Source organism: Natrinema salsiterrestre, assembly GCF_029502005.1.
GTDB classification, from domain to species: domain Archaea; phylum Halobacteriota; class Halobacteria; order Halobacteriales; family Natrialbaceae; genus Natrinema; species Natrinema salsiterrestre.
The window spans coordinates 558180-779977 of the sequence record NZ_JAMQOT010000002.1; the positions used below are offsets into that span (position 1 = coordinate 558180).

Sequence of the window (221798 nt, forward strand, 5' to 3'; positions counted from 1 at the left end):
GACGGACTCCGAACGACCTTCGAGTGCCAGCACTGCGGCCACGTCTGGGTCGTCGTCTTCTGATCGACGGCCCAGATGTACCTGGCGCAATCGCTGGAATTCTCGACGCCGACGATCTGCCACTCGAATACCAGTCGGCATGACTGTTGGCGAATAAAATGCTATTTTCTCACGGGCAAACTGTGACACCCTAATACGTAAACGTGCTTGCTAATCCAGGTTGGAGATTAGTTTAGTCGGCGCAGTGAGTTCGACTCGAGTACCGTCGAGCGAGCGTGCCGACAGTCGGACCTCCACTTCGACCACATCTTCCTCAGAATGAGTGGTTTCCATAACCGTGAGCAAGGTGTTGGCACGACCCGCCGTCGTTCCAAGCGGATATGCATATCGGCGCTTCGAAGGGAATGACTCCTTGGTTTCCGAGGGAGATCCCCACACCGAACTATAGGCGGTCGCTCCACCGGGATCGAGGATCGTCCTGACATCACCGGTCACCGAAAGTTCGATGATAACGTCTGACCAAAGCCCGTCCCGTTGTATTGCCCAGACGATATCCACAGCCACCGTTTGCACCGTCGTTCGATTGGGGATCGACATCCCGAGGACTGCGTTGTCGTCCTCGACAGGGGTAACAGGAAGGCTGAGAGACTCGATCCGTTCACCGTCCTTTCGGACGACGGTACTATCGCCACTCCGTTCGAATCCGAGGCTGGATGATCCATACAGGGCATTGCCAACAATCGCACCAGTGCCGCCGAATGCGCTGAGTCCCCCGATGGCGATCACGTTGCGCCGCTTCATTTTAACCGACTTTCATTCTCATCCACGAAGGACCTTCTGGTAATAAAATATTGATAACTGTGTTATCTGTACTTATTGCTGTCCTCGTGATTATGTATCGTGTCCATCAATGAGCTGCCGCGCAAGTACCAATCGAGGTGGACTGTCGGTGAATAGCATCTCATTTCACACGGTTGCACCGCACTGCCTCTTCTCAGGGTTACGTAGTGCGGTTGTCCCGGTGAAGTACGAAATCCCGTCCACGGTGGAGGATGATTCCGACGACGTACGCGATCGTACCGAAGCCGATTGATGCGCCTGCAGCGATTGCAAGACTGACTGGATCGAAGAGGAAGGCGAACTTACCGGTAAGCGAGTGGCTCGAAAGCCCGAGGAATGCCCACTCGGCGTAAAACCCTTGGTAGGCAGCGAACAGCGAGATCCATGCAGCGAGCAATCCACCACGCCGGTATCCGACAGTGACCGCCACGATGATCCCGAGATATGTCGCATTCCCTGGAAGGAGGATAGCGCACCCTTCAACGGAGAACAGGTCAGTCGCGTACGCAACGAACGTCCCGAGGAAGATGAAAGGGACGACGAGAAACGTGAGATTTCGCTCGAACTGGCTGCCGAAGAGGTGTCCGCGGAGGGCAAGCGCCATACACCATTCGTGTTGTTAATTTATCAAAACGGTTTGGGTCCGATCGCAGTGTTCCAGTACGAGCGCTTATAATCGTATTCTCACTATTCGTACCCACATAGCGAGTGCAACGCGCAACGACCGCACTGGGGCGTAGAGTTCTATTCCGAGAGCGACGAGAGTGTCACCGCCAAAGATCTCGAGACCGGGCTCGCCCGCGGCGGGGAGACGCGTGCGGATGCACTCGCACAGCTGGCCGAGGTCCTCGAGCTTCACGAGGACGGCGGCGAGTCGATCGACGATCCCGACACGTTTCTCGAAGAGGAGTTCGAGTGCGACGCCGACGATCTCGAAGACGTCGACGAAGCGGACCGATCCGATTTCATGCAGTAACGGATCGTCCGGACGACTTTTTCCGGCCACGAGGTCGTCGAAGTATTATCGTCGTTCGGCTACAGGCCCGTCTCACGCCACGGGAGTCACGTTCGCCTCCGGTACGAGAATACCGACACCGGTGAGGTCCGCCACGCCGACGTTCCCCAACACAGCGAAATCGAGATCGAACCCCTTCGGAGCATCGCCGATCAGTGCGGTGCTGACGACTTCGACGAGTGATGTCGATGGATCGATGAACATAGCTGATTCACTGCGTACCTCAGTTCTCTCCAATACCGTCGACGAGTTCGAGACCGGTCCTCCTCGTCACCGTTCCGGATCTGGACGCGATGTTCGCCGTCGATCTCGCCGTTTTCGCGGAAGCATCTCTCGAGGCAGCGATCGCGCGTTGCTCCTCGTATTGCGATGCGGGAAAAGTGGGCCGGCGCAGATTCGAACTGCGGTTACGGCCACCCGAAGGCCGAAGGATACCAAGCTACCCCACCGGCCCGCACATTCTGAGTGTACGCATCCGTTCGTTTAACGCTTCCGAAAGTCGCCGTCGGATCACCCGAGGGAGGTCCGATTCCTCGAGTCAGCGATACCCCAGAGTCCCTTCAAAACCGCTCGTAGCCGTCCGTATCCAGGTAGTGGTGGGCGACGGTGATCGCTTGATCCGCGTGCAGCAGTTCGGGGCCGAGCCGAAGCCGCTGGTCGCCGAAGCCCTCGAGCAGCGCCGCCTCCGCGTCGGTGACGTCCCGGTGGTCGGACAGGACGAAGATCGAATCGGCGAGCGCCTCCGCACCGACGTCGACTACCGCGTCGCCGTCCTCGTGGAGCTGGACGATCGGGCCGTCGTCGGCGATGGCCTCGAGCGTGCCCTCGAAGCCGCGGCGGTAGAGCTCGATACCGGGGCTGGGTTCGGCGGGCAGCGCGCCGATGGCGTCCTCGCGGTGCTCGAGGGCCTTGCGAACCAGTGCGGCGGTGCTTCGTTCGTCGGGGTTGAGCCGCTGGAGTTCCCGTCCGTCGAAGGTGATGGTGTATTCGTCCCGAGCGATCAGGTGGACGCGGACGTCCTCCCGGATGCCGTGGGAGGTGACAAATGCGGCGGTGATCGAGCGACAGAGCGCGTCGAGGCGACCGGCCCCGCCCGCGAGGTCGTCGAGCGAGAACTCGGGCGTCGTGGGGACGTCGTGACCGATGAGTACGAACTGGCGCATACCGGACGGAGGCCGGCCGGCGGGATAGCCGCCACGGTTCGGTGCCGGGTCGGTCGCCGCTCACGACTGGGTCCCGAATCGCCGGACGATCGGGGCGGTGACGAGTTCGAGTCCGGGCATGCCGTCGCGATACCAGGCGAGGGCGGCGACGGCGAAGAGGCCGAACTGGACCCACTCGTAGGGACCCAGCGTGTAGTAGTGGAGGATCGCATCGAGAATCCCGGCGACGGGCTCTTCGGGGGGCTGCTTGAGGACCGGCCACAGGAGGTAGGCGGCGTGGGCGAATTCCCCGGAGAGGACCGCGGGCGGGATATCCGAGAGGAGGTGCGAGCCGTAGCCGACGAGGAAGCCGACGCCGACCGCTCGGTGTCGGAGCCGATCCGAGACGAGGAGAACGGCCGGGACGAGGAGGGCGACGACGAACAGCGAGTGTGCGAGGGTTCGGCCGCCAGGCAAGATCCCGAAATTCCACGCGAGGGGTTTGTCGATCAGGTCCGGGGTCTGCGACCCGACGGCGAGTGCGATGACCGGGAGGGCGGACGGCGGCCGATCGAACCGCTGGCGGATGCTGATGGTGTATAACAGGTAGGCGACGGCGAGGTGTCCCCAGGGCCACATCCCCCGGCAGTACGCCGAAGGGATGCATAGGGGCTTCGACTCGAGCCCGTTTCGACACTGCATAGGCATGGCCAACCGTTTCCCCGATATCCGATATGGAGTGAGTACATGGCGAAATCAGAGCCGTCGAAGCCCGGCGGGAAACGGCAGTTGTTCGCGATGCTCGAGGGGCGGCCCTGCCCGGACTGCGCCGAGGGCGAACTCGAGCGAGGGCGCTACAAGAACAACAGAGCGGTCGTCTGTGACAGCTGCGAAACGCCGCGGGTACAGGTCTGGTCGGCCTCGCTCGAGTAGTCGTCGGCTCGGTCATCGGAAACCGCGACCCCGACGCTATCGCTCGAGCGCACCGATCCACGCGTCGCCGCTGCGAACTGCACACCAGTCGTCGTGTGCATCGTAACACCGCGAGTCCATGGCCTTGCCACAGCGACACCAGTGCTGTGCGTCGCTGGGAACGAGGCGACGGCAGAGCGGACACCGGGTTTCCATGTGTGATAACACCACACAGGAACACTTAGCGCTTTTTAGCCCACTGCTTACCGGTTCGAAATCGGAACTGACAACCGACTCGGAGCGACGCGAAACTCCGCCTCGACGAGCTGTGGAGGGGTATCACCGGGATCGAGAGCCGGAATAGTCGTGGCCGACGATGAGGGCGAGGACGTGGATCGACAGGAGCGCGACGAACAGCGACAGGCGCTGCACCGAGTCGATACCGGCGAAGATGACGGGGAGATAGACGATGGGGAGCACGGTTCCGAGCCAGAAGCCGGCGACGGTGACGGAGCGGTTCAGGTGCATCGTCGGACTAGCGCATCGACTCGAGGTCGACGAAGGAATCGTCGTGAGCCGAGATCCAGGTGGTCATCAGTTCGTCCTCGCCGGCCCCGCGGGGAAAGATCGCACACTCGGCCGGGGCGTCGTCGTGTTCGACCGTGACGTGGTCGAGTTCGACTGGCGGTTCCTCGGTGGTTGGTGAGTGGAAATCGGCGTCGGTCATGGGGTATCGGGCGACGGCTACTCGCCGACCGGGGCTACCGGATCCGGTGGTATTGTTATCGAGTATCTAACGGTACCGTTTCCGTCGATAGCGTTCGGTTCCGGCCCGATTCGAACGGTTCGATCGGGCGAAAAAGAACTCAACGAGCCCTGTCGTGTACGATACCGCTACGGATCGATGCGCGCGGGAATCCGGAGGCGGGGACGAGGTAACGACCGATTTCGGCCGGCCGTCGACTGGCGGACGACCGACCGCCGTCTCCCAGTGGCGTCCGGAACGACGGGTTATCTGGAAACCGACGGCCGAGCGCCGAGCGTGAGGTCGCGGGTGATCGTCCGTTCATTCCGTCGGAGACGCATTTCGAGCGTGTCCCCGGGACTGGTCTCGAGCGCGAGATACGTCGAGAGCGCGTGGCGATCGGGGATCGGGTTGCCGTCCAGCTCGACGATGACGTCACCACCGACGGGGATCGATTCGCCGCGTCGCTGGACCGTCTCCGAGGAGGGCCGGAGGACGCCGTCGGCGGCCGATCCGTCGGCGACGGAGACGACGAGGATGCCGGTCGCCTCGGGGAGGTCGTTCGCCTCCGCGACGATGCGATCGACCGTCCTGAGCCCGATTCCCATGTAGGAGTGATCGTACGAGCCCGATTCGATGAGCGCTGGAACGACGCGGCCGGCGAGCGCCGCCGAGATGGCGAAGGCGATGTTGTCGCCGCCGCCGGAGTTGATGACGCCGACGACGTTCCCCTCGAGGTCGACGAGCGGCCCCCCGCTGTTGCCGGGGTTGACCGCAGCGTCCGTCTGGATCACGTTCGGGTACGAGAACTGCCGCTGGGGTGCGTTGAGCGTCCGGTCGACGCCGCTGACGATCCCCGCGGACATCGATCCCTCGAGGCCGTAGGGGTTGCCGACCGCGGCGACCTGCTGACCGACGACGGGGCGGCGCTCAGTCAGGGACAGCGGCGTCGCCGCGTCGGGGGCGTGATCGACCTCGAGGACGGCCAGATCGCTGTAGTAGTCGCGGCCGACGAGCGTCGTGCTCGTCCAGTCGCCGTTGATGTACTGGAGGTCGGCCGCCTCGCCGTCCGCGATGACGTGGTCGTTGGTGACGACGTGGCGGTCGTCGTAGAGAAAGCCCGATCCCTGACCCCGACCTTCGGCACCGGTATCCGGATTTTCGATGCCGAACACGCGGACCTGTGCCACCGATTCGATGATCGCATCGTAGAGGTCGGTAAACGCCGATCCCTCCGCGAGGTTCTCTCGATCGATGGTGTACGAGGAGTCGCCCTCGATCGAACTATCGGCCTGGGGCTCGGCACAGCCGGCGACGGCACCGGCGAGGCCGGCGCTCGCGGCGGCGAGAAGAGAGCGCCGACCGAGTCGGGAATCCTGCATAGCCGGGGGATGGGACCCGACCCATTTGAACCTCCGGGCCGTCGGCTGGCGGTTTCGGCCACCGGCGGTCGTTCCCCCGAAGGGAAAACGTGTTACCCGCGGCTCCCCGAGTCACGGGATATGATCACGGAAGACGCCCGCGCGTTGCTGGCGACGGGAGCGATCTGCGACTCCTGTCTCGGGCGGCCCTTCGCCGAGCGGAGTTTCGGGCTGACCAACGCCGAGCGGGGCCGGGCGCTGCGCACGACGGTCGCGCTCGCCGACGACGACGACTTCGAACCCACCGACCCCGCGGACTGCTGGGTCTGCGAGGGGTACTGCGGCACCTTCGACGCCATCGCCGACGCGATCGTGGACGCTCTCGAGGCCGTCGACTTCGCCACCTACCAGGTCGGGTCGCGAGTCACGCCGCTCGTCGAAGAGAACGAGCGACTCCTCCGGGAGGACGCCGGTCTCGAGCCCGACGCCGGCGAGTCGATGAAGCGCGAGGTCAACCGCGAAGTCGGCCGACGCGTCGGCGCGGCGACCGGAACCGAGGTCGACTTCGACCGGCCCGACGTGCTCGCGATCGTCGATCTCGAGGGGTTCGACCCGCTCGAGGCCCTCGAGTCGGGCACCGTCACGAGCCACGCGGTCGACGTCCAGGTCAACCCCGCGTTCGTCTACGGCCGCTACCGCAAACTCGAGCGCGATATCCCGCAGACGGAGTGGCCTTGCCGGGAGTGTGGCGGCAGCGGCATTCAACTGGGCGACGACGGCGAGGAACCATGTGACTACTGCGGCGGCTCCGGCTACATGTACGATACCAGCGTCGAACAGGTCGTTCGACCCCACGTCGTCGAAGCTATGGACGGCGACGAAGGAACGTTCCACGGCGCGGGACGGGAAGACGTCGACGCCCGCATGCTCGAGGGCGGGCGGCCGTTCGTCCTCGAGGTGAAACGGCCTCGCGAGCGCGATCCGGACCCCGACGCGCTCGAGCGCGAGATCAACGCGGCCGCTGACGGCTCCGTCGAGGTCGAGGGGCTGCGGCTCGCGACCTACGAGATGGTCGAACGCGTCAAGGAACACGACGCGAGCAAACGGTACCGGGCCGACGTCGAGTTCGCGGAGCCGGTCGAGGAGGACGCCCTCGAAACGGCGCTCGCCGAACTCGAGGGGACGACCGTCGATCAGTACACGCCCGAGCGGGTCGACCACCGGCGAGCGGGACTGACCCGCGAGCGAACCGTCTACGGGATCGACGGCGACCTCCGCTCGCCGACCGAGGCCGAAATTCGGATCCACGGCGAGGGCGGCCTCTACGTGAAAGAGCTCATCAGCAGCGACAACGGCCGGACCGAGCCGAGTCTGGCGGGCCTCCTCGAGACCGACGCCGAGGTGACGGCGCTGGACGTGACCGGCGTCGAGGGAGCGGACGAGCCGTTCGAGCTCGAGGAGTACTTCCTGGACGAACGGCCCGCGGACCGCGACGACGAGGTCGCGGAGACGGCCGACTGAACGCGGGCTTCCCCGCGACGAGTCGCAACGATTTTCCTCACCGCTACCGACGGAGAGCGTATGCCATTCGGCGTCGACGAGGCGGGAAAAGGTCCCGCACTGGGGTCGATGTTCGCCGCGGCCGTCAACTGCGAGGAGCCGAGCGACCTCCCCGAGGGAATCCGAGACTCGAAACGACTCACGCCCGAGCGACGCGAGGAGTTGGCGGCGAGCCTGCGGGCCGACGACGGGATCGCGATCGGCGTCGCCGAGATTACGCCGGCGCGGATCGACGATCCCGAGACGGACATGAACTCCCTCGCGGTCGACGCGCACGCGAGCGCGATCGAGCGGGTCGTCGCCGACCTCGAGCGAACCGAGGCGACGAGCGGCTCGATTTCCGGGCTCTGCGACGCCTGCGACACCGACGCCGACCGGTTCGCTCGCCGGGTCACTGCCGCCTGCTCGCTCGAGCCGCTCGAGATCGACGCGCGCCACGGTGCCGACGACGACTCGCCGCTCGTCGGCGCGGCCAGTATCGTCGCCAAGGTCGAACGCGACGCACACGTCGCTACCCTGGCTGAGGAGTACGGAGAGATCGGCAGCGGCTATCCCGGTGACGCGACCACTCGCGAGTTCCTCGCCTCCTACGCCGACGAACACCACGAGCTCCCGCCGTTTGCCCGGGAGTCGTGGTCGACCTGCGAGGAGGCGATCGCCGCGGCCGAGCAGACGGGGCTCGAGCAGTTCTAACGGGATGACGGCACGAGGCTCGGGCAGTACCTGGACCCGAGATCACTGACTTCTGGGTCGCCCTCGAAGACGGTCAGTAGTCGATCGGGAAGCACGTCCCGTTCGGTGCCCGATCAGTAGCCGTCGTCTTCCGATCCCTTCTTCGCCTTTTTCTTTTTCTTCTCTTTGGCGTTCGGTTCTTCTGGTTCTTCGGGCTCTTCTGGTTCTTCTGGTTCTTCGGGCTCTTCTGGTTCTTCTGGTTCTTCGGGCTCTTCTGGTTCTTCTGGTTCTTCGGGCTCTTCTGGCTCTTCTGGTTCTTCGGGCTCTTCTGGCTCTTCGGGCTCTTCTGGCTCTTCTGGTTCTTCGGGTTCCTCAGGTTCCTCAAAATTCCCACAGAAGCGGATATTGGAAATCCCAGCCTGTTGACCACCTTGCCCGGCTTGCAAATCCGTCGAAACGTCTCCGTCGGTTTCGTTATCCTGGTCGATGTCTACGCAGTCACTTCCCCCGTATACGCGTATATGGGACACGGTACAGTCGTCGTTTTCTACCGCCCAGCTGAAACCGAATGCGTCACACGACCCGTTCCCGTCTTCCGATTCCTCGACCTCGACGGCAATATCGCAATCGCCCTCCGTTTGCGAAACCGAGCAACCATCGAATTCATGTACCGCGAGTAACTCGCCGTCCGGACATTCGAACTGTCCCGGTGGACCGCAGTTCGTATCACCCTGTTGGCTCAGATTGTTTTGTGCGGAACCGACGCAACCACTTAGCGACCCGATAGTTATGCTACTGGCAAGGAGGATTTTTCGTCTGGTAGAGTCCACCATGTCAGGTTCGCCATCAGTATATCATATTGTTAGTTACAGTTTGGCCGACTGGTAGACAGCGCGAATAATCAACATATACCGGTACTCTTCCGTATTCAGCCATTATTTTGTCAGTGTTTAGCCAACCCAAATCTAACTATATATGACCATTTCCATCAGACATATGTCCGGACGTAGCAAGGTGGTCGGATTATTGTTATCGAATAGCGACAGGTTCCAATCGGTCGGTGAAACGATGTTGCGACTAGAAGGGCCCTACCACCCGAGCAGGGGAAGAGAATCGGCGATCCGCCGTTCAATTCGAGCGCCACGCCGCATAGACGTAGCAGCCGACCCCCGCGAAGACGAGGACCGACGACAGCGTATCGACCGCGAGCGACCTCGTAACGACGGCGACGAACGCGAGGACGCCGCCCGCGATCAGACAGCCCGCACCGACGGTCAGCACCGACCGCGGTCCCTCGCTCCGGCCGTACAGCATCGCCCCGACGGCGATCGCGATGACGCCGAAGCCCAGTTCCACGACGGTGGCCGCCAGCGGATCGTTCGTGATCGTCGCGTATGCCAGTACGACGAAGTACCCCAGAATCAGTGCCGTGATCGCTCGAGACCGAGCCGTCGAGCCGGCGGAGACGTCCATGCCTCGACGAACTCGAGCCCGCCCCTTATAGTAGTCGTTGAAACGATTTACGCACCGCTCGCACTCGAGCGGGAGTGCAGTGACTTTCACCGATGACTATACCGTTCGAGGGCCTCGGCCCACTCGAACTCGAAGCCTTCGTGGACGACGAACTCGAGGGCGTTCACGAGGTAGTGGGCGACGACGACGACCAGGAAGCTCCCGGTGACGATGAAGACGGCGGCGAGGACGAACCCCAGCGCGCCGGTGACGACGACGCCGACCGAGCCCTGCATGCCGTGGCCGACGGCGAAGGCGACGGACGAACCGATCGCGAGCAGCCACGGCGAGACGCCGAAGCCGGCGGCGGGGACGCCGATCAGCGCCGCCCGGAAGAGGAACTCCTCGAAGACGGCGATGATCGGCAAGACGCCCACCAGCAGCACGAGCCACCCGCCGATCGAGTCGGGGGAGAGCAGTTCCCGGAGGGCCTCGTCGTGATCGAAGCCGAGATGGGTCGCGGCCGCCGCGGCGAGTTCGTTCGCGACGTAGAGGGCGATCCCCGCGGCCGTCCCCCACACTAGGCCCGTCCGGAGATAGTCGACGGAGAACTCGAGACCCAGCGCCGACGCCGGGATGGCCGTATAGACCGCTGCGCCGAGCAGGACGAGCGCGAACAGCCCCTGCGAGAAGGCGACGTTCGCGAGGACCATCCCGGTCGACAGCGAGTCCGGATCGACGCCGCGGTCGGCCGGCCGTCGGCGCTCGGGGTCCGCGACGACACCATCACGCCTCTCGCTCGAGGCGTCGGTGTCGACCCCCGTCCGGACCTCGGTGGCGGTATTCGGGGTACTCGAATTCGAGTCGTCGCTCGCGCTCGAGGGAGAATCGGCGGCGTCGACACTCCGAGCACCGTGCTCCGTCCCGATCGAGTTCGCGTCCGAATCGAACGGCGCGTCGTCCCGCGGGCTCGGACCGGTCGCCTCGTCGACGGACTCCGCGGCCGCCGGGTCAGTTCGCGCTCCGGCGCCGTCGCCGGAGTCGGGTTCGCCGTCGGTAAACGCGGACTGTGTCAGATGCGATAGAACGAGCAGCAACACGAGGACGACGCCCGTGAGACCGACGAACGTCGTCCACTGGGGCATTTACTGCGGGCTCGGGTTCGATCCGCCGGCGGAGCCGACGGTGCCCTGGTCGAACGCCGTGCCGGTGATCGACTTGAGCCGGTCGACCAGCGAGTCCTTCTTCGGTTCGCCCATCAGGGCGACGTCGAGAACTTCGCTGATGTTCGCACAGGGGATGATCTCGATCATCTCCTCGTACTCCTCTTCGATCATCACGTCCTGTTCGTTCGCCTCGGGGATGATGACCTTCGTACAGCCGGCCTTCGCGGCGGCTTCGATCTTGTGGGTGACCCCGCCGACCGGCAGCACGTCGCCGCGCACCGACAGCGACCCGGTCATCGCGACCGACTGGTCGACCGGAATGTTCTCCAGTGCGCTGATGACGGCGGTCGCCACCGTGATGGAGGCGGAGTCGCCGTCGACGCCCTGTTGCCCGGCCTGAACGAACTGGATGTGGATGTCCTTCTCCGAGAGATCGACGTCGGAGAACTTCTTGATGATCGCGGAGACGTTCTGGACCGATTCCTCGGCCATCTCCTGGAGCTTCCCGGTGGCGATGACCTGCCCGCCGCCCTGTGCGGGGGCGATCTCGGCCATGACGGGGAGCATAATGCCCGAGTCTTCGCCCATGACGGCGAGGCCGTTGACGCGACCCTCGACGCCGCCTTCGTTGACCTGCAGTTCGTAGTCCTTGCGGCGCTCGATGTAGTCGTCGGCGAGCTGTTGCTCGATCGAGCGCGACCGCTTCTTGGCCTGCAGGACGTCGTCGCGGGTCGTGTACTCCCGGTCTTCGGCGCGAGCGATGTCGCCCGCGACGCGGACCAGGCCACCGAGGCTGCGGAACAGCAGCGTGAGGTGGTTCTTCCGGCCCGACCGGCGCTTGGCCTCGAGGATGACTTCCTCGACGGCGTCGTCGGTGAAGTGGGGCAGACGACCGTCGCGTTCGACCTCCTGGGCGATGAAGCGGGCGTACTTGCGCCGCATCTCGGGGGTGTCCTCGATGGTGTCGTCCATGTAGACCTCGTAGCCGTACCCCTTGATCCGGTTGCGGAGCGCGGGGTGCATGTTCTCCATGGCGTCGAGGTTGCCCGCGGCGACCATGATGAAGTCACAGGGGACGGGCTCGGTCTGGACCATCGCGCCCGAGGAGCGCTCGGACTGGCCCGTGATGGCGAACTCGCCCTCCTGGATGGCCGTCATCAGCTTCTGCTGGGTCCGGATGTCGAGCGTGTTGATCTCGTCGACGAACAGCACGCCCTTGTTGGACTTGTGGATCGAGCCCGGTTCGACGCGGTCGTGGCTCGGGGTCTCCATGCCGCCGGACTGGAAGGGGTCGTGGCGGACGTCGCCCAGCAGCGCGCCGGCGTGGGCACCGGTCGCGTCCTCGAAGGGCGCGACGCGCTGATCGCCGTTGTTGACGATCATGTTGGGCACCATCGCGTCCGAACCGCGAGAGGTGTAGCGGAAGATCAGCCAGATGATCCCCGCCGCGAGGACGCCGAGCAGGATGCTGGCGGGGCTGAGGATCGCGTAGCCGATGACGACCGCGATGATGATCCACATCAGGATCGAGCGCATCTGGTTTCGCTTGCGGGCCTCTTCCTTGTGGGCGTCGATGATCTGTTCGCCCTTCCCGGCGGGGACGGTCCGGACTTTCGGCTCGTTCCCGTCGTCGGGGTTGTGATAGACCAGGACGTCCTGCAGGTCCTCCTTCGGAAGCAGCTGGCTCATCGCCTTCGCCAGCATCGACTTGCCGGTCCCCGGCGAGCCGATCATCATGACGTGGCGACGCTGCTTCGCTGCCTTGATGATGATATCTCGAGCCTCGTCCTGGCCGATGACCTGATCGACGAGCCGATCGGGGACTTCGATGTCCTCCGTCGAATCGATCTTGAGCCCGCCCAGGAGGTCGTCCTCGGCGATCTCCTCGTCGACTTCGACCCCCGGATCGACCTCGACCGTGCTACCGAGGTCCTCGACGGTCTCGATGTCCTCGTCCTCCTCCTCCTCGGACGTCGGCTCGAACTCGTCGATCGGATCGTCGACGTCGTGACGACGGTCACCGTCTTCCTCGGGCGGCGACCGGTCTCCCTGACGCTCGGAGCGCTCCGCGGACTCGCCGTCCTCGCGAGCGTCCGTGACGTCTTCGGGAGGGTCGTCAACGTTCGTATCGTTACTCATAGAACTCTGTTCGGTACCTGAGTCGAAGGGATTGCGACTGATATACTTTCTCCATGCGGAGGATGGTGTCAGTTGCTGATACCGGGACAGACAGCGGTCGACGGGAGGATTCAGGATACAACGTTCGATTATTTAATACGTTGTTGATAGTGTCGGAATATACGCTCACCTGACCTGTCGAAATCGTGGTGTCCGAGTGTGGCAATGAACACCTCATCGGTCGACTGATGAGCGCGGTAATAGCTCCCGACTACCGACGCTCGGCGTGCCGACGTATCGGATCGCGGGAAACTCGCCACGCTTAAGCGCTGTGCCCGAGCAGTTCCCGCTATGACTCGGGGGTTCTACATCGGTCGCTTTCAGCCCTTCCACAACGGTCACCGAAGTATGGTCGAGAAGATCGCCGAGGACGTCGACGAACTCGTCCTCGGGATCGGGAGCGCCGACGACTCGCACACCGTTCGGAACCCGTTTACAGCGGGCGAGCGGATCATGATGATCACGAAGTCGCTCGTCGACTCCGATCTCGTGACCTACGCCGTCCCCATCGAGGACTTAGAGCGGAACTCCGTGTGGGTGAGCCACGTCCAGAGTATGAGCCCCGACTTCGACGTCGCGTACTCGAACAATCCGCTGGTCATCCAACTCTTCCGCGAGGCCGGGATCGAGATCCGCCAGTCCCCGATGTTCAACCGCGAGGTCCTCGAGGGATCGGAAGTCCGCGAGCGGATGATCACCGGCGGCGACTGGGAGTCGCTCGTCCCGGAGGCCGTCGTCGAAGTCGTCGACGAGACCGGCGGTCTCGAGCGCATTCAGATGGTCAGCGACTCGGATTCGAACGAGAACTGATCGGCCGAGATCCGACCGATCGGTCCCGACGAGAGACGGCCGATGGCTCGAGTCCGCGCCGTCTTTGAGCGAGCACCGCCTACGGTCGCGTATGATCACGCTCGCATCCGACTTCGGGACGCCGTATCCGGCGGCGATGAAGGGCGTCCTGTTGCAGCGGACGGACGCTCGACTGGTCGACGTCGCACACGATTTCCCCCGACAGGACGTCCGAACGGCCGCCTTCTGGCTCCGGGAAGTATTACCGTACTTCCCGCCCGCGACCCACCTCGTCGTCGTCGACCCCGGCGTCGGCACCGACCGGGCGGCGATCGTTCTCCGCGCGGGCGACCACGCGCTCGTCGGCCCGGACAACGGCGTCTTGGTCCCGGCAGCCCGACGGCTCGCAGGCGGCGACGAGGATCGACTCGAGACGTACGTGATCAACGAGCGGGCGCTCGATCCCGCGGATCCGACGACGCCGACGGACTCCCCGACGGTTTCCAGCGACGGGGAGGCTCCGCGGAGTAACACGTTCCACGGACGGGACGTCTTCGCGCCCGCCGCCGGTGCGGTTCACGAGGCCGATATCGACGCGCTCGCCTCGCTCGAGTGGCTCGAACCGGCCGCGATCGACGTCGACCTCGAGCTCCCGGTCCCCGCGCTCGAGGACGACCGGGCGACGGGGGAAGTCATGGTGATCGACGGGTTCGGAAACGCGATCACGAACGTTCCCGGCTCGTATCTCGACGGACGGGAGCGCGTGCTGGTCGACGGCGACCGCGTCCCGGTCGGGGAGACGTTCGCGGCCGTTCCCGTCGGCGACCGACTCGCGACCGTCGGGAGTCACGGCTACGTGGAACTCGACGTCAATCGGGGGCGCGGTGACGAGGCGTTCGGCCTCGAGCCCGGCGATCGGGTCGTCCTCGAGCCGGACGGGAGTGGCCGTGACTGACGGGGACGAGTGGCCGTACGTCGGGCTCTCACCCGGACCCGTCAGCCGCCGGTCGGCGCGACGTGCCGTCGCGTCGGATCGATCACGATCTCACCGTCCGACCGCACCGTCACGGCACACTGTGAGAACGTAAAGGAGACCGAACCGTCGCCGATGCGGGGCTCGTCGCCTCGCCAGTGGACGAACAGCGCGTTCAACGCGTCCGGTTCGACGCACTCCGAGAGCGCCTCGAGATCGTCCGGCTCGACCCCGAGCACCGACGAGACGGTCATGAGGAGGGCCGTACTCACCGGTTCGTAATCGCCCTCGTCACACCACGTGTGGTACGTCCCCCGGTCCTCGTCGTAGTAGACCGTGCGACCGTCAGTGTCGCCGATCGCCGTCAGAGTCTCTCGCGGATCGGGTCCGGACATAATATATTAAACTGATATGCGTTAGCACTTAGCATTGGTGGCCGGGCGGCATGCTCACCGCTACATCGATGCGGTATCGGTCGAAAAAGTCAGGTAGAGAGAACGACTGCCGCGAACAGCGACGTTATTCGGCGGCGATGACGTCGTCGATGCGGGCGATCATCGTGGCGGCTTCCGTCGCGCTCTCGACGGCTTCGCGCTTGACGTCGGCAGGGTCGACGACGCCGTGCTCGAAGGGATCGTCGATCGTGACCTCGTCGCCCTTGGTGATCAGCCCGGCGCGACCGTCGGACTCGTGGGCGGACCGGAGGTCAACCAGCACGTCGATGGGATCTCGGCCGGTGTTGGCGGCGAGGGTCCGGGGGACGATGTCGACCGCGTCGGCGAAGGCCGTCACGGCGAGTTGCTTGCGGCCCTCGATACCCGCGGCTTCCTCGCGGACCTTGTCCGCGATCGCGATCTCGGTCGCGCCGGCTCCCGGAACGACTTCGCCGGACTCGAGCGCCGTCGCGACGACGTCGAGCGCGTCGCCGATGGCGCGCTCGAGTTCGTCGACGATGTGTTCGGTACCGCCGCGGACGAAGACGGTGACGGTCTCGGCCGCCTGACCGCCCTCGACGAACGCGAGGTCGTCGTCGCCGTAGGTTTCGGTGTGGATCCGGTCGGCCGAGCCGAAGTCGGATTCCTCGAGGTCGTCGAGGTCGCCGACGCGGCGCGCGCCGGTCGCGGAGGCGACCTGACGGGCGTCGCTGTCGCCCAGTCCCTCGAAGACGAGAACGCCCTCGTTGGCGAGCGCGTTGGCGACGCGGTCGTGGACGTCCTCGGTAGTGAAGACGACGTCGGCCCCGCTCTCGGCGACGGTCTGGGCGTAGCCCTCGAGCTCGCCTTCCTCGGCGTCGATGGCGGCGTTGAGCTGGTCGATCGAGTCGATGGCGTACTCTGCGTCGACGTCGCCGGTTCTGACGCCGAGTTCGACGTCCAGAATGGCGATCGACGCGTCCTCGACCTCGCTGGGCATGCCGTCGTGGACGGGCTCCTCGTCGACGATGATCCCGGGGACGAGTTCGGTCGCGTTCGACGACGCACCGATCTGGGTGTGGACGGTGACGTTGTCGCGTGCGACGCCCGCGCCGGTGTCGACGTGGCGGATCGCTTCGACGACCGTCTCGGCCAGCGACGCGGCGGTGAGACCGCCGGTTCCCTTGCCGGTCATACAGGACTCGGCGACCTGCCGCAGGATCTCGTCGTCGACGTCGGCCTCGTTGACCTGCTCGTCGATCGCCTCGAGGGCGATCTCGGCGGCCTCGTGATACCCTTCGACGATCGTCGTCGCGTGGACGTCCTGCTCGATGAGGTCTTCGGCCTCGCCCAGCAGGTTGCCCGCCAGCACCGCCGCGGTCGTCGTCCCGTCACCGACCTCCTCTTCCTGGGAGTCGGCGACCTCGACGATCATCTGGGCCGCGGGGTGCTCGATGTCCATCTCGTTGAGAATGGTCGCGCCGTCGTTCGTGATGACGACGTCCCCGCCGGAGTCGACGAGCATCTTGTCCATTCCGCGGGGTCCGAGCGTGGTGCGTACCGACTCGGCCACGGCCTTGCCGGCCATGATGTTGGACGACTGCGCGTCCCGACCCTGCGTTCGTTGACTGTCCTCGCTCATAATGAACATGGGCTGCCCACCCATGCGTCGCTGTTGTGCCATCGTTGATCCTCACTACCTATGTCGTTAGCACTTCTATATAACCTTTTCCCTCCAACCACCGCTCCGTCTTGCGATTGCGTGTGAGAACGACCCACAGGAAGGTGTCGCAAAGAGCCGGTAGCAAGATATGGCTCGACCCGGAACACCCCGATGGGAATGCTGGAGCTGGAACACGGGTTTCGCGTCGTCGACATCTCGGCGCGGCTCCCGCCGACCGACGGCGGTGGGGAAAATCGGGGACCGTCGATTACGGCGGACCGACTCGAGCGGGAGATGCATCAGGCTGGGGTCACGAAATCGGTCGTCTTCCCGCCGTCGGATCCGGGGACCGGCTACGTCGCGCCGAACAACGGGGTCGCCAGACGCAGCGTCGACCGACCGTTCGTGGCGTTCGCCCGGATCAACGGGACCCAGACACCGGGCCGGAACGCGACTGGAAAGCTTCGCAACGCGGTCAGTCGCCGCGAGGAACACCACACGTCGCCGAGCGACGTCGAGAAATACGCGTACGACGACCGGTTTCACGGGTTCGTTCTCGATCCCGCCGTCGACGGCTATCCGGACGACGATATCCTCACAGCACTCGAAGACGTCGACCTCCCGGTGATCGTTCGCGGCGGCACCGACGCACCGCCCGAGACGCTCGAAGAGACCCTTCTCGATCGATCCTTCCCCGTTATCGTCGGCCGCTTCGGCGGCCATCCGCTGAATCGGGCGCTCATGGACGAACTGATCGACCTCCTCGACGACTACGACGACTGCTACCTCGAGACGAGCTTCGTTCGGTACCGCGAACAGCTCGAGCGGGCGCTCATGGAGCACCCCGATCGCGTCTTCTTCGGCAGCGGCGCGCCCGCCTGCCACCCCAACGTCGCGGTCATGGAGATCCTGACCCTCGACGTGTCGGAGGACCTGCTCCGGCGCGCGTTCTCGAAGAACGCCTGTCGGGTAGTCGAGGCGCTCACCGTCCACGCGGACCGGCGGATCTGAGGTCGATCGGGCTTCACTGGCGGACCGCGACGCAATTCGATTCTCGCCGCCGGGACCGACACGCCTCCGCTCGCGACCGGCGTGTTCGATGCCCTCTCGTCTCCCGCGAAGCTCCCCTCGAGCGGCGGTCGGCGATCGGTCGGCGGCCGCGACGGCACGTGTTCGGAAGAATACTATTGAAGGAATAATATAATCTATATTGACAATATATATCGGTTCGTACGATTCGAGCCCAATATATACCGAAAACACGTATCTCCAATATCAACAATACCGACAGATCGCTACATTAATCATATTTTATGATCGACGCCCGACTGCATGCTCGAAGGATTTCCACTAGTACTGTTACTCGCCGCGGCGGTGGCCTTTATCATCCTCGCCACGGCGAAACTCGATCTTCACGCGTTTCTCGCATTGCTCCTCGCCGCGTACCTGACCGGTCTCGCCGCGGGGCTCGACCCCGCCGAAGTCGCGTCGCTCGTGACCGACGGGTTCGGCGGCATTCTCGGCTACATCGGGATCGTAATCATCGCCGGGACGATCATCGGCACCTGCCTCGAGCGGTCGGGTGCTGCGATCGTCATCGCGGAGACGATCCTCGATTACGTCGGTGAAGAGTACACGACCCAGGTGATGGCGATCACGGGGAGCTTCGTCAGCATTCCCGTGTTCTGTGACTCCGGATTCGTCATCCTCTCGGGACTGAACCGGTCCCTCGCCCAGCGCTCCGGGCTCTCGCTGTCGACGCTCGGGGTCGCGCTCGCCGGCGGTCTGTACGTCACCCACGTCTTCGTTCCGCCGACGCCCGGTCCGATCGCGGCCGCGGGGATCATCGGCGCAGACATCGGTCTCGTCATGCTCGCCGGTATCATCGTCAGTATCCCCATCGTCTTCGTCGCCGCGACGTGGGCCGACAAGGTCGCTTCGAACTATCACATCGATCCGGATCCGGAGATGACGATCGACGAGATCAAAGCCGAGTACGGAACGATGCCCTCCCGTGCGGCCTCCTTTGCGCCGCTGCTCGTGCCGATCGCGCTCATCGCGCTCGGCTCGATCGCGGCCTACCCCGAAGCCGAGAACCCCGAACTCATCACCGGGACGCTTCAGCGCTGGCTGCTGTTCGTCGGCGACCCCGCGGTCGCCCTGCTCGTCGGTGCCTTCATCGCCTTCGCGATCGTTCCCGACTTCGATAGCAGCGTTACGGACGAGTGGGTCTCCGACGGAATCACGAACGCCGCCGTCATCCTCGCCGTGACCGGTGCCGGCGGCGCGTTCGGCGAAGTCCTCTCCGCGCTGCCGCTCGAGAACTTCATCACCGAGACGCTCGGCGGCCTCGGCATCGGCCTGTTCGCCGCGTTCGTCGTCGCCGCGGCGATGAAATCGGCGCTCGGTTCCTCGACGGTCGCGATCCTGACGACGGCCAGCCTCATCGCGCCGCTACTCGGTTCGCTCGGTCTGAACACCGAGATCGGTCAGGTGTTCACCGTCCTCGCGATCGGGGCCGGCAGCATGACCGTCAGCCACGCCAACGACTCCTACTTCTGGATCATCACGGAGTTCTCCGACATGGAGACCGAGACGGCCTACCAGGCCTGGACCCTCGCGACGCTGGTGCTCGGCGTCTCGAGCATCCTCTGGATCGTCGTGCTCCGAAACGTCGCCGGAGTCGTCTTCTAACGAACGACCAGCACTCGCAGGTCGTTCAGATTCGTCCCGGTCGGTCCCGTGACTACCAGGCCGTCTCGGGACTCGAGATACGGATAGACGTCGTTGTCGGCGAGGGCCGCACGCGCCGCATCGGCGTCTTCGACGGTCGTCCAGTCGGCCACCCCGCCGGCCGCGTCGGTCGCACCGTCGATGCCGTCGGTATCGACCGCGGCGACGGTAATCCCGACGTCCTGTCCGCTCCCGAGCTCGAGCGCCGCGCTCGTCGCGAACTCCTGGTTCGGCCCGCCCGTCCCGTCGCCCCGGACCGTGACCGTCGTCTCGCCGCCCGAGAGGATCACGGCCGGCGGTTCGACCGGCGTGCCCGTCGCTCTGCTCTCCTCCGCGATGGCGACGTGAGTAGTGGCCGCGTCGCGGGCCTCGCCGCGAACGCGCGAGGAGAGCACGAGCGTCTCGTAGCCGCGCCCGGCCGCCGCGCCGCGAGCCGCCTCGAGCACCGTCATCCCGTCGGCGACGACGTGATTCGAGACGGACTCGAACGCCGGATCGTCGGCTTCCGGCGTCTCGGCGATCTCGCCGGCTGCGCCTCGCTCGAGACGGTCCACGACGGCGTCCGGCGCGTCGATCTCGTACCGCTCGAGGACTGCGAGCGCGTCGTCGAAGGTCGACTCGTCGGGCGCGACGGGTCCGCTGGCGATCACGCTCAGGTCGTTCCCCACGACGTCGCTCAGGATCAACGAGGCGACCGTCGCGGGGGCTACACGGCGCGCCAGCCGGCCGCCTTTCAGCGCCGAGAGGTGTTTGCGGACCGCGTTGATCTCGTGGATGTCGGCCCCGCTCGCGAGTAGGGCATCGGTGGTCGACTGGAGGTCCGCGAGGGAGACGTCGCCCGCGGGCGCGGCCATGAGCGCGCTACCGCCGCCGGTGATCGCCGCGAGGACGAGCGTGTCTTCGGTCGCCGTCTCGGCCGCCTCGAGCAGCGCTCGCGTTCCCTCGACGCCGCGCTCGCTCGGGACCGGGTGATCGCCCTCACGGACAGTCACACGTTCCGTTTCGACGGGGTCGTCCGTGACCACGATTCCGCGATCGATCCGGTCGCCCAGGACCGTCTCGAGGGCCACGGCGACGTGTGCTGCGGCGTTGCCACCGCCGAGGACGACGATCTCCTCGTACTCGCGAAGGTCGTACGTCGCGTCGCCGACTCGGAGGGTGTCACCGTCGAGCGTCACGGCGTCTCGGACGACCGTCCGGGGATGGCCGGCCTCGATACCAGCCTCAATACACTCGAGCGCGACGTCGCGGGCCTCGGTCGACGCGAGGCGATCGCGATCCTCGATCACGTGCGATCACCCGCTGTTGCTCCTGAGAGGGGACTGAAACGAGCGTTCGAGACTGTGATTCGACGGCGTGATCTCGTCTCCTTCATAAACGAGCGGTCTTCCGGGAAACGCTAAAACTAGCGGATTCGGTGTGGGGATCCCATCGCGTCCCCGCGACACAGCGCGGGCCACCGCCGTGAGTCACCGTCGGTTGCGAGCTCAGTCGTGCTTGAACGACCGCTGTCCCGTAAACGCCATCGCGGCATCGACCTTTTTCTCGTCGGGTTCGCTCGCTCCGCTCGCTCGCCCTCCTCGAAAAATCTCGACCAAAAAACCGCTCGCTCACTCCGTTCGCTCACGGCCGTTCCACTCTCGCCCTCGAGTTCAGTCGTGCTTGAACGACCGCTGTCCCGTAAACGCCATCGCGGCATCGACCTTTTTCTCGTCGGGTTCGCTCGCTCCGCTCACTCACCCTCCTCGAAAAATCTCGACCAAAAAACCGCTCGCTCACTCCGTTCGCTCACGGCCGTTCCACTCTCGCCCTCGAGTTCAGTCGTGCTTGAACGACCGCTGTCCCGTAAACGCCATCGCCATCCCGTGTTCGTCCGCGGCCTCGATCACGTCCTCGTCGTTGACCGAGCCGCCGGGCTGGATGACCGCCTCGATGCCGGCCTCGGCGGCCTCCTCGATGCCGTCCGGGAACGGGAAGAACGCGTCCGACGCCATCACGGCACCCTGCGAGCCCTTCCCCTCGGCGTGCTCGTCGGCCTTCATCGCTGCGAGGCGGACTGCATCCACGCGGGAAACCTGCCCCATCCCGATACCGACTGTCTCGGTGCCGTCCGCGAAGAGAATCCCGTTGGACTTGACGTGTTTGAGCGTCTGCCACGCGAAGACCATCGTCTCGAGTTCCTCGTCGGTCGGCTCGCGCTCGGTGACGACCTCGAGGTCGTCGACCGAGATCGACTGGAGGTCGCGCTCCTGCACCAGTCGGCCGCCGACGAGCGGCTTCTCGGTGAACCGTTCCGTCTGTTCTCCCAGCTCGCCCACGTCCAGCACGCGCAGGTTGTCCTTCTCGAAGAGGACCTCGAGCGCGTCGTCGGTGTAGCCGGGCGCGACGACGACTTCCTTGAACGAGTCGATGATCCCCTCGGCGGTCGCGGCGTCGCACTCGCGATTGAGGGCGACGATGCCGCCGAATGCGCTCATCGGGTCCGTCGAGAGGGCCTTCTCGTAGGCCTCGGACAGCGAATCGGCGGTCGCACAGCCCGCGGGGTTGGTGTGTTTGATGACCGCCGCCGCGGGCTCGTCGAACTCCTTGATCAGGTTGAGCGCGCCGTCGGCGTCGTTGTAGTTGTTGTACGACAGCGCCTTCGCGCCCTCGTTCAACTGGTCGGCGTGGACGACGCTGGCCTCGTCACAGGTGTAGTCGGTGTAGACCGCGGCGTCCTGATGGGGATTCTCCCCGTAGCGCAGCGTATCTGCGCGGTCGTCGGAGACCAGCCGTCGCGCCGGCAAGCCGTCGTGGTCGTCCCCCTCGGCGGTCGCCACGTCGGCGTCGACGGTGACGTCGCCCGACTCGAGATCCACGTCCATCGCACCCTCCGCGAACCACTTTACCGCGCGCGGATAGGCGCGGAACTCGCACTCGTAGAGGACTCGCTCCTTGAGAGTCTCCTCGTCGTCGCCCTCGTAGACCGGGATCGGCTCCTGCGTGACGATCGGCCCGGCGTCGACCTCGCTCTCGACGACCTCGCCGTTCTCGTCCGTCGCGTCCGTGACGACGTGGACCGTACAGCCCGTCACCGAGACGCCGGCCTCGAGCGCGTCGCCCCAGGCGTCCATCCCGGGGAACGACGGCAGTAGCGCGGGGTGGACGTTCAGCGTCGTCGGCGCCTCCTCGAGGAAGGTGTCCGAGAGGATCCGCATGTAGCCGTCCAGACAGACGAGATCGAACTCGTAGTCCGAGAGGGCCTCGAGCACCCGTTCCTCGTGCTCGCGGCGGCTCAGCTCGTCCGCGAGCGGGACGACTTCCGTGGGAATCCCGCGCTCGGCCGCGGCCTCGAGCACCGGCGCGTCAGCGTCGGTCGCGAGGATCACGCCGAACTCGGCTCCGCCCGGCTCTCGGTCGGCGATGTTCAACAGGTTGCGCCCTCGGTTGCCGGCCATCCCGGCGATTCGCGTCATGGTCGTACGCCCGCCCGCGAACGGCAAAGTGGTTGCGGTCTCGACGGGCGATGTATCCACGTCCGTGTATCAATCAGGCGGTATTCGAGAGCTGTTTCTGCGAGGTATGCACGCTCGTGGCATCGGACGCCGCGGGTTTCGACACGCTTTTGCGACACGCTCGACCAACGCTCGGTATGACAGAGACCGACGCCCTGTACGCCGTCTCGCCGCTGGACGGCCGGTACGACGGCCGGACGGCACCGCTGTCGCCGTACGCGAGCGAGGCCGCGCTCATGCGCGCCCGCGTTCGCGTCGAAGTCGAGTACCTCATCGCGCTGGCCGAGCTCGAGGCGACGCCCCTCGAGCTCTCCCTCGAGGAGCGCGAACACCTTCGCGGGCTCTACACCAATTTCGCCGAGGAGGACGCCCGCCTGATCAAGACGCTCGAGACGGAGGGCTACGAGGAGTTCGAGGCGACGAACCACGACGTGAAGGCCGTCGAGTACTTCGTCCGGCACCGGCTGCCCGGCGACAGCGACGCCTCCGCCTGGATCCACTTCGGCCTGACCAGCGAGGACGTGAACAACCTCGCCCACCGGCTGCTCGTCCGGGATGCGGTCGACGAGGTGCTCCTGCCGACGCTGTACGACGTGCGGGAGACGCTCGCCGGGATGGCCCGGGACTACCGCAACCTCCCGATGCTGGCCCGCACGCACGGCCAGCCCGCCACGCCGACGACCTTCGGCAAGGAGATGGCCGTCTACGCCGCGCGGCTCGGCAGAGCGACCGGCCGCATCCGGCAGGCGACGGACGATCTCAGCGGCAAGCTCGGCGGCGCGTCGGGAACCTACGCGGCCCACGTCGCCGCCTACCCCGACGTCGACTGGCAGGCGTTCGCACGGGACTTCGTCACGGGGCTGGGTCTCGAGTTCGAACCGCTGACGACGCAGGTCAACCCCTGTGACGACCTCGCGGCGCTGTTCGATGCGTTCCGCGGGGCGAACACCGTCCTGCTCGACCTGGACCTCGACATGTGGCTCTACGTCTCCGATCGCTATCTGGGCCAGGAGGCCGTCGAGGGCGAAACCGGCTCGTCGACGATGCCCCACAAGGTCAACCCGATCGACTTCGAGAACAGCGAGGGCAACCTCTCGAAGGCGAATTCGGATCTCACCTTCCTCGCCGACTACGTCACCACCTCCCGGCTCCAGCGGGACCTCTCGGACTCGACCGTCAAGCGCAACATCGGCGGCGCGTTCGCCCACTGCCTGCTCGCCTACGGCAAGACCGCGTCGGGCCTCTCGAAGGTCGTCCCCAACGAACGGGTCATGCGCGATGACCTCGAGGACACCCCCGAGATCATCGGGGAGGCGGTCCAGACCATCCTCCGGCGCGAGGGACAGGCCGACGCCTACGAGCGCGTCAAGGCCGTGACCCGCGGGAAAGACGTCACGCTCGCGGACTTCCGCGAGATGTTCGACGACCTCGACGTCGACGAGGACGTCCGCGAGGAACTGCACGCGCTGACGCCGACGGGCTACACCGGCGTCGCGAGCGAGCTGGTCGACGACCTCGAGTAGGCGACGGCCGCGGCGATCGACGGCGACCCCGACGTGTCAGTACCTATTTTTGTCCCTCGCGACAACGTGAGTTCGTGTCCTCGAGACGACGGAGCAGCCGGGTTGGAGCGCGACTCAAACGCGGTGGCCGAGCGGTCGGGCTCTGCCTCGCGATCGGGCTTCTGGGCTACTTCAGCGGGATGGCCGCGGGAACGGGGGCGGTCGGTCACCTCTCCGTCCTGGGGTACAGCACGGAAACCGTCGACGAGATCGGGCTCTCGGTGGCGTTCAACGTCGTCGGTGCCGGCGGGACGGCGCTCTCCTACCTGATCATTCGCCGGAACGGCTTCGATCGGGCGTTCGCCGTCGATTTCCTCCGGATTCGGCGGCCGAACTGGTGGGACCTCGCCTGGATCTTCCTCGGACTCGTCGGGGCGTTCGTCGTTCTCGTCGGCTACCAGCAAATCGTCGACCTGATCGAACCGCTCGGGGGGAGCGAGGGGACGACACACTCCGGGATCGAGGCGGGTCGGGAGTATCCCGCCCTGTTGCTCCTGGGGATTCCGCTCGCGCTGCTGTTGACCGGTCCCGGCGAGGAGCTCCTGTTCAGGGGCGTCCTCCAGTCGCGGCTCAAAGAGACGTTTCCGACGGTCGTCGCGGTCGGACTCACCGGCCTCGTCTTCGGCGCGATCCACCTGCCCGTGTACGCGGGCACCGAACCGAGTGCCGTGATCGTGAGTCTCGGCACGGTGACGACGCTGGGGCTGTATTTCGGCACGCTCTACGAACTCAGCGGCACTCTCGTCGTCCCCGCGCTGATCCACGGCTGCTTCAACGCGACCGTCTATCTCACCAACTACCTGACGTACGCCTGACCGTCGGCCGGGGTCATCGGCGCGTGGCTCCCGAACGGCGGCCGCTCGCGGAACTCCTATCACCGCTCGTCTCGAGCGGTATCGACTCCTCGCGTTCCGCGTGCGTCGCTTCGGCCGCCGTCGCCGCAGTCGTCCGGTGTCTCTCCGCGGCCGGACGGGGCCGGTACTCGCTCGCTCTCGGAATCGGGCTCGACCGATCGCTCCGACGGACCGGCGCTGGATTCGATTCGCCCCGCGCGGGTCCGTGGTGGAGTCTCGATCGGTCGAGCGGCGGTGCGAGCGCTCGACGAGGCCAACAACGGCTCCCCGCGCCACCGTTCGTACCCGCGGTTGACGATCGCGCCGCTGCCGACGACCCCGACCACGATCGTCACGATAGTTCCGAGGATCGGCACCAGTTGACTCCCGCCGACGACCAGCGTCCCGACCGCCAGCGACCGCCACAGCGACGGCGATTCCGGGCCGAGCCGGCCGGCGACCCGATCGCCGGCGACGAGAGTCCCGACACAGCCGCCGACCAGCAGCAACGCGGCACACGCGATCAGTCCCGGCGTGGCCGCGATCAGTCCGGCCGTGATCAGCGTCGGGTGCTCGAGCGACGTCCCGACGTACAGCGGCAGCGCGGAGCAGACGAGCACGCCGAAGACGGCGACGAATCCGACGGCGAAGCTCGTATCCGGTCCGGTGACGGCGTCGTTCCGAAGTCCCCGTACGGACTGCGGGACGGCGACGACGAGAACGGCGGCGATGGTTGCGGTGACGACCATCCAGGAGAGCGCGACGCCCGCAGCCTGCGAGAGGGGAGAGTCAGCGAGCGGACCGAAAGCGATCGCTGGGATACCGGTGGGCGGAAGCGACGACGGAGCGAGGATATATTCGACGACGACCACGGTTTCGTCCCGAGACAGACAGCAGACTGATAAAAAAGTGCGGTTACGCCGCCGGAATCCGAGCCTCGTCGACCCCGTTGCTCGATCTCGTCACCGGCGCGAACGGCGCGAATCCGAGCAATAAAAGTCGTCGGTACTGCGACGAACGCGTATGGAGTACCTCCTCTGGGTGCTCGTCGCGCTCGTGGCCTACGGACTGATGGCACCGCTGACGAGCGCCGTGACGGCGGACGTCCCGCCCGCGGTCGCGCTCTTCCTGTCGACGACGATCTTCCTCTGCCTGACGGCCGTCGTCCTCGCCGCGACGGGGACCGGCCGTCCCGCCGACGCGGTGACCCCCGCAGCGGGAATCGTCTACGTCGCCGGCCTGTTCCTCTCCTCGGGCATCCTCGCCTACTATCAGGCGCTCGAGCGCGGCCCGGTGAGCGTCGTCGTCCCGATCTACGGCCTGTTCATCGTCGGGAGTTCGGTCATCGGAATCGCGTTCCTCGGCGAGGAGCTGACCGCCACCCGCGCCGCCGGGATCCTCGTCGCGGCGCTCGCGATCTATCTCGCCGCAGGGGGTGAGGAGTGAGATGCGGCGCTACCTCGGCTTGTCACTGGTCGCCTGTCTGGCGTACAGTCTCGTCGCACCGCTGCTCTCGATCGCGATGACGGAGTTACCCAGCACGCTGGCCGTCTTCCTGTCGAACTCGGTCATGTTCGTGACCGTCGGTCTGGTACTCCGCTATCGCGGCCTGTCGGTGCGACCATATCTCCGCCACCCCCGCACCCCGTACATCGTCGCGATGGGCGTGCTACTGACGATCGGCCTGTTGACCTACTACCGGGCGCTCGCGCTCGGCCCCGTGAGCGTCGTCGTCCCGATCTACGGGCTCTTCATCGTCGTCAGTTCGCTTGTCGGCATCGTCGCCTTCGAGGAGACCGTCACCGCCCGCAAAGTAGCCGCCATCGGTTTGAGCGTGCTGGCGATCGCCCTGATGTCGGTGTAACGGCCCCGTCGCCGGCGAGCCGTCACCGCTCTTTCGACTCGACCTCGCTCGAGTCCTCGTACCGAACTGACTCCAGTTGCTCCGTTTCCCGGAGAATGAACGGCCCGATGGCGAGCGTCCGCTTCATCACCGTGAGGACGCGGAGGAGGTAGGCGAGCAACACGGCGAACGGGGAGAGCGTGAGCACGTAGAGCGCACTGACGACGAGGTAGGCCGTGCTGATGCCGAACATCGTTCCCGTGACCATCGCGGCGTCGAACTCGAGCATCATGTAGGCCGCGATCGCCAGCGCCGGCATCGCGCCGTAGAGGACGCCGCGCGAGATGTTGATGATCTCCCACTGGACGTAGAGCGTCTTGAAGTGTTCGCGCGCCGGGCCGAAGAACTGCAGCGCTTCGATCAGGTCGTCGAACGCCGCCGTGGCGTCTGCCGAAAGCGACTCGGCGTACTTTTCCCGGAGCGTTCGGGCGGTGAAGATCTTCCACGAGTAGTTGTAATTCAGGATCGGAAGCAGCGTCTCGAACGAACCGAAGTCGGCACCCGCCAGTTCGTCGCTGACGATCCGGCTGTGTTCGATGAGCCCCTCGGTGAACGCGGCGATTTCGTCGAACTGCTCCGACTCGGTGCCACCGGTGACCATGTCGTCGAGGCTCCGCGCTCGCGTCTCGGCCGTTTCGATGAGCGTCTGGAGAAAGCGAGACGGTTCGACCGGACTCACACCGATCGCCGCGGCGTCCTCCACCTCTTCGCGGAACTCGGTCTCGTTCGACATCCGTTTGCGCTGTTCGCCGAGCGGGCCGATCTCTTCGGCGAGGACGAACTGCGAGATCGACAGGACGAGAGTCACGCTCGTCACGACGGCGATGACCATCGAGCCGAACAGCGACGCGATTCCGCCGGTCGATACCAGCTTTCCCGGTGCGCTCGGCCCGAAAACGTGCAACACGAGGAGGAAGACGTACGTGCTCGCGAGAAAGACGGCAGTGACGAGCCACCGGTTCGCACTGATCAGGAACCAGATCTTGACGCGCGTTTCGCCGACGCGCTCGCGCATCGTGTCGGCCGGCCGCGGAACGGCGTCCGTGTCGCCACCCATGGCCCCGTCGTACACCGACGCGCGGGTTAAATCGTCTGCTACCGACAGTTCGGAGCGTCGACCGACACGTTGGTTCGGCGATACCCCGTCGTCACTCGAGCAGGTCGGCCACCGTCGCCTCGAGCGCCCGCGCCGCTTCCCGAACGGCGTCGACGCGGACGTACTCCCGCGGCGCGTGCGCGACGGCACCCTCGTCGTCCGCCAAAACGCCGGGTCCGAAGACGACTGTGGGGGCGTCCGCCGCGAAATAAGAGGCCTCCGTCGCCGCAGTAAACGGTCGTACGTCGCCGCCGGCCGCGTCCGCGAGGACGTCGACGACCGCCGCGTCGGGGTCGGTCTCCCAGGCCTCGAGGAACGGCGTCGGCCGGTCGGTAAACCGGAACTCGAGCCCGACGTCGTCGGGAACGGCGGCCCGGAGGCGGGCCGTCAGGGAGTCGCGGAACTCCGCGGCCGTCTCCGGCGGCACGCTCCGCCGGTCGACCGTCAGCGCGCAGTCGGCCGGCACCTGATTGGTCGCGTCGCCGCCCTCGACGACGGTCGGGGTCAGCGTCGCCGCGCCGAGTTGGGGATGAATCGGCGGCGCGTCCGCGCGGTCCCCGAAGGTCCTGATCGCCTCGAGAACGCCCTCGAGGGCGGCGACGGCGTTCGTTCCGGTCTCGGGTTCGGCCGCGTGGGCGTTCGTCCCGGTCAGGTGGATCGTCCCCTGAAACCGTCCCTTGGCGGCCGTACAGACGTCGAGATCGGTCGGTTCGCCGACGATCACCGCGTCCGCGTCTCGCGTGGGCGACTCGTCGCTCGAGACGAGCGCGTACGCTCCCGTCGAGAGCACCTCCTCGTCGGGCGTGATCGCGAGCGTGACGCGGCCGTCGGTCGGTTCGACCGCGAAGAACGCGGAGAGCAGGGCCGCGAGCGGTCCCTTCGCGTCGCAGGAGCCGCGACCGCGGACGACGGGTCCCCCGTCGGCTTCGGCGGCGTCCTCGTCGCGCTCGTAGGGGACGTGCGGCGAGACCGTGTCGATGTGGGTGTTCAAGACGACGTGCGTCTCCGCCTCGCGTTGCGGGACGCCGCGGCTCGCGAGCACGTTCCCGGCGTCGTCGACGCGGGGGTCGATTCCGCGGGTCTCGAGCGTCTCGCAGAGGTGCTCGCGCATCGATCCCACGTCCTCGTGGGAGGGGTGCTGGACGGCCGTCTCGAGGAAAGTGATCGGATCGAACGCGCCGTCGTCACCGTCGGTCTCGTCCGCAGAGTCGGTGCCAGTCACGGTTCGACCGGCGACTCGACGGCTACCTCGCCGTCGAACTCGTGTTCGACGGGGCCGGCGAGCGTCGGCCGCCCGCGGTCGTTGAAACTCACGCGCAGGTCGCCGCCCGGCGGGCTGACGTCGACCGGATCCGCGTCGGTGAGGCCGAGGCGGCGCGCTGTGACTGCGATGGCGACCGCACCGGTGCCACAGGAGTCGGTTTCGCCCTCGACGCCGCGCTCGTAGGTGCGCTGACGGAAGCCGCCCGACCCGTCGGGGCTCGCCACGCAGACGTTCGTTCCCCTCGGGAAGGCGTCCGCGTAGCGAACCGGCGGCGCGACCTCCTCGAGGTCGACGTCGTCGACGTCGTCGACGAAACTCACGGCGTGGGGCACGCCAGTGTTGACGACCGAGACCTCGAGCCCCTCGATCTCCTCCCGGAGGACCGGCTCGTCGGCCAGGACCGGAACCTCCTCGGGGTCGAAGGTGAGGCCGGTCATTTCGATGACGACGTCCTCGCCGTCGCGGTCGGCGCGCAGGGTCCCCGCCTGCGTGTCGATCATCACGCTGTCGGTGCCCGTCCGCTCCATGGCCCACTCTGCGGCACAGCGAGCGCCGTTGCCGCACATCGGTGCGGTCGAGCCGTCGGGCTGGACCAGCGTCATCACGACGCGGGGCGGGTTGAACTTCTCCTCGAGGGCGAGAAAGAGGATCCCGTCGGCACCGACGCCGGAGTCGCGGTCGCACTCGCGTTCCGCGAGCATACTCCGATCGGGAACGGATTCGTCCGCGTGGATAATTAGAAAGTCGTTGCCGGTGCCGTGGTACTTCTGGAATGGAACAGTCATCGTGCTATCGTACTGGGTCGTTGTCCGTGTCGGTCGCTCGGGGATGGTCGTTCTTTCGGTTGCCGCGCGAGCCGCTCCGGGCTCCGCGCTCCGGCCGCGTCACGTCGTCGACGGTCTCTCGACGCCGCGAGAGTCGAACGTCGCCGTCTTCGAGGACGACGGATGCGGGTCGCGGGCGGGAGTTGTACTGGTTCGCCATCTCGTAGCCGTAGGCCCCCGCGTTGCCGATCCCGAGGACATCCTCACGTTTGCTAACTGGTAGTTCGCGCTCGGTACAGAAAACGTCGCCGCTCTCGCAGATCGGTCCGGCGACGGTCTGTGGGACGATCTCGCGCTCTGGGGAACCGCCGTCCGACTCCGCCGTCAAATTCCGGATCGGGTGGTACGCGCCGTACATCGCGGGCCGGATCAACGTCGTCATTCCCGCGTCGACGCCGACGACGGTCGTGTCTCGGGCGTCCTTGACGGTGTTCACGTCCGTGAGAAGCACCCCCGCGTCGGCGACGAAGTAGCGGCCGGGCTCGATCGTCAATCGCGCGTCGATCTCGCCGATCGCGTCTCGAGTGGCGGCCGCGACGGACGCGAGGTCCAGCGGGTCCTCGTCCTCGCGGTAGGGGACGCCGAAGCCGCCGCCGACGTCGACGAGCTCGAGGTCACCGACGGCCCCTTCGACGTCTCTGGCGAGGTCACCCATTCGCGCGACGAACTCCCGGTGAGCGTCGAGCTGGTCGCTCGAGACGCCCGAGCCGACGTGGGCGTGGATCCCGACGATGTCGAAGCCGCGGTCGGCGGCGTCGGTGAGTACGTCGACCGCGCGCTCGGCCGGAACGCCGAACTTCGCGGCAGCGCCGGTCCGCACCTTCTCGTGGTGGCCGGCACCGATACCGGGGTTGACCCGCAGACAGAGCCGGCCGTCGTAGCCCCGATCCGCGAGGCGGTCGATCGTGTCCTCGGAGCCCGCGGTGACCGTCAGCTCCGGGTGCTCGTTCCAGGCGTCGACGATCCAGTCGAGGTCGCCCGCGGGCGGATTCACGGCGGTGTAGTGGACCTCCGACCCCGACGCGCCCGCCTCGAGCGCGCGCTGTACTTCCCCGGCAGAGGCACACTCGAGGCCCGCGCCTTCCTCTCGGAGCGTCGAAAGCACGTCGCCCAGCGCGTTCGCCTTCACCGCGTACAGGATATCGGCGTCGGGAAAGACGGCCTCGAGTCGACGGTAGTTTTCCCGGACGCGCTCGAGGTCGAGGACGTACAGCGGCGAGCCGTAGTCGTCGACCAGGGACTCGAGTTCGGCCGGGTCCCAGTCGGCGAGGCGGCGGACGGGCGGCGAAGCCCTCACGTCAGTCATTATCGTGTTCAGGTGGCCGTGAGAATTCAACGTTTGGGTTTCGGTCGTCACTCTCGCTGCCGCTGTCGGCTACAATGGGTTGTAGAACACGCCGTGCATCACCTGCACCCAAATACACCACCCATAGGTTAGAAAACAACCATTATTTCCCCGGGTTGCAGATGTGGAATAGATGGCACCAGATCGTCTCCTCCCATCACTTCGCCATGACCTCGTTTTCGCCGTCGTTGCGCTCGGACTCCTCACTGCCCCCCTGTGGGTCGCCCACCTGCCGGTAGGGGAACGGACGTATCACTACGAGCGGGTCGAAGTGGTACCCAACGGAACGGACATCGAATACGGAACCGACACCGACCGATTTCCCGGGCCCATCAGCGACGAAATCGCGTGTGCACCCGCAGGTTCCTTAGAGGTCCGTCCCTGTGCGCTCGAGCAACTAGTCCTCGACAACGAGACCATCCCGACGGAGGTCTACTCCAGCCATCCGGGTCCGACTCGGCTCCCGGTGACGACCGAAGAACGTTACCAATACGTCCGCATCGACGGCTCCATCTACGAACCGACGTACGTCGCCAATGATTCGGAACAGCGGGGAGATGGCATGTATCGCGTCGATCTGACCCTGAATCGGACTGCGCCAGATCGGGCACTGGAGTCCGTGAGCCGCCGCGTGACATCGGACGATCTGTCACCGACCGTCGTCGAAGCCGCACGGAGCGGCGACGCTCGAGCGCACCGCGAGGCGGACGTTCCGGAGACGCCGATCCGACTCGAGGACGGGACGTACTACCGCGTGTATCTGACCGAATACGGCGACTCATCGGCGGTGTCGAGCGGTATCTATTTCGTACTGCGGTATATCGCCCCACTGGCAGGACTCATTATAGCTCTCGACATCTGGCAGCGCATCGAGGTGACCCACACGGGCGCGACGGACGCCGCTACCGAGTTCGACACGGAATAGTGACAGCAGTCCACACGGAAAGCGGACCGCAACGAAAGCAGCTACTCCCGCAGCGCGTCCTCGCGCTCGGTCGCCTCGAGCGTCTCCGTCTCCAGATCCGTCGCGACGACGGCGGGTTTGTACGCGCCGCCGTCGAAGAGGTCGTGGTCGCTGATCGAGGACTCGACGAAGCGGGTGAACGCGCGCCGGTCGGCGGGCAGTTCGCCGTAGATGACCTCCTCCTCGACGAGGTCGTAGACGGGGATGCGCGGCGTCAGCAGCGTGTTCTCCCCGACGACGCTGTTTTCGCCGACGACGAAGCCGCTGGTGACGCGACAGCCCGCGCCCAGCGAGACGTTGTCCTCGACGATGACCGGCGCGTCCTCGACCGGCTCGAGCACGCCCCCGATGAGCGTGTTCGCGCCGAGTTTGACGTTGTCGCAGATCTGGGCGCAGGAGCCCACCGTATCGCAGGAGTCGACGAGCGTACCGTCGCCGACGCGAGCGCCGATGTTGACGAACGCGGGACTCATCAGGATGCAGTCGGAGCCGATGTTCGCGCCGCGACGGACGACGGTGCCGTCGGGCGTGTTGCGACTCCCGCGAGCGCCGTAGTCGCTCGCGTCCGCGAGCGGCAGGACGTCGTTGTACGTGACGCCGCCGTGTTCGTACTGGCCGATCTCGCGGAGGCCGAAGTTGAGCAGGATTCCCTGCTTGACCCACTCGTTGGCCTCCCACTCGCCGCCCCGTTTCTCGGCGGCGCGGACCTCGCCCTCCTCGAGGGCGTCGAGGAATGCGTCGAGGGTCGCGTACGCGTCCTCGCCCGCGGTTTCGGCGTCGATCTCGCCCGTTTGTTTGCGGTCCCACAGCTCGTCGATTTCGGTCTCGAGTGCGCTCATTCTGCGATCACGTCCGAAAACTCGTACCAGCCTGCCTTCTGTCCGGCGATCCAGACCGCCGCATCGACCGCGCCCGCGGCGAATACGCCGCGGTCCTCCGCGCGGTGAGTCAGTCGAACCTCCTCGTGGTTGCCCGCGAGGACGATCTCGTGTTCGCCCGTCACGTCGCCCGCCCGGAGCGCGTGGACGCCGATCTCGCCGTCCTCGCGGGGCGCTTCGCCCTCGCGGCCGTGCGTGCGCTCGGTGAAGTCGCCGTTCGCTTCGATCTCCTCGAGCAGGCGGTTCGCCGTCCCGCTCGGAGCGTCGCGCTTTCCGTTGTGGTGGGTCTCGACGAGCTCGACGTCGTAGCCCGGCAGGTGCTGGACGGCCTCGCCGACGACGTTGACCAGCGCCTGGACGCCGCGGGCGAAGTTCGGCGCGTGGAGGACGGGGACGTCCTCGCTCGCCTCCTCGAGGGCTTCGAACTCATCGTCGTCGAACCCGGTCGTGCCGGTGACGAAGGCGACGCCGGCGTCGGCACACGCCAGCGCGTAGTCGGCGGCCGACTCCGGCCCGGTGAAGTCGATCACGACGGCCGGTTCGCGATCGACGACGAGCGAGTCGAACTCGCTCGCGGGTTCGATTTCAACGCCGGCGATCGTCTCGTCGCCCGGCTCCCGGTTGACCGCGAAGACGACCTCGCAGTCCTCCCGTCCCGCCGCAGCGGCGATGACTTCCCGCCCCATCCGGCCCGTAGCGCCGGTGACGCCGATCCGCGTCGTCATCGATCACCCTCCGCCGCGTCGGCGAGTTCGGTCGTGTCGCGCTCGAGGTCGGCGAGCACCGCCTCGAGGTCGGCGCGGTACTCGTCTGCCAGCCGGGAAAGCGGCGAGCGCAGTCGGGCGGGGCCATAGCCGCGGATCTGCATGGCTTCCTTGACCGGAATCGGGTTGGTCTCGACGAAGAGTTCGCGGACCAGCGGGCCGAGTTCGTGGTGGAGGTCCCGTGCGCGCTCGTAGTCGCCGTCGAGCGCCGCGCCGACCATCGCGCAGGTCCGTTCTGGCTCGATGTTCGCCGAGACGCTGATCGTTCCGGTGCCGCCGACGGAGATGACGGGCAGGGTGAGCGCGTCGTCACCCGAGAGGACCGCGAACTCCTCCGCCGCCGTGCGCTCGGCGATCTCGCCGATCTGGCCGAGGTCGCCGCTGGCAGCCTTGAAACCCGCGATGTTCTCGTGGCTCGCGAGTTCGACTGCCGTGTCGGGCTCGATGTTCCGGCCCGTCCGCGAGGGCACGTTGTAGACGATCTGTGGCAGATCGACGGCGTCCGCGATCGTCCGGTAGTGTTCGATCAGGCCGCGCTGCTCGGGCTTGTTGTAGTACGGCGAGATGAGCAGGAGGCCGTCCGCACCGGCGTCGGCGGCGCGTTCGGACAGCTCGAGCGCCTCGCGCGTGTTGTTCGAGCCGGTGCCCGCGATGACGGGGACGTCGTCGACGGCGTCGATGACCGCCTCGACGACTTGGACGTGTTCGTCGTGGGTCAGGGTCGCCGATTCGCCGGTCGAGCCGACGGGGACGAGCCCGTCGACGCCCGCCGCCTCGAGGCGCTGGGCGTCCGCCTGCAGTGTTTCGAAGTCGATACGTTCGTCGTCGTCGAAGGGCGTGCACATCGCCGGAAAGACGCCCGAAAGGTCGATATCTGAACTCATGGGTTTGGTATGCGTTGGGTCGTGTGTCGGTCCCCAATCGGTAGGGTGTATCGGTTCCGATCGGTGGACCAGCAGTAGTCAGCCGCGCGGTAATCGCCGCGTGCGGTCGGATCGTACCCGAAACGGGGTGCCAGCCTGCCACGAGCACACTCACACGCGTTTGCGTTTCGGAAAACGAGGGCAGACGCCGCTCACGACGGGACCACCGGTCGAGCGAGCGACGTGGCGCATACGCCAGAGAGGGAACCGAACCGACTTATCCGTTGTGTCTTCGCTCGACGCGAACCCCTAATTGTGATACCCAGTGACGTACAATTCCACGTCATTTATCCCCAGTCGTTACTTACTACTCCCGATGACAGATTTCGGATTGAAAGTGCGAATGGCGGTCGTCGGATCGATCCTGTTCGCGTTCTACATGCTCGTCGGGGCCTTCGGCCTGGCGATGTTTGGCCTCAGCGCGTGGCCCCTCGTCCTCCTGGGGCTGCTCGTGTTACCGGTCATCCAGTACAAGATCGGGACGTGGTCGGCGACCAGACGGGCCGAGGAGATGCCCGAAGACGGCCAGTATCAGGAGATCCATCAGATGACCGACTCGCTGTGTCGGGACATGGGCATCAAAAAACCCAAACTGATGGTCATGGACATGGGCGTCCCCAACGCCTTCGCCACCGGGCGGAAGGGCAACGGCGTCGTCGTCGTCTCGACGGAGCTCATCCGGCTCCTCCAGCGCGACGAACTCGAGGGCGTGATCGCCCACGAACTCGCCCACATCAAGAACCGCGACGTCCTGGCGATGGTCGTCGGGAGTTCCGTCGCGATGATGGTTGGATGGGTCGCGTACATGGTCTACATCATGAGCAGCGAGCGCGGTATCGGCGGTATCATCGTCGGGATGATCATCTCGAACATCGCACAGATGCTCGTGATGGTCTTCGTCCTCGCCATCTCGCGATACCGCGAGTACGTCGCCGACGAGGACGCCCGCCAGTACATCGGCAGCGGCGACCCGCTCGCTCGTGCCCTCGAAAAGATCTCGCAGGGCTCGCAGGGACGGGAGTCACAGCTCGACGACAGCATGAGCGCGCTGTGTATCTTCAACTCGGAGAAGGGGCTCCTGCAGACGCTGTTCGCGACGCACCCGCCGACCGAAAAGCGCATCCAGAAGCTCCGGAACTGAGGACTGACCGGCGACTGACCGGCGGTCGGTGATGCCACCGAGTCGAACGCCGCGATTTTTTATGGTGGCCCCCGCCATTCTAACCCATGACGGAAATTCATCCCGGTCAGCGCGTCGCCGTCCTCGTCGACGCCCAGAACCTGTACCACACCGCACAGAGCTTGCACAGCCGGAATATCGACTACTCCGCGCTGCTCGAGAAGGCCGTTCAGGACCGCCAGCTCACGCGCGCGATCTCGTACGTGATCCGCGCGGACTCTCCCGAGGAGGAGAGCTTCTTCGATGCGCTGGTCGACATCGGCTTCGAGCCGAAGATCAAAGACATCAAAACGTTCTCCGACGGCACGAAGAAGGCCGACTGGGACGTCGGGATGAGCCTCGACGCGGTGACGTTAGCGAATCACGTCGACACCATCGTCCTCTGTACGGGCGACGGCGACTTCTCGCGGCTCTGCTCGCACCTGCGCCACGAGGGCGTGCGCGTCGAAGTGATGGCCTTCGAGTCCTCGACGGCCGAGGAGCTCATCGAAGCGGCCGATTCGTTCCTCGATCTCGGCGATCGAGGCGAGACGTTCCTGCTCTGAGCGCTCGCCGTGAATCCGGTGCGCTCCGATCGAGTCCGGGCTCGAGAAGGGAGCAGTTCGGCGTCGGGGTACAGTAGCCGCGACTCGGTGCGAACGTGATCGCACGGCAGCCGTGCGTCGAGCGTTGACGGAATCAGTTCTTTCCGTAGCTCGGCTGCCGGCGCTGCGAGAGGCCGATTACCAGTGCATACCCCGTGACGAGCAGGATCGCGGCCGTCAGGAGATAGACGAACGGCCCCGTGACGAGCGTGGCCGGACCGGCGAGCGTCAGGGTGCCGAGAACGAGCAGGGCGACCCCGAGACCGATTTGCGTGACGTCCATGCGATGCCGGTAGTACTGAATCAACTGTTATAACGTTCACCATCTTGTTCCGCTCAATACGCGGCCACATGTCGTGTAAGTAGAACTACCGCTCCGGCGGACGAGCGACGGCAGTCCCCCGGTCCGGAGCGCTGTCGGCGTCGATCCGCGCAGCCAGGTCGAAGGGCTTTCGACCCGTCGCATCGAATCCCGGTCAATGAGCGAGTCAGCAGACGGGAGCGCGGGGTTGCCACAGCTCCGAACCATCGCGGACTACCAGTTCGGATCGGGAGCGGGCGCGGCGCTGTTCCCGCCCGACGAATCGCTGACGGTCAAACGAACGACGTCGGGACGGCCACAACAGATCCACGCCGAGGCGGGCCGAATCGTCTCCTTCGGCACCGACGGCCGGTTCACGCTCGGACTCGAGGGCGGCCGTCGGCTCGAGACCGCGCTCGCCCATCCCGCCTATCGCGTCGTCGTCGACGACGAGAGCGAGCCGTTCGTTCGCGAGGAAAAGAACGTCTTCGCGAAGTTCGTCCTCGAGGTGGGCGACGAAATCAGGCCGGGCGACGAAGTGCTGGTCGTCCACGAGCGCGGCGAGTTGCTCGCGGTCGGGACGGCGCGGCTCGACGCCGGCGCGATTCGGGACTTCGAAACGGGAATGGCGGTGAACGTCCGCGAGGGGTCGTCCAACGGCGCGTGAGTCGTCGCCCAGGCTACGGCAGGCTCGGTTTCTCTCCCGTCCGGTTCGCACGTCGAAAACGCCAATCGGGTGTTCGGGCGTTTGACATGGACTATTAGTGACGCGAACGCGAGTGATACGTACGGATGCTACAGAAACCGGATCTGAGCGGCCAGACCGCATTTATAACGGGCACCACACGGGGGATCGGAAAGCAACTCGCGCTCGCGTTCGCCGAACAGGGCTGTAACGTCGTCTCGACGGGCAAGACCGTCGACGACTCGGACTCGGACCTCGAGGGAACGATTCACGAGACGGCCGAGGAGTGCGCCGAGAAGGGCGTCGACGCGCACGCGATCCAGTTGAACGTGCGCGACGAGGACAGCGTCGATGCGGCCGTCGAGGAGGCGATCGACGAGATGGGCGAGATAAACATCGTCGTCAACAACGCCTCGGCCATCCAGATGGGGAACGTCGAGGACATTCCGGCCAACCGGTACGACCTCCTGAACGAGGTCAACGTGCGCGGCACCTACCTCGTCTCCCGAGGGTTCGTCAATCACCTCAGAGAGACCGACGAGGACGCCTGGATCCTGACGAACGCGCCGCCGGTCGAGATCGACCGCGCGCCGGGGAAGGCGGCTTACTCTTGGTCGAAGATGGGGATGTCGTTCGTCACGCTGTCGCTGGCCCAAGAGCTGGCAGACGACGATATCGGCTGTAACTCCTTCTGGCCGGTGACCGCCATCGATACGCGCGCGACCCGCTACTTCGAGATGGGGACCGAAGACGACTGGCGCACGCCGGAGATCGTCTCCGATACCGTCCTCGAAATCCTGAATCGCGACCCGGCCGAGTTCACCGGGAACCACATCTACGACGAGGATTTCCTCCGCGAGGCCGGCGTCGAGGACTTCGCGCAGTATAACCTCACCGAGGGAGATCCGGCGCCGATGTCCGCACAGATCTTCGATCCGGACTACTCGCGGTGACGGGTCGCGTCCGAGCCCGATGAGGGATCGCCGGTCTCCGCTGGCCGCCGCCAGCGACTCCCGAGCGCCGAACACATCCCGCAGACGTCGGATCGTCGCTCCTCGAGGAACGACAAAGTAAAAGGTCGCCCGCGGCGACGTGCCGAGTATGTTTGGAGGAGGCGGCGGCGGACTCAACCCGCGCAAGATGGAACAGATGATGGAACAGATGGGCATCGACGTCGAGGACATCGACGCCGAAGAAGTCATCATCCGGACCGACGAGTACGACCTCGTGTTCGACGACGCCGAGGTCACCAAGATGGACGCCCGCGGGCAGGAGACCTACCAGGTCATCGGCACGCCCGAAGAGGTCGAGGCCGGCTCGGCCGGCGGCAGCGCCGGTGGCGCTGACGACGGGACCGACGCGGACTCGTCGATCCCCGACGAGGACGTCGAACTCGTCGCCACGCGCGCCGGCGTGGGCGAAGACGAGGCCCGCGAGGCCCTCGAGGACGCGGACGGCGATCTCGCCGCAGCAGTCGAGTCCCTCGAGTGAGCGGCAACGACACGGCGGACGACGCTGACGCGGCCGAGGGCGAGAGCGGTCGCGTCCCTGTCTTGCTCGTCCGCGGCGACCGCGAATATCTCGTCGCACCCGGCGGCGAACAGGGGACCGACCTCGGCGTGCTCGAGGTCCCCGAAGACGTCCAGTCGGGCGACACGCTCGAGACGCATCTGGGCGACGAGTTTCAGGTGCGCCGACTGCGCGGCCCGGACCTCTTTCATCACTTCGAGCGGACCGGTGCGCCGATGGTCCCCCGCGACATCGGGCTGGTGATCGGCGAAACCGGCATCGCCCAGGGCGACCGCGTGCTCGACGCCGGGACCGGAACCGGCGTCCTCGCGGCCCTGATGGGTCGCGCCGGTGCCGAGGTCGTGACTTACGAACGGGACGCCGACTTCGCCGACGTCGCCCGCGAGAACATGGCGCTCGGCGGCGTCTCGGATTCCGTCGACGTTCGAACCGGTAACGTACTCGAGGAGATCGACGACCTCGAGCCGTCGTCGTTCGACGTCCTCACGCTCGATACGGCCGACGCGCCCGCGATGGTCGAGCACGCGCCGGACCTGCTCGTCGACGGCGGGTTCGTGGCGGTCTACAGCCCGTTCATCGAGTCGACGCGCGAGGTATCCAAAACGGCCCGCGAGGTCGGCCTCTCGAACGTGACGACTCGAGAGACGATCCAACGCGAGATGCAGTTCGACGAGCGCGGGTCGCGGCCGTCGACCGCTCCCGTCGGTCACACCGGCTATCTGACCATCGCGCGCAACGAGTAGCGCGGGTTCTGTTCGCTCGAGCGCGTCGACGCTCAACGAGACGATCTTTCAGCCAGTTCTGACTTGGATTCACCAGTGACTCGAGAGAGCGGTGGCCGGAAGCGGACTCCGAGCAACGCGAGGAGTCCGCGATCCGGGGGAGGGCAGGCCGTCACCCAAAACTGACCGCGAGCGAACGAAGTGAGCGAGCGGGCCGACGACCGATGTGGAAGGCGCTCTCGAGCGCCTGGAACGGAGGGAGGAGTGCTTTTGATCGAAATTTTGCCGAGGGCCAGCTCTGCTGGCCCGCAGAGCAAAATTTCGTTAGTTGTCGTCCTCGCGCCACTTGTGCTCGCACTCGGTGCAAATGAAAAAGCGGGTCTCGGACTCGTCGGCCGAGCGGATCTGTTGCATGTACCAGTGGGCGCGGTCGTTGCCGCACTCGGGGCAGATGGCGTCGGTCTCGGGAAGGGACGTCTCGCCGGAGGACTCGATGATCTCGCCGACTTCCTGATCGTCGGTGACGGTGTACTGGGCCGCATCGCCTTTCGGCTCCGTGTAGCCGCAGCTGCCACACTCCCAGACGCCGTCCTCGGCTTTCATCATCGAACCGCATTCGTCGCAGAATTCCATCGTTGTCCGGGCTACGGAGGTCGAGCGACTTAAGAGACCTGTTTAGGCTCGCCGAGCGGTCGCGGGAGCTGCTCCGTCTCGAGGAGGCTACCCCTCGCCCTCGGACTGATACGGCTCGCCGACGGCTTCCCGCGGGAGGACGTTGTGGAGTTCCGCCCGGAGGTCGTCGATCGATTCGAAGCGGTCGCGCTCGCTCCGTTCGACGAGTGCACCCAGATTCCGCTCGCCGTCGGCGAGGAGGAGCGTGACGTCCTCGAGTTCCGCGGCGGCGTCGTCCTGCGAAATCGGGTACTCGAGGTCGGCGAAGACGGAGTCGATCCGACTGAGTTTGATTTCGGACATGGATGGGACGACGCGGCGGACCGGCTTGTAGCTCTGCGACGGTCGGACGTACTGTCACGGAGTCCGACATTTCGGTTCGAAACTATAATCGGCCGGGATAACACAGATAGGGTCGATGCGGGAAGTCCTCGATCGGGTCGTCGCGCCGTTCGCCGTCGATCGACGGGTACTCGCGCTGGCGGGGGCCCGGATGGCGGACGGGATCGGGAACTCGTTTCTGATCATCGTCATCCCGCTGTACGTGACCAGCGGCGTCGTGAGCGGAACGGCGTTCGGGCTGGGGGAATCGATGATCATCGGGCTGATCCTCTCCCTCTTCGGCTTCCTCAACAGCAGCGTACAGCCGTTTACCGGGCGGCTGTCGGACCGGGTGGGAAAGCGAAAGCCGTTCATTCTGATCGGGCTCGCCGGCCTCGCGACGACGAACATCGCCTACGTGTTCGCGGAGACGTACGTTTCCTTGCTCGTCATTCGCGGGCTCCAGGGCGTCAGCGTCGCCTTCATCATTCCGGCGTCGATCGCGCTCGTCAACGAGCTCGCGACGACCGGGGATCGGGGCGGGAACATGGGCGTCTACAACACGTTTCGACTGATCGGATTCGGAGCCGGTCCGGTGGTCGCCGGTGCGGTCGTGAGTCGCGGCCCGTACCCGCTCCCGAGCGGGGTGACGCTCAACGGGTTCGATGCGGCCTTCTGGATCGCGACGATCACGGCGACGATCAGCTACGGGATGGTGACGGTGCTCGTCTCCGATCCCGAATCGACGGTGGCGAACGCCGGTGCCGATCTCTCGATCCCGATCCGCGATCGAGCGGGACCGAACGCCCTCGATCCCGTCTTCACGCTCGGACTCGCGTCGCTGTTCATGGCGACCGCGATCGCGCTGTTCGCGACGATCCAGCCGCAGGTCAACGCCCGCCTCGAGCAGGGGGCGACCTGGTTCGGGCTGCAGTTCGCGGCCTTCATCATCGCGCAGGTGGCGCTGCAGACGCCGATCGGGCGTGCGTGCGACCGGTACGGCCGTCGGCCGTTCATCGTCACCGGGATGGCGTTGCTGATCCCGACGACGCTCGTGCAGGGGTTCGTGCTGTCGTCGGAGCTCATGTTTCTCGCACGGTTGAGTCAGGGGATCGCGGCGGCGATGGTGTTCGCCCCGTCGCTCGCGCTCGCCGGTGATCTGGCGGGCGCGGGCGAATCCGGATCGAAGCTGTCGGTGCTCACGATGGCATTCGGCTACGGGATCGCGCTCGGGCCCCTCTCCTCGGGCGTGCTGGTGAGCTACGGCTTCAGGGTCCCGTTCGTTTTCGGGACGTGTCTCGCAGTCCTCGGGACGATCCTCGTCTACACGCAGATCGAGGAGACGCTCGAGACGACGTCACCGGTGCCCGTCGTCGGAGACGATTGAACTCGAGCGAGGGTCACTTCTTTGTGATCCGGCCGAGTCGACGGACGCATGCAGTTCGGTTTCGACGAGCGCCGGGATGGAAGCGCTGAGGAGGGAGGCGAATCGTGACGGCGGACCACGGCGACGACTCGATTCGTCCGTTCGAGGTCGCGGTCGATAGAGACGACGTATCCGATCTTCGAACGCGGTTGGAACGGACGCGCTGGCCGGATCAACTCCCCGATGCGGGCTGGGAGTACGGAGCCGAGTTGACGTATCTCCAGGACGTCTGCGAGTATTGGCGCGAGGACTTCGACTGGGCCGCCTTCGAGGATCGGCTCAACGAATTCGAGCAGTACGTGACGGAGATCGACGGCCAGCGGCTCCACTTCTATCACGTGCGCTCGCCCGAGCCGGACGCGACGCCGCTCGTCTTGAGCCACGGCTGGCCGGGCTCGGTCGCGGAGTTCCTCGACGTTCTCGGGCCGCTCGCGGATCCGGCGGCCCACGGCGGCGACCCGGCGGACGCGTTCCACGTCGTCGCCCCGTCTCTCCCGGGGTTCGGCTTCTCCGGCCCGACCAGCGAGCGAGGGTACGACGTGCCGCGGGTGGCCGACGACGTCGCCGAACTGATGGATAGACTCGGCTACGATCGGTACGTCGCACAGGGCGGCGACTGGGGCGCGCTGGTCACCGCCCTGCTGGGCGCGAACTACCCCGATCGCGTCGACGCGATCCACACGAACATGCTCTTTCTGAACCCGTCCTCGCTCGAGGCCGAAGACCCGACGGAGCTCCTCGACGAACAGGGGTGGGCCGACTACGAGGCCACCGCCGAGTTCCGCGACGGGGAGACCGCGTACCACGAGATCCAGGCGACGAAACCGCAGAGCCTGGCGTACGGACTCAGCGACTCGCCGGCCGGGCTCGCGGGGTGGATCCTCGAGAAGTTCCGCACCTGGAGCGACTGCGACGGCGATCTCGATTCCCACGTCGATCGCGACCGGCTGCTCGACAATCTCAGCGTCTACTGGCTCACGGGGACGATCAACTCCTCGATGCGGCTCTACTACGAGACCGACGTGGGCGCGGCGACGCCGGACGCCGTCGACGTGCCCACCGGCCACGCCCGCTATCCGGCGGAGGTGTACAGGACGCCTCGCGCCTGGGCGGCGGAGGTCTACGATATCCGTCACTGGAACGAGATGCCCGCGGGCGGCCACTTCGCGGCGATGGAAGTGCCGGAGCCGTTCGTCGACGACCTGCGGACGTTCGTCGGTGAATTCGGCTGAGGAGCCGTCGGCAGGCGACCAGTGTCGCAGTGTGACGCAACGCAAAAGTACCGGATCCGCATACCGTTCGACGATGACGCTCTCGGAGGAGGCCAAGGACCGGTTGGCGGACGTGGTGGAGCTACAGCCGACGAAGAATTCCGAGCTCCAGGACCGATGGGAGATGGACAGCGGCAGCGAGGTCCACCAGTACCTCGAGAACGAACTCGGCGACTACTACTTCCGGGACGACAACAGCCTGATCCGGGCGACCGCGGAGGCGGCCGACCTGGTCGACGTCGAGCCGGGACTGGTCAGCGATCCCGACGACGACGGCGTGCCCTCGAAGATTCGGGTCCCCGAATTACAGGCGCGGATCGTCGCGGTGCTGGCCGGCCCCGACGAGAGATCCGAGAGCGTCGTCTCGGTACTGCACAAGCTCCGGGACGAGTACGACGTCGATCCCGAGGCCGAAGACGTCCGCTCGGGCCTCCAGAGCCTGCGCCGCAAGGGCGTCGTCGAGGTCGAGTACCGCACCGTCCCGACGTTCCGGCTGACCGTCGAGCGCGACGACCTCGAGGTCGCCGTCTCCGACTGACTACCGAGGTTTTTCCGCGAGTGGTTCGGCGCAGGAGAACCCGACGCGGAAAAACGTCGATGAAAAAGGCCGACGGCTCGGCCTTCGGTCTCGCCGTCGGTGAACCGCTCGCTTCGCTCGCGGATGCTTACCGCGAGCTACTGGCGCGCTTGACCCCCGGTCGCCGTCGCCGCCGGCGCTCCTCGAGAATCCGCTGAACCCGTTTTCCGGGGCCGCCCTCGATCGGCCAGCCGCGAGTGCGCCAGGCCGGCGGCTCGGGTTCGAACTCACCACAGGAGCCGGCACACTCGGCCGCCGTCTGGCAGCGCCCCTTCGCGGCGCAGTAGGGCACCGCCTGACTCGCGTCGCGGGCGCGCAACTCGAAGCCCCGGCAGTCGGGGCGCATCGTCTCGACGAACGAGCGCCAGCCGCGTTCGTAGGCGCGCTCGGCGATCGCGAGTCGCTTGTCGGCTTTCCAGTCGGGATCGACGGACTCGAACTGGGCGGCGGAGCTGTCCCGAGTCCCGCCGTCGGGCCGGTCGAGGATCCGCGTCCCCGGCTCGTCGGCTCCGAGCGTGCGCGGGTGCCACGCGACGTCGGCGGTCAGGGCCGCGGGCTCGAGCGCGAGGATCCCCGCCTCGACCGGCAGGTCCTCGAAGAGGGCGGGTTCGACGCGGTCGCCGGTTTGTCGGGTCGCGACCCAGACCTCGTCGGCCAGCCCCATCGCGACGTCGTACTCGAGTTGCGAGCCGAGCGCGCGGGCCGCGCTGGCGTCGAGATCCGGTTTGTTCTCGATCGCGACGATGCGCTCGAGCCAGTCGGGATAGGGCCACTTCCGTCGGATCTCGATTCGATTGCCGTTCTTGCGGGTCTCGAGGATCCCCCGGTCGTCGGCGCGGTGGATCGCCTCGCGGACGTACCGCCAGGGGTAGCCGGGATGTGGCAGGACGTCGCGGTAGTAGGCCCACTCTGCGGGGGCGTTGCGGACGACGTGGAGGAGGTCGCTGTCGAGCCGCTCGAGGCCGAAGTTCGCGCGCCGGCGGAGGGCCTCGGGGTCGCACTCGAGGACGATGGTGTCCCAGCGGCGGCGCTTCGTGCCGAGCTGGCGGGCGACGACGATCGCAGTGTCGTCGCTCGTGGGCTCGCCGGCCGGGGGCCACTCGAGTTCGGCCCACCGGCAGGCTCGGAGCTCGAACTCGAATTCGCTCTCGGGGTCCCGAGTCACTGTCCTCCGTAGGGTCAGGGCCGATATGTGTGTGACGGTGTGGGCGTCCGTTTCCGACGCCCGCTACTGAACGTATCGGGACCGGGGATCAGTAACAGCGAAAAAAGGTCGATCGTTTCGAATCCGGGTTCAGACGGACGCGGACGCCGTGGCCGGCTGTGACGTAGCGCTCGCGCTGACTTTGGCGAACGCGTTGCCGAACATGCGGAAGATCGCGACGTTCGCGTAGAACCCGACGAACGGGACGAGTACCACGCCGATGACGGTGGCCGCCAGAATCGAATTGACGATCGTGAGGGCGAGGGCAACTCCCAACGGGAAGAGCGTCGCCAGCAGATAGTCGACGCTCAGCAGGACGGGCTTGATCGCGCCGACGTCGAACGCAGCGCCGATCGTGCCCTCGCGGGCGTAGTTAGTCAGCGCCGCGGGAACGATGTAGTAGATCAGCAATACGAGGGGAATGCTCGCGAATATCGTCACGAACCCGAGGCCAGCGAGGAGACCGCCACCGTCCCCGCCGATTCCGATACCGACGCCGATCAACCCGAACACGACGACGGAATAGACGACCGTCGGAACGATCGCGTACGCCAGTCCGATCACCGTCCCGATGACTCCCTTCACGAAGAGGTCTCCCCACTCGTCGAACTCCGGCGGTTCGTCGTCTCCCGCGACCGTCTTCTCGAGCACTCGGACCCAGTATCCCATCAGAAGGAACACGGGGAACAGCAGCACGGAAAGGAATCCGAGCACGCCGCCGATGAGTATTCGTCCGACCCAGTCGCCTCGAACCGGATACGACAGTCCGTCTTCTAACATGTTATTTCCACCACACGCCGAGAACTCAGTCGAGGATATAAGCTCTTGTGTCTGACAGATCATATTTTTGTTAATATAACGTAGCGTGCCACTCTGATTATCACCTCAAGTTGCGTATTTTTCATCAGTGTGACGGAGCGATCACGAGTCCTGATCCGAAGCCGGTTCACGGACGGGACCTGCACCGAGAGTCGTCACTAGAGGTGTCACCGACGAACAGCGGCTAGCGGCGGTCGTCAGAGAGAACGCGCCGCCGCTGATCGCTTCGGGAGGTGGGTGAGGGGACTATTCCTCGTCTTCCTCCTCGCGTTCGTCCAAGAACTCGTGGGCGTCCTCGAGGATCTCTCGGGGGCCGTCCTGCGTGACGGTGTTAATCGCCTGCTCGTAATCGCGCCACTGGAGGTCGCGATGCTCGTTGGACAGTTCCGCGCTGGCCTCGAACGACTTCGCGATGAAGAGGTGAACGGTCTTGTGGATCGTCTTGCCGTTCGCCTCGAAGACGTAGTCGTAGTCCTTGCGGAAGCCGTCGAGTAGTCTGAACTGTTCGATACCTGCCTCTTCCGTTACTTCGCGGATCGCCGTCTGCTGAAGTTCTTCATCTCCTTCGACACCGCCCTTGGGAAACTCCCAATCGCCTGGGCGGCTCTTGAGTAGAAGATACTCGCGCCGGCCCCGCGTATCGCGGAAGAGGATCGCGCCTGCGCTCGTAGCTTCGACTGCCATTAAGTGGACTAATAGATGCGACGTTAAGAGAATATCGGACTGTTCGTCCAACGTACACTGATTCCGACTCGGATTTTCGTGCCGTCGTCGGCCAGTCGACTGCAGTCGTTTACTGACAGTGACTGGTATCGTCGCATCTCAGCAAGTTTTTACGCGCACACCGTGGACCTATTCGACACCACCAGCCATGACCTTCGTCACCCGTCTCACGCTCCAGAGCGGCGATCGCGCCGCGCTCGATGGTATCGTCGAGGACATCAAAGCCAACGCCGAACGGAAGGGAGCGGCGCTGAAAGGGCCCCACTCTCACCCGCCGGAGAAGCTCTCCGTCCCCCAGCGCTGTCGGCTCCACGCCGACGACGACCGACAGTTCTCCTCGTGGGAGTACACCGTCTTCACCCGCGAACTCGAGATTCACGGCCACGACAGCCTCGCGCGCAACATCGCCTCGCAGAGCTTCCCCGACTCGGTCCACATCGAGGCCGAAGTCGAACAGATCCACGGCGCGGGTCGCGGGAACTGAGAGCGGCTCGAGCGCGCAGCTTCCGATTGCGAATCCGCCGTTGGGCTTCTCATACCGTCGACGAACGTTGCTGCGATCGCCGGCGGAGAAGCGACTCGGGACCGTACCGACGAACCGGATCGGCGGTCGATTCCGCGCGAACCCAGCAGCAGGGCTTTTTACTGTTCCCGACGAGGACGAAATATGACCGCAGACGACCTGGTTTCGTTGCGTCGAGATCTCCACCGAAAACCCGAACCCGCCTGGCGCGAGTTCTACACGACCGCACGGATCGTCGACGAGCTCGAGTCCCGACTCGGCGACGACCTCGCAGCCCTCCACGTCGGCCCGGACGCCATCGCGGGCGACCATCGGATGGCAGTCCCCGACGACGCTGACCTCACTCACTGGTACGAACAGGCCCGAAACGCGGGCGTCGACGAGGCGACTCTCGAGCGACTCGAGGGCGGCTACACGGGCGCGGTCGCCGTCCTCGAGCGCGGCGAGGGACCCACGGTCGGTCTCCGGGTCGACATCGACGGCCTCCCGCGGCGGGAATCCGACGATGCCGTCCACCAGCCCGTCGCCGAGGGCTTTCGGTCCGAACACGACGGTGCGATGCACGCCTGCGGCCACGACGCCCACGCGACGATCGGAATCGGCGTCCTCGAGCGAATCGTCGAGAGCGACTTCGCGGGCACGCTGAAGGTGTTCTTCCAGCCCGCCGAGGAAGTCGTCGGCGGCGGGAAGTCGATGGCCGAGAGCGAACACATCCGGGACGTCGACGCCCTGCTCGCGGTCCACATCGGGCTCGACCACCCCACCGGCGAGATCGTCGCCGGAATCGACGGCTTTCTGGCGGTGTCGCACCTCGAGGCGGAGTTCACGGGCGAGTCGGCTCACGCGGGCGGCCACCCGGAGCAGGGGCGCAACGCCGTCCAGGCGATGGCGACGGCCGTCCAGAACCTCTACGGGATCCCCCGCCACAACGACGGTGCGACGCGGGTCAACGCGGGCGTCGTCGAGGGGGGCAGCGCGGCGAACGTGATCCCCGACGAGGCCAGCATCGTCGCCGAGGTTCGGGGCGAGACGACCGAGCTGATGGAGTATATGAAACGACGGAGCCGACAGGTCCTCCGGAGCGCCGCCGAGATGCACGACTGCGAGGTGTCGATCGAGACCGGGGCCGAGGCACCCAGCGCGACCAGCGACGGGGACCTCGTCTCGATCGTGGCCGACGCGGCGAGCGACACCGCGGGCGTCGACCGCGTCCTCGAGCGCGACGAACTCGGCGGTAGCGAGGACGCGACGTTCCTGATGAAGGAAGTCCAGGAGCGCGGCGGGGTGGCCTGCTACGTCGGCGTCGGCACCGACCACCCGGGCGGCCACCACACCGCGACGTTCGACGTCGACGAGGCGAGCATCGGCCACGGGATCGACGTGCTGGCGGGAGCGATCGAGCGAGTGGGACGGAGCGCGAACTGATCGGCCGCGTCCCGGAAACCCGAACCGTGTTAGTAATCGAACCGAAACCAACGGCACGATGTCCGGTCGATCGTCGGGAGAGGATCGTCGACTCGAGGTGTGCCGGCGTGGACGAGGGTCGCGTCTCGAGGTGATCCGGTCGTGGGGGTAACCCGCGTTCGGGCCGCACTCTGGGGTCGCATGGCGCTCTCGGTGGTGCTCCTCGCGCTCGCGATGGGGCTCCTCGTCGCCGTCGAGGTCGTGCTGATCGGCCTCGCTTCCGGGATGGCGACGATCGTTCCGTACGGCCTCTTCGCGATCGCACTCGGGAGTTCGTCGCTCGCCCTGCTCCCCACCGCGGCCGTCTACGGTGGGCTGGCGTTCACGGCGTGGTGTGCCGTTCGCGTGATGCGGACGGAACCGAACCCCTCGGAGACGACCGAGGAAGTCGTTGCGGTAACCTATCTGCTGGTAATCGTCTCGTCGCTCGTCGCAACTGGCTACCTTCTCGTCTCGGTCCTCGGGTTTCCAATCAGAGCAGCGATACTCGTCTGCGGGATCCTCGTAGCCACAGCGTTCGTCGGCTGGCTCCTCTACGCGGCGCTCGACTGGTCGAACCGAGACGAAGCGGACCGGTCGGAAGATCGGGGCGTCGATACCGATGACGCCACAGACACCGCGGCGAGCGACGATCCCGTCGGGATCGCGACCGAAATGCGCCGGGTGTTCGGGGCGGTCGGAAATCTGACCGCCAGACCGGCGTACGGCTATCTCGGCGTCGCACTCGCAGCGAGTGCCGTCGTCGGATCGGTCTACGCGGCAGCGACAGCCCTTCCGAGCGAGTATCATCTCCCAGGGCTGGCGGCGGTCGGCAGCGTCTGTATCGTCGGGCTGCACGTCGGCAGCACGATTCGGTCCGAGTTCACCGGCGAGCCCGCAGTGATCCGCGACCTCGAGCGAACCGAGCGCGACGGTTCGGGAGTCGTACCGGACGAGCGAGAATTGACGACGCTCCGAGCGACGGTCGGACGCCTGGCAGCCCAGACCGACGTTCCCTCGCCCGCAATTCGTCTCACCTCGAGCGCCGCCCCGAGGGCCGTCACGGCCGGGTATCGGCCCGCGACGTCGACGATCGTCGTCTCGCGCGGGCTGCTCGAGACCCTCGACGACCGCGAACTCGAGGCGGTGCTCGCACACGAACTCGCACACGTCGCGAACCGGGACGCGGCCGTGATGACGTTCCTCGCCGTGCCCGCGGCCAGCGCGAGTGCGACGGTCGACCGTCACGTCGCGAATCCCGTCGTCACGGCCGCCGCGGCCGTCACGTACGCGGTGAGTCGCTGGTGCGTCGCCCTCGTCTCGAGCTATCGGGAGTTCGTCGCCGACGACGGTGCCGTCGCGATCACGGGCGATCCGGCCGCCCTCGCGAGCGCCCTCGAGACGCTCGATCGCGACCTCGAGCGGCGGCCCGCGACCGATCTGCGCGACCACCGCTCCGCGGCGGCGTTTTCGATCGTCCCGCCGCCGTGGGAGGAGCACCGCTTCTTCGATCGGACGCGGCGGGTCATCGCTCGGAAGCTGTTCGGAACGCATCCCGAGACCGAAAAACGGATCGAACGGCTCGGGGCTGCCGTCGAGCGGTCGTGATCGGCCGGCCGATCAGGCGTCCATCACGACCTCGAGATCGAAGGCCTCGTCGGCGGGTGCCGAATCCGGCTGGAGGTAGCCGACGGCGAAGGCCGTGTAGACGCTGCCGCCCTCGGGTGCGACGTCGAACGTGCCGACGACGTCGCCGTCGTTGTTCTCGGTTGCGGGCCGGACCTCGAGCGTGTACTCGCCGCCGGGCACCTCGGTCGTCGCCGCGTCACCGAACTCGGCTCCCTCGAACAGCACCGTCTCGCCGCCGCCCGCCGTCACGTCGACCGCGGGGGCGTCCGGCGACGCGTGGACCAGCCGCACCCGCGCGTTGTCGCCGGGATCGCTGACGTCGTCCTCGAGGATCGAGGGCGCGAACGGCTGGTTCTCCTCGCTCAGTTCGCCCAGTGCGGCGATGGTGAACTCGCCCTCGGGGATCTCGAGCTCCTCGTCGAAGACGACGGTATCGGAATCCCCAGCGGCCGTGATCATCACCTGATAGGTGCCCGCCGCGAGCTCGAGGTAGTCGCTCACCGCACGATACGGAACGTCCTCGAGGACGGGATCGCCGCCGACGTAGACGTCGACGTTCGGCGCGTCCGGGGAGAGGTGAGCGACGCGGACGTTCGCCATCGGCTCGTCCGTCTCGTCCTCGGTTTCGTTGTCATCCATTTCGCCGTCGCCCATCTCTCCGTCGCCCATTCCGTCATCCGACTCGTTGTTCGTCTCGTTGCCGTCGCCGCCGTTACCGCCTCCCGTACAGCCGGCGAGTGCGATACCGCCTGCGGTCCCGATCACTGCGAGTGCGCGTCGTCGTGTGTGGTCTCGTGCCATCATATCCCGTTATTTGACGGATAGGAAAATCGAAATTCCCTAACGAAGTAGGGGTATAGTCACGGGAACTGGAATGTTAGATTAGACTAGATCGGTTCCGTAAGCGTCTGGTACTCGATTGCTCGAGAGGATTGACCGAACGCTAACTGGCCGGGAGCGGGCTCCGAGCACTGCGAGGTGCCCGCGACCCGGGGAAGGGCAGGCAGTTGCCCAGTAACGGACCGCGAGTGAGCGAAGCGAACGAGCGGGCCGACGACTGACCTGGAGCGAACGAAGTGAGCGGAAGGGAAGGAGGAGTGCTTTTGATCGAAATTTTGCCGAGGGCGCGGCTTCGCCGCGCCCGCAGCGCAAAATTTCGGTTCTAGTACTTGGGCTCCGCCCCGGTCGTCTCGTAGACCTTCTCCATCAGTTCGTCGCGGCGGTCCTGCCAGCCCGCGAGGCCCTCCGGACTCGTCGGATAGTTCTCGTAGTGGGAGAGCAGTTCGTCGGCCCGGCGCTTGGTCTGGTAGAGGTTCCAGATGGTCCCCCAGTGGCCGCGGCTCTTGACCAGCGCCTCGAGTTTGAGCTTGAGTCCGATGTCCGTGCTGCCGGAGTAGAGCGCCTCGGCGAGCTTGTCGCCGGGCATCGCGGCGAGTAGCCCCATCAGATCGTCGACGTCGACGGCCGTCGAGAGGATGTTGTAGACGTCCAGCGCGGCGTAGCGCGCGCCGAAGTGGTCCATCACCTTCTCGTTGTACTCCCAGAGGGTCTCCTCGCCGTAGTCGCCGGTCTCGAGGGCCTCGATGGCGCGCTCGGCGGCGTACTTGCCGCCGTAGGCGGCGCCGGCGATGCCGCCGCCGGTCGTCGGGTTGACGTGGCCCGCGGCGTCGCCGATGGCCATGTAGCCCGGATGCACGGCGGAGTCGTAGGGTCGCCGGGTCGGCAGCGCCGCGCCGAGTTTGTCCTCGACCTCCGCGCCGTCGAACTCGGGGCGGTTCTCGAGGTCGCGCTTGAGGTCGTCGACGAGCTGCATCGGTTCCTCCGTCATCTGGAAACCGAGGCCGGCGTTGATCTCGGTGTCGGTCCGCGGGAAGTACCAGAGGTAGCCCGCGGCCCGCTCGGTGGGCTTGAAGACGAGCGCGTCGTCCCACTCGACGGGCTCCTCGACGTGAACGATCTCGCGGTAGGCCGAACAGAAGTGGCTGTAGTCGACGTTCGTGTCGAACGTCGAGTCCGAAAAGTCGACGTTGTCCTGCAGGACGGAGAGCGAGCCCGCGGCGTCGATGACGATGTCCGTCTCGTAGGTCAGCGGATCGCCCTTCCGGATCGCGTCGACGCCCGTGACGCGGCCGTCGTCGGCCTGGACGACGTTTTTCACGACCGTATCGTAGTGAAACTCGACGCCGACGTCCTCCGCGCCGTCGATGATCCGCCGGCCGTACTCCCAGCGGTCGATGACGGCGAGCTCGCCCGGGACCGGAATCTCGAGGACGGTGTCCTCCTGTGGAATCTCGAAGCGGCCGTGATCGACGCCCGTGTTGGTAAAGGCCGGCTCGAGTTTGGACTTCGGAATCGCCTCGGGGAAGGCGTCGGCACCCTTCAGTGCGTCCCCGCAAGCGATGTGGCCCGCCTCCTCCTCGTCTTTCCGCTCGAGGATGACGACGTCGTACCCCTCGCGGGCGATGGTCGCTGCGGCGTAGCACCCTGCGGTTCCGGCGCCGACGACGACCGCGTCCGGCGACTTGGTCCCGGTTGTCGCGGCGGCGGCCGACTGTTCCTGCGTACTCATACCAACACTGTGGACACCGCGATAAGAAAACGTTTTATGGTCGTTCGTTGCCCGGTCGAAGCCGAAATCCCGCGGCGAAGGCGGGGGTTCAGCTAGAACGGGTAGTGAGTCGCCTGCGAGGCGACGATCAGCCACGTGATCAGGAGGGCGTTGACGAACGCGCCCGTCCAGATCCGTCCGGTCCGGTGGAAGAAGTACGTCGAGACCACCGCGATGACCGGCAGCAAGCCGAGGAACTGCAGCGCGATGATCGTCTGCAACGCCGTGATCGGGATCGCGAGCGCGCCGGTGGCGAACAGGACGCCGTACTGCACGACGAGCAGGAGCGCGAAGCCACCGGTCAGGACGGCCGCGTTCGTCGCCATCGCCCGTGGAAGCGACTCGGTCGTCTCCTGCGTTCGAAGCCGACCGTGCAGCAGGACCTCGAGCGCGAGGAAGAAGGCGAGGAAGGCCGGCAGGTAGGTCGCGAAGATCCGGGCGTGGACGGCGGACATGAGTTTCAGGCCGAGGACCCAGACGCGGAAGTCGGTCATGAACAGCGCGTCGACGACCCACAGCAGGACGTAGAGGCCGCCAACGGTGCCGACCGCGATCGCGAGCGACTTCGCGATCGTCGCGGCGCCGTCGCCGACGTCGAGCCCGTATCGGTCGTCAAGGGGCGACCGGCCGGCGTTGCGGTGCCACAGGCCGACGAGGCCGACGATGACGAGGACGTTCGCGAGCGCCCAGAGGACGATGCCGTTCGTCTCCCCCTGCGGTGTGACCGCCGTCACCGGCATCGCCTGGCTGCCGAGGAGCATCGTCGGGTAGTAGAGGACGACCGGGATCAGGGCCGCGAGTAGCGCCGAGACGTACCAGCCCCGATCGCGTTCGGTGACCGCGTCGGGCAGCGTCCGCGTCGCGTCGGCGAGCGGCTCCGGCCGAGTCAGGACGGAGCCGGCGGGCAACAGGAAGAGGAACCCGCCGAACAGCGCGAGCGCCGTGCCGATCTCCTTCCAGTACCAGATCTGATTATCGGGCCCCTCGTCGCCGCCATCGAGGGTCATCTGCGTCCAGCCGACGGCGTCGGCGACCGCAGTTCGCGAGTGGGTCGCGCCGGGATGTGTCGTCGCTGGCGTGTACAGCGCCCTTGCCGTCCCGTCGTCGACGCTTCCGTAGACCGCCCCCTCCTCGACCGTTTCGGTAGTGCCGACGACCGACTTGAGTTTCCCGCTGTCCAGTGTCGCCGATGCAGTCCCCGTTCCCCACATCAGCCAGTGGAACTCGTCGTAGTCGGCGAAAACCACGCCGAGATTTCGCGGGAACGTCTCGTTGCCCTCCGGCGCATCGGCCGACCCCGTTGACGAGCCTACGAGAACGACCGATTCGTAGCTGTTCGGATGTTCAGCGGCGGCCGAGACTGCTGCCCAGCCACCCATCGAGTGACCCTCGAGCCCGATATTGTTCTCGTCGACGAGTTCGTGGTTCGCGAGGTACTCGAGCGCCGGCGGGCCGCCCCAGCCGTTCGCAAAGGCCGGCGGATCGGAGTAGCCGTGGCCGGGTTGGTCGATCGCGAGGACGACGTGGCCCCGGCGGGCGTACTCGATCCCGAAACTCGATTGGGTTTCCTTGGAGTTGATGTAGCCGTGAATCGCGAGGACGCCGGGTGCGGGGTCGTCGGCGCTGACCCCCTCCGGGACGTAGAGATAGCCGTCGATCGTCCCCCCGTCGTCGGTTGCTATTTCGACCTGCCGAACGTCGATCTCTCCCCCCGCCGTCTGCCCCCAGTGGGCGAGTGCACTCCCGCTGAAGACGAGCAGCAACGAGAGCACCAACAATCCGATTTGTTTGCCTCCCAGTGACATAGATATGATGATAGTCATATTGGTGAAAAATAAAAACTATGATGATTAATAACAATAGTCTATGGCGCGATCGGCCACGGACACCGAGGGAGAGAGAACCGACTCGTCGCGACACGTACACCACTTTTCGTCGGAACAGTCATCAGAAGTGGGAATAAAGAGTTTTAGTGAGGTCGCTCGTACCTGCCCGTATGACAGAGCACACCATCGAGTTCGTCGGGACGGGTGAGACGATCACCTGTACCGACAAAGAGACGATCCTGAGTCGATGCCTCGAGGAGGGCATCGCCCAGGAGTACTCCTGCCGAGTCGGGATGTGTCTGGCGTGTTCGGCCGAGATCCTCGAGGGCGAAGTCACGCAGCCCGCGGCTCGCGGACTGACGGACGAAGAGGCGGAAAACTACGCGCTGACCTGCATGGCGCGACCGCAGTCGGACCTGAAACTCGACCGCGGGAAGTACCCGCCGAGCATCGAAGGCGACCTGACCGGCGGCGAAGCCGACGGCGCGGTTGCGGACGACTGACGGCGGTCAGTCGGCGACCGCACAGTTGTTCGGCCCGAGCTCGAGTTCGAACGCCGTCTCCTGATCGACCGCCTCGAGGCCGAGGTTCGCGGCCACGATGCGCTCGTGGTTTTCCGGTCGCGGCGGGAGGTCGCTCGTGGCGTGGGCGACGAACGCGGCTTCGTCCATCGAGAGCGCGGCGAGTCGGTCGCGGAGGTCCGTGAGCGTCGCCGCGTACGTTCCGTCGGCCCGCGGTTCCGCGGCGTCGCTGTAGTGTCCCGGCGCGATCGTGGTCTCGGCCGGCTGTGCGAGAAGACGGTTTTGAATGGTCCCGTACAATCGCCGCGCAGCGTCGACTGCGCCCTCGTCGCCGCGTTCCAGATCCGGCCGGCCGACGCCCTCGAGAAACAGCGTATCGCCGGTGAACAGGGTTTCCGAGTCGCCCTCGAGCCGAAGCGAGACGGATTCTGTCGTGTGGCCCGGCGTCGCCAGCACGGTCAGCGTCGCGTCGCCGACGCGGAGTTCGTCGCCGTCCTCGAGCGTCGCGGCGTCGAACGCGAGCCCGCGGTCCGTCGCGCCGGCCGGGACGACCGCTGTCGCACCGGTCCGATCCCCGAGCGAACGGACGCCGCTGACGTGATCGGCGTGGACGTGCGTATCGATGGCGTACGTCAGTTCCGCTCTCCGATCGTCCGCATCCTCGGCGTACCGGTCGGCGAACGCGCGAAGCGGATCGATCACCGCCGCCTCGCCGCCGCTGTAGACCGCGTAGGCGAGACACCCGCTGGACGGCCGGTCGTACTGGACGACGGTCGCGGGCGCGTCGACCTCGAGTTCCCGGGCCGTGTACAGCTCGGCCCACGCGTCCATCCCGCCGGTGAGGTTGGACGCGTCGATCCCCGCCTCCCGGAGGAGGCCGACGGCGTGTGCGCTCGCTTCCCCGCGGCCGCAGACCGCGAGGATCGGTTCCTCGAGGTCGGCCACGAGCTCGGTGACGCGGCCGGTAGCCTGCGCCTGGATGAACTTCGCGTGTGGGACCTGGACGGCGTCGACCCCGTCACCGGTGAGGTGCCAGCGCTCGAACTCGTCGCGGTTACGAACGTCGAGGACGGTCAGCTCGTCGCCCGAGCGCAGCCGCTCGGCCAGTTCCTCGGGGCCGATCGAGGGGGCCTCGTCGGCCGGCTCGTCGGCGTCGGTTCGATCGGTCATACCCATCGATTCGCGCTCGAGTCGGGTAAAGTCGCTGCCGGGTGGTCCCGTCACCAACGTTCAACACGGGTCGCGTTGTCGTGCCGGTATGGACGCCGCCGACTTCCAGCACTCGATCGAGGAATCGATGTCCACCGAACTCGAGCGCCTCGGGTCGTCGAAGCTCCTCGTCGCGCTCACTGACGCCGATCTGACGGCGGAGACGGTCCTCCGGACCGCCGCGGCGAGCGAACGGGCCGCGATGAAGACCCTCGAGAACTGGATCGACGACGAGGAACACGACGGCGCTCGCGAGCTCTTCGACGAGTATCGCGACCGGGAACGCGAGCACTACGACCGGATCACGGCCATGCTCGAGGACGAGACGGTCGACCCCGAGGAGCCCGATGCGATGCACGCGGAGCTCCGATCGCTCGAGTCGACCGCGGAGCGCCTCGGCGGGATCGTCGGGCGAGCGCTGGTCGGCGACCGAACGCACCTGCAACTGATAAACTTCTTCGTCAACGAGGGCGACGAGCGCCGCGCCGACGTCTTCCGAGAGCTCCGGAGCGAAACCGCCGCCCAGGGCGATCGTGCGGCCGAGGTGCTCGAGGAAGTCTGCGCGGAGAGCGACGACTGGGACCGAGCACGGGCAGTCGCCGAAGACGTGGTCGACACCGCGTACGAGGCGTACGCGGGTTCGCTGGACGATCTCGGCATCGATCCGAAGCCGATCTGTTGAGGCGGGGAGGACCCCACGTCCATCCGGACCCGACGCTGTCGGGACGCTGTCGCCGATCACAGGGAGAGACGGGTGAAAACGGGAACCGGGACTCGAATCGCCGACGCTGGGGCGAGTCGACTACTCGACGAAGTCGATGTCCTCGCCGTCCGCGGGCGCTTCGGGCTGGACGGGCTCCTCGCCGTCGGGTCGGCCGTAGATCTGGGGCGACTGGACCCCCGTGACGACGATCATCGTCCGCATGCTGCCCTCGAGGCTCTCGTCGATCGAGGTCCCCCAGATGATGCGGGCGTCGGGATCGATCCGGTCGTAGATCTCCTCGACGACGCCTTCGGCCTCCTCGATGGCCATGTCGTTGCCGCCGGTGACGTTGACGAGCGCGGAGCTCGCGCCGGAGATGTCGACGTCGAGCAGCGGCGAGCGGAGCGCCGTCTTGACGGAATCTTCGGCTTTGGCTTCGGAGTCGGCTTCGCCGAGGCCGATCATGGCGACGCCGCCCCGCTCCATGACGGTGCGGACGTCGGCGAAGTCCAGGTTGACGAGGCCGGGCTTCGTGATGAGTTCCGTGATTCCCTTCACCGAGCGCATCAGCACCTCGTCGCTCACTTTGAACGCCTGCCGAACGGGCAGTTTGCCCACGGAGTCGAGCAGGCGGTCGTTGGGGACGACGATTACGGTGTCAGAGACGTCTCGCAAGCGCTCGAGGCCGGCTTCCGCGTTGGTCCGGCGGACCTCTCCCTCCGCGGTGAAGGGAGTCGTGACGATCGAGATCGTCAGCGCGCCGGCCTCGCGGGCGGCCTTGGCGACGACCGGTGCGGAACCGGTCCCGGTTCCGCCGCCGAGGCCGGCCGTGACGAAGACCATGTCGGAGCCGTCGATGGCGTCGTAGATGTCCTGCTGGCTCTCGAGGGCGGCTTCCTCGCCGACCTGCGGGAGCGAGCCGGCGCCGCGGCCGCCGGTCTTCTCCTCGCCCATGAGGATCTTGGTGTCGGCCTCGATCTCCACGAGGTGCTGGACGTCGGTGTTTGCGGCGACGAGCTTCGCGCCGTGGATGCCCTCCTCGTGCATGCGGTCGATCGTGTTACCGCCGGCACCGCCGCAGCCGACGACCGTAATGTCGGTCTGGAGATCCTGCAGGACGTCTTCCAGCTCGTCGTCGGTCATCGTCCCGGTCGTCCGACCGGACGACGGATCGCCGTCGGGGGAGCCCCCGTCCTGTGGCGAGCCGTCGTCGGGGACCGCGCCCTCCCCCTCTTCGGCCTCGTCGATTGCGTCGTCGATTATAGAGTCCATTCTTGGCCGTGTCTAAAAGATGGAGCATAATTACCTTTCCCCTACACGTCAGTCGCCTGTCTGACATAGTAATATATTATTACGTATTTATAATAGTATATGTTGAATCTGGCAGAGTACGGAGTGTAGACTGATATTACTGTCGGCCGCCGGTCCGGTCAGATCGGAAATCGGTGGATCCGTTCGGTCCGAACCCTCTCGGGATTGATCGTTCGTCCGTCGACGGTCACCGAGTCACCGTCGGCGAGCGCGCCGAACTTCGGTCCCTCGGGAACGCCGACCTGGTGTGCCAGCGCGGGGTCGAAAGCCGTCTCTTCGGCGACGACGGCATCGTCCTCGATTCGGACAGTCTCGTACTTCGCCTCGAGGAGCTCGGCCAGTTCTTCGACGATCCGCATCCGTTGGCCGCTCGAGGAGTCATCGCTCTGAGATTCCGTCGCACTCTCGTGTTCGATCCCACTCTCGCCGTCGTCGGGAACCGCCGCCCGCGAGCCGACCCGACTCCCGCCGTTGTCGGTGGTGAAGGCGACGGCGTGGTCCTCGACGATCGCCCGAACGCGATCGGGGTCGATCCCCTGTGCCGTCCCGAGGAGGTCCGCGGGGAGGTCGACGACGGCGATCGACTCCGCGAGGCGGTCACCGAACCGGATCCCATCTTCGACGGCCCCCAGTTCGGATTCGACCGCGTCGACGACCTCGAGCGGGCGGTCGTCGACCTCGCGCAGCCAGGTCTCGCCCACGACGCGGCAATCGACGTCCGCGAGGGTCTCCTCGAGAATCGGCCACTCGCCATCGAGTAGTGCGATGTCGGCCTCACTGGCCTCGAACGCGCGCTCGATGACGTCGCGGTGGGCCGTCGGGTGGTCCATCGCCTCGAGCGCCCAGTCGGGCGCGACGTGGCCGACCGCCCACGACGTGTTACGGACGATCCGCTCGAATCGCGGGGCGTAGTGGTTGCCGCCGAACCCGACGAGCTGTCTCGAGCGGTGTGGATCGACGTCTCGCAGCTCGAGGACGGCGCGAGCGACCGCTTCCGCACCGGCAGGGTCGTCCCACTGCTCGTCGCCGCTCCCGAGTTCCGCGAAGAGGGAGGGACAGCCGACGTCGGTGGGGCCGTGGTGGGTCCCTTCCACTCCCACCTCGTACGCTTCGGGTGCGTACTCGTCGAAGGCCGCGAGCAGACGGGCCAGCGCGTTCGGCGCTGCGTCGGCCAGGGCGTCGGGTTCGCCGCCGAACTCGGCCGGACCGAAGTTACCCGTGAAGTGGCCCGTCAGCAGCGCCCCGGTGTCCCCGGAGTGTCGCGAGGCGAAGACGAGCAGGTCGGGGTCGCAGTCGAACGCGTCGGCCGGGCGCTCGAGTTCGATGTGGAGATCGTCGAACGAGCGCAGTTCCGCGCCGTCGGTTCGGTAGTAGCTGCCGCCGCCGTCGGCCGCGGGTCGAGCGTCGTCGGTCCGTCGCTCCCAGTCGGCGTGCTCACGGACGTGGTCACAGATGTGCTCGGAAGCGCGGTCGGCGCGACTCTCGACGATCGCGAGCGTCGTCATACCACGCGGTCGGAGTTTGGGGCCGTTAACGTCGCCGGTTTCCGCCCGCTTCCGGGCACCGTGACCGCACGCTCCGCCGACCGGGGCGAATCACGGAACGAGCAGATAAATGAATCCGACGTAGCCGACGACGAGGATCGCGCCGTCGAGTCGCGTGAGTCGCCGGCCGTATCCCATCATCCCGACCAGCACGAGGGTGAACGCGACCATGATCGGGAGTTCGAATCGAAGCGTCGCCGGTTCGATCTCGATCGGGGTGATCAGGGCCACGATCCCCAGCACCGCGAGGATGTTGTAGATGTTCGACCCGACGACGTTGCCGACGGCGAACTCGGTCTGCCCCCGGACGGCACCGACGACCGAGGCCGCCAGTTCCGGCAGCGACGTCCCGAGTGCGAGCACCGTCAGCCCGATGACGAGGTCCGAAATGCCGAGGGCCGATAGCAACCCGGTCGCGCCGGCGACCAGCCACCGCGACCCGATCACGAGCGCGATCAGTCCGCCGAGGACGAGTCCGACGTCGCGCAGTGAGACGCCCGACCCCGTGTCCGGATCGTCGGCCACCGCCGGGGGGTCTGCGTTGACGTAGTACAGGAGAAACGCCGTGAATCCGGCGAGGACGAGCAGGAAAAACGCCCCCTCGAGCCGACCGATCCGGCCGTTCGCGCCCAGTACGACGAGCAAAATCGCCGCGAGCACCATCGTGGGGACGTGCCGGCGCATGACCCGCTCCCCGATCGGGAGCGGTTTGATCAGCGCGGCGGCCCCGAGGACCAGCCCGATGTTCGCGATGTTCGAACCAACGACCGTCCCGAGGCCGACGTCGCTCGAGACGTTCAGCGCGCCGATCACCGAGACGAACAGTTCCGGCGCGGTCGTCGCGAACGCGATCACTGTCACCCCGACGGTCGTCGCCCGGAGACCGATTCCCAGCGCGAGCCGCCCCGCACCCGCAACCAGTAACTCGGCACCGCCGTACAGGGCGGCGATCCCGGCCGCCAGCGAGAGGAGAAACAACGGCGTCCCTGAGATCATGGGGGCGGCTACTCAGGTGTCCCCCAAAAGTGACGCGAAACGAGCGATGCGTTCAGTAGGCCGCTTCCGTGTCGCCGTGAAGACGGCGAGGTGCGACCGGAGGCCGTCTCGAGTGACGCACGTATGCCGACCGACGGCCGACGGACCCCCCTGCCGAAGCCAGACCCATTATATCCCCGCCGCGACGAGTGACAGGGAGACCAATGGCTATGGACGTATACGGCCTCCTCGGCAACCCGGTCGGCCACTCGCTGTCGCCGCCGATGCACGAGGCCGCCTACGACGAACTCGGACTCGAGGCCCGCTACGTGACCTTCGAGCCCGAACCGAAGGAGATCGACGACGCGATTCGCGGGGCCGACGCGCTCGGGATCGCGGGGCTGAACGTGACGATCCCGTTCAAGCAGGACGCCCTCGAGATCGTCGCACCCGAGGACCTGGCGACCCGAATCGGCGCGGTCAACACGATCGACTTCTCGGGGTCGGGACCGCCGACGGGGTACAACACCGACGCCGTGGGCGCGTTGCGCGCGCTGCGCGATCACGACGTCGAGATCGACGGCGCTCGAGCGGTCGTCGTCGGGGCCGGCGGTGCCGGTCGGGCGGTCGCCTTCGGCCTCGCTGACGCCGGCGCGACGGTCGCGATCGCCAACCGAACCGAGCCGAAAGCCCACGACCTGGCCGACGAAGTACCCCGCGCGACCGGTCACGGGCTCGCCGACATCGAGCAGCTGGTGGCCGGTGCCGACGTGCTCGTCAACGCCACGAGCGTCGGGATGGAAGAGGACGCGACGCCGGTGCCCGCAGACGCGCTTCACGGCGATCTCGCCGTACTCGACGCGGTCTATCGGCCCCTCGAGACGCGACTGTTGCGCGACGCCGCCGACGCGGGCGCGACGACGGTCGACGGCGCGTGGATGCTGCTGTATCAGGGCGTCGAGGCGTTCGAGATCTGGACGGACCGGGACGCGCCGGTCGACGCGATGAACGAGGCGCTCCGCTCGCGGCTGTAACCGGCTCCAGCGTACCGTCCTCCAGTTCCCCTGTCAATATCAGGCGAATTTAAGTGATGGAACCCACTACCACGAGATAATGGCAATCTTGCAAAAGCTGAAGTCCCTGTTCGGGTTCGGCGAATCGAACTCGGAGCGCGGGGGCACTCGAGAGGTGGGGGTCACGGTCGAACGGGAAGGGTCGACGGACGACGGACCCGACGCCGCCGCGGAGTCCGATCGCGAGGAGACGACGACCGAAGGCGGGATCGCCGAACCGCCGCAATCGGCGACGGCCGGCTCGAGCTCGACAGAGTCGGCGGAGTCGGAGACGGAATCGGAGGATGAGACCTCCGAACCGGCCGATGCGGCCGAATCGGAGACCGAAGATGCGGCGACGGCGGCGGGACAGACGCCGGCGGAGGCCGACGACTCGGCACCCGTCGAGGAGGCCGAACCCGACGACGACTCGGCCGCTGCGTCCGAGACGGACGACGCGTCCGCGGACGTCGAGAGCGAGACGGAATCCGAACCGGAACCGGAGCCGGACTCGACAGCGGCCGACGACGAAGCGGCTGCTGTCGGCGCGGAATCCGCGGAGCCCGACACCGACGCGGAATCCGCGGTCGACGAGGAAGTCGAGCCCGAATCCGAGGAATCCGACGCTGACGAGGGGGAGGCCGACGAAGACAGTCAGGAATCCGTCGACGTGATCAAAGGGATCGGCCCGGCCTACGCCGACCGACTCACCGCTGCGGACGTCGAGACCGTCGGCGATCTCGCCGCCGCCGACGCCGCCGAACTGGCCGAGGAGACCGACATCTCCGAGAAGCGGCTGCAGGGCTGGATCGATCGCGCCGAAGTACGGTAATCCGTCGCCCGACTCTCGGCCCCCGGCCTCGCGTTCGAGACACCGCCCCCGAGGGACTCTTTTCCGGACGCGTTCGGCTCGGTACTCGATCGTCGATGCCCCGAAATCGCAAGAGGATTACTCCTCCGCTCCCTCTCGAGGCGTATGAGCGATCCGCGCGTCGTCACGACGCTGGACTCGTTTCGCGACGCCGTCCGCGACAGCGGTGCGCCGGACGCGACGGGATCCAAGTCGGCGACGCGCACCGGACTCCGGGTCCCCATCGAAGTCCGCGTCACCGTTTCGGATCCGTTTCTCGCCTATCGGCGGGCGCGCGACGGCCGCGAGGGATCGGTCTTCCTCGAGACGACCGGCGGCCAGCCCGGCTGGGGATACTTCGGCGTCGATCCGGTCGACGGACTCACCGTCGGCTCCGGTGCCGGCCTCCGCGACGCGACCGAGGGCCGATCGCCGAGCCTCGCCGCGCTCGAGGGCCTGCTCGCCGGCGATCGGCTCGCCCGGGGCGAGTGCGACGTCCCCTACCCCTGCGGAGCCGTCGGCTGGCTGTCTTACGATATCGCCCGCGAGCTCGAGGATGTGCCCGGCTCGGCGGTCGACGACCGGGAGCTGCCCCGCCTCGAGGTCGCGGTCTACGACCGTCTCGTCGCCTGGGAAGAGCCAGCTGATGGTGACGTCACGCTGCGGATTACGGCCTGTCCGCGAATCGGCGGTCCCGACGCCGAGTTCGATCTCGAGGACGAGGCGGAACCGACGGACGCCGCCCTCGAGGCGGCCTACGATCGCGGCCGGGAGCGCGCGCTCGAGCTCGCCCGCGCCGCGCTCGCCGGTGATCCAGAGGTCGGTGAGCCGCCCGTCTCGCGCTCGGAAGCGACCTTCGAGAGCGACTGCGGTCGCGAGGCGTTCGCCGACCGGGTGCGCCGAGTCAAGGACTACATCCGCGACGGCGACACCTTTCAGGCGAACATCTCACAGCGGCTGGTCGCACCCGCCGCCGTCCATCCCGTCGCCGCTTACGACGCCCTGCGGCGGGTCAACCCGGCGCCGTACTCCTGTCTCCTCGAGTTCCGCTCGGCCGATCTGGTGAGCGCGAGTCCCGAGTTACTGCTCGAGCGCGAGGTGTCGGGCACCCCGACGTCTTCGAGCAGCCCGTGTCCGCGAGAGCGCGACGGCGACTTCGTGCGAACGGAGCCGATCGCCGGCACGCGCCCCCGCGGCGAGACCCCCGAGGCGGACGCAGCGCTCGAGGAGGATCTACTGACGGACGAGAAGGAACGCGCCGAGCACGCGATGTTGGTCGATCTCGAGCGCAACGACCTCGGGAAGGTCTGCGAGTACGGCTCCGTCGACGTCGAGGAGTACCGCCGGATCGACCGCTACTCCGAGGTGATGCACCTGGTCTCGAACGTCACCGGTCGGCTTCGGCCGGAGGAAACGCTGGCAGACGCGATCGCGGCGACGTTCCCCGGCGGGACGATCACCGGCGCGCCGAAGCCGCGGACGATGGAGATCATCGACGAACTCGAGCGCACTCGGCGCGGCCCCTACACGGGGAGCGTCGGCATCTTCGGCTTCGACGGGCGCGCGACGTTGAACATCGTCATTCGGACGCTGGTCCGCCACGCCGAGGAGTACCACCTCCGCGTCGGTGCGGGGATCGTCCACGATTCCGATCCGACCAGCGAGTACGACGAGACCCTCGACAAGGCCCGCGCGCTCATCACGGCGGTCGACGACGCGCTGGGCGAGCGGGCCGAACTGGGGCTCGAGGCGGAACGCGGAGGTGAGGAGTGTGAGTGACGAGCATCGCACCCGCGACCGAGCGAACGCGAGCGACCGCAGCAAACGGTTGCTCGTCGTGGATAATTACGATTCGTTCGCCTACAATCTCGTCCAGTACGTGGGCGAGCTCGCGGACGAGGTGATCGTCCGGCGAAACGACGCGATCGACCTCGAGGGCGTTCGCGACCTCGAGCCGACGGGGATCGTGGTCTCGCCGGGGCCGGGGACGCCGCGGGAGGCGGGAATCTCGGTCCCGCTGTTCGCTGAGACCGAGTATCCGATCCTGGGGGTCTGCCTCGGCCATCAGGCGCTGTGTGCGGCCAACGGCGCGCCGGTCGTCCGCGCGCCCGACGTCGTCCACGGAAAGCCCTCGACGGTCACCCATGACGGCGCGGGGCTGTTCGACGGCCTCCCCGACGCGTTTCAGGTCGGCCGCTACCACTCGCTCGCCGTCGAGCGGGCGAATCTGCCCGCCGCGCTCGAGGAGACCGCGCGGACGACGGACGAACGCGGCGTCCTGATGGCGGTCCGACACCGCGAGAAGCCCCAGATCGGCGTACAGTTCCACCCCGAGAGCATTCTCACGCGGGCGGTACCGGACGGTGAGACCGGGGCGGCCGAGGACGGGACCGGCGACGACATCTCGCTCGAGCTGGGAAAACAGATGATCGGGAACTTCTGTCGATTCGCCGCTCGCGTCGACGCGTGATCGGGCCGCCCGAATCGTCGCTCGGACGGGCCGATCGGCGGGCCGTCACCGCTCCCGATCGCTCACCGCGACCTCGTCGGGGCCGGGACCGAGCACGATGCGATAGCCCTCGTACTCGAAGCGGACGGTGACGGTTGGATTCGACTCGAGGACCGCGGTGAGGGCCTCGGCGTCCACCGCCTCGGACAGGGGTGGCAGGCCCGTCACGGCGCGGTCTTCACGGGCCGCGATACGTCTCAGTGCCGTAGCGAGTGCTGGGTACATTGTTATCCTCGGCGTGTTCGACGAGCGTGCATTCGAACGTCGTCTCGCAGTCCGGACACGCGGCCCGGTCGGTCGTCCTCTCGATACGAACGTCCGTTCCACAGGTGCAGTGGATGGTGATGCTCGAGACCATGGATCGTTCTGTCTGGCCCCGACGCGGCGGTAGACAACCCAGCGAACGAGTCGGCGACAGGAGCGACTGGTCGGCGAGACGTCGGCACTTCTTTATTTCGCCAGCGTCAACGATGGATTGCTCCCGCTACGCGGGGGCGAGTGTTTGAGCCGGAGTGCTTGGTTGGTCCTGTGCACTCCGGCTCTTGCGCACTTTCGTGCGCGTCTGTTCGTTACGCAATCTATCCTAAAGAACGTTAGGATATTGACTGGTTGTCGATCCAAGCACGCGGCGCGATCGCGAGCCACTGGAATTGCAGATACCAGCCACCACAGCGGTCCTATCTCACAGATAGACCAGAACGACTCCCCGGAATCCGTCTTACGGGTTAGCTCCGCACCTAGATTGTAAATAACGGAATTCCAGATAAGCGGCAGTAGAACTCACCGCAATCGTGCACCGAGTAGATCAGCGAGTGGTAGACTCTTCCCTGTCGATCCGCTCTTGCCGGGCCGATTTAATACCGAACCAGTTGAGGACTTTTCGGGCCAGTGGAGAGGTGTTCCCGATGTATTCATCCTCGGGCTCTTGCTGAGCGGACATCGTCTCGTCCGGACCCACAGGGTAGAGAGTAATAACTCTGTCCCAGTTAAAAGAATAAGCCATAGTACGAGGCCAAGGGCAAATTCACATATCGTTCTTCGGGTCGAGAGATCGCTGAGCAGGTGTCACAACGTCAACAGCGTAAGGAAAACGATCCCCTCTGCGACGCTCAGCTCTACGACAGGCTGTTCGAAACAGAGCCGTCCGCCCGGTGATTCACAGGCGGGGAGCAGGTTAGGGACAGCAATTTGGAGGCCCGCAATGAGCAGGAACAAGACACCCAAGAATATAGACGAAACGGTGTACAAGACGTACGTTTTGTTCTTTTCAATTTCTTGGGCAGTTAGTCTGGTCCACCGTCGATACATTTGGATTAATTCATCTCGGTGAGTCCGGAATTGGCCACTTTGGAGACTCTTCTGTCCAAATCTTCCGGGATACTCGGTAACGAGGTAAGTCGCAGACCCGATGAATACCGTTCCTGCGAGTAAGAGCAACCCGACACTCGAAAAGATGACTGGAATCCATCCGATGACGACGTCACCTTCGCGTGCGGCGATCCCTACTGCAGCAATAATGAACCCAGCGATAAGAATGGCAGTGCGAACAGACCGCATAGCCTTGTCGTCAATATCACGTAATTGATCGACTTGACGGCCGTATTCTCTGCGGAGTTCTTCAAGTACGTCATCTTCAGGATCAGGTCCGTCAGACTGACTCGATTTCCGCATCTTATCTTATTCGAGAAGTCTCGTAAAGAGACTATGATTCTGACGATACGGTAGTAAGCGATTCGTCAATTCGATCCAGAACTCCGGCAGAAACGGAGGGGTACGAAGCTGGTGGTGGTTAGTACGATCTCCGAGAGCAACGGTTCGACTCGCTCCAGTTGTAGCGACGTGTATTCGTGAAGCGCTCCGATAGCGTCCGCGACGAGTGCGTCCGCCAGTTTCCCTTGCGGTCCTCGAGGTCTCGAGATCCGATCGGCGCTACGTACCACTGAGAAACGGTACATCCTCGTTCGATCCGCCTCGAGTCCACGCCTCGTCAGGACCACCGGTTCCATCCGGATGATCCTGAGTCCACATCCGGACGAACAGCAGGTTCATACTCCTCCGAGTGCCACGACGAGATAACTCGACTCGAGCGCACCGCCATGACCGACGACCACATCTACCACGTCGACGGCGAGCTTGTCCCCGCGAGCGAGGCGACCGTCAGCGTCGACGATCGGGGATTTCGCTACGGCGACGCCGCCTTCGAAACCCTGCGGGCCTACGGCGGGACGATCTTCGCGTGGGACGACCACGTCGAGCGCCTCGAGCGAACCTGCGAGGCCCTCTCGCTCGAGCACGGCCTCGACGCGAGCGACCTCCGAGAGCGGATCGACGAGACGCTCGCGGCGAACGACCTCGCGGACGCCTACGTCCGGCTCTCGATCACCCGCGGCGTCCAGCCCGGAAAACTCACACCCCAGCCCGAGGTCGATCCGACGGTCGTGATCTACGCGAAACCGCTGCCGCGGGGCGGGCTCGAGGGCGACCCCGTCTGGGACGAGCCGGCGACGGTCGAGACGGTCGAGACGCAACGGATCCCCGACGAATCGCTCCCCGCCGCGGCGAAGACGCACAACTACCTGAACGGGATCCTCGCGCGCGCGGAACTCGGCAGCGACGCGGACGAAGCGCTCATGTGCGATCTCGAGGGCGAGATCACGGAAGGTGCGACGAGCAACCTGTTTTTCGTCCGCGACGGTGTCCTCCACACGCCGACGACCGACGCCCCTGTCCTGCCGGGGATTACTCGGGCGATCGTGCTCAAGCTCGCACGCGAAGACGGCATAGCGGTCCGCGAGGGGCGCTACGAGCCGGTCGACGTGCTCGAGGCCGACGAGGCGTTCCTCACGAACCGAACGTGGGAGCTCCGTCCGATCGCGACGCTCGACGGCCGCGATGTCGGCGGCGGTCCGGTCACGGAGCGGCTCTCTCGATTGTACGATGAACGCGTCGAAAACGCGTGTTACCGGTAGCGGCAGGCATCAGCCGAGGTATACCGGTGGCGGTCGTGGATCGCTTCCGCAACGACGTCTTCCTCGAGTGCTCCCTGACACCGGTCGAAGTCGTTCCGGTTGATCGTGACGGGATACCAGAGGGAAATGTCCGAACGTCGGGCTGACTGGTCACTCGACGGCGACTGGCCGGACGGCTCAGTCGGCGGATTCGACGGTCGACCGCGCCGGATCGCTCGAGTCGGCCGGCGCTTCCACCAGTTCCCGCTCGGTCCCCGTCAACTCGAGCGCGAACTCGCTCCCGAAGACCGACGCCGGCGTCTGGAACCCCGTCGGAATCCGATCCCCGCCCTCGAGCACCCGCTCGGCGGCCAGCACCGCCGACTCGGCGGTGAGCGCGTACGGGTTCGGCGTCCGGAGTCGGGCGCGGGCCCGCTGATCGCCGGCCTCGTCGCAGACTTCACCCCAGACGACGGCGGTATCGGTCGCCAGTTGCCGTTCGTCCGGGCCGTCGAGTCGGGCGTCGATCAGGCGCTTCAGGAGGGACTCGGCGGGTCGGCTGTCGAGGAGCCACTCGAGGGAATCGACCGCTGACAGCGCTTTGCTCGCCCACGACGGCGCGGCGGCGTAGACCTCGATTGACTCGATACCGGTGGTGTGAGCCGCCGTGACGACGTCGCCCCACGGCACCGTGACGGCGTGTTCGGGACCGTCGCCGAAATCGACCTCGCGGCTTCGGAACGCGGTCGGCACCTGAAGGAGTCGGCCGTTGCGCCGAACGACGCCGCCGACACCGAGCTGTTCGACGAGCGTCCGAGCGGTGCCCCGCGAGAAATCGAGGCTCCCTTTGATTCCGAGGGCCAGTCGGTCCGCGTCGGGAACCCGATCGGCGAGAAACGCGGCCAGACAGTCCGACGGCACGACGTCGAAGCCGACGCCGGGAAGGAGCGTGATCCCAGCGTCGCGAGCGGCGGCGTCGTGCTGGCGGAGACACTCGAACACGGGGAACTCGCCCGTAATGTCGAGGTAGTCCGTGTTCGTCTCGAGACAGGCCTCGACGAGCGGCTCGGCCGTCTCGACGAACGGCCCCGCACAGTTCAGGACGGCGTCGAACCGTGCCAGCTTGGCGTCGAGGTCGGCAGCGTCGAGGTCGAACGTCCGCCCTTCGACGCGGAGCGCGTCGGCTTGCTCAGCGACCGCGCGGCCGTTGCGGCCGGCGACGACCGGCGAGCCGCCCCGCGCGACGGCCTCGCGTGCGATCAGCCGCCCCGTGTAGCCGTAGGAGCCGTAGACGAGAAGGGAGTCCATAGACGGCGTTGGAGAGAGAGGGGGTTAAAACTCCGTCAGACGTTCGCGCCCGCTGTCGAAACGTTCAGGACGACCGGCTGGTAACGGAGGGGCAATGGACGGAGAACGGATCACGGCGCTTTCCGAGGTACCCGACGACTCGACGGTACTGTTTCGCGTCGCCGACGACGTCGGCGAGGAACGGGAGGCAATTCTCGTCGCCGACGCCGTGGCAGCGACGGACGGCGGCGAACCGACCGGGTCGGAACCGGAGTCGAGCGGCGACGGCGTCGCGTGCTGGCTCAACTACTGTCAGCACCTCACCCATATCAAACTGGACAAGGGTTCGGGCGCGCCGATGCGAGACGGCGAACTCATCTGTGCGAACCACGGCGCGTACTTCGAGGCCGACACCGGGTACTGCAGCTACGGCCCCTGCGAGGGTGCCTACCTCACCGACCTCGAGGTCACCGTCTCCGAGGGCGAGGTCTACCTGACCGACGACGAGTACGAGTTCGTCGGGATGGGCCCGGTAGAGAGCGACGATCTCGATCGGGCGTCGACCTCGAACGTGGAGTTCTAGACCGCGTCCGGCGCGACCAGGTCCCGCTCCTGATCGTACTCGAGCAAGCCGGCGTCGACCAGCCGCGGGAGGTGATCGTGATACAGGGAGAGATACACCTCTCTGACTCGTTCCGCCGAGATCTCGGTCACGTTGTGTCCCGTTTCGCGAACCGCGACTTCCTCGGCCGCGTCCGGGAGCGTCAGCGCCTCCCCGTAGGTGCGCATGACCGCCAGCAGTAGCCGGCGGCGCTGATCGGCGAGGAGGGCGAACGCGTCGTCGAGCGATTCGGCCGACGCGTCTGGCTCGTCGGTCTCGTCGAGCCAGTCGAGCGCCGTCTGCACGAACTCGACGCAGTCGTGCTCCGGGTGAGAGTCGGAAGTCATGTGTGGTCCCTATTCCTCGAGTCGAACGGTTGCGACTGAGAACGGAAGTGCCAGTCGCCGTCGATCGAAGCCGAGTCCGCGTTCGCTCGAGGGTTCGTATCGGGTTCTCGCCGGCGGCCTAAATATTAGTGTCGAATCTGTGCCGGAATTATCAGTCGACGCTGACACTCCGCCCTCGGTGACGATCGGACGCCGTTACTCGATCGTGAACGTGGGTTCGTCGATCGACTCGCTCTTGCAGTCGGGACACCGCGAGGGGAGGTTCAAGAGGTCGTCGTAGTCGTCGAATCCGCACTCCCGACACGCCGGCGGTGCGACGAGCAGTCGTTCGTCCGATCCGTCGACCGACTGGGAGACGTGTTCGACGTGACCGACCACCGCGTGGGGCGTGAGATCGAACTGGGTGGCCAGTTCGCTGGGCGTCGCCGGCTCGGCGCGGAGCGCGTCGGCGAGTTTCTGCCGCGTCGTTTCGTCGGCCTCTCGCATACGGGACGCCACGAGGGGGAGCGGTTTTACCGTTTTGCTCTTTCAGCGACCGGCTCGTCGCCTCGGTGAATCCGTCGACAGTTTCGGCTTCAGCGAAAGGGCAAGTAACTTACCCCCCGCAGGTGAACACCGGGCTATGAAGGCCGTCGTCCTCGCAGGCGGGTACGCGACGCGAATGTGGCCGATCACCAAACATCGGCCCAAGATGTTCCTCCCGATCGGTGAATCGACCGTCATCGATCGCATCTTCACGGAACTCGAGGCTGACGACCGGATCGATGAGGTCTACGTCAGCACGAACGAGCGGTTCGCCCCCGACTTCGAGGCCCACCTCGCCGACAGCGAGTTCGACAAGCCCCGGCTCTCGGTCGAGGAGACGACCGAAGAGGACAACAAGTTCGGCGTCGTCGGCGCGCTCGCACAGCTGATCGACCGCGAGAACGTCGACGACGACCTGCTGGTCATCGCCGGCGACAACCTGATCAGCTTCGACGTGTCCGACTTCCTCGATTACTTCCGGGACCGCGATGCGCCCACCCTCGCCGCCTACGACGTCGGCTCCCGCGAGAAGGCCAAGTCCTACGGGCTGGTCGAACTCGAGGGTGACCGCGTCGTCGACTTCCAGGAGAAACCCGACGACCCCAAGAGCACGCTCGTCTCGATCGCCTGCTACGCGTTCCCCGAGGAGTCACTCGACCTGCTGCCGACCTACCTCGAGGACGGCAACAACCCCGACGAGCCGGGCTGGTTCGTCCAGTGGCTGCAGAACCGCGAGGACACCTACGCCTACACGTTCGAGGGCGCGTGGTTCGACATCGGAACCCCCGAGAGCTACCTCGACGCCGTCGCCTGGCACCTCGACGGCGACTCGCTGGTCGCCGACTCCGCCACGCTCGAGAATGCCACCATCGGGGACAACGTCCACGTGATGGACGACGCGACGCTCGAGGGAACCGACCTCGACCACACGATCATCTTCTCGGACGCGACGGTCCGGAACGGCGATATCCGCCGCTCGATCATCGACCGAGGAACCCACATCGAGGACCTGGACCTCGCCGGGGCGCTCATCGGAGCCCACACGACGATCACGAACGGGGCGGACGAGTAGCTGCGAGTTGCGGTTCGATTTTGCCGTCGATATCACGGCACACTCTCGTACGGGCCTGTAGCGGCACGGAAACGGTACATCGCGGCGCTCTCGAAGCAGTCGATACAGCTATCAGTCCCCCGCGTGATACGTGGGGACAACGCGCATGAACTGCGAGCAGACGGTCGAGGCGGTCCTCGAGCCCTATGCCGACGACGTGCCGTTTCGGGAACTCGCAGCGGAGTTCCACGAGTACCGACGCTGGACCGGTGACGATCCGTTGTTGCTGATCGCCGAGGCCGCTGCCTCGACGACGGGCCAGAGTTTCATCGGCGGCATCGAACCGACCGTCAGCAGGTTTCGCGACGCGTTCGTCGAGACCGACCGCGTCGATTCGGTCGCGGATCTCGCTGCGCTCGACCTCGCGGACGACGAACTGGTTGCCGTCTTCGGTGCCAAACGAAAGCGACACGTCCTCCTCGAGATCGCCCGCGTCCTCGCCGACCGGCCCGAAGACGACGGATTGGACGCGCTGATCGCGTGGGCGAGCGCCGCCGACCACTACCGGTACGACGAGGACCCCATCGGCTCGATCGCCGGCGTCGGCCCGTCGAGTTTCCAGTACCTCCGTCAGCTCGCCGGCGTCGAGACCATCAGGCCGCTCCCGCAGGCCGTATCCCTGATCGACGCCGTCGCCGGCGACCTCGAGGACTCACCGCTCGACGCGGCGACCGATCTGCGGACGATCGCGTCCGGCGAGTGGCTGGCCTTCTTGTCGTCGTACACGCCGCTCGAGATCGATCGCATCGCGTGGTGGGCGTTCACGGACGAGGCCGATCGCGACGCGGTGAAGAGAATACACGAGACGGGGATCGAGGGTGGGACTGCGGGCGACGCACCCCCGGAATCGGACGGGTAGCGCCCGTACCTCCTCGAGTCGCGCATCCATACTGGAGGGATCGGAGAACCGATCACAGTTCTGGATTGTGCGAGTCAGGAGGTCATCGCCTACAGGTAGTGAATTTAACAGGCGTACCACGAATCGATCGAATCGTCCCCCTGCAACGTGATCCCGATATCTTCGCCGTCACAGTCGATATCTAAATCGGGGGCGTACTCCCACGTAGCGGATGTGCCATCCGGAGTGAAAACTGTCACCGTTGACGGGATCGTTTCGATACCGGCGGACGAATCGAGGTGACCCGGTTCGAGTTCGTACACTCGACTAAACAACAGTTCACCTTCAGCATCCTCTACCCGGACACCGATCGTTGCGAGTTCGTCCGTCCGATTCTCGACCATTATTTCGATCGTATCACCTTCTCCCCCTGAATCGTTGGACAGGACAGAATCAGCACAGCCCGAAACCGGAACGGATGCCACTACTCCCGTCAAAGCAATCACTTCTCGTCGAGAAACGCGTTCGAGCAGTGCAGCAGGCGGTGAGAACCACGCAACCATTATATGACTGTTTGTCAACAATAGGTAAATAATTTCGCACACTACAGCTCTCCAGACGCTCAATAAGCACACTGAGCAGCTGATTCGTGGTGTCACTACCGTCGATCCATGTGCGGCCCGTCCACCACGAACGTCTCACGAACCACCTTTTTCCTCTCGGGTCAGTCTTCGGCCGACCGCTCGAGCAAAAAAACCCCGCTCGCTCACTACGTTCGCTCGCGGTACACCCCCCTTTACTCACTCCAGTTTCGCGTCCGTAATCCGCACTCGCCCGCGCGTTCCGTCCCACTCCGTGTCGTACTCGAGGTCGATCCGCCGGTCCATGTGCGGTCCGTCCACCACGAACGTTTCGAACTCGCCACCCTCACCCAGAATGTGGACGCCGTACTCGTCGTTGAGCGCCTCGAGCTCCGCGATCGCCTCCCGGTCGAGCGTTCGGCCGAGCCACGACTCGTCCAGACCGTGCGCTGCGACCTGAATGATGATGATTTCGAACCCCGCCTCGAGCATCGCATCGGCCAGCTCGCGGGGGTCTTCCCGCCAGAGCGGGGCGAACAGGTCACACTCGAGGCGGTCGCACATCCCCCGAATGCGGCTCGTCTGGTACTCGCTCTCGACGGCTCCCGCCGTGACGCCGGCGATGCCGTCCGGGAGCTCGCGATCGAGATCCTCGAGCGCCGCCTCGAGGGGCTCGAGTTCGTCGTCGCCCTGCGCGCTCGAGTCGGTGGCCGCGTCGGCAGCGAAGTCGTCGGGTTCGACGTCGACCAGTTCGATCCCGATGCTCTCGGCCGCCAGCGCCGCCAGCTCCGTCGCGGGCACGTGATACATGTACGAGTCGCCGGTCGGGTGGACGGTGACGAGGCGGTCGACCGGGAGCCCCCGCTCGAGGGCCCGGAAGAGCGCCCACGACGAGTCTTTGCCGCCCGAAAAGAGGCTCACCCACGCGCCGTCTGCGTCGCTCATGGTCGGTGGTCGCCGGGGAGGGCTAAATGGGTACCGAGTCCGGGTGGGGTCAGCGAGTGCGCTCCTCGGAGGGGTCGACGTCCGCGCCCGCGTCGGCACCGCCGTCCGTGAGCTCGGGGTCGGTCCGATCCGCTGGCGGCTCGGAGTCGGGCGTCCCGGTCGCGTCGGCGGCGGCCTCGGGTTCGCGGTCGGCACCGGTTTCGGACGGTGCCCCGCCGTCGGCACTATCGAGGTCGTCGCGCTGACCGCTGAGCGAGGACGCGATCCGGGCACCGACCAGACTCACCACGATCGCGGTGACGACGAACAGCGCGAGTCGCTGGCCGGCACCCATCGCGAACCGCTCGTTCGAGAGGACCCAGAGCGTATGGGCCGGAACGACGAACGGCTCGATCGCGTCCTGTTGCTCGAGGAAGTACGCGGAGAACCCGCGAACGACCAGACTGACGGCGACGACAATAAAGGGGAGGTTGAGGAACGAGGTTCGGATCGGCTCGTCGCTGATCGCCTCGTCGAGCAGTCGACCGGCGCTGGCGGTCAGCGCGGCCATCGCCAGCCAGGGAATGCTGTCGAAGGCGAACCGCGTCGCGGGGATCACCACGCCGGGCGTCTCCCCGACGTTCGAGACGCCGAGCGCACCCACGAACAGTCCGACGAACGTCAGTCCAGCGGCGACGACGTAGGTGACGACCGACACCTGCCCGGAGTACAGCGATTCCTGGGTCTGGTGGGCCAGTCTGGCCAGGATCTCGTCGACGTTGAAGCCCTTGTAGAGCAGGAACAGGCCGATGACGGTGGTGATCGCGGCCGCACCCGTCGCGGGCCCGACGGTGGTCGCGAGGAGCGGAAAGACGAGCAGGGTCAGCCCGATCGGGACCAGCACCGTCTGGCGGAGTTCCTCGTCGGCGAGGAACTGTTTGAGCAGGTAGTACGTCGATTCGATATCGCGGGCCTGCCGGACGACGACCCGATCGACGGAGTCGACGCGGACGCGGCTCTCGACGATCGGGATCAGCCGTTCGTCCTCCGCACTGTCCGTTACCACGATCGCCGACTCCGGTTCGTACTCGGTGATGAGATCGTCGAGTTGGTCAGCGACCGCTCGATCGGCCGACACCATCGACTCGTGGTCCCCCGAGACCACCGCGACGACGACCTCTTCGCTCTCGTCGCGCAGGTTCTGGGCGACCCGCAACGACTCGAGCAGGGTATTGACGCCCGAGTCCTCCGGATCCGCGAGGCCGACGTCGGTCACGAGCGCGCGGACTGCCTCCCAGCCGACGACGGGCGAGCGGAGACCGGTCTTGCGGCCCACGTCGTCGGTCCGGTCGAGGCAGACGACCAGCGTTGTCACGATAGGCGTTGGAATCCCTGCGACGATAAATCCACTCACTCGGGCGCGGTTGCCCTCCCCCGTCGCTCGGGACACCGACCCGACGAGGGGGACCCCATATTTCATCGTGTAAATCACGGATCAAATACCTTTATTTACCCTCGATATAGTTATTATAGTGATTCAATATGGAGAAACAAATGCGCAGGACGTTCATGCAGGCGGTCGGCGCGGGGGGACTCGGTACCCTCGGGGCGGTCGGGAGTGCAACGGCGACGACGACGATCGCGATCGAAGGGGGTGGACACGACATCTGGAGCGATACCGACGCGTTCCACTACTACTACGAGGAAGTCGACGGCGACTTCGACGTCACGGTGAAGATCGACGACCTCGAGAACACCGACGGCTGGGCCAAGGCCGGCCTGATGGTCCGGCAGACGCTCGCGGACGACGAGGAGCACGCAATGATCCGGAAGACGCCCGGAAACGAGACCTCGGTCCAGTGGCGCTCGGACGGGGGCGACGAGGCCGAGAGCACGACGTCGGGCAGCGGCGAACACCTTCGCGAAGTCTCGGGCGGAACGATGGCGGCCGAGTGGCAACGCATCGTCCGAACGGGGGAGACGATCCGGTCGTACGGCTCCGACGACGGCGAGAACTGGACGCTCATCGCGGAGCTATCGCCGTCGGCGGGGACGATCGACTTCGCCGGCAGCGCCTACGTCGGGCTCGCGGTGACGAGCCACGACGAGGGAACCCTCGCGACGGCGAAATTCTCGAATCTGTCGGGACTGTCACCGTCGAGCAACGCCGATATCGGCGACGTCGAGGTTCCCGGCAGCGTCAGCGGTTCCGGCGGCAGGGACCCCGCTCCGGTCGTCTCGACGGGATCGGCCTCGAACGTCACCGCTTCCTCAGCCAGCCTCGGCGGTGCCGTCGACGAGCTGGCCGAGGACGACTCGGCGACCGCATACTTCGAGTACCGCCCGCGCGGTGCGCGGTCGTGGACCGCGACCCCGTCACAGACGCTCTCATCGACGGGATCGTTCAGCTACCAGGTCGGCGACCTCTCGAGTGACACGGTCTACGAGTTCCGCGCGGTCCTCGAAGCGGACGACGGCGACGGGGACAGGGGATCGATCAATACGGTCGAGACGGCGGTCGACGAGACGGACGGCTTCGTCGTCGAGGGTGCCGGTGTCGACATCTGGAACCGGTCGGACGAGGGGCATTTCTACTTCACCGACGTCAGCGGCGACTTCGACGTCGCGGTGGAGGTCGACGGGCTCGAGGACACCGATCCCTACGCCAAGGCCGGGTTGATGCTCCGCGAATCGCTCGATCCCGAGGCCAAGAACGTCATGATCCGACGGACCCCCGGCCACGACACGTCCGTGCAGTGGCGTCCCGAGAGCGGCGGCGAGTCGACGAGCCTGACCTCCGAGGCGGGCGACGGAGAGAGCGAGATTTCCGGCGGAACGATCGACGCGAGTTACCAGCGACTCGTCCGGAGCGGCGACACGCTCGCGGCGTACGCGTCCGCGGACGGCGACGACTGGACGCTCCTGGCTGACCTCTCGAGCGACGCGATCGACCTCGCGGAGAGCGGCTACCTCGGGCTCGCGGTCACGAGCCACAACGCGGGGACCCTCTGTGCCGCCGAGTTCTCGGAACTCGATGGCGTCTCGCCGACCCACAATCGGGATATCGGTGACGTCGACGTCGCCGGGAGCGTCTCCGGGGACGACGGCGCACCCGTCGACACGAACCCGGTGGTCGCGACGGGATCGCCCGCGGACGTGTCCGCGACGACGGCGACCCTCACCGGACAGCTCGACTCGCTGGGACGGGCGTCCTCGGCGAGAGTCGGGTTCGAGTACCGTGCAGCCAGTGCCGGATCGTGGACCGCCACGGACGGGCAGACGGTGTCCGATCCCGGGTCGTTCGACGCCGAGATCGCCGACCTCTCGAGCGAGACCGACTACGAGTTCCGCGCGGTCGTGGAGGCCAGCGACGGCGACACCGATACCGGCGCGGTCGCCACGTTCACCAGCGGCGGGCCGGACACGGCTCCCGTCGTCACGACCGGCGAGGCGACGGAGATCGACGGCACGTCGGCCACTCTGAACGGGAACCTCGAGCGGATCGGAACCGAGGCGTCCGCGGCGGAGATCGCGTTCGAGGTCCGTCCCGTCACCGACGACGACGAGGACGACGCCGAGTGGACGCGCTCGAACGCCGAAACGCTCGAGGAACCCGGCGAGTTCCGCGGGGACGTCGTCGGCCTCTCGGGCGAGACCGACTACGAGTATCGCGCGGTCGCCGAGGCGGACGACGGCGACACCGCCACCGGCGATATCGCGACGTTCACGACCGAGGAAGCGCTCAACGAGGGCGGGTCGCACTACGACTACACCGACGGGTTCACCACGCCGGCACCGTGGCTCGAGGACGGGGACGTCGACGTCTATCGGGTGCAGGAAGCGACCCGGAGCGCGGTCGAAGAGCCGTTCCAGGCGAGCGGCCCGCGCGTGGTCGTCTTCGAGACCAGCGGCGTCATCGACCTCGGCGGCGACACGTTGCGCGTCACCGAGGACAACTGCTGGATCGCCGGCCAGACCGCCCCCTCGCCGGGAATTACGTTCATCAACGGCATGCTCCAGGTCGACGCCGATAACTGCGTCGTCCAGCACGTCCGTTCGCGGATCGGCCCCGGCGCCGACGGGAACATTCAGGGCAACGACTCGTTCAACACCCAGGATGACACGACGAACAACGTCGTCGATCACGTGACGGCATCGTGGGGGACCGACGAGTGCATGTCCATCGGCTACGATACGGACAGAACCACCTACACGAACAACCTGATCTACGAGGGGCTGTACGATCCCTACGGCGACGAGTCCGACCACAACTACGGCACGCTCGTCGGTGACGGCGCCTCGAACGTCACCATGGCGGGCAACGTCTGGGCGAAGGTCCGCGGGCGCGTTCCGCGACTCAAAAGCGACACGGAGTCCGTCGCCGTCAACAACCTCGCGTACTTCTACGACTACGCGGCCGCCACCGACGGATCCGCCGTCACGAGCTTCGTCGGTAACGTCTACACCGGTCTCCTCGACACCGAAGACGCCCCACTCGAGGGTGGCTCGGCCTACCACGAGGACAACGCCACTGCCGATCCAGCGCTGGACGACGGCCAGCCCTTCGCGGAGACCGACTCACTGCGTTCGCCGCCCCTGTGGCCCGACGGGCTCGAGACGATGCCCTCGAGCGAGGTCGAGAGCCACAATCTCCGGTACGCCGGCGCGCGGCCGGCCGACCGGACGGTCAACGACGAGCGAATCATCCGTGAGATCACCGAGCGTGCGGGCAACGACCGACTCGACTCGCCGTACGACTACTGGCTCGGCCATCCCGACGAGATCGGCGGCTACCCCTCCCTCCCCGAGAACACGCACTCGCTGTCCGTTCCCGATTCGGGCCTGCGCGAGTGGCTCGAGGGCTGGGCGCTGGCCGTCGAGGAGCCGGGAGCGAGCCCGCCCTGAGCAGGGACGAATCGAAATCGATCCACAGCAAAAGGGGACGGCTCGTCGACGGGCAGATCGGTACCGGCTCGAACGCGTTTCGATCGCAGCCGGCGACCGCGTCGACGGTCGCCCCCGACCGATCGCGAACTGTTCTATCGGACGCTCGTGCGCTCCGAGTCCGATTCTCAGGTCCGGAGTCGGAACCCGCGCTCGTCGGCGACGCCGGCGATACCGGCACCGAGCGCGTACGCGACCGCTTGCGCTCCCGCACCGACGCGGGCCATCAGCGGCCGCTCGGGCTCGAACTCCTCGATCACGACCTCGTCGGCGTCGAGCCGATCCGCGAGTTCGGCCTCGATCTCCCGACGGGTGCCGAGGTGATCGACCAGCTCCATCTCGTGGGCCTCTTCGCCGAGGTAGATCCGCGCCTCGGTATCCCGGACGAACTCCGGCTCGAGATCGCGCCCGTCGCTGACCCGCTCGACGAAGGTGTCGTAGTAATCGTCGATCAGGCCCTGGAGGTACTCGCGTTCCTCGTCCTCGAGTTCCTTCAGCGGGGTGCCGGCGTCCTTGAAGTCGCCGGCGGCGAACCGTTCGTAGGAGAGGCCGACCTTCTCGGCGAGGTCGCTGGCGTTGACCCGGGAGCCGATGACGCCGATCGAGCCGACGATGCTCCCCTCGCGGGCCCAGAGTTCGTCACAGCCGCTGGCGATCCAGTAGCCGCCGCTGGCACAGACGTCGGTCGCGTAGGCGACGGTCGGCCCGTCGAACCGCTCGGCCGCGAGCCGGATGTCGTCGCTGGGAACGACCTCGCCGCCGGGCGTGTTCAGCTTCACCAGCAGCGCTTGCACGTTGTCGTCCTCGTCCGCACGATCTATCTGTTCGACGACGTCGTCGGCCGGGGTCGAACCCGGACTCGTCGGGAGCGGGCCGCCACCGCCGTCTCGACTGATCGGCCCCTCGACGGCGACCTCGGCGACGTCGTAGGTCGGAAACAGCGAATCGGCGGCGTTGCTCGCGAACCGCAGGCCGACGAGTCCGACGACGAGCGCGAGCACGACGCCCAGTAGCTCCGACAGCGTGTCCGGAACGAGCAGAAACAGGACGACGCCGATGACCGCGAACGCGAGGCCGCCGCCGACGACGATCGCGAGTCGTTCGATACCCTCACCACTGACCACGGACAGCACCTCGAGTCATATCCGTATCTGGGCCCGGTTCCCGTTAAGGGTTGCCGGTCTGAGATGAGACGCGGACCCACCGATTCCGGAGGCTCACGCCCCCGATCGCGTCAGGGCCGCCACGAGTCGGATCGACCGCCGCCGTCGGTCTGGGCCGACCGCGTCGGCTCGCCGTCTGCGGCCGGACTCGACTCGGCCGGCTCCGCCCCGTCGTCGGCGATCTCGGTCTCGACGTCCGCCTCGAGCGTCGGTTCGGCCTCGGCGGCTCCCTCGCCGGACCCGCCGTCGAACCACTCCCGCAGGAGGTTCACGCCGTCCTGAACGAACGGTATCGGATCGGCCGCGACTGCGTAATCGAATCGGGGGTGGCAAACGAGCGACGTGGCGACCTCGCGCACAGCGGTTCCGAACGACGGTCGATCCACGAGCGGGTACTCCTCGGTGACCACGCTGTGAAGGTAGCTGAGTTCCCCGCGGAGGAGATGCCCCCCCATCCCGACCTCGTAGGTCGGCTCCGACGCGATCGGTTCGTCCGTCGCCAGCCGCCAGTAGTAGTAGGGAAAGTCGGCACCCGCACGAACCGAAAACGGAAGCGACGACCAGAAGCGCGGGTTGATCTCCATCAGCTTGAACTCGCCGTCGGCCGGATCGCGGAGGAACTCGACCATCGCGAGCCCGTGCCACTCGAGTTCGTCCAGCAGGGCGCGCCCGGCGGCCTCGAGTTCCGGAATGTGAACCGATTCCCGGTACGCGCTGGGCCCGCCGCAGTACTTCCAGCCCCGGCGTTGACAGTGCTGAAACGTCGCGACCGGCTCGCCGCGGTCGTAGAGCGCGAAGAAGCCGAACTCCCGCGAATCGGGGATCAGCTCCTGGACGATCGGGACGTGGCCGCGTTTCTCGGCGGCCGCCTGCGGGTCCGGTCGCGTGCCGGGCTGCTGGTATTCGGTCGAGCCGATCTCCGCATCGTCGAACCGGGGGCCGAGATAGGCGGGCGCGGCCACGGTATAGCGCGGTTTGACGATGACTTCCCGATCCCAGTCGTCCCACTGGTCGAGGAGTTCGGTTTCGGGGACGCCGACACCGGCCGCATCGGCGGCGTCGAAGAGTTCGACGCGGTCCTGAACGCGTCGAAGGGTCTCGAACGCCGGCCACGGCGTCGCGATCTCGTCGGCGAACGCGTCTCTGTGCTTCGCGAGAACGTAGACGTCTTCCTCGCGGACCGGAACGATCGTCCGTACGGCCGGCTGTTCGGCGAGCGAGAGCAGGGCATCCCCGTATGCAGCGAGGTCCGTGTCCGGGTCCGGGAGACGAACGAACGCATCGCGATACGCCGAGGTGGCCGCCGGGGTCGACCGCGACTCGGACCCCACGATGGTTCGGACGCCGCGCGGATGCAGCGAGCGGAGACACGCAACGGTGCTCGGCGCGTCGATTCCCGGCACGAGCACGCTCGCGTCGTCCCTTTGACGTTGCATGAATGATAGTTTGGGACCGCGTCGCATTGTTATGGATCGACTACGCTGCGCCGCCGATCCCTCCTGCGATTTCGTCCTGGATACGGACCGTTAGGAACCGAATAGCTGCCGTTCGAGGGCCGTCTCCCCGTCCCCCGTCCATCCCGTATTCGTCCCTCTCGAAGGGCGAACACGATATCGAAGGCGGTTCCGTCGACAGTCCCCGACGTAAGTTCCCGTTACGACGACCGTTTCGCCCGCATCGACGACCCGTTCGACCGCGTCCGAGCGTGATCGGCTCGCCGTTCCGACGTCACACCCACGTACTCGATGCCGGTTCGTCCACAGGACCGGTCCGTGAGAACGTGACCGGTGAGAACAGCGGGGAGACTATCACGAGGGTGCAGCGGACGAACGGACGACTAGCGACTGGGGGTGCCGGTTGCCGACCGGCAGTTCACGCTCTGCTCGGACAGTCTCGTCGGGAGAGAACAAACTACACGAACGCTCGAGAAACCCGAAAATCGGGGAGAAAGTCGCGGTAGACGGAATCGACTTAGAGCAGTCCCGTCTTCTGAAGCTTCATCAGGTCCTCGGTCTCGAGGGTTTCGCCTTCCTTGAACTTCTGGTAGATTTCCTCGGCCTCTTCCTTGGCCTCCTCTTTCTTCTTGTCGCGCTCGGACTTGCGCTCCTCCTCTTCCTTCTTGTCCAGTTCGCGCAGGCGCTTCTGGACGCGAACGAAGTCCTCGTGGTGGCGGTCGGCGGCCTCCTGAGCCTCGACGAACTTCTCGTGCATCTCGTCGGCCTCGTCGCGGATGTCGTCGGCCTCGCGATAGGCCTCGATCATCTGGTTGTGATGTTCCTGGGCCTTGTCGGCGAGCTCCGTGACTTTCTGGTGGTGCTGGGAGGCCTCCGATCGCACTTCCTCGGCTTCCTCGACGAGCTCTTCGAGGTCCTCGTTCTGATCGAGCTTCTGCTTGCGCTCCTCGTACTCCTCACGCTTTCCCTCGATCTTCTCGATGAGCTCCTTCTCCTCCTCGCTCGAGAGGACCTCGGTCTGCTGTTTGAACTCGAGATCTTCGATCTCCGACTCGAGCTCCTCGAGGTCTTTGCCCTCGTCGAGCTCCATGTCCGATTTGAGCTGCTCGACTTTGTCGAAGAGCTCGTTGGCTTCGGCGTTGAGCTCGTTGCGGCTCTCCTTGTGCTCCTGGACCTGCTCGTTGAGCTCGTCGCGTTTCTCGCGGTGTTCCTGGGCTTCGTCGACCTTCTCGCGAGTCTTCGCGTTGAGATCGTCGCGCTTGGATGCGCGGTCGGAAGCCATCTGGTTCAGCTCGTTTCGCCGGTCTCGCAGTTGACCGGCCATCTTGATGAGCTGTCCTTTCGATTTGTTTTCGAGGTCGTCCTCTGTCAGTTCGATGTTTTTCGATTCGTCTACCATGTTAGTTAATCCTCTGTGCCATACCCGCACCGGAGAACCGATCGGACGGCGGCCCGAGTCCCTCGCCGACGGCTCGACGGGAGAGTCAGGGATAGCCGACCGACCGTTCGAAGCGACTGCTCACGATCTGCGAAACCTCGGTGAATAAGATTTCCTGTCATCGATCGTCGAGCGATACGCGCCCCGGTGGCGTTCTGGTGACTGATACTATTGGGGCCTATAATTTAAATGTATCGGTCACCACACCCCTGAAAACCGTTAGCAGGGACCTCGTTCCCCCATGCTGGACCGTGGCACGGCTCGCGAGATGCTTATAAATTGTACCGATTACGAACCGTCAGATCGTCGACCGCCACCTCGAGGTCGACCGTCTCTGCGTCCCGGGGAATCCGCGCCGTTCCTGCGGGGACGGTCTCGAGCGGTCCGACGCTCACCCGTTCGGTGTCCGTCTCGTCGCCCGCCCGCCAGCCGACGATCGCCTCGAGCGCATCGTGTGTGTCGTTACAGAGGGTGATACCGACCGTTCCGGGGGTCGCCCGTCCGTCGAGGACGGCCTGAACGGGCTCGTACGACCGTGCGATCGCCGCCGCCGCCGGTTTCGAATCGCCGTCGATAGTGTAGATCCCCATTCCGCCGCCCGACGCGGTATCTCGGAGCGTCGACGCCGCGACGATGCCGGATCCCCGCCGGCGAAGCGCCTCCGCGACCGTCTTGAGCGTGTCGGCCTGTGACGCCTGTGAGGACTCGGGTGCGATCCCGCCAGCGCCCGCCTGCCGCTCGAGCAGCGCCGGCTCGAGCCCGGGAATCGTCGCCGGATCAGCGTCGTCGGTCAGCGAGCCGGCACCGAAGCCGCCGACGACGTCGCCGAGCGACGGGTAGGTCTCGAGCAACCAGTCCGCGTCCTCGGCTGCGAGATATCGCCACCCGGGGAAGAGCTGGGCGGCGTCGGGGTCGGTTCCCGGGGGACCCGTCACGGGGACGACCGGCAGGTCGCCAGGGATGGCGTCGGCGATGTCCGCGGCGGGATCGCGATCGACCGACGTCCGCCACGCCCGATACCGAAGGGCGAGCTTCGCGAGCAGACCGCTCCCGAGGGGCTCCGCGTACGGGTCCATCGGCTGATCCTGCACGCCGTACATCGCGAGACTGGGGTGGGAACCGTACGTCTCGGCGATGGCAGCGGCCAGTTCCGTCCCCCGTTCGACCGGTAGCTCCGGGCCGCTCGCCGGCAGGTCCTGCCAGACGAGGATCCCGGCCTCGTCGCAGGCCTCGTAGAACGATCGCGGCGGTACGTGGGCGCGCGCCCGGAGCAGCGTCGCGTTCGCGTCGACGGCCCGACGAACGTCCGCCTCGGGATCGCCGCCGGGCAATCGCGTGAATCCGCGGGCTCGGACGCGCCGACCGTTGACCAGGAGACCGTCCTCGTCGCGCTCGACGCGGCGGAGCCCGACGGTTCGTTCGGCGCTGTCGCCGCCGAGCTTCGCCCGCACCGTGTACCGGTCCTGCGGGCCGTACTTCCGGGGCCACCACAGCGAGGGCTCCCTGATCGAGAGCGTCTTCGATACCGTCACCCGCTCGCCGGCCTCGGCCGTGACCGGCACGCGTTCCATGGCGGCACCGCCGCGAAACCCCTCGGGTCGAAGCGACAGCGTCACCGCGTCGTCGATCGCCGCCCCCGCGTCGACCTCGAGCGTGACGTCGATCGCCGCCCCCGCACCGTCCGTCGCCGCGTTCGCGGCCGAGGCCGCGGACGCGTCCGCGCTCGCGTCCGATTCGGAATCCGTGCCCAGGCGAGGCTGCACGTCGAATCGGCGAATAAAGCACCGAGGTCGGGACTCGACCTCGACGCCCCACCGAACGCCGGGCGTTTCGAAGTGATCCGGAACCGCGTCGGTCTCGTCGATCCCGGCGAACGACTCGGGCCGTTCGCAGACGACGATCAGTTCGTTCTCGGAGCGGGGTTCGAACTCGAACCGGGCCGGGACGACGGGCGAGTCGTGGGACCCCAGCCGCGTGCCGTTCAGCCAGATCTCCGCGCGGCCGGAGACCCCGCGGAGTTCGAGCAGCGCGCGTTCGGTCTCGTCGTCCCGCGGATCCGCGACCGTCGTTCGATACGCGATCGGCCCCTCGTCGCCGAACCCCGAGGGCCGTTCGGGACCCGAAACCGAGACCCACTCCTCGACGGTCGGCGGCCCGTCACCGCCGCGGTCCGTGACGATCCCCCCAGTCCACTCGTCAGTCATTACCACCGTCAGTGCGCCCGAAGTAAAAAGCCCTTCCGACGTTTCAGAACGGACTAGAAGAGGTTCTCGAGCCGGTCGTCGGTGAGCCGGTCGGCGTGGTCGGTCGATTCCGACTCCGCCTCGTCCGTCGCTTCGCGAGCGCGGTCCATGAACGCCTGAACCCGGTCGGACCGTTCGGCCCCGCCGAGCAGTACCAGCGCGCCGAGGCGGTCGCTGTCGAGCGGGAAGTCGCCGCCGCGGACCTGCATGCTCCCGGTCTCGTCCTCGAGCCAGTGGCGCGCCTTCTCGACACCCTTGCGCGGGATCGCGTCCGGCCGGCCCGCGACCACCAGCAGCGCCGAGTCGGCCGTCGTCGCCTCCGGCAGGCTCGTCCCGGTGAGCAGCGCCTGTCTGGAGACGGTCATGGCCGTGGTGATGTTCTCGCTGCTGTCCTCGCTCGCGATCTCGGTCGCGTAGCCCAGCGCCGCGACGCCGCCCGCGCGGAGGGTGTTGATGACTTCGCTCGAGTCGACCACGCTCTCCCCGACGCCCTCGACGGCCTCGCCGGAGGCGAAGAGCAGACCGACCCGTTTGGCGATCTTCTCGTTGATGGTCTCGAATGCCCCCTCGACGCTCTCGCCCTGTTCGTGCCAGGCGTCGTTGTCGATCAGGAGCGTCGAATCGGCTTCCCGGAGGAGCGTCTTCAGGGATCGGCCGGCGTTGGCCTGATAGAGCGCCCCCTCGTTGCGGCCCGGCAACACGCCGAGCGCGTAGACGGGGATGTCGTAGATCTGCTGGAGGTGGTGGACGAGGACCGGCGCGCCGCCGCTGCCCGTCCCGCCGCCGAGACCGGCGACGACGAAGATCGCCTCGGCCTCCGATGTGACGCGGCCGTCGAGGCCGTCGAGGATCTGCTGTATATCCGACTGCATCACTTCCGTGCCGAGTTCGTTGTCGGCACCGACGCCGTGGCCGTTGACGCGGTCGGCACCGATCAGCTGCGTGTCGACGAACTCGAGGGACTGGAGGTCGGTCTCCGCGGAGTTGACGGCCAGCGCACCCTGCACGGCTCCGTACCCCATGTTCGCGTCGAACCGGGCGAGCCGTTCGGTGACGTTTCCGCCGGCCTGACCGACTCCGATCAGGGCTACTTTCATACCACTCACATACGAGTGGGACCTGTTGAACGTTCCGGTAATCTGATACGCCGCTCGGAGGGATCGGGCCCGCGTTCGGCTATCGGTACCGAGAGAAAGTGACATGCAACCGGAGTCCCGTCGGCGAAGGTCACAATACATTTCCGCCGCATTCCCCTCGTGTTCGGTATGTTCTACGAACAGCGGATGACCGTCCCCGACTCCCCGGACGACCTCCGGGCCGAGTACGAGGACGATCTCGCAGCGATCGTCGACGACCGCGGCGCCGCGGCCGTCGCAGCCGAAACCGACGTCGATCGGGAGATCCTCGAGTCCCTCGCCGCGGGCGACTCGCCCGACATCTCGCTCGAACAGGCGGCCCGGATCCAGTCGCTCGCCGAGGGCGAGCCCGATCCGGAGACGATGGTCACGATGGCCCTCGAGCACCTGCTGCTCGGGATGTCGACGGCGGTCCTCGACGTCGACGCCGTCGAGACCGAGCTCGAGCTCGATCTGGACGCGAAGGAAGTCCATCAGAAGATCGAGGGGCGAGCGCCGATGTCGTTCGACGAGTTCGTCCACGTCCAGTACGTGATCGCGGACGGGGCCCCTTGAGTCGGACCGGCGGTCAGCCTCGCCGGATCACCGGCCGTCGACCGCGGACCGCGAGAGCGGTCCGCAACCGGACCCTCCGGATCGATTATCCGTTCGGTCGGCAATTCTCGGGAAGAGGACCGGAATGTAGCCTCGAGCGGTGAAATTATGTATACTCGACCACGAGTTCGGCTGTGAACGTCGCAATTCTCGGCTGCGGTCACGTCGGTATCGAACTGGGCAGACAGCTCGCGGCTCGCGGTCACGAGCCGATCGGCGTCCGCCGGTCCGACGAGGGCATCGAGCGGATCGAGAGCGCCGGGTTCGACGGGGTTCGGGCGGACATCACCGACGGCGAGGCGCTCGCCGCGGTCCCGGACGTCGACGCGATCGTCTTCGCAGCGAGCAGCGGCGGGCGGGGTGCCGCGGCCGCTCGCGAGGTCTACGTCGACGGGTTGCGAACGGCGATCGAGGCGTTCGGCGACCGCGAGAACGCGCCCGATCGGCTGGTGTACACCTCCTCGACCGGCGTCCACGGCGACCACGACGGCGACTGGGTCGACGAGGAGACGCCGCTCGAGCCCACCACCGAAAAGACCGAGGTGCTCGTCGAGGCCGAGCGGATCGCGCTCGAGCACCCCGAGCGATACGGCTTCGACGGGACCGTGGCGCGCTATGCGGGCCTGTACGGTCCGGATCGATACCGGCTCGAGCGCTACCTCGAGGGACCGGTGACCGAGGGCTATCTGAACATGGTCCACCGGGACGACGCCGCCGGCGCGGTTCGCTACCTGCTCGAGGAGGATCTCGCTCGCGGCGAAGTCGTCCAGGTGGTCGACGACGAGCCGGTCTCGAAGTGGGAGTTCGCGGACTGGCTGGCCGACGAGTGCGACGTCGAGCGGCCGCCGAAGCGGACGAAGTCCGAGCGGCTCGCGGACGGCGATCTCTCCGAGGCGGGCCGACGCCGGATCCTGACGAGCAAACGCTGCTCGAACGAGAAACTGCGAGCGCTCGGCTACGAGTTCGCCTCCCCCACCTTCCGCGAGGGGTATCGGGACGCGATCGACGCCTATCGTAGCCGTTGAACCGGTTTCCGCACCGGGCTACGGTACCGTGAGGAGTCGGCCGCCCGAGAGTCTCCGACCGTAGCGGGGGAAATCGGGGGAAATTTCTTGGTGATCGGATTTGATCTCATGGTATGAGCTATCGGCGCGCTCCGGCGGGCGGTGCCTTCGTCGGGGCAACCCCGCTGGTAACCGAGTCAGTGAGCGACTCGGTCCGTTCCCTCGATCCGCTCGTTCTCTCGCTTCTCGTTCTCGTCGTCGTCGGGCTCGCGCTCGGTGGCTGGTGGCTGATTCGCTGGTTTCGTCGACCGCCGGGCGTCCGGCTCCAGCGCATGCTCGCCACGCACGACGAAGTGACCGTCCTGATGCATCCGAACCCCGATCCCGACGCCATGTCGTGTGCGATGGGCGTCGCGGCGATCGCGGACGCCGTCGATACCGACACCACGTTGCAGTTTTCGGGCGAAATCCGCCACCAGGAGAACCGCGCGTTCCGGACCGTCCTCGACCTGGACCTCGAGTCCATCGACGCGAGCTCCCAGCTCGCCGCGGGCCCGGTGGTGCTGGTCGATCACAACACGCCGCGGGGATTCACCGGAGCCCAGACCGTCGAGCCGATCGCGGTCGTCGACCACCATCCCGGCAACGGGGCCGGGACGGAGTTCACCGACGTGCGAACGGACTACGGCGCGGCGTCGACGATCATCGTCGAGTATCTGAACGACATCGGTGCGACGATGGCCGGCGAGGACGGCTCGAACGACTTCGAGATCTCGCCGGAGCTGGCGACCGGGCTCCTCTACGGCATCCAGTCCGACACGAATCACCTGACGAACGGGTGTTCCCGGGCCGAGTTCGACGCCTGCGCGACGCTGTTTTCCGGGATCGACGAGGACCTGCTCGATCGGATCGCCAACCCGCAGGTCAGCGACGACGTCCTACAGGTCAAGGCGACGGCGATCACGCAAAAGCGGGTCGAGGGCCCCTTCGCCACCTGCGACGTCGGTGAAATCAGCAACGTCGACGCGATTCCACAGGCCGCGGACGAGCTGATGCAGCTCGAGGGCGTCACGGCGGTCGTCGTCTACGGCGAACACGACGGGACGCTCCACCTGTCGGGGCGCTCGCGCGACGACCGGGTCCACATGGGCGAGACGCTGCGTCACGCCATCAGCGACATTCCGATGGCAAGCGCGGGCGGTCACGCGCGAATGGGTGGCGGTCAGCTCTCGGTCGACCACATGAACGGAATCGGCCCCTCCGACGGGATCAGCCGCGAAGAGTTCGAAGAACGGCTCTTTTCCGCGATGGCCGGCGAACGCTAACGGTTCAGCTGGAACGCTCGTCGGCAAAAAGTAACGGCTAGCACGACGGCTCGGGTATCTACCGGATCGCTCGAGCCGGCGTCCGTTCTACCCGCGCGTTTCCCTGTCCGTTCGCCGATCGCGCCAACGCCACCCTCGCGTCCCCGTCGACGCCGGGTTTCGGGACCTACCGGATCTCCTTCCACTCGGCCCCGCACTCCGGACAGATGCGAACCGTCTTGATCTCGTCCGGATCGTTTTCCGTCTTCAACGGTTTCTCACACTCGCCACAGACGAGTCGATCGTAGGTGTCCTTCTCGAGGTCGCCGGCGCGGAGTGCCTTCCGGACTGATTTCATGTTCTCCCTGTAGGGAGGAGGGGAAGAAAAAGACCGGTGCTTTATCGGATCTCAGGCGATGGGGTCCTCTCCGGCCGCTGACGTGTCTCCCCCGCTGCGATTCGTAAGGGTTGACCCCCTCGACGAGACAGCGGCAGTGTGAACGAGACGGCGAGCGGACGGCGACGGCACGCCGGTCGGACGGGCGTCTTCGGGACGCTGTGTGCCATGGTCTTCCTGGTGAACCTCGGCCGAGTGATCTACGCGCCGCTGCTCGAGCCGTTCCGGACGACGTTCGACGCGAGCGCCGCCGCCGTCGGGTTGCTGGCGACGCTGGCCTGGCTCGGGGCCGCGGCGCTGCAGATCCCGACGGGCTATCTCCTGACGCGACTGCCCCGTCACTGGCTGATCCTCGCCTCGGGCGGGCTGTTGGCCGCCGGGTCGGCGTTCGCGGCCACCGCGCGGAGTCTCGAGGTGCTCTACGTCGGCGCGCTCTGTATGGGGATCGCGAGCAGCGCCTACTTCGTCGCTGCGAACCCGCTGGTCAGCGAACTCTACCCGTCTCGCGTCGGGCGCGCGATCGGGATCCACGGGACCTCGAGCCAGACCGCCGCGGTGGTCGCGCCGTTGCTGGTCGGCGCGTTCTTCGCGGTGACGTGGCCGATCGCGGCGTGGCGCGCGCTCTTTCTCGCGATCGCGGTCGTGGCGATCGGATCGACGGTCGCTCTCTTCCTCGCCGCGAGGCGCGCGACGCTGCCGGAGGCCGGGAAATTGGATCGCGATCTCGTCGGCGCCCTCCGTCGCCAGTGGCCGATCGTCGCCACGGCCGTGGCGATCGTCAGTACGGCGATGCTGGTCTGGAACGGCGTGTTCAACTTCTACGTGACGTATCTCGTCGAGGTCAAGGAGTTCTCCGAGGGCTTTTCGAGATCGGTCCTGACGCTGCTCTTTCTGGCCGGCGTCCCGGCGTTCGCCATCACCGGCCGGATCGCCGACCGGGTCCGGTTCCTGCCGCTCTTGCTGGGGATCGTCGGCGCGTTTCTCGTCTCCCTGCTCGCGCTGACCGTCGTCGAGGGAACGGTGGCGATCCTCGCCGTCACGGCGTGCATGGGCTATATCATTCACAGCATCTTCCCCGCCTCCGACACCTACGTCCTCGCGTCCGTCCCGGACGAGAACCGCGCGAGCGCCTACGCGCTGTTCAGCGGCACGATGATGCCGATTCAGGCGACCGGGAGCGCGATCCTGGGGGCGATGGTCGACGCCGGCATCTCCTTCGACGACTCCTTCCGGCTCCTCGCCGTCGGCATCGCGGTCGTCTTGCTCGTCACGCTCGCGCTCGCCGCCGCCGGTCGGCTTCCGACGGGCGCGAACGGCTGAGCGGGCCCCGCTCCGCCCGACGGCCGGTCCCGCGATTCGGCCGCCGGCTTCAGGACCGTCCCCCTCTGCCGCATCCGTGGCCGTTTTACCGGTCCGCTCGAACACCCCACCGATGGAGTACGTCCAGGAGCGGATCGCCACGCTCCACGAGTTCGGCGAGGGCAACGGGGGACGGGAAACCGATCTCGCCAGCAACGCGGTCGCCGCAGTCGCCGACGCGGCCGTCGTCGTCCCGATGACGGGCCGCGAGCTCGAGAGCCCCGCCGCCGAACGCGTCCTGGGCGAACTCGAGCGCCTCGAGCCGGCACCGGAAGCGGTCTTCGTCCCCGTTCGCGCCGAGCCGGAGCGAATCGGTCCGTTTCGGGACTGGCTCGACTCGTTCGCGCTGCCGACTCGGGTGCTGTGGTGTAACGCACCCGGTATCGACGCGTTGCTCGCCGACGCGGGACTGGGCGGCGAGTTCGGAAAGGGACGGGACGTCTGGCTCGCGCTCGGCCCCGCGGCCGACGCCGCCGACGCCGTCGTCGTCCACGACGCCGACGCCCGCAGCTACGAGGCCGCACACGTCCACCGCCTGCTCGCCCCGCTGACGATGGCCTTCGAGTTTTCGAAGGGGTACTACGCTCGCGTCGAACGCGACCGGCTCTACGGTCGCCTCTTCCGACTGTTCTACGAACCGCTCGTTCGCTCGCTCGCGGACGCCCACGACGCCCCGATCGTCGACTACCTCGGCGCGTTCCGGTACGCGCTGGCCGGCGAGTTCGCCGCGACCGCCGACCTCGCTCGACGCCTGCGAGCGCCGCGTGCGTGGGGACTCGAGGTCGGGACCCTCGGCGACGCCTACGAGGTCGCCGGCTTCGGCGGCAGCGCGCAGGTCGACCTCGGTCGCCACGAGCACGACCATCGCGCGGTCGCCGGCGACACCGGCCTCGAGGGGATGAGCCGCGAGGTCGCCGCCGCGCTCTTGCGCGTCGTCGAGGAACACGGCGTCGATCCGGCGTACGAGACGCTGCCGGAGCGGTACCTGTCCGCCGGCGACGAGCTGATCGACCAGTACCGCGCCGACGCGGCGTTCAACGGGCTCGAGTACGACCCCGCCGGCGAGCGGAATCAGCTGGCCCGCTACGCCGAGTCGATCTCGCCGCCGGGACCGGACGCGCGCCTGCCGCGGTGGACCGACGCCCCGTTCGAACCGGCCGACGTGCTCGCGGCGGCCCGGCCGTGGCGGGAGCGCCGCATCGGCTCGCGCTCGCAAGACTAATCCCCCTCTCGTCCGTTGGGGGGCGTATGGACGCGACCGCCGACGAACTGGCCGGCGTGGTCGACCTCTTCGGCGGGTTGACTCGCTCGGAACTCGAGCGAGCGCTCGCCGAGGCCGCCTACCGCGCCGACGGTCAGTCCGTCGACGACGCGGCGCTCGGAGCGGCGATCGACGAGGCAGTCGAGTCGTTCGCCCTCGTTCGGCACGATCCCGCCGACGAGGGCGCGGCCCCGACGACCGACGGCGAGGCGCTGCTGGTCGCCGGCCCGACGGCCTTTCCCGCGGTTCCCGAACACGCGGAGGACGTCCCCCACATCCTCGATATCGACCGGCGACGGGTCGACCGCGAGACGCTGGGGAAGACGGCCCGCGAGCGCGTGATCGCGGCCGCCGACGAGGCCATCGCCGCGGCGGACGAGGAGCGGATCCGGTCCCTGATCGACGTCAGCTACGACGTCGAGGCCTGGGCACCGGTCGACTGCACCGACGAACGGACGCGACTGGAGGACGCACTCGAGGAATGACGGGCCCGAGACTGACGCTCGAGCCGATCGCGAGCTACGAACCGACCGAGATCGCCGATCAGGAGTACGACGCGGCGGTGCTCGCCCCGATCGTCGACCGCGACGGCGAGGACCACCTGCTCTTTACCCGGCGTGCGGACCACCTCGGCGAACACCCCGGTCAGATGAGCTTTCCCGGCGGCGGAGCCGAGCCCGAAGACGAGACGATCCTCGAGACCGCGCTCCGGGAGGCCAACGAGGAAATCGGGCTCGAGCACAGCGAGGCGGAACTCGTCGGCCAGCTCGACGACATCCGGACGGTCACCGAGTACGCCGTGACTCCCTTCGTCGCACACGTCCCCGATCGGGAGTACGTTCGCGAGGAGAGCGAGGTCGCCGAGATCGTCGTCCTGCCGCTCTCGGGGCTGCTCGATCCGGACAACTACGAGTACGAGCGCCGCTCGCACCCCTACTACGGCGAGATCGTGATCCACTACTTCCACGTGAACGGCTACACCGTCTGGGGCGCGACCGGTCGGATTCTGGTGCAACTGCTCGAGCTGGCGACGGATTTCGAAGCGCCCGAGAAGGTCGAGCGGTCGGAGTTCTGAACCGCAACAGAGGGACCCCTCACTTGTTTCGTCTCGTTTCTCCGTCTCACTCGGACCGACCAATCTTCAGCGGTGGCGCGCGCTGAGCCGCGGCGAACGGCTGTGAGACGCGGCTCGATACTGCGCGAGGGATGAGTGAGGGAGCGGAGCGACCGAGGGAATCGGCTGGGGAGGGCGTGGCCATTCCCTGTTGCCAGTGTGAGCAGAACGTCCCTTCGGGCGATGATTTCGTACCGGTACCCACTTCATTCGAAACCACAGAACAGAATCAGGCTTTCAACGAGCCTTACAGACCTTCGAGCGACCGCAGCTTCTGCTCGACGTCCGGCGGGGCGGCGCTCGGGCCGTCGCGCACGCGGTGGTCGGGGATCAAAAGCGGAGCGGGGTTCTCGTCGAGCGCGGTTCGGACGAGGATGATATCGTCCTCGTCGGTGTGGTCGAGTCCCGAGGTCATTCGGGCAAGCGTCTCGACGGTGACCTGATCGCCGTAGGGAACGTCCTGTACGCCCTCGAGGACCGCCCGCTGGTCGGTCGGCATGGTCATCGCGACCGTGACGTCGTCGAAAGTGATCTCCTCGAGGCCGTCGAGGTACTCGAAAATCCGGTCGAGAACGGCGTGCTCGTCCTCGGCATTGTCGTCCGGAATCTCGGGGAACGAGACGCTCAGGACCCGCCCGCTGGCGGCGCCGAGCTGGACGTACCGATCGAGGTACTGCGATTCCCGCGCGTAGATTCCGGCGTCCGTAACGTCCTCCATACCGGATAGAACTGCTGCGATCATATAGTGGTTGTCTAAAACTGCGGTAGATTCGGTGCCGTCTACTTCACGAACCGGAGAGCCACCGAAGGAATGACGTTTTTCATTCCAGCATCGAGAAGTCTTATGTTTTCGTTCGTGTTTCTTAGACGCAATGAACTTACTGGTGGACAACGCTACCGTTGTCGAGTCAGCGGTGGCAGCACTCGTTCTGCTCGTGTTTGTGAGTATATTCGGTACTCCTCCGGAATGGATAACCGGCCAGTCGGATACCGCCATTGGAGCAGCGATAGCGGCGGGCGTCTGGATTCTGCCGTCACTGCTCAGTGGTCTCGTACTCTATCGGATTCGCCACAGGGGCTTCCAGTGGAACTCTCTCCTTCTGGGGGGCGTCAGTCTCGCAATTCTCTCTCTCACCGTTACGGGTGTATACGCCGTTTATCGGTCCAACGGCCTCGTAACGTACGAGGGCCGCGGCGTGCTCGTCGGTCCGTTACTAGCATTGGTCGCGGGCTGTCTTCTCGCTATCACGATCCTGATTAGCAACGTGAGACAGTACTCGGACCGGAAACTGCCGTAGGCCCCTCCGGAAACCGAGCGATCCGTTACAATGACGCAAGCCTTATGTACATATGAGTACGTCGATGTACAATAATGAACTCCGATACGGAGCTCGCTCCCGCGGTGCGGTCGATACTCGAGGCGGCACGGGAGCGCTCGGGCGGGGAGGGCGTCGTCGCGGTCGAGGCGCGCTCGCTGCCCGAGGCGCTGGCCGACGCCGAGGCCGACGGGCGAGTCCCAGTGATCGCGGAGGTGAAGCCGACGAGTCCGACGGCCGAGGGCACTCGAGACGACGATCCGGTCGAACTGGCGCGGGCGATGGTCGACGGCGGGGCGGCGGCGATTTCCGTGCTGACGGAGCCGACCCACTTCGGCGGGTCGGCCGAGGCGCTGACCCGCATCCGCGAGGCCGTCGACGTCCCCGTCCTGCGCAAGGACTTCGTCCTCGACGAAGCGGGGATGGACGTCGTCGAGGCCGATCTGCTCCTGCTGATCGTCAGGTTCGTAGACGATCTCGAGGGGCTCGTCGCGGCCGCCCGGGAACGCGGCTTTCAGCCCCTCGTGGAGGTCCACGACCGCGCTGAGCTCGAGACCGCGCTCGAAGCGGGCGCAGAGATCATCGGAGTGAACAACCGGGATCTGGCGCGACTCGAGGTCGACCTCGAAACCTTCGAGTCAGTCGCACCCCACGCTCCGGACGACGTAACGCTGCTCGCCGAGAGCGGGGTCTCGTCGCCGGCCGACGTTCGGCGAATGCGCGAGGCGGGTGCCGACGCCCTGCTGGTCGGCAGCGCGATCATGGACCACGGCGCGGGCGACAGCGACGTGACCGCGAACACGCGGCGACTCACGCGAGCGGAATCGGAAGACCAGGCGAACGACGACGACACCACCCAGACATGAGCACGGAACGCGAACGCGACGACGAGTACGAATCGGGCGGGGGCACGTTCGGCGACTACGGCGGCCAGTACGTCCCCGAGGCGCTGATGCCGGCCCTGCAGGAACTCGAGGACGCCTACGAGCGCTACGTTCTCGAGAACGAGGACGGCTTCATGGACGAGTTCCGCGATCGGATGCGGGACTTCGGCGGCCGGCCGACGCCGCTCCAGCGCGCGGATCGGCTGAGCGAGCGCTACGACCGGGAGGTCTACCTCAAGCGCGAGGACCTCCTCCACGGCGGGGCCCACAAGCTCAACAACGCGCTCGGCCAGGTCCTCCTGGCGAAGTACATGGGCAAAGAGCGGATCATCGCCGAGACCGGTGCCGGGCAGCACGGCACCGCGACGGCGATGGCCGCGGCCCACCTCGACATGCCCTGCGAGATCTACATGGGTCGAACGGACGTCAACCGCCAGCGCCCCAACGTCTACCGCATGCGGATGAACGGGGCCGAGGTGAACCCGGTCGAGGCCGGCAGCGCGACGCTGAAGGAGGCGATCAACGAGACGATGCGCGACTGGGCGACCACCGTCGAGCGGACCCACTACGTGATCGGGTCGGTCGTCGGCCCGCACCCGTTCCCGCGGATGGTCCGGGACTTTCAGGCGGTAATCGGCGAGGAGATTCGCGACCAGATTCGGGAGAAGGCGGGACGGCTGCCCGACAGCGTCGTCGCCTGCGCCGGCGGCGGCTCGAACACGATGGGCACGTTCCACGCGTTCGTCCCCGACGAGGGCGTGGATCTGTACGCCGTCGAAGCCGGCGGCTCGAGCCTCGAGATCGACGAGGAAAACGGAATGGCCCCCAACTCCGCGACGCTCTCGACGGGGACCGACGGCGTCCTCCACGGCGCGATGACGAAGCTCCTCCAGGCCGGTGACGGCCAGATCGTCGAATCCCACAGCGTCAGCGCGGGGCTCGACTACGCCGGCGTCGGCCCCGAGCTGTCGCATCTCGTCGATATCGGGCGAGTTACGCCCACGAACGTCGACGACGACGACGCGCTCAACGGGTTCCACCGACTCTCGCGACTCGAGGGGATCATCCCCGCGCTCGAGTCGAGTCACGCGCTCGGGTATCTCGAAGAAGAACACGACGAACTCGGCGACCTCGTCGTCGTCAACGTCTCCGGGCGCGGCGACAAGGACCTCGAGACCGTGCTCGAGGAGACCGAGAAACGCGATCTCGAGGCCGCACCCGAAATCGAGGTGTTCGACGGGTGAGCGATACGTCGTCGGAATACGACAGCGACATCGAAGCGGCCATCCGCGGGAACCACCCCGCGCTCATCACGTACATCACCGCGGGCGATCCCTCGCTCGAGGACACCAAGGCGTACGTCGAGGCCCTCGACCGCGGCGGCTCGGACCTGATCGAGCTCGGACTCCCGTTCTCGGAGCCGATCGCGGAGGGGCAGACGATCCAGGCGGCGATCAATCGCGCGCTCGCGGCCGGGACGACCCCCGAGGGGTTCTTCGAACTGGTCGAGGACCTCGAGACCGAGGCACCGCTGCTGGTGATGACGTACTACAACATGATTCTCCAATATGGTTCGGAGCCGGACGTGCGGCCCTTCGTCGAACGCGCTGCCGAAGCCGGGCTCTCGGGGATCATCGTCCCGGACCTGCCCGCCGAGGAGGCCGATCCGCTGCGGGACGCCTGCGACGACAACGGACTCGACCTGATCTTCATCATCGCACCGACGACCGAGGGCGAGCGCCTGGACGCCGTCATGTCCCGGGTCTCGGGCTTCGCCTACGTCCAGGCTCGCCTCGGGACGACCGGCGCACGCGCGAACGTGTCGGGCGCGACCTACGACAGCCTCGCGCGGCTCTCGAAGTACGACGTCCCCAAAGCCGTCGGGTTCGGGGTCAGCGAGGGCGATCACGCGGCCGAGATCATCGAGGCCGGTGCCGACGGCGTCATCGTCGGCAGCGCGCTCATCGACATAATTGCATCGAGCGACGATCCGAGCGACGCGGTCGACGCGCTCGAGGCCAAAGCGGCGGAACTCAAACGGGGCGCACGTCGCGGCGCGGAGACCCTCACGGACGATCCGGAAGATACACCGGAACCAGAACAGCCATAACTGCAAGCTTGCTACACTCCCGCAATGACCACAGGAATTGACGCACGACTCGAGCGAATCGGTACGGACGGATCGTACGTGATCGTCCCGATGGACCACGGCATCACGATGGGTGCCGTCACGGGACTGAAAGACATCGAATCGACGATCGACGGCGTAACCAGCGGCGGGGCGGACGCGGTGCTCACGCAGAAGGGGATCGCGCCTCGCGTTCACGACAACAAGAACGGCAAGGGCTATATCGTTCACCTCAACGGCTCGACGACGATCGGGCCCGACGAGGAGGACAAACGGATGACCGGGACCGTCGAGGAAGCCATCCGTGTCGGTGCCGACGCCGTCTCCTTTCACATCAACGTCGGCTCGGATCACGAACCGGACCAGATCAGCCAGCTTTCCGAGGTCACCGAGCGAGCCCAGCGGTTCGGCATCCCCGTGCTCGCGATGGCTTACGCTCGCGGCCCCGGCGTCGACTCGGCGGACCCCGAAGCGCTGGGGCACGCGGTTCGACTCGCCGAGGAGCTCGGCGCCGACATCGTCAAGACGGGCTACAGCGGCGACGCGGAGAGCTTCCAGCACGTCGTCGAGTCGACCCGGCTCCCGGTCGTCATCGCCGGCGGGTCGAAGGGAACCGACCGCGAGACGATCGAGATGGTACGCGGCGTGATGGACGCCGGCGGCGCCGGTATCTCCATGGGCCGATCGATCTTCCAGCACGAGGATCCCGAGGCCATCGCCCGAGCGGTCGCCGGCGTGATTCACGACGATCTCTCAACGGAGGAAGCGCTGGCCGAAGCGGGACTGGCGCTCGAGGCCTGACGCGTCGCTCTTCGACTTCGATTTTCTCCGACGATCACGCAGGGCCGACCGCGGGCCCTCCGCAGTCGCGCTGTACCTCTCGCCTCGGCTACCGGAAGAATTTCGGCGGCCGTCTCCCTTTGCGAACCCGTGACCGACGCCGAGGAGCTCACGCTCGCGGACGAGATCGTCGCCCGCGCGCGGATTCACGCCCGCGAAGTCGTCGACGAAGACGAGTTGGCCGTCGATCTCGAGGCCCTCGAGTGGGACGTGTCGGAGCGAGCGCGTCGCCGAGCGGGGCTCTGTCGGTGGGACGCCGACCGCGAGGTGGCGACGATCGTCCTCGCTCGACGCGCGTACGACCGCTACGACTGGCCCGAGTTCGCCGAAATCGTCCGCCACGAACTGGTCCACGCCTGGGAGTTCCAGCGTTTCGGCGAGTCCGGGCACGGCGACCGGTTTCGCGAGCGGGCGGCGGCGCTCGAGGCCCCGCGTTACTGCGAGTCGTTCGCGGAGCCGCGGTACGTGCTCCGGTGTCGCTCGACGGACTGTGACTGGCGGGCGGCGCGACACCGCGCGTCGAAGCCGGTGAAGGCTCCCGACCGGTATCGCTGCGGGGCCTGCGGTGGGTCCTACGAGGTCGAACACGCGGATAGCGGTCGGACGTGGACGACCGCGAGCGGGTACGGCGGCGCGAAGGCCGCGCTCGGCGACGAGTGGTAGCGAGGACGGGGCGAGTCGACCGCGGAAGGCTTATTCGCCTCACGATGCCTGTTTCGAGTATGAGAATTGTCGATCTGATGCTGGGGAAATCCGAGCCCGGCGAACACGGGATCGAGGGGAAGTCGTACGCGCTTCCCAAGGAGACCCACGACTTCGTCTATCCGATCGCGGTTCGCCGCGAGGAGGTCGAGGCCTTCGGTGACTTGCTCGAGGCGGCCGGCGACGGGCCGTCCGGCGAGACGGACCCCGAGGAGCTCCAGGCGGTCATCGACGACGTGGGCGGCGAGGACGCGGATATCGATACCGACGCACTGGTCGAGCGGCTGCAGCGGCCCCAGAACGCGGCCGCGTCGGTGATCGAGACCTGGAGCGAGGGGCTCGAGCGGGATATCGGGGTCGTCTACGCCCGCCGCGGGACCCGTCAGGTCCTGGTCGAGTTCGTCAAACGCTGCAAGGACCGCGACGAGGACTCCTCGGACTCGTTCGAGCTCCCCGAGAACTTCCAGGACGCGGCGGCGCTGCTCAAGCGACTCGAGGAGGGGACGGACACCCAGTATCGTGCCGTCGTACACACGGATCTGCTGCCGGAGGAGTAGGAGCCGTCGTCGGCTAGACGATCGTCTCGAAGGACTCGAGCGACGCGAGTTCGTAGGTCGGCTCGTGGTCGCGCGGCCCGTCGTCGCGGCCGGTATCGAGCCAGGCCGAATCGAGTCCCATCGCGTTGGCGCCCGCGATATCGGCGTGGAGCGAGTCCCCGACGTGGATCGCCGCGTCCGGCGCGACGTCGAGTTCTCCGAGCGCGCGTTCGAACGGCGCGGCGTTCGGCTTCGGGAGGATGCCAGCGCTCGGCTCCGTAAACACCCGCACGTCGAAGGCGTCCGCGATCCCCAGCGCCCGGAGTTTTCGGGTCTGCGTTTTCCGTCCGCCGTTCGTGATGAGCCCGACGGAGCCTCGAGTCCGGGCGTACTCGAGCGCCGCGTTCGCCCCGGGTCGGAACCGGACGGCGGTCGGGTCCCGCCGCTCGAGGTACGCCGCTGCAAGCGTCGGCGCGACGTCTGGATCGACGCCGGCTCGTTGCGCGACTTCGGTGAAGAGGTGGTCGTAGAACTCCCGATCCGTTTCGGCCGTCGGCAGGTCGGGGACGGCAGCGCGAAGGTCCGCGGGCGTACAGAACCGCTCGCAGCCGGCGCGCTCGAAGGTCGACTCGAGCAGCGCCGCGGGGTCCTGCGTGGATTCACAGAGGGTGTGGTCGAGATCGAAACAGATCGCGTCGTAGGCGGCCATCTGTCGCGTCCTACGAGCGGGGGCGTTCTCAACGTTTCGCCGACTAGGTGGATGGCTCTCGAAAGAGACTGCTACTACCGACGCGAACGCTCCGAAAGCCCCGACGCTCTCCGTCGGCTGCAGCTCGCTGCGATCCTCGCCTCGCTCCGCTCGGCTGCGGTTCTCGCGTCGCTTCGCCGGACGAGAGCGTCGCCCCTTTCAGTCCCGCCCGGCGGTGGGTTGCCGAGATAGCCGAAACGGGGTCGTCGCTGCAATTCGAGCCGACACCGACGATTCCGCAGCAGTTATTTTTACTGACACGCCTCACGGCGTATGGAGGTCGTCAAGCGAGTGCACGTCGTGCCGCTGGGCTACGAGTTCGATCGGATCCTCGAGCCGATCAGGACCCAGCGGGCGGATCTGGTCTATCTCCTCGAGGGCGACAGTACGGGCGGAAGAGGGAGAACAGACGAACGAGACGGTGAAACAGACGGTGGAACCGGCGAGCGGAACGCGACGGCGAGGGCCGAGTATCACGACGAGTTGCGCGAGGAACTCGAGTCGATCGTGCCGGAGGTTCGGACCCGCGAGTGCGACCTGACGGACGTCTACGCCGTCCTCGGCGACGTGACGACGATCGCGGACGTGCACGCGGACGATCAGGTGTACGTCAACGTCTCGGGGGCCGGGACGATTCCGGCGATCGGCGCGACGATCGCGTGCATGGACGTCTCGACGGACGCCCACGCCTACTACGTCGAGCCCTCGGAGTACGCCCACGACGGAACGACCGAACCCATCTCGTTCGGCCTCGACGAGATGGAGGAGGTGCCGACGTATCCGATCGAGTCGCCGACGCGCGATCAGGTCGCGATCATGGAGTTGCTCTCCGATCCCGGCGCGTGGGAGGGGTTCCACGAGGATCGAACGGCCCCGCCGAAGAAGAAGGACCTCATCGAGTACGCGCGGGACCGCGAGCTCTCCTTTATGGCCGATCGGCGCTCGCCCGACGAGCGCTCCGGCGAGGACAAGGGCGCGTTTCGAGTACTGGATACGCACGTCCTCGAGCCCCTCGCCGAGGACGGCTACGTCACGATCGAGTCGGTCGGCCGTCGGCGCGTCGTCGAGCTGACCGAGCGGGGCGAAAACGCCTACCGCGCGTTCCGGCACAAGCTCATGGAGGACGCGGGAGAGCTGCGGTAGGACGCTGCGTCAGCGGGGAGGCGCGAGGGCGGCTCAGTCGCCGTCGTGGACCAGTAGGTACAGCTTCGTCCCCAGCCGAGCGAGCTCGAGGTCGGCCTCGAGACGCTCGATGTGAGCACGAAGCGCCGCCGCGTCGAGCCCCGGGAACTCGCGGTCGGTGCGGGCGTCGAGGTGGCTGCTCGCGCGAGCGAGCAGGAAGGGCGCGGCGTCAGCGAGGTGCGAGCCCGGGAGCTCGGGGCCAGCGGCGCGGCCGCGCTCGACCGCGGCCAGGACCTCTCGGGCCGCGATGAGCGTCCGTCGCAGCGAGCGGATCTCGGCGGCGTCCGCGGGCGGCGACAGGTACCGCGTCAGCAGTTCCTCGGCCGCGACGACGTCGTCGGGATCGACGTCGAACGCGTCCGCGAACCGCTCGCGCTCGAGGTCGCCGACGTCGATGCGCCGAGCGGCGAGGCGGAGGGACCCGAGCACGGCCGCCGATCGGCCGTACTCGAGGGCCGCCAGCTCGCCCGCGTGGTCGAACGCGGCTCGCGCGACCTCGGCCGCAGGACCCACCCCGAGCCGGCGGGCGGCGCAGTCGATCGACAGTTCGGCGTCCGTCTCGAGGTGGCGCTGACCCATATTCGAACGATCGGCCGAACAGGTATTATCAATTTCTGAGAAAGTATTTCAACTATCGTTACTATCGTGAGTGTCGTAACTAACGGGATAGTAGCGATAGTAACGACTGATACGGATCGGGAAGCGAGGCGGCGACCCGGAGCTGCCGGCCGTCGCTGTGCGATCGGTCTCACAGCGATTCACGATCGATAGCGGGGCTCGATCGGTATCGGAGGGCGGTATCCCGGACCGGGGGAGCGATCCGCCGCCCTTGTTCGATCCGCCACGTTCAAGCCCGTTCCCTTCGAGGGTCGATGCATGACGCGATCTGTTTGGGTCAAAGCCGACGACACCGTCGGTGACTGGGACGACCGCCGGGCGCGGATCACCGCCGCGCTCGAGGCGGGTGCAGACTGGGTACTGGTCGACGAGGGAGACGTGGAACGCGTCCGCGAACTCGGCGATATCAACGTCGCGGCGTTTCGAACCGACGGGGACGTGACCCTCGTCGACGACATCGACGACGCCGAAGGCGGGAGCGACGACGCCGAACCGGCCGCACGGGCGGACGCGGTGGTCGTCGGCAAGAACGGCGAGGGCGACGCGACGATCGACCTGCCCGAGGACTTCTCCGGATCGGCCGACCTCTCGACGCTGCGCCGCGACGGCGACTTCCAGCGCGGCGCGTACGTCCGCATCCTCGGCAAGGAGTACGAGCGCTTCGCCGAAACCGCCGCCGAGGAGGCCGACCACACGATCGTCGTCGGCGAGGACTGGACGATCATCCCCCTCGAGAACCTGATCGCGCGCATCGGGGAGGAGACGGACCTCGTGGCGGGCGTCACCAGCGCCGAGGAGGCCAAAACGGCGTTCGAGACCCTCGAAATCGGGTCCGACGCCGTCCTGCTCGACTCGGACGACCCCGACGAGATCCGCGAGACCGTCGCGGTCCGCGACGAGGCCGAACGCGAGAGCCTCGATCTCGAATATGCGGAAGTGGTCGACATCGAACGAGCGGGCAGCGCGGATCGAGTCTGCGTCGATACCGGGAATCTGCTCGAGCACGACGAGGGAATGCTCGTCGGATCGATGAGCCGGGGGCTGGTCTTCGTCCACGGCGAGACCGCCGAATCGCCGTACGTCGCCTCCCGTCCCTTCCGCGTCAACGCCGGCGCGGTCCACGCCTACGTCCGGACGCCCGACGGCGGCACGAAGTACCTCTCCGAACTCCAGAGCGGGGACGAAGTCCAGATCGTCGATCTCGACGGCAACACCCGCGAGGCCGTCGTCGGCCGGGTCAAGATCGAACAGCGACCGATGTTCCGGCTCGCCCTCGAGACCGAGAGCGGCGACCGCGTCGAAACGCTGCTCCAGAACGCCGAGACGATCAAGGTCCCCACTTCGGAGGGACGCAAAGCGGTGACGGACGTCGAAGCCGGCGACGAGATCCTGCTGTACGCCGAGGACACGGCGCGACACTTCGGCGAGCCGGTCGAGGAGAGTATCATCGAGAAATAGGTGCTTTCGTCGAGCTTTCGCCTCGCCACCATAGTTAATTGGTAACATACCTCTCGTCAGTCGGGTTCCTGAATCGAAATACGCCCGCGTCGTCTCAGTCGTGCAAATAGTTCGTCGCCGTTACACTGCTCCGAGAATCAAAATGCAGTTTTGCTAGGCATTCAGGACGACGGTAACTACAATCTATGAGGGCTGGTACCGTGCCATTCTCTCGGGTATGAGCGTCACTCGAGAGAAAGTCAGCGCGGTCGAGCCGCCCGAGTTCGCGGTGACGTTGCGCAACGCCGGCCTGGCGGGGGCGGGCGGGGCCGGGTTCCCGACGTACGCCAAGTGGGACAGACTCGAGGAGGTCGACTCACTGCTGGTGAACCACCAGGAGAGCGAGCCGAACTACTACATGGACAAGTGGCTGGGCCGGGAGCGAACCGACGAGCTCGTCGCACTGTTCGAGGGGCTGCTCGATCGCGCGTTCGACCGGATCGTCATCAGCGTCAAGCGAGCGAACCGCGAGGAGTGGATGGGGGACCTCGAGGCCGCGACCGACGCGACGATCTACGAGCCGAGCGATCTCCCGATCGACGGGGACGAGACGGGGATCGTCGTCGCCTCCACCGCTGACAAGTACGAGTTCGGGATGGAGACCGTGCTCATGCGGATCGTCGCGGACGTCGTGATGCAGGGGGACGAGCTCCCGATGGATCACGGCTGGATCGTCCAGAACACGGAAACGCTCTACAACGTCTACCGCGCGCTCGTCGACGGCGAGCCGACGACCGAGAAGTTCGTCCACGTCGACGGCCGCGTCCCGACCCATCGGTTCCTTCGGGTGCCGATCGGGACGCCCGCGACGGCCCTCCTCGAGGCGGCGGGTCGAACCGACGGGCTCGCGGAGAACGAGGTCATCCTCGACGGCGGGCCCGGGTGGTGTTTCGAGATCGAGCGGCCGCCGGAGCGCTTCGGCGTCCGCAAGCGGACGAACTGTCTGCTCGTGATGGAGGAGTCGGTCGTCGCGGAGAACCGAATCGGGAGCGGCGGGCGAGTCAACGTCCTCGCGCCGGCGGCGTGGAAACAGTCGAGTCACGAGACGGAGCCGACGGAGACGCTCGAGCCCGATCGGGTCGAAGTCCCGCTGATCACGAACCCCGACTTCGAGGGCGTGGTGACGCCCAGCGAGCCGATCGTCCGGGCCGACGACGAGGTCGAGTCGGGCGAAATGATCGCCCAACCGGCCGACGGAATCAGCGTCGCCCAGCACGCGTCGATCACCGGGACGGTCGCGGGCGTCGGCGATCGGTCGATCACGATCGAGCGCGACGAGGACCCGTCGACGGGCGCAGCCGAGACGGACGCCGCGGACGCGGCCGACCCACATCGAATCTACTGGACGTGGTGCGCGGAGTGTGGCCGGTACCTCCCGGAACCACAGCTGAGGGCGATCAGTCCGACCGAATTCGTCTGTAGCCGCTGTCGGTGACGCCGCTATCGGCGCTGGCACCCGTCGATAGCCCCGCTACCGTAAACACGGTCGAACGTCCGTCGACCGGATCCACGCGGCCGGATTCTCGCGGTCGCAGATGACCGTCCCGTCGCTCGCGGCGTAACTCACGTACTGGTCGAACGCTCCGTCGGCCGGTACAACCTCATCGTCGCGTCGTTCGGTGTTCGTTCGCATTGGGTGACTCCTGCCGGTCACAGCGGGTGGCCGGTGGCTGACTGCCGTATCGGACGAGCGGGGAAAAGGGCTCCGTGGAAGCACTACTAGTGTGGTTATATCTCTCCCGCGCAGGCCGCCGTCACCGACCGCCCCGAAACCAGAGAGCGGTGCGATCGCCGACCGCAGCGGAGCTCGTACCTACGAATGAGCCGGCTCTTCGTCGGACGCCTCGGACTCGAGTCGCGTCGTACACCAGTGACAGAACGCGAGGTCCTCGTCGATCTCCTTCCCGCATTCGGGACAGGTCGGACCGTCCGTCGTGTCGGCCCCGCTCGGCGGGTACCCGAGCGCGCGAAACGTCGCGTCGATCGCGGCGAACAGGGCGATAAACGAGAGGAGGAACTGCGTCATCGAGTCGGTCTCTTCGGACATCACGTCCGCGTACGCGGTGATTTCGTCGACACTCGTTATCGGGCCGGCGGCCGCGAGCTGTTCGATCGGGAGGAAGAGGGCGCTCGCCGAGAGGAAGAGGCCGGCGAACAGGGCGGCGCGGAGCCAGTCCCGAACGAGGACGTGGCCCGCACCGGGCATGATCACCGACAGGCCGGCGGCGAGAAGCGCACGGAGCCATGTCATTGTACGTGAGGATGGTAGGGGACCCCGTCCCTTAACATTCCGATTTCGATCACTCTCGAGCGAAACGATGGCACTGCTTCGCGAAAACGGACCGCTGTCTATTCGTCGCACGCGACAGCAGCGTCGACGGTCGTCTCGATCGTCATCGATCCCGACTCGACCGTGATTTCGATCGGCAGGCCGCCCGCGGCCACGGCGTCGCCGCAGGGAACGTCGGTAACGTCGATCGATGCGTTCGATCCCGGATCGGCCGACGCGCGGGTCCGGTCGACGCTCACGTTCTGCCCCCAGTCGCCGACCCGAGATTCGTCGACGGACGCTTCCGTGACCGTTAACTCTTCGTCAACTCGATTCGTCACCGTGATCCTCGAGTCGTTCTCACCGCTCGCCTCCGTGTAGAAAGCGACGGGCTGTGCCGACGGATCGTCAGTGACCGCCACCTCGATCGATCGTTCGACGGCGACCGAACTCGCGCCGCCGCTCGCGGCGACGAGCGAGACGATCGCGAGGGCGATCATCGCGAGCCCGACTTTCCGGATCATCGCGGCGGCTCACCCCGTCCGATTCGGTTTCGGTGAGCGTAGCACGTATGGACGAACGCGGTCACGCCGAACATCGCGACGAAGATCGCCGCGAGCGCCGTCCCGCCGAGTTCGACGAACGGGAAAATCGCGTACCGGGCGAGGACGGTCAACACCACCCCGATCCCTGCCAGTCCGAGATAGACCTCACTCCAGGGAATGTCGTCGGCCGGAACGTACTCGAGATACATCTGGAGTTCCGCCGCTTCGTCGGTCAGTTCGACGACGCCTCGAGTCTGATCGTACTCGATCGCCCCGGCGTCGTCGAGCTTCGGCAGGTGTGACTGCCGGAGCGCGGTGTAGACCCGCTTCCGTTTCTTCCAGGGAAGCTCGTCAGCCGGGACGTCGTACTCCCAGGACGAGACCGAATCGACGAGCGTCCGCAGCTCGACTCGTTCCTCGTCGGTCCGCTTGAGATAGTGGAGTACCCACCGCCGCCGTCGATTGCTCAGCATCGTGAATATTTCGTCGCGTGTCAGTTCGTCAGTCCGTGAATCTCCTCTCGAAGAGAGGTCGTCGGTCACCCCTTCATCCCCCCGTCGGTTCACTCGCCGGTTGCATTGTTAAATAATTGTAAACTATAGCGATCGAACCAGTAATCAGAAGGTTACTTCCGCGTTCTCGGTTGCGAATTAGTTACTATTGGTACCATTCGCGATTATATAAACGAAATGAATTGAACGGGGACAGAGAGAAAGAAGACGTTACCGAGCGGTCCGCTGACTGCAATCCTCGCCAGCAGTGACGGAAGCCCACCCATAGCAAAAGTGAACAGTCCCGTTCGGATGAACGACGCGCCGGCGCAGCTCGACGATACGTCGCCGCGTCAGCCGGAGCGTAGAATATGGCACGAATCAGAACAGACGGTGGGACGGGGCTTCGGCGAGCGGCGGCGATCGGTATCGTCGCCCTCGTCGGTCTACTGGCGGTCGGTCACGTGCTCGGCGTTCCGATCGGACTCGGCTACGTGGAGACCGGAAGCATGGAGCCGACGATCGACGCCGGTGACGGGTTCGTCGCCGTTCCGTCGGCCGTCGCCGGTCCCGTCGAAAACGGAGACGTGGTCGTCTACGACGCACAGGAGATCGAGGACGGCGGTCTGACGACCCATCGGGTCGTCGAGGAAACGGATCACGGTTACGTGACCCGCGGGGACGCGAATCCGTTCACGGATCAGGACAGCGGCGAGCCACACGTCACTGACGGACAGATCGTCGCGACGGCGTTGCAGGTAAACGGCGAGGTCGTGACGATCCCTCACCTCGGGACGGTCGCGATGACCGTCCAGGGGGGACTCGAGTCGGCCCAGTGGTGGCTCGCGTCGACGCTCGGCATCCGAGCGTTGGCAGGCAGTCAGGGACTCTCGTATCTCCTGCTCGGGTTCGGGCTGCTCGTGACCGGCCTCTCGGTGGTACTGGACGGGCGTGGAACGCCCGATCGCGGACGCTCTCGATCGCACGCGCGCAAAGACGCGTTCGACGCCCGACGGCTCGTCGGCGGAATGGCCGTCCTGCTCTTCGCGGTCACGCTCGTGACGATGGTCGCGATGTCGGGATCGGTGGAGATCGGACTCGTGAGCGCGGAGTTCGACTCGGAACGGCCCGACGTCGTCCCCGTCGGTGAAACGAAGACCCACTCCGCGGAACTGCGAAACGGCGGCGTGTTGCCCGTCGTGTCGATCACGGAACCGGCAAGCGACGGGATCGACGTCGACGACGACCCGAGAGTGCTCACTCGCGGCGAGCACGTCGACGCGACCGTCTCGCTGACCGCACCGCCCGAGACGGGATACTACCTGCGCTCGTACACGGACCGCCGGTACTTCGCGGTGCTCCCACCGCCGATGATCGCCCGGCTGCACGCCGTCCACCCCTGGGTGGCGATGACCACCGTGGCGACCGTCGCTACCGGACTGTTCGTACTGCCGTTCGCGCTCCTCGCGGGCACCGGGACGATCAGGACCCGCTCGCGACAGCGCTCGAGTTCGACAGGGGGACTTCTGAGGTGACAGTTATGCACACGAGAGTTTCGACACCAGAGAGGGATCGACAGTGAACAGCGATCGGCTGCTCGTACGGGCGCGAGCCGTACTGGACGAGTGGTTCGTCGTCGCCGTCGTCGCGTTGCTCGCGCTCGCGCTCGTCGGCGGCTGGGGTGCCTACGCGTCTGCCACCGGTCCCGCCGAGCAAACGGACCGAGAGACGGTTGCGGCGTGGTCCGGGGTCGGCGGCTTCGACCACAGTGCAGAAGTACGGGCGGACAACGAGGTATACCCGGTCGGAACGGAGCTTTCGGACCGATCGGTCTACTTCACTCGAGTGACGCCCGAACTCGAGGGTACCTTTCAGTACCGATACGACGCCGATGCCGGCGACCTGACCGTCGACATCGAGCTCGAGCGGGTGATACGAGCCGCCGACGACGAACGGGAGTACTGGGAAGTGAACGACACGATCGCAGCGACGACGGCCGAGGGCCTCGAGCCCGGCGAGGAGGCCACGACCTCGTTCGCGGTCGACGTTCCCGCGACGGTAAACGAGAGCGAGCGCATCGAGGAGAGCCTCGGCGGGTCGCCCGGTTCCGTGGAGACGGCCGTCGTCGCGAACGTAACGATGGAGGGAACCGTCGATGGCGAACCCGTCGAGCGGACCGAGCGCTACGAACTCGCGATCGCGCCGGACGGCTCCACGTACGGCGTCGACGGGCCGACGGCGGACCGACGCACACAGACACGCGAGCGGGCGGAAACCGTCCAGACGGCGAGTTCGGCCGGATTCGGCGGTCCGCTCGGCTCCGTCCTCCTGCTGTTCGCCTCGGTCTGTGGGCTCGGCGGGCTCGCGATCGCCCGAGTCAGGGGGACGCTCGCGCCCTCCGAACGGGAACTCGAGCGCCTCCGTGCCGAATACGAACGCGAAGAGTTCGACGACTGGATCTCGCGAGGCTCGCTCCCCGCCGACATCCGCGAGCGGTCGCAGATTACGGTGTCGACGCTCGAGGACCTGGTCGATATCGCGATCGACTGCGATCGGCGCGTGCTCGAGGACGAATCGGCCGGTGGGTATTACGTGGTCGACGGGGAGTCGCTGTACGCGTACGAGCCGGAGGCGTTTGAGGACGGCTCGAGCGACGGTGTCCATCTCTTCGAGGAGGAACGAACCGACGACGGGGACGCTGGTACTGACGCGTCGAACGACGACTCGTAAGCGATCGACGGACGCCGTAGTCCGTACCGATCGCTCTGTTTTCGACTCGAGTCACTACCGATCGTTCGGTGGGTCGTGGCGGCTCTCGGACAGCGACGGGTCCGAGCGTAATAATCTGCCCTGAATTTCCGATTCGCTAACCGTTCGGGACTGTTTTCGAACGACTACAGACGGTCCCTGTCAGTGAATCCGCTGCGAATTGGGTCTGGTACCCTCGAGATTGCTCGAGTATGAGGAAACAGAGTCCCCGGCTTATCACTCGACTAGTATCGCTGCAGTCAGTGGCTGAATTCGATTAGGCGGAGTACGGAGTGTCGATACCGAACTGCAGGGCTCGTGTGTCGAACCTCCTGTCAGTGTATACACAAGGTGTGGGACGGGCATGGGCTGGAATGCATGCGTTCGGATACGATGCCATGCCGTCGGGCGATGATTGGCCGGAGAGCCGAGCGCACAGGAAGTGGTGAAAACTATGGAACGACGTAAATTCATGCTCGGTGTGGGATCGCTCGCTGCCGGCTCGGCGGCTACAATCGGAACCGGTGCGTTCAACGAAGTACAGGCGGATCGAACCGTGTCGATTGAAACTGCGTCCGACGCAGACGCGTACCTCAAATTCGTAGATCAGAGTCACTACGCGCAGATGACCGGCACCCCGGGAACGATTCAACTGAACTTCGACAGTAGTAATCAGACCGGCGAGGGGGGAACGGGGTTGAATGCGAATGCGACGACACAGTTCCTTCACCTGTTTGATATCGAGAACCAAGGAACCCAGACGGTCGGGATTCAGATCGACACTGATGCGCTGAACGCTGCGCTGGATGCACAATCTTCGAACGGTGACCCTCAGTTCCACTTCTTCGTCGGCGAACACGGGGGATCTACCCTTGATGGTTACGACAAGAGTGATATGAGAAGTACACTACCGTATAATAATCCATCCGCAGACCCGCGGGTCCTGAAGCCTGGTGAGACACTCAAGGTTGGCTGTTACATAGTCTCCCACGATGGCAACTGGGATGTTGAGGAGACTGTAACAGTCAACGCACTAACGAAATCGAACGCTGCGGCGGTCTCAAACTAGATCGTCTCCAGTTAGTCCTATATTTTACAATCACAGATAGTACTTACAATAGCGTCTAGTGTTTTCAAATCGTACTGCCCCGGCGCAGTCGCCTCCTCGGGATCGACGGGCGCGTACCCGATCTTCGAACCGTATACAGGCGCCACCGCCCGCGTGTGACTCCCCACTTCACCCATCGCCATCGTCGCGACGGTATCGCCGTGCGAGGTCAGTTGCTCAGTCGCGGACAACAACGCGATCGTATCGGCCTTCGACTCGGCCGTGACGGCCAGCTTCGCGACGTCCGCGTACTTGCTCGCCTCGGTCAGCGTCCGCACCAGTTCATTCCGAGGCGGCGTGCCCTCGAAGTCGTGAGCCGACGCGACGATCGAGACGTCGCGATCCCGAGCCGTCTCGAGCAGGTCGTCGGCCGCGCCCTCCAGAATCGACTCGAGTTCCACGTCGATCGCGCCGACGTCGTCGAGCGCGCTCGCGTCGGCCAGCGCCTCGAGCCGCCCCTCGTCGCCGGCCTCCCCGCCCTCCCATTCGGCGCGGTTCGTCGCGAGGATCGGCAACTCGCCGTCGTACGCCTCGAGCGCGGCCAGCGGCTCGTCGGTCAGGTCCATTCGAAACTCGATCGCGTCGGCGTGCTCGCGGGCCGCGGTTTCGTCCGAGAGATCCGCCGTCGACGCTGCGAGGACGAACGAATCGAACTGTAGTCCCATTGCTCCCCAGTGGGAGCGAGACCGACAAAAACGGTATCGGTTCGATGCGGTCCGAACTCAGGCCATCCCGATTGTCTCCTCGGCCTCGAGGAGCTCGTGGTAGCGGTTGCGGATGGTGACTTCGGAGATGTCGGCGACGTCGGAGACCGCGGCCTGCGTGGTCTTCTCGTTCGTCAGCAACGCGGCGGCGTACACTGCGGCCGCGGCGAGGCCGACCGGCGACTTGCCCGAGTGGACGCCCTTCTCCTTGGCGTTCTGGAGGAGACTGCGCGCGCGGTGTTCGGCCTCGTCGGAGAGCTCGAGCCCCGAGGCGAAGCGGGGGACGTAGCTCTCGGGGTCGGCGGGCTGGACCTCGAGCCCGAGTTCGCGGACCACGTAGCGGTAGGTGCGCGCGATCTCGTTTTTCTCGACGCGGGAGACGTCCGCGATCTCGTCGAGGCTCCGGGGGACGCCGGCCTGACGGGCGGCGGCGTAGACGCAGGCCGTCGAGACGCCCTCGATGGAGCGGCCCGGGAGGAGGTCCTCGTCGAGCGCGCGGCGGTAGATCACCGACGCGGTCTCGCGGACGTTCGTCGGGAGCCCCAGCGCGGACGCCATCCGGTCGATCTCGCCGAGCGCTTGCTTCAGGTTGCGTTCCTTGGAGTCGCGGGTCCGGAAGCGCTCGTTCCACTTGCGCAGGCGCTGCATCTTCTCCCGTTGCCGGGATCCCAGGGAGTTCCCGTAGGCGTCCTTGTTCCGCCAGTCGATGTTGGTCGAGAGTCCCTTGTCGTGCATCGTGTTCGTCGTGGGCGCGCCCACGCGGGACTTCTCGTTCTTTTCCGCGGCGTCGAACGCGCGCCACTCCGGCCCGCGGTCGACGGAGTCCTCCTCGACGACCAGTCCGCAGTCCTCACAGACGGTTTCGCCGTGTTCGTCGTCGACGACGAGATTGCCGGCACACTCGGGACAGGCCAGCTCCTGCTCCTCGCTTTCGGTCTCCTGTTCGTTCGTTTCGGGTTCGCTACGTCGTACTCTCGTGTTCGATGGTGCGTTAGTCATACGATGGCGATTGCTGCCCGGCCGAACCGATCGCAAAAGCCCGGACGGTTCCGTTACCTCCCACGTTCAGAGACTCGATGGTTAAGGGTTTCGGAATCCCGGCCCCACATCCCGCGAAAACGGGTAATTCGGGCGAAAGAGCATGATAGATATGAACAGTGACCCGGCGGATAACGTGTCGGCTGACAGCCAGTGTGCGGTCGAAGCGGAGGTGCCAACTGTCGCCCGTTCGAACTGCCGACATGGAACTCGCAGTCGGGAGCACGAACCCCGTCAAGATCGACGCCGTCGAGCGGACCCTCGAGCGATACGAACCGACGGTGATCGCGGTCGGTGTCGACTCCGGCGTCGACGAACAACCGCGGTCGATCGCGGAAACCGTCACCGGTGCGGAGAACCGCGCCCGACGAGCGCTCGCGGCGACCGACGCCGACTACGGCGTGGGGTTAGAGGGCGGGGTCGCCCGCCTCGAGGGGGTGCCGGGGCTCTCCCTGATCATGTGGGGTGCCGTGACGGACGGCGATCGCACGGAGCGAGGCGGCGGGCCGACGCTTCGACTTCCGGAGTCCGTCGCGAGGGAGGTTTCGGACGGGGCGGAGCTGGGGCCGGTGATGGACGACCTCCTCGGGACGGAGAACGTCGCCCAGAGGGAGGGCGCTGCGGGCGCACTCACCGGCGGGTTGACGGATCGAACGCGAGCGCTCGGTGACGCGGTTGCGACTTCGTTCGGACCGTTCGTAACGGAGTATTACGACACCGATCGCTGACTGTCACTCACTTATTCTGGCGCGTCGGGTTCGCTATCGACGATCCGATACCGTCGGCCGGAAACGATCACGAACTGATGACAGTTCCGTTCGGATATATTTTAACCGACTATACCAACGAAAGCTTTCCGCTCGGTTATTCATCGATTACTCCCGGCCGAAATCGCAAGACTGCGGCGACTTAACCGCGCGTACCAAACCCCCTAAGGGCGTTCCTGTCGTTCGGTCGTGTATGAGCACTGCAATGGCCCCCGACCTCACGAGTAAACAACAGCGGATTCTGGAGTACCTCCGGAACAACGCGGCGACGAAGACGTACTTCAAATCCCGCCTCATCGGCAAGGAACTCGGGATGACGGCGAAAGAGGTCGGTTCGAACATCACAGCGCTCCAGGAAGGTGACTACGACGTCGAGATCGAAAAATGGGGTTACTCGTCGAGCACCACCTGGAAAGTCGATATGTAACTCGCGGACGGCGACCCGGTTCGTCGAGTTCGTATTTTACTCATCGTAACGAGCGAACACCGGCGGTGCACGGCGACGCCGAACGCTCTTGTATCACAGGCCCGCAGTATCACTGCATGACGGTCGTACTGTTCGACATGGACGGCGTCATCCTCGAGGGGCTCCGGACCGACCCGCAGGTGTACGCCGACGCCGCCGACGCGGCACTCGCCGAACTGGACGCCGACCCGACGCCGCCCCAGCGTCGCGATTTCAGGAATCACGACGAGGAACGGATCCGGACCCACTGCACGGAACTCGGGATCGATCCGTCGCAATTCTGGGAGCGCAAGGAAGCATACGCCTCGAGTGGCACCCACGATCGCCTCCGGTCGGGCGAGCGCGACCCGTACGACGATATCGACGCGATTCGCGACCTCGGCGATCGGACCGCGATCGGGCTCGTCACCAACAATCGCCACGAAACGGCCGAATTCGTCGCCGACTACTTCGGGTTCGACTTCGACGTCGTCCGCGGTCGCGATCCGACGTTCGACGGGTACGACCGACGCAAACCGGATCCGTACTACATCGAAGACGCCCTCGCCGACCTCGGCGTCACCGACGGCCTGTACGTCGGCGATTCCGTAACAGACGTGACGGCGGGACACGCGGCTGGCCTCGAGACGGCGTTCCTCCGACGGCCGCACAATCGCGATCGGGAGCGACCGCCGAACGCGACGCACGAGCTCGAGTCCCTGACGGAGCTTCCGTCGATCGTCGAGCCGAGCGACTCCTCGTGAGACCGTAATACGAAATTACCGGCGGGCAACAGCGCCTCAGCCCTGATACTCGAGGAACTGATCCGCGTCCCGCGCGAGCCGTTGCGCTCGGTCGCCGAAGGAATCCGCGTGACGGACGACCAGGACCAGCACCGTCTCCGGTCGTTCGACCGCGTAGCCGTCCGCTCGGGAGAGCAGCCCGGCTTCCTCGAGCTCGCCGGCGTACTTGCTCACCGTCGGCGGTGAGACGTCAAGCGCCTCGGCGAGGTCGCCGGCGGTGGGGTCCGACCGCAGGAGGAGTTCGATGAGCATGCCCCGTGGCGTCTCCCGCCGCAGGTACCCGAGCGCTCGTTTTTCGAACTCGTCGAATCGGCCGGCGGTGACGAACCGCTTGTAGTCGCCGTCGCGGTAGCGCTCGATCGCCTCGAGGTCCTCGAGGCGGCGGAGGTGGTGTTGGGTTTCACCGGTCCCGAGCTGGAGATCGTCGCGGATCTTGGAGAAGTGCGCGCCCGGCGTCGTGGAGAGATAGCCCGCGATCGCATCGCGAGCGTCGCTTTCACCCGTGTCAGCCGCCGCTGAGTCCGACCGACCGACCAGCGAGGAGGCGGCACCGAGGGCGGCGAATCGGCGCAGGGTCGCTCGTTTCTCGTCGTCGACCCCATCGGGTGGTGTCATAACTACCTACCGTCCCGAAGGGGCTGACCAGTAAAACAGGTTTCGCTCCGCGTCGTTGCTCGTTATTACTCAGTAAGTAGCCGATAATTCAATAAAACTGGCTAGTTCGAGGATCTCGGTTCGTCTCGGCGCGGACCGAACGGAGCCGCGGGCGGACGGTTCCCGGCGGGGGTCAGTCGCTCGTCGACGGTTCGTCGTCCTCGTCGACCGGCACCTCGGTACCGCCGTCGGCCTGACTCTGGAAGTCCTGATCCATCTCCTCGATGACCTCCTCGGGGTCGGAGATCTCCGCGGGATCCTTGCCCTCCTTGATCGCCTGGGCCTCCTGCTCCATCGCTTCGACGTCCATGTCCGCTTCCTGATCGATTTCGCCGATGATCTCCGCGATGTCGTCCAGACCGATCAGTTCGCGCGTTTCGTCGTCGAACTCGCGGCTCTCGAGTTCGGAGCCGTTCTCTTTCACGTCGCTGCCCGAGAGGTGCTTGCCGTAGCGGCCGACCAGCGAGGTGAGTTCCTGGGGCATGACGAACGTCGTCGACTCGCCCTGCCCGATGTCGCCGAGCGTCTCCATGCCTTTGTCGATGATGGCGCGCTCACCCATCGATTCGGCGGAGCGAGCACGGAGGACGGTCGAGATCGAGTCACCCTGCGCTTCGAGGATCTGGCTCTGCTTTTCACCCTGTGCGCGGATGATTTCGCTCTGTTTGTCACCTTCCGCCTTCTCGACGGCGCTGCGGCGTTCACCCTGCGCCTCGAGGATCATGGCGCGGCGTTTCCGCTCGGCGGAGGTCTGTTGCTCCATCGCGCGCTGGACGTCCTTGGACGGGTTGACCTCGCGGACCTCGACCGACTCCACTCGAATGCCCCACTCGTCGGTGGGCTCGTCGAGCTCCGTGCGGATGCGGGCGTTGATCTCCTGGCGCTTGTTCAGCGTGTCGTCGAGTTCCATGTCGCCCAGCACGGCGCGCAGCGTGGTCTGGGCGAGGTTCGAGACGGCCATCTTGTAGTCGTCGACCTGCAGGAACGCCTTCTTGGCGTCCATCACCTTGATGTAGACGACGGCGTCGGCGGTCACGGGCGAGTTGTCGCGCGTGATCGCTTCCTGTCGGGGCACGTCAAGCGTCTGGGTACGCATGTCGAACGCGTACGTATTGGAGACGAACGGCGGGACGAAGTTGATCCCCGGCTCGAGGAGTTTTCGGTACTCCCCGAAGACGGTCAGGGCACGTTTCTCGTAGGCGTCGACGATCTCGATCGCGCTGAGGAGCGCGGCGATGACGACGACGAGGACGAGCGCACCGACGAGCAGTGCTGCGCCGCCGAGGGCTTGCATCGGGAACAATTGTACTACCATATTTCGAGCTTACGGCGGCGGGGAGAAAAGCGTTCCCTTATTTCGTCAACATATCAGATCCCGACAGTCGCTACTTCGATTTCTCGGTTTCCGTCTCGGTATCGGTTCCGTCGATCGATTCACCGCCGTCGGCGGCCTCCCGATCGGGTTCGTCGGACCCGGCCTTGTCGCGTGCGAGCGCGCGATCGATCTCGTCTTCGCCGATCGCGGAGACCGATTCCACCGTGAGAACGTTCCCGCCGCCGGGGTCGAGGACGATGACCTCCTCGCCCTCCTCGATCGTTCCGTCGGTCGTTCGCGCGCTGTAGTAGGGCGCGAACCCGCCCTCTTCGAGCTTGACTTCGCCGCTGCGGGTCGTCACGGTCTCGGTGACGTAGCCCGTCGCGCCGGACAGCGAGTCCGAGTCGGAGGTCTGGGCCGTCCCCTTTCCGCCGTAGAAGTCGAACTCCCGGTAGACGTAGGCGGCAGCGGCACCGATCGCGAGCGTCAGCACTGCCAGGATTAACACGTTCGCTGCCGGCGGAAAGAGCACGCCGATCAATCCCGCCCCGACCAGGGCGATCCCGATGACGATGAGGTGGGCACCCGGCGAGATCGCCTCGAGTACCATCAGTACGAGACCCACCACCAGGAGCAAGAGCGGCGCGTTTCCCACGAGGGATTCGACCATACTTAGAGCTAGCGTCCCGCGCGAATTAAATGTTGTCGAGTGCGCCGGTAGTGATCCGACGGTCGACCGCCCAGCCAACGAACGTCCGCACGAACTCGCTCGAGACCCAGCGCGAGACCCTGCCAGTCGGTTCGACACCGATCGCCTCCGGTGGTGATCGAGGCGGGCGGGCAGATCGTAACTACTGACCGGAACGATCGGGGAAAATTTTTGGTTCCGGAGTCGAGAATTCCAGCAAGTTTCCTCCATGAACCTCCGGTTGCGAATCTCTGCCGTCCTCGGCGTGTTCGTCGCGGTCAGCGCCGCCTTCGTCCTCGCAGTGCTGTGGGCGTACGGCGTCCTGTTACCGGGATTCGTCGGCGGCGCGATCGTTCTCCTCCGGTACGGAACCGTCGACGTCGACCTCCTCCGGCTACCGGTCTCGTGGCGAACGGCACTGGTGGTCGTCGTCGGCTTCCTCGCCGCACAGACGTATTACGGCTATCAGCGCGTCCTCTCCGGTACTGGCGGCGACACCGGCGACGCGGACCACGCGGTCGCCCGAACGGTCCGACGGCTCGCGATGACGGCCGACGTTCCGGAGCCGGCCGTTCGCGTCGTCGCGGACGACACCGAGAGCTGTTACACCGTCGGCCGGCTCACCGACGCGACGATCGTCGTCACGACGGGGCTGGTCGACTCCCTCGACGCCGACGAGCTCGAGGCCGTACTCGCCCACGAGATCGCCCACGTCGCCAACCGCGACGTGACGCTGATGACGGTGACGACGCTGTTCCTCGAGATCGCCGATCGAGCGTATCACGCGGCGCGGCTCGCGCGCCGGGCGCTGGCCAACCCGGACGAACTGTCGGGCAGCGGTCGAATCGCACTGTACTGGTTTCTCCCACTCGTCGCACTCACGTACGTCTTCGTCGCACCGATCCTGTGGGTGTTCCCGACGATCGCCGACTGGGCGACGCGAACGCTCTCGCAGTCGCGGGAGTTCGCCGCGGACGCCGCGGCCGCCCGGATCACCGGGAAGCCGATGGCGCTCGCGAGCGCACTGGTGACCCTCGCGGAGACGGACGCGACGCCGGAGACCGATCTCCGAACGACCAGAACCCGCGCACTGTGCATCGTCCCGACCGATCTCGTCACGGGCGACGACACGACGTCCCTGCCCGATATCCGGCGGCCGATGGACGCCTCACGCCGGCGCGAGCGGGTGACGGCCTGGCTCGAGGCCGCCACGCCGTCGACCCCCGTCGACGCCGACGATTCGTCTCCGACGCACCCGCCGGTCGACGACCGCGTCCGCCGCCTATCCGAACTGGCGGCACAACTGGAGGGAAGAGCGTGACGGGGACGCGTCGCCTCCTGTTCGTCGTCGGCTGCCTGTGCTGTCTGCTCGCGGTCGCGAGCGCGCTTCCGGCGGCCGACCCGCGGATCGACGGCCCCGGAGACCGTACCGGCGAACCGGTCGCCGGCGACTGGGACGCGATGGAAGCGACGCCCGAGTTCGACGCGAACACGTCGGCCGACAGGGATGACTTGCCGGACGGTGACTCACAACCCGACGAGATCGAGATCGATGGGGCGGTCGAGCCGGGGAACGAGGTGACGGTCGATATCGGGGGCGTCTATCACTTTACGAACGTCGCCATCGCGGTAAACGGCAGGAACCGTACGCACGTCGACGAGCTCGGCAGAGCCAACGTGACCGTCCCGTACGCCGAGGAGATGACGGTTTCCGTTCCCGACGAGAACCGATCGCGGACGGTCGACGTCCGCACGGACGCGACGATCGAACCCCAGGAGGATGCGGCACCGAATCGCGGCCTCGAGATAACCGCGACCGTTGGATCGACGGACGTCCCCGACGCGACGGTGACCCTCGACGGGGACCCCGTCGCGGAGACCGACGACAACGGCACGGCGACCGTGGCGATGCCGGAGGAAGCGGGACCGGTGGACCTTCGCGTCGAGCGCGGCCCGGTGACCGGGGATCGAACCGTCGACGTCGCCGAACCGACGGTCAGGTTCGTCACGCCCGTGTTGTTCCCGGGATCGCCCGCGGAGGTGCAGGTATCCGCCGACGGGAGACCGGTTTCGGGCGCGACCGTCTCCGTCGAGGGCGGCGGGAGGAAGTCGACCGACGGCGACGGCCGGGCGACGATGTGGCTGCCGATTAGCGACGCGGCGACCGTGAGCACCGAGGTCGGTGCGGAGTCCGCGACGACGAGCGTCGGGAACCTCTATCTCCGGTTGACGGCGGTCGTCGTCCTGGTCCCGGGATTCGCCATCGGCGTGGTGGTGTCCTACCTTCGGCTGGCCGCCGCCAGCGAGAACCGCCGCGAGCGGTCCGCCGCCGGGTTATTCCTCGCGTTCGCGGATGGCTTCGAGCAGTTCGCCGCCGCGCTTCGCGCGCTGACAGTGACCCTCAGCGAATTCAGCCTGCCGTCGATATCGGCCCCGACGTTCTCCGCGCCGCGCCTCGAGTTCGGCGGCGTCGGCGGCTTCGAGTTCCCGTCGCTCGGTCCGGCGCTCTCGTCGTTCGGACGCGCGTTCGGCACGCTCCCGTCACTCGGCTCGCTCGAGTGGTCGTCGAACACCAGCACCGGGTCGCCACTGAGGGACCTATTCGGGACGAGTGACGACGACGATGCGAGCGACGAGTCGACGGGATCCCAGGACGACGGCCCCCGACTGGCCGCTCGACCGCTCGAGCCCCGCGGACCGCGCGCGGAGATCCGGGCGGCGTGGCACGCGTTCCTCGACCGACTCGAGGTGGACGACCGCGAGACAGCGACGCCGGGCGAGATAGCTCGCGACGCGCTCGCTTCCGGGTTCCCGGCCGATCGCGTGGACCGGCTCGTCGCGATCGTTCGCGACGTCGAGTACGGCGGGCGCGAGCCGTCGACGGACAGAGTGGCCGCCGCTCGAGCCGCGGTGCGAGAACTGCGCGAGCACGATCCGGACGACGAGGAGGGAGCGACGTGAGCCGACGCTCGGCTCCGGGCCCGTGGCAGCGAGCGGTCGCCAGGATCGGCGCGATCGACCCCGAGCGGGTCGCGACGGTCGTGGTCAGTGCGGGTGCCGTTCTGGCCGTCGCCGCGGTGGTACTCGGCGGTTTCGTCCCGTCTGTGCGGCTCTTCGTCGCCCCGCTCTACCTGTTCGCGGTACTCCTCCCGGTGCTCGGCGTGGTGATCGCGGCGGGCGTGTGCTGGCGAGTGTGGACCGCCGATCGATCGCGGGCTCCCCCGCTGCTCGAGGGAGCACCGCCCGAGGAGGCACCCATCCCGACGGAGCACGTCGCAGGTCGGGAGGCGGACCGAACGCTCACCGCCGCCGCACGCGGCTGGTACCGCTGTCGGCCGAACGAGTCGATCGCGGACGTTCGTCGCCGGCTCACCGACGGTGCGGTTCGCGTGCTCACCACGAAACGCGGGCTCGCGGCCGATTCGGCCCGCGACGCCGTTCGGTCGGGAACGTGGACCGACGACCCGGTCGCCGCCGCGTTCCTCGCCGACGACGTGCGCCAGCCGCTCGGCGAACGGCTGCGCGCGCCCGTCGACCCCGGCGCAGCGCACGTCCGTCGCGTCCGTCGCACGCTCGCGGCGATCGATGCGATCGACGACGGGACGGCAGACGCGGACGCGGAGGTGGACGGATGACCGGCCCGACCGCCGACCGGCTCGACGGCGGCGAGTGGGCCGTCGCGGCGACGCTCTCGCTCGCGGGGCTGGGCATCGCCGTCGGCAGCCAGCTGCTCGTCGCCGCCGCCACGCTCCCGCTGTGGTACGTCGCGGCGGCAGTCCTGGGAACCGAACCGGAAGCGATGGTCCGCGTGCAGCGCCGGCTCTCGGTTTCGGACGGCTCGACCGACGGGACCGCAGCAGAAGGCCCGATATCCGGGGCCCCCGGCGATACCGTCACGGTACGGACGATCGTCCGGAACACCGGCTCGGAGACGCTCCTCGACCTGCGCGTCGTCGACGGCGTTCCCGACGCGCTACCGGTGGTCTCCGGTTCCCCGCGTGCGTGCGAAACGCTCGAGCCGCTCGAGGAAACGACCCTCGAGTACGAGGTCGAACTCCGGCGCGGCGAGCACGCGTTCGACGACGCCACGGTCCGAGCGCGCGATCTCACGGGAACGGTGGCGGAGACGTGGGCGGCGAGCGTCGCCGGCGACGGCGCGATCGACTGTTCGCGGGTCGTCGAGACGGTTCCGCTCGGCGACGGGACGAACGACTACGCCGGCGACGTCCCGACGGACGAGGGCGGCACCGGCCTCGAGTTCCACTCCGTCCGCGAGTACGAGCCGGGCGATCCGGTGGGCGCGATCGACTGGCGGCGATACGCCAACACGCGAGAGCTGGCGACCGTCGAGTACCGCGCCGAGCGATCGACGCGGATCGTCTGCGTCGTCGACGCTCGCTCGAGCCAGTTCCGCGCGGCGACGAGTACGAACGTGCCCGCGGTCGTGCGTTCGGCCCACGCCGCCGAGCGAACGTTCGAGACGCTCGTGGGTGCGGGCCACCCGACCGGAGCCATCGCGATCCACGACAACGATCTCACGACCGTCCCGCCGGGGACGGACCCCGCGACGCGACGAGAAGTCACTGGGCTCGTCGACGAGCTACGGGAGCCGGCGAACACGATTCACCTGTCCTACTCTCGAACGGAGACGGACGTCGCGGCTCTCGCCGGAAGACTGCCCGGCGAAGCGCAGGTGTACCTGTTTTCCTCGTTCATCGACGACGAACCGATCGAGCTCGTCGAGGGGCTCCGCGCGCGAGGGTACGCCGTCCGCGTCGTCTCGCCCGACGTCACCGCCGCCGACGACGTCGCGACGCGACTCGCGGCGCTCGAGCGGGGAACGCGGCTCGCTCGAGCCCGCGCGGCCGGGGCCCGAGTTCTCGACTGGGATCGCGACGAATCGCTGGGCGTCCGTCTGCGCAATGCGACGGGGGAGGTGGGACGCCGATGAGCGCACCCGACGACCGGGTCCCCTCGACGACGAGATGGGGGATCGCGCTCGCGGCGCTCGTCGGGACAGTCGCGCTGGCCGTCCACGATCCGATGGTCGCTCCCGCAGCCCTCGTCGGAACGGGGGTCGCGGCGACGATAGGCCTCTTTGCAGGGCCTCACCGTCGCATTTCGGCCGCAGCGATGCTCTTGCCGACCGTCGTTCTCGGCGGGGTCGCCGTCGTCGGTCTCGGAGGCGGACCGATCCGTGCCCTCACGAGCGCGGTGGGAATACTCGTCGCGAGCGTCACCTGTAGCGTCGTTCGCGGTCGGCCGACGCCGTCCGCGCTCCGCCGGACGGGCGAAGCGGCGCTCTGTTCGGCGGTCGTCGCCGGCGGCGCCGCGTTACTCGCGTTCGGTATCGACGCGCTGAGCGGCCCTGCGCCGATGATCGACGCGATCCTGTGGCTCACCGGCGAGGGCGTTTCGGGACTGCTCGTTGGGCTCGTCGTCACGATCGCCGCGATCGCGTGCGCTCTCCTCTTCGTTCCACTGGCGGCCGTCACCGTCCCTTCTCGGGGGGACTCGGCACACAAAGCTCGAAACGCACTCCTGCTGGCTGCGGGGATCGCGATCTCGATCGTGGTCGCGATCGCCGTGTTGACGGTACTTTCCCCGTTGATAGCGTTGTTCGAGCCGGTCCTCGAACCGATCGCCGCCAGTACCTTCGTTCGCGGCCTCCTGACGATCGCCACCGGATCGGCCGTCGCGGTGGCCGTTCTCGCGCTCGTCGTTCGCAAATCGTGGCTCGAGACGGACGGCTACCGCAATCCCACCGTCCCGATCGTCGTCGGCTCGGTCCTCGGAATCACCCTCCCGTTCGTGGGAGTAACCGGCGTCGGCAGCTTCGACCCGGCCGTCGTGGCGGCGCTGTTCGCCGCAGCGGCGGTCGTGCTCGGCGTCGGCTGGCTGGCAGCGTGGCTCTACGAGGGTGCGGTCGTGAGAGGCGAGGCTCCCGGTCCCGAACTCGTACTCGCCGCCGGCCTCGCCGGGGGCAGCATCGTCGCCGGTGCGAGCGTCGAGACCGTCGCTCTCGAGCGCGAGACGATCCGAGCGGGAACCGCCACGTTCGTCGCGCTCGCGGCCGCGCTGTTCACGTACGACGTCGGTCGCTACGGCCGGACGCTCGCGACCGAAGTCGGCGCCGACGCGTCCCGCCGGCCACAGGTCGTGCGACTCGGCTGGAGCGGCACGGTAGCGGTCGTCGGCATCCCGATCGCGATCCTCGGTCTCGCGGGGGCGGCGGTCCTCGCGCCGACGCTGTCGGTTCCGGCGACGGCGGGCGTGATCGTCGCCGTGACGGCGACCGTCGGCGGAACGTGGTTACTGTTCCGCTGAGGGTCGTTCCATCGCCGGTACCTCGCAGTCCTCGAGCACGGCGTCGATGACCGCACGTCGCGAGACGCCGTCGACGCTGGCCTCCGGCGTCAACACGAGGCGATGGGCGAGCGTCGGGGCGGCGATCCGCTTGCTATCCTCCGGGACGACGTACTCGCGGCCCTCGAGGACGGCGCGGGCGCGACTCGCCTCGAACAGCCGCTGGACGCCGCGGGGTGAGACGCCGACGTCGACGCGACCGTCGGTTCGCGTCGTCCGACAGACCTCCGCGATGTAGTCCCGAACCGGCTCCTCGACTGCGACGTCCTCGGGGACGCGCTGAAGGTCGAGCACGCGCTCGCGATCGATGACTCGCTCGACGGTCGGATCCGGACGGTCGCGGTCGGCCCGACGGTCGATCAACTCGCGCGTTCCCTCGGCGTCAGGGTACCCGAGCGAAGTCTTCACCATGAACCGGTCGCGCTGGGCTTCGGGGAGTTCGAACGTCCCCTCCTGCTCGACGGGGTTCTGCGTCGCGATGACGACGAACGGCTCGGGAAGTTCGTGGGTGTCACCGTCCACGGTCACCTGGCCTTCCGCCATCGCCTCGAGCAGCGCGGACTGGGTCTTCGGCGGCGCGCGATTGATCTCGTCGGCGAGAACTACGTTCGCGAACACCGGGCCCGGCGTGAAGTGGAACTCGCCCGTTTCCTCCTCGAACACGTACGACCCGGTGATATCGGCCGGCATCAGATCCGGCGTGAACTGAATCCGGGAGAACTCCAGTCCGAGCGCGGTGGCGAACGACTGTGCGGTGAGCGTCTTTCCGGTTCCGGGGACGTCCTCGAGCAACACGTGCCCGCGGGCGAGCACGCCGGCGAGCACCTCCTCGAGGACGGTTCGATCCGCGACGACTGCGGAGAGAATCTCGTCGACGACGGCCTCCGCTGTCGCTGCGGCGTCGGGGACTGACATACCGGTATCCGTTCCTACACGAACTTATGCGTGCTGAATTTACGCGCTTCGAGGATCGAAGACCGGCGGCGGTGGCCGACGTATCGCGGTCGCTGACGGGGCTAGTCGTCGAATTCGGCCGCGGGAGCGTCGCTCGCTGACCCGCTCCGATACACCGCGTAGAGTATCAATACCGCGATCAGGAAGTCGAAGCCGTGCTCGACGAGGTGGTGGACCGTCATCGGGACGAGTCCGAGGACCGTTCCGAAGCCGGTCACCGACCGGACGACGAGCAGGCCGAGGACGACCGTGATCAGTAGATACCGGAGCGTCCGCCGTCGGGTGTACGCGACCAGTCCGGCGACGAACAACACGGTCGTTCCCATCACCGCGAGGGCGATCACACAGACGAGAACGGGCGCGAGCTGTGGATCCAGCCACTCGCCCGCGGCCGACATTGCGACCACCATACGATCGATACGCCTAGTCGGGCGGACAGCCACCTATGCCCTTCGGTGTTTCCGGGCGGGATCGCGCTCACCCTCGTTTTCCGGCCGCGGCCGACGCTCGATCGCTCCGACGAGATCCGACTCAAGGGCTCGAAACCGGGAGAAAACGACTACCAGACAGTTGCAGGCACGCTCGTTTTGCTCGAACGAGAGCTACCGGCGTGTGAGGAACCTATGAGTGACACACCAACCGATACCGAGCGCGATACCCGGACCGACTACAACTCCCTGAACACGGACGCGATGCAGTGGGTGAGCGCCCTCGCCGCGTTGATCGGGCTCTACCTCGTAGCCTCGCCGTTCGTGTTCGAGGCCACGGACGCGGCGATCTGGAACGACACGCTCGTCGGGACGGCGATCTTCCTGACCGCCGGGTACAACTTCTACCGACTGTCGAAGGATCGGCTGGCGAGCGTCGGCGTCGCATCGCTGGCCGTCCTGCTGGGGCTGTGGGCGCTCGTTTCTCCCTCCATCATCGAGATGGGGAGCGACGAACTCGCGACCGGGACCGCGATCTCCGGCCTGATCGTCGCCGCCCTCTCCGCGTATAACGCCTACGCGAACAGGAAAGCGGACACGCCCGAACGAACGCGCGCTCGAGCCTGATCTGGCGTTCTCGTCGGCTGCGACCGAGTATCGCGGCCGACGGTTCCCGGGGGTTGGGAACGGGCGAAACTCGTTATAATCACCGACGTGCTAGCACCGGGTACGCCCGAGTACGGACTCAGCGGGAACCAATGACCGACACTCGACAACAGATCCGGACGCACGTCGGCGCGAACGCCGGCGTCCACTTCAACGAGCTCGTCAGGGAATCGGACTTCGCCCCGGGACAGGTCCAGTACCACGTGCGTCGGTTACGGGAGGACGGTCGGCTGGTCCGCGAGGAGTTCTACGGCCGAACGCACTACTATCCCCCGGAGTACGACGAGTGGGAACGAGCCGCGCTGGCGCTGTTCCGTCGGGAGACCGCCCGCGAGATCGTCGTCTACCTGATCGAACGCGAGCCGGCCGCACCCGGAGACGTCGCCGACGCCCTCGAAATTGCCCGCAGCACGCTCGAGTACCACCTCGACCGGCTGGTCGACCACGACCTCGTCGAGAAGCGCTACGACGACCGAAATCGCGTGCGCCTCGAACTCGCCGAGCCCGAGGCGACGGGGCGGCTACTGACGACGGTGACGCCGACGGTTCCCGACCGGCTCGTCGATCGGTTCACGCGCCTCGTCGACGAGTTGCTGGCGGGCACGCGCGAGCCGTAAGCGGTTGGTTTCGCTTCCCGGATGTCACTGCATGCCGGGTTCGTTCTCGAGCCGATCGTAGTGGTCGTTCATCACGTCGAGCGTCGCCATCAGCGCGCCGAGGACGACGGGGCCGTAGAACAGCCCCATGACGCCGAAGGCGTAAACGCCACCGAGGACGCCGAGGATGATGACGGCGGGGTTGAGTTCGGCGTACCGATCGACGAGGACGGGCCGGAGATAGTCGTCGGAGAGGCCGACGACGACGACGCTGTAGCCGAACAGCCCCGCCGCGAGCAGCGGTTCGCCGGTCAGGAAGAGGAAGATCACGGCCGGCCCCCAGACCAGGAACGAGCCGATCAGCGGGACTAACGAGAGGATGACCATGATGAACGTCCAGAACGCGGCGTTCGGAACCCCCGTCGCGAGCAGCCCCAGTCCGGCGATCGTGCCCTGAATGATCGCGATCAGGACGTGACCCGCGAGGACGGCCCACATCACCTCGTCGAGTCGCCGGTAGAAGTCGTCCTGGACGTCGTCCGGGAGCGGCGTCAGTTCCCGCAGCCAGGCCAGCAGATCGTGACCGTCCTTGAGCAGGTAGTAGAGGAGAAAGATCGCGAGACCGAGCCCGATCAGGATGTGCGTCACCGCGCTGAACCACTCGGTCGACCGCTCGAGGAACACCGAGCCGACGTTCTGTGCGGCATCGAGGATCGCGGACGGCAGATCGACGCGCTGGCCGGTCCGTTCCTCCATCAACCGCTCGAGTTCGGCCAGCTCGATGGAGTCGGTGTTGATGCGCTCGAGGAGTCGCCGGGCGTCGCTGGCGACCGCCGCGATGATGACGATCAGCGGGACGACGAACCCGGCGACCGCGAGCAACACGAGCGCGAACGCGGCGATCGCCGGCGGTATCCGGTTCTCGAGTCGCACCTGTGCGGGATAGAGGACGTACGCGATGAGGATCGCACCGAGGACGTACTGGGAGAACGGCAAGACGAGTAACAGGGAGAGGTACGCGAAGAGCGCGACGAGGGCGAGGAGAAATCCCTTGCTGAGATTCACACAATTATTTTCAGTCTCGGCAGCATAAAACCACGGCTTGAACCTGTCCTCAGTCCGGACTGTCGTGCGAACCCGTGACACGGCTTCAAGGGCCTGCTTCGCAAATTTTGACCCGAATGTCGACTCAGCTCGATCCCCTTTCGGTCTCGGCCGATCTCCTGTATACCGTCAAGACCGAGGGTGACGCCGAGCCGCTTCGAGAGCGTCTGGCGGCGCTCGACCGATCGCAACTGGAGCGGGCTCTCGCCGGCCGAGAGGACAAACTCTCCTTCTGGCTCAACTGTTACAACGCCTACGCGCAACTCCTGTTGGAAGAGGAAGATCCCGACCTGATCGATGGCGGACTCCTCGAGCGCTGGAAGTTCTTCGCACGCGATCGAATCCCGGTCAGCGGGATCTGGCTGAGTCTCAACGATATCGAACACGGACTGCTCCGCAGTTCGAAGCAGCCGTGGGGCTTCGGCTACCTCCCGCGGCTGTTCCCGTCGTCGTTCGAACGGCAGTTCCGCCTCGCGGAGTGTGACCCGCGGGTTCACTTCGCGCTCGGTCACGACGCCGAACACAGTCCGCCGATCGCGGTCTATTCGCCGCGGGACGTGGACGAAGACCTGGACATCGCCATCGAGTGGTTCCTCGAGGAGAACGTCACGTACGACTCGGAGGAAAACACCGCGACCGTCCCGCGGCTCTTCCGGCAGTATCGGGGCGATTTCGGCGGGACGTACGGCATCATCGGATTCCTCCGCGAGTACAACGCCGTCCCGACCGATACCACCCCGTCGCTCGAGTACGAACGGGTCGATCGATCCGCGGAGCTCGACGTCGATCTCGACGCCGACGACGTCCGGCCGTAGCCCGCGATCGCGACCGGACGCGGCCGCCGAGTCGCCGGTGATGACCGGGATCAGCCTAGTCGAGTCGCCGAACGGTCGCCGTCGGTGCGCTCCGCATCACGCTCCGGGCCGCTCGTTCGGCGTTCGACCGCGAGGCGTAGCCCTCGCCGCTGTCGGCGACGATGTTCCCGTTCCAGTGGACGAGTCGCCAGCGCCACTGTCCGCCCCTGTCCTCGTAGACCTCGAACCGGCTGGTTCGACCGGACTCGCTCGATCCCGCCGCACTCGCGTCGCCCTCGACGTCCGCAGTCACCGCCGCCCCGTCCGCATCGGCGTCCTCTCCCGTACCGCCGCGATCCGCTACCCCCTCGAGCGGCATCACCGCCGTCGCGGCGTCGACGTCCGTCGTATCCGTTCGCTCGCGATCCTCGCCGTCGTCGCCGGCGGAGTCGCGGTCCGCGACGCGAACGCTCGCGCCGTCGGCGTCGTCCCACTCGAGTTCCAGTTCCAGCTCGCCGACCGACGATTCGCCGTCGGACTCGAGTTCGGCCTCGAAGGCGGCGGTGACCCGCTCCGGGACGGCGATCCTGACGGTCCGATCCTCGCCGTTCAGGCGAACGGGCCGTCCGTCCTCGAACGCGGTGGCGAACTCGCGGAAGACCGGGGCGAGGTCCGCGCGGTCGTAGGCGCGCTCGAGTTCGAACGCCGTCCCTTCGTCTCCGTTCGACGCTTCCGGGCGGTCCGTATCGTCCGGCGAATCGTTCATACGGTAACGTACCGCAGGTTGTGGGTTAATATTTCGCACTAACGGACGGCACAGCACGGCCGTCGACCGGACGCACTGTCGGAGCGTTTTTGTCGCCGCGCTGTCTTCGCTCGCCCGTGACTTCACGCGACTGGCGTGCCGACCGGGAGGCCGTGTTCGACCGCGACGCATTCACGTGTCGACACTGCGGGACCGACGGCGACGACGAAGCGACCGCGCTCCGACTCTACCCCGTGGGGGACGTTCCCCTCGAGGGCGAGGTCCACGAGAGCGCACTCGTCACCGTCTGTGCAGACTGTTTCGCGACGCTCGAAGGACCGGAACCCGCGGAGTCGATGGCCGCCGACGACCTGTTTCGGCTCGTTCGCGAGACGACCCGACTGCAGGGGACGACCATCTCGGCGGTCGCCGAGTTCGCGTCACTCGCGACCTCGCTCCCGTCGACTCTCCAGTCCGCTCTCGACGACGGGACCGACGCCGACGTCGACGACACGCTCGCCGAGTACCGCCGAGACAGGCGCGACATCCTGCTCGCGGTGGCCGTCGTCGACGCCCGCCTCGAGCGACTCGCGGCCCTCGACGACGACGCGTACGACCCCGAGGTCCGAACCGCGCTCGCGGCGTTCTCCGACGCCGCGGCCGACCTGCAGTCGACCCTGCGCGAGGTCGTCGCGCTGAGCGAAACCGTTTCCGCCGGTCTCGAGCGCTGTCACGGCTGTTTCGACCCGCTCGAGGGCGAGCGGTGTCCGACCTGCGGCCTCGAGGCCCGCGAGACGGCCGACTGGCGGGACGAGGACGGGACCCTCGCGTTCGACCGGCTGTTCGCGACGGTCAACGAACGGCTCCAGGGAGCCTCCGAGACGACCGAGACGTTGACCGATCGGACGACCGAACTCGCGGAGCAACTCACGGCATAGCGGTCGGAAACCGACGGTCGACCGCCCGTCTCGCGTCTCCATCAGGAGTCGGCGGTCTCGCTCGAGCGAAAGCTCCTGATCGTCTCCTCGGTGACGCCGTTCCGAGAGAAGACCGTGACGATGTCGTCCGGTCGGATTTCCGTGTCTCCGTGGGGGGTCAACACGGTGTCGTCCCGTTCGATCGCGATCACGAGCGTATCGTCGGTGAACGTTTCGCGGCGGGCGGCCTCCTGTAAGCTCACGCCGGCGACCGGGGCGTCTCGATCGACCGTCACCTCGGCGACTTCGGCGTTTCCCGAGAGACTGATAAAGTCCGTTAGCATGGCCTCGCGCGTCTCGTTTCCCGGACCGAAGGGCGAGTACGATTGCGTCGTTTCGTTCTGGACGAGGACCTCGTCTTCGATCTCGAGCCCGAGATCCGAGAGCGAGCGGGCGATCCGGCGCAGGTCCTCGGTATCGGCCCCGACCGCGAGCACGTGCAGGTTTCGGCGACCGGTCAACAGCTCTCGAACGTTGATCACGCCGGGGATTATCCGCGCCTGTTGCGCGATCGACTCTCGTTCCGAGACGGGCGCGTTACACATGAAGAGGTTCGGGAGATAGCTCTCGGCCTGTTCGAAGTCGATGGCCGCGTGATAGCCGGTTATGACCCCCTGTTCCTCGAGTTGTGCGATGCGGTTTCGGATCGTTCCCGAGGAGACGCTGACGTCCTCCGCGATCGTCGGCGCCGACGTCGTCCGGGCGTCGGCCATCAGCGCGTGTATAATTCGACGATCGATCTCGTCGAGTCGATAGTCCATACGCGCTTCGTTCTCGGTCGGGTACTATATGCTGTACTGATCCGGACCAGTGCGATCAGCCGACGCAGTTCGACACCCATCGGTGACGACCCGCGGCTCGATGTCGATCACGGCGAGGTCTTTATGCACTCCCTCGCGAAACGGGGTACCGAATGAGCGAGCCGGCGGACGAAACGGAGGGTTGGGACGACTACCGCGTGCTCGTGGCGCTCTCCAACCCCCGCACCGAACGATCGCTGATCGAGCTCGCCAGCACGCTCGCCGCCGAACGGGACGGCGTCGTTCACGCGGTCCACATCGTGCAGGTCCCCGACCAGACGCCGCTCGAGCACGCCGGCGAACACCTCGATCGGATCGACGCCGAGTCCGCGAAGCTGCTCGAGCGGGCTCGCGACCACGCGGCGGCCTCCGACGTCCCGATCGAAACGACGACGATACTCTCCCACCGCTCGTTCGAGGAGGTGTTCGACGCCGCCCGCGAACACGACGCCGATCGGGTGGTGATGGGCTGGGGCGGAGACCGACCGTGGGCGGCGGGTCGCGCCGAGCGACCGCTCGACGAGCTCGCCCGCGACCTCCCGTGTGATTTCCTCGTGCTGAAAGACCGGGGCTACGACCCCAGCCGGATCCTCCTGCCGACCGCCGGCGGTCCGGACTCCGATCTGGGCGCCGAAATCGCGAGGGCGCTGCGCTCGGCGACGAGCGCCTCGATCGACCTGCTCCACGTCGTCGACGACGAGAGCGAACGCGACGCCGGCGAAGCGTTCCTCGCGGAGTGGGCGGCCGACCACGACATCGGTGACGCCGTACTGACGGTCGACACGTCCGGCGACGTCGAAAGCGCGATCGCCCGCGAGGCCGCCGACGAGACGCTCGTGATCATCGGCGCGACCGAACGCGGGCTGCTCTCACGGCTCGTCCGCGGCTCGCTCGTCTACGACGTCGTCGACGACCTCGAGTGTTCCGTGCTGCTCGCCGAACGACCGACCGAGCGGTCGCTCCGCGAACGGCTGTTCGGGCGCTCCGAGGAGTAACGATCGGATTCGGCCGGCTACAGTTCGGTCGCGGCCTCGAGCGAGAGATCGATCGCGCGGCCGACGTTGTTCTTCGCCTTCTCGGGGAGTTCGTCGTCCTCGGTGTCGGTTCCCTTCTGGGTGCCTTCGACGAGGTTGCCGTCGACGGTACAGATCGCGCCGGCGCGGAGTCCCTTGCGGCGGGCCAGCGAGAAGACCGCGGCGGCTTCCATCTCGACGGAGAGCATCCCGGCGGCCTCCCAGTCGTCGACGTACGCGTCGGTCTCGGCGTAGTAGGCGTCGTCGGAGGCGATCGGGCCGACGTGGACGTCCTCGTCGTTCGCTTCGGCGGAGTCGACGAGCGCCGATAGGACGTCGTAGTCCGGCACTGCGGGGTACTCGGCGGCCTCGTAGCGCTTGCTCGTTCCCTCGTTTTTCGCCGCGCCGGTCGCGACGATCATGTCGCCGATTTCGATCTCCGACTGGAGCGCCCCGGTCGTCCCGACGCGGATGAACGTCTCGACGCCGACGTTAGCCAGTTCTTCGATCGCGATCGCGGCGGAGGGGCAGCCGATCCCCGTCGAACAGATCGTCAGCTCCCGCCCCTCGTAGGTCGCGTTGACGACCTTGTACTCGCGGTTTTGCGCGATCGTCTCCGACTCGTAGCAGTGGTCGGCGATGCGATCGACCCGTCCGGGGTCCCCCGGAATGAGCGCGATGTCTGTCAGGTCCCCGTCGTCGACCAGTAAGTGTGGCTGGGTCGCCATACCGTCGCCTTCCGCGGGCGGTGAGAAAAAAGGTTCGAGGAAGGACCGAGGAACCACCGACGCGTTCGGCGATCCTCGACGCCACCCCACCCCGCACCGATCGGCTCTGCTCGACCGTCAGGTGTCCGGAGACACCTCGACGCGCTCGGGTCGAATCGTGACCACCGCGTCGTCGGTCTCGAACTCGACGCGCCCCTCCGATCGGGCATCACCGCGGTTCGTCTCGGCGAAGAGGGCATCGAGCGCGTCCGGGTCGATGTAATCGTATAGCTGCGTGCTGGCCGCAGTGACGTCGTCTCCGTGGTAGCGGGCCAGTGCCATCGCAGCGGCGATGCTCGGCGGTTCGTCCACTCGTCGCTCGTACTGGATGCGGCGTCTGAGACCGCAGCCGTGAGCGTCGTTTACCCTTCCTTCCGTCATGTCTCTCAGTCACGGTATCGTGACCGTTCATTCCAGTCGGCAACGTCGCCGCCCATATACCTACCGTCAGACGACACCCGGTGAGAACCACCCGAGGGCACCGTGTTCTATCGACCACATCGACCGGCCGAAGGCGCGGTTACGACCACCGGCTGAGAACGTCTTCGAGGCGGTCGGCCGTCGGCGCGCTCCGCGTACCGTCGCGGCCGGCGGTCACTGCGCCGCACGCGTTCCCGTGAGTGAGTGCGCGCTCGATATCGCCCTCCTCGAGCCACGCCGCGAGGAATCCCGCCGCGAAGGCGTCCCCCGCACCGGCGGTATCGACGGGGTCGACGTCGAAGCCCGCGTGAACGGCGGTGCCGTCGGGCGTGTACGCTTCCGCGCCGTCGGCACCGCAGGTGACGATCACGATCCGATCGCGGGCCGCCTCATCGAGCCCGTCGACGCCGAACAGCGCCCTCGCTTCCCGATCGGTTACGAAAAGGATGTCCGCGAGCGCGAGCGCCTCGCCGTACTCCCGATCCCCGAGCCGGCGTCCGGGATCGAAGCTGACGGGAACGTCTGCCTCGCTCGCGATCCGCGCGATCGCGGCCGCCGTGTCGGGTCGTTGGCCCGTGAGATGAACGTGATCGGCCGCCCGGATCCGGGCCGGCTCGAGGTCGTCGGGCGTCACCGCCTCGTTGACGCCGTCGTTACCCAGCACGGCGACCTCCCCCGTTTCGTCGACGAGGAGGTATTTGACGGCCGTTTCGGCGCCGTCGATCACCCGCAAGCTCTCGAGAGAGACCCCCGCGGCCTCGAGCTCTCGACGGGCGAGGAGGCCGTGATCGTCGTCGCCGACGCTGCCGATCAGTTCGGCTTCGATCTCGAGACCGGCGAGCGCCGCGGCGACGTTGGCAGCGCTCCCGCCGCCGGACTGGTGCTGCGAGCGGATCGACGCCTCGCCGTCGGGTTCGGGGAACCTGTCGACCCGAAGGGTCACGTCCCAGTTGACGTGGCCGGCGGTGAGTACCGTAACCGAATCCATTCGATGCTAGGAAGCGAACGATCCCGCGGGGGAAAAGTCTAGGTGACTGCCCGGCGGGTACCGTCGAGCGGTTTGCCGCACTTCCAACTCGTCGATACCCGCGATGGGGATCAGGTCTCAGGCGACGGTGAACAGCAGGGTGTTGTGAACGGCCGGTCCGAGCCCGACCGCGGCGACGAACGCGAGAACGAGTCGGGCCTGCTGCGGTTGCTCCTCGACGAACTCTCGGAACAGTCCGAGGATGACCATCGCGAGCCCGACCTTGACGAGGACGAACAGCCAGCCGGCACCGATGTATTCCGCGGTCGGCAACGATCCGCCGGCCTCGAGGAGTAACAGGGAGAGCGGCACGTTCTCGGTGGCTGAGAGGATATCGTAGCCGATCGCGGTCGTGACTCCGTCCAGCGTGTGACCGAAGACGACGAGTACGCCCGTCGCGCCCGTCGTCGCTGCGACGTCGGTAAACCAGAGACCCAGTGCGAGCCAGGCGATCGCGGTCACGATACCGGCGACGACGACGGCGATGACCGGCCAGAACGGCTCGAACGTTCCGATTTCGAGGCTGAGGAAGAGCGCGAACATCGCGAAGACGGTGAAAAACGCCGTGCCGGTGATACCGATAAACCGGGAAATCGTTTCCTGGAGGCCGCCGACGTGGAGGAATACGCCGATGATCCAGACGAGTCCCGTGACGACCGCCGTGACCGCATACACCATCGGCGCGGTAAACAGCGGCTCGATGCTCGACGGGAACGTGCCCATCTTGTAGAGGACGTGAAGGGTCGCACCGAACATCATCCACGGGGCGAACGCGATCACCGTCCGATCGGTCACCGGCGGCTCGAGTGCCCACAGGAGAGCGATGATACCGCCGAGAATAACGAGAACCGGCACCACCAGATACCACGGTGGAACGACGAACCCCTCGGGTAACACCATAGGGGGTATAGTTTACACCAGTGACTAACACTTTCCGATTATCGACGGATCATACTGCTGAAAATTATCGCGGTGAGCGGCAGTGATCGCGACGCGCGGCCCGCGTGAGATCACGCCTCCCAGGGTTCGTCGGTCGTCTCGCCGAATAATTCGCGCATGAGCGTCACGATGCTTTCCGGCGGAAACTGGCCGCGTTCGGTGACGATCGCGTCGACGTACCGCGCCGGCGTCACGTCGAATGCGGGGTTCTCGACGGTCAGCGCCCCGTCCGTCTCGGGGGAGCGGTCGCCCTCGTCCCCACCGGTCGATTCGGAATCGACGATCGACGCTCGCTCCTCGCCGGTCAGTACTTCGCTCTCGTCGCGCAGTTCGATCTCGACGGTGTGGCCCGTCATCGTATCGGGGTGGAGCTTGATCGTCTGGGCCGCGACCATCAGCGGCACGCCGCGCTCGCGGGCGTTGACCGCCAGCCCGCTCGTCCCGATCTTGTTGATCACGCTGCCGTCCGCCGCGATGCTGTCGGCCCCGACGAGCACGTGATCCGTCCGGTCGAGGTAGCGGCGGGCCGCGTTGTCCACGATCAGCGTCACCGGGACGCCCCACTCGCGCAACTGCCGTGCCGTGATGTGACCCTGCTTTCTGGGTCGGGTCTCCTTGACGATCGCCTCGAGGGCCTTCCCGTCCTCGAGGGCGGCCTCGATACACGAGAGGGCGTCCGTCGAGTGACAGTGGGTCATGACGACGTCGCCGTCCTGAAGCCGGTTCGCGCCGATTTCGCCGAGGGTCTCCTGGGCCTGCGCGAGGTCGCGCTGGAACGCTTCCGCGCGGGCGATGGTCGATGCCCGGAGATCGGCGACGGTGTCGCCGTCCATGCCTCGAAGCACGTATCGGAGCGCGTTGGGGAGGCTCACCGCGGTCGGCCGCGTCTCGTAGAGCGTTCTGGCGGCGGCCCGGAGCTCCCGTCGGAACGCCGCCGGAGTCTCGGCGGTGGACCGGTCGGCCTGAGTCGCCAGCGCCGCCGCGGCCGCGTCGGCGATCGTCGCCGCACCGCGAGTCCGCATCTCGGCGATGTCCTCGGCGGTGGATTCGACGGCCGGAACGACGCCGGGTTCGCCCTCGTCCATGCGGATTGATTGCATGGCATAGCTGAAAAGGGTGCCGTCAGCCGTACCCGGAGACGGAATCCGGCGGCCCGTCCGGCGAATCATCGCGGAGATCACCGATCAGTAGGTCACGTCGAGCTCCCCAGCGACTGCTGTGTCTGACACGGTAACCACAGGGACGAGTGAGACTGTCCCGCTACGATACGGGCTTCTTCGACGGCCCGACAGACGGATTCCGGGTGAGTCTGGTGGTCACTCGAGTCCACCGCCTCACCAGTTGGCGACGACGCGGTGCATACAGCCGCCGCGTTTGAAGTACTCGCAGTGTGAGCCGACGTCGTCGGAGACATCGTGGTCGTAATAGTTGTCGGGCGTCCACCCCTCGGCACCGGAGTAGCCGAGCGCGTCGTCCCACTCGCCGACCTCGTAGATGACGTCGAGTATGCTGTCGTCGTAGCTGTGATAGTTGTGGACCTCGCCGACGGCGTTCTCGACGCCGTCCGTCCAGGTGTCGCCGATAGAGTCGTGGTCGACGGCACCCCCGACCAGATCCAGCGAGTGGATCCATTCGCCTCGGTCGGCGAGCCGGTTCAGTGCCGATAGCGTCATCATCGCGCCCAGCGAGTGGCCCATGACCCGGACGGTGGTCGCAGGGTTGCGCTGGCGGAACCGTGCCAGCCAGTCGCCGAAGATGCGGCCGGCGCGTTCGGCCTCGTCCGTGGCGTCCCACCAGTCCAGGTCGAGCGAATCGTACTCGTTGCCGATGACCGGGCCATCGTAGCCCGCTTCGCGAAGCGCGACCTCCGCGTTGTAGGCCTGATCCTCGGCGCTTCCGCCGATCTCCTCGAGCCAGCCGTGCGTGAAGACGAGCAGCGTCCCGTCGTTGTGGGCGAACTCGGGGAGCCACTTCTGGTTGTCGCCGCCGTGCCAGTCCCACTGGTGGACGTTCGCGCCGTCGTCCGTGGACCCATCGAGGACGTCGGCGACCTTGTCGCTGTGGACGGCCCGCAACCGGTGTTCGCCGTTGTCGCCGACCGCGTCCACGTACCACTTCTGGTTGTCGTTGCCGTGCCAGCTCCACTGGTGGACGTTCGCACCGTCGTCGGTGGACGGTCCCGAGACGTCGAGGACCTTTCCGCTGTGTTCGGCGACGAATCTGTACCCGCCGTCGGCGACGCGCTCGAGTCGCCAGACCTGATTGTCCCCGTCGGCCCAGGCCCACTGGTGGACGTTCGCGCCGTCGTCCGGAGACGCGTTCGAGACGTCGAGGACCTTTCCGCTGTGGGCGTTCACGAACCGATACTTCATGCCCGATCGGACGCCGTTGAGCCGCCCGTAGTACAGGTGCGGATACCCGCTCGGGGCGTCGAGGTAGTCGCCACAGCTGAGTGCTGCCGCGTTGCCGGAGAACGCCCCGATACCGGTCGCCACCGCGGTAGCTGTACCGGTGGCCTTCAGAAGCGTCCGGCGTGCGAGGTCGCGGCCCCCACCGTCTACAGTCGTGTCGTCCGTCTCTGAATCAGCGCTCGATTCCCCCGTCGAAGATTGCGTGTCGTTGTCTATCATTCGTCCCCCCGACCCCTAAAGTACACTCTTAATGATTAAAGTTTTTGATCGTTCACGAGACTCTATATGGGTGTGTGAGCACCTCGGCGGGCCGCTAGCCGGGTTCGGCACCTCGTCGCCGAACGACTTCGGATCCGGGTTCGAGTCTCACAGAGAAATCACACTGACACAGACCGCGCGTGGAGAGCAGTGTGCTGTCGGACGTCGACGGCCCCTCACTGGAGGGCGATCTCGATCCGCACCGGATGGGGAAGCCAACTCGCAAGAAATCGGGCCGGAATCGATTCGGGTCGTCCGGACGAATCGCGCTGAACCAGCAGTCCCCGATGGTTCACGGGGAGTGGCCGATACCAGTCGCGTTACGACCAGGGGATGTACTTCTCGCGTTCCGACTCGTACCCGCTGTCGACCACGGAGACGGCGTTCGAGACGGCCGCGTCCTCGCTCCCGCCGATTCCGATTCCGGTCAGCCACGAGAGGCTGTCGACATCGCCTCCGTAGAGGCCGACACCGACGTCGATACGACCCCGATTGGACTCGTTGCTGTCGATCCACCCGTCGTTATCGGTGTAAATGTCGTCCCAGGCCGTCTCGCCGTCGACGGTGCCGATTCGTTGCCCGTCGAACTCTTTCCGCCAGTCCTGTCGCTGGGCGAAGGCGACGTACTGCCCGTCGTGCGTGGCGACGATGACGTCGTACCCGTCGTGATCGGTCAGCCACGCCTCGTTGTCCGCCCCATCGTCGGAGCCGATCGTGGGGGTCGCGATCGTATAGAACGTGAACTCGCCGCTCGCGTCGATCGTGGCCTCGCTCTCGAGGAGGATCGCGGGCCTGTCCTCGGCTGCGAGGACCATCTGGTAGAGGTCGACGGTCCCGTCCGCGACGGGCACCGTCGTGGACATGTACGCTTCCGCGACGTACGATGTCGTCACGTTCACCTCGCTAGACGACGCGTCCGCCCGGGTGTTCCGCGTCACGGATCCGTCGTAGACGACCGTATCCAGAGCGTCGACGACGATATTCGATCGGTCGCCGCTGTAGACGTCCTCGAGGCGTGCACCCTGCTGGTCCGACGTATCGTACTGCTCGGCCGAGACGCCGACCTCCCAGCCGTCCCCGCGCGCAGAGAGAGGAATGTCGACGTCGTCGGCGGCGACGGCTTCCGCGCCTCCGAGCGCTCCGAGTCCCGTCACTGCTGTCGCTGCACCCGTTACAAATTTCCGACGTGATTTCTCTTCAACCATTGCAGATGGAGGTATGCAACGGGAGAGGATTAAATTATTCTATGTTGATACTATAATCCAATTTATTATAGATTATAATCGTCTTCCGATCCGATGCTGAAATTCGATACTGCAGGGTCGCAGCGGACGAGATTTCGAACAGAGCGACGGCGATTTCAGTGACCCCCTCGACGGGCGGGTCACCGTCCGTGCCGGTTTTCGAGAAACCGTCGGACTAGCCTCCCGACCGCCGACCGAAACGATTCCGGATCGACGGCCCCGTCTCCGCGGTAGAGCCGCGCGTGCTCTTCGCGAACGATATCCTCGAGGACTCGCTCGGAAAGCGTCTCGAACGTGACGGGATGCCCTCGATCCTCGAGCGCGGTCGCGACCTTCTGGATTCGCCGGTCCGTCGCGTATTCGTCGGCCAGCGCCGGCGCTGCTGCGTCGACCGGAACCGACTCGTCGACGTCCCGAAAGGCCGGGTGGAGTAGCGTCGCCCGTCGCCCGCGTTTGTTCCGGATTACGACGCCCTCGGCCGGCCCGTCGTACCACTTCGACCGGGGGACGGTGTACGATTCCGGATCGAAATCTCGAGTGTGACGTTCCCGTTCGAAGGCGTTCACCGGCCGGAGCCCGATCCGATCGAAGATCCGTTCGACGGTATCTGGCGGGTAGAACCCGTCCGTCTCCACGGACCAGATATCGAACCCGAGGAACGACGGGAGCCGATCCCAGTCGTAGTCGATCGCGTGCCGGTGGGTCGCCTCGCCGAAGAAGACGATGGTCTCGACGTCGTCGACGGCCTGTCGGAGCGCGTCCCGATCGAGGCGCTCCCGAACGTGACGGACGGCGTGTTGGTACGGGTCGGGAACCGCAGCCGGATCCGTATACCACCGATCCCGATCGCCGAATCGGATAAGCCCCGACTCCAGCAGTTGAAACCGAAGCTGCGCGCCGTCGATCTTCTCGAGGAGCCAGAGGTGCCCGTCGTCGAAGCACTCTTCGGGCGCGTTCGCAACGCGCGGGATGGACGGGTATTCCTTCACGTGTGATGTGAGACACACGTTCTGGCGGCTTCAACCCTCTGCTCGGACGCTCGAGAGTGAGGGGCTCGAAGAGACCAGTCTATCGCCCCGTCCTCGAGTCAATAATACGAACTTGGAACGGCTATCGGCGCAGAGTTTACGGAATAGTCCGTAGAGACAAGATATATTCCGTTGTAGAACGACGTATCAGGTATGGAGGACCCGCGTCCGGAACTGACGGCGACCGCCGACGAACGCGACGCGTCGCCGGATTTCGATTCACTGACTCCCCCTGACGAACTCGTCCGCGGTGAGCGGACGCGCGATGACTTCTTCGATGTCGTGCTCGGGCTGGACAGCCCGACGACGGTCGCTGACGTCGCTGACCGCGCCGGTCACGGTGTGGATGCAGCGAGGGAGTACCTCGAGTGGTTCGAGCGAATGGGGATCGTCACGCGGGTCACTGACTCGCCGGCGACGTACGAACGAAATCAGGAGTACCTGACCTGGCGTCGCGTCCAGCGGCTCCGGGACCAGTACACCACCGACGAACTGCTCACCTTCCTGTCCGCAGAGACGGAGCGCGACGACGCGTTTCGCGAGACGTTCGACGTGTCGTCCCCGACCGACGTCTCGATCGCAGCCCGCGCATCGGCGACCGATCGCTCGGTCGAGGAAGTGTGGGAAGACGTGTCCGCCTGGCAAACGGCTCGCCGCCGGATCGTTCTCCTCGAGCGGGCGGTGACGACCGGATCCGGGACCGCCGCGGAGGAACGAAACGCTGTATGACCGATCGGAGCGACGGGACGGGGACACCCGACGACGACAGCAGTGGCGCACCGATCGATTTCGATCGCCTCGATGCCATCGCGGACCGACTGTCGTCCGACGATCGCTTCGATCGCATCGACGCACAGCCCGCATTCGCACCGGATCGATTGGTGTGTGTTTACGATGCTGGGTTCTACCCGAATCGGGTTCACAGCGCCCGCCTGGAAATCGTCTGGTTCGAGAACGGCGACTTTTCGCTCCAGTACCACGAGGAGCACGACGAGGGCGCGTTCGACCATCGGTGGGATCGGCACCCGTCCGACCACAACGCCCGTGATCACGTGCATCCAGGTCCCAACGCGCCGACGCCGGGGACCGATACGTCACACCCACCGGATTGGCGCGACGTCCTCTCGACGGTACTCACCGAAATCGAAACCCGGCAACGGGGGTTCTGGACCCCGTAGCCAGTTCGCAAACATCCTCATAGAACTCAGTGACGCAGCCGAACGAGCGGATGGCCCCCGCACACCCCCGATCCCTCAGTCGGCGTCGGTTCCCCTCCCCTCGAAAAGCGCCGCTGAGACCGGACAGCCACAGGGCGTGGCCTTGTGCGTCAGCGGGCCGTAACTGACGATCAGCCCGACGGAGGTGTCACAGCGGAGACACCGAAGCGGCTCTCGGCCGGCGGGTGAGTTGCTGGCGGCGATCGAGTCGGTATCGACTGTCAGCTCGTCGAGTCCGGACGAGTCGTCGGCATCGTCCTCGCTCATCGGTCACTCCGGACGGCCCGCTGCCGTCGTGGTGGCCGCTCGAGCGCGGCCGATACTCGGATGCGATACTGTCGTCGTGCGAGACGTTTATGTCTCGGTGGGAGTAAGCGAAACATGGCTTTCGAATCCCTGGTGCGGGATTGGAAGCCAGTCTCGGGTGCTGCTACACCCGGGGCGTTTCCGTACGCCCCCGCTGGAGCTGACTTCCAGCGTAATATTCAGGATTGTCTGACTTATACCTAATGAAAACTACGAGCTGAATATGGGTGCCGCTTCCAGAATCAGCGCTGGCGAGGGTGTTCGAACTGGAGAACGGTCTTCAAAAGAGACGAATGGAATGTTTTGCCATCGTGGCAACACTGAATTGCCACGCCCTCCCCAACCGATTTCTACTCACGGCGGCTCTGCCGCCGTTCGTATGGTTCGCGGAACCTTCGGTTCCGCGCTAACGCTCGGTCGCTTCTACTCCCTCGCTCATCCCTCGCGCAAATTTGTTCTGCGGTTCGCCATCGGCGAACCGCACCACAGCGCGCGCCACCGCGTCCGTGCGTTCGGTTTGGAGGAAGAGGGCCGAGAACCGGACGCCGAAGAGCACCGACCGACGGATAACCGGGCGCCTTTTTCCCCGTTCGGCGACTCGAGGGGGGTATGGACCGTAGCGAACTCGCCCCCCTGATCGATCACACCGTCCTCGGCCCCGAGACGACGCCCGCCGACGTCCGACGCGTCCTGAATGCGGCCGCGGAGCACGGAATGAACGCCTGTATCCCGCCCTACGCGGTCGAGACGGCCGCCGAGCACGCGCCCGACGTGACGCTCGCGACGGTGATCGCCTTCCCGCACGGGCAGCAGGCCCCCGAGGTGAAGCGAAAGGAAGGCGTCGCGGCGTGGAAGGACGGCGCGGACGAACTCGACGTCGTCATCAACGTCGGTCGGCTGAAAGCCGGGGAGGACGACGCGGTCAGGGCCGAGCTGGCGGAACTGGTCGCCGCCGTGCCGATCCCCGTGAAGGTGATCATCGAGACCGCGCTGCTGACCGACGCCGAGAAGCGGCGGGCCTGCGAGGCCGCCGAAGCGGCCGACGCGGCGATGGTCAAGACGTCGACCGGATTCGCCGATGGCGGAGCCACCCTCGAGGACGTCGAGCTCATGAGCGAGTACCTCCCGGTCAAGGCCAGCGGCGGGGTCGGCAGCTACGACGAGGCGATCGCGATGCTCGAGGCCGGTGCCGAACGGATCGGTGCCTCGAGCGGGGTCGACATTCTCGAGGGCGCACCCGAATAACGGAGCCCGGCTACGGGCGGTGAACTGACCGGCCACGGCGACGAGTCGCCGGCAGGGTCCGGCGAAGCCGAACAGTTTTGGTCGACCCGTCACCAACGGAGGGCATATGCTCGAGCGGGTCCGAGCGCGACTCCACGCGCTCGCGAGACGGCTCCGGCGGCTGGAGCGGCGCGAACTCGATTCGTTCGGTCGGTGGCTCGAGCACACGGGGAACCTCCTCCACCTCTCGGTGCTGGTGATCGTCCCGCTGTTGATCGCCGCGGTGACGTGGGTGGCGAACGTGGCCGGGCCGATCTCGTTCCTGCTGTTCCCGCCGCTCGCGTCCGGGACGTACACGCTCTTCGCCGATCCGGAGGGGAAGTACGCGACGCCGACGAAGTTCGTCGGCGGGATGACCGTCGGGGCGCTCTGTGGCTGGCTCGCGCTCGAGCTCACGACCACAGCCGGGCTCGACGGCGGCGGCGTCAGCGCGTCCGGCGCCGCCCTCGGCATCTTCTTTACCGGCGCCTGCACCTGGGCGCTCGACCTCGAGGAGCCGACGGCGTTCTCGACCGCGCTGCTCGTGCTCGTCACCGGGAACGCGCAGTTCGCGTACGTCCTCGGGATCGTCGTCTCGAGTTCGTTCGTCGCGGCCGCCTTCGTCCTCTGGCGGGATCGCTTCTACGAACAGCGCGCTCGCTTCCTCTATCAGACGACCAGCGGCGACGATCACGTGCTCGTTCCGATGGGCGACGGCGGGGAGACGGTCGCCCGGTTCGCCGCCTCGATCGCCGGCGCGCACGACGCCGGGAAGGTGGTGCTCTTCGACGTCGTCGACGAGGACGCCGTCGGACGGGAAGACGGAGCCGACGAGGATAGCGGAGACGAAGCGACGACGCCGGCGGAACGCGCGGCCACCGACGTCGGTCGCCGCCTCGAGTCCCTCGCCGCGGATCTCGAGGCCGCCTACGACGTGCCCTGCGAGGTCGTCGTCGCGGCCGACGGCGGGGCCTCAGCCGGACTCGTGTTGCGGACTGCGCGGCAGGAAAACTGCGATCTAATCGTCACGCCGTACGCCGAGCGGGAGAGCGGCGGTCTCTCGTCGTTCATCACGGGCCTGTTCGACAGCGAGATCGACGTCATCGCCTTTCGATCGAACGGAACGTCGCGACGCCGATGGCGGGACGGCCTCGTGGCGGTCCGGGGTGCCGGCGACACCGCGCGCGCGATGCTCGACTTCGCGATTCGGGTGGCCGATTCCGACCGGACCATCAGCGTCTGTACGTGTATCGACAGCGAGTCGCGCCGCCGGGCGGCCGAGAGCACGCTGGCAGACCTCGTGGACGCCTTCTCGGGCCGATTCGAGACGCACGTGGTCACCGCGGCGGTCGAAGACTACCTCGCGCGGGTCGCACCGCGATACGACGTGGTCTTCGTCGGCTCGAGCACCGACCGGTCGGCCGCCTCGCGGTTCGTCTCCCCGCCGACGTTCCGGAAGCTGAGCGATCTCGAAGCGGACGTGGCGATCGTTCACCGCGGTCGCCGTCGCTAGCAGTGCTCGGTGATGAGAACGAATTCGGAAGTGAGCCGTCAACCCGGCTCGTACGTCGTCGAACCGGACGGAGAACGGGGGAGGAGAGAGCGACAGTTAAAGATTGTACGCGTCATCCCACGGCTGAAGTCGTGGGCGTTCGCGCTGTATCTGTGTACCGAGTGTGTTGCTAGCGTGGCAACGGGGAATCGCCACGCCCTCCCCAACCGATTCGTTCGCGCCTCGCGGCGCTCACTCATCCCTCGCGCAGTATCGTTGGCCGCCCTCGTTCCCACTCGGACGGCCAACAGCGCGCGCCACCACACGCCGGCTGCGTAAGCCGGAACGATACGTAGATCACTCAACGGAACGTCGCTGGTCGATCCGACTGAAATCGCGTTCGGCGCTCTCGCAACGTCTCACTCGCGCTCGAGAATCCGCTCGATCAGGCCGCTCTCGTCGCTGCCGAGCGCCGACCGGACGAGCAGGTGGCCCCCGAGCATGGAGGGGCTGATCACCGCGTCCGCGCCGGCTCGCTCGAGTTTCTTGACGTTCTCGCGGTCGGTCGCGCCGGCGACGATGCGCGTGGTCGGTGCGAGCTGGCGGGCGGTGAGGATCGCGAGCGCGTCTTCGGCGTCGTTGTTCGTCGCGACGAGGATCGCGACTGCTCGGTCGACCTTCGCGCGGTTGAGCGGCTCCTCGTCGCTGGGATCGCCCGTGACGACTGGGACGTCTCGGTCGCCGAGCGTCGCTGCAGCCTCGCGATCGTTGGTGACGACGACGAACTCGCGGCCGCTGTCCGAGAGTTCGTCGACGATCGGTTCCGTCAGTTCGCCGTAGCCGAGCACGAGGATGTGCTGGTCGAGGAGTTCGATTTCTGAATCGTTCATCTTTCCGAGTGTTTTCGAGATTCGGTCCTGAATCGCCGGGCCCACGAGCGCCCCGATGGCGATACCGAAGCTGGCGACGCCGAGGACGAGCACGGACATGGTAAACAGCATCGCTTCGGTCGAGCCGGTGTTCGGCGTCACGTCGCCGTAGCCGACCGTGCTCGACGTGATCAGCGTGAAGTAGAAGGCGTCGAGGATGCTACTGATGCCGTCGAAGTCCTCGCGGAGCGCGTAGCCGCCGATGGTCCCGTAGACCTGCACGCCGACGAGCGCCGCGCCGGCCGCGATCTGCGTCGTCGACAGCGAGAGCGGTTTGGTAAACCGCTTGCGGGTGAGCAACAGGACCGGGATCGAGACGAGCGAGAGGACGACCAGCGGGAACGAGTACGGGCTCGACTGGAGGAGCCCCTGTGCCGCCGTCAGCGGGAGCAATAGCAGCGTCGCCCACCAGCCGGTCCGGAGGCCGCGGCGGAGCGCGAGCGCACTGCCGACCATCATGAACCCCGTGAGCGCGCCGGTGAACGCGGCGGCGCTCTGGACGGCATCGGGGACGAATTCCGCGAGCGGGCCGCCGACGGCGTTGGTCCCGATGTTGACGACCGCGGTCGCGACCGAGAGCAACGCGACGAGCAGGACGAGCGCGATGGCCGCCCGCGTAGTGAGCACTCGTCGCCAGTTGTCCGGCAATCGCGCTCGAAGCGACCGGGCCTCGACCATACACACCGTGGGCAGTGGTGTTAGTTAAACGTCTCCGTCTCTCCCGGACGAGATATATCGATCCCGTTCGGCCCCGAAGCGATCGAAATCGGGGAACGAACAAGACTGTTCGGACCGGATCAGCGAACCACGGTAACCGGCACGGGCGAGCGCTGGAACACGGTTTCCGCGACGTTGCCGACGAACAGTCGGTCGACCATGTCACCGCCGTGGCTCCCGATTACGATCGCGTCGTAGTCGTCGGCGTGGCCGACGATCGCCCGTGCGGGACGGCCGATTTCGACGACGGTGTCGATCTCGGCGTCGTAGTCGGCGGCGATTTCGCGGGCGCGATCGAACACCTCCGCCGCGCGGTCCTCCGCGGCCCCCTCGATGTCGTCTTCGATGGCGAGACTCATCGCGTCCCCCATCATCACCGACGGCTCGGCGACGACGGTGAGGACCGTCACCGCCGCATCCGGGTGATTCTCGAGCGCGTACGTGAGTGCGCGCTCGGACAGCACGGACCCGTCCATCGGAACGAGAACGCGATCGAGCATGGTGACAGCCACCACGGGTGAACGAATAAACCCCTCCCGAGAAGGTGTGCACACGCTCGCGCTCGACCGTCGCCATCGGGTCGCCATCGGTTCGGTATTCCCGCGCAGTGACCCCGTCGGTGCTGATTTAACCGTTCCGAACAACTGACCGACAATGCAATCGCTTCCCGTCGATCTGGTGGTCGAGGTGTTTCTGGGCCTCTACCTCGGGCTCCTGACCGGGATCGTTCCCGCGTTCGTCGCCGGCTCGCTGGGCTTTCTCGTTCGGTACTTCAGCGGCGTCACGCTACCCGGGTTCGGTGTCGTCGTCCTCGCGCTGTCGATCGCCAGCGTCCAGGGCGGGTTGCTCGGCCTCATCGAACCGACGATCGCCCAATCGCCGCGACTGCTGGTCGCCGTCCTCGTCGTCCTCATGCTCGCGCTCTACGCTCACAATCAGGGGGACAAGCTCGGCGCGGAACTCCCCCGTCGGCTCTCGCTGACGTCGCTCCGACAGCGGACCCTCTCGGCCGACGTCGTCGAACTCGTCGGCTCGGTCGGCCAGGTCACCGTCCGACCGACCGGCGAAATCCACGACATGGAGGGCTATCCGCCACTCTCGCCGGATCTCCGGCGAACCCTCAAAGCCGGCTCGTGGCGGCTCCCGGCCGATATCCCGCTGTCCGAGCTCGAGTCCCGGCTCGAGGAACGGCTCCGGACGGATCACGATCTCGCCGACGTCGACGTCGAGATCGACGAGCAGGCACGGGCGACCGTCATCGCGGCACCGCCGTCGGGAAGCCTTTCGCGACGGGTCCCCCCGGGCCAGCGGGCCGTCTCGATCGCGACGCTCGTCCCGACGGGGCTCGCTCGAGGCGACGAGGTGAGCGTCCGGACCGGTGAGCGCTCGATCATCGGGACGGTACTGAGCGCCCGAACGGATATCGACGACGAACACGAGACGGCCGTCTCCGAGACGCCAGTTGACGACGTCGCGACCGACGGCGGAGAGGAAACCGAGCCGCCGCTTCCCGACGCGAAACCGAACGCGGCGACCGCCGGCGGGCCGGGACGCGTGACCGTCGCCGTCGCCCGCCGAGACGTCAAGTCCGTCCTCGAGGCGGAGTCGCCGCGACTCGTCGTGCGCTCCCGCGGGACGAGCCGCGAGTTCGAGGCCTTCGCGCTGGTCAAGCGCAGCGGATACGCGATCCGTCGGTTCACCGTCGGTTCGGCCGGGGCCGACGAGCCCGCGCCGGCGGACGAGGTGACGCTCCTCGCAGTGCGCCGACAGGGCAGCGAAACGGGCGGTCGCCGCCACGGCTGGGTATTCGGCCCCGGTATCGAACGGCGACTCGAGTCCGGCGACGAGGCGTTCGTCGCGGGACCGGAGGACGCGACCGAGGCGTACGCGGAGGCGATGGCCCGATGAGCGCCGCTCTCGTCCCCGCGCAGGTCGTCAGGTCCGCGACGCTGGTGGACGCGCTCGTTCAGATCGTCGGCTTCGCCCTGCTCGCGGCCGGAGCGGGGGCCGGTGTCGCGTTCATGTACCGCTGGTACAGCTCCGACGAGATTCCCGAAGGGGTCGCGGTCCTGTTCGGCGTCGCACTCGTCGCGCTCTGGTTGAACACCGAGACGGCGTTACAGCAGGCGATTATCGGCGATTCGGCGCTGACCGACCCGAGTACCGCGGTCTTCACGGTGAGTGCGTTCGTCGCCAGCGCCATCGCCGCCGACGCCGGCCGGCGGCTGGGCGATTACCTCGCTCGAGACGTGTTCGTGGCCGCCACCCCGCGGACGATCACCGAGGTGAGGCAGCTCGTTCGCTCGGCCGGTCGCGTCGTCACGGTCGAACTCCCGACGGAGATCGGCGACATCGACGGCTACGACCCCGTCGACGAGTCGGTGAAGGCCGAACTCGCGGGGGAAACGTTGCTCTTCCCCCGTCGGCTCACCGTCGAGGAGCTGCGCGAGCGACTGGTCGCCCGCCTCGAGCGCGACCACGGGATCGGCCACGTCGACGTCGATCTCGCTGCCGACGGGACGATCGACTACCTCGGAGTCGGGAGCCGACCGGCCGGGATCGGGCCCACGCTCGCACCCGGGACGGTGGCCGTCGCCCTGACGGGCGATCCCGCGGCCGACGCCAGCCCGGGCGACGCGGTCCGGATCTGGGGCCGAGACGACGCGGACGGAACCGCTCGACGGATCGCCGGCGGCGAACTGCGCGCGACGGCCGCCGACACCGTGACGGTCGCCATCGACGCCGAGGACGTTCGCGACCTCGAGGGCGATCGACCGCACCGGGTCGTGACCCTGCCGGGCAGTCCCGATGCCGAACGAGAGCTCGTCTCCCTGCTCCGCGCGGCCGACGAGACGGTGACGACGGTCGGCGTCGGCTCCGACGATTCGCTCGTCGGCGTCCCGGTCGACGCGCTGCCGGTCCTGGTGCTGGCTCTCGAACGCGCGGGCGAGGACGGTGACGAGCACCTCCCGCTACCGGCCGACGACGTTCGGCTCGCCGCGGGCGACGTCGCCTACGTTCTCGGTCGCCCGGAGGCGCTGCGGCGAGTAACGGAACGAGCGCTCGCACGTACTGATCGGTCTCGAGAGGGCGGAGAGTCCGTCGCCGACGAATCGGAGCCCGATCGGCAGCCGGAACGACCACAGGAGCGGTAGCTACTTGCCGTCGGCACCGATAGCGCCACGTATGCCTACGGAGTGGAAGCTGTTCGCCGACCTCGCCGAACGCGCCGGTGACAAGCACGTGACCGTCGACGCCGCAGCCGGCGACACCGTCGGTGACGCCCTCGATATGCTAGTCGCGGATCGCCCCGACCTCGAGGGGCGCGTGCTCGAGGACGGCGACCTGCGATCCCAGATCAACGTGCTTCGCAACGGAACGAACGTCCTGGTCGAGGAGGAGGGTCTGGAGACGGAACTCGAGGAGGGCGACGAGCTCGCGCTGTTCCCGCCGGTCAGCGGCGGGTAGCTGCGGACCGGCGCTGGAGACCGACGTGACTACGGTCCTCTCGGAAGCCGTCGAATTTCTTAACTGTCCGCGATCGAAACGAGGGGTCATGCGAGCACGAACGATGCTCGGCCTCGCGGGACGAGCGCTCGGTGCCGGGATCATCGGCCTCGGTACGCTCGCGGTACTCGGGATCGTCCTCGCGGTGCTCGGCGGTCTCGCGGTCGGCGGGGTCGTGCTCTCCGTGGCCGACCTCGTGATCGAGCCGGGCCTGCGGACGTTCGTCGCGGCACTGCTCGTCGGCGCAGTTCTGCTATTGCTATCGTGGGCGGCCGGCGTTCGAAAGGCGATCCGTCGCAGCCGCGCTCGACTGCGCCGCGAGACGGAGCCGATCGACCCCGGCGGAACCGGACGGGTCGCGTCGTCGGCCGCCCGGCTGGCCGCCCAGTTCGACCTCCCGCTGCCGGCGTTGCGACGCCACGCCGCGACCGCGCCGATCGCGTGTACGACCACCCACGAGGGCGAGCCGGTGCTGATCGTCTCCGACGGCCTGCTCGAGGCGCTCCCCGATGCCGAACTCGAGGCGGTGCTCGCCCACGAATTCGCCCACGTCGCGAACGGCGACCAGCGGTTGATGACGTGGGCGCTCGTGCCCCTGATCGCGTCCGAGGAGTTCTACGAAATGATGGACGACGAGGGAGACGAGTTCGATCCCCGCGACCTGCCCTGGCTGGCCCTCGGCCGACTGCTGGTCGGCGGGTCGACGCTCGGCGCCGGGCTGTTCTCCCGCGGCAGGGAGTTCGCGGCCGACCGCGCCGCCGTCGCCGCGACCGGCGACCCGGGAGCGCTGGCCGCGGCGCTCGAGCGACTCGATTCGGCGGCGGCCGAGCGGCCGCCCGAGGACCTCCGGAAACACACCCGTTCCGTCGACGCCATCTCCGTCCTCCCGACCCTGGATCCGGAACGCGACGGCGGCGGCGGCCTCTTCGCGACCCATCCCGCGACCGAGCGGCGACTCGAGCGGTTGCGGCGGCTGGCGGACCAGTCCGGCGTCACTCCCCCGTGAGATCGATCCCCAGAACGAAGTCCGGTTCCTCAGAGATACCGACTCCCGCGTAAGGCGCGTCGGTAACGTATCGGGCCGTTTCGGGGATCAGGACCCGCGTCTCGTCGGCACCGCGCTCGGCCGCGTCTCGACCGATCGCGGCGAACAGCGACCGGGCGGCGTCGACGTCCTCCCAGGCCCCGACGCCGTATTCGGCCCACGTCTCGGTCGTCGCGTCGTCGCTCGCAGCCGCTGCGTCGTCATCGTCGATCTCCCGGTCGTACGTTCGCGACCGGTAGGCCGTTCCGGCGAGTCCGTCCTCGCCCTCGACCGTCAACACGGCCGTCTCCTCCGCGAGCCGGTCGAAGTCGTCCCGCGTGAGCTCCCGGACGGCCCACGATTCTTCGGGCGCGAGTCCGAGTCCGTTCAAGCGCTCGCGGGCGTCGCTGTGCGTCCAGTAGCGCCACGCGGCCGCGGGATCGCTCGAGACCCGGGACGGGCCCTCGGCGGTCGAATCCGGCTCCGGGTGGGCGAATCGGAATTCGGTGATCGGGTCGTAGCCGCTGGCCCGCGCGGCGCCGAGCGAGGCGGCGTTCCACGAGAAGACCATGACCCGACCGACCGTCGCCTCCTGTTCGCGAGCCCACTCGAACGCCGCCTCGTTCAATCGGCGGGCCACGCCCCGGCGGCGGTAGTCGGCGGCGACGCGCATCCCCTGAAACCAGGCCTCGTCCGGCGAGAGCATGACCCCCTGGAGGATCCCCGCGGCCTCGCCGTCGACCTCCGCGAGGAAAGTCTTCTTGCCCCGCCCGGGTTCGTCCTCGAGCCAGTCGTGGTAGACCCGCGGGATGTAGTCGCCGCCGCGGTCGGGCCAGATGTCACTGGTGAAGTCGACGACAGCATCGTAATCGTCGTGGGTCGCGCGGCGAATCTCGATGGACGGGTCGGCGTTCGAATCGGGTGACATCGGTAGGTGATCAGTCGCACCTCACGCAGTCGCGCGGGAAAGGGCTTCGCAGAGTCGACGCGGCTCGTCCACTGCGACGAACGAGCGCACTCGAAGGCCCCGCCCGAAGCACCGCGAACACCGGGTGATACTGAGGTCATTCCGGACCGACGATTTCGACTTTGATTCCATCGGGGCCCTCGCAGTAGAGCGCGTAATAGCCGCCGGCGTACGGATGCCGGTCCTCGTACAGAACGGCGGAATCCGATCGGTCACGAATCTCCGCGGTCAGCGTATCGACCTGGTCACGAGAACCGGCGTGGAACGCGAGGTGATTCAGGCCCGGAGCCCGGCGCTGAAATGGTGACTCGAGGTCGTCTGCCTCTTTGAGTACGATGTACGTCGGACCGTTCCGCCAGGAACGACCGCCGCTTCACTCGTTCTTCGGCTCGTAGCCGAGTTCGGCGAGTAACCACGCCCAGAAATCGACTGCCGACTCGAGATCGGAGACGCACAACTCGACGTGATGGAGGTGACCGGCACGCTCGGGATCGGCGTGGTCGTGACTCATACGCGATACTATGGGAGGAACTATCAATTCAGTATCTCTTTCGGTGCGGCGAGTTCGCAGCTATCGTCGCCAAATGAAACCCGACTCACTCCCAGGGCACCGACCGCTCCTGAATCTCGCCGGCGAGCGACGTTCCCATCGCCGCTTCGACGTCCTCGGCGTTCGCGAGCGCCCACATCAGCTTCACTTTCGCCGTCCCGGGCAGCGTGTCCTCGCCCTCGATCACGCCCGCCTCGAGCAGGTCCCGGCCGGTGTCGTAGACGCGATCGCAGACGCGACCCTCGAGACATTGACTGGTCATGACGACCGTCGTGCCGTCCTCGATCAGCTCCTCGATGCGGGGAATCAGATCGGTGTGGACGTGACCGAGGCCGGTACCCTCGATGATCAGCCCTTCGCTCCCCTCGACGACGTCGAGGAACTGCGGATCCATTCCGGGCGTGAACTTGAGGAGTTCGACGTCGCTCTCGAGGGTCGGTTCGATCGAGAGCTCGGCGGCGTCTCGCTGCTGGTAGTCGCGGCGGAAGCTGACGGTCTCGGTCTCGTAGTCGACCTCGCCCAGCGGCTCCGCCCCGACGGTTTCGAACGCGTCCCGGCGCGACGTATGGTTTTTCCGTACGCGAGTCCCCCGGTGGAGCGCGCAGACGTCGTCCGATTCGGAGGCGTGCATGCAGACCAGCACTTCGGCACAGTCGCTCTTGGCGGCCTCGACGGCCGACACGGCGTTCATCACGTTGTCCGACGACGGCCGGTCCGCCGAGCGCTGCGAGCCGGTGAAGACGATCGGGACCGGCGTCTCGAGCATGAACGACAGCGCCGAGGCGGAGTACTGCATCGTGTCGGTGCCGTGCATGACGACGACCCCGTCGGCACCGGCCGCGATCTCCTCGTGCACCGCCTCGGCGAGGTCCTGCCAGATCGGCGGCTCCATGTTCTCCGACAGGATGTTGGCGACGACCCTGCCCCGATAGTTCGCGCGGCCCGCGAGATCGGGAACGGCTCGCAGGACGTCCTCGGCGTCGAACTGGGCCGTCACCGCGCCGGTCCGGTAGTCGACCGTCGAGGCGATCGTGCCGCCCGTCGAGATCAGCGAAATCGTCGGCAGGTCGTCGTCGAACTCGATCTCCGAGCCCGCCTCGTCGGCCCCCGTCGAATCGGTGCCGTCGATCTCGTAGACGTCCTCTGCGAGCACGTCCACGTCGGCCCCGTCCCGATCGACGCCGACGTTGTAGCCGCCCTCGAGTTTCACCACGAGGTTGTCGTCCGTGCTCGAGGGGAGCAACACGCCTTCGTACGTCCGATCCGCGCGATCGACGCGGACGCGGTCGCCTGGGTTCATGGGAGGGCGTTGCGCGGCGGCGGACTTGAAGGCACGCTTTCCGTCCGGTGTGGCTCGGGTGGGAGAATAGATACGGGGGCATCGGAATCGACCGAACGCCCCGTTCAGTCCCGGCCGAGGGAGGGCCGTCGAATCGGCCGGTATTCGAGAAAACGACTACCGAGCACCTCGAGAACGGAATCCGTCGTCAGGAACCCGTCTTCTCGACCTCGTACCAGGTCCCGTCCCAGCTGAGCCCGTAGCCGAGCAGCGATTTGAGCGTCAGTATGCCGAAGGCGGGATAGAGGAGCGGCGCGAGGACGACGGTCCAGCTGAGGCCGTCGATCCGTCCGTCTCTGGTGTCGCGCCACGCGACGAGGGCGACCGTCCCGACGAGGATCGCCGCGGGGAGGAGAAACGCCGACTCGACGTCGAGGACGAACAACAACAGGAGTTTCGAGGTGAGGGCGAGCGTGAACAGGCAGCCGAGCAGGCTCGAGCACATGCGACCGATCGAGATGAGACCACGGCGGCCGAGTCGGCCGCGCAGGAGTTCGATGAGGGTCGCGTGGAGGACTTCGATCTGCCCGACGCGCCAGCGCTTGCGCTGGCCCCAGAGATCCCGCAGGGTGTGGGGGGCCTCCATCGTGTTCGTACACTGGCGGGCCTGTTCGACGGTCAGCCCCTCGCGATAACACGCGTGGGCGAAATCGAGGTCCTCGGTGAGCACGTCGTCGTAGCCGTCCACGCGCTCGAAGGCCTCGCGGGTGAGCACCGTCGACGAACTCCGGCAGTTCGCGAAGCCCGAGAGTTCGACGATCTTGTAGCTGGCGTGGAAGACGATCCGCTCGCAGTAGGCGATCGTCTCGATGACGCCCGTCGGCCGGGGAATCCGCCGTCCCTGAAAGACGTCCGCGTCCTCGAGTACCGCGCTCATCCCCCGCGACAGGAACTCGGGAGTGACCCGTTCGTCGGCGTCGAAGACCGCGATGTACTCCGCGCCGGTCTCGCGCACCGCGTAGTTGATCGCGCCGGCTTTCGACCCCGGATTCCCGTTGATCAGACACTGAACGCGCTCGTTCGCGGCGGCGAGTTCGCGGGCTCGCTTCAGCGTCGCCTCGTCGTTCGGCTCGGCGACGACGACGATCTCGAGGTTCTCGTACGTACTCTCACGGAGGCTCTCGACGCTCTCGTCCATCACCGCGTGATCGCGATACACCGGGACGATCGCGGTCAGCCGCGGGCCGTCCGTCACCGGCTCGATGGTATCCCGCGACGTCCACACCTCGCGGACCAGCAACAGGCCGGTGATCGCCACGAAACCGGTGAAGACGGCCATCGACGAGATCGCCTCGAGGAACACCACCTGAACGGTCACGACGAACAGATCGACCGAGACGCGCTGGATTTCCCGCCCCTGCGCGAACCCGAACAGCAACAGGGTGAACGCACCGACGACGGTGGCGCCGTGGTCGACGGCTCGAGGGGCTGTCGAAATCATTGCCGGGGGTTGTAGGCGACGGCATATCAATATTGTCATAAGTCCGGAGGAGGACGGAAAATACGGAATTCGCGAGTGGTCGGGCACGGTATCGAGGCAATGCCGAGGACGACGAAACGCCGGTAAGACCGACGTTCGACGGGTGAATATCCGGTTTCCGATCGGAGAGAGTGCGCGGAACTCGTCAACAAACACAACTCATAAGCCGACGACCGTTTACGTTCGTGATATGCAATCCGAGCCGCAAGCGTTCGACCGGGTTCTCTCGTCGATGTGTACGGACCCCCACCCGGCGGCGCGCGACGCGGCGGAACGGTTTCTCGCGACGAATCCCGGCGATCCCGGGAGCTACCCGGCCGTCGCGGCGCTCGAGGACGACGCGATCGAGCTGTTGAGCGATATTGCGGGTCTCGACGAGCCGGCGGGCTACATCACGAGCGGCGGCACGGAGGCCAACATTCAGGCCGTTCGAATCGCTCGCGAGCGGGCCGACAGCCGGACGCCGAACGTCGTCATGCCCGACTCGGGCCACTTCAGTTTCCGGAAGGCGGCCGACCTGCTCGGCGTCGAACTCCGGATCGTCCCCACCGACGACGACCACCGGGCCGACCTCGCGGCCGTTCGGTCCGCCGTCGACGACGACACCGCCGCGGTGGTCGGCGTGGCGGGAACGACCGAGTACGGCCGCGTCGATCCGATTCCGGAACTCAGCCGGCTCGCCCGGTCGGTCGACGCCACCCTCCACGTCGACGCCGCGTGGGGCGGCTTCGTCCTCCCCTTTACCGACTACGACTGGCACTTCGGCCACGCCGCGGTCGACACGATGTCGATCGACCCCCACAAGATGGGACAGGCCGCGGTTCCCGCGGGGGGACTGCTCGTTCGCTCGCCCGACCTGCTCGACGAACTCGCGGTCGACACGCCCTACCTCGAGTCGACCTCGCAGGCGACGCTGACGGGAACCCGTTCCGGCGCGGGCGTCGCGAGCGCCGTCGCCGCGATGGAGGAACTGTGGCCCGAGGGCTACCGCCGCCAGTACGGCCGCTCCCAGAACAACGCCGAGTGGCTCGCCGACGCCCTCGAGAAGCGCGGCTACGCGGTCGCCGAACCCGCGCTGCCGCTGGTCGCGGCCGACGTGCCCCGGTCGACGTTCGATGCGCTGCGGGCCAATGGATGGCGGATCTCGCGAACGGCGACCGGCGAACTGCGCGTCGTCTGTATGCCCCACGTCAGCCGCGAGATGCTGGCCTCGTTTATCGGTGATCTGGACCGGCTCGAGGTCCGTGCGAGCGTGCCGGTCGCGAGTGACGACTGAGGGAGTATACCCGAAGAGGGCAGACGCTGGTGGGACGGACCGGCAGTCCCCGCTCGATCGACTGGGAGAGGCGAGGAGTCTCCGATCGTGTGAGCGTCACTACCTGATGCGGTGGGGCGCAAGGGAACGATTTCGGCGATCGAAACCGGCGGGTTTTACGCCCGCGAGCGCAACGTGACGAGCATGAGCCACGACGAGTTTCCGACGGACGAACCCGCCGTCGTGACCTGCGGGTTGCCCTACGCCAACGGCGACCTGCACATCGGTCACCTGCGGGGCTATATCGGTGCAGACGCGTTCAACCGCGCGCTCGAGACGCTCGGCCAGGAATCGATCTACGTCTGCGGGTCGGACATGCACGGGACGCCGGTCGCCGTCAACGCCGAACAGCAGGGCGTCGATCCGGAGGACTTCGCGCTGGACTGGCACGAGCAGTACGAGGAGACGTTCCCGAAGTTCAACGTCGACTTCGACAACTACGGTCACACCCACGACGAGACCAACACTCAGCTGACCCGGGAGATCGTCCGCACGCTGGACGACGAGGGCTACATCTACGAGAAGGAGATTCAGGTCGCCTACGACCCCGAGGCCGACCAGTACCTCCCCGACCGCTACGTCGAGGGGACCTGCCCCTACTGCGGCGCGAAGGCCCGCGGCGACGAGTGCGACGAGGGCTGTCAGCGCCACTTAGAGCCGGGCGAAGTCGAGGATCCGACGAGTACGATCACCGGGAACGCGGCCGAATACCGCGAGCGGACCCACAAGTTCTTCGAGGTCTCCGAGTTTACCGACTTCCTGACCGAGTTCCTCGACGGCCTCGAGGGCACCTCGAACGCGCGCAACCAGCCCCGGCAGTGGATCGAGGACGGCCTGCAGGACTGGTGTATCACGCGGGACATGGACTGGGGGATCGACTATCCTGACGACGAGACGGACGATGAGGACGACCTCGTCCTCTACGTCTGGGTCGACGCCCCGATCGAGTACATCTCGAGCACGAAGCAGTACTCCGAACGCGTCGGTACGGACGAGTACGACTGGGAGCAGGTCTGGAAGGGAGACGGCGAGATCATGCACGTCATCGGCCGGGACATCATTCAGCACCACGCGATCTTCTGGCCGGCGATGCTCGAGGGCGCGGGCTACAACAAACCGCGCGGGATCGCCGCGACCGGCTTCATCACGATCAACGGCAAGGGGCTCTCGACGAGCCGCAATCGCGCGATCTGGGCGAAGGAGTACCTGGACGAAGGGTTCCACCCCGACCTGCTTCGGTACTACCTGACGACGACGGGCGGACTCCAGCAGGACGTCGACTTCTCGTGGGACGCCTTCCAGGAGAAGGTCAACGGCGAGCTCGTCGGCACCGTGGGCAACTTCTGGTACCGCTCGCTGCTCTTCGCCTACCGGAATTTCGAGGGGACGCCGGAGGCGGACGTCTCCGAGGAGGTCAAAGCGCGCATCGAGGACGCCATCGCAGACGTGCGCGAGAGTGTCAACGACTACTCCATGCGCGGGGTCGGGCAGGCCGCCACGGGACTGGCCCAGTTCGGCAACGAGTACATCCAGCGCAACGAGCCCTGGAAGCTCACGGACGACGATCCGGAAGAGGCGGCACAGGTCATCCGCGACTGCGTCCAGATCGCCAAGGCCGTCGGCGTCCTCATCGAGCCGATCACACCCGACAAGGCACAGGCGCTGTGGACACAGATCGGCGAAGACGGCGAGATCGCGGACGCCCGCCTCGAGCACGCGCTCGAGGCCCCACCGCGGACCTTCGACGAACCCGGCGAGCTCTTCGAGAAGATCGAGGACGAGCGGGTCGAAGCGCTCACGGCGAAACTCGAGGAGCGCGTCGAAGCGGCGTCGGACGACGACGAGGAATCCGACGCCGATGCGGCCGAAACCGAAAGCGACGACACCGACGCGAGCGAATCCGAGGGTATGACGGACACGGATGACCTCGAGGCGCTGGCCGAGGACCGAATCGGTTTCGACGACTTTCAGGAACTCGATATCCGCGTCGGTCGGATCGAATCGGCCGAGGGGATCGAGGGCGCGGACGACCTCGCGCGCCTCGAGGTCGACATCGGCTTCGAGACGCGACAGGTAGTCGCGGGGATCAAGCAGCTCCACGATCTCGACGAGCTGCCGGGCGAGAAGTGCGTCCTGCTGGCGAACATGGAGAAGGCGGAACTGTTCGGCGTCGAGTCCAACGGGATGATCCTCGCGGCCGGCGAGGAGGCGGACCTGCTAACGACTCACGGCGACGCCGACGTCGGCGAGAAAATCAAGTAGACGCCTCCTCGGCTCGAGGACGAGTGTTTTTTCACCCAAACGTTTTGTTCTACTGCAGATTAGGACACATTCGTCCGTTCTTTCGCCGATTGATAACCGAACATGCATTAAAAATCCACGCAAATAGATATTTGTAATCGGAACTCCAATCGCCGTGTGTGACCCCCGGTATCACACCTCACTTCGGTGATCGGCCGGTTTTGCGCCGGACGCTGACACCGATCGGCGTTTTCGCCGCGATCGTCGTTGCGGGGATTACGGGCTTTGCAGCGCTCGGAAACGTCGGATTCGTGGAGGCAGCGTTCTGGCTGGTCGATCTGACGAGCATCGATCTGCACTTCGAGGCACATGCCGGCCCCGAGCGCGCGACGAAGGCCTACGCCGTCCTGGTAACCGGCGGGCTCGTCCTCTCGGGGCTGTGGATCGGTGAAACGGTCGTTACCGAACTGTTCGGGGGACGAATTCCAGCGGAGGTATCACGAGCAACGATGCAACGACGAATCGAAAACACTGACCGACACGTCATCGTTTGTGGCTACGGAATGTTCGGACGAACGATCGCCAACCGACTCGCGGAGGCGGGTCAGGCGGTCGTCGTCATCGAGATAGACGCGGACAATGCGGATCGAGCTCGAGAGGACGGGCACCTCCTCGTGAAGGGCGACGCGAGACAGGAACAGGTACTGCGAGCCGCCGGGGTGGATCGATCGACCAAGCTGGTCGCAGCGATCGACGACTCGAACGTCAACATCCAGATCGCGATCGTCAGCGGAACGGCCACGTCAGCTCCCGACATCCTCGTTCGCGTCGGCGACGAGATGTACGAGTCCGTCGCGAAGGAAGCCGGTGCCGACGAGGTCGTCATCCCCGAAGTCGTCAGCGGCGAACAGGTCATCGGGCTGCTCGAGCGGCCAGCAGACTGACTCGAAGCGCGCGTGGCTCGAGTTCGATTCGGGTGCTGCCGCCGGACCGGAACCGAGAGCAGCGATACCGTCCGCGGAGAGTAACGAGCCGATCTCGGATCGGTCGGTCAATACCTCGGGCCGAAGCGGCTGCTCTCGAACGCCGACCGATCAGATCTCGTCGACGACGTCCGAGAAGTCGTCGGTGTCGACCACCTCCATCGTGTTCCCCTCGAGGCCGTGCCGGTGGAGCGTCAGTGCAGACTTGAACGCCGCTTCGCTGTCGTCGGTCTCGAAGACGATGAGGAAGTCGTACTCCCCGAGCGCGGCGTAGGAGTCGCGGAGTTCCGCGCCGTGAGTCTCGAACTCCGTCCTGATCTCGCCCCAGATCGTCGCGAGTTCCTGTGCGTTCTGGACGTCCCGGTCGACGAGATCGACGAGCGTCGCGTAGGTCGGCATGTCGGACTCGACGGCCGGTCTATGGAAAACGGTTGACGTGGCGAGCGACGGGACCGACCGCGGCCGGATCGAGACTGGTACTCGAACGCGAGTAAGTGACTATCTTTTAGGCGATGCTGCCGGTAGGGCCCGGTATGAGAAACGCGAAGATCGTCTGTACGCTGGGGCCGGCGTCGAACGACCGGGGAACGATCCGGGAGCTCGCCGAAGCCGGAATGTCCGTCGCGCGGCTGAACGCGAGCCACGGGAGCCGGGAGGATCGCGCCGAACTGATCGATCGCGTCCGGGCGGTCGACGAGGAGCGAACGGAACCCGTCGCGATCATGCTCGATACGAAGGGGCCGGAGATCCGGACAGCGCCGCTGCCGGAGGGCGAGACGGTGACGCTCGAGACCGGCTCCGAAGTTCGGTTCGTCGAGGGCGAGGAGGCGACGCCGGAGACGGTCGGCCTCTCGGTATCGATCGACGCCGTCGAGCCCGGGGACCGCGTCCTGCTCGACGACGGGCTGATCGAGGCGACCGTGCTGGACCACGAGGGCGACGGGGTTCGCGCGCGCATAGACACCGGCGGCGAGCTGAGCAGCCGGAAAGGGGTCAACGTTCCCGGCGTCGAACTCGACCTCGACGTCGTCACCGAGAAGGATCGCGCGGACCTCGAGCTGGCCGCCGAGAAAGGTGTCGACTTCGTCGCGGCGAGTTTCGTCCGGGACGCCGAGGACGTCTACGAGGTCGGCGAGGTTCTCGAGGAGAACGATGCCGATATCCCGATTATCGCGAAGATCGAACGCGCCGGCGCGGTGGAGAATCTAGACGAGATCATCGACGCCGCCTACGGCGTGATGGTCGCGCGGGGCGACCTCGGCGTGGAGTGTCCGATGGAGGACGTGCCGATGATCCAGAAGCGAATCATTCGGAAGAGCCGCGAGGCAGGGCGGCCGGTCATCACGGCGACGGAGATGCTCGATTCGATGGTCCACGCCCGCAGACCGACGCGCGCAGAGGCGTCCGACGTCGCCAACGCCGTCCTCGACGGCACCGACGCGGTCATGCTGTCGGCCGAGACCGCCGTCGGCGATCACCCCATCGAGGTCGTCGACGCGATGGACAGCATCATCCGCGAGGTCGAACGCTCCGAGGAGCACGCCGAGTTGCTCGAGCAGCGCGTGCCGGCCTCCGGCGAGGCGCGGACGGACGCGCTGGCGCGGTCGGCGCGGTTCCTGGCGCGGGACATCGGCGCGGACGCGGTCGTCGCCGCGACCGAATCCGGCTACACGGCGCTGAAGACGGCGAAGTACCGGCCCGGCGTCCCGGTCGTCGCCTCGACGCCGAGCCAGGCGGTCCGCCGCCAGCTCGCGCTGACGTGGGGCGTAACGCCGCTGTACGCGCCCGTCTCGGATCAGGGTGCCGACGCCGTCGTCGAGAAAGCGGTGCAGGCCGCACTGGACGCCGGCGTCGCCGAGAGCGGGGACACCGTCGTCGTCCTCTGCGGGATGATGACCGACCTCGAGGGGGCCAACACGACGAACATGCTGAAGGTCCACGTCGCGGCGGACGCGCTGACGACCGGACAGGTAGTTGTCGAGGGCCGGGCGACCGGACCCGTCGTTCACGTGAGCGACGGCGACCTCTCGGACGTCCCCGACGGGGCGATCCTCGCGTTGCCCACCGACTTCGACGAGGAGTTCACCGGGGAGACGAGCCGAATCGCCGGTATCGTCAACGCCGAGCGGGGGATGACCGGGTATCCGGCGATGGTCGCCCGCGAACTGGGGATTCCGATGATCAGCGACGCCGAGGTCGGTGGCCTCGCGACCGGAGACGTCGTCACCGTCGACGCCGAGCGCGGCGTCGTCTACGGCGGCGATATCGAGGGGCGTCCGGAACGACCCTGAGCGAGCGTCGCGACTGACCGGTCCCGCGATCGGACCGCGGGTTTTTGACTCCGGGAGCGTTACGACGGTGTATGGCAGGCGACCGGTCCGGGAACGACGACGCGACCGACGACCGATGGAACGAGCGGTCGGCGACGGAGCCGGACGTCCGGACGACGACCGACTCGAGCGAAACGGACTCGAGCGACGCCGAGCGGGATCGGATCCCGCTCGACCTCTCCGGCTCGGATGCCGACGACGGGTCGGCGGACGACGAGACGAGCGAGGCGGACGAATACGCACCCGAGGCGAGTTCGACGCCGATCGAGGCCGGCGATCCCGACCTCGAGAACGCGCTGTTCGTCGCCCTCGGAGCGATCGCGATGGTGCTCGTCCTCGTCAGACTGGTCGGGATCTCGCTGTGAGGGACTCACGGGGGGCAAACGCGAGTTCGATCGCCCCGAAGACCCAGGAGCGATAAGCACCGATGCGCGTCAGACACTACATCTACGATTCGGAGCGCGCCGAGGCGCACGTCGACGACGTCCTCGAGCGACTATCGAGTCGCGACGAGGGGATCGAGTATCTGGACGTCGCCGCCGCGGACGACCGGGACGACGCGATTCGGGAGGCGATGTTGACGGTTCGCGAGTCGGTCCGGATCGGGACGAGTCCGGACGGAATTTACGACGACGACGGAAACCCGGACTTCTCAGCCGGCGTCCTCGTGACGCAGGAGCCGACCGGCCGCCGGGGGCTTTCGGTCGGTCGGGCGGCGCTCGAGGCGCTGGACGAAGAGGCCGACTCCGACGTCGGGGAGGGCGGTGCCAGCACCGGCGAGCGGTAACGGACGGCGGGTCCGATCCGTCGCGCTTTTGATTCACCAGCCCCGAGTGCGTTGCAAGCGAATGGCCCGGTATCACATCGAAACGTACGGCTGCACGTCGAATCGCGGAGAGAGTCGCGAGATCGAGCGACGGCTCCGCGATGCGGGCCACTACCGGGTCGACGGCCCGGACGAGGCGGACGTCGCGATCCTCAACACCTGTACCGTCGTCGAGAAGACCGAGCGGAACATGCTCCGGCGGGCCGAGGAGCTGGCCGACGAGACCGCCGATCTCTTCATCACGGGCTGTATGGCCCTCGCACAGGGCGAGGAGTTCGCACGGGCGAACGTCGACGGGCAGGTGCTCCACTGGGACGAAGTGCCCGAGGCGGTCACCAACGGCGAGTGTCCGACGACGACCCCCGACGCCGAACCCATCCTCGACGGCGTGGTCGGCATCCTCCCCATCGCGCGGGGCTGTATGTCCGACTGCTCGTACTGCATCACCAAGCAGGCGACCGGCAAGATCGACTCGCCGTCGATCGAGGAGAACGTCGAGAAAGCCCGCGCGCTCATCCACGCCGGCGCGAAGGAAATCCGGATTACCGGCCAGGACACCGGCGTCTACGGCTGGGACGAGGGCGAACGCAAGCTCCACCGGCTGCTCGAGGCGATCTGCGAGATCGACGGCGAGTTCCGGGTCCGCGTGGGGATGGCCAACCCGAAGGGCGTCCACGGGATCCGCGAGGAACTGGCCGCGGTCTTCGCCGCGAACGACGAACTCTACGACTTCCTGCACGCGCCGGTTCAGTCCGGGAGCGACGACGTCCTCGGCGACATGCGCCGCCAGCACCAGGTCGAGGAGTACGTCGAGGTCGTCGAGACCTTCGACGACGCGCTCGAGTACTGGACGCTGTCGACGGACTTCATCGTCGGCTTCCCCACCGAGACCGACCGCGACCACGAACAGTCGATGGCCCTCCTGCGCGAGACCCGCCCGGAGAAGATCAACGTCACCCGCTTCTCGAAGCGGCCGGGAACCGACGCCGCCGACATGAAGGGCCTGGGCGGGACGCTCAAGAAGGAACGTTCGAAGGCGATGAGCGAGGTCAAGCGCGAGATCGTCCGCGAGGCCTACGCGGACATGGTCGGCGAGCGCCGCGAGGACTGCCTGGTCGTCGAGGAGGGAACCGCCGATTCCGTGAAGTGTCGCGATTCGGCGTATCGCCAGGTCATCGTCCAGCACGCGAGCGAGCACGGCATCGAACCCGGCGACTTCGTCGACCTCGAGATAACGGCCCACGAGACGATGTACGCGTTCGGCGAGCCGGTGTAAGGTCGCGGCGTCGGGACTATATCCGTGACGACCGATCCTCAGTTCTCGGGAATAATGGGAGACACCGAAGTGAGAGCTCGTCGAATCGGTATATATGAGCGATACAGTCGAACAACCGACCCGCTGTCCGCGGATCGAACGGGACGGAGAGATCGGGTGTGACCCCCATCGGATCGTGGAGCTGCTCAGCGACGACGACGCTCGAGCGGTGTATCTGTTCGTCGCGGAGCCGGCGACGGTCCGTGAGGTCTCCGACGCGCTCGACCTCCCGCAGTCGACGGCGTACAGAAAAGTCGAGAACCTGCAAGAGGCCGGCCTCATCTCACGGCTCAACGAGCGCTCGCGGACCGGAACCCCCGCACACTACGTGCAGGCCATGGATCGCGTGTCGGTGACCTACGACGACCCGCTCCGGATCGAGTGTGCGTGCAACGGAACCGTCCTGTACTGTGAGCCCTGACCGCCGCTCACGGACTCGTTTCACGGTCGTTTACGATGACGGCTGACTCGAGCGGACGGTATCCGAAGACAGCTGTCGCGTCTGGCTACAGATCCGCAACGGCGGCTTCGATCTCCTCGCGGGGAAGCGGGGAGATCCAGTCGTCCGCGACGAAGGCGTACTGTACCTCCCGGTCGGCGTCGACGACGAACGCGGACCGCCAGGGGGTCGACACGTTCGCCATGTGCGACCGCTCGGCGAGGAGGTCGAGGGACTCGCTGACCTCGCCGTCGACGTCCGCGAAGAACCGGAACTCCGGGTGATCGAGCCAGTTGAGGAACTCGTTTTGCGCGTAGGGACCGTCGCGGCTCACGCCGAGGACCGGCACGTCCTCGAACTCGTCCCAGCCGGCGCGGACGAACTGCTTCCACCAGTTCTGTGCGATCGCACTGAACGCGAACCCGGTAGAGACGAGGACACCGCCGCGAGCGCCGAGCGCCTCGGAGAGGGGCGTCGATCGGAACGTCTCGCCGTCGCAGAGGAGCGCTTCGAAGTCGGCAACGGTCTCGCCTGCAGTCGGTGGCATACGCGAGGACTGTCGCGTGACTACAAAAAGCTCCGTTCCGCGGCCGATCGTACCCCACGAGGGGAGACCGAATCGACACGTATCCTTTTGTCCGAGCGCTCCGTACCGCGTGCTATGGTAACGCTCTACCGCCTGGAAGGCTGTCCGTACTGTGAACACGTCGTGGACCGACTCGAGGAGCTCGACGTCGACTACGAGAGCGTCTGGGTCGAGGGGCTCCACTCGAAACGCAACGAGGTCAAGAGAGTATCCGGTCAGCGGCAGGTCCCGGTCATCGTCGACGAGGACCGCGGTGTGACGATGGCCGAGTCCGAACGGATCCTCGACTACCTCGATTCGACCCACGCCTGAGTTCGTCGTCGTTCCCGCGACTACTCCTCGTCGAGGCCGTGCGGATCGAGCCCGGGATCGTCGACCGCGGGCGCGCCGATCGCGAGGACCACGCCTTCCTCGTCGCCGACGTTCCGGTGGCCGTGCCCGATCTCCGGTTTGGCGATCCAGAACGTTCCCGGTCCGGCGTCGATGTACTCTTCCTCGCCCGACCGGCCGAGTTTCACCGAGAACTCGCCCTCGAGGACGTAGTAGAGCTCCTCCTGTTCGGCGTGTGCGTGGTACCGGATCTCCTCGCCGGGCTCGAAGTACCAGAGCTTGCAGTTGAGCGCGTCGGTCTCCAGGAACTCGTCGAGCGCGCGGATGCGCAGATCCGGCGGGACCTCGTCGACGTCGGAGAGGTCGGTGAGCGGTACGTCGTCCGTCTGGACCACTTTGTAGTCCATGCTACCGTCCATCACGTCAACAGTCACCAAAAGTGTCCCGTCGCCCGGTCCGGTTTGCTGGCTGTGCGATTACTGGGCCGTTCCGGCCGTCTCTCGGCGCTCGAGGCGGTCGGATTTGCGACGAGTGCCGAGATCGTCGGCTTCGATACGAGACGTCGACCCCGAGAAGGACGTGCAGAGAGGGGGTATTATGAGGCTATCCGCAGCGCGGGCCGCTATTCGAAGACGACCGCGCCGTCCTCGTCGGGAACGACCGCACCGTCCTGGGCGGCGAACGCGTCGCGGACGTGGTCGTAGGTCGCCTCGAGCGCCTCGACGATCACCGTCGTATCGCTGAGAACGGGCATGAAGTTGGTGTCGCCCTGCCACCGCGGAACGACGTGGGTGTGCAGGTGGTCGTCGATCGAGCCGCCGGCCCCGTCACCGAGGTTCAAGCCGGCGTTGAACCCGTCTGGCTCGAGGGCGGTCTCGAGCGCGTCGAACGTTCGCTGTTTCAAGCGGGCATGATCGAGGAGGATATCGTCCGCGAGAGCCCCGTACTCGCCGGTATGGGTTCGCGGGATGACCATCAGGTGTCCCGGGTTGTACGGGTAGTTGTTCAGCATGACGAACGCGTGCTCGCTTCGGGCGACGAGCAGGTTCTCTCGATCGGTCTCCCGCTCGGGCAGTTCACAGAAGGCGCAGTCCTCGATGTCGGGGTTCTTCTCCTCGCGTCTGATCCACTCGATCCGCCACGGTGCGAACACCTGGTCCATAGTCGATGGCACTCGAGGGTGACCTAAAGCGTTTCAGTCCGTCGCGCGGGACCGATACTCGTGGGAAGATTCCGATAAAACCATGCCACTGTAACGCATAATTTCGATATAAAGTCACGAAAACCGGATCTAAACGATATAGAACGTTTTCAGGGCGTTTCGCGGAGATGTCACCGCCCTCTTGCGTTTTTACGACTCAGCGTTCAAAATGAAGCGTGGGTTTAAGATAGGGCTACTTCTAGTAATTCAGTAATGGCAACGACTGACGACTCTGTCAACGGGATGACCGAGCACTGCGAGGACTGTGACCTGGAAACGCTCCACGAAGTCTCCGTCCAGATCAGAACCGAGAGCCTCAAAGAGGAGAACTCACAGTTCTCCCGCGAACCGTACCGCGTGAGCGAGTGCCAGCGATGCGGAAACCGCTCGAGCCAGCGGATGAACAACGCCTGATCGCGCCGCGAGTTCGAATCACCCTCCAGCGAACCGCCCTCGTTGCCCGGTCTCCCGTCTTTCTGCGTTTCTCCGCGACGCGCGTATTACCGATTGGGATGCCCGATAGCGGTGTGACGTAACTATTCTGCAGTCGTCACTTCACAGCCGTCTTCGGTGATGATGATCGTGTGCTCCTTCTGACTGACGAGCTTGCCGTCGTCTTCCTTGAGCACCGGATAGCCGTGGACGATGTCGTTGCGCTTGAGTCGGCGCAGCGCCATCTCGGCTCGGTCCGTCTCGAGCCATCGCGTCGCGAAGGGGAGCGTGCGGAACTCCTCGGTGATCTGTTCGAGGGCCTCGCGGGCCTGCCGGTTCCGGACGGTCCCCTCGCGCTCGAGCGAGAAGATTTCCTCGCTCGCGCCTTCGGACACCTTCCCGCCGCCGTCCGTCGCAAAGGGTTCGATTGCGACCACGTCGCCGACCTCGAGGGTCGTTCCCTGCGAGACGGCGCGGTTCGGGATGTTCGGCGCGGTGTGTTGCTCCCAGTGGCCCAGCCCGTGGCCGGTGAGGTTGACGACGGGGTTGTAGCCGTAGCCGTCGATCACCTCCTCGATCGTCGCACCGATTTCGCCGGTTCCGATGCCGGGCTCGATGATGTCGACCGCCGCCTCGAGGGCCTGCTCGGACGCCTCCGCCAGCTCGGGATTCCCGGAGAGATCGACGGTGATCGCGGTGTCGGCCAGCCAGCCGTCGACGTGGACGCCGATGTCGAGATTGACCATCTCCTCGCCGAAGGTCGTCTCGTCGCCGATCGACGGCGTCGCGTGGGCCGCCTCCTCGTCGATGGAGATATTGACGGGGAACGCGGGTCGACCGCCGAGTTCTCGGATCCGCTCCTCGGCCCACTCGGCGACCTCGAGGTGGCTCGCACCGACCTCGACGCGCTCGGCCGTTTCTTCGCGCACCTGTGCGAGGATCGCCCCCGCTTCGCGGTGTTTCTCGTACTGCTCGGACTCGAGGTCCACCTCGGATTCGGTCATGCTCCGGGGTTGGACAGGTCGACAAAAAGAGGTTCCGTCTCTCCGTCGGGGAAGCCGGTACCGGCCACGCGGTCGACGGTTCCGTTATAGTAGTCGTTGAAAGTCATTGCACTCCCGCTCGCACTCGAGCGGTGAGTAAATCGTTTCAACGACTACTATAGCCGCTCTCGACCCAGTTACACTCGGAACAGGTCGCGATTCCCTGAACGTTCGATACCGTCACGGCACACCGTGGACACTGCCGCGGGGCGTACTGCGGTGATCGAAGCATGAATCGGCCAATGCATACGTCGATAATAAAACCTCTCCACGACAATCGTCGAAGACTCGGAACGAGCGGTGTCGGCTGCGGATCGGAAACGAGGAACCAGTTCCTGAATCGACCGTTCGAAAAAGAAACGACGAGTAACGACGCCCCGATCGGTGAAACGGTCCCGACGGATTATCCCGCCCGCGGGTCTCGAGTGCGACTGGCGTGAGAGACGCCACCGATCAGGGCCGGTCGTCACGGGCACGCTGACGTCGGCTCGACCACCGTGATCGCCACCGGCGAGACGGCGAACGCGACTGCCGGTCCCGGCGGGTGGACCGTCGTCTCGAGGGTGACGGTCACGCGGTCGTTTTTCCCGCGCCCCGCGTTCTATCCGGACGCTATCGGGACCGACCGGCGTCCGGTCGAAAATGCTGATTTTGCGGCAATCGCGCCCTTCATTTAACGGATTTTTATATGTGCCACTGGGCGCTATTCTTGCCGTATCGGGCGTTCGAACGCGCGTTTTGGCCGCGTACGCACCGTTCGTGCCGACTGGGTATCGTTCAATGTTTGCCGCCCCGAGACGGAAATGGTAGACCTTTTACCCCCGTCGAAGAACCGTACAGACGAGATGAGCTACGACAAGATCGAGGTCCCCGACGAGGGGGAGCAGATCACGCTGAAAGCGGGTACCGAGGACGAACTCGAGGTGCCTGACAACCCGATTATCCCGATTATCTACGGAGACGGTGTCGGGAGCGATGTCGGTCCCGCCGCACAGAAGGTCCTGGAGGCCGCCGCGGAGGCGACCGGCCGCGACATCAACTGGATGCGACTCTACGCCGGCGAGTCCGCTCGCGAGAAGTACGACGAGAACCTGCCACAGGAGACCGTCGAAGCGATCAAGGAACACCGCGTCGCGATCAAGGGCCCGCTGACGACCCCCGTCGGTGCCGGGTTCCGCTCGCTGAACGTCGCGCTGCGGAAGAAGCTCGACCTCTACGCGAACGTCCGACCGACCTACTACCTCGACGGCGTGCCGTCGCCCGTCTCCGAGCCGGAGCAGATGGACATGGTCACCTTCCGTGAGAACACGGAAGACGTCTACGCCGGCATCGAGTGGGAGGAAGGCACCGACGAAGTCGAGGAGGTCAAGGAGTTCGTCGAGGAGGACATGGGCTTCGACAACACCATTCACGACGGCCCCGTCGGCATCGGCATCAAGCCGATCACCGAGTTCGGCTCCAAGCGGCTGATCCGCCGCGCCATCGACTACGCCCTCGAGCACGACCGCGACTCCGTCACGCTGGTCCACAAGGGCAACATCATGAAGTTCACCGAGGGGCAGTTCCGCGACTGGGGCTACGAGGTCGCCGAAGAGGAGTACGGTGACGAGGTCATCACCGAGGACACGCTCTGGGAGGAGCGCGACGGCGAAGCGCCGGAAGACGCCGTCGTCGTCAACGACCGCATCGCCGACAACATGCTCCAGCAGCTCCTGACCCGAACGGACAACTACGACGTCATCGCGACGATGAACCTCAACGGGGACTACATGTCCGACGCCGCCGGCGCACAGATCGGCGGCCTCGGCATCGCGCCCGGATCGAACTTCGGCGACGGCCTCCTGCTGGCCGAACCCGTCCACGGCTCCGCCCCCAAGTACGAGGGTCAGGACAAGGTCAACCCGACCGCCATGATCCTCTCGGGCCGCATGATGCTCGATTACATCGGCTGGGACGACGCCGCCGAGCTCGTCCGCGACGCCGTCGAGGAGACCATCTCCTCCGGCAAGGTCACCTACGACCTCGAGCGCAACCTCGAGGACGCCGAGAAGCTCGCCACCAGCGAGTACGCCGAGGAAGTCGTCAAGAATATCGAGAAGCTCGCCTAAGAGTTTCTCGCCCGCTCGCGGCGTCGCCGCGAGAATATCGAGAAACCGGCGGAAGCCAGCTTCGCTGGCGATCGGAACGCTGTGCGTTCCGACGATCTGAAGCGTTCTTTCTTTTCTGTGGGGCGTCGATGCAGTGACTCCCAGCCGGTAGATCCCGGCGTCGTTCCGCACCGAGCACAGCGCTCCGATCCCGAACCATCGATCTCGAACCGTCGAACTGTCGCCGAGGGATTCATCCGTTCAACCAAAGGGTAACGTTCTCACCACCGGACTCCGTACGCGCTCGCAATGACCGACATCGATGTGTTCGTCGCCGACACCGAGCACCGACGCGACGATGCCTTCGCAGTCCGACGGACCGTGTTCGTCGACGAGCAGGGCGTCGACGAGGACCTCGAGTACGACGACCACGACGAGACGGCCACGCACTTCGTCGCGTACGACGGCGACGAGCCGATCGGCGCGGCTCGCCTCCGCGAGTACGAGGCCGGCGTCGGCAAAGTCGAACGGGTCGCCGTCCTCGAGTCCCGGCGCGAGGAGGGAGTCGGTCGAGAGCTGATGACTGCCCTCGAGGACCGCGCCGACGAGCGGGGGTTTGCGACGCTGAAACTCCACTCGCAGATCCGGGCCGTCGACTTCTATCGGCGGCTGGGGTACGAACGGCGGGGGGAGGAGTTCGAGGAGGCCGGGATTCCGCACGTCGAAATGCGGAAGCGACTGGAGTAACGGGCGGCAATCCGTCGATCGTTCTTGCACCGGATTTTTGCCGTCATTCGGTCGTCTGACTGAGTTTCAAGTCCTCACGTGTGGGCGTCGGTGCTATGGAGCACGGAATACCCCTCCCGGTGAACGTCGCGGCATCCACGAGAGAGACGGTCCGGAGAGTGTCACGAATACTCGTTCCGATCGCGATCGTGGCCGTCACCACCGGCATCGGCTTGCTCGTCTTCTTCGAACTGGTGAGCGCGTTTCCGCTGTAGCTGCTTGCGGGTAACCGTCCGAGCGACGGAGCGTTCGAGTAGCCGCCGACAGTCGAACGCCCCGAGCGACCCCGGAGACGAGCCGCTGCTCGTGATTCGAGCGCCCGGAAGAAACCGCGGCCCGACGAGTGTCGTCCTCACTCCTGCCAGCTCGGGTTCTCCCGCGGCGGGCTGAAGATGTCGACCCCGCGAACCGTCTCGTCGCCGCGGTTTTCCGCGGCGTGTGGTTGCTCACCGGGAATAGCGTAGGAGTCGCCGGGGCCGCAGACGATCTCCTCCCCGTCGGTGAGGAAGACCAGTTCCCCCTCGACGATGAACCCCGTCTGTTCGTGGGGATGGCTGTGTTCGTCCACCACCGCGCCGGGTTCGATCTCGAAGTGCTGGACGTTCATCGAGTCGGTGCCCGCCATCAGCGCCAGGTGGACGCCATCGGCGGCCTCCGACGGCTCGAGGTCCTCGAGCGAGACGCGTTCCATGTGCGGGCACCACGGGGGCGGATTACATAATTCCGCGGATACCGCCGAGGGGGTCCACCAGTCAGTCCCGTTACTTCGATCGCGTTCGTGATTCGAAACTAACATATGTTTTCTAACAGTAACGCACCCTATGAACCCGTACGTGATACTCGGCGGTGCGATCCTGTCGGAACTGCTCGGAACGACGGCGCTCAAACTCTCCGACGGGTTCTCGCGGCCGCTCCCGACGCTCGGTGTCGTTGTCGGCTACGGGCTGGCCTTCTATCTCCTCTCGCTGACGCTCGAGGAGTTGCCCGTCGGCGTCGTCTACGCGACGTGGGCCGCGCTCGGTATCGTCGGCGTCGCGTCGATCGGCGTGCTCGCCTTCGACGAGCAGTTCGACGGCGCGGCCGTCGCCGGCGTCGGACTCATCCTCGCGGGCGTCTACTGTCTCAACATCGTCTCCGACGTCTCGGCTCACTGAGCGTGTCGACGGTTCGGGCGCGTTCGTTCGAGTGTCAGTGGGATCGGTGACCGTCGCTCACAGGCTCAGCCAGAGCGTCAGGATCGCACCGGAGGCGGCGAACGCACAGCCGATCCCCGCGCTCCCCCGGACGAGCCGGCGAACCGACCCGGAGACCGTCTCGGCGTCGCCGCCGGTCGCCGCGAACGCCGGCGCATCGCCCGCCTCGGTGATGACCCTGTTCCGATCGTATCCGTGTGCGACCGATCGACACGACCCGACGACGTGGACCGCGTCACCGGGCTGAATGTGGTCCTCGCGGTAGCGTCGGTCGTTCGTCGACGGGCCGATCTCGAGGTCGTCGAACGAATCGCTGACGTGGTCCGGCGGCGACTCCTCGCCGTCCACCGCGACCGACACGTCCCGATCGACGGTGGGAGACGGACCGGCCGGACGGACGTCGGCGGTCGCCGGATCGACGAGTACCGGGCCGGTACCGTCGTCGACCGTGAATCGCGTCGCGTCGCTGTCGATCGCGATCGGGACCTGTGTCCGCGAGCTGCCGTGGCTGTTCGGTAGCCAGCGTCGATCTTTAACGGTCACCGCGTAGGCGAGACACGGCCCGTCGGAAATCGGACCGGTCAGCGGGGCGTCGACGGGACGGGCTTCGCCGGAGATCTGTACCGGCCCCTCGCGAACGAACCCGGTCTCCGAGACGGGGAGATCCGTCGCCCGGTACCAGTCGGCGTTCGCGACGGCGACCGAGAGCGAGAAGACGCCGAGGACGAACACGGCCGATCCGGCGAGGAACCAGTCGGTATCGGGAATCGATCCGAACTCGCGGAGAAGCCCGAACCAGGCCCCGACGACGAGCACTGCTCCGAGAAAGACCGGCCACTCGAGTCGCAGCCGGCGAGCCAGGAGCCGACACTCGGTACCGAGCCTGATATACCGAAACAGGAAGGCGGTCGGAACGCCGACGACCAGGAGCAGAAACGCGCCGGCGATACCGTACAGTGCGAGTACCCCTATCGACGGAACGTCAGGGACGACCATCGCTACGCGGGTATCAGTCGAACAACTAAAATCTTCTGACGGTCGAGACGGTTGAGCCGACGAGGACCGATCACTTCCGCTCCGCTTGCCGAAGGTTGAATTACCGCGAGCAGCCACTGTGAGACATGTACGCCGTCGTCGGCTGCAGCGAGTGTTCGAACCTCTGGATCATCGAGGGGCGATCGGAGACGACCCAGTGTCCCCGCTGTGGCTCGCGTCGAGCCTACGAGAGGCGCAAGAAGTTCGTCGAGACCGACGACGCCGCCCACGCTCGCGACGTCCGCGCGTCGATGCTCGCGAACCGCCAGGGCGAGGGCGAGGCCTTCGCCGAACTCGACTCCTTCGCCGAACTCGAGGACGACGTCGCCGGCGGCGTCGTCGACGACAACGAGTACCTCGAGGAGTCCGGACTGGACGTCGACGAAGTGGCGGCCGCCGGCGATCGCGATCCGCGGGGCTCGAGCCACGACGGGAGCAAGAAGGAGATCGTGAAAGGTGCGCTCGAGGCCCTCGACAGGCCGACCGAGGACGAGGTCGTCGACTACGCCGGCGAACGCGGCGTCTCGGCGGAGTACGCCAGAGACGCGCTCGAGAAACTCACGCGACGCGGCGTCGTGAGCGAGAGCCGCGGGCGATACCGGCTGTTGTAGGGTCGTCACGACGGGACCGCCACGGCTATCCCGTCCCGGCGACTCCCGTCGGTATGGCAGACACGGTCGATCTCCAGGACCCCGTCGTCGGCGCGGGACTCCTGCTCGCGGTCGGACTGGTCGTCTACGGCGCGGTCGTCAGCGACACGATCGCCGGGCTCGAGGCGACGGTCGCGGCGACGTGGGTCTTCGCGGTCACGTTCGCCGTTCTCGCGGGGATCCACGCGAACGTCGGGCAGTACGATCTCGCGCTCGGCCACGGCGGTGCCGCCGTCGGCTGGCTGTTCGTCCTGCTTGGAACGTCGGGACTGCAGAGCGTCCTCGGACTGGTCCTGCTCGTCCTGTCCGGGAGCTACATCGCGATCAGAACGGTTCGACGCCGCGGTGATGCCTCCGAAGATCCTCCAGAAGCGGCGTGATCGATACGGTCAGAGAGAGAAGACACCTGTTCTTCGCCTGCGACACCGATCCGCAGCTATCGCCCGAGGTCCTCGTGCGCGCTCGCGAGGTGTCGCGAGGCGAGCGCGGCTAACAGCGAGAGTTCGCCCGCCAGCGCGCCGACGGCGATGATTTCGGCGAGCGCGTCGGCGTTCGATCCGGGCGGGTCACCGCCCCCTCGAAGGCCCAGAACCTCGAGCGCTTCGGCCTGCGTCGGGAGTTTCGTGCCGCCGCCGACGGTGCCGACCTCGAGGGAAGCCAGCGAGACGCTGGCGTAGAGATCCGTGGTGCCGTCGTCGCGTTCGCGGGCGTCCATGGTGGTGATCGTGTTCGCGGCCTCGACGACCTGAGCCTCGTCCTGGCCGGTCGCGAGGAACGCCGCGCCGACGACGTTGGCGGCGTGGGCGTTGAATCCCAGACTGCCCGCCTTGGCGCTCCCGATCAGGTTTTTGCGAGTGTTGGCCTCGGCGATGGCGTCGGCGGTCGTGTGGAGCCGATCTTCGACGAGTTCGCCGGGGACCAGCACGTCAGCGGTGACCGAGCGTCCCCGTCCCTCGACGGCGTTGATCGCGGCCGGTTTCTTGTCCGAGCAGAGGTTACCCGAGAGGGCCACGAGCGAGGCGGGCGTCTCGCGCTCGACGAGTTCGCAGGCCTCGCCGGTCGCGATCGTGGCCATGTTCATCCCCATCGCGTCCTTGGTGTCGTAGGCGAAGCGCAGGAAGACGGAGTCGCCGACCACGTAGGGTTCGATATCGAGCAACTCCCCGTGGCTCGTCGTCGACTCGGCGGCCTCACGGAGCGCCTCGAAATTGTCCTCGACCCACTCGACCGTCTCGGCGGCCTCGGCGACGCCCGCCACCCGAAAGACCGGGGCTCGCGTCATTCCGTTTTTCGTGACGCGGGCGTCGGCTCCCCCCGCAGTGCGGATCACGCCGAGGCCGCGGTTGACCGACGCCAGCAGCGCGCCCTCCGTCGTCGCGAGCGGGAGGTAGTGCTCGTCGTCGGTCGCGCCGCCGTTCACCGGGACGGGACCCACGACGCCCATCGGCACCTGCGCCGCGCCGATCATGTTCTCGATGTTCGGGTCCGCTTGCTCGGCCGGGAACGCGTAGTCCCCGATCGCCTCGAGTTCGGTCCCCGTCTCGCGTTCGACGAGCAGCCGGCGCGCGTGCGCTGCAGTGTCGTAATCGGCGTGCTCCTCGAGTTCGTGAATGCGAAGGTCGCCGTCGCGCACCCGCTCGGCGAGGTCCTCGGCGTCTGTCATGGATGGGGCAAGAGGGCGGTGGGTCCTAACAGTTGCTGATCGTCGCGGCTCGAGCGGGCGACGTCTCCTCCGACCCGTCGAACAGACCCGTAGCCGTCACGATACCCTCGTCACCGAGTCGTCGGTCTCGGTCCCGTACTCCGCGAGGATTTCGTAACAGACCAGTGCGACGACGGAACCGGTGCCGATCGCGGCGATCAGGAGGTAGCCGACTCCCTCTGCCTCGGCGGTGAACGCGAGCGCGAACGCCGCCGTCGTGATCGCGGCGACGCGCAGCCTGCTTCGGAATCGATCCCCGTCGCCGGTGGCCGCGAGATACAGGTTCGGGAGCGCGACGGCGATCCCGGCGATCAGGAGAAACGAGAGGAGCGGTCGGTCGCGAACCGCGACCCCGAACTGTCGATCGACGACGATGGAGCCGGCGAGCGCGAGGACGAGCAGGAGAAGCGATCCAAAGAGAACGCGGCCTTCGCGATCGATCATACCGCTCGGTCAACGGGCGGTCAAGTGAACCTTGCGCCCCGGGCCGGGTTGTAGGGACGTGTTACGGCTCGAGTTCGAGGTTTGGGGTCTCCTACAGTCTCGAGCCGGCGAGAACGAACGCACGCGGAGCGAGCGGACCAAACCGTTTTGCCCCTCGCCCGTGCGCGTTCTCCCATGACGGCGGCCGCCGACCTCCTGCTCGTCGACGCGGAGGTCCAGACGCTCACCGAGTCGGGCACCGAGTACGAGGCAGTCGCGATCCGCGACGGCGAGATCGTCCGGCTCGGAGACGCGGACGACTGCGAGTTCCTCGCGGGCGTCGAGACCGAGGTGATCGACTGCGAGGGTCGCGTCGTTTTGCCCGGATTCATCGACGCGCACACGCACATGGAGCAACTGGGACAGCACCTGGTTCACGCGGACCTCTCGAGCGCCGACAGCGCGGCGGAGTGCGTGCAGTCGCTCCGCGACCACGCCGCCGACGAGCCGGATCGCGAGTGGATCCTCGGGTTCGGCTACGACGACAGCGCGTGGCCCGAGGGGCAGTCGGCCCCGCTGACGCGCGCGCAACTCGACCGGGTCAGCGGGGATCGACCGGTCGTCGCGATGCGGGTCGATCTGCACACCGCCTCGTTGAATTCGGTCGCGCTCGAGACCCTCGGCGACGCCCTGCCCGAGGGCGACCTCCGGCAGAAGGACGGCGAGCCGACGGGCGTCGCAGTCGAGGACGCCGCCGAAGCGGTCAGGAAGCGACTCACGGCCGACCGGGAGGAGATGCGAGACGTGCTCGAAGCGGCGACGGCGTACGCTGTCGAGCGCGGCGTTACGGGCGTCCACGACAAGGTTCGGGGCTCGGTCGCCCCGCGCGTCTACCGCGAGCTGGCCGCCGACGGCGACCTCCCGCTGCGCGTGCGGATCGACTACTGGAGCGACCACCTCGAGGCGCTCGTCGAGGTCGGGCTGGGGACGAACGACGGCGACGAGCGCGTGCAAACCGGCGCGATCAAGTCCTTCTCGGACGGGAGTTTCGGGAGTCGGACGGCGAAGCTCCGGGAGCCGTACGCGGATTCCGGCGATAGCGACACCGACTCCGAGGGTTCCGACGAGGTGACCGACGAGCGCGGCCAGTGGGTCGTCGAACCCGCCGAACTCGACGACCTCGTCGAGCGGGCCGACGGCGAGGGATACCAGCTCTGCGTTCACGCGATCGGCGACGACGCGATCGAGGAGACGCTGTCGGCGCTGGAAGCGACCGCCGATCCCGGCGGCTCGCGCCACCGAATCGAACACGCGGAGCTGGCGACCGACGACCACCTCGAGCGAATGGCCGATGCGGGGGTCGTCGCGTCGATGCAGCCGAACTTCCATCGCTGGGCCGACGACGGCGGGCTGTACGACCGGCGATTGGGCCAGCAGCGGCGCACGCGAACGAACCGATTCCGCCGGGTGCTCGAGGCCGGCGTCCCCCTCGCCTTCGGCTCGGACTGCATGCCGCTGGATCCGTTGTTGGGAATTCATCACGCCGTAAACGCGCCGACGGAGGCGCAGCGACTGTCCGTGACGGAAGCGCTACGCGCCTACACGGGAGGCGCTGCCTACGCCGGCTTCGATGACGGGCGACTCGGCGCGCTCGAGGTCGGCAAGCGCGGCGACCTCGTGGTTCTCGAGGCGTCGCCGTGGGATCGGTCGGACCGGATCGACGACATCGACGTCGCGGCGACGATCGTCGGCGGCGAGGTCGTCTTCGACGGCCGCTCGAGGTGACCGCCGTCGTCGCCTGGGGAATCGATTTTTGCCGCTGGAGAGCGACAACGGGAGCATGGACGTGGGACTCATGGTCACGTCGTTCGGCGACGTGAACCTCGCAGACATCGCCGTTCGAGCCGAAAATCAGGGATACGACGCAGTCTGGGTCGGCGAGCTCTGGGGCGAGAGCGGGGTCGTGCAGGCGACCGAGATGGCCTGCCGGACCGACGAGATCGGGATCGGCACCGCGATCCTCAACGTCTACTCCCGGTCGCCGGCCGTCCTCGCGATGACGGCGACGTCGCTCGAGCGCGCCTCCGAGGGCCGGTTCACGCTCGGCCTCGGGACGAGTACGGCGACGGCGGTCGAGGGCCTCCACGGGATGTCGTTCGATCGGCCGGTGAGACGCGCCCACGAGACGATCGAACTGATCCGCGAGTTCACCGCGGGGACCGGCGGGCCGGTCGACTACGAGGGGGAACTGCTCGAGGCGGCGAACTTCCCGTCGGTCTCGACCGACGTCCCGATCTATCACGCCGGCCTCGGACCGGCCAACCGCCGCGTCGTCGGCCGGTTGTGCGACGGGTGGATCCCGCACAACATCCCGTTCTCGCGGCTCGAGGGTGCCTTCGAAGAAGTCGCGACGGCCGCGCGGGAACGCGATCGAGATCCGGACGAGATCACGATCGCACCGTACGTGCCGTCGGCGGTCAGCGACGACCCGACCGAGGCCCGCGAGACCCTGCGTCGACACGTCGCCTACTACGTCGGGAGCGGCGACGGGTACCGCCGCGCCGTCGCGACGGAATTCCCGGACGAAGCCGATCGGATCGCCGAGGCGTGGCGCAACGGCGAGAAAAGCGACGCCGCGGGCGCAGTGACCGACGAGATGATCGCCGATCTCGGCGTCGCCGGGACACCCGAGGAGGCCCGCGATCAGCTTCGGACGCTCGCGGCCGAGACGGGAATCGACCACCCGATCGTCGTCGTTCCGGAACCGGCCTCGAACGAGGTCACGGAGACGACGATCGACGCGCTCGCGCCGGAGCGGTTGTAGCGGCTGTCGCGGTGGAATCAGTGCAATCCGGTCTGAGACTGCCACCGACCCTTGCGAATCCGCGGACAGCGCTTTTCCAGCGAACCGGCGAACGGCCGGACGACGGACGACCCATGAGTACGAGCTACACCGATTTCGTCGGCGAGGTACAGCACCGAATCGAGGCCGGTCGGCAGGCCGAAGCCGTCCGAACGACGCGTGCGGTCCTCGAGACGCTCGGCGAGCGCGTCGGGGAAGGCGGTGCGACGGACATCGCCGGCCCGCTCCCGATGGAGATCGACCGATACCTGCTGGCCGCCGACCACGGGCAGACCTACGACTACGACGCGTTCGTCGATCGGGTCCTCGAGCGGCTGAACTACGACGATCTGGACCTCGACGCGTCGTACGGCCGGCCGTCGACCATCGACCGCTCCGAGGCGGTCTACCGGATCAAGGCCGTCGTCGAACTCGTCAGCGAGCGGGTCCCCGGCGGGGAACTGGCCCACGCCGAAGAGCAGTTGCCCGACGAGTTCGAGGAGCTGTTCGAGTTCGTCGACGTCGAGACCAAACCCTGGGAAGAGGCCTGAGTACCGCCCCGTGCGGAAAGACGAGCCGATCGCAGTAGTCTCCGTTTCACGCCGGATCGGCGCCCACCGTGCCGTCGTTCGCGATGTTCGCCCGAGCCACCAGCGAGCGCGACTCGAGACTGCGCGAAATCGTCCGGCGAGGGGCCGCCGATCCGCGCGAGGTACTAAGAACTGCGGGCCCGATCGTACGGGCATGGAATCCGTTGGCAGTGGACTCGCCGCGATCGACTGGAACGACCGCCGGGCCGACGTCTACCTCTCGCGGCCCGACAAGCGAAACGCGATGACCGTCCCGCTGATGCGGGACCTCGTCGACGCTTTCGACCGCGTCGACGCGGCCGAGGACGTCCGGGCAGCCACGTTGCTCGGCGAGGGGTCCGTCTTCTGCGCGGGGATGGACCTCGAGATGATGCGCGATCGCGTCGAACCGGATTCGGAGATCGATCGCGACGTCTTCCCCGACGTGCTCGCCGCGATCGAGGAGACCCGCCAGCCGGTCGTCGCCGGGATCAAGCGCGCGGCCCCGGCGGGCGCGTTCGAACTCACGCTCCCCTGTGACTTCCGAATCATCGGCCGGGATGCGAAATACGGGCTGCTCGAGGTCGCGCTCGGCACGTTCCCCCACGGCGGCGGGACCCAGCGACTCCCCCGTCTCGTCGGGCTCTCGAATGCGAAAGAGATAGTGCTCACCGGGGAGTTCGTCGCCCCCGAAGACGCGGCCGACATGGGTCTAGTCCACGAGGTCGTCGACACCGAGGCGGTCGACGACCGGGCGAAAGCGTTCGCCGACGACCTCTGTGAGAACGCGCCGCTCGGACTCCGAAACGGGAAACGGGCGCTCAACGCCGCGTTCGAGCTGCCCCTCGAGCGCGGCCTCGAGTACGAACGCCAGTTGGGCCGCGAACTCGACGAGACGCACGATTACCGTGAGGGATTCGAGGCGCAGCTCGAGGGGCGAAAGCCGGAGTTCAGAGGCGAATAAGCGGAAAACGCGGGAGCGATCGATTACCGACGGTCGTAGACCCGCACCGCCCGATCGTGCCGCTTCGAGAGACCGTTGGGGTTGCGCCGGGTCGATCGGTCGGCGTATCGAGCGCGGACGCCGTCCCACAGTCCGCGGGCGATGTTCCTCCCCACGTCGGTCCCGTCCGACGCCCAGCCCGTCGGCGTCGCGTCGCCGGACGCCAGCCGGCGAACGCCGCTGAGGCCGTCCCGGAACGCGCTTCCGGCGGTCCGAGCGAGGACGGTCGGCCGCACGCCGTAATTCTTCGCGAGCCGGTAGGACAGCGACCGGTAGGTCACTCCCCAGTCGGGGTCGGCTCGGCCGCCATCGGTCCCGACCTCACAGCGGACGGCCATCGTCGGGTTCCAGGCGACCTCACGCTCGAGTCCCGCGATGCGGTGTGCGCAGTCGCGTTCGCTCGCCTCCTCGAGGTACTCGTCGAACCCGTCGAGTGACTCGAGGACGGATCGATCGAACGCGACGTTGTCTCCGTGGAAGTGGGTCACCGGTCGGCCTGCGACTCGCTGCGATGACCGCCGGTCAGTCCCGAACGGACCGCCGGTCACCGGGCCGGTGACGACGGCCGTCCCGTCGGTCATGGATTCGTCGATACCCCGATACCAGCCCTCGTCGACGGCGTACTCGCCGTCGAGGAAGGCGACGACGTCTCCCGTCGCGAGTTCGAAGCCGGCGTTCCGGGAGACGCTCGGGTTCCGTTCCGAGATTTCGACGAGGACGTCCACGTCGTCGCGCTCCCGAACGACGCCGGTCGTCCCGTCCGAGGAGGGGCCGTTGACGACGATGACCTCCGTCGACGAGGGGGTCCGTTCGGCGATCGCGTCGAGACACGACAGCAACTGCTCTCGGTCGTTGAGCGTCGACACCACTACCGAGAGATCCATACCGGCCGATAGGAACTCCGAATAGTAAATAGATTGGTTTCAGATCGGTTCGATCAGCGAACGCGGGTGTTCCAGTACGATACCGACGCCAAGTGATCGGAAAGGGAGAACTCACCGATCCCCTCGTCGAGCGCTCGGAGCGGCGACGCGAGCGCGTTGGGGATCGACCGGTATAGCCCGTATGGCAGGAGAAAGTCGTCTTCGACGTCGACCAGCGTGAGATCCGTCTTCGCGAGGAGGACTGCGACTTCGCTCTTCGAGTAGAGCCGCGATCCCATCGGGAGCGCCCAGTTATAGACGCTCCGGGTCGAAAACCGGTTGAACGTATCGAAGACGATCTGATCGCGGGAGACCCGTCGCATCTCCTGGAGGAACGCCTCGGGATCGTCCGCGAGATGGAAGAACCGCATCGCCACGACGGTATCGAAGTGATCGTCCGGAAACGGCAATCGACCCGCGTCACCGCGGAGGAAATCGAGCGTTCCCGCGAGGTCGGCATCCCGCGCTTTCCGTCGCCCTTGCTGTAACATCGCTGCCGAGATATCCAGTCCCACCACGTCCGCACCCTGATCGGCCAACATGACGGTAAATCGCCCGGTACCACAGGCGATCTCGAGGATCTTACGGTCCTCGATCGGCATGATAGCGTCGAGGACGGCTGCCTTCTCCCGGCGGTCGATCAGCTGTCCGCCCCGGGAGAACCGCTTATCGTCGTACTCCTCGGCGATGTCGTCGGCCTGGTACCACTCCTGTCCTTTCACACTGAGCGAAGCTACTGTCGTGATGGGATAAAACGATACTGAAGTCGGATGACGAATACCGAAGCGGCGAGATGGACGTTCGAACAGTTTACGCGACGGCCGCCGCCGAAAGCGGCCAGCAAATTAAGTGTGTTAATACATCATTCATACGCCTTATACAAACTACATTGTTCGTATCCACATATAGGGAAGCTTTACCACTGGCGGTTCCGCCCACGTAGGTATGAGCACGAGCACAGCCGAGGACCGCACCGCCGCCGCCGAGGAAACGCTTTCCGAGGACGAATACCGCGATCGCCTCCGCGATCTCCCGCCGAGTGCGAAACTCGTCGCGAAGGTGCTCGAAACCGATTCGCCGCTCTCGCAGGGACAACTCGCCGAGGAATCGCTGCTTCCCGATCGCACCGTTCGCTACGCGCTCAACCGACTCGAGGACGTCGGGCTCGTCGGCTCCCGGTACAGCTTCCGAGACGCTCGCAAGCAGGTCTACTTCCTCAAGCACTAACCGGGGAGACGCCGGTTGCCCGGTTCCGTGGGACGTGCGGGGGGATCGGGAGTGACGCGGGCACTGGGGAGTCGCCGGCCGCCGATATACACTTTTCCGCTCGGTGTCACCTCGAGGTATGAACGTCGTTTCCCGGTCCGTGTCAGTTGCAACGCGCGCCCCCAGCGGTGAAACCAACGCCTATCTGCTCGGGACGGATCCAGCGATCCTCGTCGATCCGGCAGCGCGTACCGAGGACCTCGACCGACTGGTTCGCGAGCGAAACGTCGCACACGTCCTCGTCACCCACACCCACCCCGATCACGTCGGTGCGGTCGACGCCTACGCCGCCGAGACCGACGCGACGGTCTGGGCCCGGTACGGTCGAGTCGACCGGTTTCGCGACGCGACGGGCCGTTCCCCCGATCGAACGTTCGCCCCGGGAACGACCATCCGCCTCGGCGACGAACGCGTTCGGGTTCTCGACGCGCCCGGACACGCGCCGGACCACGTCGCGCTCGAGGCCGGTCGCGACGGACCGATCCTCTGTGGCGACTGTGCCGTCCGCGAAGGCAGCGTCGTCGTCGGTGCCCCTGAGGGAGACATGCGCGCGTACGTGACGACGCTGCGACGCCTCTGGGCGATGGACCCACCGGCGCTCTATCCGGGTCACGGCCGCGAAATCGACGACCCGCGTGCGACCCTCGAGCGACTGCTTTCTCACCGCGCCCGGCGCGAGGAACGCGTCCGCGAGGCAGTCGACGAGGGCGCCGAGACCCTCGATGAAATCCTCGACGGGGCCTACGAAAAGGACCTGTCGGGCGTGCGCGACCTCGCGCGGGCGACGGTCGCCGCCCACCTCGAGAAGCTCGCCGTCGAGGGGCGAGTGACGTGGGACGGCGAGCGAGCGACGCCGTCCGAGGGCGACTGACTTTTCCCCGTCGGCTTCCTCCCCTCCGGTGTGCAATCGCTCGAAGCGGAACTCGGAGACGCGCGCCAGCTCGCCGTCGACGACCTCGCGGACGCGATCGAGTCGATCGGCTTCGAGTGTACCCGCTGTGGCGCCTGCTGCAAGGGCGACGACGAGGACGATCACACCGCGACCGTCTTTCCTGACGAAGTGCGCGATCTAAAGGAGAGCGACAGCTACGACGGCGACTACGACTGGCGCGACGTCGCTCGGCCGATGCCGTACGGACTCTCGGCGGGTGACGACGGGCTCGAGGGCGAGACGTTCGAGTGGGCGCTCCAGACCGACGGCTGCGGTGACTGCACCTTTTACGAAGAAGACGACTCGGGAACGGGCGCCTGCGCTGCCCACGACGACCGCCCGCTGATCTGTCGCACCTACCCGTTCAGCGTCGCGCTCGCGGGCACCAGCCAGCCGATGGGCGAAGCCGTCGACGAAGCGGGCATGGTCCGCGCCCACGAGTGCGAGGGGCTCGGTCGGGACATCTCCCGCGATGACGCTGAGGAGTTAGCTCGAGCGCTGAAAGAACGCGCCGTTCGAGAACTCGAGGAGGCCATCGCGGTCCGGGACGAGTACGAACCCGCCGACCGCGGTCCCGGCGAGATCGTCGTTCACGACTCCGAGGGGGCGAAGCGGGTCGACGGGACGCCGCTCGAAGAGTGAAGGAGCGATCGCCATAGATCGAGCAATAAGACCCCTCTCAGTAGCGGTTCTGTACGGCGCGAAGCGCGCCGTTTCCCCGAGCGCGAGCGCCGCTCGCGCTCGGCCTTTTTTGGTCCAGATTTTTTGCGCGAGCGGTCGGCAGAGCCGACCCGGGCGCAAAAAAGTGGGTCTTAGAACGTCTCTTCGATGATCTCGCCGACGGCGAAGTTCGACTTGACCTCGGTGACTTCGATTTTGACGCGTTCGCCGACGTCCGCACCGGGAACGATGATGACGTAGCCGCGCTCGACGCGGGCGATGCCGTCGCCCTGCTTGCCGATGTCTTCGATCTCGACGTAGCGGGTTTCGCCGACGTCGACCGGTGGCTGCGGCTCGGACGGCGCGCTCTGCGGTTGGGTCGTCGCCGAGACGTCCTCGGCGTCGGACTCGTCCTCGCGCGAAATGAGCGCGACGCGGTAGACCTCGCCGGGATCGATATCGCCGGTCTCGATCTCCTGACGCGGTACCTCGATAACGTAACGATCCTCCTCTTCCGAAACGTCCGTACTGAACAGACACAGCAGTTTTTCAGATATTTCCACAGGCAGACCCTCACTTTCTTCTCTTCGTCTCATTCGTAATAGAACTACCGACAGGTCAGCGGCGGCGTTTTTCTTTCGACGGTTCACGGTCCCGAGATCGGGACTCCATTATTGCCCGCTAATGGTGGCGGTCGAACCGCGATACCGATCGATCGCTCGAACCGTTGCGATCGAAACGAGTATCAGCGCGAGGGTGACAGGCACCGTCGTCATCGAATCCGGCGGCGTAACGAGGGGCGTAACGTTGACACCGATACTGCCGCCGATTCCGACGGTCCAAAAAGTGCGCTCGGAACGGCTAGGCGGCGTCTCCCGACCTCGAGACCGTCGGACACAGAGGGCTGCGTAGACGGCAACTGCGAGGATCCCGAAAACCAGCGTCACGAGCGTCCACTTGACTCGGTTTGCGCCTCGTGCGGTTGCATCCCTCTAGACAGCAGAAGAGAGGCATGCCGTAATCACGACAAAAAGGAGCGTGTAAATCATAAATCCGATCTCAGACGGAATCGGGAAACTGAGGAGATCGATCATAACAATCGATCTCATCATCAGCATATGAAATTTATTATTTGGTTGAGGGTACGAAAGTTACTGATATCGGTCAACGAGTTGTTCACGGAACGGTCCGACAGGAATCGATTCACCTGCTCGTCGAGACCGCCGGGCGATCAGAACGTCACCGGGACGCTCGAGTCCCGTCGAGCGAATCCACGAGCGATCAGTCCGCAAGTTCGAGCGGCCGCGTCGTGACGAACCGAGAGAGGTCGAACTCCGTGCCGAGATCGGCGTCGGCGATCGACTCGTAGGGGCGGTTGACGACGATGTCGCCCGCGGTGCTGTCGCCGATACCGGGGATCGCGGTGAGCTCGTTCATCGAGGCCGCGTTGAGATCCAGCGGGTACGGGACCCCGGTTACCGAGCGGTAGCCGTGATCGACGACGGCGACGTCGATCGTTCGGCCGAGTTGACGCTCGCCCGGGATCCCGACCAGCAGGGGATAGGTACCCAGCTGGCGGCCGAAGGTCTTGCCGTCCTGGTGGTACTCGAGGTGGATGTCCGGGAGGACGGTCCCCGGCGGTGCGACGCGCTCGAGCATCGGATTGTCGATCTCCTCGCGGACCCGCTTCTTGTAGCGTTTGAACAGCTGTTTGTGCTCGTTCGCGATCTCGGCCCCCGTGTCGCTCATGTCGGTGCCGTCGAAGGCCATCACCTGCCGGATGTTGATCCGCCGGAGCATGTAGCCCTCGTCGTAGACCCGCTGGAGGAACGCGCGGTTGCGCTCGTAGGTCTCCTCGCGCTCGCCCTTGAGTCCGTGTAAGAGGTTGATCCCGGGGAGGAGCTTGGGGAGTCGGCGCGGCGCGTCGTCGCCGAAGGTGGGCGCGTCGGCGGGGTCTTCACCGGGTCGCCAGCCGGCTTCCTCGTTGACGATCTTGACCGCCTCGAAACACTCCTCGGCGCTGACGTTCAGGTTGTTTTCCTCCTGGACGACCGGATCGGCCGACTCGAGGCCGAACGCGGCCGTGTCGCCGGGCGTGTTGTGCTCGGCGATGATCCGGATCCCCTCCCGGCTCTGCTCGGGCCAGTTGACGATCGTGATGGGGTTCATGTTGTCCAGGTGGAGCGTCTCGAGGTCGGGCGCGACCTCGCGGATCCCGCTGTAGAGCTGTCGAAGCGCGTCCGGGTTCGGCGCTTCGCCGTCGCCGCCGTACGCGAGGATGTCGGCCTGCCGGCCGATTCGGAAGTGTTTGACGCCGAAATCTGAGAGCGCGTCGACCTCGCCGACGACCGTCGGCGGCGGTCGGAACGAGGGGTTGCCGTAGAGCGGTTCCGTGCAGAACGAACAGCGATACGCACAGCCGCGGGAGGTCTCGAGTTCCGCGATGAGGTGCTCCGGATGATTGGGGTGTTGCTCGACGATGAAGGCACCCTCCTGGGCCCACCGCGAGACCTCGTCGATGTCGCGCATCCGGTTGTTGAAGCCCTCGAGGCCGCTCTCGACGAGGTCGAAGACGGCGGCCTCGACGTCGCCCTTGGCGACGAAATCGAAGTCCAGATCCTGACGTTCGGTCTCGGTCGCGCCGGCGTTTTCGTCCCCGACGCCGAACTTGACCGGGCCGCCCATCAGGCTCGTGCCGTTGGCGGTCCAGGCGAGCTTTCGGACTTCGTCGGGTTCGGCCGGCGTACCGCCGACGTACTTTCCGGGAACGGTCATCCCGCCGAGGTAGATCAGCAGATCCGCCTCGTCGACGTCCCGCCAGTAGTCGGGTTCGTCGCGAAGCCGATCGATCGTGTGGTACGTGATCTGTCCGCGCGGAACGCCCGCGTCCACGAGCGCGCCCGCTGCGTACCGGGGGTACGTCGAGATGTACGGCGGCACCCCGAAGTGTGCGGGCTCGTCGACGTAACCGTCGACGATCGTCACCGACAGCGTCTCGGGGTCAGTCATGGCTCTCGATAGCGCCTCGAGCGGTAAAACGGTAACTACACGCCGTCGATCGCCCCTCGAGTGCGCGTTTCGCGACGGCGGATGCGGCAGGCCGCCGTGGAACACTCGCTTCCGTCGGCCTCCTCGATATCTCCGACTTCTCCATCGAGGTCTACCGAACCGAATCAACAGGAATCGGATCGGGCAGGATTCATTAATTTAATGATGTTTGAAGCGATGATATTTGATACTCGTGACAGATGAAAGTGTGAGGGTCGGAGAGACACGACGCGTCCATCCTGAGCCATCGTTCCGTCGGGCCAAGCCGGCTGGAGACAGTGACTGACCAGTAGCATAACAAAGGGAGTATGAGCCGGGGGACGGAGACTCGAGTGCGGCTGTGTACGACCATCGTCGCGATACTCCTCGCGACGGTTCTCATCGGAGGAGCGACGGCAACCGCCGCTGCCGTGACCAACGGTGAAACGCTGACTGCTGAGACCGACGAGACACAGCGACCGGTCTCGATTCAGGACAAGCCCGATAAACCTGGGAGACCCAATAATCCAGGCAAGCCAGACAAACCCGGGAAACCTGACAAACCCGGCAAGCCAGACAAACCCGGGAAACCTGACAAACCCGGCAAGCCAGACAAACCCGGGAAACCTGACAAACCCGACAAACCCGATAATCCAGGCAAGCCAGATAAACCCGACAAACCCGGGAAACCCGATAATCCAGGCAAGCCAGATAAACCCGACAAACCCGGGAAACCCGATAATCCAGGCAAGCCAGATAAACTCGACAAACCCGGGAAACCCGATAATCCAGGCAAGCCAGATAAACTCGACAAACCCGGGAAACCCGATAATCCAGGCAAACCAGACAAACCCGACAAACCCGGGAAACCCGATAACCCAGGCAAACCAGACAAACCTGATAAGCCTGACAAACCCGAGCAACCGGACGAGTTCGACGGTTCGAATGACTCTGCGGATTCAGCCGATGGCCTCGGGTCGGTCATCTCGAGCACTGGGATCGGACCGATCTCAGACGGCGACGGAGCGGCCCGGACGAGCGAGAACGGATCCGGAGATACGACCCCCGATAACGCAACCGGTTCGACTGCCGGTGAAGACTCGACGGGCGAGTCGTCGCAGTGGGGACACTCTATCAGTATCGCGTTCGCGGCTCTCTTCTCGACAGCACTGACGAACAGTTCGACGGTCGGACTCTCGTCGCTTCTCGTCGGTCAGTGGTCGTCTCTGCAGGGGACGATTCGGATGACGGCGGCGGCGCTCGAGGAATCGGGCACGGATCAGTGGCGATACTTCGGCACGCTGTTCCAGTACAGTCGGTTCGACGATTCCGATCCGCTCGCACACGACTCCCGCCGAGAGATCTACCACAAAATCGGGACCGATCCCGGGATACACCTCTCCGAACTCGCGGACGCGACAGACGCCTCGCTGTCGACGATCCGACACCACCTCAGGATTCTCGACGAGGAAAACCTGATCAGCTCGAAGAAGGTTCGCGGGAATCGCTGTTACTATCGCGGCGATACGATCGAGGACGTCGATATCGCACTGCGGATCGCACTCGAGAAGCCCGCGACCAGGCGGCTCCTCGAGACGCTGGCCGACCGCGGCGCCGCACAGACGACGACGCTCGCTGACGAACTCGATCGGCATCCGAGTACGGTAACTCACCACCTCTCGACGCTGGAAGAAAGCGGGCTCGTGGTCCGAACTCGCGACGGATCGGCGATCATGACCCGTCTCGAACCCGATATCGAGCGAACCGTCGAGCAGCGGTTGCGAACGGGTCCTGCCGGCGTCCCGGGCGGCGACCGCGAGTAGTTCGCCCGCGAGGGACACCGATGCCTGCAGTCGTCGTGGGTGAAGCCAATCTTGATTAGTTCGGCCCCCCAAGGGCTGCGTATGCCTCCGACGGAAGAAGTCGTCTGTACTGCCGACGATTGTTTTCTCGACATTTTCGAGAACCACTACACCTACGACGTGCCGGACGAGTTCAGCGTCTCCGAACTCTCGTGCCCGGTCTGCGGCGGGACCGATTGCCTCGAGCGCGTCGAACTCTGAGCGGTGACCGTGCGACTCGCTCTACAACCGATCGTGACTCGACCGGAGACAGCTTCGTCAGACGTTTCTTTTGGCGTAGCAAAAGGGATTTCAACGGGGATATCGTAGTGATTACCACGGTTATGCCCTCAATACATTGTCAGGTTCCCGCGACCGCCGCCAGCGTCGCTCACACCGCCCGGGGTGACCACCCGTGAGCCTCACAGATCTCGGTAAATCGGTCGGTAACGCCCTCTATCGACAGGTCGGTCGCGCGAACGGCCGCGTCCAGAACTACCGATCGCTTCCCGTCGACATCCTCGAGAACGACACCTCCTATCGCGTCGTCTTCGACGCGCCGGGAGCCGAGCCGGACGACGTCCAGGTCCGCTACCTCGAGGGCAACGTCAGGATTCGCATCGACCGGTTCCGGCGGTTCCACGAGGGGTACGAGATGCGGTTCCCCGGCCGCGGGATGTCGCTGAACGGCGAGGCCGAGCTACCGACCGACGCCGTCGTCGATCCGGACGCCGGAACGGCGACGCTCAGCGAAACGGGAACGCTGAACGTCGAGATTCCGAAGCGATCGTCCGTCGGGGATGCCAGCGAGACCGTAGATGGGGGCGAGACGGCCGACGAGACCGACGGGACCATCGAGTCGGAGACGGACACGGAACAGGTCGCCATCGACGACTGAGTCAGGTTCGATCGATCGCCATTCCCTCGACGACATCGAACGACTCGTCGCCGTCGAATCGCATCGGATCGAAGGCGTCGATCCCAGACCCGCCGAGTATTTCTTCCGCGACCCGCCGTCCGATCGCCGGCGCACGCATGAAGCCGTGGCCCTGGAACCCGGTCGCGACGTACAGTCCCGTACCGACCTGTCCGACCAGCGGGTCTCGATCGGGCGTCGCCGTACAGAGGCCGGCCCACGCCCGCTCGAGGTCGCCGTTCGCGACCGCCGGGACGCGGTGGGCGACGCGCTCGAGGAGGTCGTCGGCGAAGTCCGGGTCGGCCTCGCGATCGTACGCGTCCGGGTCGGCCTCGCGTTCCTCGGTACCGTCACCGGCGAGGAAGCCGTGGTCGTGGGGCCGCAGGTAGAAGTCGCCGGTCGCGTCGTAACACATCGGCTCCGCGAGGTCGCCGTCCGCGACGAGGGCCTGCACACGATAGGGTTTCACGGCGAGGGGGATGCCGGCGTCCGCGAGCAGGTCCTTCGTTCGCGCGCCGGCGGCCACGAGCACCGCATCGACCTCGTGGCTCTCGCCGTCCGGAGGCACGACCCGTGCCGGATCGGTTTCCACGGCGACCGGCGTGTTCGTCTCGAGGGTCGCGCCGGCACCGGTGGCTGCGGCGGCGAGACAGGCCGTGTACTCGGCGGGGTCGGTGTAGCCGGCGGCACCGGCGATTCCCGCGACCGCGACGTCGTCGGTCCGCAGCGCGGGGAAGCGATCCGCGAGCGCGTCGCGGTCCAGTTCGAAGGCGACGATGTCGTTGTCCTGCATGCGACCCACCTGTTCGCGGACGGCGTCGGCCCGAGCCGCGTCGCCCTCGCGGGCGAGCCAGACGTAGGGACACTCGACGAACGGGAACGTATCGTCGCCCGAAAGCGCGCGAAACCGTTCGATCGCGTCGCCCGCGATTTCGGCGTCGAGGCCGTCGGCGAAGGCGTCGTAGCAGATGCCGGCCGCACGGCCGGTCGCGTCGCTCGCCACGGTGTCGCGATCGTAGAGAGTCACGTCCGCGCCCTCGCTCGCGAGGTCGTAGGCCGCGGTCGCGCCGACGGCTCCCGCGCCGACGACCGCCACCTCGAGGCCCGCACCCCGCTCGATGAACGCGTCCGCGCCGACGGCCGGCTCCGGCTCGCCGTCGCCGCTCATGAGCGACCACTCCCCCGTCTGGGTTGGCAGCGTCGACTCGAGTCGTATCCATCGAACACCCGTTCCCCCAGGTCATCGGGATCGACTTGCATGACCCCAACTCGGGCCGGGGTCTACTTACCTCTGGGTGGTCGCGGTACGGGTTGCCACCGGCGGCGCTCCTCGAGCGGCGCTGTCCGGCGGACGGGATCCGTACTCATCACGTTCGAGACGGGAGGAAGGGGGGGGGTACGACGGCAGGGTGGAACTCCATGGTTCAGTGTCGGTTCTCCCTGCCGTGGGAGGCACGTACGACTGTCGTCGCAATACCGTTGTTCCCAAATCAGTTAGGTAGCCTCAGTCATCGAGCCGTCCGACCCCTCGGTCGCTCGAGCCGGACTGCGGCCCGTGCGGATCGAGACCCGCTTTACGTGACGTACAGGGAGTACGCGATCACGAGGAAGCCGGCCAGCACGAGCAGGCTCTCGAGCAGAATTCCCGTTGCGAGGGGTAACTGAAACACTTCGGTGAGCATCCCGGCGAGCACCAACCCGAGCGTGACGAGCCCGAATCCCAGCGAGAGATACCCCAGCGCGGGCTGGCGCGTCCGGCGGTAGGCCTTGTACGCGAAGAACGTGATGACGCCGCCGACGACGAGGACGAGCGTTTTGACGACCGCGAGCGCGATCGCGGTCGGCATTGCCGCGGCGTAGAACCACATAGCTGTGCTCACTTCGATATTCAATACCTGTAGTAAGAACCTTGCCGTTCCCGAAGGGCGTGGGACGTGCCAGCCATCCCCTCGGCTCGCCGTCCGGTTCGATCCGATCCACCCCTCGAGCGAAGGGTTTTGTCGCCGGGCTCCGAACCCCTCTCCGATGACGCGACTCGTCGAACTCGAGGGAGACGGACCGCGCAAACTCGACCCGTCGGACATCGACGACGAGAAGGGAGATATCGCGGTCTGTCAGTGCGGCCTTTCGGAGTCGTTCCCGTTCTGTGACGGCAGTCATCGGCGGACGAGCGACGAGGACGAGGGAACGACGTACGTCTACGAAGACGGGGAGCGCCGAGCGGTCGAGCGAGTCGTGACGACTGACGACGGGGACGGAAGGGACGCGAGCGAATAGGGCGGGAAGGAAGGCCGGCGCTCGGTCAGAGCGACCGCGCCGAGTTGCAGACGACGAGCGCACTGCTCGCGGCCATCGCGACGGCCGCGAACAGCGGATTCAACAGGCCGGCGACCGCGAGCGGGATCGCGACCGCGTTGTAGGCGAAGGCCCAGCCGAGGTTCTGTCGGATCCGCCGATGCGTACTCGCGGCGATGTCGAAGGCGTCTGCGACGGCCGTGAGGTCGTCGTCGACGATCACCGCGTCGGCCGCGTCGGTCGCGAGCTTCGTCCCGCCGCCCATCGCGATGCCGACGTCGGCGGCGGCCAGCGCGGGCGCGTCGTTGCTCCCGTCGCCGACCATCGCGACCGTCCCGCGAGCCCGCAGCCGATCGACGGTCTCCGCCTTCGCTTCCGGTGGGACGCCGGCGAAGACCTCGTCGACGCCGTCCAGTTCTCGGAACTCGTCGGCCGCCCGACCCTCGTCCCCGGTGAGGACGACCACGTCGCGGCCCGTCGAGAGCGTCTCGAGTGCGTCCTCGAGCTCCGTTCGTGGCGAGTCGCCGACGGCGATCACGCCGCGGGCTCGCCCGTCCCAGCCGACGACGACGGGAACGCGACCGGCGGTTCGAGTCTCGTCGATCCGCGACTCGAGGGCCTCGGGAACCGCGTGTCCCTGCTCCCGGAGGTAGTCGGGATGGCCGACGGTGACGCGGTCGCCGTCGACGAGACCGCTGACGCCGCGGTCCGCTCGCTCGAATCCCTCGACGGCGCGTGCGGGGGTGCCGTCCGCGGTCGGGGGCGCCGCCGCAGCGTCTGCCACGGCCGCCGCGATCGGGTGTTCGGAGAGGGCTTCGACGGTGCCGGCGCGCCGGAGCAGTTCGTCGGCGTCCGGGTCGCTATCCTCGCCGTCGTCACCGTCCACGGTGTGGACGGCTTCGACCGCCATCGTCCCGGTCGTGAGCGTTCCCGTCTTGTCGAGCACCACGACGTCGATACCGGGCGCGTCTTCGAAGATCGTCTCCGTCGCGACGACGATTCCGCGCTCCGCCGCGGCCTGAACGCCCGCGGCGATGGCCAGCGGCGTCGCGAGTCCGAGCGCACACGGACAGGAGACGATCACGACCGTGAGCCCGATCAGCAGTGCATCCGACGCGCTCGAGCCGGTCAGGAGGAGGACGGCGGCCGTCCCGACGGCGAGGGCGACGACGACCGGGACGAAGACCGTGGCGAGCTTGTCCGCGAGCCGCTGGACGCCGGGCCGCGCGCTCTGGATCGACCAGAGCAGGGAGACGAGCCGGTCGAGTGTGCTCTCTGCCTCGTCACCCACCGCGACGACGACCGGGGCGTCGGTGACGACGGTCCCGCCGCGGACGAAATCGCCCGGCCCCTTCTGCGCGGGCAGGGACTCGCCGGTGACAAGCGACTCGTCGATCGCTGCAGTTCCCTCGACCACCTCGCCGTCGAGCGGAATCCGCTCGCCCGGACGCACGAGGAGCCGATCGCCGGGTTCGACTGCCTCGAGCGGAACCGTCTCACCGCTCTCGAGACGGGCCTCGCCGACCTGTCGTTCGGTCAGCTCCGAGAGGAGACCCGTCGCACGGCGCTTGACCGTCTGCTCGTAGTGAGTACCGGCGGTCACCACGAGAACGATCGCGACGGTGACGTCGAAGTAGAGGTGGAGTTCGCCGAGCAGCATCGCGATCACGCTGTAGGTGTACGACCCCAGCGCTGCCGTCGCGACGAGCAAGTCCATGTTCGGCCGGCCCGCTCTGAGACTGACGTACGCACCGCGGAGGATCGGGTAGCCGGTGTAAAACAGGATGAACGAGGCCAGCAACCAGATGTTCGCGGCGAGGAAGAGCCCGTCGTAGCCGCCGAAGTCGGCCACCGGCTCGAAGCCGAAGTAGGTCGGGTACAGAAAGAGGACGTACCACACCATGACCATCATGCCGAAGAAGCCGCCCAGCAGGAGCGAGACGAGCCCGTCGTCCGCGTCCGTCTCGTCGTCGGCGGCCCGATCGGCCGCGCTGTAGCCGTGGCCCGAGACGAGGTCGGGAAGGTCCTCGGCCGCGACCCGGTCGGGGTCGTAGACGATCCGGATCGTGTCCGTCGCGTAGCTGGCCGTCGCACCGAGGACGCCGTCTTCGCCCTCGGCGGTCGCCTCGAGGAAGGCCTCACAGGTCGAGCAGTGCATTCCCTCGACGGCGAGGAACGCGTCCTCGCCATCGAGATCCGCGAGGTCGCGGTCGTCCACCTCGTCCCGTCCGACCCGCGACCGCACCGCCGACTCGTCGGGGACGTCGGGTTCGTCCGTCCGCTTGAGCGTTCGGGAGACTTCGAGACAGCCCTGACAGCAGAACGAACCGTCCGCATCGGCTGCAGTGACGGGGTCGGCGGGGGTCGGGAGGTCACAGAGGTCGCACGTGGCGGCGTCATCAGCAGGGCCGCTCGCGGTCGGGTTCCCGCTCGCGGTGCCGGAGTCCGACGCGGAGGCGGGCCGATTCGTGGGCGGCCGCGATTCGTAAGTCATGTTAGAACGGTTGAGCGAACGGGACCGGAACGTGGGGCAGGTGGATGCCGTACAGCATCAGCCCGTGCGAGAGCGGAATGTAGCCGAGGACGACGAACGCGGCTCCGAGCCCGCGGTGGAGGCGCACGCGCGTGTCGGCATCGATTGACGTCAGGACGGTGCCGTAGGCGAACAGGGTCGGGATCGTCCCGAGGCCGAGCGCGGCCAGCGAGAGTGCGCCGCGCGTCGGCGAGCCGAGCGCGAACGCGTAGAGGTAGGCCGGATAGATGATCGGACACGGCATGAAACCGTGGAGCGCGCCGAGCGCGACGATGCCCGGCGACGTCGCGAGGCGGTCGATCCGACTCGAGAGCAGTCCCGACAGTCGGCCGAACAGCGAGCCGACGACGGGGAGCCCGTGACCGGGGACCGCGGTTCGACCCCGGAGGTAGTACGCCCCGCTCACGATGATCGCGATCCCGACGAGGATACCGGTCGCGCCCCTGACGGAATCGCCGACCGCGGCGACGGCCTCGCTCGAGGCGATCGTCACTGCCCCCAGCAGGCCGAACAGGCCGCCGATGGCCGCGTAGCTGGCCGTCCGGCCGAGGTTGAACAGCGCGTGCTGGCGGACCTCGTACCCGGTGAGCGTGTCCTCGCGGCGCTTCTCGCTCGCGGCGCCGATCCGATCGGCGTAGGCCGTCACCAGCGGACCGCACATGCCGAGACAGTGTGCGCCGGCGAGCAGACCCACGACGACGAGGACGAGGAGATCCGCGTTCTCGAGGCCGGATCGAGAAATCGACGCGGCCTCGAGTGCGAGCGACGGCGGGTTCGGAACCGCCGCGAGTGGTACTGGAACCATCTGAGAGAAGCGAGCGCTCAGCTCGCGGTGCCGTTGCCGTCACCGGGATGGCCGTGTCCGTGCCCGCCCTCGACCGGCGTCGTCGCGATGTACAGCGACGCGAAGATGATGACCAGGTTGATCCCGCTGACGATGCCGGCGAGTGCCGAGTGGGTGATCCCGTAGACGAGGACCGGAACGAACGCGAGTAATCCGACGGCAGCCGCGTGCCGCGGCGTGACGCTCTCGAGAGTCATACCAACCAGTGGGGCCGTAAACGGCTTAAAGAGTGGTGGTGTTCCCACGGGTCGGGAGTGGCAAGGGGCTATAAGTGGTCACCTTGCTCTACAACCACTATGGCTTCGGCAACGGAAACAGGCGAGACCGATCAGGTTCGCGAGATCGGTCACGAGGAGTACGATCCGGTCGGGACGGCGATCCTGATCACGATCTACTTCCTGATACTGGTACTGTTGTGGGTGTTCATGTACTTCGTCGAGTTCCTCGGTAACGGGCCGACGGTCGTCGGCGCGGTCCTGACGGTGGTGGGACTGGCATGAACATCCACACCTACGAAAAGGCGTGGCTGGTCGCGGCGATGGTGTTGATCGTCGGCTTCATGGCGACGATCACGTACGGCGCGGTCGGGCCCGGAATCGCGATGATCGACGACGACGGCGGGACGATCGATCCCGCCGAGATCAACGATCACGAGCGCTTCGGCGAGCCCGGCGTCGAACACGTCGGCGACGACGAGTACGAAGTCGCCGTCGTCGCACAGGCCTGGTCGTACACGCCCGAGCAGATCGAAGTCCCGGCCGACAGCGAAGTCACGTTCTACGTCACGAGCCGGGACGTGACGCACAGCTTCTCCGTCGTCGGGACGAACGTCAACACGATGGTCATCCCCGGGCAGATTTCGGAGATGACCGTCCGGTTCGACGAACCGGGCGAGTACGGCATCCTCTGTAACGAATATTGCGGTGAGTACCACCACACGATGGAGGGGAAACTGAACGTCGTTCCGGAAGACGAGTTCGACCTGACCGAGCTGTCCGTCGACGCTCCCAGCGAGGTCGAGGCGGGCAACGAGACGACGATCACGGCGAACGTGAGCAACGGGATGCAAGAGGACCTCGAGACGACAGTCGCACTCGAGATCGGCGATCAGGGATCCGAGCGGGACGTTACGGTTCCCGGTGACGGCAGCGAGGAAGTCGAATTCACGGTCGACAGCGCCGAACTCGGCGAGGGCGACCACGACTGGACGGTGACCGTCGACGACTACGAGGAGACCGGAACGCTCACAGTCGTCAACGCGACCGACGGCGGTGACGGGAGTGCCGCGAGCGGAGGTGACGGCGATGCGTAACGCCTACGTCGACCAGTTCCCGGCCGAGGCGAAGGTGATCAAGGCGGCGTTCTGGAGTTCCTTCCTCGCGCTCGCGATCGGCGGCTCGCTCGGGCTGTTGCAGGCGCTTCACCGGACCGACGTCCTCCGCATTATGGAGGCACCGGACTACTACACCGTCCTCACCGCCCACGGCGTGTTGCTGGCGATCACGTTCACGATCTTCTTCCTCGTGGGCATCTTCACGTGGGGCGTGACGACCAGCCTCGATCGCGGGCTCGTCGATCTCCGATTCACCTGGGGCTGGTACGCGATGATGGTGGTCGGAACGGTGCTGGTCGGCGTCTCGATCCTCGGTGGGGTCGTGGACGCGATCCCGATGAACGCGGACGTGCTCTTTACGTTCTACGCGCCGCTGCAACCGCATCCGGCGTTCTACGTGGGGCTCGTGCTCTTCGTCGTCGGGACCTGGCTCGCCGGTGCCGACTGGTTCCGGACGTGGTTGGCCTGGCGCAGTGACAACCCCGACGAGCGGATCCCGCTGCCGACGTTCATGGCCCTGACGACGACCCTGTTCTGGTACCTCTGTACGCTCGGGGTCGCGCTGTCGATTCTCCTCCTCCTCCTCCCGTGGTCGCTGGGGATCGTCGACTCCGTCAACCCGCTGCTCACCAGGACGCTGTTCTGGTACTTCGGGCACGCGGTCGTCTACTTCTGGCTGATGCCGGCGTACATGCTCTGGTACGTCATGCTGCCGAAGCTCTCCGGCGGGAAACTGTTCAGCGACCCGCTCGCACGGGTCGTCTTCGTGCTCTTCCTCCTGCTATCGACGCCGACCGGGATCCACCACCAGTACCTCGATCCCGGCATCGCCGAGGGGTACAAGTTCATCGCGATGACGAACACGATGTTCCTGCTCCTCCCGAGCCTGCTGACCGCCTTCACCGTCGTCGCCAGCATGGAACACGGCGCGCGCCAGCGCGGCGGGACGGGCTATCTCGGCTGGCTCAAAGCGCTTCCATGGCGCGATCCGGTCTTCACCGGGATGGCGCTCGCGGGCCTGATGTTCGCCGCGGCCGGCTTCTCCGGCATGATCAACGCGGGGATGAACATCAACTACCTCGTCCACAACACGTGGTGGATCGTCGGTCACTTCCACCTCACCGTCGGCACCGCCGTCGCGCTGACGTTCATGGCGGCCGCCTACTGGTTCATCCCGCAGGTCACCGGCAAAGAGCTCTGGAACCGCTCGCTCGGTCTGGTCCAAGTACTGGTCTGGTTCGTCGGCATGACGTTCATGTCCAACGCGATGCACCGCTCCGGGCTGTTCGGCGTTCCCCGTCGGACCGCGGAACCACAGTACGAGAACTTCGCGTTCGAGCCCGCAGCCGGCAGCATGGGCGAAATCAACGCGCAGGTCGCCCTCGGCGCGACGCTGTTGACGGTGTCGCTCGCCCTGTTCCTCCTGAACATGGTCATGACGTCGCTCGGCGGTTCCAGCGACGAGATTCCGGACAACACCTACGCCGAGACGCTCTCGGGGCCGGAGGACGCCCCCGTGGTCCTCGACAACCTCAAGCTCTGGACCGCCATCGCGACCGTGCTCGTCATCTTCGCGTACACGCTCCCGCTGGCGAGCATCATCGACGCCGGCGGCCTGTTCGGCCCCGGCATCGACGGCTTCCAGCTCGCTATCGAGGCCGGTCCCGCGTTCGTCCTCGAGTCCGTCCGCGAGGTGATCGCCTAGATGCGCATCTCGAAGGGGGCGCTACTGGTCGTCATTGCCGTCCTCATACCGTTTATCGTCGAATTCCGGACGGCGCTCTCGTGGTTCGGGATCGAGATCTCCGTCCTCGAGTCGCTCGTGCTGGGCGCGGTCGTCGTCCTCGCGATCGTGATCTGGGCGGTGTGGCCGCCAAACGGTGACGCGGAGGCCGAACCGACCGGCTCGAGCTAACCCGCAGTCCGATTTTTCAGAAGGCGTCGCGGTCGCGAAGACGGGCGACGACGTCTCGAACTCGCTGTGACGAGTCGCGCGGAGCGACGAGGATTCGGTCGTCGAACGCGGCGACGATCAGGTCGTCGACGTCGAGCAGGGAGACGTGTGAGCCGGGGGCGGCGACGACGTTGTTCGACGCGTCGATCGGGAGGGCGTCTCCGGCGACAGTTCGATTCGCCGCGTCGTCGCTATCGGTCTCGAGCACCCGTCCGACGGCGTCCCACGTCCCGAGATCGTCCCAGGCGACCGACAGCGGCGTCACGAAGACGTCGCTCGCACGCTCCATGATCGCGTAATCGACGCTCGCGGGGTCGATTGCGTCGAATCCACGGTCTGGTTCCCCCTCCTCGAGCGCGTCGACCAGCGGCGCGAGCGGGGAGTCACGCGCTTCGCGCAACAGCGCGCTGGGCGTCCAGGCGAAGATGCCGGCGTTCCAATAGGCCTCTGACTCGAGGAGCCGGGTTGCTTCCTCGCGATCGGGTTTCTCGGTGAATCGCTCGACTGCGGCGTACTCACTGTCCTCGCCGAACTCGGTTCGGTCGGGGACGACGTAGCCGTACCCCGTCGCAGGTCTCGTCGGCTCGACTCCGAGCGTGACGAGGCCGTCCGTTTCGGCCGCGAGTTCGGCGGCGCGCTCGAGTCGAGCCGCGAACGCCGCGTCGTCGTCGACGTGGTGATCGCTGGGCAAGCAGACCAACACCGGCTCCGTCTCGAAGCGGTCGCGCAGTCGCCATGCCGCGTAGACCAGCGCCGGGCCGGTATCTTTGCCGTCGGGTTCGATCAGTACGCCCGCCTCGGGTGCGTGTTCGTGGATCTCGTCGGCGAACGATTCGCGGGTGAGGACGTGGCGCTCGTCGGCAAACGTCGTCCGATCCATCGTCCGCGAGAGGAGGGAGCGCTCCCCGACGAGCGGGAGGAACTGTTTCGGGCGCGTGCTCCGGCTCGCGGGGTAGAGCCGACTCCCGGTTCCGCCGGCGAGGACGCACGCGATGACTGGCCGGTCCATCTCACCAGGTCTCGATCCGTCCCTCGCGGACGTCTTCGGCACAGCCCTCGCAATCGGGATGGCCCTGCTCGTAACAGGCCGGTCGGAACTCCTCGTCGAGCTTCGCCGCCCGCTGTTCGGCGTACCGCCGGCAGACGATCTTCGCCCGTCCCGCGTCGTCCGAGGGGAGCCCGCGGGCGTTCTTCGCCACCTCGTAGGAATCCCGCGCCTCGTCGAGTTGCTCGTCGGTCGATCTGCGAAGCTCCTCGAACTGCTCGCCCGCCTCCTGAAGCGTCGAGCGGAGGAACCGCTCGATCTGACGCCGATCCGGCATTGCCCCATCGTTCGGTCGCCGGGAATATATACTGTCGGACGAGGGTGCGACGCCACCCCGGTTCTGCAACCGACCGTCGAGCCGATCACTGCAGTCGATCCGTCGATCACTCCGGGACAGTCAACCGGAACGCGGTGGCGCGCGCTGTCGGGCGCCCTCCCTTTCGGTCGGGCGGCCGACGACACAGCGCGAGGGATGAGCGAACGACCGATAGGGAGTGAGTGAATCGGCTGGGGAGGGTGTGGCGATTCCTCGTTGCCGCGATAGCAGAACGCTCGTCTCCCAGGAAACCATCCCCCATGGAACCATCCCCACGGAATCGTCTCCAACAGAACCGTTCCGCTCGGAGATCATCCGCTGCTCGCTCGTCCGACTCACAACCCTCTCGACTACCTGGATCACACGTCTGTAACTCGAATCGCATCCACGAGACTGGTCTCCAGTACCCGTGTCGTCGACGCTGTTTCCACACCGCTCGCAGCTTTGCAGCAGACCCCACTGTCACAGCCCACCGGTTGGCGAGCGATTACTGATTCTCGAGGACGAGTACCGGCGACTATGCGAACGGTTTTGACCGAATGGACCAACGAGAAACTATGACGATCACCGATGCGCTCCGCGGGATCACCTGTCCGACCGTGACGCCGTTCGACGACGGATCGATCGACGAGGCCGCGCTCGCCGACCTGCTCGAGCACCTGCAGGCGGGCGGCATCGACGCGGTCTTCCCCTGCGGAACGACCGGCGAGTTCCCGGCGCTGACGGCCGACGAGCAACGGCACGTTATCGAGACGACCGTCGACCACGCCGAGGTCCCCGTGGTCGCGGGGGCGGCGGCGACGAGCGTCGCGGACACGGTCGCCGCCATCGACCGCGCCGCCGACGCGGGCGCCGACGCCGCCGCGATCGTCGCGCCGTACTTCACCACCGCGAACGCGCCTGCCGGCAACGAACGGTTCTTCGAAGCGGTCCTCGCGGACGCGTCGCTCCCCGTCTTGCTGTACAACATTCCGCAGTGTACGGGCCAGCGGATCGAACCGGAGACCGTCGCCGCCGTCGCGGACCACGAGCGGGCGATCGGGATCAAGGACTCGAGCGGCGACCTCGAGTACTTCCTGTCCGTGCTCGGAAAGACGCCCGACGAGTTCCTGTGTCTGCAGGGGTACGACGCGCTGTTGGTCCCCGCGCTGCGAATGGGTGCCGACGGCGGGATCAACGCGCTGTCGAACGTCGTCCCAGAGGTCCTGGGGGAGGCGTTCAACGAGTCCGACGACGAGCGCGGTCGGGAACTCCAGCGCGACGCCATCTCGCCGCTGTTCGAGGCCTGTACGACGCACGACTTCGCCCCGGCGACGAAGACCGCACTCACCGAACGCGGCGTTATCTCCTCCGACGAGGTCCGGCCGCCGCTCGTCGCCGTCGACGACGCCGGTACCGAGTCGATCGGCGGCGCCCTCGAGAGCGCACTCGCGGTCGGAAAGCGGTAGCGGAACCCGGCCGTCCGACGGCGATCACCGATCCCGCGGCGATCGCCGCACTGGAACTGACTCCACGACGCCGTCATGCGGTTTCTTTCACCGCCGTTCACTTCCGCTCCGGTGGCGGTAGTTTAAATACTATCGGGCGCGAACGGACGTATGCCTCCCAGTGAAACCAAAGAGGAGGCGTGAGACAATGAGCGACGTACGACAACACGCAGACGACATCCACGAGCAGTTTTCGGACCACCTCGACGTGAGCGTCGAGGACGTCGAAGAGCGCCTGACCACGCTCGTCGACGAGTACAAAGTACCGATGGACGAGGCGCGCCGGAGCGTCACCAACCACTACCTCGAGGAGGCCGGTCTCGAGCGCGAGGACATCTCGAGCGGCGACAGCGAGAAGGCCAACATCGAGGACGTCGACGAACCCGAGGAGTGGATCGACCTGACGGCCAAGGTCATCGAACTCTGGGATCCCCGCAGCGACTCGGTCGCGCAGGTCGGTCTCCTGGGCGACCCCACGGGGACGATCAAGTTCACTAAGTGGGCCAAGTCCGACCTCCCCGCACTCGAGGAGGGAACGGTCTACGAGCTTCGCAACGTCGTCACCGACGAGTACCAGGGCCGGTACTCCGTCAAACTCAACTCGACGACGGTGATCGAGGAGCTCGACGAGGACCTCGAGGTCGGCAACGACACGAGCGAGGTCGAGGGCGCACTGGTCGACATGCAGAGCGGCAGCGGCCTGATCAAGCGCTGTCCCGAGGAGGGCTGTACCCGCGTCCTCCAGAACGGGCGCTGTAACGAACACGGTGAGGGCGAAGGCGAGTTCGACCTCCGCATCAAGGCCGTCGTCGACGACGGCATCGACGCCCACGAGGTCATCTTCGACAAGGACGCCACCGAGGACCTGACGGGCCTGAGCTTAGAGGAAGCCAAGGACATGGCGATGGACGCGCTGGACACGACCGTCGTCGCCGACGAGATCAGGGACGACATCGTCGGCACCTACTACCGCATCGAGGGGCCGACCTTCGGTCGGTACGTCCTGGCCGACGACGTCGAGGAACTGGACGAACCAGCGGATCCAGAGGAACTGCTGATCAAAGCGAGGTCGATGTAATATGAGCCAGTCAGAACTCACCCGCGAAGTCGCCCGCCGCGTCTTCGCCTCCGAATTCAACGATTCGACGTACGCGTTCAAAGAGAGCGACGACGAGCGAGCGCCGAACTTCGCGCTCCTCCCGACGGGCGACCGCGCGAACCGCGTGTTCGTCGTCGGCACCCTCACCGAGACCGAGGACGTCGGCGACGACAGCGAGTACTGGCGCGGTCGCGTCGTCGACCCGACGGGGACGTTCTTCGTCTACGCCGGCCAGTACCAGCCCGAGGCCGCCTCGGTCCTCCGGGACACGGAGCCGCCGGAATACGTCTCCATCGTCGGCAAACCGCGCACCTACGAGACCGACGACGGGACCGTCAACGTCTCCCTGCGACCGGAGTCGATCGCGGTCGTCGACGACGCCACCCGCGACCGCTGGGTCGTCGAAACCGCCCGACACACGCTCGATCGAATCGAGGCCTTCGAGGAGTGGGAGGCCGAACAGGAAGCGCCCGAAAGCGGCTCGACCGCACCGACGAACGAGTACGCCGAGATGGCCCGCGAACGCTACGACTCGCCGGTCGTCAACTACCGCAACGACGTGATTCAGGCGCTCGAGAGCCTCGAGACCGTCGAGGACGACGCCGAAGCGACGGCCTGAGCGCGGGCCACACCGATTCTTTGTTTTCGAACCGATAGCGGCTGCTGATTCACGCTATAGGATCGCCTCGAGCATCGCGCCGATCGCGTCGAACTCGTCGTCGGTGACTTCGTGACCCGTGTCGGGATAGCGCCGCTCGTCGACCGCGGCGTCAGCCCCCTCGAAGACTCGAACCGTCTCGGCGACGCGCTCGCGCTCGACGTGCGGGTCGTCCTCCCCGTAGCCCACGAGGACCGGGGTTTCCTCGAGCGAGCCGTCGATCGTGGTCGAACGGAGCTCGTCGGTCGACCCGGGGAGCAGCCCCGAGAGGACGGCAAGTCCGCCGTAGCGGGCCGGATTGTGGCGGGCGAACTCCGCGGCGACACACGCGCCCTGCGAGAAGCCGGCGATGACGGTCCGCTCGGGTGGGACGTCGATCGCTCGCGCGGCCTCGAGCGCGGCGGCCACGCAGTCGACGCTCGAGGAGAGCCACGGTTCGTTGTCGGCTCGCGGTGCGGTCGACGGCCGCGGATACCACCGGCTTCGCTCGGCCTGCGGCGCGAGGACGGCGAGTCCGTGTCGATAGATCGGTTCCATGAGGTTGATGATCCCCTGTGCCGTCGCGCCGCGGCCGTGACAGCAGATCAGCGCCGCGTCGGCGGCCAGTGCGGGCGCACCGGCCGTGAGGAGCGGCTGACCGGCGTGGGGTCCCGAGACGGCGTCCATCGGGCGACCCGATCCCGTCATCGGTCCTCGATATCTGCGGGTTCCTCGTCGTCCGATCGTCCCGTCGGGACCGACAGTGTCGGGAGCTGGCTTTCGATCAGGTCCCGATCGTCCTCGAACCAGTCGGGCAGGTACAGCGACTCGCCGGGGTCCGTTCCGGGCTCGCTCGCCGCGACGCCGTCGGTTTCGGTCGCCAGTTCGAAGAGGATCCCGCCCGGCTCGCGGACGTACAGCGAGTGGAAGACGTGGCGGTCCTTGACGCGGGAGACGTCGTAGTCGCGGTCGTCGAAGAGTTCCCGCCACTCGTGGAGGTCGTCCTCGTCCTCGACTTGGACCGCGACGTGGTGGAGCGTTCCCGTGCCCTCGCGGCCGAACGGGGCGTCCCGATCCAGCACGTCGACGACCGCGGCCCGCGATCCGCCGGCACGATACCGAATCCGGTCGCCGTCTTCGCCGTCGTGCTCGAATCCGAGCGTCTCGAGCGTTCCCGCAGTCGCGTACGGATTGACCGACAGCGTCGTGACGCCGTGGAGCCCGCGGATCGCGCGGTCACTCGGAACCGGTCCGGCAGCCCAGTGTTCGATGTCGCTCGGCACCGGCGGCCCGGCCACGAGTTCGATCTGCGTCCCCGCAGGGTCCTCGAGCCGCAGCACCCCGTCGCCGAATCGCTCGAGTGGCCCCTCGACCGCGACGTCGTGATCCCGGAGCCGCGTCTCCCAGTACTCGAGGGAGTCGGTCGGAACTACGAACGAGACCGACTCGAGCTGTGGTTTTCCGGCCCGGCCGGGGTCGCCGTGGGGATCCGGGAAGTGGGTCAGGACCGTCCCCGGCGTCCCGTTCGCGTCGCCGAAGTACAGGTGGTGCTGGAGGATGTCCTCGAAATTGACCGTCTGCGTGACGAGTCGAACGCCGAGCACGCCCACGTAGAAGTCGATCGCCGTCTGTGCGTCCCCGACGATCCCCGTCACGTGGTGGAGCCCCGGCGTGTCGGACAGCATGAGCCCCGATTGGGTCTCCAGATCAATAGCCTGCGTGGTCGGAGGCAGCTTACGCCGACTCGCACGCCGACTCGAGCGCTCGCGTCGACGGCCCCCTCGTCGACGCCACCGCTCGTCTGACGAATTGTTAAGTATCGGGAACAACGAATGCAGTTATCGATGGGGAACAAGAACAAGACCATCTCGTTTCGGGTCAACGAGGACGCGTTCGAGGCGCTCCAGGCCATCGCCGAGGAGCGCGACATCTCGCTGTCCGCCGTTTTCCGGGACTACGTCGATCAGCTCGTCGAACACGACGGGCAGGTCGAAGTCGTCCCCGAGGCCGAACTCGAGGCCCGAACCAGCGGCGACGGCGAGGGCGACGACATCTCGTTCCCGCCGACCGTCGAAGTTCCGAAGCGCTTCATCCGCGAGCACGAGCGGCTGGAACTCGAGGCCGAACACCTCCGGGAGCAACTCGACGAGTACAAGGGGTACGTCAACGACCTGCAGGACCGACTCGAGGATGAGGAAGACGAGGTCCTGTTGCTCGACGAACTGGACGAGTTAGAGGACGACGACGAATCGTACCAGCTGCGGTAGCGATCGGACGACGGCCGCCCCGCTCGAGTCGACCGTTCGAGGTACGTGAGTTCGACGACGACGGGCCATATCGGAGCGCGAAACGCCGTATCTGTACTGCCACCGGGCACATCACACCACGAACAGCGCCGTTACGATCCCGACACCGACCGTCCCGGTCAACAGACCGAAGAGCAGCGCTCCGCCGCCGGACGGGACGTCGTCGAACGGGCTGGGAGACAGATGGAGCGTCCCGTCGGGCGGTTGGGCCACGGTGAGATTCCCGTCCGTCGTCGAACGCGCAGTGTCGTCTCGAGCGGTCGCGTATCCGAGAACGCTGACCGTCTCACCCCGCTGGAGCGTCTGTTCGGCGTATTTCCGTTTGCTCGCGTCGACTACCAGCCCCGTCGCCATCGGGTCCGCGGAGAGTCCATCGGTCGCGTCGACGAAGTCGGCGACCCGCGGCGGCGGCGACTCTCCGTAGTCCGTTTCGACGTGCACGTCGAACGAATCGAAAGAACATCGCAATCCCGCCACGGAAACGCCGTTCGACTCGAGCACTCGAGCCGGCGTGAACGTGTCATCCGTCTCGTTCCCGACGGTTCGATCGTCGATATCGACGAGCACCCGCCCGCTCTCGTCTTCGATGTGAAACGGGACGGACCGAACGCCGCACGCCGCGGCCTCCCAGCTTCGCGTCTTCGGGGTATCGTACAGTTCGTCGATTTCCCACGCGGAGAGGACCGACCCCGGATCGCCTTTGATCGGGGACGTAAACGTGCTCCCCTCGTCGCTCGGGACGACCGTCCCTCGGACTCGGACGACGTCCGACGACTGTACGTCCGCGATCTTCGATCGCGGTGTCTCACCGACCAGCATCGCTTTCTGGCGCTGTTTCCAGCCGATATAGACGGAGAGACAGCCCGCGAGCAAGAGGAGAACGCCGGTCCACATCGCGAGTTCCCTGAGGACGCTGCCGATCCAGCCCCCGGCGAACGATACCGATTGCAACACGAGCGGTGATAGGTACCGACCGATGATAATTGTACTCCACCGCTCCCAGCGCGGCGACAAAACGGACTTCCCACCGCGGTCTGCAGAAACGGACGTCGAGAGGTGCCGATCCGGGACCGGGCAGCGCCCACTACTCGAGGAGCCCGATCATCGCTCGAGTTGCTGTTTCGCACGCCGGATCTCGTCGTACTTCTCGTCCGCGCCGTCGACGCGAGCGAGTCCCTCGGCCGCCTCGAGCGTCCGCACGCCGTTGTCGAGGAAGGAGAGGACGTCGCCGGCGTAGGCGTAGACCATGTAGTCGTCGGTCATCACGTCGACGATCGCGTCCGGGCCGAGTCCCTGTGCGCGCAACTCGAGCAGGTACCGGATGAACTTCCGCTCGGGGCAGCCACAGTAGGGGTTGTTGTCACACCCGCAGTCGAGGAAGTCCTGCGTGAAATCGAGGACCCGGTCCCGCGTCGCGTCGTCGAGCTTCTCGAGGCCGTCGCCCTGAAAGAGCATATCCAGCGTCGCGCCCTTGAACGCTCCCTTGGGGATGTTCGTCTCGAGCTGGGAGCTGAGCTGCCGGTGATTCTTGATGTAGATCTTGTCGGTGATGGCCACGCGTGTCGGCTCTACCGGCCGTGTGCCGAAAAACGTCTCGGTCGCGAGCGGGGCTCGAGTGCGGCGAGCTACCACGGATCACTCAGGGCGGTCGAAATCGCGCGTTACGGAGTCCCACATGCGATCGCAGAGTCGTAACGTATTTTAGTCCAACCGGCTGTAGAGTAACCTGTACGCGTGTCCGGGTTGGGGTAGTGGTTATCCTTCAGCCTTGTGGAGGCTGAGACGCGGGTTCGATTCTCGCACCCGGACTTTTCCGCGACGAACAAAGTGAGGAGTGGAAAAGCCGGAAGGCGAGAATCGAATCAGGGAGTGGAGCGAACGCAGTGAGCGGAACGACCGTGGTTCGATTCTCGCACCCGGAATGAAAGCGCACAGCCGATATCACACGACCGCTCTCGCGTTACAGCGTGATCGTCTCACCATCTTCCGGGACGAGGACGTTCTCCGTCGCCGAGCGCAACTCCTCGCGTGTGAGCAGGCAGTGGTTGATGGCCTCCATATGAACGACGACGACCGTCGCGTCGGTGGCCTCGCGGACGGCGGCGACGTCATCGACGCCCATCGTGATCGGCTCGCCCTGATTGAACTGTGCTTCACCGCCGTTGAGGACGACCGCGTCGGGGTCGAACCGCTCGAGCGTCCGTTCGACCTGCTCGTACCAGACCGTGTCGCCGGCGATGTAGAGCGTCTCGTCGGCCTCGAGAACGAACCCCGAAACGGGCCCCATCTTCTCGGCTAGGTCGCCGTGTCCGTGGCGACCGGGGGTCCGGGAGATGGTGACGCCGTCGAACGAGACCGAATCGTCGACGGGCCGTACGTCGGTGAAGCCCTCGTCGACGAACGCGTCCGTCTCGGCGGGCTGACAGAACAGCGGGACGGCCGCGTCGAGGTCCGCTTTCGCGGCGTCGTCGAAGTGGTCGGTATGACGGTGAGTGACGATCACGGCATCGTACGACAGGTCGACGTCGGGCATCGGCACGAGCGGATTTCGGCGATCGTTCGGCGTGTTCTGTATCGACGGGTTCTCTCCGGGGGACGCAAACATTGGGTCAACGAGAAACGTCGTCTCGCCGACGGTCACGAGGAGCGTGGCGTTACGGACGAGCGTTACGCTGCTATTGGGGTTCGGTGACATACGACGTATCCTTTAGCGAGGGGCAGGTTGTGGCTTGCGGTGGATCGGCCCCAATGCACCTGTTGTATGAACTCGACCTCGTCGCCAACGAAGTGAACGCGGTTCGTTCCCGTCGATTCTCGCATCCGGGCCGGTTCTCTATTCGCCCGAACTGTTCGTCTCACCGAAGCGCAGCTTTTTATGTCTCGTTCCGCCAGTAGATGGCATGGTTCACGGGCTGGAGCCGACCGAGGAGTACGACGGCTCCATCGTCGTCCATCTCCTGGACGACACGGCGAGGAGGGAAAAAATCCGCTGCGGATCGTACGAGGAAGCGATCGCTGTCGTGAGGGAGAACTACCGCTCGGTCACGGTCGCGAAGATCGTCGATCGGGACGGAAACGTCGTATTCACGTCTTCGGACATGAATATCGACGACTGGGAGACCGAGTGGGAACACGCGAAACGTCGCCTGTCCGTCGACGTCGAGGAGTACGATTGTCCGTACGACAACGTCGCCTGTTTCGCCGACGATCACTGCATTCAGTGCCAGATCGACGCGGTCAAAGAAGCGTACTGAACGCGAACCCCACCGCCGTCTCGGGACACCCGTTCACTCCGCGCCCTCGAGGAACTCGGTCAGTCGCTCGACGAAGTACGCCGGTCGCTCCTCCGGGATCCAGTGGCCGGCGCGCTCGATGACTTCGCTTTCGACGTCGGTCGCGACCGCCTCCATGTCCCTGATCGGGAGTTCGCGGAAAGACGCCGCGCCGCCGAGGGCGAGGACGGGCATCTCGAGGGGGTCCTGAGCGTGGTCTTGGTTGTGCTCTGCGTCGGCATCGTAGGCGCGGTAGTACTCGAAGCCGCCCCGCAGCCCGCCGGCCTGGGAGTAACAGCGGACGTACTCCTCGCGGGCGTCGTCGTCGATCGCCGTCGGGTCGTACGCCCCCTCACTGTAGAACCAGTCGAGATAGAGCCGCTCTCGGCCGGCGACCAGCCGTTCCGGCAGGTCGCGAACGCTGTGAAAGCGGGTGTGCCAGAGTTTCTTCTTTTGATCCTCGTTGACACCGGGAAGTCCGGCCTCGAGAACGCAGAGCGCCCGGACGTCCTCGCGGTACTGAGTGGCATAGGCGTAGGCGGTCGGCATCCCCCAGTCGTGACCGACGAGCGCGATCGGCTCGTCGTCGAACCCGAGGTGGTCGACGAGTTCCCGAACGTCGGTCGCGACCGTGTCCTTGTCGTACCCCGAGACGGGGGCCTCCGAGTCGCCCAGCCCGCGGAGGTCCGGTGCGATGACGGTGTACTCCGCCGCGAGTTCCGGAATCACGTCCCGCCACTCGTACCAGGTCTGTGGCCAGCCGTGGAGCAACACCAGCGGCGGTCCGTCACCGGCGGTCACGTAGTGCAGTTTGACACCGTTGACGCGGGCGCGTCCGTGCTCGAGATCGTTACCTGTCATCGTACGACAGAATTAGGTGGCTGATATATCAGCTTTCGGCTGTGAACCCGCCGACATGCAGTCGGTACGATCGGCGATCCGCCCCGCGGATAGATATCGAAGGACAGTGTACCAGTGATCGATGGCCGGAACGGACGATACGTTCGAGTGTGACGCCTGTGGGAATCGGGTGTCGGTCGACGAAGCGCGCCGAACGAAGACGATGGGCGGGCTCGATCCGACGAGGTGGCAGACGGTTTGCTGTCCGGCCTGCGGATCGCGACTGAAGACCGTCTTCGTCGGCGAGTGAGGATTCCGCGAACGGTCCGACGGACGCCTCGAGGGGACTGCCGGCTGTCCCTCGAGCGGGGACCCTCGAAAGTCGAACCGCAGTACCGCGCTCACTCCGCCGCGTTCGTCAGTCGCTGTACGTCCTCCTCGCGCAGCGCAAGCTGCGACGCGGCGACGTTCGACTCGAGGTGCTCGGTGTCGGACGTGCCCGGAATCGGCAGCATCACGTCCGAGCGCTCGAGCAGCCACGCCAGCGCCACCTGCCGTCGCGTCGCGTCGTGGTCGTCGGCGATCTCGTCGAGGAGGTCGCCGTGTTCGGCCAGATCGTCGCCGTTGATCGGAGCCCACGGGATGAAGCCGATCCCCTCGTCGTCGCAGATCTCGAGGACCTCCCGGCTCCCGCGGTCGTTCAGATTGTACCGGTTCTGGACGGTTTCGACCTCGACCTGTTCACGGGCCTGATCGAGGAGTTCGGCGGAGACGTTACTGACGCCGACCCCGTCGACGAATCCCTCGTCTTTGAGCTCCGCAAAGGTGGCGACGGAGTCCTCGAAGTCGGTGTCGCCGTCCGGTCGGTGAAACTGATAGAGATCGATGGTATCGGTCCGGAGTCGGTCCAGCGACGTGAGTACCTGATTGCGGATGTAGTCCGGGTCGCCGTGGGCGATCCAGTCGCCCTCGCTGTTGCGCAGCAGGCCGGCCTTGGTCGCGACCAGTACGTCGTCGGGGTCGCCGATCGCCTCGCCGATGAGCCGTTCGCTGACGGCCGGGCCGTAGGAATCGGCCGTGTCGATGAGGTCGACGCCGCAATCGACCGCGTGCTGAATGACTTCGCGCGCGGTCTCCTCGTCTTCGGGCGACCCGATGATGTCCTCGCCGGTGATCCGCATCGCACCGAACCCCAGCCGGTGGACGGTCGAATCGCCGATCTCGAACGTGTCGCTCTCGTTTGTGATCGAGTTGCTGCTCACGTCCTCACTACCGAACCGCGGGCGGATAACCGTTAGCGGTTCCGAGGGATTTGCCGGAAACCGAGGGAGCGCGGCTCTCGTCGCTGTCGGTCCCGACGAATCGGATAGTCTTCAGTTGCAACTCCATACTGCCACAGGTATGTAGTATGGAAACACCCCACAGTGAATAAATAAACGCGGATCCAAGATACCGTGTGGTAGCGCTCGAACAATTTTACACCGCGCTGATCGCCGTCCTCCTACTCATCGCGTTAGGGGTCACCGTTCCGGTTCTCGGACGGATCGTCCGGGACGGCCTCGAGCGACGGCGCAAACGACAGGCCGGGGAACTCGAACGCTATACCGAAGACGAGGAGTACGACCGAGCTGCCCGTACCCTCAGACCGGACGACGATCCAGCGGCGAACGGCCGTGTGACGTGTCGCGAGTGTGGGACGAGGAACGATCCCGCGTTTACGTACTGTCGTCGCTGTACGACCCCCCTGTGAATCGCGGATTCGAACGACCGCGAAAGCACGCGGCTCGGAACCGAAGCCAAGCGGACGACCCGTCCGACGGATCGCGCAGTACTACCGCCGTGGAGATCCCCGTAATCCGCGACGAACGGCGTACTCGAGCCCGCCTTCCGGCGTCTGATCCAGTCGGACTTCCCCGTCCAGTCGTTCCAAACGCGTCGGAATCAGCGGAGCATCGATCCGCCAGTGTCGAACGCTCGCTCGTCGACCGGAACGCCTGCACCGAGGACGCTCGACCGAACCGAGGACAGTCCACGAATACGAGAAGCGGAAGCATTCTCCGCACCTTCCCGATAACGGTAATCGAGATGGTGACCGGTACCGTTCAGGTGCTGGCACCCGATACTGTAACCGATGTCCGAGGACCACTCCGACCACGACCACCACCACGAGCGAGTCGACGAGAGCGTCGACGACCGCGAGACCTGGGCCCGCCGTCGTCGCGAGGGCGTCCCGACGAACGAGAACCTCCTCGTCGTCGCCTGCATGGACGAGCGGATCCCCGTCGAGGACGCGCTGGGCATCGAGCTCGGCGACGCGCAGGTGTTCCGAAACGCCGGCGGAAAAGTAACCGACGACGTCGTCCGCTCGGCCGCACTGACGACGAACTTTTTCGACACCGACGAGATCATCGTCATCAACCACACCGACTGTGGCATGATGAGCGCGCCCGACGACGCCGTCCGGGACGGACTCGAGGCGCAGACCGGCGGTCTCGAGGATGCGGATCTCGATCCGTCGCTCCCCGAGTTGACCATCGGGGACGCCGACGTGATGGACTGGGTGAAGATGACGGACGACATCGACGAGGCCTGTGCGGCACAGGTGGAGTACCTCCGCGAGTCGTCGTTCATCCCGGACGACGTGACCGTGACGGGATACGTCTACGAGGTCGAATCGGGCGAACTCCGCCGGCCCGGCGACCGCGTCGGAGAAGAGATCAGCGAGCGACGAGTGTAAGCCCGATCGTTCCGTCAGCGTCCTGTCGACGCGTGCCACGAACGGATCGAAACCCTCCGCGCCGAAGCACGGGCGCGTCGCGACCCCGTGCGGCACAGTCTCGATTATTCGCTCGGGGTCGCGGTACCCCGAGCGAACTCCCGAACCGGCCAGTAGCCGATCGTCGGACGATCGAATTCCGCCAGCGCCAGGTGTTCAGATCTCTCTATTAGCGGCCGGAGTCGACGGTTCAGATGGCAGTTGCCCCCGATCCGTCGCCACAGCGGTGTCAGCAGATCCTGACTCCGTCCGATCGGGCCGTCGGACCGGACGTGGTCCAGAAACCGGAACTCGCCGTCGTCTCGCAGCACGCGAGCGATCTCCGCCAGCATCGGCTCCATCGACGGCACCGAACAGAACACGCCGCATTCGACGACGTAGTCGAACGCGTCCGTCTCGTAGGGTAACGACTCCCCGCGCCCGCTAACCAGCGCCATATCCACGGTGCTGTCCGCGATCGTCTCGCGAGCGCGCTGCCGCATCGTCGGATCCGGCTCGAGGCCGTGGAGACTCGCCCCGTGCTCGAGCGAGTTCTCGTAGTACGGGATCATCGACCCCGTTCCGAGGCCGATTTCCAGGATCCGCCCCTCGAGCCCCGCCGCCAGATATTCCCGATGGTTCGGTGCCTGCACCCGCTCGAAGTACCACTGTACCGGATCGTACAGCGCAGCGACGACGGGATGGAACTCGATATCTCCCCCAGACATATTCCCTATCCGGACACGTTCGTAGATATACAAATGCGTTCGGGTGCGCCGTTTTCGACCGGCTTCGTTTCTCCCCGTTTCCAGCTGCGTAGCGTCGTGACTCGAGCGGGTTCCCGATCGCAACCGGCCCTCACCCTCCGAATTCGGCCGTCACCGAGGCGATGGTAAAACCACCAGCGGTTCCGCCTCCACTACGCAGTTTCGGGTGTCGATATCGACCGCCGCGCCCGCCACTCGTGACCGATATCACGCATCAACAGCGCAGTATCGAACGTGACTCCGTCGGCCGGAATTTCTGTCTCGAAAAAGCTCGCGTGGACGTCCTCGACGGCGAGGGGTGTCACGTGCCACTCGTCGGTGGCGAGCTCGATACCGTTCAACTGCGTGCCGTCCGGCGACGGACAGTAGCCGATGCCACCGCACTCGTGATACGCGGACGCGGCCGAGACGTCCGGAAAAATACTGTCTTCGGGAACCCTGTCCGTCTCGGTAGCTGAGACCGACATACTGACGCCGTCCGTCTCGTGTTCCATCCGAAGCTCGTAGCGACCGCCGCCTTCCGTGACGGTAAAGTCCGCGTGGAAGTGTCGACCGAAGGTGCGTGAACCGACGAGACTGTTCAACCGTGACGAGGTATCCCGCCGCGGCACGTACACGCCCGTCTTCGTCGCACCGTCTTCGTCCCATTCGACACCGATTCGATGGGCCGCGTTCTCGGAGGTGACCCCTACTGCCGCGGGGAGCCCACGCAATCGCATCTCCCGCAGCCGAATACAGCAGATGCCGCCGATGGCTCGAGGACCGTCGGGCCCCGCGACAGTGCGGGGGCGAAACCGATCGGGAAGAACCGACTCGAGCGCTTCGGGGGGAATCCGGAAATTTACGAGGACGCGCCGGTCGATGACGCCACGAAGCGTAGGCGGCCAGTACACGGACGCCAGTAGTGTAACCAGCCCAATAACCGTTCGGTTAAAACGGAACTCTCGATAGCTGTTCGGATTGACCTCGGCGAGCAGGTTCAGGTCGCTCGCGTCCCGGTCGGCGCCTCGCTCCGACTGCTCGAGCGATGGCTGACCCCTCCCTAGCTGGGACTCGTCCGGTTCACTCCGTTCGGATCGCGTTCTCACCGCTCACGATGTTGTTCGCGGCAGAAATGGAACCTCCCGTGTTCTGTACTCGTGGCCCGCAGTGTTGCTCGCTACAGAAGTATGCCGCCTCCCGGATTTGAACCGGGGACAGCTCGATCTTCAGTCGAGTGCTCTCCCAGTCTGAGCTAAGGCGGCTCACTTCCTTCTCCGTCCATGGTATAAAAAAGGATTTCGAATCGGGATCGTCGTTCCGCCCCGCTTACACGACCCCACACCACGATTCGGTAGTTCGAGTACATCAAGAATAACCAATAACGAAGCCAATACACGCAACTCCATGCGAGATTACCGCTGTCTGTTGGAATTATAGATATTCAAGACACCCTTTTGCGCCCTGGGGGGTAATATCGTGTTATGGAAGCCCTTACCTCGAGTCAAGAGGCGCAAGAACTCGACGCCGACACGATCCTCGAGTTGCTGGCGAACCGCCGCCGGCGGTACCTCCTCTACGCGTTGCGCGGACGGGAGGATCCGATCGAACTCTCGACGTTAGCGGAGACGGTCGCAGGGTGGGAACACGACGTTCCGCCCGACGAGGTCGCGAAAAACGAGTACAAGAGCGTCTACGTCTCGTCGGTTCAGTGCCACGTCCCGAAACTGGACGATGCAGGCGTCGTCGATCACGACGAAGACAACCACACCGTCGTCCTCGCGGACAGCTTCGAGCAACTCGAGCCGTACCTGCGGGTCGTCGTCGAGGACGAGCCCGAAAACTCGACGCTGCACGCGGCCTTGCAGACCGACTCGGGAGACGGGTTCCTCGGCCAGATTCGGGAGAACGTCGCCCGACTCAAGCAGTGACTACTCGCGGTGCGGACCGGCGTAGCGGCGATAGTAACTGATTATCGGACTCGAGGTTTCGGTCATCGCCCTGACTGATCCCGTTTCTCTTTCGGCCCTGCTCGAGGGCATCGTGCGAGAGGACGTGTTCCGTCGTTGCGCGCTCGTCTATTTCGAACCGCTCTCGCATACATTTCTCTGGCTCGCTGTCGTTCGCCAGAGAAATGGGCTCGGGCGGGTTCGAACCACCGACCTCGGCCTTGTAAAGGCCGCGTCATGACCAGCTAGACCACGAGCCCGTATCCGGACCGAGACGGTCCGTCCGAATAACCTTTACTCTCTGGCAGTGGAGGAATCGTCCATGGCACTCGAGTACGTATGGAAGGGGCTCCTCGTGATTGCCGCCCTCTCCATCGTCGGCGTCGTCCTCGTTCAGGCCGGAGTCGTCTCTGCACCGTGGGGGCCCGACAGCGGAGAAGTCCGCATCTCCGATGGTGGGTCCGACGGGTCTGCCACCGAAACCGACGAGCCGAAGGCCGTCGTCGACGTCGAGATCGCGGATGACAACAACGAACGCTACACCGGACTGAGCGACCACGACTCCCTCGAGCCCGGCGACGGGATGTTGTTCGTCTACGACGAGGAACAGGACCTGACCTTCGTGATGCGAGAGATGGACTTCGACATCGATATCATCTACATCGGCGCGGACGGCGAGATCACGTCGATCCATCACGCCCGCGCACCTCGTCCGGGCGAGGACGGCGAAACCCTCCAGTATCCCGGCCGCGGGAAGTGGGTCCTCGAAGTGCCACGCGGCTATTCGAACGAGACGGGCATCGAAGTCGGTGACCAGGTCGAAATCGACCTCCAGTCGAACCGAACCACCATCACGAGTGTCAGCCCCGGCGGGTTCGATCGAGTCGTCACGCCGGAGGGTCCCGACGCGGGCCCGCGAGAAGCCATCGCAGCGGGACCTCGTTCGATTCGTCGGTAATCCTTATTGCCGGCGATCCCTGACCTCAGGTCAATGAGTAGCGCCGACTGGGAGGAGGACGACCCGTTCGAGGAACAGCGGGAGGAGATCGAGAACCCGATGAAGCGGCTGTTCCTCGAGTACGGATCGAACTACACGGGTGCCGCGGTCATCGGCGTCATCGCGAGCTTCTTTGCCCGAATCCTGGACCTGCTCCCGGCGCTCATGCTGGGGGTCGCGATCGACGCGGTGATCCGCCGAGACATCGGGTACGTGGAGGCGTTCCCGATCGGCGGCGGGCTCGTCGCTCCCGTCGTCCCCGACGGCCGACTGGCCCAGTTCTGGCTGACGATCGGCATCATCGCCGGCGCCTTTCTCTGCTCGGCGGTCTTCCACTGGACCCGAAACTGGGGGTTCAACACCTTCGCCCAGAACGTTCAACACGACATCCGGACCGACACCTACGACGAGATGCAGCGCCTGGACATGGGCTTCTTCGCCGACAAACAGACCGGCGAGATGATGTCGATCCTCTCGAACGACGTCAACCGCCTCGAGAAGTTCCTCAACGACGGGATGAACTCCCTCTTTCGGCTGCTCGTGATGGTGGTCGGCATCGGCGGCCTGTTGCTCGCGATCAACTGGCAACTGGCGCTCGTGGCGCTCCTGCCGGTGCCGCTGATCGCCGTCTTCACCTATCTCTTCATTCAGACTATCCAGCCCAAGTACGCCCAGGTCCGTTCGACCGTCGGCAAGGTCAACTCCCGACTCGAGAATAACCTCGGCGGGATTCAGGTCATCAAATCCAGTACGACCGAGTCCTACGAGTCCGAACGGGTCGAAGGGGTCTCCCGGGAGTACTTCGACGCCAACTGGGGCGCGATTCGAACGCGGATCAAGTTCTTCCCCGGGCTGCGCGTGCTCGCGGGGATCGGCTTCGTCATCACCTTCCTCGTCGGCGGACTCTGGGTCATCGAGGGGCCGCCCGGCCCGTTCTCGGGCGAGTTGAGTACCGGGATGTTCGTCGTCTTCATCCTCTACACGCAGCGGTTCATCTGGCCCATGGCCCAGTTCGGGCAGATCATCAACATGTACCAGCGGGCTCGCGCCTCGAGCGCCCGCATCTTCGGGCTGATGGACGAACCCAACCGGGTCGGGGAGGAGCCCGACGCGCCGGATCTCGAGGTGACCGAGGGCCGCGTCGAGTACGACGACGTCTCCTTCGGCTACGACGAGGAGACGATCCTCGAGGACATCGACTTCACCGTCGCGGGCGGCGAGACGCTCGCACTGGTCGGCCCCACCGGTGCCGGCAAGTCGACGGTACTCAAGCTCCTCCTGCGGATGTACGACGTCGACGAGGGCGAGATCCGGGTCGACGGCCAGCGGATTCGGGACGTGACGCTCCGGAGTCTCCGCGAGTCGCTGGGCTACGTCAGTCAGGACACCTTCCTCTTCTACGGTAGCGTCGAGGAGAACATCAAATACGGCACCTTCGACGCCGATCGCGAGGACGTGATCGAGGCCGCGAAGATGGCCGAGGCTCACGACTTCATCACCAACCTGCCGGAGGGGTACGACACCGAGGTCGGCGAGCGCGGCGTCAAGCTCTCCGGCGGCCAGCGTCAACGGCTCTCCATCGCCCGCGCGATCCTCAAAGACCCCGACATCCTCGTCCTCGACGAGGCGACCAGCGACGTCGACACCGAGACGGAAATGCTCATCCAGCGTTCGATCGACGAGCTCGCCGAGGACCGAACTACGTTCGCCATCGCGCACCGACTCTCGACGATCAAGGACGCCGATCAGGTGCTCGTCCTCGAGGGCGGCGAGATCGTCGAACGCGGGACCCACGACGAGCTGCTCGCGAACGGCGGCCTCTACTCCCACCTCTGGGGCGTCCAGGCCGGCGAGATCGACGAGCTTCCCGAGGAGTTCATCCAACGCGCACAGCGCCGACAGGCGCGGACGGAAGTCGGCGACGACGACTGAAGCCAGAATCGACGGCCGTCTCAGAACGATTCCTGTTCGCGCTGTCCCTCCTGGTCCGGCGCGCCCTCGTCCTGTCTGTCCTCGCCCGCCGCGGGCGGCGTGCGATCGCTGTAGTTCTTCCGCCCGATCGCCTCGTCGCCGACCATATTCATAATCGCCTGCTCGACCTCGCCGTAGTCCCGGTACTCGTCTTCGTTCAGCGGACCGATGAGATCCTCGAGCGTCGTCGTATTGCCGCTCATCTCGATCGTTTCCTCGCCGTGTTCCTCGAGGAGTTCGTCGTGACCGATCGGATACGCTTGCTTCTCGAGTTTCTCCTGCAGGTCACCGAGTTCGACGCCCTGCTCGCGACTGTCGTCTGGCATACTCGGAGGTCGGTCACGCAGCGGAAACCGGTTGGCCCTGCGCTCGCCACCGGCGCGGGGCCGACCATACGTGGGCCACCACCCGGTCCCACCGCGGGTTTCATGACCGCACGGCCGGGACACTCCGCCATGGACCTCACAACCGCGACGTGGACGGACGTTCGCGACCTCGAGACGGACCTCGCGGTCGTCCCCGTCGGGAGCACGGAACAGCACGGTCCGCACGCTCCCCTGGGAACGGACGTACTAACCGCCGAGGCGGTCGCCGACGCCGGTGTCGAGCGGGTCGACCGCGAGGTCGTTCGCGCGCCGGCGATCTCGGTCGGGATCGCCGAGGAGCACCGCCAGTTCCCCGGGACGATGTGGGTCTCCGAAGACACCTTTCGGGACTACGTCGGCGAGGCCGTCGCGAGCCTCGCCCACCACGGGTTCGACCGTATCGTCCTCGTCAACGGGCACGGCGGCAACGTCGACGCTCTCCGAGAGATCGGCGGGCGACTCACGCGGGACGGCGACGCCTACGTCGTCCCCTTCACCTGGTTCGAAAGCGTCGGCGACCACACCGCCGACATGGGCCACGGCGGCCCCCTCGAGACGGCGCTCCTGCGCCACTGCGAGCCCGACTCGATTCGCGAGGATCGGATCGACGACGCTCGAGCCGGCGCTGCCGACGGCTGGGGAGAGTGGACGAGTCACGTCAATATGGCCTACGACGCGGCGGAATTTACGGAAAACGGGGTCGTCGGCGACCCCGCCGAGGGCGACGCCGAGCGAGGCGAGGAACTGTTCGAGATCGCGTCCGATGCGCTGGCTCGGCTGCTCGAAGCGGTGGCCGAACGCGACGTGTCACGGCCCGAGGACCGATAGCGGCCGATAGTGGTTCGTGCGGCGTTCGACCGCAGCCGCTCGACCCGCCGACAGCGAGACGGGATCGACCGGTTACTCCTCGTCCTCGTCCTCATCCGGTTCGTCGACTTCGTCCGATGCGTCGGCCTCGTCCGCATCGTCCGCCGCGTCCGGCTCATCCCCAGGGCCGGCGTCCTGAAGCGTTCCGCGAAGCGCCGGGATCGTCGACGTGAGCTCGCCGACCTGTTCGCCGGCTTCCGAAATGTCCGTGATGGCCGCCTCGAGGTCGGCGATCTCTTCCTCGAGATCGTCGGCGTCGTCGAAGGCGTCGGCGCGCTGGCCCATCGTGAACCACTTCTTCGCGTCGCGGAGGTTCTCCTCGGCGTCGCCGGCCTCGAGCGCCGAGTTGAGTCCATTGAGGACGCCCAGCACGTTGTCGGCGTCGGTGTCCCAGATATCGTCGGCGTCGGGAAGCGCAGCCCAGGCGTCCGCGAGCGAGGATTCGACGTCCTCGCGCATCTCGTTGGCCGCTTCCCCGAACAGTTCCTCGTCGTCGCCGAGCGTCGCTTGGCTCATGTCACCGTCTTCACGGGCGTCGAGGTTAAAAGGTAGCCCGAAAGTGAAAGTGAAATTAGCCGGGAGCGGATCGATATCCGTCGAACGGCGGCCAGATTTCGAAAGGAACGTCCTCGGTCGAGTACCGATCGTCGACCAGTCGGGAGCCGCGTCTCGAGCGGTAGTAGCGACGGGTCGCGTCAGAAGAGTCCGAAAAGGAACCCGCTTCCCATGACGACGAGAACGACGGCGGAGACGAGCGGCAGATACGGCGTGTATCTTTCGACCGTCTCCTCGAAATGGTGATAGCCCGCGATCAGTGCCATCGTGAGACCGACGATGCCGACGACGACCGTGATCGCGTACGCGCTCATCAGTTCGAGACACCGGTTCGATCCGGCACAGAGCGCGATGATCTCGAACTCCTCCTCGTGTGCGAACCCCAGGACGAACGCGACCCAGGCGATGCCGAGCAAGCCGCGATCGGCGGCCTCCTCGAGGTCGTCGGTCGAATGCGAATGCGAGTGTGAGTGGGAATCGCCACCGGCGAACGGGACGAATCCTGATAGCCGAGCGAGAACACCTCTCTCCGAGTGGGACTCGTTGTGCTCGTGGTCTCGATCCGCACGAGCGTGTGTCTCGCCCGCGTGCGAGTGGCCGTGGAAATATTCCCGAATTCCGAGGGCGA

Annotated in this window: 234 protein-coding genes, 4 tRNA genes and 2 pseudogenes (2 of these 240 cut by a window edge); 123 read left to right on the forward strand and 117 right to left on the reverse strand. The window is 66.2% G+C overall.

All coding sequences use genetic code 11. From position 1 onward, the window contains the following. Positions 1–63 carry the 3' end of a hypothetical protein gene (locus NDI89_RS08280; protein WP_277521060.1) on the forward strand. It extends 69 nt beyond the left edge of the window, so only the last 63 of its 132 coding nucleotides appear in the window; the start codon falls outside the window, past its left edge; its stop codon occupies positions 61–63. A gap of 147 nt (positions 64–210) precedes the next feature. Here the strand turns inward: NDI89_RS08280 and NDI89_RS08285 are convergent, their stop codons facing one another. Next, the gene (locus tag NDI89_RS08285; RefSeq protein ID WP_277521061.1) at positions 211–801 is read right to left on the reverse strand and encodes a hypothetical protein; all 591 of its coding nucleotides are present in this window, start codon (positions 799–801) and stop codon (positions 211–213) included. Between the two features lie 199 nt (positions 802–1000). After that, positions 1001–1444, reverse strand: coding sequence for a hypothetical protein (locus NDI89_RS08290; protein WP_277521063.1), 444 nt, complete (start codon positions 1442–1444; stop codon positions 1001–1003). Positions 1445–1618: 174 nt separating this feature from the next. Between NDI89_RS08290 and NDI89_RS24055 the strand changes: the two are divergent. Both NDI89_RS24055 and NDI89_RS23930 read left to right on the forward strand, forming a co-directional pair. Then, positions 1619–1816, forward strand: a pseudogene (locus NDI89_RS24055) (type II toxin-antitoxin system HicB family antitoxin); the annotation flags it as partial. Positions 1817–1819: 3 nt separating this feature from the next. Then, a complete protein-coding gene (locus NDI89_RS23930) occupies positions 1820–2038 on the forward strand; it encodes a type II toxin-antitoxin system HicA family toxin (RefSeq protein ID WP_277521311.1) in 219 nt (72 codons plus the stop codon). Positions 2039–2236: 198 nt separating this feature from the next. On the opposite strand, the gene NDI89_RS08300 is transcribed toward NDI89_RS23930, so the two are convergent. From NDI89_RS08300 to NDI89_RS08310, 3 genes are all read right to left on the reverse strand, one after another. Beyond that, a tRNA-Pro gene (locus NDI89_RS08300) sits at positions 2237–2309 on the reverse strand. Between the two features lie 106 nt (positions 2310–2415). Further along, complete coding sequence (gene trmY / locus NDI89_RS08305; RefSeq protein ID WP_277521064.1) at positions 2416–3018, reverse strand: tRNA (pseudouridine(54)-N(1))-methyltransferase TrmY; 603 nt, start codon at positions 3016–3018, stop codon at positions 2416–2418. 60 nt (positions 3019–3078) lie between these two features. Beyond that, complete coding sequence (locus NDI89_RS08310; protein WP_277521065.1) at positions 3079–3636, reverse strand: metal-dependent hydrolase; 558 nt, start codon at positions 3634–3636, stop codon at positions 3079–3081. A gap of 108 nt (positions 3637–3744) precedes the next feature. Between NDI89_RS08310 and NDI89_RS08315 the strand changes: the two genes are divergently transcribed. Continuing rightward, positions 3745–3930 carry an HVO_A0556 family zinc finger protein gene (locus NDI89_RS08315; protein ID WP_277521066.1) on the forward strand — a complete coding sequence of 62 codons (186 nt, stop codon included), beginning with the start codon at positions 3745–3747 and terminating at the stop codon, positions 3928–3930. 36 nt (positions 3931–3966) lie between these two features. Here NDI89_RS08315 and NDI89_RS08320 read toward each other — a convergent pair whose 3' ends face one another. The 4 genes from NDI89_RS08320 to NDI89_RS08335 all read right to left on the reverse strand — a co-directional run bounded on the left by NDI89_RS08320 (position 3967) and on the right by NDI89_RS08335 (position 6036). Next, positions 3967–4125 carry a hypothetical protein gene (locus tag NDI89_RS08320; RefSeq protein ID WP_277521067.1) on the reverse strand — a complete coding sequence of 53 codons (159 nt, stop codon included), beginning with the start codon at positions 4123–4125 and terminating at the stop codon, positions 3967–3969. 123 nt (positions 4126–4248) lie between these two features. Further along, positions 4249–4437 (reverse strand): DUF8028 family protein, encoded by a 189-nt coding sequence (locus NDI89_RS08325; RefSeq protein ID WP_277521068.1) that lies wholly within the window; start codon positions 4435–4437, stop codon positions 4249–4251. Positions 4438–4444: 7 nt separating this feature from the next. Next, the gene (locus tag NDI89_RS08330; RefSeq protein WP_277521069.1) at positions 4445–4636 is read right to left on the reverse strand and encodes a DUF7511 domain-containing protein; all 192 of its coding nucleotides are present in this window, start codon (positions 4634–4636) and stop codon (positions 4445–4447) included. A 284-nt stretch (positions 4637–4920) separates the two neighbouring features. Then, entirely contained in the window at positions 4921–6036 is a 1116-nt protein-coding gene (locus NDI89_RS08335) for a S1C family serine protease (RefSeq protein WP_277521070.1), read from the reverse strand. A gap of 120 nt (positions 6037–6156) precedes the next feature. Between NDI89_RS08335 and NDI89_RS08340 the strand changes: the two genes are divergently transcribed. Beyond that, positions 6157–7536: a tRNA pseudouridine(54/55) synthase Pus10 gene (locus NDI89_RS08340; RefSeq protein ID WP_277521071.1), complete on the forward strand. Its 1380-nt coding sequence runs from the start codon at positions 6157–6159 to the stop codon at positions 7534–7536. Between the two features lie 60 nt (positions 7537–7596). Beyond that, positions 7597–8268, forward strand: coding sequence for a ribonuclease HII (gene rnhB, locus NDI89_RS08345; protein ID WP_277521072.1), 672 nt, complete (start codon positions 7597–7599; stop codon positions 8266–8268). 113 nt (positions 8269–8381) lie between these two features. On the opposite strand, the gene NDI89_RS08350 is transcribed toward rnhB, so the two are convergent. The 4 genes from NDI89_RS08350 to lonB form a co-directional block, all read right to left on the reverse strand. Next, entirely contained in the window at positions 8382–9080 is a 699-nt protein-coding gene (locus NDI89_RS08350) for a hypothetical protein (RefSeq protein ID WP_277521073.1), read from the reverse strand. 295 nt (positions 9081–9375) lie between these two features. Continuing rightward, positions 9376–9720 (reverse strand): hypothetical protein, encoded by a 345-nt coding sequence (locus NDI89_RS08355; RefSeq protein WP_277521074.1) that lies wholly within the window; start codon positions 9718–9720, stop codon positions 9376–9378. A gap of 86 nt (positions 9721–9806) precedes the next feature. After that, entirely contained in the window at positions 9807–10844 is a 1038-nt protein-coding gene (locus NDI89_RS08360; protein WP_277521075.1) for a CPBP family intramembrane glutamic endopeptidase, read from the reverse strand. Continuing rightward, on the reverse strand, positions 10845–13004 hold the full coding sequence (gene lonB / locus NDI89_RS08365; protein ID WP_277521076.1) for an ATP-dependent protease LonB: 2160 nt from the start codon (positions 13002–13004) through the stop codon (positions 10845–10847). Positions 13005–13334: 330 nt separating this feature from the next. On the opposite strand from lonB, the gene NDI89_RS08370 reads away from it, so the two are divergent. Then, positions 13335–13853, forward strand: a complete 519-nt coding sequence (locus NDI89_RS08370) for a nicotinamide-nucleotide adenylyltransferase (protein WP_277521077.1) — start codon at positions 13335–13337, stop codon at positions 13851–13853. Positions 13854–13944: 91 nt separating this feature from the next. Next, positions 13945–14787 (forward strand): SAM hydrolase/SAM-dependent halogenase family protein, encoded by an 843-nt coding sequence (locus tag NDI89_RS08375; protein ID WP_277521078.1) that lies wholly within the window; start codon positions 13945–13947, stop codon positions 14785–14787. Between the two features lie 41 nt (positions 14788–14828). On the opposite strand, the gene NDI89_RS08380 is transcribed toward NDI89_RS08375, so the two are convergent. Together NDI89_RS08380 and thsA are read right to left on the reverse strand one after the other, a co-directional pair. Next, positions 14829–15200, reverse strand: a complete 372-nt coding sequence (locus NDI89_RS08380; RefSeq protein ID WP_277521079.1) for a HalOD1 output domain-containing protein — start codon at positions 15198–15200, stop codon at positions 14829–14831. 124 nt (positions 15201–15324) lie between these two features. Continuing rightward, a complete protein-coding gene (gene thsA / locus NDI89_RS08385; protein ID WP_277521312.1) occupies positions 15325–16869 on the reverse strand; it encodes a thermosome subunit alpha in 1545 nt (514 codons plus the stop codon). Positions 16870–17058: 189 nt separating this feature from the next. Here thsA and NDI89_RS08390 point away from each other — a divergent pair, with 189 nt between their 5' ends. Beyond that, positions 17059–17892, forward strand: a complete 834-nt coding sequence (locus tag NDI89_RS08390; RefSeq protein ID WP_277521313.1) for an amidohydrolase family protein — start codon at positions 17059–17061, stop codon at positions 17890–17892. Positions 17893–18213: 321 nt separating this feature from the next. After that, positions 18214–19575 carry a GntP family permease gene (locus NDI89_RS08395; RefSeq protein WP_277521080.1) on the forward strand — a complete coding sequence of 454 codons (1362 nt, stop codon included), beginning with the start codon at positions 18214–18216 and terminating at the stop codon, positions 19573–19575. On the opposite strand, the gene NDI89_RS08400 is transcribed toward NDI89_RS08395, so the two are convergent. Then, entirely contained in the window at positions 19572–20903 is a 1332-nt protein-coding gene (locus NDI89_RS08400) for a glycerate kinase type-2 family protein (protein ID WP_277521081.1), read from the reverse strand. The two genes, NDI89_RS08395 and NDI89_RS08400, sit on opposite strands and share 4 nt — an antisense overlap. Positions 20904–21431: 528 nt before the next feature. Then, complete coding sequence (purH, locus tag NDI89_RS08405) at positions 21432–23069, reverse strand: bifunctional phosphoribosylaminoimidazolecarboxamide formyltransferase/IMP cyclohydrolase (protein ID WP_277521082.1); 1638 nt, start codon at positions 23067–23069, stop codon at positions 21432–21434. Positions 23070–23245: 176 nt separating this feature from the next. On the opposite strand from purH, the gene purB reads away from it, so the two are divergent. Both purB and NDI89_RS08415 read left to right on the forward strand, forming a co-directional pair. Next, positions 23246–24631, forward strand: coding sequence for an adenylosuccinate lyase (purB, locus tag NDI89_RS08410; protein WP_277521083.1), 1386 nt, complete (start codon positions 23246–23248; stop codon positions 24629–24631). Positions 24632–24705: 74 nt separating this feature from the next. Beyond that, positions 24706–25485: a CPBP family intramembrane glutamic endopeptidase gene (locus NDI89_RS08415; RefSeq protein ID WP_277521084.1), complete on the forward strand. Its 780-nt coding sequence runs from the start codon at positions 24706–24708 to the stop codon at positions 25483–25485. A 59-nt stretch (positions 25486–25544) separates the two neighbouring features. Here NDI89_RS08415 and NDI89_RS08420 read toward each other — a convergent pair whose 3' ends face one another. Continuing rightward, complete coding sequence (locus tag NDI89_RS08420) at positions 25545–26375, reverse strand: DUF8173 domain-containing protein (protein ID WP_277521085.1); 831 nt, start codon at positions 26373–26375, stop codon at positions 25545–25547. A 151-nt stretch (positions 26376–26526) separates the two neighbouring features. Between NDI89_RS08420 and NDI89_RS08425 the strand changes: the two genes are divergently transcribed. Both NDI89_RS08425 and NDI89_RS08430 read left to right on the forward strand, forming a co-directional pair. Further along, a complete protein-coding gene (locus NDI89_RS08425) occupies positions 26527–26949 on the forward strand; it encodes an EamA family transporter (protein WP_277521086.1) in 423 nt (140 codons plus the stop codon). A gap of 1 nt (position 26950) precedes the next feature. Then, entirely contained in the window at positions 26951–27367 is a 417-nt protein-coding gene (locus NDI89_RS08430) for an EamA family transporter (RefSeq protein ID WP_277521087.1), read from the forward strand. Positions 27368–27389: 22 nt separating this feature from the next. On the opposite strand, the gene NDI89_RS08435 is transcribed toward NDI89_RS08430, so the two are convergent. The 4 genes from NDI89_RS08435 to lysA all read right to left on the reverse strand — a co-directional run bounded on the left by NDI89_RS08435 (position 27390) and on the right by lysA (position 31896). After that, positions 27390–28463, reverse strand: a complete 1074-nt coding sequence (locus NDI89_RS08435; RefSeq protein ID WP_277521088.1) for a DUF7972 family membrane protein — start codon at positions 28461–28463, stop codon at positions 27390–27392. Positions 28464–28554: 91 nt separating this feature from the next. Continuing rightward, positions 28555–29724 carry a M20 family metallopeptidase gene (locus NDI89_RS08440; protein WP_277521089.1) on the reverse strand — a complete coding sequence of 390 codons (1170 nt, stop codon included), beginning with the start codon at positions 29722–29724 and terminating at the stop codon, positions 28555–28557. Next, a complete protein-coding gene (gene dapF / locus NDI89_RS08445) occupies positions 29721–30551 on the reverse strand; it encodes a diaminopimelate epimerase (RefSeq protein WP_277521090.1) in 831 nt (276 codons plus the stop codon). The genes NDI89_RS08440 and dapF overlap by 4 nt, the downstream gene beginning before the upstream one ends. A gap of 4 nt (positions 30552–30555) precedes the next feature. Beyond that, positions 30556–31896 carry a diaminopimelate decarboxylase gene (lysA, locus tag NDI89_RS08450; protein WP_277521091.1) on the reverse strand — a complete coding sequence of 447 codons (1341 nt, stop codon included), beginning with the start codon at positions 31894–31896 and terminating at the stop codon, positions 30556–30558. 172 nt (positions 31897–32068) lie between these two features. Here lysA and NDI89_RS08455 point away from each other — a divergent pair, with 172 nt between their 5' ends. Continuing rightward, positions 32069–32860, forward strand: a complete 792-nt coding sequence (locus NDI89_RS08455) for a DUF8127 domain-containing protein (protein WP_277521092.1) — start codon at positions 32069–32071, stop codon at positions 32858–32860. Positions 32861–32901: 41 nt separating this feature from the next. On the opposite strand, the gene NDI89_RS08460 is transcribed toward NDI89_RS08455, so the two are convergent. Genes NDI89_RS08460 through dapA form a run of 3 tightly spaced genes read right to left on the reverse strand, consistent with a single transcriptional unit; the run spans position 32902 to position 35425 of the window. Next, positions 32902–33738 carry a 2,3,4,5-tetrahydropyridine-2,6-dicarboxylate N-succinyltransferase gene (locus NDI89_RS08460; protein ID WP_277521093.1) on the reverse strand — a complete coding sequence of 279 codons (837 nt, stop codon included), beginning with the start codon at positions 33736–33738 and terminating at the stop codon, positions 32902–32904. After that, positions 33735–34502, reverse strand: a complete 768-nt coding sequence (dapB, locus tag NDI89_RS08465) for a 4-hydroxy-tetrahydrodipicolinate reductase (protein ID WP_277521094.1) — start codon at positions 34500–34502, stop codon at positions 33735–33737. The genes NDI89_RS08460 and dapB overlap by 4 nt, the downstream gene beginning before the upstream one ends. After that, the gene (gene dapA, locus NDI89_RS08470) at positions 34499–35425 is read right to left on the reverse strand and encodes a 4-hydroxy-tetrahydrodipicolinate synthase (protein WP_277521095.1); all 927 of its coding nucleotides are present in this window, start codon (positions 35423–35425) and stop codon (positions 34499–34501) included. The genes dapB and dapA overlap by 4 nt, the downstream gene beginning before the upstream one ends. Before the next feature lie 355 nt (positions 35426–35780). Between dapA and NDI89_RS08475 the strand changes: the two genes are divergently transcribed. Then, complete coding sequence (locus NDI89_RS08475; RefSeq protein ID WP_277521096.1) at positions 35781–36605, forward strand: M48 family metallopeptidase; 825 nt, start codon at positions 35781–35783, stop codon at positions 36603–36605. An 86-nt stretch (positions 36606–36691) separates the two neighbouring features. Next, positions 36692–37189 carry a LabA-like NYN domain-containing protein gene (locus NDI89_RS08480; protein WP_226005433.1) on the forward strand — a complete coding sequence of 166 codons (498 nt, stop codon included), beginning with the start codon at positions 36692–36694 and terminating at the stop codon, positions 37187–37189. Positions 37190–37322: 133 nt separating this feature from the next. Here NDI89_RS08480 and NDI89_RS08485 read toward each other — a convergent pair whose 3' ends face one another. Beyond that, on the reverse strand, positions 37323–37511 hold the full coding sequence (locus tag NDI89_RS08485) for a hypothetical protein (RefSeq protein WP_277521097.1): 189 nt from the start codon (positions 37509–37511) through the stop codon (positions 37323–37325). 196 nt (positions 37512–37707) lie between these two features. Here NDI89_RS08485 and NDI89_RS08490 point away from each other — a divergent pair, with 196 nt between their 5' ends. From NDI89_RS08490 to NDI89_RS08505, 4 genes are all read left to right on the forward strand, one after another. Further along, positions 37708–38196, forward strand: coding sequence for a PUA domain-containing protein (locus NDI89_RS08490; protein ID WP_277521098.1), 489 nt, complete (start codon positions 37708–37710; stop codon positions 38194–38196). A gap of 125 nt (positions 38197–38321) precedes the next feature. Next, complete coding sequence (locus tag NDI89_RS08495; protein WP_277521099.1) at positions 38322–39167, forward strand: SDR family oxidoreductase; 846 nt, start codon at positions 38322–38324, stop codon at positions 39165–39167. Between the two features lie 148 nt (positions 39168–39315). Further along, positions 39316–39705, forward strand: a complete 390-nt coding sequence (locus NDI89_RS08500) for a nascent polypeptide-associated complex protein (RefSeq protein WP_277521100.1) — start codon at positions 39316–39318, stop codon at positions 39703–39705. After that, positions 39702–40487: a methyltransferase domain-containing protein gene (locus NDI89_RS08505; protein ID WP_277521101.1), complete on the forward strand. Its 786-nt coding sequence runs from the start codon at positions 39702–39704 to the stop codon at positions 40485–40487. The genes NDI89_RS08500 and NDI89_RS08505 overlap by 4 nt, the downstream gene beginning before the upstream one ends. Before the next feature lie 303 nt (positions 40488–40790). Here the strand turns inward: NDI89_RS08505 and NDI89_RS08510 are convergent, their stop codons facing one another. Next, the gene (locus NDI89_RS08510) at positions 40791–41099 is read right to left on the reverse strand and encodes a transcription factor S (RefSeq protein ID WP_277521102.1); all 309 of its coding nucleotides are present in this window, start codon (positions 41097–41099) and stop codon (positions 40791–40793) included. Positions 41100–41186: 87 nt separating this feature from the next. Then, on the reverse strand, positions 41187–41441 hold the full coding sequence (locus tag NDI89_RS08515) for a DUF5789 family protein (RefSeq protein ID WP_277521103.1): 255 nt from the start codon (positions 41439–41441) through the stop codon (positions 41187–41189). A 115-nt stretch (positions 41442–41556) separates the two neighbouring features. Between NDI89_RS08515 and NDI89_RS08520 the strand changes: the two genes are divergently transcribed. The 3 genes from NDI89_RS08520 to NDI89_RS08530 all read left to right on the forward strand — a co-directional run bounded on the left by NDI89_RS08520 (position 41557) and on the right by NDI89_RS08530 (position 44694). After that, positions 41557–42846 (forward strand): MFS transporter, encoded by a 1290-nt coding sequence (locus NDI89_RS08520; RefSeq protein ID WP_277521104.1) that lies wholly within the window; start codon positions 41557–41559, stop codon positions 42844–42846. Between the two features lie 104 nt (positions 42847–42950). Continuing rightward, the gene (locus NDI89_RS08525) at positions 42951–44117 is read left to right on the forward strand and encodes an epoxide hydrolase family protein (protein ID WP_277521105.1); all 1167 of its coding nucleotides are present in this window, start codon (positions 42951–42953) and stop codon (positions 44115–44117) included. Between the two features lie 73 nt (positions 44118–44190). Then, a complete protein-coding gene (locus NDI89_RS08530; protein WP_277521106.1) occupies positions 44191–44694 on the forward strand; it encodes a DUF5797 family protein in 504 nt (167 codons plus the stop codon). Between the two features lie 127 nt (positions 44695–44821). On the opposite strand, the gene NDI89_RS08535 is transcribed toward NDI89_RS08530, so the two are convergent. The 3 genes from NDI89_RS08535 to NDI89_RS08545 form a co-directional block, all read right to left on the reverse strand. After that, positions 44822–45898, reverse strand: coding sequence for a DUF5787 family protein (locus NDI89_RS08535; RefSeq protein ID WP_277521107.1), 1077 nt, complete (start codon positions 45896–45898; stop codon positions 44822–44824). Between the two features lie 129 nt (positions 45899–46027). Next, complete coding sequence (locus NDI89_RS08540; RefSeq protein WP_277521108.1) at positions 46028–46717, reverse strand: DUF4013 domain-containing protein; 690 nt, start codon at positions 46715–46717, stop codon at positions 46028–46030. A gap of 285 nt (positions 46718–47002) precedes the next feature. Beyond that, on the reverse strand, positions 47003–47440 hold the full coding sequence (locus NDI89_RS08545) for a bis(5'-nucleosyl)-tetraphosphatase (protein WP_277521109.1): 438 nt from the start codon (positions 47438–47440) through the stop codon (positions 47003–47005). 187 nt (positions 47441–47627) lie between these two features. Between NDI89_RS08545 and NDI89_RS08550 the strand changes: the two genes are divergently transcribed. The 3 genes from NDI89_RS08550 (at position 47628) to NDI89_RS08560 (ending at position 51053) form a co-directional block, all read left to right on the forward strand. Beyond that, entirely contained in the window at positions 47628–47963 is a 336-nt protein-coding gene (locus NDI89_RS08550) for an uS10/mL48 family ribosomal protein (protein ID WP_226005419.1), read from the forward strand. A 183-nt stretch (positions 47964–48146) separates the two neighbouring features. Continuing rightward, a complete protein-coding gene (locus NDI89_RS08555) occupies positions 48147–49427 on the forward strand; it encodes an amidohydrolase (protein ID WP_277521110.1) in 1281 nt (426 codons plus the stop codon). Between the two features lie 141 nt (positions 49428–49568). Continuing rightward, positions 49569–51053, forward strand: coding sequence for a M48 family metallopeptidase (locus tag NDI89_RS08560; RefSeq protein ID WP_277521111.1), 1485 nt, complete (start codon positions 49569–49571; stop codon positions 51051–51053). A 12-nt stretch (positions 51054–51065) separates the two neighbouring features. Here the strand turns inward: NDI89_RS08560 and NDI89_RS08565 are convergent, their stop codons facing one another. The 3 genes from NDI89_RS08565 to NDI89_RS08575 all read right to left on the reverse strand — a co-directional run bounded on the left by NDI89_RS08565 (position 51066) and on the right by NDI89_RS08575 (position 55487). Next, positions 51066–51875: a DUF4397 domain-containing protein gene (locus tag NDI89_RS08565; protein ID WP_277521112.1), complete on the reverse strand. Its 810-nt coding sequence runs from the start codon at positions 51873–51875 to the stop codon at positions 51066–51068. Between the two features lie 361 nt (positions 51876–52236). Continuing rightward, the gene (locus tag NDI89_RS08570) at positions 52237–53643 is read right to left on the reverse strand and encodes a geranylgeranyl reductase family protein (RefSeq protein WP_277521113.1); all 1407 of its coding nucleotides are present in this window, start codon (positions 53641–53643) and stop codon (positions 52237–52239) included. Positions 53644–53735: 92 nt separating this feature from the next. After that, a complete protein-coding gene (locus NDI89_RS08575; RefSeq protein WP_277521114.1) occupies positions 53736–55487 on the reverse strand; it encodes an alpha/beta hydrolase family protein in 1752 nt (583 codons plus the stop codon). 191 nt (positions 55488–55678) lie between these two features. Here NDI89_RS08575 and NDI89_RS08580 point away from each other — a divergent pair, with 191 nt between their 5' ends. Continuing rightward, on the forward strand, positions 55679–56011 hold the full coding sequence (locus tag NDI89_RS08580; protein ID WP_277521115.1) for a 2Fe-2S iron-sulfur cluster-binding protein: 333 nt from the start codon (positions 55679–55681) through the stop codon (positions 56009–56011). 6 nt (positions 56012–56017) lie between these two features. Here NDI89_RS08580 and NDI89_RS08585 read toward each other — a convergent pair whose 3' ends face one another. After that, positions 56018–57199, reverse strand: coding sequence for an MBL fold metallo-hydrolase (locus NDI89_RS08585; protein ID WP_277521116.1), 1182 nt, complete (start codon positions 57197–57199; stop codon positions 56018–56020). Between the two features lie 88 nt (positions 57200–57287). Here NDI89_RS08585 and NDI89_RS08590 point away from each other — a divergent pair, with 88 nt between their 5' ends. Continuing rightward, complete coding sequence (locus tag NDI89_RS08590; RefSeq protein ID WP_277521117.1) at positions 57288–57920, forward strand: rubrerythrin family protein; 633 nt, start codon at positions 57288–57290, stop codon at positions 57918–57920. Positions 57921–58040: 120 nt separating this feature from the next. Here the strand turns inward: NDI89_RS08590 and ftsZ are convergent, their stop codons facing one another. The 3 genes from ftsZ to NDI89_RS08605 form a co-directional block, all read right to left on the reverse strand. Beyond that, entirely contained in the window at positions 58041–59213 is a 1173-nt protein-coding gene (gene ftsZ, locus NDI89_RS08595; protein WP_277521118.1) for a cell division protein FtsZ, read from the reverse strand. 158 nt (positions 59214–59371) lie between these two features. Continuing rightward, positions 59372–60757, reverse strand: a complete 1386-nt coding sequence (locus NDI89_RS08600) for a D-aminoacyl-tRNA deacylase (RefSeq protein WP_277521119.1) — start codon at positions 60755–60757, stop codon at positions 59372–59374. Between the two features lie 90 nt (positions 60758–60847). Continuing rightward, positions 60848–61792 carry a calcium/sodium antiporter gene (locus tag NDI89_RS08605; protein WP_277521120.1) on the reverse strand — a complete coding sequence of 315 codons (945 nt, stop codon included), beginning with the start codon at positions 61790–61792 and terminating at the stop codon, positions 60848–60850. 209 nt (positions 61793–62001) lie between these two features. On the opposite strand from NDI89_RS08605, the gene NDI89_RS08610 reads away from it, so the two are divergent. From NDI89_RS08610 to NDI89_RS08625, 4 genes are all read left to right on the forward strand, one after another. After that, complete coding sequence (locus NDI89_RS08610) at positions 62002–62805, forward strand: shikimate dehydrogenase (protein ID WP_277521314.1); 804 nt, start codon at positions 62002–62004, stop codon at positions 62803–62805. A 79-nt stretch (positions 62806–62884) separates the two neighbouring features. Then, positions 62885–63655 carry a helix-hairpin-helix domain-containing protein gene (locus NDI89_RS08615; protein ID WP_277521121.1) on the forward strand — a complete coding sequence of 257 codons (771 nt, stop codon included), beginning with the start codon at positions 62885–62887 and terminating at the stop codon, positions 63653–63655. 144 nt (positions 63656–63799) lie between these two features. After that, a complete protein-coding gene (locus NDI89_RS08620) occupies positions 63800–65452 on the forward strand; it encodes an anthranilate synthase component I family protein (RefSeq protein WP_277521122.1) in 1653 nt (550 codons plus the stop codon). Further along, positions 65445–66143 (forward strand): anthranilate synthase component II, encoded by a 699-nt coding sequence (locus NDI89_RS08625; RefSeq protein ID WP_277521123.1) that lies wholly within the window; start codon positions 65445–65447, stop codon positions 66141–66143. Before NDI89_RS08620 ends, NDI89_RS08625 begins: the two co-directional genes overlap by 8 nt. Positions 66144–66188: 45 nt before the next feature. Here NDI89_RS08625 and NDI89_RS08630 read toward each other — a convergent pair whose 3' ends face one another. Continuing rightward, a complete protein-coding gene (locus NDI89_RS08630) occupies positions 66189–66407 on the reverse strand; it encodes a HalOD1 output domain-containing protein (RefSeq protein WP_277521124.1) in 219 nt (72 codons plus the stop codon). 1871 nt (positions 66408–68278) lie between these two features. Here NDI89_RS08630 and NDI89_RS08635 point away from each other — a divergent pair. Then, positions 68279–69151 (forward strand): aminotransferase class IV, encoded by an 873-nt coding sequence (locus NDI89_RS08635; RefSeq protein WP_277521125.1) that lies wholly within the window; start codon positions 68279–68281, stop codon positions 69149–69151. A 177-nt stretch (positions 69152–69328) separates the two neighbouring features. On the opposite strand, the gene NDI89_RS08640 is transcribed toward NDI89_RS08635, so the two are convergent. Then, positions 69329–70438, reverse strand: a complete 1110-nt coding sequence (locus NDI89_RS08640) for a saccharopine dehydrogenase family protein (protein ID WP_277521126.1) — start codon at positions 70436–70438, stop codon at positions 69329–69331. A 94-nt stretch (positions 70439–70532) separates the two neighbouring features. Here NDI89_RS08640 and NDI89_RS08645 point away from each other — a divergent pair, with 94 nt between their 5' ends. After that, the gene (locus NDI89_RS08645; protein WP_277521128.1) at positions 70533–71000 is read left to right on the forward strand and encodes a Rieske (2Fe-2S) protein; all 468 of its coding nucleotides are present in this window, start codon (positions 70533–70535) and stop codon (positions 70998–71000) included. Here NDI89_RS08645 and NDI89_RS08650 read toward each other — a convergent pair. After that, positions 70997–71365 carry a DUF7344 domain-containing protein gene (locus tag NDI89_RS08650; RefSeq protein WP_226005396.1) on the reverse strand — a complete coding sequence of 123 codons (369 nt, stop codon included), beginning with the start codon at positions 71363–71365 and terminating at the stop codon, positions 70997–70999. The two genes, NDI89_RS08645 and NDI89_RS08650, sit on opposite strands and share 4 nt — an antisense overlap. Before the next feature lie 195 nt (positions 71366–71560). After that, the gene (locus NDI89_RS08655; protein WP_226005395.1) at positions 71561–71851 is read right to left on the reverse strand and encodes a transcriptional regulator; all 291 of its coding nucleotides are present in this window, start codon (positions 71849–71851) and stop codon (positions 71561–71563) included. Between the two features lie 136 nt (positions 71852–71987). Here NDI89_RS08655 and NDI89_RS08660 point away from each other — a divergent pair, with 136 nt between their 5' ends. Both NDI89_RS08660 and NDI89_RS08665 read left to right on the forward strand, forming a co-directional pair. Beyond that, positions 71988–72962 (forward strand): nucleotidyltransferase family protein, encoded by a 975-nt coding sequence (locus tag NDI89_RS08660; RefSeq protein WP_277521129.1) that lies wholly within the window; start codon positions 71988–71990, stop codon positions 72960–72962. 145 nt (positions 72963–73107) lie between these two features. Further along, a complete protein-coding gene (locus NDI89_RS08665; RefSeq protein WP_277521130.1) occupies positions 73108–73860 on the forward strand; it encodes a hypothetical protein in 753 nt (250 codons plus the stop codon). A gap of 104 nt (positions 73861–73964) precedes the next feature. Here NDI89_RS08665 and NDI89_RS08670 read toward each other — a convergent pair whose 3' ends face one another. The 3 genes from NDI89_RS08670 to NDI89_RS08680 all read right to left on the reverse strand — a co-directional run bounded on the left by NDI89_RS08670 (position 73965) and on the right by NDI89_RS08680 (position 76719). Beyond that, the gene (locus NDI89_RS08670) at positions 73965–74402 is read right to left on the reverse strand and encodes a hypothetical protein (protein ID WP_277521131.1); all 438 of its coding nucleotides are present in this window, start codon (positions 74400–74402) and stop codon (positions 73965–73967) included. A gap of 237 nt (positions 74403–74639) precedes the next feature. Then, complete coding sequence (locus NDI89_RS08675) at positions 74640–75365, reverse strand: diphthine--ammonia ligase (RefSeq protein ID WP_277521132.1); 726 nt, start codon at positions 75363–75365, stop codon at positions 74640–74642. 49 nt (positions 75366–75414) lie between these two features. Continuing rightward, positions 75415–76719, reverse strand: a complete 1305-nt coding sequence (locus NDI89_RS08680) for a DUF373 family protein (protein ID WP_277521133.1) — start codon at positions 76717–76719, stop codon at positions 75415–75417. 179 nt (positions 76720–76898) lie between these two features. Between NDI89_RS08680 and NDI89_RS08685 the strand changes: the two genes are divergently transcribed. Next, the gene (locus NDI89_RS08685; RefSeq protein ID WP_277521134.1) at positions 76899–80249 is read left to right on the forward strand and encodes a hypothetical protein; all 3351 of its coding nucleotides are present in this window, start codon (positions 76899–76901) and stop codon (positions 80247–80249) included. A gap of 167 nt (positions 80250–80416) precedes the next feature. Here the strand turns inward: NDI89_RS08685 and sppA are convergent, their stop codons facing one another. From sppA to NDI89_RS08710, 5 genes are all read right to left on the reverse strand, one after another. Continuing rightward, the gene (gene sppA, locus NDI89_RS08690; RefSeq protein ID WP_277521135.1) at positions 80417–81412 is read right to left on the reverse strand and encodes a signal peptide peptidase SppA; all 996 of its coding nucleotides are present in this window, start codon (positions 81410–81412) and stop codon (positions 80417–80419) included. Between the two features lie 110 nt (positions 81413–81522). Next, positions 81523–82887, reverse strand: coding sequence for a carboxylate--amine ligase (locus tag NDI89_RS08695; protein ID WP_277521136.1), 1365 nt, complete (start codon positions 82885–82887; stop codon positions 81523–81525). 535 nt (positions 82888–83422) lie between these two features. Further along, positions 83423–84304 carry a coiled-coil protein gene (locus NDI89_RS08700; protein WP_277521137.1) on the reverse strand — a complete coding sequence of 294 codons (882 nt, stop codon included), beginning with the start codon at positions 84302–84304 and terminating at the stop codon, positions 83423–83425. Between the two features lie 311 nt (positions 84305–84615). Then, the gene (locus NDI89_RS08705) at positions 84616–86547 is read right to left on the reverse strand and encodes a glycoside hydrolase family 2 protein (protein ID WP_277521138.1); all 1932 of its coding nucleotides are present in this window, start codon (positions 86545–86547) and stop codon (positions 84616–84618) included. 53 nt (positions 86548–86600) lie between these two features. Next, positions 86601–87683 (reverse strand): tubulin/FtsZ family protein, encoded by a 1083-nt coding sequence (locus tag NDI89_RS08710; protein WP_277521139.1) that lies wholly within the window; start codon positions 87681–87683, stop codon positions 86601–86603. Between the two features lie 168 nt (positions 87684–87851). Between NDI89_RS08710 and NDI89_RS08715 the strand changes: the two genes are divergently transcribed. The 3 genes from NDI89_RS08715 (at position 87852) to NDI89_RS08725 (ending at position 90645) form a co-directional block, all read left to right on the forward strand. Beyond that, the gene (locus NDI89_RS08715) at positions 87852–88277 is read left to right on the forward strand and encodes a DUF5791 family protein (RefSeq protein ID WP_277521140.1); all 426 of its coding nucleotides are present in this window, start codon (positions 87852–87854) and stop codon (positions 88275–88277) included. Between the two features lie 173 nt (positions 88278–88450). Further along, positions 88451–89341, forward strand: coding sequence for an SDR family oxidoreductase (locus tag NDI89_RS08720; RefSeq protein ID WP_277521141.1), 891 nt, complete (start codon positions 88451–88453; stop codon positions 89339–89341). A 113-nt stretch (positions 89342–89454) separates the two neighbouring features. Next, positions 89455–90645 carry a DHH family phosphoesterase gene (locus NDI89_RS08725; protein ID WP_277521142.1) on the forward strand — a complete coding sequence of 397 codons (1191 nt, stop codon included), beginning with the start codon at positions 89455–89457 and terminating at the stop codon, positions 90643–90645. A gap of 166 nt (positions 90646–90811) precedes the next feature. On the opposite strand, the gene NDI89_RS08730 is transcribed toward NDI89_RS08725, so the two are convergent. After that, positions 90812–90982: an HVO_0758 family zinc finger protein gene (locus NDI89_RS08730; RefSeq protein ID WP_226005381.1), complete on the reverse strand. Its 171-nt coding sequence runs from the start codon at positions 90980–90982 to the stop codon at positions 90812–90814. A 138-nt stretch (positions 90983–91120) separates the two neighbouring features. Here NDI89_RS08730 and NDI89_RS08735 point away from each other — a divergent pair, with 138 nt between their 5' ends. The 4 genes from NDI89_RS08735 (at position 91121) to NDI89_RS08750 (ending at position 94716) form a co-directional block, all read left to right on the forward strand. Beyond that, complete coding sequence (locus tag NDI89_RS08735; protein ID WP_277521144.1) at positions 91121–92341, forward strand: MFS transporter; 1221 nt, start codon at positions 91121–91123, stop codon at positions 92339–92341. Positions 92342–92453: 112 nt separating this feature from the next. After that, complete coding sequence (locus NDI89_RS08740; RefSeq protein WP_277521145.1) at positions 92454–93602, forward strand: glycosyltransferase family protein; 1149 nt, start codon at positions 92454–92456, stop codon at positions 93600–93602. A gap of 26 nt (positions 93603–93628) precedes the next feature. Next, the gene (locus NDI89_RS08745; RefSeq protein WP_277521146.1) at positions 93629–94126 is read left to right on the forward strand and encodes a DUF7109 family protein; all 498 of its coding nucleotides are present in this window, start codon (positions 93629–93631) and stop codon (positions 94124–94126) included. Further along, entirely contained in the window at positions 94123–94716 is a 594-nt protein-coding gene (locus NDI89_RS08750; protein WP_277521147.1) for an NUDIX hydrolase, read from the forward strand. The genes NDI89_RS08745 and NDI89_RS08750 overlap by 4 nt, the downstream gene beginning before the upstream one ends. Before the next feature lie 286 nt (positions 94717–95002). Here NDI89_RS08750 and NDI89_RS08755 read toward each other — a convergent pair whose 3' ends face one another. Further along, a complete protein-coding gene (locus tag NDI89_RS08755; protein ID WP_277521148.1) occupies positions 95003–95473 on the reverse strand; it encodes an MGMT family protein in 471 nt (156 codons plus the stop codon). A 154-nt stretch (positions 95474–95627) separates the two neighbouring features. Between NDI89_RS08755 and NDI89_RS08760 the strand changes: the two genes are divergently transcribed. The 7 genes from NDI89_RS08760 to NDI89_RS08790 all read left to right on the forward strand — a co-directional run bounded on the left by NDI89_RS08760 (position 95628) and on the right by NDI89_RS08790 (position 101182). Next, entirely contained in the window at positions 95628–96053 is a 426-nt protein-coding gene (locus NDI89_RS08760; protein ID WP_277521149.1) for a hypothetical protein, read from the forward strand. Between the two features lie 74 nt (positions 96054–96127). Beyond that, entirely contained in the window at positions 96128–96937 is an 810-nt protein-coding gene (gene trpC / locus NDI89_RS08765) for an indole-3-glycerol phosphate synthase (RefSeq protein ID WP_277521150.1), read from the forward strand. Continuing rightward, positions 96934–98199: a tryptophan synthase subunit beta gene (trpB, locus tag NDI89_RS08770; protein WP_277521151.1), complete on the forward strand. Its 1266-nt coding sequence runs from the start codon at positions 96934–96936 to the stop codon at positions 98197–98199. Before trpC ends, trpB begins: the two co-directional genes overlap by 4 nt. Continuing rightward, complete coding sequence (gene trpA / locus NDI89_RS08775) at positions 98196–99065, forward strand: tryptophan synthase subunit alpha (RefSeq protein WP_277521152.1); 870 nt, start codon at positions 98196–98198, stop codon at positions 99063–99065. Before trpB ends, trpA begins: the two co-directional genes overlap by 4 nt. 24 nt (positions 99066–99089) lie before the next feature. After that, positions 99090–99884, forward strand: a complete 795-nt coding sequence (locus NDI89_RS08780; protein ID WP_277521153.1) for a 2-amino-3,7-dideoxy-D-threo-hept-6-ulosonate synthase — start codon at positions 99090–99092, stop codon at positions 99882–99884. 129 nt (positions 99885–100013) lie between these two features. Then, the gene (locus NDI89_RS08785) at positions 100014–100586 is read left to right on the forward strand and encodes a SprT family zinc-dependent metalloprotease (RefSeq protein WP_277521154.1); all 573 of its coding nucleotides are present in this window, start codon (positions 100014–100016) and stop codon (positions 100584–100586) included. Positions 100587–100645: 59 nt separating this feature from the next. Next, positions 100646–101182, forward strand: coding sequence for a hypothetical protein (locus NDI89_RS08790; RefSeq protein WP_277521155.1), 537 nt, complete (start codon positions 100646–100648; stop codon positions 101180–101182). 13 nt (positions 101183–101195) lie between these two features. Here the strand turns inward: NDI89_RS08790 and NDI89_RS08795 are convergent, their stop codons facing one another. Further along, positions 101196–101870, reverse strand: coding sequence for an HAD family hydrolase (locus NDI89_RS08795; RefSeq protein ID WP_277521156.1), 675 nt, complete (start codon positions 101868–101870; stop codon positions 101196–101198). Positions 101871–102182: 312 nt separating this feature from the next. Here NDI89_RS08795 and NDI89_RS08800 point away from each other — a divergent pair, with 312 nt between their 5' ends. After that, entirely contained in the window at positions 102183–103052 is an 870-nt protein-coding gene (locus tag NDI89_RS08800; RefSeq protein WP_277521157.1) for an HFX_2341 family transcriptional regulator domain-containing protein, read from the forward strand. Positions 103053–103085: 33 nt separating this feature from the next. Here the strand turns inward: NDI89_RS08800 and NDI89_RS08805 are convergent, their stop codons facing one another. Continuing rightward, positions 103086–103670 carry a hypothetical protein gene (locus NDI89_RS08805; RefSeq protein WP_277521158.1) on the reverse strand — a complete coding sequence of 195 codons (585 nt, stop codon included), beginning with the start codon at positions 103668–103670 and terminating at the stop codon, positions 103086–103088. A gap of 297 nt (positions 103671–103967) precedes the next feature. Here NDI89_RS08805 and NDI89_RS08810 point away from each other — a divergent pair, with 297 nt between their 5' ends. Then, entirely contained in the window at positions 103968–105167 is a 1200-nt protein-coding gene (locus tag NDI89_RS08810) for a 3-dehydroquinate synthase II (protein ID WP_277521159.1), read from the forward strand. Positions 105168–105384: 217 nt separating this feature from the next. Next, positions 105385–106641: an NADH dehydrogenase subunit gene (locus NDI89_RS08815; protein ID WP_277521160.1), complete on the forward strand. Its 1257-nt coding sequence runs from the start codon at positions 105385–105387 to the stop codon at positions 106639–106641. Between the two features lie 36 nt (positions 106642–106677). Here NDI89_RS08815 and NDI89_RS08820 read toward each other — a convergent pair whose 3' ends face one another. The 4 genes from NDI89_RS08820 to NDI89_RS08835 form a co-directional block, all read right to left on the reverse strand. Then, entirely contained in the window at positions 106678–106839 is a 162-nt protein-coding gene (locus NDI89_RS08820; protein WP_277521161.1) for a DUF7331 family protein, read from the reverse strand. Positions 106840–107019: 180 nt separating this feature from the next. Next, positions 107020–107457, reverse strand: coding sequence for a zinc ribbon domain-containing protein (locus NDI89_RS08825; RefSeq protein WP_277521162.1), 438 nt, complete (start codon positions 107455–107457; stop codon positions 107020–107022). A gap of 98 nt (positions 107458–107555) precedes the next feature. Continuing rightward, the gene (locus NDI89_RS08830) at positions 107556–107999 is read right to left on the reverse strand and encodes a hypothetical protein (protein ID WP_277521163.1); all 444 of its coding nucleotides are present in this window, start codon (positions 107997–107999) and stop codon (positions 107556–107558) included. Continuing rightward, positions 107996–108493 carry a DUF7344 domain-containing protein gene (locus NDI89_RS08835; RefSeq protein ID WP_277521164.1) on the reverse strand — a complete coding sequence of 166 codons (498 nt, stop codon included), beginning with the start codon at positions 108491–108493 and terminating at the stop codon, positions 107996–107998. The genes NDI89_RS08830 and NDI89_RS08835 overlap by 4 nt, the downstream gene beginning before the upstream one ends. Before the next feature lie 389 nt (positions 108494–108882). Here NDI89_RS08835 and NDI89_RS08840 point away from each other — a divergent pair, with 389 nt between their 5' ends. From NDI89_RS08840 to NDI89_RS08850, 3 genes are all read left to right on the forward strand, one after another. Beyond that, the gene (locus tag NDI89_RS08840; protein WP_277521165.1) at positions 108883–110046 is read left to right on the forward strand and encodes a signal peptidase I; all 1164 of its coding nucleotides are present in this window, start codon (positions 108883–108885) and stop codon (positions 110044–110046) included. Positions 110047–110089: 43 nt separating this feature from the next. Next, positions 110090–111241 carry a DUF5305 domain-containing protein gene (locus tag NDI89_RS08845; RefSeq protein WP_277521166.1) on the forward strand — a complete coding sequence of 384 codons (1152 nt, stop codon included), beginning with the start codon at positions 110090–110092 and terminating at the stop codon, positions 111239–111241. A 472-nt stretch (positions 111242–111713) separates the two neighbouring features. Next, positions 111714–112328, forward strand: coding sequence for a hypothetical protein (locus NDI89_RS08850; RefSeq protein ID WP_277521167.1), 615 nt, complete (start codon positions 111714–111716; stop codon positions 112326–112328). Positions 112329–112345: 17 nt separating this feature from the next. On the opposite strand, the gene NDI89_RS08855 is transcribed toward NDI89_RS08850, so the two are convergent. Both NDI89_RS08855 and NDI89_RS08860 read right to left on the reverse strand, forming a co-directional pair. Continuing rightward, positions 112346–113032 (reverse strand): type I 3-dehydroquinate dehydratase, encoded by a 687-nt coding sequence (locus NDI89_RS08855; RefSeq protein WP_277521168.1) that lies wholly within the window; start codon positions 113030–113032, stop codon positions 112346–112348. Between the two features lie 57 nt (positions 113033–113089). Continuing rightward, positions 113090–114070: a transcription initiation factor IIB gene (locus NDI89_RS08860; protein WP_226005354.1), complete on the reverse strand. Its 981-nt coding sequence runs from the start codon at positions 114068–114070 to the stop codon at positions 113090–113092. Positions 114071–114312: 242 nt separating this feature from the next. On the opposite strand from NDI89_RS08860, the gene yjjX reads away from it, so the two are divergent. The 3 genes from yjjX (at position 114313) to NDI89_RS08875 (ending at position 116085) form a co-directional block, all read left to right on the forward strand. Further along, positions 114313–114837 (forward strand): inosine/xanthosine triphosphatase, encoded by a 525-nt coding sequence (yjjX, locus tag NDI89_RS08865; protein ID WP_277521169.1) that lies wholly within the window; start codon positions 114313–114315, stop codon positions 114835–114837. Positions 114838–115081: 244 nt separating this feature from the next. Continuing rightward, positions 115082–115303, forward strand: coding sequence for a DUF7123 family protein (locus NDI89_RS08870; RefSeq protein ID WP_277521315.1), 222 nt, complete (start codon positions 115082–115084; stop codon positions 115301–115303). 116 nt (positions 115304–115419) lie between these two features. Further along, positions 115420–116085 carry an HAD family hydrolase gene (locus tag NDI89_RS08875; RefSeq protein WP_277521170.1) on the forward strand — a complete coding sequence of 222 codons (666 nt, stop codon included), beginning with the start codon at positions 115420–115422 and terminating at the stop codon, positions 116083–116085. 36 nt (positions 116086–116121) lie between these two features. Here the strand turns inward: NDI89_RS08875 and NDI89_RS08880 are convergent, their stop codons facing one another. The 3 genes from NDI89_RS08880 to NDI89_RS08890 all read right to left on the reverse strand — a co-directional run bounded on the left by NDI89_RS08880 (position 116122) and on the right by NDI89_RS08890 (position 118763). Further along, the gene (locus NDI89_RS08880) at positions 116122–116739 is read right to left on the reverse strand and encodes a winged helix-turn-helix transcriptional regulator (protein WP_277521171.1); all 618 of its coding nucleotides are present in this window, start codon (positions 116737–116739) and stop codon (positions 116122–116124) included. Positions 116740–116911: 172 nt separating this feature from the next. After that, entirely contained in the window at positions 116912–118093 is a 1182-nt protein-coding gene (locus NDI89_RS08885; protein ID WP_277521172.1) for an SPFH domain-containing protein, read from the reverse strand. Between the two features lie 70 nt (positions 118094–118163). Further along, complete coding sequence (locus tag NDI89_RS08890; protein ID WP_277521173.1) at positions 118164–118763, reverse strand: NfeD family protein; 600 nt, start codon at positions 118761–118763, stop codon at positions 118164–118166. Between the two features lie 247 nt (positions 118764–119010). On the opposite strand from NDI89_RS08890, the gene NDI89_RS08895 reads away from it, so the two are divergent. From NDI89_RS08895 to NDI89_RS08915, 5 genes are read left to right on the forward strand one after another with little or no spacing between them, the layout of a single operon-like run. Next, the gene (locus NDI89_RS08895; RefSeq protein WP_277521174.1) at positions 119011–120102 is read left to right on the forward strand and encodes a M48 family metallopeptidase; all 1092 of its coding nucleotides are present in this window, start codon (positions 119011–119013) and stop codon (positions 120100–120102) included. Continuing rightward, a complete protein-coding gene (locus tag NDI89_RS08900; protein WP_277521175.1) occupies positions 120099–121742 on the forward strand; it encodes a DUF4129 domain-containing protein in 1644 nt (547 codons plus the stop codon). Before NDI89_RS08895 ends, NDI89_RS08900 begins: the two co-directional genes overlap by 4 nt. Continuing rightward, a complete protein-coding gene (locus NDI89_RS08905) occupies positions 121739–122416 on the forward strand; it encodes a DUF7269 family protein (protein ID WP_277521176.1) in 678 nt (225 codons plus the stop codon). The genes NDI89_RS08900 and NDI89_RS08905 overlap by 4 nt, the downstream gene beginning before the upstream one ends. After that, complete coding sequence (locus NDI89_RS08910) at positions 122413–123732, forward strand: DUF58 domain-containing protein (protein WP_277521177.1); 1320 nt, start codon at positions 122413–122415, stop codon at positions 123730–123732. The genes NDI89_RS08905 and NDI89_RS08910 overlap by 4 nt, the downstream gene beginning before the upstream one ends. Further along, complete coding sequence (locus NDI89_RS08915; RefSeq protein WP_277521178.1) at positions 123729–125108, forward strand: hypothetical protein; 1380 nt, start codon at positions 123729–123731, stop codon at positions 125106–125108. Before NDI89_RS08910 ends, NDI89_RS08915 begins: the two co-directional genes overlap by 4 nt. Here the strand turns inward: NDI89_RS08915 and NDI89_RS08920 are convergent. After that, entirely contained in the window at positions 125094–126062 is a 969-nt protein-coding gene (locus tag NDI89_RS08920; protein ID WP_277521179.1) for an AAA family ATPase, read from the reverse strand. The two genes, NDI89_RS08915 and NDI89_RS08920, sit on opposite strands and share 15 nt — an antisense overlap. Positions 126063–126163: 101 nt before the next feature. After that, positions 126164–126511 (reverse strand): DUF7471 family protein, encoded by a 348-nt coding sequence (locus tag NDI89_RS08925; protein WP_277521180.1) that lies wholly within the window; start codon positions 126509–126511, stop codon positions 126164–126166. A 213-nt stretch (positions 126512–126724) separates the two neighbouring features. Here NDI89_RS08925 and NDI89_RS08930 point away from each other — a divergent pair, with 213 nt between their 5' ends. Beyond that, entirely contained in the window at positions 126725–127156 is a 432-nt protein-coding gene (locus tag NDI89_RS08930; protein ID WP_277521181.1) for an SPW repeat domain-containing protein, read from the forward strand. 131 nt (positions 127157–127287) lie between these two features. Further along, complete coding sequence (locus NDI89_RS08935) at positions 127288–127812, forward strand: winged helix-turn-helix transcriptional regulator (protein WP_277521182.1); 525 nt, start codon at positions 127288–127290, stop codon at positions 127810–127812. Between the two features lie 24 nt (positions 127813–127836). Here the strand turns inward: NDI89_RS08935 and NDI89_RS08940 are convergent, their stop codons facing one another. After that, positions 127837–128856, reverse strand: coding sequence for an AI-2E family transporter (locus NDI89_RS08940; protein ID WP_277521184.1), 1020 nt, complete (start codon positions 128854–128856; stop codon positions 127837–127839). Between the two features lie 116 nt (positions 128857–128972). On the opposite strand from NDI89_RS08940, the gene NDI89_RS08945 reads away from it, so the two are divergent. After that, positions 128973–129710: a DUF547 domain-containing protein gene (locus tag NDI89_RS08945; protein WP_277521185.1), complete on the forward strand. Its 738-nt coding sequence runs from the start codon at positions 128973–128975 to the stop codon at positions 129708–129710. Positions 129711–129765: 55 nt separating this feature from the next. On the opposite strand, the gene NDI89_RS08950 is transcribed toward NDI89_RS08945, so the two are convergent. After that, positions 129766–130455, reverse strand: a complete 690-nt coding sequence (locus NDI89_RS08950) for an amphi-Trp domain-containing protein (RefSeq protein ID WP_277521186.1) — start codon at positions 130453–130455, stop codon at positions 129766–129768. Positions 130456–130571: 116 nt separating this feature from the next. Here NDI89_RS08950 and NDI89_RS08955 point away from each other — a divergent pair, with 116 nt between their 5' ends. Then, positions 130572–131372, forward strand: coding sequence for an HNH endonuclease (locus NDI89_RS08955; protein WP_277521187.1), 801 nt, complete (start codon positions 130572–130574; stop codon positions 131370–131372). A 41-nt stretch (positions 131373–131413) separates the two neighbouring features. On the opposite strand, the gene NDI89_RS08960 is transcribed toward NDI89_RS08955, so the two are convergent. Further along, positions 131414–132172, reverse strand: a complete 759-nt coding sequence (locus NDI89_RS08960; protein WP_277521188.1) for an Lrp/AsnC family transcriptional regulator — start codon at positions 132170–132172, stop codon at positions 131414–131416. Between the two features lie 152 nt (positions 132173–132324). On the opposite strand from NDI89_RS08960, the gene NDI89_RS08965 reads away from it, so the two are divergent. Further along, positions 132325–133206: a universal stress protein gene (locus NDI89_RS08965; RefSeq protein ID WP_307729304.1), complete on the forward strand. Its 882-nt coding sequence runs from the start codon at positions 132325–132327 to the stop codon at positions 133204–133206. A 17-nt stretch (positions 133207–133223) separates the two neighbouring features. Here NDI89_RS08965 and NDI89_RS08970 read toward each other — a convergent pair whose 3' ends face one another. The 8 genes from NDI89_RS08970 to NDI89_RS09005 form a co-directional block, all read right to left on the reverse strand. Then, positions 133224–133952, reverse strand: coding sequence for a guanosine phosphorylase (locus NDI89_RS08970; protein ID WP_277521189.1), 729 nt, complete (start codon positions 133950–133952; stop codon positions 133224–133226). A 117-nt stretch (positions 133953–134069) separates the two neighbouring features. Next, positions 134070–134372 (reverse strand): HalOD1 output domain-containing protein, encoded by a 303-nt coding sequence (locus NDI89_RS08975; protein ID WP_277521190.1) that lies wholly within the window; start codon positions 134370–134372, stop codon positions 134070–134072. Positions 134373–134511: 139 nt separating this feature from the next. Beyond that, positions 134512–135399: an ATP-dependent ribose-1-phosphate kinase gene (locus NDI89_RS08980; RefSeq protein ID WP_277521191.1), complete on the reverse strand. Its 888-nt coding sequence runs from the start codon at positions 135397–135399 to the stop codon at positions 134512–134514. 117 nt (positions 135400–135516) lie between these two features. Next, on the reverse strand, positions 135517–136338 hold the full coding sequence (locus NDI89_RS08985) for a DUF63 family protein (RefSeq protein ID WP_277521192.1): 822 nt from the start codon (positions 136336–136338) through the stop codon (positions 135517–135519). A 110-nt stretch (positions 136339–136448) separates the two neighbouring features. Beyond that, positions 136449–137462, reverse strand: coding sequence for a ribose 1,5-bisphosphate isomerase (locus NDI89_RS08990; protein WP_277521194.1), 1014 nt, complete (start codon positions 137460–137462; stop codon positions 136449–136451). 249 nt (positions 137463–137711) lie between these two features. After that, positions 137712–139007 carry an RICIN domain-containing protein gene (locus NDI89_RS08995; RefSeq protein WP_277521195.1) on the reverse strand — a complete coding sequence of 432 codons (1296 nt, stop codon included), beginning with the start codon at positions 139005–139007 and terminating at the stop codon, positions 137712–137714. A 359-nt stretch (positions 139008–139366) separates the two neighbouring features. Then, positions 139367–140200 (reverse strand): hypothetical protein, encoded by an 834-nt coding sequence (locus tag NDI89_RS09000; RefSeq protein ID WP_277521196.1) that lies wholly within the window; start codon positions 140198–140200, stop codon positions 139367–139369. Positions 140201–140430: 230 nt separating this feature from the next. After that, positions 140431–141279: an RNA ligase family protein gene (locus NDI89_RS09005; protein ID WP_277521197.1), complete on the reverse strand. Its 849-nt coding sequence runs from the start codon at positions 141277–141279 to the stop codon at positions 140431–140433. Positions 141280–141471: 192 nt separating this feature from the next. Between NDI89_RS09005 and NDI89_RS09010 the strand changes: the two genes are divergently transcribed. Both NDI89_RS09010 and NDI89_RS09015 read left to right on the forward strand, forming a co-directional pair. After that, on the forward strand, positions 141472–142047 hold the full coding sequence (locus tag NDI89_RS09010) for a DUF7342 family protein (protein ID WP_277521198.1): 576 nt from the start codon (positions 141472–141474) through the stop codon (positions 142045–142047). Beyond that, on the forward strand, positions 142044–142496 hold the full coding sequence (locus NDI89_RS09015) for a toxin-antitoxin system TumE family protein (RefSeq protein ID WP_277521199.1): 453 nt from the start codon (positions 142044–142046) through the stop codon (positions 142494–142496). Before NDI89_RS09010 ends, NDI89_RS09015 begins: the two co-directional genes overlap by 4 nt. 75 nt (positions 142497–142571) lie before the next feature. Here the strand turns inward: NDI89_RS09015 and NDI89_RS09020 are convergent, their stop codons facing one another. Continuing rightward, on the reverse strand, positions 142572–142802 hold the full coding sequence (locus tag NDI89_RS09020) for a hypothetical protein (RefSeq protein WP_277521200.1): 231 nt from the start codon (positions 142800–142802) through the stop codon (positions 142572–142574). A gap of 648 nt (positions 142803–143450) precedes the next feature. On the opposite strand from NDI89_RS09020, the gene deoC reads away from it, so the two are divergent. Further along, positions 143451–144086 carry a deoxyribose-phosphate aldolase gene (gene deoC / locus NDI89_RS09025; protein WP_277521201.1) on the forward strand — a complete coding sequence of 212 codons (636 nt, stop codon included), beginning with the start codon at positions 143451–143453 and terminating at the stop codon, positions 144084–144086. Positions 144087–144192: 106 nt separating this feature from the next. Next, entirely contained in the window at positions 144193–145617 is a 1425-nt protein-coding gene (locus tag NDI89_RS09030; RefSeq protein ID WP_277521202.1) for a universal stress protein, read from the forward strand. A gap of 398 nt (positions 145618–146015) precedes the next feature. Here the strand turns inward: NDI89_RS09030 and NDI89_RS09035 are convergent, their stop codons facing one another. After that, complete coding sequence (locus NDI89_RS09035) at positions 146016–147203, reverse strand: NAD-binding protein (protein ID WP_277521203.1); 1188 nt, start codon at positions 147201–147203, stop codon at positions 146016–146018. A gap of 119 nt (positions 147204–147322) precedes the next feature. After that, on the reverse strand, positions 147323–147742 hold the full coding sequence (locus tag NDI89_RS09040; RefSeq protein WP_277521204.1) for a universal stress protein: 420 nt from the start codon (positions 147740–147742) through the stop codon (positions 147323–147325). Between the two features lie 154 nt (positions 147743–147896). Between NDI89_RS09040 and NDI89_RS09045 the strand changes: the two genes are divergently transcribed. The 4 genes from NDI89_RS09045 to NDI89_RS09060 all read left to right on the forward strand — a co-directional run bounded on the left by NDI89_RS09045 (position 147897) and on the right by NDI89_RS09060 (position 151755). Next, a complete protein-coding gene (locus tag NDI89_RS09045) occupies positions 147897–149150 on the forward strand; it encodes a DUF8167 domain-containing protein (protein ID WP_277521205.1) in 1254 nt (417 codons plus the stop codon). Then, positions 149147–150397, forward strand: a complete 1251-nt coding sequence (locus tag NDI89_RS09050; protein WP_277521206.1) for a TrkA C-terminal domain-containing protein — start codon at positions 149147–149149, stop codon at positions 150395–150397. The genes NDI89_RS09045 and NDI89_RS09050 overlap by 4 nt, the downstream gene beginning before the upstream one ends. A 31-nt stretch (positions 150398–150428) precedes the next feature. After that, the gene (locus NDI89_RS09055; RefSeq protein ID WP_277521207.1) at positions 150429–150710 is read left to right on the forward strand and encodes a ubiquitin-like small modifier protein 1; all 282 of its coding nucleotides are present in this window, start codon (positions 150429–150431) and stop codon (positions 150708–150710) included. An 88-nt stretch (positions 150711–150798) separates the two neighbouring features. After that, positions 150799–151755, forward strand: coding sequence for a M48 family metallopeptidase (locus NDI89_RS09060; protein WP_277521208.1), 957 nt, complete (start codon positions 150799–150801; stop codon positions 151753–151755). Here NDI89_RS09060 and NDI89_RS09065 read toward each other — a convergent pair. The 4 genes and pseudogenes from NDI89_RS09065 to NDI89_RS09080 all read right to left on the reverse strand — a co-directional run bounded on the left by NDI89_RS09065 (position 151742) and on the right by NDI89_RS09080 (position 156070). After that, positions 151742–152701: a GNAT family N-acetyltransferase gene (locus NDI89_RS09065; protein ID WP_277521209.1), complete on the reverse strand. Its 960-nt coding sequence runs from the start codon at positions 152699–152701 to the stop codon at positions 151742–151744. The genes NDI89_RS09060 and NDI89_RS09065 overlap by 14 nt on opposite strands. A 136-nt stretch (positions 152702–152837) precedes the next feature. Further along, positions 152838–153251, reverse strand: a pseudogene (locus NDI89_RS09070) (VOC family protein). A gap of 85 nt (positions 153252–153336) precedes the next feature. Then, the gene (gene gatD, locus NDI89_RS09075) at positions 153337–154590 is read right to left on the reverse strand and encodes a Glu-tRNA(Gln) amidotransferase subunit GatD (RefSeq protein WP_277521210.1); all 1254 of its coding nucleotides are present in this window, start codon (positions 154588–154590) and stop codon (positions 153337–153339) included. A 187-nt stretch (positions 154591–154777) separates the two neighbouring features. Next, positions 154778–156070: a glycosyltransferase family 2 protein gene (locus NDI89_RS09080; RefSeq protein ID WP_277521211.1), complete on the reverse strand. Its 1293-nt coding sequence runs from the start codon at positions 156068–156070 to the stop codon at positions 154778–154780. Between the two features lie 229 nt (positions 156071–156299). On the opposite strand from NDI89_RS09080, the gene mfnA reads away from it, so the two are divergent. The 3 genes from mfnA (at position 156300) to NDI89_RS09095 (ending at position 160609) form a co-directional block, all read left to right on the forward strand. Then, positions 156300–157385, forward strand: coding sequence for a tyrosine decarboxylase MfnA (gene mfnA / locus NDI89_RS09085; protein ID WP_277521212.1), 1086 nt, complete (start codon positions 156300–156302; stop codon positions 157383–157385). A 183-nt stretch (positions 157386–157568) separates the two neighbouring features. Then, positions 157569–159686, forward strand: a complete 2118-nt coding sequence (gene metG, locus NDI89_RS09090) for a methionine--tRNA ligase (RefSeq protein WP_277521317.1) — start codon at positions 157569–157571, stop codon at positions 159684–159686. 158 nt (positions 159687–159844) lie between these two features. Continuing rightward, a complete protein-coding gene (locus NDI89_RS09095; RefSeq protein WP_277521213.1) occupies positions 159845–160609 on the forward strand; it encodes a potassium channel family protein in 765 nt (254 codons plus the stop codon). Positions 160610–160759: 150 nt separating this feature from the next. On the opposite strand, the gene NDI89_RS09100 is transcribed toward NDI89_RS09095, so the two are convergent. Then, complete coding sequence (locus NDI89_RS09100; protein WP_277521214.1) at positions 160760–161047, reverse strand: GYD domain-containing protein; 288 nt, start codon at positions 161045–161047, stop codon at positions 160760–160762. A gap of 134 nt (positions 161048–161181) precedes the next feature. Between NDI89_RS09100 and pyk the strand changes: the two genes are divergently transcribed. From pyk to NDI89_RS09125, 5 genes are all read left to right on the forward strand, one after another. Beyond that, the gene (gene pyk / locus NDI89_RS09105; RefSeq protein ID WP_277521215.1) at positions 161182–162939 is read left to right on the forward strand and encodes a pyruvate kinase; all 1758 of its coding nucleotides are present in this window, start codon (positions 161182–161184) and stop codon (positions 162937–162939) included. Between the two features lie 71 nt (positions 162940–163010). Continuing rightward, positions 163011–163343: a DUF7312 domain-containing protein gene (locus tag NDI89_RS09110; RefSeq protein WP_277521216.1), complete on the forward strand. Its 333-nt coding sequence runs from the start codon at positions 163011–163013 to the stop codon at positions 163341–163343. A gap of 62 nt (positions 163344–163405) precedes the next feature. After that, on the forward strand, positions 163406–163765 hold the full coding sequence (locus tag NDI89_RS09115) for a hypothetical protein (RefSeq protein WP_277521217.1): 360 nt from the start codon (positions 163406–163408) through the stop codon (positions 163763–163765). 61 nt (positions 163766–163826) lie between these two features. Next, on the forward strand, positions 163827–165080 hold the full coding sequence (locus NDI89_RS09120) for a tRNA (N(6)-L-threonylcarbamoyladenosine(37)-C(2))-methylthiotransferase (RefSeq protein WP_277521218.1): 1254 nt from the start codon (positions 163827–163829) through the stop codon (positions 165078–165080). 94 nt (positions 165081–165174) lie between these two features. Next, on the forward strand, positions 165175–165540 hold the full coding sequence (locus tag NDI89_RS09125) for a helix-turn-helix domain-containing protein (RefSeq protein ID WP_277521219.1): 366 nt from the start codon (positions 165175–165177) through the stop codon (positions 165538–165540). A gap of 85 nt (positions 165541–165625) precedes the next feature. Here NDI89_RS09125 and NDI89_RS09130 read toward each other — a convergent pair whose 3' ends face one another. Then, positions 165626–166105 (reverse strand): redoxin domain-containing protein, encoded by a 480-nt coding sequence (locus NDI89_RS09130; protein ID WP_277521221.1) that lies wholly within the window; start codon positions 166103–166105, stop codon positions 165626–165628. A gap of 114 nt (positions 166106–166219) precedes the next feature. Here NDI89_RS09130 and NDI89_RS09135 point away from each other — a divergent pair, with 114 nt between their 5' ends. Beyond that, positions 166220–166456 (forward strand): glutaredoxin family protein, encoded by a 237-nt coding sequence (locus NDI89_RS09135; RefSeq protein ID WP_277521222.1) that lies wholly within the window; start codon positions 166220–166222, stop codon positions 166454–166456. A gap of 20 nt (positions 166457–166476) precedes the next feature. Here the strand turns inward: NDI89_RS09135 and NDI89_RS09140 are convergent, their stop codons facing one another. Then, on the reverse strand, positions 166477–166881 hold the full coding sequence (locus NDI89_RS09140) for a cupin domain-containing protein (RefSeq protein ID WP_277521223.1): 405 nt from the start codon (positions 166879–166881) through the stop codon (positions 166477–166479). Positions 166882–167096: 215 nt separating this feature from the next. After that, entirely contained in the window at positions 167097–167636 is a 540-nt protein-coding gene (locus NDI89_RS09145; RefSeq protein ID WP_277521224.1) for an HIT family protein, read from the reverse strand. 252 nt (positions 167637–167888) lie between these two features. Between NDI89_RS09145 and NDI89_RS09150 the strand changes: the two genes are divergently transcribed. Next, the gene (locus NDI89_RS09150) at positions 167889–168089 is read left to right on the forward strand and encodes a DUF7835 family putative zinc beta-ribbon protein (protein WP_226005297.1); all 201 of its coding nucleotides are present in this window, start codon (positions 167889–167891) and stop codon (positions 168087–168089) included. A 122-nt stretch (positions 168090–168211) separates the two neighbouring features. Here NDI89_RS09150 and map read toward each other — a convergent pair whose 3' ends face one another. Beyond that, positions 168212–169111, reverse strand: a complete 900-nt coding sequence (map, locus tag NDI89_RS09155) for a type II methionyl aminopeptidase (RefSeq protein ID WP_277521225.1) — start codon at positions 169109–169111, stop codon at positions 168212–168214. Between the two features lie 884 nt (positions 169112–169995). Between map and icd the strand changes: the two genes are divergently transcribed. The 3 genes from icd (at position 169996) to NDI89_RS09170 (ending at position 172238) form a co-directional block, all read left to right on the forward strand. Further along, on the forward strand, positions 169996–171258 hold the full coding sequence (icd, locus tag NDI89_RS09160; RefSeq protein WP_277521226.1) for an isocitrate dehydrogenase (NADP(+)): 1263 nt from the start codon (positions 169996–169998) through the stop codon (positions 171256–171258). Between the two features lie 288 nt (positions 171259–171546). Further along, positions 171547–171984, forward strand: coding sequence for a GNAT family N-acetyltransferase (locus NDI89_RS09165; RefSeq protein ID WP_277521228.1), 438 nt, complete (start codon positions 171547–171549; stop codon positions 171982–171984). A gap of 95 nt (positions 171985–172079) precedes the next feature. After that, on the forward strand, positions 172080–172238 hold the full coding sequence (locus NDI89_RS09170) for a hypothetical protein (protein WP_277521229.1): 159 nt from the start codon (positions 172080–172082) through the stop codon (positions 172236–172238). A gap of 137 nt (positions 172239–172375) precedes the next feature. Here NDI89_RS09170 and NDI89_RS09175 read toward each other — a convergent pair whose 3' ends face one another. After that, on the reverse strand, positions 172376–172714 hold the full coding sequence (locus NDI89_RS09175) for a cupin domain-containing protein (RefSeq protein WP_226005291.1): 339 nt from the start codon (positions 172712–172714) through the stop codon (positions 172376–172378). A gap of 130 nt (positions 172715–172844) precedes the next feature. On the opposite strand from NDI89_RS09175, the gene NDI89_RS09180 reads away from it, so the two are divergent. After that, positions 172845–173177, forward strand: a complete 333-nt coding sequence (locus tag NDI89_RS09180; RefSeq protein WP_277521230.1) for a DMT family transporter — start codon at positions 172845–172847, stop codon at positions 173175–173177. 57 nt (positions 173178–173234) lie between these two features. On the opposite strand, the gene NDI89_RS09185 is transcribed toward NDI89_RS09180, so the two are convergent. Then, positions 173235–174212 carry a hypothetical protein gene (locus NDI89_RS09185; protein ID WP_277521231.1) on the reverse strand — a complete coding sequence of 326 codons (978 nt, stop codon included), beginning with the start codon at positions 174210–174212 and terminating at the stop codon, positions 173235–173237. Between the two features lie 125 nt (positions 174213–174337). Between NDI89_RS09185 and NDI89_RS09190 the strand changes: the two genes are divergently transcribed. Together NDI89_RS09190 and NDI89_RS09195 are read left to right on the forward strand one after the other, a co-directional pair. Beyond that, positions 174338–174862, forward strand: coding sequence for a DUF5817 domain-containing protein (locus NDI89_RS09190; RefSeq protein WP_277521232.1), 525 nt, complete (start codon positions 174338–174340; stop codon positions 174860–174862). 53 nt (positions 174863–174915) lie between these two features. Continuing rightward, a complete protein-coding gene (locus NDI89_RS09195) occupies positions 174916–175281 on the forward strand; it encodes a hypothetical protein (protein WP_277521233.1) in 366 nt (121 codons plus the stop codon). Positions 175282–175337: 56 nt separating this feature from the next. Here the strand turns inward: NDI89_RS09195 and hmgA are convergent, their stop codons facing one another. Next, a complete protein-coding gene (gene hmgA, locus NDI89_RS09200) occupies positions 175338–176564 on the reverse strand; it encodes a hydroxymethylglutaryl-CoA reductase (NADPH) (RefSeq protein ID WP_277521234.1) in 1227 nt (408 codons plus the stop codon). A 96-nt stretch (positions 176565–176660) separates the two neighbouring features. Then, positions 176661–177047: a hypothetical protein gene (locus NDI89_RS09205; protein ID WP_277521235.1), complete on the reverse strand. Its 387-nt coding sequence runs from the start codon at positions 177045–177047 to the stop codon at positions 176661–176663. A gap of 174 nt (positions 177048–177221) precedes the next feature. Between NDI89_RS09205 and NDI89_RS09210 the strand changes: the two genes are divergently transcribed. The 4 genes from NDI89_RS09210 to NDI89_RS09225 all read left to right on the forward strand — a co-directional run bounded on the left by NDI89_RS09210 (position 177222) and on the right by NDI89_RS09225 (position 181401). Continuing rightward, positions 177222–178811, forward strand: a complete 1590-nt coding sequence (locus NDI89_RS09210; protein WP_277521236.1) for an amidohydrolase — start codon at positions 177222–177224, stop codon at positions 178809–178811. A gap of 55 nt (positions 178812–178866) precedes the next feature. Next, positions 178867–179850, forward strand: coding sequence for an LLM class flavin-dependent oxidoreductase (locus tag NDI89_RS09215; RefSeq protein WP_277521237.1), 984 nt, complete (start codon positions 178867–178869; stop codon positions 179848–179850). Positions 179851–179963: 113 nt separating this feature from the next. Then, positions 179964–180419 (forward strand): DUF2267 domain-containing protein, encoded by a 456-nt coding sequence (locus NDI89_RS09220; RefSeq protein ID WP_277521238.1) that lies wholly within the window; start codon positions 179964–179966, stop codon positions 180417–180419. A 193-nt stretch (positions 180420–180612) separates the two neighbouring features. Continuing rightward, entirely contained in the window at positions 180613–181401 is a 789-nt protein-coding gene (locus tag NDI89_RS09225; protein ID WP_277521239.1) for an enoyl-CoA hydratase/isomerase family protein, read from the forward strand. Positions 181402–181424: 23 nt separating this feature from the next. On the opposite strand, the gene NDI89_RS09230 is transcribed toward NDI89_RS09225, so the two are convergent. After that, a complete protein-coding gene (locus NDI89_RS09230; protein ID WP_277521240.1) occupies positions 181425–182324 on the reverse strand; it encodes a glycosyltransferase family 2 protein in 900 nt (299 codons plus the stop codon). Between the two features lie 53 nt (positions 182325–182377). Further along, complete coding sequence (locus NDI89_RS09235; RefSeq protein ID WP_277521241.1) at positions 182378–183085, reverse strand: class I SAM-dependent methyltransferase; 708 nt, start codon at positions 183083–183085, stop codon at positions 182378–182380. Between the two features lie 223 nt (positions 183086–183308). Here NDI89_RS09235 and NDI89_RS09240 point away from each other — a divergent pair, with 223 nt between their 5' ends. From NDI89_RS09240 to NDI89_RS09250, 3 genes are all read left to right on the forward strand, one after another. Continuing rightward, on the forward strand, positions 183309–183590 hold the full coding sequence (locus NDI89_RS09240; RefSeq protein ID WP_226005279.1) for a MarR family transcriptional regulator: 282 nt from the start codon (positions 183309–183311) through the stop codon (positions 183588–183590). Positions 183591–183708: 118 nt separating this feature from the next. Then, positions 183709–184500: an MBL fold metallo-hydrolase gene (locus tag NDI89_RS09245; protein WP_277521242.1), complete on the forward strand. Its 792-nt coding sequence runs from the start codon at positions 183709–183711 to the stop codon at positions 184498–184500. 30 nt (positions 184501–184530) lie between these two features. Then, positions 184531–185202, forward strand: a complete 672-nt coding sequence (locus NDI89_RS09250; RefSeq protein WP_277521243.1) for a YkgJ family cysteine cluster protein — start codon at positions 184531–184533, stop codon at positions 185200–185202. A gap of 170 nt (positions 185203–185372) precedes the next feature. Here NDI89_RS09250 and NDI89_RS09255 read toward each other — a convergent pair whose 3' ends face one another. Both NDI89_RS09255 and NDI89_RS09260 read right to left on the reverse strand, forming a co-directional pair. Beyond that, complete coding sequence (locus NDI89_RS09255) at positions 185373–185783, reverse strand: TRAM domain-containing protein (RefSeq protein ID WP_277521244.1); 411 nt, start codon at positions 185781–185783, stop codon at positions 185373–185375. Positions 185784–186501: 718 nt separating this feature from the next. Further along, positions 186502–188229 carry a radical SAM protein gene (locus tag NDI89_RS09260; RefSeq protein WP_277521245.1) on the reverse strand — a complete coding sequence of 576 codons (1728 nt, stop codon included), beginning with the start codon at positions 188227–188229 and terminating at the stop codon, positions 186502–186504. Between the two features lie 1262 nt (positions 188230–189491). Between NDI89_RS09260 and NDI89_RS09265 the strand changes: the two genes are divergently transcribed. From NDI89_RS09265 to NDI89_RS09275, 3 genes are all read left to right on the forward strand, one after another. Continuing rightward, positions 189492–190070: a winged helix-turn-helix transcriptional regulator gene (locus NDI89_RS09265; RefSeq protein ID WP_277521246.1), complete on the forward strand. Its 579-nt coding sequence runs from the start codon at positions 189492–189494 to the stop codon at positions 190068–190070. Between the two features lie 81 nt (positions 190071–190151). Then, a complete protein-coding gene (locus NDI89_RS09270) occupies positions 190152–190310 on the forward strand; it encodes a DUF7559 family protein (RefSeq protein WP_226005272.1) in 159 nt (52 codons plus the stop codon). A 193-nt stretch (positions 190311–190503) separates the two neighbouring features. Next, entirely contained in the window at positions 190504–190986 is a 483-nt protein-coding gene (locus tag NDI89_RS09275; protein ID WP_277521247.1) for an Hsp20/alpha crystallin family protein, read from the forward strand. A 1-nt stretch (position 190987) separates the two neighbouring features. On the opposite strand, the gene NDI89_RS09280 is transcribed toward NDI89_RS09275, so the two are convergent. Together NDI89_RS09280 and NDI89_RS09285 are read right to left on the reverse strand one after the other, a co-directional pair. Then, positions 190988–192172, reverse strand: coding sequence for an NAD(P)/FAD-dependent oxidoreductase (locus tag NDI89_RS09280; protein WP_277521249.1), 1185 nt, complete (start codon positions 192170–192172; stop codon positions 190988–190990). 406 nt (positions 192173–192578) lie between these two features. Further along, a complete protein-coding gene (locus NDI89_RS09285) occupies positions 192579–192872 on the reverse strand; it encodes a DUF7521 family protein (RefSeq protein WP_277521250.1) in 294 nt (97 codons plus the stop codon). Positions 192873–193029: 157 nt separating this feature from the next. On the opposite strand from NDI89_RS09285, the gene NDI89_RS09290 reads away from it, so the two are divergent. Beyond that, the gene (locus NDI89_RS09290; protein ID WP_277521252.1) at positions 193030–193281 is read left to right on the forward strand and encodes a CDGSH iron-sulfur domain-containing protein; all 252 of its coding nucleotides are present in this window, start codon (positions 193030–193032) and stop codon (positions 193279–193281) included. A gap of 25 nt (positions 193282–193306) precedes the next feature. Here the strand turns inward: NDI89_RS09290 and NDI89_RS09295 are convergent, their stop codons facing one another. The 3 genes from NDI89_RS09295 to NDI89_RS09305 are packed head-to-tail and all read right to left on the reverse strand — an operon-like array spanning position 193307 to position 196873. Next, complete coding sequence (locus NDI89_RS09295) at positions 193307–195793, reverse strand: heavy metal translocating P-type ATPase (protein ID WP_277521253.1); 2487 nt, start codon at positions 195791–195793, stop codon at positions 193307–193309. A gap of 1 nt (position 195794) precedes the next feature. Continuing rightward, on the reverse strand, positions 195795–196637 hold the full coding sequence (locus NDI89_RS09300; RefSeq protein WP_277521254.1) for a sulfite exporter TauE/SafE family protein: 843 nt from the start codon (positions 196635–196637) through the stop codon (positions 195795–195797). A 17-nt stretch (positions 196638–196654) separates the two neighbouring features. Continuing rightward, positions 196655–196873, reverse strand: a complete 219-nt coding sequence (locus NDI89_RS09305) for a DUF8131 family protein (RefSeq protein WP_277521255.1) — start codon at positions 196871–196873, stop codon at positions 196655–196657. A gap of 99 nt (positions 196874–196972) precedes the next feature. On the opposite strand from NDI89_RS09305, the gene NDI89_RS09310 reads away from it, so the two are divergent. From NDI89_RS09310 to NDI89_RS09325, 4 genes are read left to right on the forward strand one after another with little or no spacing between them, the layout of a single operon-like run. Then, complete coding sequence (locus NDI89_RS09310; RefSeq protein WP_277521256.1) at positions 196973–197176, forward strand: hypothetical protein; 204 nt, start codon at positions 196973–196975, stop codon at positions 197174–197176. Next, positions 197173–197988 (forward strand): cytochrome c oxidase subunit II, encoded by an 816-nt coding sequence (locus NDI89_RS09315; RefSeq protein ID WP_277521257.1) that lies wholly within the window; start codon positions 197173–197175, stop codon positions 197986–197988. Before NDI89_RS09310 ends, NDI89_RS09315 begins: the two co-directional genes overlap by 4 nt. After that, a complete protein-coding gene (locus tag NDI89_RS09320; protein WP_277521258.1) occupies positions 197981–199714 on the forward strand; it encodes a b(o/a)3-type cytochrome-c oxidase subunit 1 in 1734 nt (577 codons plus the stop codon). The genes NDI89_RS09315 and NDI89_RS09320 overlap by 8 nt, the downstream gene beginning before the upstream one ends. Then, positions 199715–199924, forward strand: coding sequence for a CbaC protein (locus NDI89_RS09325; protein WP_277521259.1), 210 nt, complete (start codon positions 199715–199717; stop codon positions 199922–199924). Positions 199925–199940: 16 nt separating this feature from the next. Here NDI89_RS09325 and NDI89_RS09330 read toward each other — a convergent pair whose 3' ends face one another. Next, positions 199941–200972, reverse strand: coding sequence for a mannose-1-phosphate guanylyltransferase (locus tag NDI89_RS09330; protein WP_277521260.1), 1032 nt, complete (start codon positions 200970–200972; stop codon positions 199941–199943). Between the two features lies 1 nt (position 200973). After that, positions 200974–201285, reverse strand: coding sequence for a DUF7091 family protein (locus NDI89_RS09335; RefSeq protein WP_226005259.1), 312 nt, complete (start codon positions 201283–201285; stop codon positions 200974–200976). A gap of 596 nt (positions 201286–201881) precedes the next feature. On the opposite strand from NDI89_RS09335, the gene NDI89_RS09340 reads away from it, so the two are divergent. The 3 genes from NDI89_RS09340 to NDI89_RS09350 all read left to right on the forward strand — a co-directional run bounded on the left by NDI89_RS09340 (position 201882) and on the right by NDI89_RS09350 (position 204529). Continuing rightward, positions 201882–202772 (forward strand): dihydrodipicolinate synthase family protein, encoded by an 891-nt coding sequence (locus NDI89_RS09340; RefSeq protein WP_277521261.1) that lies wholly within the window; start codon positions 201882–201884, stop codon positions 202770–202772. Between the two features lie 187 nt (positions 202773–202959). After that, positions 202960–203889 carry a replication factor A gene (locus NDI89_RS09345; RefSeq protein WP_277521262.1) on the forward strand — a complete coding sequence of 310 codons (930 nt, stop codon included), beginning with the start codon at positions 202960–202962 and terminating at the stop codon, positions 203887–203889. A 1-nt stretch (position 203890) separates the two neighbouring features. Beyond that, on the forward strand, positions 203891–204529 hold the full coding sequence (locus tag NDI89_RS09350) for an RPA family protein (RefSeq protein WP_277521263.1): 639 nt from the start codon (positions 203891–203893) through the stop codon (positions 204527–204529). A gap of 54 nt (positions 204530–204583) precedes the next feature. Here NDI89_RS09350 and NDI89_RS09355 read toward each other — a convergent pair whose 3' ends face one another. Both NDI89_RS09355 and NDI89_RS09360 read right to left on the reverse strand, forming a co-directional pair. Continuing rightward, positions 204584–205255: an alpha/beta hydrolase gene (locus NDI89_RS09355; protein WP_277521264.1), complete on the reverse strand. Its 672-nt coding sequence runs from the start codon at positions 205253–205255 to the stop codon at positions 204584–204586. Next, entirely contained in the window at positions 205252–206232 is a 981-nt protein-coding gene (locus tag NDI89_RS09360) for a VOC family protein (protein WP_277521265.1), read from the reverse strand. Before NDI89_RS09360 ends, NDI89_RS09355 begins: the two co-directional genes overlap by 4 nt. Before the next feature lie 159 nt (positions 206233–206391). Here NDI89_RS09360 and NDI89_RS09365 point away from each other — a divergent pair, with 159 nt between their 5' ends. Continuing rightward, positions 206392–206814 carry a DUF8146 domain-containing protein gene (locus NDI89_RS09365; RefSeq protein ID WP_277521266.1) on the forward strand — a complete coding sequence of 141 codons (423 nt, stop codon included), beginning with the start codon at positions 206392–206394 and terminating at the stop codon, positions 206812–206814. A gap of 111 nt (positions 206815–206925) precedes the next feature. Here NDI89_RS09365 and NDI89_RS09370 read toward each other — a convergent pair whose 3' ends face one another. Continuing rightward, positions 206926–207807 carry a hypothetical protein gene (locus NDI89_RS09370; RefSeq protein WP_277521267.1) on the reverse strand — a complete coding sequence of 294 codons (882 nt, stop codon included), beginning with the start codon at positions 207805–207807 and terminating at the stop codon, positions 206926–206928. A gap of 147 nt (positions 207808–207954) precedes the next feature. Further along, positions 207955–208410 (reverse strand): DUF5814 domain-containing protein, encoded by a 456-nt coding sequence (locus NDI89_RS09375; RefSeq protein WP_277521268.1) that lies wholly within the window; start codon positions 208408–208410, stop codon positions 207955–207957. A 180-nt stretch (positions 208411–208590) separates the two neighbouring features. Here NDI89_RS09375 and NDI89_RS09380 point away from each other — a divergent pair. Continuing rightward, a tRNA-His gene (locus NDI89_RS09380) sits at positions 208591–208662 on the forward strand. A 151-nt stretch (positions 208663–208813) separates the two neighbouring features. Here the strand turns inward: NDI89_RS09380 and NDI89_RS09385 are convergent. Next, complete coding sequence (locus NDI89_RS09385) at positions 208814–209548, reverse strand: MBL fold metallo-hydrolase (RefSeq protein WP_277521269.1); 735 nt, start codon at positions 209546–209548, stop codon at positions 208814–208816. A 205-nt stretch (positions 209549–209753) separates the two neighbouring features. Here NDI89_RS09385 and NDI89_RS09390 point away from each other — a divergent pair, with 205 nt between their 5' ends. Beyond that, the gene (locus NDI89_RS09390; protein ID WP_277521270.1) at positions 209754–210107 is read left to right on the forward strand and encodes a hypothetical protein; all 354 of its coding nucleotides are present in this window, start codon (positions 209754–209756) and stop codon (positions 210105–210107) included. A gap of 33 nt (positions 210108–210140) precedes the next feature. On the opposite strand, the gene NDI89_RS09395 is transcribed toward NDI89_RS09390, so the two are convergent. Next, the gene (locus tag NDI89_RS09395) at positions 210141–210986 is read right to left on the reverse strand and encodes an alpha/beta fold hydrolase (RefSeq protein WP_277521271.1); all 846 of its coding nucleotides are present in this window, start codon (positions 210984–210986) and stop codon (positions 210141–210143) included. A gap of 121 nt (positions 210987–211107) precedes the next feature. Here NDI89_RS09395 and NDI89_RS09400 point away from each other — a divergent pair, with 121 nt between their 5' ends. Then, positions 211108–211275 carry a hypothetical protein gene (locus tag NDI89_RS09400; RefSeq protein WP_277521272.1) on the forward strand — a complete coding sequence of 56 codons (168 nt, stop codon included), beginning with the start codon at positions 211108–211110 and terminating at the stop codon, positions 211273–211275. A gap of 91 nt (positions 211276–211366) precedes the next feature. On the opposite strand, the gene NDI89_RS09405 is transcribed toward NDI89_RS09400, so the two are convergent. Continuing rightward, positions 211367–212227 (reverse strand): aldo/keto reductase, encoded by an 861-nt coding sequence (locus tag NDI89_RS09405; protein ID WP_277521273.1) that lies wholly within the window; start codon positions 212225–212227, stop codon positions 211367–211369. 194 nt (positions 212228–212421) lie between these two features. On the opposite strand from NDI89_RS09405, the gene NDI89_RS09410 reads away from it, so the two are divergent. Both NDI89_RS09410 and NDI89_RS09415 read left to right on the forward strand, forming a co-directional pair. Then, the gene (locus NDI89_RS09410) at positions 212422–212715 is read left to right on the forward strand and encodes a DUF7577 domain-containing protein (RefSeq protein ID WP_277521274.1); all 294 of its coding nucleotides are present in this window, start codon (positions 212422–212424) and stop codon (positions 212713–212715) included. A 381-nt stretch (positions 212716–213096) separates the two neighbouring features. Next, entirely contained in the window at positions 213097–213702 is a 606-nt protein-coding gene (locus NDI89_RS09415; RefSeq protein WP_277521275.1) for a beta-class carbonic anhydrase, read from the forward strand. 104 nt (positions 213703–213806) lie between these two features. Here the strand turns inward: NDI89_RS09415 and NDI89_RS09420 are convergent, their stop codons facing one another. The 3 genes from NDI89_RS09420 to NDI89_RS09430 form a co-directional block, all read right to left on the reverse strand. Continuing rightward, entirely contained in the window at positions 213807–214448 is a 642-nt protein-coding gene (locus tag NDI89_RS09420; RefSeq protein ID WP_277521276.1) for a class I SAM-dependent methyltransferase, read from the reverse strand. Positions 214449–214639: 191 nt separating this feature from the next. Continuing rightward, the gene (locus NDI89_RS09425) at positions 214640–215380 is read right to left on the reverse strand and encodes a DUF2071 domain-containing protein (protein WP_277521277.1); all 741 of its coding nucleotides are present in this window, start codon (positions 215378–215380) and stop codon (positions 214640–214642) included. A 277-nt stretch (positions 215381–215657) separates the two neighbouring features. Continuing rightward, positions 215658–215731 (reverse strand) — tRNA-Phe (locus tag NDI89_RS09430). 219 nt (positions 215732–215950) lie between these two features. On the opposite strand from NDI89_RS09430, the gene NDI89_RS09435 reads away from it, so the two are divergent. After that, positions 215951–216397 (forward strand): DUF7344 domain-containing protein, encoded by a 447-nt coding sequence (locus NDI89_RS09435; protein ID WP_277521278.1) that lies wholly within the window; start codon positions 215951–215953, stop codon positions 216395–216397. Positions 216398–216601: 204 nt separating this feature from the next. On the opposite strand, the gene NDI89_RS09440 is transcribed toward NDI89_RS09435, so the two are convergent. Beyond that, a tRNA-Val gene (locus NDI89_RS09440) sits at positions 216602–216675 on the reverse strand. A 62-nt stretch (positions 216676–216737) separates the two neighbouring features. Between NDI89_RS09440 and NDI89_RS09445 the strand changes: the two genes are divergently transcribed. After that, positions 216738–217373: a DUF192 domain-containing protein gene (locus NDI89_RS09445; RefSeq protein WP_277521280.1), complete on the forward strand. Its 636-nt coding sequence runs from the start codon at positions 216738–216740 to the stop codon at positions 217371–217373. A gap of 33 nt (positions 217374–217406) precedes the next feature. Then, complete coding sequence (locus NDI89_RS09450; protein WP_277521281.1) at positions 217407–219344, forward strand: ABC transporter ATP-binding protein; 1938 nt, start codon at positions 217407–217409, stop codon at positions 219342–219344. A 20-nt stretch (positions 219345–219364) separates the two neighbouring features. Here NDI89_RS09450 and NDI89_RS09455 read toward each other — a convergent pair whose 3' ends face one another. Beyond that, positions 219365–219709 (reverse strand): DUF5789 family protein, encoded by a 345-nt coding sequence (locus NDI89_RS09455; RefSeq protein ID WP_277521282.1) that lies wholly within the window; start codon positions 219707–219709, stop codon positions 219365–219367. Positions 219710–219838: 129 nt separating this feature from the next. On the opposite strand from NDI89_RS09455, the gene NDI89_RS09460 reads away from it, so the two are divergent. After that, a complete protein-coding gene (locus NDI89_RS09460) occupies positions 219839–220576 on the forward strand; it encodes a creatininase family protein (protein ID WP_277521283.1) in 738 nt (245 codons plus the stop codon). A 72-nt stretch (positions 220577–220648) separates the two neighbouring features. On the opposite strand, the gene NDI89_RS09465 is transcribed toward NDI89_RS09460, so the two are convergent. Both NDI89_RS09465 and NDI89_RS09470 read right to left on the reverse strand, forming a co-directional pair. After that, on the reverse strand, positions 220649–221131 hold the full coding sequence (locus tag NDI89_RS09465; protein ID WP_277521284.1) for a DUF5790 family protein: 483 nt from the start codon (positions 221129–221131) through the stop codon (positions 220649–220651). 179 nt (positions 221132–221310) lie between these two features. Beyond that, on the reverse strand, positions 221311–221798 hold the 3' portion of the coding sequence (locus NDI89_RS09470; RefSeq protein ID WP_277521285.1) for a sulfite exporter TauE/SafE family protein. The gene runs 310 nt beyond the window's last position; the window shows 488 of its 798 coding nt (coding positions 311–798); its start codon lies beyond the right edge, outside the window; the stop codon is at positions 221311–221313.

Coding starts and splice junctions, on each gene's coding strand:
- NDI89_RS08830 (WP_277521163.1), bottom strand. CDS start 107,999: ATGATCCGGAAAGTCGGGCTCGCGATGATCGCCCTCGCGATCGTCTCG.
- NDI89_RS08550 (WP_226005419.1), top strand. CDS start 47,628: ATGACCTTCGTCACCCGTCTCACGCTCCAGAGCGGCGATCGCGCCGCG.
- NDI89_RS09390 (WP_277521270.1), top strand. CDS start 209,754: ATGGTTCACGGGCTGGAGCCGACCGAGGAGTACGACGGCTCCATCGTC.
- NDI89_RS08460 (WP_277521093.1), bottom strand. CDS start 33,738: ATGAGCGCACTCGAGACCGAAATCGACGAGCTGTGGGACCGCAAACAA.
- NDI89_RS09010 (WP_277521198.1), top strand. CDS start 141,472: ATGGAGGACCCGCGTCCGGAACTGACGGCGACCGCCGACGAACGCGAC.
- NDI89_RS09245 (WP_277521242.1), top strand. CDS start 183,709: ATGAACGTCGTTTCCCGGTCCGTGTCAGTTGCAACGCGCGCCCCCAGC.
- NDI89_RS09330 (WP_277521260.1), bottom strand. CDS start 200,972: ATGGACCGGCCAGTCATCGCGTGCGTCCTCGCCGGCGGAACCGGGAGT.
- NDI89_RS08390 (WP_277521313.1), top strand. CDS start 17,059: ATGCTGGAGCTGGAACACGGGTTTCGCGTCGTCGACATCTCGGCGCGG.
- NDI89_RS09310 (WP_277521256.1), top strand. CDS start 196,973: ATGGCTTCGGCAACGGAAACAGGCGAGACCGATCAGGTTCGCGAGATC.
- pyk (WP_277521215.1), top strand. CDS start 161,182: ATGAGAAACGCGAAGATCGTCTGTACGCTGGGGCCGGCGTCGAACGAC.
- NDI89_RS09305 (WP_277521255.1), bottom strand. CDS start 196,873: ATGACTCTCGAGAGCGTCACGCCGCGGCACGCGGCTGCCGTCGGATTA.
- NDI89_RS08315 (WP_277521066.1), top strand. CDS start 3,745: ATGGCGAAATCAGAGCCGTCGAAGCCCGGCGGGAAACGGCAGTTGTTC.
- NDI89_RS08660 (WP_277521129.1), top strand. CDS start 71,988: ATGAAGGCCGTCGTCCTCGCAGGCGGGTACGCGACGCGAATGTGGCCG.
- NDI89_RS09445 (WP_277521280.1), top strand. CDS start 216,738: ATGGCACTCGAGTACGTATGGAAGGGGCTCCTCGTGATTGCCGCCCTC.
- NDI89_RS09080 (WP_277521211.1), bottom strand. CDS start 156,070: ATGATTTCGACAGCCCCTCGAGCCGTCGACCACGGCGCCACCGTCGTC.
- ftsZ (WP_277521118.1), bottom strand. CDS start 59,213: ATGGACTCTATAATCGACGACGCAATCGACGAGGCCGAAGAGGGGGAG.
- NDI89_RS09340 (WP_277521261.1), top strand. CDS start 201,882: ATGACGATCACCGATGCGCTCCGCGGGATCACCTGTCCGACCGTGACG.
- NDI89_RS08380 (WP_277521079.1), bottom strand. CDS start 15,200: ATGTCCGGACCCGATCCGCGAGAGACTCTGACGGCGATCGGCGACACT.
- NDI89_RS08425 (WP_277521086.1), top strand. CDS start 26,527: ATGGAGTACCTCCTCTGGGTGCTCGTCGCGCTCGTGGCCTACGGACTG.
- NDI89_RS08455 (WP_277521092.1), top strand. CDS start 32,069: ATGGCACCAGATCGTCTCCTCCCATCACTTCGCCATGACCTCGTTTTC.
- NDI89_RS08630 (WP_277521124.1), bottom strand. CDS start 66,407: ATGTACCCAGCACTCGCTACGGCACTGAGACGTATCGCGGCCCGTGAA.
- metG (WP_277521317.1), top strand. CDS start 157,569: ATGAGCCACGACGAGTTTCCGACGGACGAACCCGCCGTCGTGACCTGC.
- NDI89_RS09300 (WP_277521254.1), bottom strand. CDS start 196,637: ATGGTTCCAGTACCACTCGCGGCGGTTCCGAACCCGCCGTCGCTCGCA.
- NDI89_RS08700 (WP_277521137.1), bottom strand. CDS start 84,304: ATGGTAGACGAATCGAAAAACATCGAACTGACAGAGGACGACCTCGAA.
- NDI89_RS08360 (WP_277521075.1), bottom strand. CDS start 10,844: ATGCCCCAGTGGACGACGTTCGTCGGTCTCACGGGCGTCGTCCTCGTG.
- NDI89_RS08325 (WP_277521068.1), bottom strand. CDS start 4,437: ATGCACCTGAACCGCTCCGTCACCGTCGCCGGCTTCTGGCTCGGAACC.
- NDI89_RS09050 (WP_277521206.1), top strand. CDS start 149,147: ATGAGCGCCGCTCTCGTCCCCGCGCAGGTCGTCAGGTCCGCGACGCTG.
- NDI89_RS08610 (WP_277521314.1), top strand. CDS start 62,002: ATGGACGTATACGGCCTCCTCGGCAACCCGGTCGGCCACTCGCTGTCG.
- NDI89_RS08475 (WP_277521096.1), top strand. CDS start 35,781: ATGACAGATTTCGGATTGAAAGTGCGAATGGCGGTCGTCGGATCGATC.
- NDI89_RS08820 (WP_277521161.1), bottom strand. CDS start 106,839: ATGCGAACGAACACCGAACGACGCGACGATGAGGTTGTACCGGCCGAC.
- NDI89_RS08555 (WP_277521110.1), top strand. CDS start 48,147: ATGACCGCAGACGACCTGGTTTCGTTGCGTCGAGATCTCCACCGAAAA.
- NDI89_RS08950 (WP_277521186.1), bottom strand. CDS start 130,455: ATGAACGATTCGCCGGACGATACGGACCGCCCGGAAGCGTCGAACGGA.
- NDI89_RS08895 (WP_277521174.1), top strand. CDS start 119,011: ATGAACCTCCGGTTGCGAATCTCTGCCGTCCTCGGCGTGTTCGTCGCG.
- NDI89_RS09290 (WP_277521252.1), top strand. CDS start 193,030: ATGACGCGACTCGTCGAACTCGAGGGAGACGGACCGCGCAAACTCGAC.
- NDI89_RS09165 (WP_277521228.1), top strand. CDS start 171,547: ATGACCGACATCGATGTGTTCGTCGCCGACACCGAGCACCGACGCGAC.
- NDI89_RS09100 (WP_277521214.1), bottom strand. CDS start 161,047: ATGCCGACCTACGCGACGCTCGTCGATCTCGTCGACCGGGACGTCCAG.
- NDI89_RS09295 (WP_277521253.1), bottom strand. CDS start 195,793: ATGACTTACGAATCGCGGCCGCCCACGAATCGGCCCGCCTCCGCGTCG.
- NDI89_RS09465 (WP_277521284.1), bottom strand. CDS start 221,131: ATGAGCCAAGCGACGCTCGGCGACGACGAGGAACTGTTCGGGGAAGCG.
- NDI89_RS08430 (WP_277521087.1), top strand. CDS start 26,951: ATGCGGCGCTACCTCGGCTTGTCACTGGTCGCCTGTCTGGCGTACAGT.
- NDI89_RS09020 (WP_277521200.1), bottom strand. CDS start 142,802: ATGAGCGAGGACGATGCCGACGACTCGTCCGGACTCGACGAGCTGACA.
- dapA (WP_277521095.1), bottom strand. CDS start 35,425: ATGAGTTCAGATATCGACCTTTCGGGCGTCTTTCCGGCGATGTGCACG.
- NDI89_RS09030 (WP_277521202.1), top strand. CDS start 144,193: ATGCTCGAGCGGGTCCGAGCGCGACTCCACGCGCTCGCGAGACGGCTC.
- NDI89_RS08580 (WP_277521115.1), top strand. CDS start 55,679: ATGACAGAGCACACCATCGAGTTCGTCGGGACGGGTGAGACGATCACC.
- dapF (WP_277521090.1), bottom strand. CDS start 30,551: ATGACTGTTCCATTCCAGAAGTACCACGGCACCGGCAACGACTTTCTA.
- NDI89_RS08695 (WP_277521136.1), bottom strand. CDS start 82,887: ATGCAACGTCAAAGGGACGACGCGAGCGTGCTCGTGCCGGGAATCGAC.
- NDI89_RS08675 (WP_277521132.1), bottom strand. CDS start 75,365: ATGAGCGACGCAGACGGCGCGTGGGTGAGCCTCTTTTCGGGCGGCAAA.
- NDI89_RS08935 (WP_277521182.1), top strand. CDS start 127,288: ATGACCGACACTCGACAACAGATCCGGACGCACGTCGGCGCGAACGCC.
- icd (WP_277521226.1), top strand. CDS start 169,996: ATGAGCTACGACAAGATCGAGGTCCCCGACGAGGGGGAGCAGATCACG.
- NDI89_RS08880 (WP_277521171.1), bottom strand. CDS start 116,739: ATGACACCACCCGATGGGGTCGACGACGAGAAACGAGCGACCCTGCGC.
- hmgA (WP_277521234.1), bottom strand. CDS start 176,564: ATGACAGACGCCGAGGACCTCGCCGAGCGGGTGCGCGACGGCGACCTT.
- mfnA (WP_277521212.1), top strand. CDS start 156,300: ATGCAATCCGAGCCGCAAGCGTTCGACCGGGTTCTCTCGTCGATGTGT.
- NDI89_RS09315 (WP_277521257.1), top strand. CDS start 197,173: ATGAACATCCACACCTACGAAAAGGCGTGGCTGGTCGCGGCGATGGTG.
- NDI89_RS09365 (WP_277521266.1), top strand. CDS start 206,392: ATGGGGAACAAGAACAAGACCATCTCGTTTCGGGTCAACGAGGACGCG.
- NDI89_RS09260 (WP_277521245.1), bottom strand. CDS start 188,229: ATGACTGACCCCGAGACGCTGTCGGTGACGATCGTCGACGGTTACGTC.
- map (WP_277521225.1), bottom strand. CDS start 169,111: ATGACCGAATCCGAGGTGGACCTCGAGTCCGAGCAGTACGAGAAACAC.
- NDI89_RS09175 (WP_226005291.1), bottom strand. CDS start 172,714: ATGGAACGCGTCTCGCTCGAGGACCTCGAGCCGTCGGAGGCCGCCGAT.
- NDI89_RS09325 (WP_277521259.1), top strand. CDS start 199,715: ATGCGCATCTCGAAGGGGGCGCTACTGGTCGTCATTGCCGTCCTCATA.
- NDI89_RS08825 (WP_277521162.1), bottom strand. CDS start 107,457: ATGACATGGCTCCGTGCGCTTCTCGCCGCCGGCCTGTCGGTGATCATG.
- NDI89_RS09140 (WP_277521223.1), bottom strand. CDS start 166,881: ATGGACTACAAAGTGGTCCAGACGGACGACGTACCGCTCACCGACCTC.
- NDI89_RS08860 (WP_226005354.1), bottom strand. CDS start 114,070: ATGACTAACGCACCATCGAACACGAGAGTACGACGTAGCGAACCCGAA.
- NDI89_RS08335 (WP_277521070.1), bottom strand. CDS start 6,036: ATGCAGGATTCCCGACTCGGTCGGCGCTCTCTTCTCGCCGCCGCGAGC.
- NDI89_RS08755 (WP_277521148.1), bottom strand. CDS start 95,473: ATGGAGGACGTTACGGACGCCGGAATCTACGCGCGGGAATCGCAGTAC.
- NDI89_RS08670 (WP_277521131.1), bottom strand. CDS start 74,402: ATGGTTGCGTGGTTCTCACCGCCTGCTGCACTGCTCGAACGCGTTTCT.
- NDI89_RS08810 (WP_277521159.1), top strand. CDS start 103,968: ATGACGCGATCTGTTTGGGTCAAAGCCGACGACACCGTCGGTGACTGG.
- NDI89_RS08435 (WP_277521088.1), bottom strand. CDS start 28,463: ATGGGTGGCGACACGGACGCCGTTCCGCGGCCGGCCGACACGATGCGC.
- NDI89_RS09185 (WP_277521231.1), bottom strand. CDS start 174,212: ATGGTCGTCCCTGACGTTCCGTCGATAGGGGTACTCGCACTGTACGGT.
- NDI89_RS08685 (WP_277521134.1), top strand. CDS start 76,899: ATGCGCAGGACGTTCATGCAGGCGGTCGGCGCGGGGGGACTCGGTACC.
- gatD (WP_277521210.1), bottom strand. CDS start 154,590: ATGAACCCAGGCGACCGCGTCCGCGTCGATCGCGCGGATCGGACGTAC.
- NDI89_RS08585 (WP_277521116.1), bottom strand. CDS start 57,199: ATGACCGATCGAACCGACGCCGACGAGCCGGCCGACGAGGCCCCCTCG.
- yjjX (WP_277521169.1), top strand. CDS start 114,313: ATGGAACTCGCAGTCGGGAGCACGAACCCCGTCAAGATCGACGCCGTC.
- NDI89_RS08375 (WP_277521078.1), top strand. CDS start 13,945: ATGATCACGCTCGCATCCGACTTCGGGACGCCGTATCCGGCGGCGATG.
- NDI89_RS08495 (WP_277521099.1), top strand. CDS start 38,322: ATGCTACAGAAACCGGATCTGAGCGGCCAGACCGCATTTATAACGGGC.
- NDI89_RS09320 (WP_277521258.1), top strand. CDS start 197,981: ATGCGTAACGCCTACGTCGACCAGTTCCCGGCCGAGGCGAAGGTGATC.
- NDI89_RS09455 (WP_277521282.1), bottom strand. CDS start 219,709: ATGCCAGACGACAGTCGCGAGCAGGGCGTCGAACTCGGTGACCTGCAG.
- NDI89_RS08805 (WP_277521158.1), bottom strand. CDS start 103,670: ATGGGTCAGCGCCACCTCGAGACGGACGCCGAACTGTCGATCGACTGC.
- NDI89_RS09280 (WP_277521249.1), bottom strand. CDS start 192,172: ATGAGCGGCGACGGCGAGCCGGAGCCGGCCGTCGGCGCGGACGCGTTC.
- NDI89_RS08290 (WP_277521063.1), bottom strand. CDS start 1,444: ATGGCGCTTGCCCTCCGCGGACACCTCTTCGGCAGCCAGTTCGAGCGA.
- NDI89_RS08530 (WP_277521106.1), top strand. CDS start 44,191: ATGACGCTCTCGGAGGAGGCCAAGGACCGGTTGGCGGACGTGGTGGAG.
- NDI89_RS09210 (WP_277521236.1), top strand. CDS start 177,222: ATGACGGCGGCCGCCGACCTCCTGCTCGTCGACGCGGAGGTCCAGACG.
- NDI89_RS09360 (WP_277521265.1), bottom strand. CDS start 206,232: ATGCTGTCCGACACGCCGGGGCTCCACCACGTGACGGGGATCGTCGGG.
- trpB (WP_277521151.1), top strand. CDS start 96,934: ATGAGCACGGAACGCGAACGCGACGACGAGTACGAATCGGGCGGGGGC.
- NDI89_RS08885 (WP_277521172.1), bottom strand. CDS start 118,093: ATGGTAGTACAATTGTTCCCGATGCAAGCCCTCGGCGGCGCAGCACTG.
- NDI89_RS08815 (WP_277521160.1), top strand. CDS start 105,385: ATGAGCGTCACTCGAGAGAAAGTCAGCGCGGTCGAGCCGCCCGAGTTC.
- NDI89_RS09395 (WP_277521271.1), bottom strand. CDS start 210,986: ATGACAGGTAACGATCTCGAGCACGGACGCGCCCGCGTCAACGGTGTC.
- NDI89_RS08515 (WP_277521103.1), bottom strand. CDS start 41,441: ATGTCCGAAATCAAACTCAGTCGGATCGACTCCGTCTTCGCCGACCTC.
- NDI89_RS09335 (WP_226005259.1), bottom strand. CDS start 201,285: ATGCCGGATCGGCGTCAGATCGAGCGGTTCCTCCGCTCGACGCTTCAG.
- NDI89_RS09355 (WP_277521264.1), bottom strand. CDS start 205,255: ATGACGGGATCGGGTCGCCCGATGGACGCCGTCTCGGGACCCCACGCC.
- NDI89_RS08370 (WP_277521077.1), top strand. CDS start 13,335: ATGACTCGGGGGTTCTACATCGGTCGCTTTCAGCCCTTCCACAACGGT.
- NDI89_RS09400 (WP_277521272.1), top strand. CDS start 211,108: ATGGCCGGAACGGACGATACGTTCGAGTGTGACGCCTGTGGGAATCGG.
- NDI89_RS08875 (WP_277521170.1), top strand. CDS start 115,420: ATGACGGTCGTACTGTTCGACATGGACGGCGTCATCCTCGAGGGGCTC.
- NDI89_RS09035 (WP_277521203.1), bottom strand. CDS start 147,203: ATGGTCGAGGCCCGGTCGCTTCGAGCGCGATTGCCGGACAACTGGCGA.
- NDI89_RS08590 (WP_277521117.1), top strand. CDS start 57,288: ATGGACGCCGCCGACTTCCAGCACTCGATCGAGGAATCGATGTCCACC.
- trmY (WP_277521064.1), bottom strand. CDS start 3,018: ATGCGCCAGTTCGTACTCATCGGTCACGACGTCCCCACGACGCCCGAG.
- NDI89_RS09170 (WP_277521229.1), top strand. CDS start 172,080: ATGGAGCACGGAATACCCCTCCCGGTGAACGTCGCGGCATCCACGAGA.
- NDI89_RS08635 (WP_277521125.1), top strand. CDS start 68,279: ATGACCGACGACCACATCTACCACGTCGACGGCGAGCTTGTCCCCGCG.
- lysA (WP_277521091.1), bottom strand. CDS start 31,896: ATGACTGACGTGAGGGCTTCGCCGCCCGTCCGCCGCCTCGCCGACTGG.
- NDI89_RS08285 (WP_277521061.1), bottom strand. CDS start 801: ATGAAGCGGCGCAACGTGATCGCCATCGGGGGACTCAGCGCATTCGGC.
- NDI89_RS09215 (WP_277521237.1), top strand. CDS start 178,867: ATGGACGTGGGACTCATGGTCACGTCGTTCGGCGACGTGAACCTCGCA.
- NDI89_RS08870 (WP_277521315.1), top strand. CDS start 115,082: ATGGCCCCCGACCTCACGAGTAAACAACAGCGGATTCTGGAGTACCTC.
- NDI89_RS09055 (WP_277521207.1), top strand. CDS start 150,429: ATGCCTACGGAGTGGAAGCTGTTCGCCGACCTCGCCGAACGCGCCGGT.
- NDI89_RS08890 (WP_277521173.1), bottom strand. CDS start 118,763: ATGGTCGAATCCCTCGTGGGAAACGCGCCGCTCTTGCTCCTGGTGGTG.
- NDI89_RS09450 (WP_277521281.1), top strand. CDS start 217,407: ATGAGTAGCGCCGACTGGGAGGAGGACGACCCGTTCGAGGAACAGCGG.
- NDI89_RS09110 (WP_277521216.1), top strand. CDS start 163,011: ATGGCAGGCGACCGGTCCGGGAACGACGACGCGACCGACGACCGATGG.
- NDI89_RS08760 (WP_277521149.1), top strand. CDS start 95,628: ATGAACTTACTGGTGGACAACGCTACCGTTGTCGAGTCAGCGGTGGCA.
- purB (WP_277521083.1), top strand. CDS start 23,246: ATGACAGAGACCGACGCCCTGTACGCCGTCTCGCCGCTGGACGGCCGG.
- NDI89_RS09115 (WP_277521217.1), top strand. CDS start 163,406: ATGCGCGTCAGACACTACATCTACGATTCGGAGCGCGCCGAGGCGCAC.
- NDI89_RS09345 (WP_277521262.1), top strand. CDS start 202,960: ATGAGCGACGTACGACAACACGCAGACGACATCCACGAGCAGTTTTCG.
- NDI89_RS08355 (WP_277521074.1), bottom strand. CDS start 9,720: ATGGACGTCTCCGCCGGCTCGACGGCTCGGTCTCGAGCGATCACGGCA.
- NDI89_RS08990 (WP_277521194.1), bottom strand. CDS start 137,462: ATGGACGAGGGCGAACCCGGCGTCGTTCCGGCCGTCGAATCCACCGCC.
- NDI89_RS08640 (WP_277521126.1), bottom strand. CDS start 70,438: ATGGACTCCCTTCTCGTCTACGGCTCCTACGGCTACACGGGGCGGCTG.
- NDI89_RS09145 (WP_277521224.1), bottom strand. CDS start 167,636: ATGGACCAGGTGTTCGCACCGTGGCGGATCGAGTGGATCAGACGCGAG.
- lonB (WP_277521076.1), bottom strand. CDS start 13,004: ATGAGTAACGATACGAACGTTGACGACCCTCCCGAAGACGTCACGGAC.
- NDI89_RS08795 (WP_277521156.1), bottom strand. CDS start 101,870: ATGGCCGCCTACGACGCGATCTGTTTCGATCTCGACCACACCCTCTGT.
- NDI89_RS08320 (WP_277521067.1), bottom strand. CDS start 4,125: ATGGAAACCCGGTGTCCGCTCTGCCGTCGCCTCGTTCCCAGCGACGCA.
- NDI89_RS08705 (WP_277521138.1), bottom strand. CDS start 86,547: ATGACTGACGAGTGGACTGGGGGGATCGTCACGGACCGCGGCGGTGAC.
- rnhB (WP_277521072.1), top strand. CDS start 7,597: ATGCCATTCGGCGTCGACGAGGCGGGAAAAGGTCCCGCACTGGGGTCG.
- NDI89_RS09270 (WP_226005272.1), top strand. CDS start 190,152: ATGCCTCCGACGGAAGAAGTCGTCTGTACTGCCGACGATTGTTTTCTC.
- NDI89_RS09180 (WP_277521230.1), top strand. CDS start 172,845: ATGAACCCGTACGTGATACTCGGCGGTGCGATCCTGTCGGAACTGCTC.
- NDI89_RS08740 (WP_277521145.1), top strand. CDS start 92,454: ATGGAGTACGTCCAGGAGCGGATCGCCACGCTCCACGAGTTCGGCGAG.
- NDI89_RS08645 (WP_277521128.1), top strand. CDS start 70,533: ATGGACGGAGAACGGATCACGGCGCTTTCCGAGGTACCCGACGACTCG.
- NDI89_RS08565 (WP_277521112.1), bottom strand. CDS start 51,875: ATGGCACGAGACCACACACGACGACGCGCACTCGCAGTGATCGGGACC.
- NDI89_RS08575 (WP_277521114.1), bottom strand. CDS start 55,487: ATGTCACTGGGAGGCAAACAAATCGGATTGTTGGTGCTCTCGTTGCTG.
- NDI89_RS08850 (WP_277521167.1), top strand. CDS start 111,714: ATGGAACGACGTAAATTCATGCTCGGTGTGGGATCGCTCGCTGCCGGC.
- NDI89_RS09350 (WP_277521263.1), top strand. CDS start 203,891: ATGAGCCAGTCAGAACTCACCCGCGAAGTCGCCCGCCGCGTCTTCGCC.
- deoC (WP_277521201.1), top strand. CDS start 143,451: ATGGACCGTAGCGAACTCGCCCCCCTGATCGATCACACCGTCCTCGGC.
- NDI89_RS08840 (WP_277521165.1), top strand. CDS start 108,883: ATGGCACGAATCAGAACAGACGGTGGGACGGGGCTTCGGCGAGCGGCG.
- NDI89_RS08745 (WP_277521146.1), top strand. CDS start 93,629: ATGGACGCGACCGCCGACGAACTGGCCGGCGTGGTCGACCTCTTCGGC.
- NDI89_RS08780 (WP_277521153.1), top strand. CDS start 99,090: ATGACCACAGGAATTGACGCACGACTCGAGCGAATCGGTACGGACGGA.
- NDI89_RS08730 (WP_226005381.1), bottom strand. CDS start 90,982: ATGAAATCAGTCCGGAAGGCACTCCGCGCCGGCGACCTCGAGAAGGAC.
- NDI89_RS09015 (WP_277521199.1), top strand. CDS start 142,044: ATGACCGATCGGAGCGACGGGACGGGGACACCCGACGACGACAGCAGT.
- NDI89_RS08985 (WP_277521192.1), bottom strand. CDS start 136,338: ATGGTGTTACCCGAGGGGTTCGTCGTTCCACCGTGGTATCTGGTGGTG.
- dapB (WP_277521094.1), bottom strand. CDS start 34,502: ATGACGACGCGGATCGGCGTCACCGGCGCTACGGGCCGGATGGGGCGG.
- NDI89_RS08920 (WP_277521179.1), bottom strand. CDS start 126,062: ATGTCAGTCCCCGACGCCGCAGCGACAGCGGAGGCCGTCGTCGACGAG.
- NDI89_RS08350 (WP_277521073.1), bottom strand. CDS start 9,080: ATGGTGGACTCTACCAGACGAAAAATCCTCCTTGCCAGTAGCATAACT.
- NDI89_RS08615 (WP_277521121.1), top strand. CDS start 62,885: ATGGCAATCTTGCAAAAGCTGAAGTCCCTGTTCGGGTTCGGCGAATCG.
- NDI89_RS08855 (WP_277521168.1), bottom strand. CDS start 113,032: ATGGGACTACAGTTCGATTCGTTCGTCCTCGCAGCGTCGACGGCGGAT.
- NDI89_RS08835 (WP_277521164.1), bottom strand. CDS start 108,493: ATGCTGAGCAATCGACGGCGGCGGTGGGTACTCCACTATCTCAAGCGG.
- NDI89_RS09190 (WP_277521232.1), top strand. CDS start 174,338: ATGTACGCCGTCGTCGGCTGCAGCGAGTGTTCGAACCTCTGGATCATC.
- NDI89_RS08975 (WP_277521190.1), bottom strand. CDS start 134,372: ATGACGGAAGGAAGGGTAAACGACGCTCACGGCTGCGGTCTCAGACGC.
- thsA (WP_277521312.1), bottom strand. CDS start 16,869: ATGTTCATTATGAGCGAGGACAGTCAACGAACGCAGGGTCGGGACGCG.
- NDI89_RS08540 (WP_277521108.1), bottom strand. CDS start 46,717: ATGTTAGAAGACGGACTGTCGTATCCGGTTCGAGGCGACTGGGTCGGA.
- NDI89_RS09130 (WP_277521221.1), bottom strand. CDS start 166,105: ATGCCACCGACTGCAGGCGAGACCGTTGCCGACTTCGAAGCGCTCCTC.
- NDI89_RS08665 (WP_277521130.1), top strand. CDS start 73,108: ATGAACTGCGAGCAGACGGTCGAGGCGGTCCTCGAGCCCTATGCCGAC.
- NDI89_RS09265 (WP_277521246.1), top strand. CDS start 189,492: ATGACGGCGGCGGCGCTCGAGGAATCGGGCACGGATCAGTGGCGATAC.
- trpC (WP_277521150.1), top strand. CDS start 96,128: ATGAACTCCGATACGGAGCTCGCTCCCGCGGTGCGGTCGATACTCGAG.
- NDI89_RS08715 (WP_277521140.1), top strand. CDS start 87,852: ATGTTCTACGAACAGCGGATGACCGTCCCCGACTCCCCGGACGACCTC.
- NDI89_RS08925 (WP_277521180.1), bottom strand. CDS start 126,511: ATGGTGGTCGCAATGTCGGCCGCGGGCGAGTGGCTGGATCCACAGCTC.
- NDI89_RS09285 (WP_277521250.1), bottom strand. CDS start 192,872: ATGTGGTTCTACGCCGCGGCAATGCCGACCGCGATCGCGCTCGCGGTC.
- NDI89_RS09045 (WP_277521205.1), top strand. CDS start 147,897: ATGCAATCGCTTCCCGTCGATCTGGTGGTCGAGGTGTTTCTGGGCCTC.
- NDI89_RS08910 (WP_277521177.1), top strand. CDS start 122,413: ATGACCGGCCCGACCGCCGACCGGCTCGACGGCGGCGAGTGGGCCGTC.
- NDI89_RS08620 (WP_277521122.1), top strand. CDS start 63,800: ATGAGCGATCCGCGCGTCGTCACGACGCTGGACTCGTTTCGCGACGCC.
- NDI89_RS09435 (WP_277521278.1), top strand. CDS start 215,951: ATGGAAGCCCTTACCTCGAGTCAAGAGGCGCAAGAACTCGACGCCGAC.
- NDI89_RS09460 (WP_277521283.1), top strand. CDS start 219,839: ATGGACCTCACAACCGCGACGTGGACGGACGTTCGCGACCTCGAGACG.
- NDI89_RS08965 (WP_307729304.1), top strand. CDS start 132,325: ATGAGCGAGCCGGCGGACGAAACGGAGGGTTGGGACGACTACCGCGTG.
- NDI89_RS08915 (WP_277521178.1), top strand. CDS start 123,729: ATGAGCGCACCCGACGACCGGGTCCCCTCGACGACGAGATGGGGGATC.
- NDI89_RS08500 (WP_277521100.1), top strand. CDS start 39,316: ATGTTTGGAGGAGGCGGCGGCGGACTCAACCCGCGCAAGATGGAACAG.
- NDI89_RS09230 (WP_277521240.1), bottom strand. CDS start 182,324: ATGGATCTCTCGGTAGTGGTGTCGACGCTCAACGACCGAGAGCAGTTG.
- NDI89_RS08510 (WP_277521102.1), bottom strand. CDS start 41,099: ATGGAATTCTGCGACGAATGCGGTTCGATGATGAAAGCCGAGGACGGC.
- NDI89_RS09065 (WP_277521209.1), bottom strand. CDS start 152,701: ATGTCACCCGATTCGAACGCCGACCCGTCCATCGAGATTCGCCGCGCG.
- NDI89_RS08790 (WP_277521155.1), top strand. CDS start 100,646: ATGAGAATTGTCGATCTGATGCTGGGGAAATCCGAGCCCGGCGAACAC.
- NDI89_RS08710 (WP_277521139.1), bottom strand. CDS start 87,683: ATGAAAGTAGCCCTGATCGGAGTCGGTCAGGCCGGCGGAAACGTCACC.
- NDI89_RS09220 (WP_277521238.1), top strand. CDS start 179,964: ATGAGTACGAGCTACACCGATTTCGTCGGCGAGGTACAGCACCGAATC.
- NDI89_RS08650 (WP_226005396.1), bottom strand. CDS start 71,365: ATGACTTCCGACTCTCACCCGGAGCACGACTGCGTCGAGTTCGTGCAG.
- NDI89_RS08570 (WP_277521113.1), bottom strand. CDS start 53,643: ATGAGTACGCAGGAACAGTCGGCCGCCGCCGCGACAACCGGGACCAAG.
- NDI89_RS08960 (WP_277521188.1), bottom strand. CDS start 132,172: ATGGACTATCGACTCGACGAGATCGATCGTCGAATTATACACGCGCTG.
- NDI89_RS08970 (WP_277521189.1), bottom strand. CDS start 133,952: ATGGCGACCCAGCCACACTTACTGGTCGACGACGGGGACCTGACAGAC.
- NDI89_RS09060 (WP_277521208.1), top strand. CDS start 150,799: ATGCGAGCACGAACGATGCTCGGCCTCGCGGGACGAGCGCTCGGTGCC.
- NDI89_RS08600 (WP_277521119.1), bottom strand. CDS start 60,757: ATGACGACGCTCGCGATCGTCGAGAGTCGCGCCGACCGCGCTTCCGAG.
- NDI89_RS08605 (WP_277521120.1), bottom strand. CDS start 61,792: ATGATCTCAGGGACGCCGTTGTTTCTCCTCTCGCTGGCGGCCGGGATC.
- NDI89_RS09420 (WP_277521276.1), bottom strand. CDS start 214,448: ATGTCTGGGGGAGATATCGAGTTCCATCCCGTCGTCGCTGCGCTGTAC.
- NDI89_RS09135 (WP_277521222.1), top strand. CDS start 166,220: ATGGTAACGCTCTACCGCCTGGAAGGCTGTCCGTACTGTGAACACGTC.
- NDI89_RS08655 (WP_226005395.1), bottom strand. CDS start 71,851: ATGCGAGAGGCCGACGAAACGACGCGGCAGAAACTCGCCGACGCGCTC.
- NDI89_RS09195 (WP_277521233.1), top strand. CDS start 174,916: ATGGCAGACACGGTCGATCTCCAGGACCCCGTCGTCGGCGCGGGACTC.
- NDI89_RS08995 (WP_277521195.1), bottom strand. CDS start 139,007: ATGATAGACAACGACACGCAATCTTCGACGGGGGAATCGAGCGCTGAT.
- NDI89_RS09150 (WP_226005297.1), top strand. CDS start 167,889: ATGGCAACGACTGACGACTCTGTCAACGGGATGACCGAGCACTGCGAG.
- NDI89_RS08750 (WP_277521147.1), top strand. CDS start 94,123: ATGACGGGCCCGAGACTGACGCTCGAGCCGATCGCGAGCTACGAACCG.
- NDI89_RS09225 (WP_277521239.1), top strand. CDS start 180,613: ATGGAATCCGTTGGCAGTGGACTCGCCGCGATCGACTGGAACGACCGC.
- NDI89_RS08490 (WP_277521098.1), top strand. CDS start 37,708: ATGAGCGAGTCAGCAGACGGGAGCGCGGGGTTGCCACAGCTCCGAACC.
- NDI89_RS08520 (WP_277521104.1), top strand. CDS start 41,557: ATGCGGGAAGTCCTCGATCGGGTCGTCGCGCCGTTCGCCGTCGATCGA.
- NDI89_RS08310 (WP_277521065.1), bottom strand. CDS start 3,636: ATGTGGCCCTGGGGACACCTCGCCGTCGCCTACCTGTTATACACCATC.
- NDI89_RS08800 (WP_277521157.1), top strand. CDS start 102,183: ATGGAGGTCGTCAAGCGAGTGCACGTCGTGCCGCTGGGCTACGAGTTC.
- NDI89_RS08930 (WP_277521181.1), top strand. CDS start 126,725: ATGAGTGACACACCAACCGATACCGAGCGCGATACCCGGACCGACTAC.
- NDI89_RS09205 (WP_277521235.1), bottom strand. CDS start 177,047: ATGATCGATCGCGAAGGCCGCGTTCTCTTTGGATCGCTTCTCCTGCTC.
- NDI89_RS09415 (WP_277521275.1), top strand. CDS start 213,097: ATGTCCGAGGACCACTCCGACCACGACCACCACCACGAGCGAGTCGAC.
- NDI89_RS09125 (WP_277521219.1), top strand. CDS start 165,175: ATGAGCGATACAGTCGAACAACCGACCCGCTGTCCGCGGATCGAACGG.
- NDI89_RS08725 (WP_277521142.1), top strand. CDS start 89,455: ATGAGCTATCGGCGCGCTCCGGCGGGCGGTGCCTTCGTCGGGGCAACC.
- NDI89_RS08480 (WP_226005433.1), top strand. CDS start 36,692: ATGACGGAAATTCATCCCGGTCAGCGCGTCGCCGTCCTCGTCGACGCC.
- NDI89_RS09040 (WP_277521204.1), bottom strand. CDS start 147,742: ATGCTCGATCGCGTTCTCGTTCCGATGGACGGGTCCGTGCTGTCCGAG.
- NDI89_RS08330 (WP_277521069.1), bottom strand. CDS start 4,636: ATGACCGACGCCGATTTCCACTCACCAACCACCGAGGAACCGCCAGTC.
- NDI89_RS08545 (WP_277521109.1), bottom strand. CDS start 47,440: ATGGCAGTCGAAGCTACGAGCGCAGGCGCGATCCTCTTCCGCGATACG.
- purH (WP_277521082.1), bottom strand. CDS start 23,069: ATGACGCGAATCGCCGGGATGGCCGGCAACCGAGGGCGCAACCTGTTG.
- NDI89_RS09385 (WP_277521269.1), bottom strand. CDS start 209,548: ATGTCACCGAACCCCAATAGCAGCGTAACGCTCGTCCGTAACGCCACG.
- NDI89_RS08395 (WP_277521080.1), top strand. CDS start 18,214: ATGCTCGAAGGATTTCCACTAGTACTGTTACTCGCCGCGGCGGTGGCC.
- NDI89_RS08485 (WP_277521097.1), bottom strand. CDS start 37,511: ATGGACGTCACGCAAATCGGTCTCGGGGTCGCCCTGCTCGTTCTCGGC.
- NDI89_RS08980 (WP_277521191.1), bottom strand. CDS start 135,399: ATGGATTCGGTTACGGTACTCACCGCCGGCCACGTCAACTGGGACGTG.
- NDI89_RS09240 (WP_226005279.1), top strand. CDS start 183,309: ATGAGCACGAGCACAGCCGAGGACCGCACCGCCGCCGCCGAGGAAACG.
- NDI89_RS08945 (WP_277521185.1), top strand. CDS start 128,973: ATGTCGACTCAGCTCGATCCCCTTTCGGTCTCGGCCGATCTCCTGTAT.
- NDI89_RS08340 (WP_277521071.1), top strand. CDS start 6,157: ATGATCACGGAAGACGCCCGCGCGTTGCTGGCGACGGGAGCGATCTGC.
- NDI89_RS09120 (WP_277521218.1), top strand. CDS start 163,827: ATGGCCCGGTATCACATCGAAACGTACGGCTGCACGTCGAATCGCGGA.